191 protein-coding genes, 4 tRNA genes, 3 rRNA genes and 2 pseudogenes (2 of these 200 only partly in view) are annotated in these 230,686 nt (G+C 71.1%); 65 read left to right on the top strand and 135 right to left on the bottom strand.

The window, feature by feature from the left end:
- Nucleotides 1–69: the end of a pyridoxal 5'-phosphate synthase lyase subunit PdxS gene (gene pdxS / locus F9C12_RS42130; protein ID WP_234392882.1), read on the top strand. Its footprint begins 780 nt before the window's first position; 69 of the gene's 849 nt are visible here — the last part of the coding sequence; its start codon lies off the left edge, out of view; it ends in the stop codon at nucleotides 67–69.
- A gap of 206 nt (nucleotides 70–275) precedes the next feature.
- The gene (locus F9C12_RS42125; protein WP_409179886.1) at nucleotides 276–446 is read left to right on the top strand and encodes a hypothetical protein; all 171 of its coding nucleotides are present in this window, start codon (nucleotides 276–278) and stop codon (nucleotides 444–446) included.
- A gap of 53 nt (nucleotides 447–499) precedes the next feature.
- On the opposite strand, the gene F9C12_RS42120 is transcribed toward F9C12_RS42125, so the two are convergent.
- Complete coding sequence (locus F9C12_RS42120; protein WP_409464187.1) at nucleotides 500–1,225, bottom strand: alpha/beta fold hydrolase; 726 nt, start codon at nucleotides 1,223–1,225, stop codon at nucleotides 500–502.
- Between the two features lie 87 nt (nucleotides 1,226–1,312).
- Complete coding sequence (locus F9C12_RS42115) at nucleotides 1,313–2,296, bottom strand: AraC family transcriptional regulator (RefSeq protein WP_409464186.1); 984 nt, start codon at nucleotides 2,294–2,296, stop codon at nucleotides 1,313–1,315.
- Nucleotides 2,297–2,432: 136 nt separating this feature from the next.
- Here F9C12_RS42115 and F9C12_RS42110 point away from each other — a divergent pair, with 136 nt between their 5' ends.
- Complete coding sequence (locus F9C12_RS42110; protein ID WP_409464185.1) at nucleotides 2,433–3,281, top strand: NmrA family NAD(P)-binding protein; 849 nt, start codon at nucleotides 2,433–2,435, stop codon at nucleotides 3,279–3,281.
- Nucleotides 3,282–3,453: 172 nt separating this feature from the next.
- Nucleotides 3,454–3,846 (top strand): hypothetical protein, encoded by a 393-nt coding sequence (locus F9C12_RS42105; protein WP_409464184.1) that lies wholly within the window; start codon nucleotides 3,454–3,456, stop codon nucleotides 3,844–3,846.
- 4 nt (nucleotides 3,847–3,850) lie between these two features.
- Here F9C12_RS42105 and F9C12_RS42100 read toward each other — a convergent pair whose 3' ends face one another.
- From F9C12_RS42100 to F9C12_RS42090, 3 genes are all read right to left on the bottom strand, one after another.
- Nucleotides 3,851–4,747, bottom strand: a complete 897-nt coding sequence (locus F9C12_RS42100) for a phosphotransferase (protein ID WP_409464183.1) — start codon at nucleotides 4,745–4,747, stop codon at nucleotides 3,851–3,853.
- 41 nt (nucleotides 4,748–4,788) lie between these two features.
- A complete protein-coding gene (locus tag F9C12_RS42095; protein WP_409464182.1) occupies nucleotides 4,789–5,997 on the bottom strand; it encodes an SEFIR domain-containing protein in 1,209 nt (402 codons plus the stop codon).
- 196 nt (nucleotides 5,998–6,193) lie between these two features.
- Entirely contained in the window at nucleotides 6,194–6,511 is a 318-nt protein-coding gene (locus F9C12_RS42090) for a helix-turn-helix domain-containing protein (RefSeq protein ID WP_409179880.1), read from the bottom strand.
- Nucleotides 6,512–6,645: 134 nt separating this feature from the next.
- Between F9C12_RS42090 and F9C12_RS42085 the strand changes: the two genes are divergently transcribed.
- The 3 genes from F9C12_RS42085 (at nucleotide 6,646) to F9C12_RS42075 (ending at nucleotide 9,270) form a co-directional block, all read left to right on the top strand.
- The gene (locus tag F9C12_RS42085) at nucleotides 6,646–6,924 is read left to right on the top strand and encodes a hypothetical protein (RefSeq protein ID WP_409464181.1); all 279 of its coding nucleotides are present in this window, start codon (nucleotides 6,646–6,648) and stop codon (nucleotides 6,922–6,924) included.
- Nucleotides 6,925–7,290: 366 nt separating this feature from the next.
- Nucleotides 7,291–7,722: an Hsp20/alpha crystallin family protein gene (locus tag F9C12_RS42080; RefSeq protein ID WP_409179878.1), complete on the top strand. Its 432-nt coding sequence runs from the start codon at nucleotides 7,291–7,293 to the stop codon at nucleotides 7,720–7,722.
- A 306-nt stretch (nucleotides 7,723–8,028) separates the two neighbouring features.
- The gene (locus tag F9C12_RS42075) at nucleotides 8,029–9,270 is read left to right on the top strand and encodes a flavin-dependent oxidoreductase (protein ID WP_409464180.1); all 1,242 of its coding nucleotides are present in this window, start codon (nucleotides 8,029–8,031) and stop codon (nucleotides 9,268–9,270) included.
- Nucleotides 9,271–9,276: 6 nt separating this feature from the next.
- Here the strand turns inward: F9C12_RS42075 and F9C12_RS42070 are convergent, their stop codons facing one another.
- Together F9C12_RS42070 and F9C12_RS42065 are read right to left on the bottom strand one after the other, a co-directional pair.
- Entirely contained in the window at nucleotides 9,277–9,753 is a 477-nt protein-coding gene (locus tag F9C12_RS42070; RefSeq protein WP_409179876.1) for a cupin domain-containing protein, read from the bottom strand.
- A 94-nt stretch (nucleotides 9,754–9,847) separates the two neighbouring features.
- On the bottom strand, nucleotides 9,848–10,411 hold the full coding sequence (locus F9C12_RS42065; protein ID WP_409464179.1) for a helix-turn-helix domain-containing protein: 564 nt from the start codon (nucleotides 10,409–10,411) through the stop codon (nucleotides 9,848–9,850).
- A 70-nt stretch (nucleotides 10,412–10,481) separates the two neighbouring features.
- On the opposite strand from F9C12_RS42065, the gene F9C12_RS42060 reads away from it, so the two are divergent.
- Nucleotides 10,482–11,177 (top strand): AzlC family ABC transporter permease, encoded by a 696-nt coding sequence (locus F9C12_RS42060; RefSeq protein WP_409179874.1) that lies wholly within the window; start codon nucleotides 10,482–10,484, stop codon nucleotides 11,175–11,177.
- Nucleotides 11,177–11,497, top strand: a complete 321-nt coding sequence (locus F9C12_RS42055) for an AzlD domain-containing protein (RefSeq protein ID WP_009079357.1) — start codon at nucleotides 11,177–11,179, stop codon at nucleotides 11,495–11,497. Before F9C12_RS42060 ends, F9C12_RS42055 begins: the two co-directional genes overlap by 1 nt.
- Before the next feature lie 136 nt (nucleotides 11,498–11,633).
- Here F9C12_RS42055 and F9C12_RS42050 read toward each other — a convergent pair whose 3' ends face one another.
- Nucleotides 11,634–13,226: a M4 family metallopeptidase gene (locus F9C12_RS42050; protein WP_409464178.1), complete on the bottom strand. Its 1,593-nt coding sequence runs from the start codon at nucleotides 13,224–13,226 to the stop codon at nucleotides 11,634–11,636.
- Nucleotides 13,227–13,670: 444 nt separating this feature from the next.
- On the opposite strand from F9C12_RS42050, the gene F9C12_RS42045 reads away from it, so the two are divergent.
- Nucleotides 13,671–15,782 (top strand): elongation factor G-like protein EF-G2, encoded by a 2,112-nt coding sequence (locus F9C12_RS42045; protein WP_409464177.1) that lies wholly within the window; start codon nucleotides 13,671–13,673, stop codon nucleotides 15,780–15,782.
- Nucleotides 15,783–15,877: 95 nt separating this feature from the next.
- On the opposite strand, the gene F9C12_RS42040 is transcribed toward F9C12_RS42045, so the two are convergent.
- The 11 genes from F9C12_RS42040 to F9C12_RS41990 all read right to left on the bottom strand — a co-directional run bounded on the left by F9C12_RS42040 (nucleotide 15,878) and on the right by F9C12_RS41990 (nucleotide 26,791).
- Nucleotides 15,878–16,390 (bottom strand): XdhC family protein, encoded by a 513-nt coding sequence (locus F9C12_RS42040; RefSeq protein WP_409179871.1) that lies wholly within the window; start codon nucleotides 16,388–16,390, stop codon nucleotides 15,878–15,880.
- Nucleotides 16,391–16,405: 15 nt separating this feature from the next.
- Entirely contained in the window at nucleotides 16,406–16,891 is a 486-nt protein-coding gene (locus F9C12_RS42035) for an NUDIX hydrolase (RefSeq protein WP_409464176.1), read from the bottom strand.
- Nucleotides 16,888–18,030 (bottom strand): glycosyltransferase family 4 protein, encoded by a 1,143-nt coding sequence (locus tag F9C12_RS42030; protein ID WP_409467161.1) that lies wholly within the window; start codon nucleotides 18,028–18,030, stop codon nucleotides 16,888–16,890. Before F9C12_RS42030 ends, F9C12_RS42035 begins: the two co-directional genes overlap by 4 nt.
- A 17-nt stretch (nucleotides 18,031–18,047) precedes the next feature.
- A complete protein-coding gene (locus F9C12_RS42025; protein ID WP_409179869.1) occupies nucleotides 18,048–18,950 on the bottom strand; it encodes a phosphatidylinositol mannoside acyltransferase in 903 nt (300 codons plus the stop codon).
- Nucleotides 18,947–19,594, bottom strand: a complete 648-nt coding sequence (pgsA, locus tag F9C12_RS42020) for a phosphatidylinositol phosphate synthase (protein WP_409179868.1) — start codon at nucleotides 19,592–19,594, stop codon at nucleotides 18,947–18,949. Before pgsA ends, F9C12_RS42025 begins: the two co-directional genes overlap by 4 nt.
- Nucleotides 19,595–19,694: 100 nt before the next feature.
- Nucleotides 19,695–20,225, bottom strand: coding sequence for a MarR family winged helix-turn-helix transcriptional regulator (locus F9C12_RS42015; protein WP_409464175.1), 531 nt, complete (start codon nucleotides 20,223–20,225; stop codon nucleotides 19,695–19,697).
- Nucleotides 20,226–20,275: 50 nt separating this feature from the next.
- The gene (locus tag F9C12_RS42010) at nucleotides 20,276–20,818 is read right to left on the bottom strand and encodes an HIT family protein (protein WP_409179866.1); all 543 of its coding nucleotides are present in this window, start codon (nucleotides 20,816–20,818) and stop codon (nucleotides 20,276–20,278) included.
- Nucleotides 20,815–22,842 (bottom strand): threonine--tRNA ligase, encoded by a 2,028-nt coding sequence (gene thrS / locus F9C12_RS42005; RefSeq protein ID WP_409464174.1) that lies wholly within the window; start codon nucleotides 22,840–22,842, stop codon nucleotides 20,815–20,817. The genes F9C12_RS42010 and thrS overlap by 4 nt, the downstream gene beginning before the upstream one ends.
- Before the next feature lie 155 nt (nucleotides 22,843–22,997).
- A complete protein-coding gene (locus F9C12_RS42000) occupies nucleotides 22,998–23,609 on the bottom strand; it encodes a malonic semialdehyde reductase (RefSeq protein WP_409464173.1) in 612 nt (203 codons plus the stop codon).
- A gap of 158 nt (nucleotides 23,610–23,767) precedes the next feature.
- Nucleotides 23,768–25,318, bottom strand: coding sequence for a sugar transferase (locus F9C12_RS41995; RefSeq protein WP_409464172.1), 1,551 nt, complete (start codon nucleotides 25,316–25,318; stop codon nucleotides 23,768–23,770).
- A 591-nt stretch (nucleotides 25,319–25,909) separates the two neighbouring features.
- The gene (locus F9C12_RS41990; RefSeq protein WP_409464171.1) at nucleotides 25,910–26,791 is read right to left on the bottom strand and encodes a nitroreductase/quinone reductase family protein; all 882 of its coding nucleotides are present in this window, start codon (nucleotides 26,789–26,791) and stop codon (nucleotides 25,910–25,912) included.
- A gap of 390 nt (nucleotides 26,792–27,181) precedes the next feature.
- Here F9C12_RS41990 and F9C12_RS41985 point away from each other — a divergent pair, with 390 nt between their 5' ends.
- Nucleotides 27,182–27,721, top strand: coding sequence for an RNA polymerase sigma factor (locus F9C12_RS41985; protein WP_409464170.1), 540 nt, complete (start codon nucleotides 27,182–27,184; stop codon nucleotides 27,719–27,721).
- Nucleotides 27,718–27,981 carry a hypothetical protein gene (locus F9C12_RS41980; RefSeq protein WP_409179860.1) on the top strand — a complete coding sequence of 88 codons (264 nt, stop codon included), beginning with the start codon at nucleotides 27,718–27,720 and terminating at the stop codon, nucleotides 27,979–27,981. The genes F9C12_RS41985 and F9C12_RS41980 overlap by 4 nt, the downstream gene beginning before the upstream one ends.
- A gap of 50 nt (nucleotides 27,982–28,031) precedes the next feature.
- On the opposite strand, the gene F9C12_RS41975 is transcribed toward F9C12_RS41980, so the two are convergent.
- A tRNA-Val gene (locus tag F9C12_RS41975) sits at nucleotides 28,032–28,106 on the bottom strand.
- Between the two features lie 391 nt (nucleotides 28,107–28,497).
- Between F9C12_RS41975 and F9C12_RS41970 the strand changes: the two genes are divergently transcribed.
- The 4 genes from F9C12_RS41970 (at nucleotide 28,498) to F9C12_RS41955 (ending at nucleotide 29,290) form a co-directional block, all read left to right on the top strand.
- Nucleotides 28,498–28,923 carry an SsgA family sporulation/cell division regulator gene (locus F9C12_RS41970; RefSeq protein WP_005159130.1) on the top strand — a complete coding sequence of 142 codons (426 nt, stop codon included), beginning with the start codon at nucleotides 28,498–28,500 and terminating at the stop codon, nucleotides 28,921–28,923.
- A gap of 126 nt (nucleotides 28,924–29,049) precedes the next feature.
- Nucleotides 29,050–29,122, top strand: a tRNA-Gly gene (locus tag F9C12_RS41965).
- Between the two features lie 21 nt (nucleotides 29,123–29,143).
- Nucleotides 29,144–29,214, top strand: a tRNA-Cys gene (locus tag F9C12_RS41960).
- A 1-nt stretch (nucleotide 29,215) separates the two neighbouring features.
- Nucleotides 29,216–29,290: transfer RNA gene (locus F9C12_RS41955), tRNA-Val, on the top strand.
- A gap of 977 nt (nucleotides 29,291–30,267) precedes the next feature.
- Here the strand turns inward: F9C12_RS41955 and F9C12_RS41950 are convergent.
- Nucleotides 30,268–31,389, bottom strand: coding sequence for a Dyp-type peroxidase (locus F9C12_RS41950; RefSeq protein WP_409464169.1), 1,122 nt, complete (start codon nucleotides 31,387–31,389; stop codon nucleotides 30,268–30,270).
- A gap of 164 nt (nucleotides 31,390–31,553) precedes the next feature.
- Between F9C12_RS41950 and F9C12_RS41945 the strand changes: the two genes are divergently transcribed.
- Entirely contained in the window at nucleotides 31,554–32,873 is a 1,320-nt protein-coding gene (locus F9C12_RS41945) for a nitrous oxide reductase family maturation protein NosD (RefSeq protein WP_409464168.1), read from the top strand.
- Nucleotides 32,874–32,911: 38 nt separating this feature from the next.
- On the opposite strand, the gene F9C12_RS41940 is transcribed toward F9C12_RS41945, so the two are convergent.
- Nucleotides 32,912–33,640, bottom strand: a complete 729-nt coding sequence (locus F9C12_RS41940) for a hypothetical protein (RefSeq protein ID WP_409179856.1) — start codon at nucleotides 33,638–33,640, stop codon at nucleotides 32,912–32,914.
- A gap of 195 nt (nucleotides 33,641–33,835) precedes the next feature.
- On the opposite strand from F9C12_RS41940, the gene F9C12_RS41935 reads away from it, so the two are divergent.
- Nucleotides 33,836–36,292, top strand: coding sequence for an SdrD B-like domain-containing protein (locus F9C12_RS41935; protein WP_409464167.1), 2,457 nt, complete (start codon nucleotides 33,836–33,838; stop codon nucleotides 36,290–36,292).
- A 383-nt stretch (nucleotides 36,293–36,675) separates the two neighbouring features.
- Here the strand turns inward: F9C12_RS41935 and fgd are convergent, their stop codons facing one another.
- Together fgd and F9C12_RS41925 are read right to left on the bottom strand one after the other, a co-directional pair.
- Nucleotides 36,676–37,680, bottom strand: coding sequence for a glucose-6-phosphate dehydrogenase (coenzyme-F420) (gene fgd / locus F9C12_RS41930; protein WP_409179854.1), 1,005 nt, complete (start codon nucleotides 37,678–37,680; stop codon nucleotides 36,676–36,678).
- Nucleotides 37,681–38,074: 394 nt separating this feature from the next.
- The gene (locus tag F9C12_RS41925; protein WP_409179853.1) at nucleotides 38,075–38,452 is read right to left on the bottom strand and encodes a YciI family protein; all 378 of its coding nucleotides are present in this window, start codon (nucleotides 38,450–38,452) and stop codon (nucleotides 38,075–38,077) included.
- A gap of 1,991 nt (nucleotides 38,453–40,443) precedes the next feature.
- Between F9C12_RS41925 and F9C12_RS41920 the strand changes: the two genes are divergently transcribed.
- Complete coding sequence (locus F9C12_RS41920; protein WP_409464166.1) at nucleotides 40,444–41,238, top strand: siderophore-interacting protein; 795 nt, start codon at nucleotides 40,444–40,446, stop codon at nucleotides 41,236–41,238.
- A gap of 4 nt (nucleotides 41,239–41,242) precedes the next feature.
- Here F9C12_RS41920 and F9C12_RS41915 read toward each other — a convergent pair whose 3' ends face one another.
- Nucleotides 41,243–41,767 (bottom strand): methylated-DNA--[protein]-cysteine S-methyltransferase, encoded by a 525-nt coding sequence (locus tag F9C12_RS41915; protein WP_409179851.1) that lies wholly within the window; start codon nucleotides 41,765–41,767, stop codon nucleotides 41,243–41,245.
- Nucleotides 41,768–41,810: 43 nt separating this feature from the next.
- On the opposite strand from F9C12_RS41915, the gene F9C12_RS41910 reads away from it, so the two are divergent.
- From F9C12_RS41910 to F9C12_RS41900, 3 genes are all read left to right on the top strand, one after another.
- On the top strand, nucleotides 41,811–42,428 hold the full coding sequence (locus F9C12_RS41910; RefSeq protein WP_409464165.1) for an RraA family protein: 618 nt from the start codon (nucleotides 41,811–41,813) through the stop codon (nucleotides 42,426–42,428).
- A gap of 584 nt (nucleotides 42,429–43,012) precedes the next feature.
- The gene (locus F9C12_RS41905) at nucleotides 43,013–43,306 is read left to right on the top strand and encodes a hypothetical protein (protein WP_409179849.1); all 294 of its coding nucleotides are present in this window, start codon (nucleotides 43,013–43,015) and stop codon (nucleotides 43,304–43,306) included.
- 943 nt (nucleotides 43,307–44,249) lie between these two features.
- Nucleotides 44,250–45,479 (top strand): alpha/beta fold hydrolase, encoded by a 1,230-nt coding sequence (locus F9C12_RS41900; RefSeq protein ID WP_409464164.1) that lies wholly within the window; start codon nucleotides 44,250–44,252, stop codon nucleotides 45,477–45,479.
- A 59-nt stretch (nucleotides 45,480–45,538) separates the two neighbouring features.
- On the opposite strand, the gene F9C12_RS41895 is transcribed toward F9C12_RS41900, so the two are convergent.
- The 17 genes and pseudogenes from F9C12_RS41895 to F9C12_RS41815 form a co-directional block, all read right to left on the bottom strand.
- Nucleotides 45,539–46,390 (bottom strand): oxidoreductase, encoded by an 852-nt coding sequence (locus tag F9C12_RS41895; RefSeq protein WP_409464163.1) that lies wholly within the window; start codon nucleotides 46,388–46,390, stop codon nucleotides 45,539–45,541.
- A gap of 80 nt (nucleotides 46,391–46,470) precedes the next feature.
- Entirely contained in the window at nucleotides 46,471–47,328 is an 858-nt protein-coding gene (locus F9C12_RS41890) for a helix-turn-helix transcriptional regulator (protein ID WP_409464162.1), read from the bottom strand.
- Nucleotides 47,329–47,386: 58 nt separating this feature from the next.
- The gene (locus tag F9C12_RS41885) at nucleotides 47,387–48,883 is read right to left on the bottom strand and encodes a PucR family transcriptional regulator (RefSeq protein ID WP_409464161.1); all 1,497 of its coding nucleotides are present in this window, start codon (nucleotides 48,881–48,883) and stop codon (nucleotides 47,387–47,389) included.
- Entirely contained in the window at nucleotides 48,880–49,950 is a 1,071-nt protein-coding gene (locus F9C12_RS41880; RefSeq protein ID WP_409464160.1) for a DUF917 domain-containing protein, read from the bottom strand. Before F9C12_RS41880 ends, F9C12_RS41885 begins: the two co-directional genes overlap by 4 nt.
- A 14-nt stretch (nucleotides 49,951–49,964) precedes the next feature.
- Nucleotides 49,965–50,684 (bottom strand): SDR family oxidoreductase, encoded by a 720-nt coding sequence (locus tag F9C12_RS41875; protein ID WP_409464159.1) that lies wholly within the window; start codon nucleotides 50,682–50,684, stop codon nucleotides 49,965–49,967.
- Nucleotides 50,681–51,775, bottom strand: a pseudogene (locus tag F9C12_RS41870) (DUF917 domain-containing protein). Before F9C12_RS41870 ends, F9C12_RS41875 begins: the two are co-directional and overlap by 4 nt.
- Nucleotides 51,772–52,842 (bottom strand): DUF917 domain-containing protein, encoded by a 1,071-nt coding sequence (locus F9C12_RS41865; RefSeq protein ID WP_409464158.1) that lies wholly within the window; start codon nucleotides 52,840–52,842, stop codon nucleotides 51,772–51,774. The pseudogene F9C12_RS41870 and the gene F9C12_RS41865 overlap by 4 nt, the downstream one beginning before the upstream one ends.
- Nucleotides 52,843–52,847: 5 nt before the next feature.
- Nucleotides 52,848–54,398 (bottom strand): hydantoinase/oxoprolinase N-terminal domain-containing protein, encoded by a 1,551-nt coding sequence (locus F9C12_RS41860; RefSeq protein ID WP_409464157.1) that lies wholly within the window; start codon nucleotides 54,396–54,398, stop codon nucleotides 52,848–52,850.
- A 25-nt stretch (nucleotides 54,399–54,423) separates the two neighbouring features.
- Entirely contained in the window at nucleotides 54,424–55,749 is a 1,326-nt protein-coding gene (locus F9C12_RS41855) for a purine-cytosine permease family protein (RefSeq protein WP_409179839.1), read from the bottom strand.
- 113 nt (nucleotides 55,750–55,862) lie between these two features.
- A complete protein-coding gene (crcB, locus tag F9C12_RS41850) occupies nucleotides 55,863–56,231 on the bottom strand; it encodes a fluoride efflux transporter CrcB (RefSeq protein WP_409464156.1) in 369 nt (122 codons plus the stop codon).
- Nucleotides 56,231–56,698: a fluoride efflux transporter FluC gene (locus tag F9C12_RS41845; RefSeq protein ID WP_409464155.1), complete on the bottom strand. Its 468-nt coding sequence runs from the start codon at nucleotides 56,696–56,698 to the stop codon at nucleotides 56,231–56,233. Before F9C12_RS41845 ends, crcB begins: the two co-directional genes overlap by 1 nt.
- A 126-nt stretch (nucleotides 56,699–56,824) precedes the next feature.
- Complete coding sequence (locus F9C12_RS41840) at nucleotides 56,825–57,487, bottom strand: enoyl-CoA hydratase/isomerase family protein (protein ID WP_409464154.1); 663 nt, start codon at nucleotides 57,485–57,487, stop codon at nucleotides 56,825–56,827.
- A gap of 1 nt (nucleotide 57,488) precedes the next feature.
- Nucleotides 57,489–58,103, bottom strand: coding sequence for a TetR/AcrR family transcriptional regulator (locus F9C12_RS41835; protein WP_409464153.1), 615 nt, complete (start codon nucleotides 58,101–58,103; stop codon nucleotides 57,489–57,491).
- A 116-nt stretch (nucleotides 58,104–58,219) separates the two neighbouring features.
- Nucleotides 58,220–58,504, bottom strand: coding sequence for an isoamylase early set domain-containing protein (locus F9C12_RS41830; protein WP_409179834.1), 285 nt, complete (start codon nucleotides 58,502–58,504; stop codon nucleotides 58,220–58,222).
- Nucleotides 58,505–58,610: 106 nt separating this feature from the next.
- On the bottom strand, nucleotides 58,611–59,915 hold the full coding sequence (locus tag F9C12_RS41825; RefSeq protein WP_409464152.1) for an alginate lyase family protein: 1,305 nt from the start codon (nucleotides 59,913–59,915) through the stop codon (nucleotides 58,611–58,613).
- An 87-nt stretch (nucleotides 59,916–60,002) separates the two neighbouring features.
- A complete protein-coding gene (locus tag F9C12_RS41820; RefSeq protein WP_409179832.1) occupies nucleotides 60,003–60,836 on the bottom strand; it encodes a fumarylacetoacetate hydrolase family protein in 834 nt (277 codons plus the stop codon).
- Complete coding sequence (locus tag F9C12_RS41815; protein WP_409464151.1) at nucleotides 60,836–62,536, bottom strand: IlvD/Edd family dehydratase; 1,701 nt, start codon at nucleotides 62,534–62,536, stop codon at nucleotides 60,836–60,838. Before F9C12_RS41815 ends, F9C12_RS41820 begins: the two co-directional genes overlap by 1 nt.
- 145 nt (nucleotides 62,537–62,681) lie before the next feature.
- Between F9C12_RS41815 and F9C12_RS41810 the strand changes: the two genes are divergently transcribed.
- A complete protein-coding gene (locus F9C12_RS41810; RefSeq protein WP_409464150.1) occupies nucleotides 62,682–62,957 on the top strand; it encodes a YggT family protein in 276 nt (91 codons plus the stop codon).
- A 348-nt stretch (nucleotides 62,958–63,305) separates the two neighbouring features.
- On the opposite strand, the gene F9C12_RS41805 is transcribed toward F9C12_RS41810, so the two are convergent.
- The gene (locus F9C12_RS41805) at nucleotides 63,306–64,442 is read right to left on the bottom strand and encodes an acyltransferase family protein (protein WP_409464149.1); all 1,137 of its coding nucleotides are present in this window, start codon (nucleotides 64,440–64,442) and stop codon (nucleotides 63,306–63,308) included.
- A gap of 734 nt (nucleotides 64,443–65,176) precedes the next feature.
- Here F9C12_RS41805 and F9C12_RS41800 point away from each other — a divergent pair.
- A complete protein-coding gene (locus tag F9C12_RS41800; protein WP_409464148.1) occupies nucleotides 65,177–65,785 on the top strand; it encodes a TetR/AcrR family transcriptional regulator in 609 nt (202 codons plus the stop codon).
- 129 nt (nucleotides 65,786–65,914) lie between these two features.
- Nucleotides 65,915–67,399: a hypothetical protein gene (locus F9C12_RS41795; RefSeq protein ID WP_409464147.1), complete on the top strand. Its 1,485-nt coding sequence runs from the start codon at nucleotides 65,915–65,917 to the stop codon at nucleotides 67,397–67,399.
- Between the two features lie 542 nt (nucleotides 67,400–67,941).
- Here the strand turns inward: F9C12_RS41795 and F9C12_RS41790 are convergent.
- Complete coding sequence (locus tag F9C12_RS41790; RefSeq protein ID WP_409464146.1) at nucleotides 67,942–68,502, bottom strand: cysteine hydrolase family protein; 561 nt, start codon at nucleotides 68,500–68,502, stop codon at nucleotides 67,942–67,944.
- A 64-nt stretch (nucleotides 68,503–68,566) separates the two neighbouring features.
- Nucleotides 68,567–69,100: a MarR family winged helix-turn-helix transcriptional regulator gene (locus tag F9C12_RS41785; RefSeq protein ID WP_409464145.1), complete on the bottom strand. Its 534-nt coding sequence runs from the start codon at nucleotides 69,098–69,100 to the stop codon at nucleotides 68,567–68,569.
- A 70-nt stretch (nucleotides 69,101–69,170) separates the two neighbouring features.
- On the opposite strand from F9C12_RS41785, the gene F9C12_RS41780 reads away from it, so the two are divergent.
- Nucleotides 69,171–69,992, top strand: coding sequence for an oxidoreductase (locus F9C12_RS41780; protein ID WP_409464144.1), 822 nt, complete (start codon nucleotides 69,171–69,173; stop codon nucleotides 69,990–69,992).
- A gap of 12 nt (nucleotides 69,993–70,004) precedes the next feature.
- Here the strand turns inward: F9C12_RS41780 and F9C12_RS41775 are convergent, their stop codons facing one another.
- The 7 genes and pseudogenes from F9C12_RS41775 to glgX (F9C12_RS41745) form a co-directional block, all read right to left on the bottom strand.
- A complete protein-coding gene (locus tag F9C12_RS41775) occupies nucleotides 70,005–71,354 on the bottom strand; it encodes a S1C family serine protease (RefSeq protein ID WP_409464143.1) in 1,350 nt (449 codons plus the stop codon).
- Between the two features lie 204 nt (nucleotides 71,355–71,558).
- A pseudogene (locus F9C12_RS41770) lies at nucleotides 71,559–72,380 on the bottom strand (family 16 glycosylhydrolase); the annotation flags it as partial.
- 274 nt (nucleotides 72,381–72,654) lie between these two features.
- Nucleotides 72,655–74,862 carry a 1,4-alpha-glucan branching protein GlgB gene (glgB, locus tag F9C12_RS41765; RefSeq protein WP_409464142.1) on the bottom strand — a complete coding sequence of 736 codons (2,208 nt, stop codon included), beginning with the start codon at nucleotides 74,860–74,862 and terminating at the stop codon, nucleotides 72,655–72,657.
- 4 nt (nucleotides 74,863–74,866) lie between these two features.
- Entirely contained in the window at nucleotides 74,867–76,270 is a 1,404-nt protein-coding gene (locus F9C12_RS41760) for a maltokinase N-terminal cap-like domain-containing protein (protein ID WP_409464141.1), read from the bottom strand.
- A gap of 1 nt (nucleotide 76,271) precedes the next feature.
- Nucleotides 76,272–78,065, bottom strand: a complete 1,794-nt coding sequence (treS, locus tag F9C12_RS41755; RefSeq protein ID WP_409179820.1) for a maltose alpha-D-glucosyltransferase — start codon at nucleotides 78,063–78,065, stop codon at nucleotides 76,272–76,274.
- A 91-nt stretch (nucleotides 78,066–78,156) separates the two neighbouring features.
- Nucleotides 78,157–80,136, bottom strand: a complete 1,980-nt coding sequence (locus F9C12_RS41750; RefSeq protein ID WP_409464140.1) for an alpha-1,4-glucan--maltose-1-phosphate maltosyltransferase — start codon at nucleotides 80,134–80,136, stop codon at nucleotides 78,157–78,159.
- A 284-nt stretch (nucleotides 80,137–80,420) separates the two neighbouring features.
- Nucleotides 80,421–82,565 carry a glycogen debranching protein GlgX gene (glgX, locus tag F9C12_RS41745; RefSeq protein ID WP_409179818.1) on the bottom strand — a complete coding sequence of 715 codons (2,145 nt, stop codon included), beginning with the start codon at nucleotides 82,563–82,565 and terminating at the stop codon, nucleotides 80,421–80,423.
- A gap of 175 nt (nucleotides 82,566–82,740) precedes the next feature.
- On the opposite strand from glgX (F9C12_RS41745), the gene F9C12_RS41740 reads away from it, so the two are divergent.
- A complete protein-coding gene (locus F9C12_RS41740; protein ID WP_409464139.1) occupies nucleotides 82,741–83,718 on the top strand; it encodes a helix-turn-helix transcriptional regulator in 978 nt (325 codons plus the stop codon).
- A 172-nt stretch (nucleotides 83,719–83,890) separates the two neighbouring features.
- Here F9C12_RS41740 and treZ read toward each other — a convergent pair whose 3' ends face one another.
- The 5 genes from treZ to F9C12_RS41715 form a co-directional block, all read right to left on the bottom strand.
- Complete coding sequence (gene treZ, locus F9C12_RS41735; RefSeq protein WP_409467160.1) at nucleotides 83,891–85,600, bottom strand: malto-oligosyltrehalose trehalohydrolase; 1,710 nt, start codon at nucleotides 85,598–85,600, stop codon at nucleotides 83,891–83,893.
- Nucleotides 85,597–87,873 carry a malto-oligosyltrehalose synthase gene (gene treY, locus F9C12_RS41730; protein ID WP_409464138.1) on the bottom strand — a complete coding sequence of 759 codons (2,277 nt, stop codon included), beginning with the start codon at nucleotides 87,871–87,873 and terminating at the stop codon, nucleotides 85,597–85,599. The genes treZ and treY overlap by 4 nt, the downstream gene beginning before the upstream one ends.
- On the bottom strand, nucleotides 87,870–89,996 hold the full coding sequence (glgX, locus tag F9C12_RS41725; protein ID WP_409464137.1) for a glycogen debranching protein GlgX: 2,127 nt from the start codon (nucleotides 89,994–89,996) through the stop codon (nucleotides 87,870–87,872). Before glgX (F9C12_RS41725) ends, treY begins: the two co-directional genes overlap by 4 nt.
- 54 nt (nucleotides 89,997–90,050) lie before the next feature.
- Nucleotides 90,051–91,991 (bottom strand): 4-alpha-glucanotransferase, encoded by a 1,941-nt coding sequence (gene malQ, locus F9C12_RS41720; RefSeq protein WP_409464136.1) that lies wholly within the window; start codon nucleotides 91,989–91,991, stop codon nucleotides 90,051–90,053.
- 264 nt (nucleotides 91,992–92,255) lie between these two features.
- Nucleotides 92,256–93,110, bottom strand: coding sequence for a TIGR03619 family F420-dependent LLM class oxidoreductase (locus tag F9C12_RS41715; RefSeq protein ID WP_409464135.1), 855 nt, complete (start codon nucleotides 93,108–93,110; stop codon nucleotides 92,256–92,258).
- Between the two features lie 151 nt (nucleotides 93,111–93,261).
- Between F9C12_RS41715 and F9C12_RS41710 the strand changes: the two genes are divergently transcribed.
- Nucleotides 93,262–93,555 carry a DUF3040 domain-containing protein gene (locus F9C12_RS41710; protein WP_409179812.1) on the top strand — a complete coding sequence of 98 codons (294 nt, stop codon included), beginning with the start codon at nucleotides 93,262–93,264 and terminating at the stop codon, nucleotides 93,553–93,555.
- Here F9C12_RS41710 and F9C12_RS41705 read toward each other — a convergent pair whose 3' ends face one another.
- A complete protein-coding gene (locus F9C12_RS41705) occupies nucleotides 93,556–94,038 on the bottom strand; it encodes an Lrp/AsnC family transcriptional regulator (RefSeq protein ID WP_409179811.1) in 483 nt (160 codons plus the stop codon).
- Nucleotides 94,039–94,171: 133 nt separating this feature from the next.
- Between F9C12_RS41705 and F9C12_RS41700 the strand changes: the two genes are divergently transcribed.
- Complete coding sequence (locus F9C12_RS41700) at nucleotides 94,172–96,487, top strand: transketolase-like TK C-terminal-containing protein (RefSeq protein ID WP_409464134.1); 2,316 nt, start codon at nucleotides 94,172–94,174, stop codon at nucleotides 96,485–96,487.
- Nucleotides 96,488–96,490: 3 nt separating this feature from the next.
- On the opposite strand, the gene F9C12_RS41695 is transcribed toward F9C12_RS41700, so the two are convergent.
- The 4 genes from F9C12_RS41695 to F9C12_RS41680 form a co-directional block, all read right to left on the bottom strand.
- Nucleotides 96,491–97,387 (bottom strand): DUF4157 domain-containing protein, encoded by an 897-nt coding sequence (locus F9C12_RS41695; protein ID WP_409464133.1) that lies wholly within the window; start codon nucleotides 97,385–97,387, stop codon nucleotides 96,491–96,493.
- A gap of 7 nt (nucleotides 97,388–97,394) precedes the next feature.
- Nucleotides 97,395–98,486 (bottom strand): Zn-dependent alcohol dehydrogenase, encoded by a 1,092-nt coding sequence (locus F9C12_RS41690; protein ID WP_409464132.1) that lies wholly within the window; start codon nucleotides 98,484–98,486, stop codon nucleotides 97,395–97,397.
- A gap of 21 nt (nucleotides 98,487–98,507) precedes the next feature.
- The gene (locus F9C12_RS41685; RefSeq protein ID WP_409464131.1) at nucleotides 98,508–99,920 is read right to left on the bottom strand and encodes an aldehyde dehydrogenase family protein; all 1,413 of its coding nucleotides are present in this window, start codon (nucleotides 99,918–99,920) and stop codon (nucleotides 98,508–98,510) included.
- A gap of 63 nt (nucleotides 99,921–99,983) precedes the next feature.
- A complete protein-coding gene (locus tag F9C12_RS41680) occupies nucleotides 99,984–100,655 on the bottom strand; it encodes a GntR family transcriptional regulator (protein WP_409464130.1) in 672 nt (223 codons plus the stop codon).
- Between the two features lie 180 nt (nucleotides 100,656–100,835).
- On the opposite strand from F9C12_RS41680, the gene F9C12_RS41675 reads away from it, so the two are divergent.
- A complete protein-coding gene (locus F9C12_RS41675; protein ID WP_409464129.1) occupies nucleotides 100,836–101,291 on the top strand; it encodes a hypothetical protein in 456 nt (151 codons plus the stop codon).
- 794 nt (nucleotides 101,292–102,085) lie between these two features.
- Here F9C12_RS41675 and F9C12_RS41670 read toward each other — a convergent pair.
- Entirely contained in the window at nucleotides 102,086–102,592 is a 507-nt protein-coding gene (locus F9C12_RS41670; RefSeq protein WP_409464128.1) for a hypothetical protein, read from the bottom strand.
- On the opposite strand from F9C12_RS41670, the gene F9C12_RS41665 reads away from it, so the two are divergent.
- Nucleotides 102,576–103,130, top strand: a complete 555-nt coding sequence (locus tag F9C12_RS41665) for a trypsin-like serine peptidase (RefSeq protein WP_409464127.1) — start codon at nucleotides 102,576–102,578, stop codon at nucleotides 103,128–103,130. The two genes, F9C12_RS41670 and F9C12_RS41665, sit on opposite strands and share 17 nt — an antisense overlap.
- Nucleotides 103,131–103,186: 56 nt before the next feature.
- Nucleotides 103,187–103,894, top strand: coding sequence for a class I SAM-dependent methyltransferase (locus tag F9C12_RS41660; RefSeq protein WP_409464126.1), 708 nt, complete (start codon nucleotides 103,187–103,189; stop codon nucleotides 103,892–103,894).
- 126 nt (nucleotides 103,895–104,020) lie between these two features.
- Here F9C12_RS41660 and F9C12_RS41655 read toward each other — a convergent pair whose 3' ends face one another.
- The 4 genes from F9C12_RS41655 to F9C12_RS41640 all read right to left on the bottom strand — a co-directional run bounded on the left by F9C12_RS41655 (nucleotide 104,021) and on the right by F9C12_RS41640 (nucleotide 108,057).
- A complete protein-coding gene (locus F9C12_RS41655; RefSeq protein WP_409179802.1) occupies nucleotides 104,021–104,836 on the bottom strand; it encodes a hypothetical protein in 816 nt (271 codons plus the stop codon).
- A 94-nt stretch (nucleotides 104,837–104,930) separates the two neighbouring features.
- Nucleotides 104,931–106,457: a CehA/McbA family metallohydrolase gene (locus F9C12_RS41650; protein ID WP_409464125.1), complete on the bottom strand. Its 1,527-nt coding sequence runs from the start codon at nucleotides 106,455–106,457 to the stop codon at nucleotides 104,931–104,933.
- A 513-nt stretch (nucleotides 106,458–106,970) separates the two neighbouring features.
- On the bottom strand, nucleotides 106,971–107,771 hold the full coding sequence (locus F9C12_RS41645; RefSeq protein ID WP_409464124.1) for an alpha/beta fold hydrolase: 801 nt from the start codon (nucleotides 107,769–107,771) through the stop codon (nucleotides 106,971–106,973).
- Between the two features lie 124 nt (nucleotides 107,772–107,895).
- Nucleotides 107,896–108,057 carry a hypothetical protein gene (locus tag F9C12_RS41640; RefSeq protein WP_409179798.1) on the bottom strand — a complete coding sequence of 54 codons (162 nt, stop codon included), beginning with the start codon at nucleotides 108,055–108,057 and terminating at the stop codon, nucleotides 107,896–107,898.
- Between the two features lie 173 nt (nucleotides 108,058–108,230).
- On the opposite strand from F9C12_RS41640, the gene F9C12_RS41635 reads away from it, so the two are divergent.
- Nucleotides 108,231–108,752 (top strand): 2'-5' RNA ligase family protein, encoded by a 522-nt coding sequence (locus tag F9C12_RS41635; protein WP_409464123.1) that lies wholly within the window; start codon nucleotides 108,231–108,233, stop codon nucleotides 108,750–108,752.
- Here the strand turns inward: F9C12_RS41635 and F9C12_RS41630 are convergent.
- Genes F9C12_RS41630 through F9C12_RS41620 form a run of 3 tightly spaced genes read right to left on the bottom strand, consistent with a single transcriptional unit; the run spans nucleotide 108,694 to nucleotide 110,832 of the window.
- Nucleotides 108,694–109,776, bottom strand: a complete 1,083-nt coding sequence (locus F9C12_RS41630; protein WP_409464122.1) for an MAB_1171c family putative transporter — start codon at nucleotides 109,774–109,776, stop codon at nucleotides 108,694–108,696. The genes F9C12_RS41635 and F9C12_RS41630 overlap by 59 nt on opposite strands.
- Nucleotides 109,777–109,783: 7 nt before the next feature.
- Nucleotides 109,784–110,392: a hypothetical protein gene (locus F9C12_RS41625; RefSeq protein ID WP_409464121.1), complete on the bottom strand. Its 609-nt coding sequence runs from the start codon at nucleotides 110,390–110,392 to the stop codon at nucleotides 109,784–109,786.
- Complete coding sequence (locus F9C12_RS41620) at nucleotides 110,389–110,832, bottom strand: XRE family transcriptional regulator (RefSeq protein WP_409179794.1); 444 nt, start codon at nucleotides 110,830–110,832, stop codon at nucleotides 110,389–110,391. The genes F9C12_RS41625 and F9C12_RS41620 overlap by 4 nt, the downstream gene beginning before the upstream one ends.
- Nucleotides 110,833–111,056: 224 nt before the next feature.
- Between F9C12_RS41620 and F9C12_RS41615 the strand changes: the two genes are divergently transcribed.
- Nucleotides 111,057–112,001, top strand: coding sequence for an NAD-dependent epimerase/dehydratase family protein (locus tag F9C12_RS41615; protein WP_409464120.1), 945 nt, complete (start codon nucleotides 111,057–111,059; stop codon nucleotides 111,999–112,001).
- Entirely contained in the window at nucleotides 111,998–114,172 is a 2,175-nt protein-coding gene (locus F9C12_RS41610; protein ID WP_409464119.1) for a glycosyltransferase, read from the top strand. Before F9C12_RS41615 ends, F9C12_RS41610 begins: the two co-directional genes overlap by 4 nt.
- On the opposite strand, the gene F9C12_RS41605 is transcribed toward F9C12_RS41610, so the two are convergent.
- Complete coding sequence (locus F9C12_RS41605; RefSeq protein WP_409464118.1) at nucleotides 114,102–114,608, bottom strand: GtrA family protein; 507 nt, start codon at nucleotides 114,606–114,608, stop codon at nucleotides 114,102–114,104. The genes F9C12_RS41610 and F9C12_RS41605 overlap by 71 nt on opposite strands.
- A 187-nt stretch (nucleotides 114,609–114,795) precedes the next feature.
- On the opposite strand from F9C12_RS41605, the gene F9C12_RS41600 reads away from it, so the two are divergent.
- The 6 genes from F9C12_RS41600 (at nucleotide 114,796) to F9C12_RS41575 (ending at nucleotide 123,227) form a co-directional block, all read left to right on the top strand.
- A complete protein-coding gene (locus tag F9C12_RS41600) occupies nucleotides 114,796–115,953 on the top strand; it encodes an NAD-dependent epimerase/dehydratase family protein (RefSeq protein WP_409179790.1) in 1,158 nt (385 codons plus the stop codon).
- A gap of 105 nt (nucleotides 115,954–116,058) precedes the next feature.
- A complete protein-coding gene (locus F9C12_RS41595) occupies nucleotides 116,059–117,372 on the top strand; it encodes an SWIM zinc finger family protein (protein WP_409464117.1) in 1,314 nt (437 codons plus the stop codon).
- The gene (locus F9C12_RS41590) at nucleotides 117,369–118,811 is read left to right on the top strand and encodes a DUF5691 domain-containing protein (protein ID WP_409464116.1); all 1,443 of its coding nucleotides are present in this window, start codon (nucleotides 117,369–117,371) and stop codon (nucleotides 118,809–118,811) included. The genes F9C12_RS41595 and F9C12_RS41590 overlap by 4 nt, the downstream gene beginning before the upstream one ends.
- Entirely contained in the window at nucleotides 118,808–119,893 is a 1,086-nt protein-coding gene (locus F9C12_RS41585) for an ATP-binding protein (protein WP_409464115.1), read from the top strand. The genes F9C12_RS41590 and F9C12_RS41585 overlap by 4 nt, the downstream gene beginning before the upstream one ends.
- The gene (locus F9C12_RS41580; RefSeq protein WP_409464114.1) at nucleotides 119,890–122,070 is read left to right on the top strand and encodes a DUF5682 family protein; all 2,181 of its coding nucleotides are present in this window, start codon (nucleotides 119,890–119,892) and stop codon (nucleotides 122,068–122,070) included. The genes F9C12_RS41585 and F9C12_RS41580 overlap by 4 nt, the downstream gene beginning before the upstream one ends.
- On the top strand, nucleotides 122,067–123,227 hold the full coding sequence (locus tag F9C12_RS41575) for a VWA domain-containing protein (RefSeq protein ID WP_409464113.1): 1,161 nt from the start codon (nucleotides 122,067–122,069) through the stop codon (nucleotides 123,225–123,227). Before F9C12_RS41580 ends, F9C12_RS41575 begins: the two co-directional genes overlap by 4 nt.
- A 132-nt stretch (nucleotides 123,228–123,359) precedes the next feature.
- Here the strand turns inward: F9C12_RS41575 and F9C12_RS41570 are convergent, their stop codons facing one another.
- Nucleotides 123,360–124,250 (bottom strand): MerR family transcriptional regulator, encoded by an 891-nt coding sequence (locus tag F9C12_RS41570; RefSeq protein ID WP_409179784.1) that lies wholly within the window; start codon nucleotides 124,248–124,250, stop codon nucleotides 123,360–123,362.
- Between the two features lie 44 nt (nucleotides 124,251–124,294).
- Here F9C12_RS41570 and F9C12_RS41565 point away from each other — a divergent pair, with 44 nt between their 5' ends.
- Nucleotides 124,295–125,038: a maleylpyruvate isomerase family mycothiol-dependent enzyme gene (locus tag F9C12_RS41565; RefSeq protein WP_409464112.1), complete on the top strand. Its 744-nt coding sequence runs from the start codon at nucleotides 124,295–124,297 to the stop codon at nucleotides 125,036–125,038.
- 232 nt (nucleotides 125,039–125,270) lie between these two features.
- Here F9C12_RS41565 and F9C12_RS41560 read toward each other — a convergent pair whose 3' ends face one another.
- The 6 genes from F9C12_RS41560 to F9C12_RS41535 all read right to left on the bottom strand — a co-directional run bounded on the left by F9C12_RS41560 (nucleotide 125,271) and on the right by F9C12_RS41535 (nucleotide 134,708).
- Nucleotides 125,271–126,743 (bottom strand): flavin-containing monooxygenase, encoded by a 1,473-nt coding sequence (locus F9C12_RS41560; RefSeq protein ID WP_409467159.1) that lies wholly within the window; start codon nucleotides 126,741–126,743, stop codon nucleotides 125,271–125,273.
- Nucleotides 126,744–126,850: 107 nt separating this feature from the next.
- Nucleotides 126,851–129,160 carry a polysaccharide lyase 8 family protein gene (locus tag F9C12_RS41555; protein WP_409464111.1) on the bottom strand — a complete coding sequence of 770 codons (2,310 nt, stop codon included), beginning with the start codon at nucleotides 129,158–129,160 and terminating at the stop codon, nucleotides 126,851–126,853.
- Nucleotides 129,161–129,238: 78 nt separating this feature from the next.
- Complete coding sequence (locus tag F9C12_RS41550; protein ID WP_409464110.1) at nucleotides 129,239–130,693, bottom strand: aldehyde dehydrogenase (NADP(+)); 1,455 nt, start codon at nucleotides 130,691–130,693, stop codon at nucleotides 129,239–129,241.
- 676 nt (nucleotides 130,694–131,369) lie between these two features.
- Nucleotides 131,370–132,515 (bottom strand): hypothetical protein, encoded by a 1,146-nt coding sequence (locus F9C12_RS41545; protein ID WP_409464109.1) that lies wholly within the window; start codon nucleotides 132,513–132,515, stop codon nucleotides 131,370–131,372.
- Between the two features lie 4 nt (nucleotides 132,516–132,519).
- Nucleotides 132,520–133,776 (bottom strand): glucarate dehydratase family protein, encoded by a 1,257-nt coding sequence (locus F9C12_RS41540; protein WP_409464108.1) that lies wholly within the window; start codon nucleotides 133,774–133,776, stop codon nucleotides 132,520–132,522.
- Complete coding sequence (locus F9C12_RS41535; protein ID WP_409179778.1) at nucleotides 133,776–134,708, bottom strand: 5-dehydro-4-deoxyglucarate dehydratase; 933 nt, start codon at nucleotides 134,706–134,708, stop codon at nucleotides 133,776–133,778. The genes F9C12_RS41540 and F9C12_RS41535 overlap by 1 nt, the downstream gene beginning before the upstream one ends.
- Before the next feature lie 129 nt (nucleotides 134,709–134,837).
- On the opposite strand from F9C12_RS41535, the gene F9C12_RS41530 reads away from it, so the two are divergent.
- The 5 genes from F9C12_RS41530 (at nucleotide 134,838) to F9C12_RS41510 (ending at nucleotide 141,204) form a co-directional block, all read left to right on the top strand.
- A complete protein-coding gene (locus F9C12_RS41530; protein ID WP_409179777.1) occupies nucleotides 134,838–135,635 on the top strand; it encodes an IclR family transcriptional regulator in 798 nt (265 codons plus the stop codon).
- Nucleotides 135,636–135,719: 84 nt separating this feature from the next.
- Nucleotides 135,720–136,544 carry an NAD-dependent epimerase/dehydratase family protein gene (locus F9C12_RS41525; RefSeq protein WP_409464107.1) on the top strand — a complete coding sequence of 275 codons (825 nt, stop codon included), beginning with the start codon at nucleotides 135,720–135,722 and terminating at the stop codon, nucleotides 136,542–136,544.
- A 42-nt stretch (nucleotides 136,545–136,586) separates the two neighbouring features.
- Nucleotides 136,587–137,468 (top strand): helix-turn-helix domain-containing protein, encoded by an 882-nt coding sequence (locus tag F9C12_RS41520; RefSeq protein WP_409464106.1) that lies wholly within the window; start codon nucleotides 136,587–136,589, stop codon nucleotides 137,466–137,468.
- Nucleotides 137,469–137,561: 93 nt separating this feature from the next.
- Nucleotides 137,562–139,487 (top strand): maleylacetate reductase and hydroxyquinol 1,2-dioxygenase domain-containing protein, encoded by a 1,926-nt coding sequence (locus F9C12_RS41515; protein ID WP_409464105.1) that lies wholly within the window; start codon nucleotides 137,562–137,564, stop codon nucleotides 139,485–139,487.
- Nucleotides 139,474–141,204 carry an FAD-dependent oxidoreductase gene (locus tag F9C12_RS41510; protein WP_409464104.1) on the top strand — a complete coding sequence of 577 codons (1,731 nt, stop codon included), beginning with the start codon at nucleotides 139,474–139,476 and terminating at the stop codon, nucleotides 141,202–141,204. Before F9C12_RS41515 ends, F9C12_RS41510 begins: the two co-directional genes overlap by 14 nt.
- Before the next feature lies 1 nt (nucleotide 141,205).
- Here the strand turns inward: F9C12_RS41510 and F9C12_RS41505 are convergent, their stop codons facing one another.
- The 9 genes from F9C12_RS41505 to cmk all read right to left on the bottom strand — a co-directional run bounded on the left by F9C12_RS41505 (nucleotide 141,206) and on the right by cmk (nucleotide 155,405).
- Nucleotides 141,206–143,506, bottom strand: coding sequence for a glycosyl hydrolase family 95 catalytic domain-containing protein (locus F9C12_RS41505; protein ID WP_409464103.1), 2,301 nt, complete (start codon nucleotides 143,504–143,506; stop codon nucleotides 141,206–141,208).
- Nucleotides 143,507–143,526: 20 nt separating this feature from the next.
- Complete coding sequence (locus F9C12_RS41500) at nucleotides 143,527–145,821, bottom strand: glycosyl hydrolase family 95 catalytic domain-containing protein (RefSeq protein ID WP_409464102.1); 2,295 nt, start codon at nucleotides 145,819–145,821, stop codon at nucleotides 143,527–143,529.
- A 158-nt stretch (nucleotides 145,822–145,979) separates the two neighbouring features.
- Nucleotides 145,980–146,561, bottom strand: a complete 582-nt coding sequence (locus F9C12_RS41495) for a dihydrofolate reductase family protein (RefSeq protein WP_409179770.1) — start codon at nucleotides 146,559–146,561, stop codon at nucleotides 145,980–145,982.
- On the bottom strand, nucleotides 146,558–146,827 hold the full coding sequence (locus tag F9C12_RS41490; protein ID WP_409464101.1) for a VOC family protein: 270 nt from the start codon (nucleotides 146,825–146,827) through the stop codon (nucleotides 146,558–146,560). Before F9C12_RS41490 ends, F9C12_RS41495 begins: the two co-directional genes overlap by 4 nt.
- 122 nt (nucleotides 146,828–146,949) lie before the next feature.
- Nucleotides 146,950–148,305, bottom strand: coding sequence for a M1 family metallopeptidase (locus tag F9C12_RS41485; protein WP_409467158.1), 1,356 nt, complete (start codon nucleotides 148,303–148,305; stop codon nucleotides 146,950–146,952).
- 82 nt (nucleotides 148,306–148,387) lie between these two features.
- Nucleotides 148,388–152,275 (bottom strand): Pls/PosA family non-ribosomal peptide synthetase, encoded by a 3,888-nt coding sequence (locus F9C12_RS41480; protein ID WP_409467157.1) that lies wholly within the window; start codon nucleotides 152,273–152,275, stop codon nucleotides 148,388–148,390.
- Between the two features lie 254 nt (nucleotides 152,276–152,529).
- The gene (der, locus tag F9C12_RS41475) at nucleotides 152,530–154,011 is read right to left on the bottom strand and encodes a ribosome biogenesis GTPase Der (protein WP_409179768.1); all 1,482 of its coding nucleotides are present in this window, start codon (nucleotides 154,009–154,011) and stop codon (nucleotides 152,530–152,532) included.
- Nucleotides 154,012–154,026: 15 nt separating this feature from the next.
- The gene (locus F9C12_RS41470; protein WP_409179767.1) at nucleotides 154,027–154,683 is read right to left on the bottom strand and encodes a lysophospholipid acyltransferase family protein; all 657 of its coding nucleotides are present in this window, start codon (nucleotides 154,681–154,683) and stop codon (nucleotides 154,027–154,029) included.
- Nucleotides 154,680–155,405, bottom strand: a complete 726-nt coding sequence (gene cmk / locus F9C12_RS41465; RefSeq protein ID WP_409467156.1) for a (d)CMP kinase — start codon at nucleotides 155,403–155,405, stop codon at nucleotides 154,680–154,682. The genes F9C12_RS41470 and cmk overlap by 4 nt, the downstream gene beginning before the upstream one ends.
- Nucleotides 155,406–155,616: 211 nt before the next feature.
- Here cmk and F9C12_RS41460 point away from each other — a divergent pair, with 211 nt between their 5' ends.
- A complete protein-coding gene (locus F9C12_RS41460) occupies nucleotides 155,617–156,099 on the top strand; it encodes a cation:proton antiporter regulatory subunit (protein ID WP_409179766.1) in 483 nt (160 codons plus the stop codon).
- Nucleotides 156,099–157,289, top strand: a complete 1,191-nt coding sequence (locus F9C12_RS41455) for a cation:proton antiporter (RefSeq protein WP_409179765.1) — start codon at nucleotides 156,099–156,101, stop codon at nucleotides 157,287–157,289. The genes F9C12_RS41460 and F9C12_RS41455 overlap by 1 nt, the downstream gene beginning before the upstream one ends.
- A 48-nt stretch (nucleotides 157,290–157,337) precedes the next feature.
- Here the strand turns inward: F9C12_RS41455 and F9C12_RS41450 are convergent, their stop codons facing one another.
- The 9 genes from F9C12_RS41450 to F9C12_RS41410 form a co-directional block, all read right to left on the bottom strand.
- Nucleotides 157,338–159,239, bottom strand: coding sequence for a Xaa-Pro dipeptidyl-peptidase (locus F9C12_RS41450; RefSeq protein ID WP_409464100.1), 1,902 nt, complete (start codon nucleotides 159,237–159,239; stop codon nucleotides 157,338–157,340).
- Between the two features lie 88 nt (nucleotides 159,240–159,327).
- A complete protein-coding gene (locus tag F9C12_RS41445; protein WP_409179763.1) occupies nucleotides 159,328–160,080 on the bottom strand; it encodes a pseudouridine synthase in 753 nt (250 codons plus the stop codon).
- Complete coding sequence (scpB, locus tag F9C12_RS41440) at nucleotides 160,070–161,029, bottom strand: SMC-Scp complex subunit ScpB (RefSeq protein ID WP_409464099.1); 960 nt, start codon at nucleotides 161,027–161,029, stop codon at nucleotides 160,070–160,072. Before scpB ends, F9C12_RS41445 begins: the two co-directional genes overlap by 11 nt.
- On the bottom strand, nucleotides 161,026–162,051 hold the full coding sequence (locus F9C12_RS41435) for a segregation and condensation protein A (protein WP_409179761.1): 1,026 nt from the start codon (nucleotides 162,049–162,051) through the stop codon (nucleotides 161,026–161,028). Before F9C12_RS41435 ends, scpB begins: the two co-directional genes overlap by 4 nt.
- Nucleotides 162,051–162,467, bottom strand: coding sequence for a cobyrinic acid a,c-diamide synthase (locus F9C12_RS41430; RefSeq protein ID WP_409179760.1), 417 nt, complete (start codon nucleotides 162,465–162,467; stop codon nucleotides 162,051–162,053). Before F9C12_RS41430 ends, F9C12_RS41435 begins: the two co-directional genes overlap by 1 nt.
- A complete protein-coding gene (locus tag F9C12_RS41425; protein WP_409179759.1) occupies nucleotides 162,464–163,513 on the bottom strand; it encodes a ParA family protein in 1,050 nt (349 codons plus the stop codon). Before F9C12_RS41425 ends, F9C12_RS41430 begins: the two co-directional genes overlap by 4 nt.
- 132 nt (nucleotides 163,514–163,645) lie before the next feature.
- Complete coding sequence (xerD, locus tag F9C12_RS41420) at nucleotides 163,646–164,578, bottom strand: site-specific tyrosine recombinase XerD (RefSeq protein WP_409464098.1); 933 nt, start codon at nucleotides 164,576–164,578, stop codon at nucleotides 163,646–163,648.
- 39 nt (nucleotides 164,579–164,617) lie between these two features.
- Nucleotides 164,618–165,250: an NUDIX domain-containing protein gene (locus tag F9C12_RS41415; protein WP_409464097.1), complete on the bottom strand. Its 633-nt coding sequence runs from the start codon at nucleotides 165,248–165,250 to the stop codon at nucleotides 164,618–164,620.
- Nucleotides 165,247–166,947, bottom strand: coding sequence for a CTP synthase (locus F9C12_RS41410; RefSeq protein WP_409179757.1), 1,701 nt, complete (start codon nucleotides 166,945–166,947; stop codon nucleotides 165,247–165,249). The genes F9C12_RS41415 and F9C12_RS41410 overlap by 4 nt, the downstream gene beginning before the upstream one ends.
- 97 nt (nucleotides 166,948–167,044) lie before the next feature.
- Between F9C12_RS41410 and aroA the strand changes: the two genes are divergently transcribed.
- Nucleotides 167,045–168,331: a 3-phosphoshikimate 1-carboxyvinyltransferase gene (gene aroA, locus F9C12_RS41405; protein WP_409464096.1), complete on the top strand. Its 1,287-nt coding sequence runs from the start codon at nucleotides 167,045–167,047 to the stop codon at nucleotides 168,329–168,331.
- Here the strand turns inward: aroA and F9C12_RS41400 are convergent.
- Both F9C12_RS41400 and F9C12_RS41395 read right to left on the bottom strand, forming a co-directional pair.
- On the bottom strand, nucleotides 168,324–169,169 hold the full coding sequence (locus tag F9C12_RS41400) for an alpha/beta fold hydrolase (RefSeq protein ID WP_409464095.1): 846 nt from the start codon (nucleotides 169,167–169,169) through the stop codon (nucleotides 168,324–168,326). The genes aroA and F9C12_RS41400 overlap by 8 nt on opposite strands.
- Before the next feature lie 41 nt (nucleotides 169,170–169,210).
- A complete protein-coding gene (locus F9C12_RS41395; protein ID WP_409186971.1) occupies nucleotides 169,211–169,882 on the bottom strand; it encodes a GntR family transcriptional regulator in 672 nt (223 codons plus the stop codon).
- A gap of 144 nt (nucleotides 169,883–170,026) precedes the next feature.
- Between F9C12_RS41395 and F9C12_RS41390 the strand changes: the two genes are divergently transcribed.
- Nucleotides 170,027–171,454 (top strand): NCS1 family nucleobase:cation symporter-1, encoded by a 1,428-nt coding sequence (locus tag F9C12_RS41390; RefSeq protein ID WP_409464094.1) that lies wholly within the window; start codon nucleotides 170,027–170,029, stop codon nucleotides 171,452–171,454.
- Nucleotides 171,454–172,164: an aspartate/glutamate racemase family protein gene (locus F9C12_RS41385; RefSeq protein WP_409464093.1), complete on the top strand. Its 711-nt coding sequence runs from the start codon at nucleotides 171,454–171,456 to the stop codon at nucleotides 172,162–172,164. The genes F9C12_RS41390 and F9C12_RS41385 overlap by 1 nt, the downstream gene beginning before the upstream one ends.
- A gap of 28 nt (nucleotides 172,165–172,192) precedes the next feature.
- On the opposite strand, the gene F9C12_RS41380 is transcribed toward F9C12_RS41385, so the two are convergent.
- Complete coding sequence (locus F9C12_RS41380) at nucleotides 172,193–173,329, bottom strand: acyltransferase (protein WP_409464092.1); 1,137 nt, start codon at nucleotides 173,327–173,329, stop codon at nucleotides 172,193–172,195.
- Nucleotides 173,330–173,720: 391 nt separating this feature from the next.
- Here F9C12_RS41380 and F9C12_RS41375 point away from each other — a divergent pair, with 391 nt between their 5' ends.
- Entirely contained in the window at nucleotides 173,721–175,607 is a 1,887-nt protein-coding gene (locus tag F9C12_RS41375) for a glycosyl hydrolase family 18 protein (RefSeq protein WP_409464091.1), read from the top strand.
- Nucleotides 175,608–176,005: 398 nt separating this feature from the next.
- Here the strand turns inward: F9C12_RS41375 and F9C12_RS41370 are convergent, their stop codons facing one another.
- The 24 genes from F9C12_RS41370 to F9C12_RS41255 form a co-directional block, all read right to left on the bottom strand.
- Complete coding sequence (locus tag F9C12_RS41370; protein ID WP_409179750.1) at nucleotides 176,006–176,953, bottom strand: copper transporter; 948 nt, start codon at nucleotides 176,951–176,953, stop codon at nucleotides 176,006–176,008.
- A complete protein-coding gene (steA, locus tag F9C12_RS41365; protein ID WP_409179749.1) occupies nucleotides 176,950–178,134 on the bottom strand; it encodes a putative cytokinetic ring protein SteA in 1,185 nt (394 codons plus the stop codon). Before steA ends, F9C12_RS41370 begins: the two co-directional genes overlap by 4 nt.
- A gap of 102 nt (nucleotides 178,135–178,236) precedes the next feature.
- Nucleotides 178,237–179,385 carry a DUF1266 domain-containing protein gene (locus F9C12_RS41360; RefSeq protein WP_409464090.1) on the bottom strand — a complete coding sequence of 383 codons (1,149 nt, stop codon included), beginning with the start codon at nucleotides 179,383–179,385 and terminating at the stop codon, nucleotides 178,237–178,239.
- A 10-nt stretch (nucleotides 179,386–179,395) separates the two neighbouring features.
- Nucleotides 179,396–181,180, bottom strand: coding sequence for a DNA repair protein RecN (gene recN / locus F9C12_RS41355; protein WP_409464089.1), 1,785 nt, complete (start codon nucleotides 181,178–181,180; stop codon nucleotides 179,396–179,398).
- 96 nt (nucleotides 181,181–181,276) lie between these two features.
- Complete coding sequence (locus F9C12_RS41350; RefSeq protein ID WP_409179746.1) at nucleotides 181,277–182,197, bottom strand: NAD kinase; 921 nt, start codon at nucleotides 182,195–182,197, stop codon at nucleotides 181,277–181,279.
- Nucleotides 182,194–183,012 (bottom strand): TlyA family RNA methyltransferase, encoded by an 819-nt coding sequence (locus F9C12_RS41345; RefSeq protein WP_409464088.1) that lies wholly within the window; start codon nucleotides 183,010–183,012, stop codon nucleotides 182,194–182,196. The genes F9C12_RS41350 and F9C12_RS41345 overlap by 4 nt, the downstream gene beginning before the upstream one ends.
- A 5-nt stretch (nucleotides 183,013–183,017) precedes the next feature.
- Entirely contained in the window at nucleotides 183,018–183,224 is a 207-nt protein-coding gene (locus F9C12_RS41340; protein ID WP_009079580.1) for a hypothetical protein, read from the bottom strand.
- A gap of 16 nt (nucleotides 183,225–183,240) precedes the next feature.
- A complete protein-coding gene (locus F9C12_RS41335) occupies nucleotides 183,241–184,209 on the bottom strand; it encodes an HAD-IIA family hydrolase (RefSeq protein WP_409179744.1) in 969 nt (322 codons plus the stop codon).
- A gap of 1 nt (nucleotide 184,210) precedes the next feature.
- On the bottom strand, nucleotides 184,211–186,730 hold the full coding sequence (locus F9C12_RS41330) for a hypothetical protein (RefSeq protein ID WP_409464087.1): 2,520 nt from the start codon (nucleotides 186,728–186,730) through the stop codon (nucleotides 184,211–184,213).
- Between the two features lie 206 nt (nucleotides 186,731–186,936).
- Nucleotides 186,937–187,053 (bottom strand): 5S ribosomal RNA (gene rrf, locus F9C12_RS41325).
- 82 nt (nucleotides 187,054–187,135) lie between these two features.
- Nucleotides 187,136–190,255: ribosomal RNA gene (locus F9C12_RS41320) — 23S ribosomal RNA — on the bottom strand.
- A 294-nt stretch (nucleotides 190,256–190,549) separates the two neighbouring features.
- Nucleotides 190,550–192,069: ribosomal RNA gene (locus F9C12_RS41315) — 16S ribosomal RNA — on the bottom strand.
- The 16S, 23S and 5S rRNA genes sit together here, the layout of an rRNA operon.
- A 358-nt stretch (nucleotides 192,070–192,427) precedes the next feature.
- Nucleotides 192,428–193,702, bottom strand: a complete 1,275-nt coding sequence (gene tyrS / locus F9C12_RS41310; protein ID WP_409464086.1) for a tyrosine--tRNA ligase — start codon at nucleotides 193,700–193,702, stop codon at nucleotides 192,428–192,430.
- Nucleotides 193,703–193,734: 32 nt separating this feature from the next.
- Nucleotides 193,735–194,370 carry a DNA-3-methyladenine glycosylase gene (locus tag F9C12_RS41305; RefSeq protein ID WP_409179741.1) on the bottom strand — a complete coding sequence of 212 codons (636 nt, stop codon included), beginning with the start codon at nucleotides 194,368–194,370 and terminating at the stop codon, nucleotides 193,735–193,737.
- Nucleotides 194,371–194,414: 44 nt separating this feature from the next.
- Complete coding sequence (gene argH, locus F9C12_RS41300; protein WP_409464085.1) at nucleotides 194,415–195,830, bottom strand: argininosuccinate lyase; 1,416 nt, start codon at nucleotides 195,828–195,830, stop codon at nucleotides 194,415–194,417.
- Between the two features lie 24 nt (nucleotides 195,831–195,854).
- Nucleotides 195,855–196,853 (bottom strand): argininosuccinate synthase domain-containing protein, encoded by a 999-nt coding sequence (locus tag F9C12_RS41295; protein WP_409464084.1) that lies wholly within the window; start codon nucleotides 196,851–196,853, stop codon nucleotides 195,855–195,857.
- Nucleotides 196,850–197,350, bottom strand: coding sequence for an arginine repressor (locus F9C12_RS41290; protein ID WP_009079593.1), 501 nt, complete (start codon nucleotides 197,348–197,350; stop codon nucleotides 196,850–196,852). Before F9C12_RS41290 ends, F9C12_RS41295 begins: the two co-directional genes overlap by 4 nt.
- Entirely contained in the window at nucleotides 197,347–198,273 is a 927-nt protein-coding gene (gene argF, locus F9C12_RS41285) for an ornithine carbamoyltransferase (protein WP_409179738.1), read from the bottom strand. Before argF ends, F9C12_RS41290 begins: the two co-directional genes overlap by 4 nt.
- Nucleotides 198,273–199,478, bottom strand: coding sequence for an acetylornithine transaminase (locus F9C12_RS41280; RefSeq protein ID WP_409464083.1), 1,206 nt, complete (start codon nucleotides 199,476–199,478; stop codon nucleotides 198,273–198,275). The genes argF and F9C12_RS41280 overlap by 1 nt, the downstream gene beginning before the upstream one ends.
- The gene (gene argB, locus F9C12_RS41275) at nucleotides 199,475–200,410 is read right to left on the bottom strand and encodes an acetylglutamate kinase (RefSeq protein ID WP_409464082.1); all 936 of its coding nucleotides are present in this window, start codon (nucleotides 200,408–200,410) and stop codon (nucleotides 199,475–199,477) included. The genes F9C12_RS41280 and argB overlap by 4 nt, the downstream gene beginning before the upstream one ends.
- Nucleotides 200,407–201,567: a bifunctional glutamate N-acetyltransferase/amino-acid acetyltransferase ArgJ gene (gene argJ, locus F9C12_RS41270; RefSeq protein WP_409179735.1), complete on the bottom strand. Its 1,161-nt coding sequence runs from the start codon at nucleotides 201,565–201,567 to the stop codon at nucleotides 200,407–200,409. The genes argB and argJ overlap by 4 nt, the downstream gene beginning before the upstream one ends.
- Nucleotides 201,564–202,592 carry an N-acetyl-gamma-glutamyl-phosphate reductase gene (gene argC, locus F9C12_RS41265; protein ID WP_409464081.1) on the bottom strand — a complete coding sequence of 343 codons (1,029 nt, stop codon included), beginning with the start codon at nucleotides 202,590–202,592 and terminating at the stop codon, nucleotides 201,564–201,566. Before argC ends, argJ begins: the two co-directional genes overlap by 4 nt.
- A gap of 1,088 nt (nucleotides 202,593–203,680) precedes the next feature.
- Entirely contained in the window at nucleotides 203,681–204,157 is a 477-nt protein-coding gene (locus F9C12_RS41260; RefSeq protein WP_409464080.1) for a helix-turn-helix domain containing protein, read from the bottom strand.
- Nucleotides 204,158–204,351: 194 nt separating this feature from the next.
- Nucleotides 204,352–205,953, bottom strand: coding sequence for an alpha/beta hydrolase (locus F9C12_RS41255; protein WP_409464079.1), 1,602 nt, complete (start codon nucleotides 205,951–205,953; stop codon nucleotides 204,352–204,354).
- Nucleotides 205,954–206,083: 130 nt separating this feature from the next.
- On the opposite strand from F9C12_RS41255, the gene F9C12_RS41250 reads away from it, so the two are divergent.
- Complete coding sequence (locus F9C12_RS41250) at nucleotides 206,084–206,773, top strand: DNA alkylation repair protein (protein ID WP_409464078.1); 690 nt, start codon at nucleotides 206,084–206,086, stop codon at nucleotides 206,771–206,773.
- A gap of 243 nt (nucleotides 206,774–207,016) precedes the next feature.
- Here F9C12_RS41250 and pheT read toward each other — a convergent pair whose 3' ends face one another.
- The 6 genes from pheT to infC all read right to left on the bottom strand — a co-directional run bounded on the left by pheT (nucleotide 207,017) and on the right by infC (nucleotide 213,925).
- On the bottom strand, nucleotides 207,017–209,587 hold the full coding sequence (gene pheT, locus F9C12_RS41245; protein ID WP_409464077.1) for a phenylalanine--tRNA ligase subunit beta: 2,571 nt from the start codon (nucleotides 209,585–209,587) through the stop codon (nucleotides 207,017–207,019).
- Nucleotides 209,587–210,642, bottom strand: coding sequence for a phenylalanine--tRNA ligase subunit alpha (gene pheS / locus F9C12_RS41240; RefSeq protein ID WP_409179729.1), 1,056 nt, complete (start codon nucleotides 210,640–210,642; stop codon nucleotides 209,587–209,589). Before pheS ends, pheT begins: the two co-directional genes overlap by 1 nt.
- Nucleotides 210,643–211,805: 1,163 nt before the next feature.
- On the bottom strand, nucleotides 211,806–212,594 hold the full coding sequence (locus tag F9C12_RS41235) for a TrmH family RNA methyltransferase (RefSeq protein WP_409467155.1): 789 nt from the start codon (nucleotides 212,592–212,594) through the stop codon (nucleotides 211,806–211,808).
- An 8-nt stretch (nucleotides 212,595–212,602) separates the two neighbouring features.
- Nucleotides 212,603–212,980 carry a 50S ribosomal protein L20 gene (gene rplT / locus F9C12_RS41230; RefSeq protein ID WP_009079612.1) on the bottom strand — a complete coding sequence of 126 codons (378 nt, stop codon included), beginning with the start codon at nucleotides 212,978–212,980 and terminating at the stop codon, nucleotides 212,603–212,605.
- A 64-nt stretch (nucleotides 212,981–213,044) separates the two neighbouring features.
- Nucleotides 213,045–213,239, bottom strand: a complete 195-nt coding sequence (gene rpmI / locus F9C12_RS41225) for a 50S ribosomal protein L35 (protein ID WP_009079615.1) — start codon at nucleotides 213,237–213,239, stop codon at nucleotides 213,045–213,047.
- An 80-nt stretch (nucleotides 213,240–213,319) separates the two neighbouring features.
- The gene (gene infC / locus F9C12_RS41220) at nucleotides 213,320–213,925 is read right to left on the bottom strand and encodes a translation initiation factor IF-3 (protein ID WP_101439378.1); all 606 of its coding nucleotides are present in this window, start codon (nucleotides 213,923–213,925) and stop codon (nucleotides 213,320–213,322) included.
- A 231-nt stretch (nucleotides 213,926–214,156) separates the two neighbouring features.
- Between infC and F9C12_RS41215 the strand changes: the two genes are divergently transcribed.
- The 3 genes from F9C12_RS41215 (at nucleotide 214,157) to F9C12_RS41205 (ending at nucleotide 216,448) form a co-directional block, all read left to right on the top strand.
- Nucleotides 214,157–214,516, top strand: a complete 360-nt coding sequence (locus tag F9C12_RS41215) for a DUF1844 domain-containing protein (RefSeq protein ID WP_037370356.1) — start codon at nucleotides 214,157–214,159, stop codon at nucleotides 214,514–214,516.
- 289 nt (nucleotides 214,517–214,805) lie between these two features.
- Nucleotides 214,806–215,453 (top strand): GntR family transcriptional regulator, encoded by a 648-nt coding sequence (locus F9C12_RS41210; protein WP_409179727.1) that lies wholly within the window; start codon nucleotides 214,806–214,808, stop codon nucleotides 215,451–215,453.
- Nucleotides 215,450–216,448, top strand: coding sequence for a 1-aminocyclopropane-1-carboxylate deaminase (locus F9C12_RS41205; RefSeq protein ID WP_409464076.1), 999 nt, complete (start codon nucleotides 215,450–215,452; stop codon nucleotides 216,446–216,448). Before F9C12_RS41210 ends, F9C12_RS41205 begins: the two co-directional genes overlap by 4 nt.
- 51 nt (nucleotides 216,449–216,499) lie before the next feature.
- Here F9C12_RS41205 and F9C12_RS41200 read toward each other — a convergent pair whose 3' ends face one another.
- The 3 genes from F9C12_RS41200 to F9C12_RS41190 are packed head-to-tail and all read right to left on the bottom strand — an operon-like array spanning nucleotide 216,500 to nucleotide 218,579.
- A complete protein-coding gene (locus F9C12_RS41200) occupies nucleotides 216,500–216,883 on the bottom strand; it encodes a RidA family protein (RefSeq protein ID WP_409186969.1) in 384 nt (127 codons plus the stop codon).
- Nucleotides 216,883–217,641 (bottom strand): IclR family transcriptional regulator, encoded by a 759-nt coding sequence (locus F9C12_RS41195; protein ID WP_409464075.1) that lies wholly within the window; start codon nucleotides 217,639–217,641, stop codon nucleotides 216,883–216,885. Before F9C12_RS41195 ends, F9C12_RS41200 begins: the two co-directional genes overlap by 1 nt.
- Nucleotides 217,638–218,579, bottom strand: a complete 942-nt coding sequence (locus tag F9C12_RS41190) for a sugar kinase (RefSeq protein ID WP_409467154.1) — start codon at nucleotides 218,577–218,579, stop codon at nucleotides 217,638–217,640. Before F9C12_RS41190 ends, F9C12_RS41195 begins: the two co-directional genes overlap by 4 nt.
- A 162-nt stretch (nucleotides 218,580–218,741) precedes the next feature.
- Here F9C12_RS41190 and F9C12_RS41185 point away from each other — a divergent pair, with 162 nt between their 5' ends.
- The 8 genes from F9C12_RS41185 to F9C12_RS41150 all read left to right on the top strand — a co-directional run bounded on the left by F9C12_RS41185 (nucleotide 218,742) and on the right by F9C12_RS41150 (nucleotide 228,707).
- On the top strand, nucleotides 218,742–220,040 hold the full coding sequence (locus F9C12_RS41185) for an amino acid deaminase (protein ID WP_409464074.1): 1,299 nt from the start codon (nucleotides 218,742–218,744) through the stop codon (nucleotides 220,038–220,040).
- The gene (locus F9C12_RS41180; protein WP_409464073.1) at nucleotides 220,040–221,635 is read left to right on the top strand and encodes an N-acyl-D-amino-acid deacylase family protein; all 1,596 of its coding nucleotides are present in this window, start codon (nucleotides 220,040–220,042) and stop codon (nucleotides 221,633–221,635) included. Before F9C12_RS41185 ends, F9C12_RS41180 begins: the two co-directional genes overlap by 1 nt.
- Nucleotides 221,632–223,023: a GntP family permease gene (locus F9C12_RS41175; protein ID WP_409464072.1), complete on the top strand. Its 1,392-nt coding sequence runs from the start codon at nucleotides 221,632–221,634 to the stop codon at nucleotides 223,021–223,023. The genes F9C12_RS41180 and F9C12_RS41175 overlap by 4 nt, the downstream gene beginning before the upstream one ends.
- Before the next feature lie 31 nt (nucleotides 223,024–223,054).
- Entirely contained in the window at nucleotides 223,055–224,188 is a 1,134-nt protein-coding gene (locus F9C12_RS41170) for a lactonase family protein (RefSeq protein WP_409464071.1), read from the top strand.
- A gap of 75 nt (nucleotides 224,189–224,263) precedes the next feature.
- Nucleotides 224,264–225,547 carry an extracellular solute-binding protein gene (locus F9C12_RS41165; protein ID WP_409464070.1) on the top strand — a complete coding sequence of 428 codons (1,284 nt, stop codon included), beginning with the start codon at nucleotides 224,264–224,266 and terminating at the stop codon, nucleotides 225,545–225,547.
- Nucleotides 225,548–225,550: 3 nt separating this feature from the next.
- A complete protein-coding gene (locus F9C12_RS41160; RefSeq protein WP_409464069.1) occupies nucleotides 225,551–226,471 on the top strand; it encodes a carbohydrate ABC transporter permease in 921 nt (306 codons plus the stop codon).
- Nucleotides 226,462–227,316, top strand: coding sequence for a carbohydrate ABC transporter permease (locus F9C12_RS41155; protein ID WP_409179718.1), 855 nt, complete (start codon nucleotides 226,462–226,464; stop codon nucleotides 227,314–227,316). The genes F9C12_RS41160 and F9C12_RS41155 overlap by 10 nt, the downstream gene beginning before the upstream one ends.
- 2 nt (nucleotides 227,317–227,318) lie before the next feature.
- The gene (locus F9C12_RS41150) at nucleotides 227,319–228,707 is read left to right on the top strand and encodes a beta-N-acetylhexosaminidase (protein WP_409464068.1); all 1,389 of its coding nucleotides are present in this window, start codon (nucleotides 227,319–227,321) and stop codon (nucleotides 228,705–228,707) included.
- Between the two features lie 68 nt (nucleotides 228,708–228,775).
- Here the strand turns inward: F9C12_RS41150 and F9C12_RS41145 are convergent, their stop codons facing one another.
- The 3 genes from F9C12_RS41145 to F9C12_RS41135 all read right to left on the bottom strand — a co-directional run.
- Complete coding sequence (locus F9C12_RS41145; protein ID WP_409464067.1) at nucleotides 228,776–229,543, bottom strand: SDR family NAD(P)-dependent oxidoreductase; 768 nt, start codon at nucleotides 229,541–229,543, stop codon at nucleotides 228,776–228,778.
- Nucleotides 229,544–229,637: 94 nt separating this feature from the next.
- Complete coding sequence (locus tag F9C12_RS41140) at nucleotides 229,638–230,306, bottom strand: response regulator (protein ID WP_409464066.1); 669 nt, start codon at nucleotides 230,304–230,306, stop codon at nucleotides 229,638–229,640.
- Nucleotides 230,303–230,686, bottom strand: partial view of an ATP-binding protein gene (locus F9C12_RS41135; RefSeq protein ID WP_409464065.1) — the end only. The gene runs 1,221 nt beyond the window's last position; only the last 384 of its 1,605 coding nucleotides appear in the window; its start codon lies beyond the right edge, outside the window; the stop codon is at nucleotides 230,303–230,305. Before F9C12_RS41135 ends, F9C12_RS41140 begins: the two co-directional genes overlap by 4 nt.

The raw sequence follows: 230,686 nt of genomic DNA, 5'->3' as shown, positions 1-230,686 counted from the left end.
GAGGCGATGGTGGGAATCAATGTCGAAGACGTGCCGGAACCGCACCGGCTCGCCGAGCGGGGCTGGTGACGGTCCGCTTCACCCGGTTCTGCTCGCGGGAACGGCGCCAGTGCCCGGCGCCGTTCCCGCGCATTTCCGCGAAGAATATTCCAACCTAGCGCGATGCCGCTCGAACCAGCCTAAATAATCCTCAAGTTTCCCGCCGCCGGCTCCCCTTCGCCTTAGTCTGGCGATACCGGCTCACGAGAAAGAACAGCCGACCGTCAGGGGGAGCCATGCTCGAAGCATTCGTCATCCTGGGTGGAATCGTCATCGTCCTGCTCGCGGCGGGACTGGTCGTGGCCTCGAAGGACGTCGGCCGCAAGGGGCGGCCGGACGTTGCTGACGCACGGCGGCAGGCCGGGGCCCAGCGCGGCTACGTATTCCTCAGCCAGCCGTGGAGCTGACGCCGTAATACGGCGAGTCGCATTTCCGCCGTTAAGCCGGGGGAAGGCTCGCGTCAATCCCGTCCGGCGTGGACGAGCTTTTCGGCGAGCAGCCGGGGGTTGGTGAAGAGCGCTTCGTGGCTGCCGGGCAGCTGCACCAGCCGGTGCGGGCCGAGGCGTCCGGACATCCGCGGGTGCCACCCCCATTCGCCGGGCGGGAGCGCCGTGTCGTCGGTGCAGTTCAGGTAGCTCTTGGCGATCTGCAGCCGGGAGAACCTCGACAGGTCGAGCCGGTCGAGGAAAGGCCGGTACGGCGTCGGGGACAACTGCTGGTACGCGGCGCTCGCGCGGTCGAAGTCGGCGTCCTGGATGAACGCGTCGCGCCAGATCGGGAACGGCAGCAGGACTGTGTTGTCGGGCGATTCGGAGGCCAGGCGCGCGAACAGCTCGCGATAGTGCGGCGGGAGATCGTCCTCGACGCTGGTGCCCGGCCGCGGCACGAACGCGTTCCAGAAGACCAGGCGGCGCAGCCGCTCCGGGATCTCCTCGGCGACCCGGGCGATCACCGTCCCGCCGAAACTGTGGCCGACCAGCACGACGTCCGCGAGATCCCGGTCCACGACGAACCGCTGGACCGACCGCACGCAGTCGTCGTGGCCGACCGCCTTGTCCACGCCCTTGCCGTGGCCTGCCATCGTCGGGCAGTACGCGGCGTGCCCCAGTTCTTCCAGCCGGGGAACGACCGCGTCCCAGGCCGAGCCGTCGTGCCAGGAACCGTGCACGAGAACGAACGTGAGCATGACCGGACCTCCGTCGATCGGGGTGCGGGACGGCGCGGGGAGCGTAATTCCCGGTCCCGGGGAGCGGTCCCGGATGCCTTCGGAGAGTCACCGCCGCGGATCGGCGTCGCCTTCGGTGCGATGGTGCATCGCGCGATAACGGCCGGGGGCGTGCCCGACGACCCGCTTGAAAGCGCGCGCGAACGCGAATTCCGAGTCGTACCCCACCTCCCGGGCGATCTGCCGCAGCGGGGCACGGCCCTCGCGCAGCAGGCGGGCGGCCACGGTCATCCGCCAGATGCCGAGGTACTCCATGGGAGTGTGCCCGGTCGTCGACGCGAACCGGCGGCTGAACCGGGCGCGCGGGACGCCGACGGCGTGCGCGAGCGCCTCCACCGTCCAGGGCTTGCCGGGGTCGTCGTGCAAGAGCGCGAGCGCGGGGCCCACCGCGGGGTCGTGGAGCGCGCGGGCCCATCCGACCAGCTGGTCGGGCTGGCCGAGGAACCAGGACCGCAGGGTGTAGGTGAACAGCAGGTCGAGCAGCGAAGCCACGACGGCGGGCGTGCCGCGGCCGGCTTGGTCGACCTCGGTGGTGAGCAGGTGGACGGCGGCGCCGAGGCGGGTGCCGCGCATCTGGTCCGCCGTGACGTGCACGACCTCGGGCAAGGAGGCGAGGAACGGGTGCTGCGGCGCGGGTTCGAGGAGGTACGCGCCGCAGACCAGCACGGTCTCGGCACCGTCGCCCTCGATGACGAGATCGGTGGCCGACAGCTCCTCCAGGTCCGCGCCGAACAGCTCGCGCACGGTGGGAGCCGGCCGGCCCGCGGTGTCGGAGACGACGTGCCCGGCTCCGGAGGGCAGCAACGCGACATCCCCCTGGGCGAGCTGCAGAGCCTCTCCGCCGTCCGGGACGAGAACGTGCGAACCGGCGATCACGACGTAGATCGTGGCGATCGACCGCGACTCGAACGCGATGCCCCAGGGGGCGCGCAGCAGCGCCCTGCCGTAGACCACGCCGCCGCGCCGGAGGGCGGCGACGATGTCGCCCACGACGTCGGCCACCTGGTCCCGCTCGCGCCCGGCCGCTTTCACCGGTCCCGCCGTCCCCGATTCGCTCCGGCCCGGCGCCGATCGGACATGAATCTGTCGAGAACTGTCATGGCGCGCGTCGATGACCCATTCCTACGGTGATGCTGTTGCCGATTCGACCCTACCTTGCGAGGAACGCGTGCCTGCCACAGTTCTTGTTCTCGGCGCGACCGGCCGCACCGGACGCCGCGTGGTGTCCTTGCTGGCCGAACGGGGGCACGCGATCCGGACCGCGAGCCGGAATCCGGGGAGCCGGCAGGGCCCGGTGACGCCGGTCCGCTTCGACTGGAACGACCCGGCGACCTACCCGCCCGCGCTGGACGGCGTGGACGCGGTCTACCAGTGGTTCCCGATAAGACCCGACGCCGCGACGGAGGTCGCGGCATTGCTGGACGACGCCAAGGCGGCCGGGGTCCGCCGGGTGGTCCACCTGTCGACCGCGACGGCGCACCTGTCCGGCGAGGACTACCCGATGCAGGAGGCCGAACGCCTCCTCGAGACCGGCCCGGTGCCCTCGACGATCCTGCGCCCCAACGTCTTCGCCGAGAACTTCTCCGAACACCCCGCGATCCTGCAGGGCATCCGCACCGGAGTCGTCGCGGTCCCCGCGGGCGACGGCCGGGTGGCGCCGATCTCCGTCGAGGACATCGCCGCCGTCGCCGCGGCCGCCCTGACCGAGGACGGGCACGAGCACAAGACCTACTCCCTGACCGGACCCGATTCACTGTCCTTTTCGGACATGGCAGCGATCGTGGGCGCCGCGGCGGGAAAGCCGGTGCGGTACCGGGCGATGGACCCGGCCGAGTTCCGCGAAGCCATGCTGGGCGGAGGGATTCCCGGTCAGGTAGCCGACTTCTACGCCGCCATGTACGAAGGCATCCGCAACGACCGGGCCGCCGAAGTGACCGACGACGTCCAGCGGATCACCGGCCGGCCGCCGGTCTCCTTCGCCGCCTACGCCCGCGCGGCGGCGGCCCTGTGGCGCTGAATCGGGCGGCTCGATTTGCCCGGTCGGATGCGCGCATGCCGCGCCTTGCCATACTCCGCGGCATGGCCGTGACCCAGCAGCTCGCCCGCATTCCCGTCGCGCACCTGGCCGCCTGCCGGGATCGGCGGAAGCGCTGGACGAACTCTGCTCGGTTCCGGAGGACTGCCTCGACTTGAACTGGTGGCCAGTCACCCTGAAACCGGCTTGGAAGCTGACCGGGGCCGCCGAATCGACCCTCGCACTGCTGCAGCGCGGCTTCGACGGCGACGAAGAAGTCACTCCGGCCTACCGGGACTTCCTCCCTTCGATCGACGGGCATCCGGTGACCGCGCTGGAACCCCGGCAGGTCGCAGCGGTCGCCGAAGCGTTGCGCGGCATCGCCCCGGAAGCGGTCCGCGCTGTCGTGCCGTCGGAGCCGGATCGGGTCGAGGCCCAGTTGGGCTCGCTGGCGCGGACAGTGCGCGGCGAACTGGCTGGGCAGCTGGCCCAGCAGCACGCCGTCCTGCGCGACTTCTCCGCGGAAGCCGCACGTCGCCGGCTGGCCGTCGTGCTGTGGTGGGACTGATCCGTCACAGCCCCTTCAGCACCCGGTCCAGCGCCGCCCGGCCCGCGGGGCCCCAGTGCGGTTTGCCGCCGGGCAGGCCGCGGTCCCCGTTCTGTCCCATGAGGATGAGGAAAAGGCTCTTCATCGCGGCGAGCCCGCGGGCGCGGCGGATCGCCGATTCGTCCGCCCGCGCGTACCTCTCGAAGAACCGCGCGGCCGTGCCCTCGGGCAGCACCACCCAGGCGGCGGCGAGATCCCATGCCGGGTCGCCGGCGAACAGGTCGCCGAAATCCACGATGCCCGAGAGAGTTCCTTCTGCGACAACGACATTCGCCGGATGGAGGTCGCCGTGCACCCACCCGGGCGGCTCCTCCCACGCACCGGCCGCGGCGGCGTCGTCCCAGACTGCCCGGACGTCGGCCGCGAGGTCGTCGAGGGCGACCGCCTCGAGGAATTTCTCGAAGCCGTCCGTGCAGTCGCGGGGATGAGCGCCGCGGTCCGCGGAGACCGGCGCGTCGGCGGGGGCTTCGGCGTGGAGTGCCCGGAGGAAGTCCGCCAGCGTGTCGGCCGCGTGCTCGCCCCGGCTGATCGTGCCGTGGTCGAGCGGTTCGCCGGGAACCCAGGTCATCACGGTCCAGTGCTTGGGGAACCGCTCGGAGGGTTCGCCGGACCGCACGGGCACCGGCACCGGGAGCGGCAGGCGCGGGGCCAGGACCGGCAGCCATTGCCGTTCCTTGAGCTGCAGCTGCGGGGTGGGGTCATTGCGCTGCACGCGGACGGCCAGTTCGTCCCCGAGCCGCCACATCTGGTTGCCCCAGCCGCCCGGCACCTCGCGGATCGGCAGGCCGGCGAGGTCCGGATGCTGGTCCCGGAGCAGGTCGCGGACCAGGTCGGCGGTGAGCACGATCTCGGGGGCGGTCACGGGGAGACAGTACCGAGGCGGCGGCAGCCGGGATTTCGCCGTCAGGACTTGCGGAACGCCTCGATCAGGCGTGCGGTGAGTTCCGCGGCCACCGCGTCCGGGGCAGCGGCCAGATCCGCCCAGGGCAGCTTCTCGTCGGCAGGAACCCGGGCGTGCTCCGCCGTCCGCAAGGGCATCGAGACCGTCGACGTGTGCCGGTCGGCCAGCGATCCTTCCCAGACCAGCGAGCACGGCTCCAAGCCGATCGCGAGCGCGGCCTCGCCTGGGTCAGGAAGTTCCAGCTGGGCGAGCGCGACGAGCGAAGCCGACAACCGCGCTTGGACGTCGTGCTGGTCGAGGACGCTGCCGATGGTGGCTGTCGGCAACGCGAACCACGCACTGCGCTGTCCGCTCCGCAGGACCGCCAAGCCACTGCCGCCGCCGTCGCGTCCAGCCCTCGTCCACGCCGCGGCCAAGCCGTCTGCCCGGTCCTGCACCTCTTCGCCCATGCTGAACAGGCCGTGCGCGCGTCCGGCTGCCGCCAAAGTGCCCGCCACCGCCCGCAGCCGGCCCGCCGTCAGGGGCGCGGCGCCGACCGGAGCCAGGTGGAGTTCGACCGCGGCCGCCGCTTGGGCTGCCCAAGGATCCCGCACCAGCTCCGCACGCCACTGGACTGCCGCGGGCTCGGCGAGCACCGCCCAGCGCGGTTCGACCGCCTGGACGCCAGCCGGCGAGAAGCTGCCAGCCGCTGTCTCGAAAGGACGCGGCGGCAAATGCGGCACCTGCCCAAGCGCCGGCGGCACCCAGCTCGGCTGGCCGGTGATGATGCGCAGCAACCCTTCGATCCCGCTTCGGTCCAGCGCCGGGATCTCGTAGCGGTCCGCGGAAAACGGCTGGAGGAAGCGGGGAATCTCGTCGATGGACCTGCCCGGCAGGACGATCGGCAGGATTTTCCGCACCCAGGTCTCCCGGTGCCCGTGCACCAGGTCGCGGATCAGCGCGGTTTCCGTCTGCGCTCCCCGGTTGCCGGTGGTCTGCGCGGTGCCGTCGCCTACCCGGCGATAGGCGGGCGAGGCCACGACGAGGACGAAGTCGGACGTGGTGATGTGGTGGTTGGCCCACGCGCCCCAGTCCTTGCGCTCGTTTTCGGCCCACTGGTCGAGGACTGCGTCGATCCCGTTGCGCACCAGCAGCTCCGCCAGCTTGCGGACGGCCGCCCGATGCGCTTCGTCATCGTGGGCGTAGGAGACGAATACCTTGAAAGACCTCATCGCGACGTCCTCGACCGACATGCCGTCATTCAACCGGGCCCGCCCCGGGCCAGCGAAGCCACCACGCCGACCTCCGGCGAGCGGGCGCTCCGGCACGATCCTGGCCGACGCCGATTGCCTTGCCGTACAAGGGCAACTCTTCAAGGGAAGCCGCCTCTGCCGATCCGGCACCGCGAGACACCGGGCCCGGCGCGGGTCAGCGATCTTGTTCGTCCAAGCGGGCGCGGAGGCCGGTGATGATGTCGTGGGCGTCGGCGAGCTCGTCCTCCAGGCCGATGATCCGGGCGGCCGACGCCAGGGAATGCCCCTCGTCCAGTTGTTCGCGCAGCCGCACCACCTGGGTCAGCTGGCGGCGCGAGTAGCGGCGGTGCCCGCCGCCGGAGCGTTCCGGCCGGACCACCGCCGCGGAGTCCAGGCTGCGCAGGAAAGCCTGCTGCACGCCCAGCATTTCGGCGGCCTGCCCGGTCGTATAAGCCGGGTAGTCCTGGTCGTCAAGGTTGTCGAGTCCGGTCACGCCCACCTCCTCTCCGGACGAGTCAAGATTATCTCGACCCACTGCTTGACACAATCTCCAGTCCGCGCTATAGAAATTCTAGACGCGAGAACTGACCTGGGTGCCGCACCACCGTAGCCGGGGAGTGATCGACGATGCCGGACACCATCAGCCGCCAGGACGCGGCCGCCCGCGAGTTCGCGGAGCTGATCTGCGCGGATCCGGGCTGGCTGCGCGCCGAGTTCGAGGCGATCGTGTCCGCCGGTTTCGGCGAGGCGCCGGCGTTCCCGCCGTTGCGCGGCAACGATTCCCGTCCGCAGTATCCAGCAGAGGTCCCCGCCGGGCGGCGAGCGCCGGCAAGCGTGTGGCGGGCGTGGCCGCCGGAACGCCGGGAACGTTCTCCTCCGCCGCGAAGCGGGAACGCGAGATCCTGACTTCGCCTGGGAGGTGATAGCGCGCCGCTGCCGGTCGGGAGGCCTGCCACGACGCTCGGCCGAGGAGGCTCGCACAGCCCCGGCATCGCGTCTCGTGACGTGGTCCCGCGGCCCCCGCAGCATCCGGCAGCGCTGACTCGGACCTGACTCAGCACGGTTGCTTTTCACCCGAACTGGTACCGGCCCCGCCGCTGCGTCCGGCGGGGCCGGATCTCCGCGAAGACCAGCGATCCGACAGTCCAGACTCGAAAAAATCTGCAGTCGCGGGAACAAGTATTCAGAGCGAGTCGTTAGCGGAGTGGAGAACGAAGCGAGCGCCCGCCGCGCCGGCGGGCACGAGGGAAGGAGAAAGGGAGGCGCATGGTCATGTTGATGCGAACTGACCCGTTCCGGGAGCTCGATCGGCTGACCCAGCAGTTCTTCGGCGGCAACGGCACCGCGACCCGCCCGGCGGTGATGCCGATGGACGCCTACCGGTCCGGCAACGACTACGTGGTGCAGTTCGACCTGCCCGGCGTCGCGCCGGAGTCGATCGACCTGGACGTCGAGCGCAACGTGCTGACCGTGCGGGCCGAGCGCAGGCCCGGCTACGGCGAGGACGCGGAGGTCCAGGTCTCCGAGCGGCCGCGCGGGGTGTTCTCCCGGCAGCTGTTCCTCGGCGACACCCTCGACACCGACAGCATCAAAGCCGACTACGACGCGGGCGTGCTCACCCTGCGGGTGCCGATCGCCGAACAGGCCAAGCCGCGCAAGATCGCCATCGGCGGCGGCAGCGAAGCCAAGCAGATCAACGCCTGACCGCCCGAATATCCGGCCCCGTCCCGCGGCGGGCGGGGCCACGGCTCCCCGAGAGCACTCGCACGGACCTGTCGGCAAGCTCGCCGCAGGATCCGCTTTTTCCACCGCGAAGCACCGCGCCTGCTCGGCCGCGGTCTGTCCAATCGCGACACCGCCGCCGAACCGAGGCACGCACGGCGAAGCGCAGCCCCCCGCTTTACTCCACTGTGGACAGTCCACGTCCGGGAACGGGAGACGCCTCCGGTCGGCGGTAGCGCGCCCGGCCCGGCTCGGCCACCCTGGGCAGACGAGGACGGGAGGCTGCGGGTGAAGGTCGTCATCGTCGGGGCGGGCATCGGCGGGCTGACCGCGGCCCTGCGGCTGCACCGCGAAGGCATCGAATGCGCGCTCTACGAGCAGAGCACCCGGATCGGCGAACTGGGCGTCGGGATCAACGCCTTGCCGCACGCGGTCAAGGAACTCGCCGAGCTCGGGCTGCTCGACCGGCTGGACGAGATCGGGATCCGCACCCGCGAGCTGTTCTACACCCACCGGCTCGGGCAGGTCATCCTGCGCAAGCCGTGCGGGCTGGACGCCGGATTCGCGCTGCCCCAGTACTGCCTGCACCGCGGCAGGCTGCGGAACATGCTGCTTCAGGCCGTCCAGACCCGGCTGGGCCCGGACTCCGTGCGGACCGGGTGGCGGCTGACCGGATTCGAGCAGGACGAGCACGGCGTCCGGGCGCACTTCGCCGAGCGGGACCGCGACGAGCCGGTCTCGGTCGCCGCGGAGGTGCTGGTGGCGGCCGACGGAATCCACTCGGCCGCGCGTTCCCTGCTGTTCCCCGGCGAAGGACCGCCCCGCTGGAACGGGGTCCTGATGTGGCGCGGCGCCACCGACTGGCCGGAGTTCGGCGGCGGCGCTTCGATGATCGTCTCCGGCGGGACCGCGGCCAAACTGGTGGTCTACCCGATCGGCCCGGGCAAGTCCGCGGGCACCCGGCTCACGAACTGGGCCGTCTGCATCCGCACCGGCGAACCCGGCTCCCCTCCCCCGGACCGGCAGGACTGGGCCAAACCCGGCGACCGCGAAGAGCTGGCCCGGCACGTCGGGCGGTTCCGGTGCGCGGCGGTCGACCACGCCGCGCTGGTCGAGGCCACCGAGGAGGTCTTCGAGTTCCCGATGTGCGACCGGGACCCGCTGCCCGCCTGGTCGCACGGCCGCGTGACGCTGCTGGGCGACGCCGCCCATCCGATGTACCCGATGGGGTCCAACGGCGCCGGCCAGGCGATTCTCGACGCGTCCAGTCTCGCCTCGCAGCTGAGCCGGCACGCCGATCCCGTCGAGGCGCTGCGCGCGTACGAAGCCGACCGGCTGGCGGCCACCAGCGAGATCGTGCTGCGCAACCGCCAGGGCGGCCCGGAAAACGTGATCGACGAGGTCGAACGGCGCGCGCCGGCCGGCTTCGACCGCCTCGAGGACGTCATCGACGCCGCGGCGCTCGAGGCGATCGTCAGCGGCTACGCGCAGGTTTCCGGGGCGTCCCCGCAGCAGGTGAACCGCGTCTGAGCCGGTTCAGGCGCCCTCCACCGAACCGGGCGGCAGGAAGTCGACGTCGTGCAGCGCCGACACCCGGACCACCTCGGCCGGGTCGGTCAGGTTGTGCAGCTTGTCGAACAGCGTCGCCAGCTGCCCGGCCGGGCTCACCCAGAACAGGCCGCGGGTCATGCTCTCGCTGCGGTTGTAGTAGGCGTGCGGCAGGCCCTTCGGCATCCGCACGGTGTCGCCGGGACCCGCGGTCTCCCACTTGCCGTCGAGGTAAAGCGTGAAGACGCCCTCCAGGACGTAGATGTGCTCGTCCTGGGTCGGATGGACGTGCGGCGGCACGCCGGTCCCCGGCGGGTCGAGGGTCTCGAACGCGAAGCTCGACTCGCTGGCCGCCTTCATCGAGTAGGTGTGGCCGAGCACGTTCCACACCTTGTCCCGCATGCCCTCGCGGGCGGGCGTGATCCCCTTGGGCAGGGGACCGAGCACGATTTCCTCGCCGGTCATCACACCTCCTGGCCGATGGTCTTCTCCGGCAGAGACTCTGCGCCATCCGGCCGCGGGTGTACAGCCGCCGGTCCGAGGCGGTTTCCGGCCGGATTCAGTGGTATTCGGAAATCTCCACCCCGAACGTCCCCGGCTCCAGCGCCTCGAAGATGTGCGGCACGTCCCCCGGATAGCAGATGTAGTCCCCGGGAAGCAGCTCCACCGGGTCGTCCATGATGCCGATCCGCGCCCGGCCCGCGCACAGCACGGTGTGCTCCACCACCCCGCTCATGTGCGGATCCGACCGCCGCGGGCTGCCCGGTTCCGCGCTGACCAGGTAGATGTCCCGGCGCGCCGCGGACGGGCACGCGGACAGCAGCGTGCACGCGTAGTCGGCGTGTTCGGCGAACACCGTCGGGCCCTTGCCCGCGCGGATCACCTTCACCTCCTGCCGTTCCGGTTCGACCAGCCGGGAGAACGGCACGTCCAGCGCGACGCCCAGCGCCCACAGCGTCTCCACGCTCGGGTTGCCGGACCCCGATTCCAGCTGGGACAACGTGGATTTCGCCAGGCCCGCGCGGCGCGCGACCTCGGTCAGGGAGAGGCCGGCGCGGGCCCGTTCGCGGCGCAGCGACGCCGCGATGATGTCCAGCGGCGCGCCGGTGCTCTCGTTCGGCATGTGTGTTCGCTCCATCAGTCTTCTCGTTCGCCTTGACGAACAGGGTCGGCTGTGTTCAGCATAGGACACTATGCGTTCGATTTGGCGAACACTCGATCGCGGCCTCGTCCGCGACATCGGTCTCGTGTGCCTGGCCGACGCCCTCGTGGGCGTGTCCTACGGCGCCATCGCGGTGGGCTCCGGCTTCCCGTTGTGGGCGCCGATGCTGCTGTCCCTGCTGGTTTTCGCCGGGGCTTCGCAGTTCATGTTCGTCGGCATCGTCGCCTCGGGCGGCAATCCGCTCGCCGCGGTGGCCGCCGGGCTGCTGGTGAACGCGCGGCACGTGCCGTTCGGGTTCGCGGTCGGCGACGCGCTCGGGCGCGGACTGCTCGGGCGGCTGGCCGGGAGCCACCTGATGATCGACGAATCGGTGGCGTTCGCGCTGGCCCAGCGCGACGCGGACCGGCGGCGGGCGGCGTACTGGGCGTGCGGCATCGGGCTGTTCGTGTGCTGGAACCTCGGCGTGGTGGTCGGCGCGTTCGCCGGGTCCGCGATCAGCGACACCGACGCGTTCGGCCTGGACGCCGCCTTCCCGGCGGTGCTGCTGGCGCTGGTGCTGCCGTCGCTGAAGGACCGGGCCTCGCGGCTGCCGGTGCTGATCGGCGTGGTGGTCGCGCTCGCGGCCACTCCCCTGCTCCCGGCCGGCCTGCCGGTGCTGCTGGCGCTGGTCGGCGTGGTCGCCGGCGCGGCGGCGAAGGAGCCGAAGCCGCTGGAAGGAGCGCACTGATGGACGGCGCGGAACTGATCGTCGCGACACTCGTGCTGGCGGCCGGGACGTTCGCGTTCCGGCTCGCCGGGCCGCTGCTGCGCACGAAAGTGCGACTGTCCCCGCGCGCCGAACGGCTGATGACGCTGTCCGCCGTGGTGCTGCTGGCCGCGCTGGTCGCGACCAGCGCGCTGACCCAGGGGCACGAATTCGCCGGAATCGCCCGGCCCGCCGGAGTATTGGCGGGCGGCGTGCTGGCGTGGCGGAAAGCGCCATTCGTGGCGGTCGTGATCGCCGCCGCGGCGACCGCTGCTTTGCTCCGGCTCGCCGGGGTTCCGTAATCATTCCCGGGAAATTGCGCGGCGTCTTTTTCCGGAGGAATTCTCCTCGCCCGGAAAAGCCTGCCGGGCACGAGCGGCCGGGAGGGGGAGACGAGTGCTCGCCTCCCCCTCCCGCCGGGGGGAAATCAGTTCCGGGTCAGCGAGCGGAAATCGCCCGCGAACCGGTCGGGCCGACCGCGCCGCACGTCGGGTCCTCCGGCTGCGCCGGCACGCTCACCGCGTCCCACGCCGCCTTCACCGTGTTGAACTCGGTGCAGCCGTTCGGGAAGAGGCTCTTCGCCGCGGTCAGCGTCCAGGTGCGGTAGCTCTGGTAGGAGCTGCCGCTGGTCTTGAGCAGCATCGCGTTGTAGAAGATCTTCACCGCGGTCTGCACGCCGAGCCCGGTCACCGCGGAGTTGTCGCAGGTCGGGCTGGCCGGCTGGCCGTTGCTTGGGTTCGAACCCTCGGCCAGCAGGTAGAACCAGTGGTTGCCGGGGCCGGCCGCGGCGTGCACCTCGGTGCCGGGGATCGAGTCGTCGTAGCAGTTCGCGTGGCCGAGCTGGGACGGGTCGTACATGTTGCGGATCGGCCCGCTGCCGGTGAGGTTCACCTGGTTGCCGACGAGGAAGTCCGGGACCGCGTACGGCGCGGGCTCGTTGGCGAACCACTCGGAGGAGGCCCCGAACACGTCCGCGACGAATTCCTGGGTGCCGCCGCCGGACATGCTGCCCGGGGTGTGGTCGTCGATGCCGTGGCCGAACTCGTGCCCGATCACGTCGAGCGAGCCGATCCACTGGCCCGAGGTGTTGTTGCCGACCTGGACCTGGGTGCCGTCGTAGTAGGCGTTCTGCTCGTTGAGCCCGACGCGGATCGGCCAGCCGCCGCCGTTGCCGTCGAAGCTGTTGCGGCCCAGCCACTGCGACAGCATCTTGTTCTCCTGCTGGATGCCGTACAGGGCGTCGGCGCAGCCGGTTTCCTTGTCGGTCTCGTCGCCGTTGCCCCAGCTGTCGGTCGACTTGGTGAAGGTCTGCTGGGTGGCCGCGTCCTGGCAGCTGAGGTTCGCGATGTTCGGGTCCGTCATCGAGTAACCGCCGGCGCCGTCCGAGGAGGTGTCGAGGTGCAGCGGCTCCGGGCCGTTCCACACGCCCTGCGCGTCGCCGTAGGCCACGTGCTCCTGGGTGTGCAGCACCTTGCCGGTCATCGCGTCGACGACGACGTCCAGCTTGCTCGGCCCTTCCGCGTTCCGCCCGGTCACCCGGGTCGTCCAGGCGAGTTTCGGGCTGCCGAGCGCGTATACGGCAAGGGTCGCGGGCCGCACAGTGTCCACAGTGGGCACTTGGGTGCGGGCGATCGCTTCGGCCTGCTTCGCGGTCAGCCTCGGCGAGGTGCTGGGCAGGGCGATCTCGGAAGTCTGCGCGACCGAGGTGGCGAGCACCTTCCCGGCGGAGTTCGCGGCCACGACGAAGTCGCCGCCGATCACCGGGATTCCCTTGTAGGTGCGGTCATACGGCACGTATTTCAGCCCGTCGGTCGACGAGATCACCTTGTGCTGCAGGAAAACGTCATCCTTGCTGGCGTGCAGCGCGGCGGGCCGGGAGGCGACCAGCGCCTGCGCGGCGGTGGCCGCCACGGCTTCGGCGGCCTGCGGACTCTGCGGTTCGAGAGGTTGCGCGTGGGCGGCGGTGGCCGTGGTGACGGCCCCGGCCAGCACCCCGGCTGCGAGCAGCACGAGCGGTCGGCGCGATTTCATCGGCGGTGTTCTCCTCCGGACAGGCCGGATCAGGCCCGGGGGTGGGGGCCGGATTCGGAAGTGGAATGGGATCGAACCCCGCCCAGAGTCGGGTTTTTCCCAACTCCGGGCAACCGACGAACGTCGTGAAGTTGTCAACTTCGGCGCCGTCTCCCCGATTTCCGGCGCGCAATTTCCGGAATTTCCCCTTTCCGCCCAAGAATCGCCACTCGCCCACTCCGGCAGCAGCCCGGCTTTCCGGATGAATCCGGCGGCAATTCGCCGTGTGCTCCTTTGTGGACGGTCGAATCCGGGTCGTCCACAGTGGAATCGGGCCGTCCGGGAGACTGGCCGGCCGCGGTGAGCGAACGGCTGGTCCCGGGCCGCGCGCCTTGCCTCCCGGCGGGTCGCGGGTGTGTGATCGGGGACACAGTTCTTCCATCCGCCGTCGCTGAGGAGGCCGTCATGGCCGACAAGCAGAACAGGAGTGCCGACCCCGGGGCCGCCGTCGCTGTGGACGACCCCGCCAAGGTGCGGAACGTCGTCCTCGTCGGGCCCTCCGGGTCCGGGAAGACCACGCTCACCGAGGCCTTGCTCGCCGCGTCCGGCACGGTGCCGCGCGCCGGTTCGGTCGTGGAGGGCACCACGGTGTGCGACCACGACCCGGCCGCCGTGCGCCAGCAGCGCTCAGTCGGGCTTTCCGTCGCCCCGGTGTTGCACGCCGGGCACAAAATCAATCTCATCGACACCCCGGGGTACGCCGATTTCGTCGGCGAGCTGCGCGCCGGGCTGCGGGCCGCGGACGCCGCGCTGTTCGTGGTCTGCGCCGCCGAGGGCGTGGACGCCGCCACCGTCGCGGTGTGGGAGGAATGCGCGGCGGTGGGCATGCCGCGCGCGGTCGTCGTGTCGCGGCTCGACCACCACCGCGCCGACGCGCTCGCCGAGATCGCCGCCTGCCAGGCCGCCTTCGGCGCGGGCGTGCTGCCGCTGTACCTCCCGGCGCCGGACGGCCTGGTCGGGCTCGTCACCCAGCGCCGCTACGACTACTCCGCCGGCTATCCGCCGCGCGTGAGCGACCCGGACCCGGCCGTCTCCGAGGAATTCGCCGACGCCCGCAACGAGCTGATCGAGGGCATCATCGCCGAGAGCGAGGACGAGACCCTCATGGACCGCTACCTCGGCGGCGAGGAGATCGCCGAGGACGTGCTGATCGCCGACCTCGAGACGGCCGTCGCGCGCGGTTCGTTCCACCCGGTCATCCCGGTGTGCGCGACCAGCGGGACCGGGCTCGCCGAGGTGCTCGACGGCATCGTGCGGGCCTTCCCCTCGCCGCTGGAGCACACCCCGCCCGGCGTGACGAGCCCCGACGGCGCCGAGCACGCCGCGCTGTCCGCCGACCCGGCCGGCCCGCTCGCCGCCGAGGTCGTGCGCACCGCAGTCGATTCGTACGTGGGTCGAGTGTCGCTCGTCCGGGTGTTTTCCGGGACGCTGCGCCCGGAGAACCCAGTGCACGTCTCCGGCCACGGCCTCGCCGAACGCGGCCACGAAGACCACGACGCGGACGAACGCGTCGCCCACCTGTACTCGCCGCTCGGCGCGAACCTGCGCGAGGTGCCGTTCTGCGTCGCGGGAGATCTGTGCGCGCTCACCAAAGTGGGTTCGGCCGAAACCGGCGACACGGTGTCGTCGCCGGACGATCCGCTGCTGATCAAACCGTGGCGGATGCCCGAACCGCTGCTGCCGGTCGCCGTGGTCGCGAAGTCCCGCAGCGACGAGGACACGTTGTCCCGCAACCTTTCCCGGCTCGTCGCCGGCGATCCGACGCTGCGCCTGGAGCGCAACGCGGAAACCGGGCAGCTCGTGCTGTGGTGCATGGGAGAGGCGCACGCGGAGGTCGTTTTGTCGCGGCTGCGCGCGGGCGGCGCGGACGTCGGCACCGAGCCGGTGCGGATCAGCCTGCGCTCCACGTTCGCGAAACCCGCGCGAGGCCACGGACGGCACGTGAAGCAGTCCGGCGGGCACGGGCAGTTCGCGGTGTGCGACATCGAAGTCGAACCGCTGCCGCGCGGCGCCGGGTTCGAGTTCGTGGACAAGGTGGTCGGCGGCGCGGTGCCGCACCAGTTCATCCCGAGCGTCGAGAAGGGCGTGCGGGCACAACTGGAACGCGGCGTCCAGGACGGCTACCCGGTGGTCGACGTGCGCGTGACGCTGACCGACGGGAAGGCGCACAGCGTCGACTCCTCGGACGCGGCGTTCCAGACCGCCGGCGCGCTCGCCCTGCGGGAAGCCGCGGCGGCCAGCCGGATCCTGCTGCTGGAACCGCTGGACACGGTCGAGGTGAGCCTGCCGGACGAACACCTGGGCACCGTGCTGGGCGACCTGTCCTCCCGCCGCGGCCGGGTGCTGGGCACGGAATCCGGCGAGGGCGGGCACACCGTGGTGCACGCCGAAGTGCCCGCGGCGGAACTGCTGCGGTACGCGGTGGATCTGCGCTCGCTGACCTCGGGGACGGCGACGTTCACGCGGCGGCACGCGCGGTTCGAGCCGATGCCGGAGGGGGCGGCCGTCCCCTCGTGAGCAGTTAGGCCCGAGCTGACAGCGGCAGCGGTGCGGCGGAGCTGGGTGGCTCGTGAGTGCTTATCCCGGTTAGAACCGGGATAAGCACTCACGAGTCAGAACTCGAATCCGCCCGGCCGCCCGTTCCGGTCCGCCACCAACCCGGCCAGCGTCGCCACCGCGATCTCCGCCGGGGTGCGCGAGCCGATGTTCAGCCCGACCGGCCGGTGCACCCTCGCGATGTCCGGTTCCGGGACGCCCAATGCGCGCAGTGCTTCCACGTGCGGTCCCGGATGGCGCGGGTTGCCCAGCACGCCGATCCACCGCGTCGGCGTCGCCAGTGCGGCCTGCAGGACCGGGCCCAGTTCCGGGCGGTGGTGGTCGGTCACCACGACGTCCGCGTCCGGGCCCGGAGCGGGGGCGGTCGTGCGGACCTCGACTCCCTCGGGGGCGTCGGTGGCCCGTGCCTCGTCCGGTTCGAACAGCACGGCGCGATAGCCCAGGTCGGTCGCGTAGCGCAGCAGGTGCTTCGCGACCGGCGAGGCGAACACGGCCACCAGGGTCCGTTCGGCGGGCGGCTCTTCGACCTCGCCGTGTGCGACGGCGCAGGCATCGGGTTCGGTCGTCATGCGGCTCAGTCTGCCTCAGAGGTCCGGCTCGGCGAATTCGAAGTACTCCGGCAGCGGCGCGGTCCCGGCGAGCTTGAAGTACCGCACCTTCCGGCGCCGCCGCAGGGCCAGCGTGTCCCGCACCGCGTCGTTGTGCACGCGGCGCGCGATGACGACCCGGTGTTCGGCGTCGGTCAGTTCCTCGGAGAGCACCTCCGGCAGCCGGGACCGGTCGATCCGCGCCAGGACCAGCGTCAGCTCGTTCTCCGCGGCCTCGCGGTCCGGCCGCGCGGCAGCCTCGGCGCGCGCGGCCGCGGCGTGGAGAGCCACCCCGTCGGGCAGCACCGCGGCGACGGCGCGGGCGACCACGGCCCGGCGGGCGAGCGCGGCTTCCAGCGCGGCCCAGCCCGCGTCGGTCCGGACGTGCAGGCGGTCCAGCCGGTTCGCGGTCGCGACCAGGAACAGCCCGCCGAGCACCACGACCGCGGCCGCCGCCCCGAGCAGCCACCCCAGCACCGTCACGCCGGCTCCCGCTCGCCCGCCGCGACCAGCCGGGGGTCCGCCGCGATGGCCGTCTCGTACACCCGGAGCACCTGCGTGACCACGACCCCCCAGTCGTAGGCCGTCACCCGCTCGCCCGCGGCCGCCGCCAGCGACGCCCGGTGCGCCGGGTCGCCCAGCAGTTCGCGCAGGCCGCCGGCCAGGGAGGCCGGGTCGCCGGTGGCGTGGAGCATTCCGGCGCGGCCGTCGTCGAGGACGCGGCGGAACGAGTCGAGGCCGCTGGCCAGCACCGGAGTGCCCGCGGCCATCGCCTCGGTGAGGATCATCCCGAAGCTCTCTCCGCCGGTGTTGGGCGCGCAGTAGACGTCCACGCTGCGCAGCGCCCGGGCCTTCGTCTCGTCGTCGACCTGGCCCAGCAGGTCGACGTGGGGCCACAGGTCCGGTCCGGCCATCTTCCGCAGCTGGTCCGGCTCGCCGCGGCCGACCACGAGCAGGCGCAGGTCCTCGAACTCCGGCAGCAGCTGTCGCGCGGCCTCCAGCAGCACGTCCATGCCCTTGCGCGGTTCGGTGAACCGGCCGACGAACCCGATCGTGCCGCCCGCGCGCGGGTAGCCGTCCAGCGGCAGCGCACGGGAGAAGAACTCGACGTCCACGCCGTTCGGGATTTCGACCGCGTCGCCCCCCGCGTGCTCCACCTGCACCCGCCGGGCCAGCGCTGACACCGCGATCCGCGCGGTGATCTTCTCCAGCAGCGGCCGCAGCACCGGCTGGAACGCCGCCAGCGTCCGCGAACGCGTCGTCGCGGTGTGGAAGGTGGCCACGATCGGCCCGTCCGCGACCTTCAGCGCCAGCAGCGACAGGCTCGGCGCGGCGGGCTCGTGCAGGTGCAGCACGTCGAACCCGTTGTCCCGGATCCACCGCCGCACCCGGGCGTAGGAAACCGGGCCGAACTGCAGCCGCGCGACCGAGCCGTTGTACGGGATCCCCAGCGCCTTGCCCGCCGGGTGCACGAAATCCGGCAGCTGCGCGTCTTCGTCCGCCGGTGCCAGCACCGACACCCGGTGCCCGCGTTCGAGCAGCGCCTTCGCCAGGTCGATCACGTGCCCCTGGACCCCGCCGGGGACGTCGAACGAGTACGGGCACACGATCCCGATCTTCAACCCGCGCGCCACCCGGGTCAGCTCGCTTCTTCCAGCGCCGCCGCCGCCGAATCGGCGGGCCAGAACGGCTGCAGCATGTGCCAGTCGGCCGGATGCGCGGCGATGTCGCCGGCGAACACGTCGGCCAGCGCCTGCGTCGCGGCGGGCACCTCGGCCCGCGCGGTGACGCGGATGCGCGGGTGGATCCGGATCTCCCAGCCGTCCTCGGTGAACCAGCAGCCGGTCGGCAGCAGCGCGGCCCCGGTGGTGGCGGCGAGCCGCGCCGGGCCGGGCGGCAGGTGCGTTTTCTCGCCGAAGAACCGCACCGGGATGCCGGACGACGTCAGGTCCCGGTCCCCCAGCAGGACCACCAGCTTGTTCTCGCGCAGCCGCCGCAGCAGCAGCCGCATCGCCGCGCTGTCGCCGGTCAGCGGCACGATTTCGAAGCCGAGCGATTCCCGGAACGACACGAACCGGCGGTACAGCGACTCGGGTTTGAGCCGCTCCGCGACGGTGGTGAAAGTGCCCGCGTAACTGGCGAGCCAGACTCCGGCGATGTCCCAGTTCCCGCTGTGCGGCAGCGTCATCACCGCGCCGTTGCCCTCGGCGAGCGCCGCGTCGATGTTCTCCGCGCCGGTCACCGTCACCTGCTTGGCCACCGCCGCGTGGTCCATCGCCGGGAGCCGGAAGGTCTCGAACCAGTAGCGCGCGTACGACCGCATCGCGCGCCGGACCAGCTCGTCCAGCTCCGCTTCCCCGGCCTGCGGGACGACGCGGGCGAGGTTGGCGCGCAGCTGCCGCACTCCCCCGCCGCCGCGCCGGGCGGCCATGTCGGCGCCGAAGGCGAACGTCGCCGCCCCGAACGACCTCGGCACCCGCCGGACGAGCCGCCAGCCCGTCGCGTAGCCGAACTCGCTGAGCCGCTGGGACAGTGTGCTCACGGTTGCGCCCCGCCCGCCGAGGTGCCGGCCTGTTTCGCCGCGGCCGCCCGCGCCGCGCTCGCCACCGCCGCCGCCCGCTGCAGCAGCGTGACCACCGACAGCACGGCGAGCAGCCACAGCGAGATCTCGACGGTCCAGGGCACGCCGAGGCCGTGCAGCCCGGTGCCGACGAGGGCGATGATGAGCCGCTCCGCGCGCTCCACCAGCCCGCCGTCGGCTTCGAGGCCGGACGCTTCGGCGCGCGCCTTCACGTAGGAAATGACCTGGGCCAGCACGAGGCAGATCAGCGCGGCAGCCGCGGCCCGGTTGTTGTGGTCCTGCACGAAGCACCACCACGCGATCGCGGCGAACAGCGCGCCGTCGACCAGCCGGTCGCAGGTCGCGTCGAGGACCGCGCCGAAGGGGGTGCCGTACCCGCGGGCGCGGGCCATCGCGCCGTCGAGCAGGTCGAGCATGGCGAAGCCCCACACGGTGAACGTGCCCCACAGCAGCAGGCCCTGCGGGAAGAACGCCAGCGCGCACGCGACGGCGCCCGCGGTGCCGAGCACGGTCATCGCGTTCGGGGTCAGTCCGGCGCGGACCAGGGCGGCGCCGATCGGGTCCGTCACGCGGGAGACCGAGGCACGGGCGAAAATGTTGAGCATCTTCCTCGTCTGTGCACCTGATTCGGGGGCGGGTGGGCGACGAAAGCCTATCGACCCCGCTGTCCGAACCGGACCCGCCCGCCCGCGACCCGCCGGAGCGTCAGCCGGATTTCGGCAGTTCGACGACCGGTGCGGCGAATTCCGCGGCCTCCTCGGCCTCGCGGACGGCCTGGCATTTCGGCCGCAGCCCGGCCAGGATCGCCTCGGAAATCTCGCCCAGCTGGCGCACCTGCTCGGCGCTCAGCTGGTCGAACAGCGTCTCCCGGACCGCCTCGACATGCCCGGGCGCGGCTTCCTTCAGGGCCTCGAACCCGGCGTCGGTGAGCACCGCCCACGACCCGCGCTTGTCCGTCGGGCAGGACTCGCGCCGGACCCAGCCCTTCGCCTCCAGCCGCGCGACCGCGTGCGACAGCCGGCTGCGCGACGACCCGCGCACCGACGCCAGCTCGCTCATCCGCAGCCGCCGCCCCTCCGCCTCGGACAGCGCGACGAGCACCTCGTAGTACGTGTGCGGCATGCCCGAATCGTGCTGCAGCTGTCCTTCGAGGTGCGCGTGCAGCTGCGAACTGGCCTGGGCGTAGGCGCGCCAGACCCGCTGCTCGTCGTCGGTCAGCCAGCGTGGTTCGGACATATCGTCATCATACGCTGGTTGAGCACTCAATCACCGCCGCGCGACGGGCCTCACCACGCGTCCGCGAGCAGGTCGCGGGTTTCGCCGAGCAGCTGCGGCAGCACCTTCGTGTGCCCGATCACCGGCATGAAGTTCGCGTCGCCGCCCCAGCGCGGCACCAGGTGCTGGTGCAGGTGCGCGGCGATGCCCGCCCCGGCGATCACGCCCTGGTTCATCCCGATGTTGAACCCGTGCGCCGCCGAGACCGCCCGGATCACGCCCATCGCGTGCTGGGTGAACTCGGCCAGCTCGCGCGTCTCCTCGGGCGTGAGGTCCGGGTAGTCCGCGACGTGCCGGTACGGGACCACCATCAGGTGCCCCGGGTTGTACGGGTACAGGTTCAGCACCGCGAACACGGTTTCGCCGCGCGCGACGATCAGCGCTCGCTTGTCGTCGCCGAGGCCGGGCAGGCGGCAGAACGGGCAGCCGTCGGACTCCTCGCCCTCGGGCTTGTCCTGGCCGCGGATGTAGGCCATCCGGTGCGGGGTCCACAGCCGCTGCAGCGCGTCCGGGACCCCGATCCCGTCCTGTTCGACGAGTTCCGGCCCGGTCACTTCAGGATCTTCTCCACGGCCTCGGCCGACGGCGACGCGTTCTCCCGCCGGGCGACCCATTCCGCGATCGCCTCGACCGCCTGCTCGACCGGGACGCCGTTGATCTGGCCGCCGTCGCGGAACCGGAACGACACCGCGCCCGCCTCCGCGTCCTTCGCGCCGGCCAGCAGCAGGAAGGGCACCTTCTGCGTGGTGTGCGTGCGGATCTTCTTCTGCATCCGGTCGTCGCTCGCGTCGACCTCGACGCGGATCCCCTTGGCGCGCAACGCCTTCTCCACGCCGCGCAGGTACTCGACCTGGTCGGCGGTGATCGGGATGCCGACCGCCTGCACCGGCGACAGCCACGCCGGGAACGCGCCCGCGTAGTGCTCGGTCAGCACGCCGAAGAACCGCTCGATCGACCCGAACAGCGCGCGGTGGATCATGATCGGCCGCTGGCGGCTGCCGTCGGGCGCGGTGTACTCGAGGCCGAACCGCTTGTTCTGGTTGAAGTCCAGCTGGATGGTCGACATCTGCCAGGTGCGGCCGATGGCGTCCTTGGCCTGCACCGAGATCTTCGGGCCGTAGAAGGCCGCGCCGCCCGGGTCCGGCACCAGTTCGAGGCCGGAGTCGACCGCCGCCTGGCGCAGCGTCTCGGTGGCCTCCTCCCACTCCCAGTCCTCGCCGATGAACTTGTCCGAGTCGCCCCGGGTGGACAGTTCGAGGTAGAAGTCGGACAGGCCGTAGTCGGCCAGCAGGTCCAGCACGAACTTGAGCAGCGACCGCAGCTCGGACGGCATCTGCTCCTTGGTGCAGTAGATGTGCGAATCGTCCATCGTCAGGCCGCGCACGCGGGTGAGGCCGTGCACGACGCCGGACTTCTCGTAGCGGTAGACGGTGCCGAATTCGAACAGCCGCAGCGGCAGTTCGCGGTAGGACCGCCCGCGCGAGCGGAAGATCAGGTTGTGCATCGGGCAGTTCATCGCCTTGAGGTAGTAGTCCTCTTCCTCGAACTGCACCGGCGGGAACATCGTGTCCGCGTAGTACGGGAGGTGCCCGGAGGTGTGGAACAGATCGCCCTTGGAGATGTGCGGCGTGTTCACGAACTCGTAGCCGGCTTCCTCGTGCCGGCGGCGCGAGTAGTTCTCCAGCTCGCGGCGGATGATGCCGCCCTTGGGGTGGAACACCGGAAGGCCGGAGCCGATCTCCTCGGGGAAGGAGAACAGGTCCAGCTCCGCGCCGAGCTTGCGGTGGTCGCGCCGCTCGGCCTCGGCGAGGCGCTCGAGGTGGGCGTCCTGCGCCTCGGCCGATTCCCACGCGGTGCCGTAGATCCGTTGCAGCTGCGGGTTTTTCTCGTTGCCGCGCCAGTACGCGGCGGCCACCCGGGTGAGCTTGAAGGCCGGGATGAACTTGGTGGTGGGCACGTGCGGGCCGCGGCAGAGGTCGCTCCACACGCGTTCCTTGGTGCGCGGGTCGAGGTTGTCGTAGATGGTCAGCTCTCCCCCGCCGACCTCCATCACCTCGGTGGTGTCCACATCGGACTTGAGGTCCACCAGTTCGAGCTTGAACGGCTCGTCCTTCAGTTCTTCCTTGGCCTCGTCGGTCGAAGCGAAGACCCGGCGCGAGAACTGCTGCGCGCCCTTGACGATCTGCTTCATCCGCTTCTCGAGCTTCTGCAGATCCTCGGGCGTGAACGGCTTTTCGACGGCGAAGTCGTAGTAGAAGCCGTCGCGCACCGGCGGGCCGATGCCGAGCTTGGCCTCCGGGAATTCCTGCTGCACGGCCTGGGCGAGCACGTGCGCGGCGGAGTGCCGGATCACGCTGCGGCCGTCCTCGGTGTTCGCCGCGACGGCTTCGACCTGCGCCTCGGCCTCGGGAGCCCACGCGAGGTCGCGCAGCTTCCCGTCGGCGTCGCGGACGACGACGATCGTGTCCGGGCCCTTGGTGGGCAGCCCGGCTTCGCGCACCGCGGCGCCCGCCGTAGTGCCCGCCGGCACCACCACGCGCGGGGCGGGTACGGCGGCAGCTGACGACGGTTGGGACACGATCGGACTCCTTTGGGAGAAGTGACTGAAACGGCTCCCGCTGATGCTAGTCGGCGGCGGGTTCGCCGATTCGACCGCCGTCGGCCAGCACTGCCCGCCGACGCCGAAAGGCCGCCCCGGGCGTGCGGGGCGGCCTCTCGGCGACACTGCAAGGGTCAGAGGGTCTCGACGACCTGCTCGAAGTCGAGCCGCGGCAGGCGGTCGAACCACGGGTTCTCGCCCGGCTTGCCGACGTTCACCACAACGAGCGAACGCCAGTTGTTGCCGGAGAAGAACTCCTTGTCCACGCCCGCGGCGTCGAAGCCGGTCATCGGGCCCGCGGCCAGTCCGGCGGCGCGCACGCCGATGATGAAGTAGCCGACCTGCAGCAGCGAGTTCAGCTTGGAGAACTCGACGCGGCCGGCCTCGTCGGCGAAGTTGTCCTTCACGCCGGGGTTGTGCGGGAAGACCTGCGGGATGTTCTCGTGGAAGTCGACGTCCGCGGCCAGGATCACGGTCAGCGGCGCGGCCTCGGTCTTGGCGCGGTTGCCCTCGGCCATGTGCGGCAGCAGGCGCTGCTTCGCCTCGTCGCTGCGGATCGCCAGTGCGCGCAGCGGCTGGGTGTTCATCGAGGTGGGAGCCCACTTGACGAGGTCGTAGATCGCGCGGACCTGCTCGTCGGTCACCGGCTCCGAGCTGAAGCTGTTGGCCGTGCGGGCCTCGCGGAACAGCAGGTTCTGCACCTCGGCGGGCACCTGCAGCTGCTCGGACTCTGCGAAAGTAGTCATCGGATCCGTCGTTCCTTCCCGTGCTGTCGCCTACGCCCGGCACCAACATGGTTGAACGCTTGACTATTTCGCCCGCCGCCCCGTTGTGACCCAGCACACGGGACGGCCGCCGGTTCCTCCGCTGACCGGCGGCCGTGGCTTTACGGATCTTCGCAGCTTCAGTAGGCGCCCTGCCCGGCGAGGACGGCGCGCAAGGTCTTCCAGAGGATCACCAGGTCGAGCGCCAGCGACCAGTCCTCGACGTAGCGAAGGTCGAGCCGGATGCTCTCTTCCCACGAGAGGTCGCTGCGCCCGCTCACCTGCCACAGCCCGGTCAGCCCCGGTTTCACCAGCAGCCTGCGGCGCGCGGCCGGAGCGTACGTCGCCGTTTCCTCCGGCAGCGGCGGCCGGGGCCCGACCAGCGACATCCGCCCGGCGACGACGTTGAACAACTGCGGCAGCTCGTCGAGCGAATACCGGCGCAGCAGTCCGCCGACCTTCGTGACCCGGGGGTCCTTCTTCATCTTGAACAGCGGTCCCGCGCCTTCGTTCGCCTGCTCGAGGTCGCGCCGGATCAGATGCGCGTCGACGACCATGGTGCGGAATTTGAGCATGGTGAACGCTTCGCCGTCCTTGCCGATGCGCCGCTGCCGGTAGATCACCGGACCCCGGTCGCCCGCCTTCACCGCCACCGCGATCGCCAGCAGCAACGGGGAGAACAGCGCGAGCAGCAATGCCGCCCCGCACCGGTCGACCACCTCTTTGACCAGGCGGCGGCCGCCGGTGAAGGCGGGCGCGGTCACCCGCAGCAGCGGCATGCCCAGCACCCCGCTGACGTTCAGCCGAGGCCCGGCGACCTCCATCAGCATCGGCGCGACGACCATTTCCGACGACGTGCCCTCGAGATCCCAGGCGAGCCGCTGCAGCCGCTCCGGATTCCAGTACTGGTCGGCCGTGATGGCCACGACCCGGTACCCGCCGCGGCGCACGTGCCGGGAAAGCTCCTCGAGCCGCCCGACGACCGGCACCCCTTCGATCTCCCCGGTCCCGGTGGACGTGCAGACCGCCTCGACCCGCCATCCGACGTGCGCCTCGGCCCGGGTCCGCCGGATCAGGTCCGCGACGGTTCCCGCGCTGCCCGCCGCCATCACCGGCAGCAGGCACAGCCCGCGCCGGCGTTTCCGGTGCAGAATCTGCCGAAGCACATACCGCTGCGGGAACAGCACGATCGCGACGGCAGGCACGACGAAAAACACCCAGGGCTGCACTTCGAGCGCGCCGAACAACAGTCCGCCGAACGCGACCAGCACCGCCGCGGTGATCAGCGCCCGGCCCAGCGTGCGGTACTCCTCCGGGCCCTCCCCCAGCACCCGCGCGCTCCAGGCCCGGCTGACCGGAAGGGCGCACAGGATGGCGAACGCGGTGCCGAACGCGTGCATGTCGTGCGGCGCCACCCGGTCGATGACGAACGCGCTGAGCGCGATCACCGCGCAGGCCGCGACGAGATCCGCGGCGATCACGGTCCGGCGGTAGCGTTTTTCCCATTCCGCGGCGTGCGTTTTCGGCGGATCCCCCTCCGCCGGGCACACCGTGGCCGGGTCGAGCCGGTCGTCGGCGGCGCGGCCGGGCGACGGGGCCGCCACGTCGACCGGCGGCGCGGGGACCGCCCGAAGGTCGACCCGCGGCAGCGAAACGCCGTCCGCGGGCCAGGGCCGCACCGGTTCTTCCATCAGTCCTCCCGCGCTCCGCAAGCTCCCCGGACCTGATCGCCGCCAGCACGCTGGGTCAGGACGGCCGATCACGATCCGTGATCAGCGAGAGGGTCCCGCTCCACGCCGCCGAAGGTGTGCCGCTCGCCAAGGTATCGGGTGGTCAGCAACCGGTGTTACAGACATTTTCCAGCCACGGCCTGCGGGTCTTTCCCGTCAGGAAGCACCCGGAAGATAACGGGGATGTCACGATGGGTCACGCCGACTCGGCAACCTGAATTACCCGCAGTAGTCAAGTTTCCCACTACCTACACCGAACGGCCCAGCGGGCCCGCAGCCGAATCAGCTCCCCCGCACGGGTCAGCGGCGGCGCCCGCGCCCGCCCCCACCGCCGTTCGGGCAGAAGCTCTCCGCCGACCCGCCGATTTCCCTTGCCGGGCGCGCATTCCACGGCGGAATGCGCGGCGGCGCCCGGTTTGCGGCCGTTCGGGTGGTCTGAACCATCCGAACGGCCGGGGATCGGAGCCGCTCCGCACCTTTCTCGCGGACTGGCGCCGTGTTCTTCCCGCAACAGGATCCACAGTGGACGCCGGAGCCGGGCCGGCGTCCGGCTCAGGCCGTCGGCGGCGCCGCGGCGGTCGCGTTGAGCGCGGTCACCACGGCTCGCTCTTCGAAGCCGAAGTGCGCCTCCAGCTCCCCGGCGAGCCTTTCCAGCTCGGCCCGCAGCCGGACCGGGTCGGATTCGCCCGGGACGAAGCCGTCGACCAGCTCCCGGATCGCATCCTGCAGCCGCGCCACCACGTGGTGCTGCGCGGCGAGCTGTTCGACGACCGGAGCGAGCGCGGGGAACTGCTCGGCCAGCTCCGGGAACACCACCGAATCCTCGCCGACGTGATGCCGCCGCAGCGCGGTGCAGAAGCTGAGGCAGCGGGCGCGCAGCTGCTGAGCCAAATCCGGTTCCGGCCGGACGATCGCGGTCGCGCTGCCGCCGACGACGGCGTCCGCCTGCTCGCGCAGCGCCCGCAGCTCGCCGCGAAACCATCGGTGCACTTCGACGAGCCAATCGCCCATGCCTTTGACCCGCTCGTCGATCCGGTGCAATACGACCACCGGAATCTCGCGGGTCGTCTTCGCCTGATAATCGCCGTAGCCGGGAGCTTTCTCGACCACTCGCGCGAAAAGCTTTTCGTACGCGGCTCCTCGCGGAATGGCCGCCATCGCCGGATAAGTGTCGCCGCCGGTCTCGACGGTCACCCTCGGATTCCGCCGGATGTTGTGGTACCAGGCGGGATTGCGGTCCGCCCCGTTCGCCGACGCGACCACCACGCCGTTGCCGTCGAGCTCCAGATAGCCGAGGAGCACCTCGCGGCGGAGCCCGGTCTTCGCGCCGGTCGTCGTCAGCACCGCCAGCGACCAGCCCTGGAACATGCCGCCCAGCTCGCCGCCGTTCGCGCGGAACTCGGCGATCAGGCGGCGGGAAAAATCGTTGCTCACACATTTCCTTTCGTTTTCGCGGAAAGGAGGAGTCGAGCACAGGATCAGGACGCGAAAAGACCCCCGCGGGCACAGGCATGGCGCAGCGATCCGGTCGACGGATCCGCGGAACTGCGAGAGACGGAGAGCCCGATCTCTGTGCTGGCTGGTTAGCCGCTACCTCCATGCGTAGGCCCATACGGGGCGCACGGCCAAGTTAGCACAACTCCCCCGGACGTCGTGCGGCGAAGGCTGAATCCTTTCGCCGGGCCCGGCGCTCTTATGGTCGTGCGGCCACGAGGCCGACGCGCGGAAGGAGAGGTTCGATGACCATAGGCATCACTGCCATTGTCGCGGCGGTTCTGGTGTGCAGCTGCGTGGTGTTCCTGCGGGCGCGAGGAAGGTCGAAGCGTGGCTGAATCCTGGCCGGCCGCCCAGCTCGTCGCGGCGGCGCGGGACGGGGACGAGGCGTCGATCGCCGTGCTCGTCTCCGGCGCCTACCCGCACGTCCGGCGGTTCGCGTTCTCGTTGTGCGCGAGCAGCCAGGACGCCGAGGACGCGGCGCAGGAGGCGATGCTCGTCCTGTTCCGCAAGATCGGCACGCTGCGGGCGACGGCCGCGCTCGCGTCGTGGATGTTCCGGATCGTGCGCAACGAATGCCTGCGCCGGGCCCGGTCGTGGGCGCGGCGCGACGAGCCGATCCCGGAAACCGCGGGCCCGTCCGCCGAGGAGGACGTGCTGGGCAGGCTGGAGGTCGAACGCCTGTCCGCCGCCGTCGCTTCGCTGCCCGCCGACCAGCGCGGCGTGCTGATCCTGCGCGACATCCAGGGCCTGCCGGGAAAGACCGTCGCCAAGGCGCTCGGCCTGAGCACCGCGGCGATGAAGTCGCGGCTGCACCGCGCCCGCGCCGCCGTGCGCGCCCGCCTGGAGCTCCCGGAGGAGGACCGATGAGCGGCCGGCCGTCGTTCGCCAGCAGGTCCCTGCCGGTCCACCTCGCCCGCGGCGTCGCCGGCTTCGGCCTGATCGCCGCGTCGGTCGCGCTGGCCCCGGTCGTCGGGTGGGCGAGCCTGCTGGCCCTTCCGGCGGGCGTGCTGGCGCTGCGCGGCTGCCCGACGTGCTGGGCGATCGGGCTGGTGCAGACGCTGTCGCGGGGCCGGCTGGAGCGGACCTGCGCGGACGGGCGGTGCCGGGTGTCGCGCGGAGGCTCCTGACACGCCGACGGCCTGCCGGCGAAGATCGTCGGCAGGCCGTCGGGCGGTGCTGGTGGGCGATACTGGGATCGAACCAGTGACCTCTTCGGTGTGAACGAAGCGCTCTCCCGCTGAGCTAATCGCCCGCTCGCGGTGCGGAACCAGCCTACCCCACGACTTTCGGGGGCCTGCAAACGGGTGGTTTGATCCGGTTACCGCGCGTCTGCCAGCGAATACGGTCCGAACAACCCCGAGCTAACCAAGGTCCTTCGCGGGCGGGGGCGCGTGCGCCCGTCCGCGACATCCGTGCGACGGTGCTATCGCACAGCGGCCGAACCGCGCAAGATGTACTGGCGGCTCCCCACCGGGCGCCCGCTGAAGGCTGCGCGGCACGGACGGCGACGGACCGGACGGACCCCGGGGCAGACGGTCTCGAACGGGTGATCTCGAGCGCACTCGCGACGGATCCGGGCCCCTGGTGCGTCTCACCGTCGTCCTCGGTCGTCCGGGCCGGGAAGGGAGACGAAGGGTAGGACGATGCGCAACGATCACGTGACGCTCCGCTCGACGGCGGTCTTCGACCTGCTGGCGCCGCGGACCCCGGCGGTTCCGGTGAAGGTGGAGCTGCGCTACGACACCCGCGACCCCTATGCCGTCGTCGCCGCCTTCCGCACCGGGCGGGCCGGCTGGGTCGAATGGGTCTACGCGCGCGACCTGCTCGCCGACGGCCTGCTCGCCGACGCCGGCGACGGGGACGTCCGCATCCGGCCCTCGGTGGAGGACCCGGAGTCGGTCCTGATCGAGCTGAACTCGCCGTCCGGGCACGCCATGTTCGAGGCGTCCGCGCAGGAGCTGGCCGATTTCCTGGACCGCACGTACGACGTCGTGCTGCCGGGCAACGAACACCTGTGGGTCGACGTCGACGACGCGCTCACCCACCTGATCCCGAACGATCTTGCCTGATCACCGGCCCGGAAGCGGGCCAACAACCCCCCGGTGCCGGGACGGTCGCCGGGGTCCGATATGGTTTCTTCACACCACGGCGACGGGGTGCGAGCTTCCGGCCCGCGATCCCGAAGCCACGGTAGTGCGGACGTAGCGCAGCTGGTAGCGCATCACCTTGCCAAGGTGAGGGTCGCGGGTTCGAATCCCGTCGTCCGCTCGGAGGGCTCAAGCCCCATGCGGTGGAGTGGCCGAGAGGCGAGGCAACGGCCTGCAAAGCCGTGTACACGGGTTCGAATCCCGTCTCCACCTCGCGCGATTAGCTCAGCGGGAGAGCGCTTCCCTGACACGGAAGAGGTCACTGGTTCAATCCCAGTATCGCGCACCATCGCGTTTCGGAAGCCCTGCTTCTCTTCGGAGAGGCGGGGCTTTCTTCGTCGGGGGCGTGTTCCTTCTTCGGGCAGAGCAGGTCAAACCGGCAGCACCGGCCTCGGGCTGCGCTCCGGCAACCCGCTATCCGCTTGGACAACGACGAAGCTGCGTTTGCGCTCCCCCAGCAGCAGCGAAGGCTTGCCATCGGCTCGGCGACTTTCGCCGCGAGCCGCGGGCCGTAGGCGGGCTGTCGCTCGAGGCCGCGTACCGGCAGGCTCCGAACCGAGGACATGGGCGACGACTACCTCACGGTTTCGTCGGACAGGCGCGCGCACCTGGACATCGAGACTGGCGGAGGTGCTGGCCGCGCGGGCGACCGCGCCGAGGTCAGCCCACCGGCCTGCTCGGGCGGCGGCTACCGGATCCCATCCGCCGGCGAGCAGGTTGGCGACGGCATCCCCTGCTCTGTCTCGAGCCAACTCGACGAGCTGCGGAAACCTCCGCAGGTACCTGATGAGCTCCCCCGCTGTCTGCGCTTCCGGCAGGCATTCGAGCAGTTCGGCATCGGAGAGTTCGTCCGAGGCGAGCAACGCGCACTGAATACGGGGGCTTCCCTCGGCGGACAGCTCCGGCAAGGCGGCCAGGCGGGCCCACAACCCGCGCGGCTCACCGGACTCGTCAGCCAGTTCAGGGGGCACGGCCCTCGGCGCGGGAGACCGACGGCAAGCCGTGCCGCGGGAAGGTCGTCCGCGACGAAGAGGTCCTGGCTCCATTCGCCGGGCCAGGCCGCGACCAGCAGCTCCTGCCCCGTGACGGCGCCCAGCATCGCCCGTTTTCCCGCCTCCGCCTTGGCGACCAGGCGACCAGGCGACCCGGCGTCCGCGCCTGCCCGCAGCAACGTGACCGTCCTGGCCAGCCAGGGCAGGGACTCCGCCGAACTCGGGTGCCGCAGCCGCGCGTCGGAAACGAGCTTTCCCCTCCTCCGCCCCAACATCAGTTGGGCGTGGGGAACAGCGTCGAGCCCAGCGGCCGGTGTTCGGCGAAGCCCGGAAGGATCAGGAAGGTGCCGCTCGCGGTCGTGGTGGTGAACGGCAGCAGCGCGTCCGCGGTTTCCATGCTCGCCAGGGTCGCGGTGAACGTGTGCAGGTCGTTCTGGAAGCTCACGAAGAGCAGACCGGGCGCCGGCGCGTCCATGCTGTAGCTGCGGCGCAGCATCAGCCCCGCTCCGACGACGTTCGCGTGTGCGCGGCGGATGTGTGCGTCGGCGGGGACCAGGTAGCGGCCGTCCGGGGTTTTCGCGCCCAGGTCCGGGCCGTCGGCGATCACGCCGCCGGACAAAGGGATCCCGGTGTCTCTTCGGCGGCCGAAGACGGCTTCCTGCGCCGCTGCGGGCAATGCGGCGAACCGCGTCACGTCCAGTGTCATGCGCCGGACGACGGCGATCGTGCCGCCCGCGACCGGAGGCGGGCCGGCGAGCCACAGGTCCCGCTGCTGCTCGGCGGGCGTGTGCGGGCCGATGATGCCGTCGACGAAGCCCAGGACGTTCCGCGGCGCGGTTTGTCCTTCCGAGACCGGGACGTGCGGTCCGCGTGCGCCGGATTGCCGCCAGCGTTCGCGTACGCCTGGGGTCGCCAGGAGCGCGGCCGCGGCGACGGGCGGGAGGAGCGGGTCGCTGGCGCAGATCTGCAGCAGGAGATCGCCGCCGCGGTCGGACGGGGCGATCGTCTCGTGCGCGGCCGGCGGGAGGTCTTTCGCGCCGGGCAGGTGCGGATCGCGGGTCTGGACCAGTCTCGGGCCGACGCCGACCGTCACGGTCAAGTCGCCCGGGGGCAAGCCGAGCAGCCGGTTGTCCGTGCCTGCGGTCAGGGTCAGGATCTGGCGGCCTAATTCGGCGAGAAGAGGGCCTGGCGCAACGGAAATGTCCGCGGACACGATCAACAGATGCGGTTGTGGTTGCCGCGGGGTGGTGATGCCGGCTTGCTGGGGGCCGGCGGCCGGGATCGGGCCGGGTCCGGAGTCGGGCGGCGCGGCCGCGTGGCACCCGGCGGCGAGCCCGGCGGTCACGGCCGCCCCGAGGAAAGCGCGGCGGGACGGGCGGCGCTCAGCGGGATTCACGACGGGCAGCGTGGCAGATTCCGGCGCGCCAGGCGAATTCGGCTCGGCGGAACCCGCGGGCGGACAGCCCGGCGACCCGGGCGGCCCGCAGCCAGCGCTCCCCAACCAAGCGCCCGGGCAACAATCACCCCAACGGAATCCGCCGCTCGTGCCAGACTGGCCGCATGCGTTTTCCCGCCATGGTGGCGATCCTGGGGCTGTCCGCGGCGCTGGTCAGCGGGTGCGGTTCTTCCTCCGCCGAAGGGCATCGGCCGGACGGGACAGGCGTGACCATCCGCGTTCCGGCCGACGCGCCGACCCTTTCCGCCGCCGTTTCCCTCGCCCAGGCGGGAGATCTCGTGCTCGTCGCGCCGGGCGAGTACCACGAAACGGTGAAGCTCACGACGCCGCGGGTCACGCTGCGCGGCGAGGTGCGGGAACGGGTGGTCGTCGACGGGCAGCTGAAGCGGGACAACGGCGTCGTCGTGTCCGCGCCGGGGGTCGCGGTGGAGAACCTGACCGTCCGGAACCACACGCAGAACGGCGTGCTCGTGACCGGTTCGGCGAAGGCCGCGTCGGGGCTGCCCGGGCGCGGAGGCGGTTACGACACCGGCGACGAGCCGGTCGGCTTCCTCAGTTCGTTCCTGGTCTCGCACGTCACCGCCACACGCAATGGCCTGTACGGGATCTACGCTTTTTCCGCGCAGAACGGCGTGATCGAGCAGTCCTACACGTCCGGCGGCGCGGATTCCGGAATCTATGTGGGCCAATGCAAACCGTGCCGGACGGTGGTGCGGGACAACGTCGCGGAGCTCAACGCGGTCGGGTACGAGGGCACGAACGCCAGCGGCGAGATGTACGTCGTCGGCAACCGGTTCACCGGCAACCGGGTCGGGGCCACCGCCAACTCCGACCATCAGGAGAAGCTGCTGCCGCAGCGCGATTCCGTGGTCGCGGGCAACCTGGTCGCGGCCAACGGGCAGGCGGCGACCCCGGAGCAGGCCGACGGCGGCTGGGGCATCGGGATCGGCATCGACGGCGGCAGCGGAAACCTAGTGCTGCGCAACCGGATCGCCGGGAACCCGAACGCCGGGCTCGTCCTCACCGCGACCCAGGACGTGCCGCCGAAGGACAACCAGATCGTCGGCGACGTCTTCGCGGCGAACGGCATCGACGTCGGCTGGACCTTCCCCGGCGCGACGAAAGGCAGCGGAAACTGCCTTGATTCCGCGGCAGTGCACACGATTCCGGAGGGGTTGGCGGCGAGCGCCGCTTGTCCGGCGGGAACCGCGGAGTCGCCTTCGGGCGGATGGACGAGGGCGAGACCGCCTGCGGGAATTCCGTTCACCGAGGTCGCGACGCCGCCGGTGCAGCCGCAGTTTCCGGACGCGCGCACGGCGGGGCCCACGGTCGTCCCGGCCGTGCCGGACTTTCCGGACGTCGAGAAAATCCCGGTGCCCGCGGCGTCGTTGCTGGCAGACCGGGCCTCGGTGGCCGCAGGCTGAGGACTGCGAGCAGAATTCCCGCGCGTTCCGGGGGAAAGTCAGCGAACCGGCGGAACCGCGATGAATTCGTGAGTGTCGAAGGAAATGACGACCGGATCCGTTTCTCCCGGGATCGCGGCCTGCACCCGGTACATGACGCCTTCCGCGTCGAGCCAGTACCGGACTTTTTCCGCGCTGCCGGGACGGTCCCGCGAATCCGGGCCGGTGAAGACGTCGACCGCGTGCCCGTTCACCTGATCGGCCGCTACCCATTCGGCGCCGTTCTGCGGCAGCAATTGCGCGTTGTCCGGCCGGTCGCTGCCGAGGCCGAGAAGAATGGCCAGCGCCCGGTCCAGCGCGCCCGCGGCCGGATTCAGCGGGCGGCCGAACCAGCCGTCCGCGGGCGGATTCGCCGGAGGGAAATCCGGGACGGCGGTCAGCGGGCGCAGTTCGATCCGGCCGGCGGTCCACCGGATCAGACCATTGCCGGAGTCGTTGCGCCCCTTGCCTTTCAGCACTCCGTAACCGGCCTTGGCGCGGTAATCGGCCGAACCGGTGATCACGAGTTCGCCCGCCGCGCCGGGCACGCTGATCGTCACCGCCCGGCCCTGTTTCCGGTAATTGCCGAATCGCGCGAGCGCGAGCCGGCTCGCCTCGTCGGCGGTGACCGGACGCGGCCCGGAATCGGCGGAACCCGAGGCGGCATACCAGAATATTCCCGCGCCGAGCGCGACTGCGATTGCCGCGGCGAGGACGGTCCAGCGGCGCGCGATCCTTTTCCCAAGCACAGCGAGTGACCGTAGCAGGGTTGTCGATTCACCCGGTCCGTTTATCCCGGCGCCGTACCCGGGCAGGCCGTTTTCTGATTCACTGTTACAGCTTTGCGGCACGCCGCGCGAATATTCCGTGCAGAGAACGGAGATCCCGCAGTCATGACCCGAGGTGGCAGAAGAACGAGCGGCAGATTCAGGCTGGCCCGGACCATGGCCGCCGCCCTGGTGCTGGGCGGCAGCGCGCTCACGGTGACGAGCGGCACCGCCGGGGCCGCCGAGGACGGCACTCTGACCGTTCAGGTGCTCCGCGATTTCTTCGGCACCGGCATCGTCAACGCCGCCATGGACACCCCGCAGCCGGGGATGTCCGTGCTGGTCACCGACTCCGCGGGGCACCAGGTGCGCGGGCGCACGGACGCGGCGGGCAAGGTCGTGGTCGCCCCGGCCGCCCCGCTCGCCGGCGGGCGGTACCGCGTCGACGTCTCCGTTCCGGATCCGTACCGCGCGTATTTGCGGGCCGCCCCGGCGTCGACGGAGAAAAACCACTTCGACAGTTTCACGACGTTCGTGGACCTGCGGGAGGGCAAAGACGTTGCGGTGGTCACCGGCGTCTGGAACCCGGCCGACCACACGCCGCCCGACGCCCGCTATTACGTGCCGGTGCAGAGCCCGGCGGTGAACAGCGACGGCAGCGCGCCCGATCCGAACAGCCGCGCGCTGGTCGCCTTCGACCGGAAATTCCGCGGCACCTGCCCCGCCGACTCGGAATGCCCGGCCGTGCTGAACACCCAGGCGCAGGTCGGCACCACGTGGGGATTGGCGTACGACAAATACCGCGGCCGCATTTTCCAGTCGGCGTTCGCGAAACGCTTCACCGTCTACGGTCCCGAGGGCGGCGGCGCGATTTACACCACGCCGCTCGACGGCGGCGCGCCCAAGCTGTTCGCGAAGGTGCCGGACGCCGCGGTCACCGAGCACGGCGCGGTCGACATGCTCAAGGACCAGCATTTCGTGGACGTGCCGGGCAAGGAAAGCCTCGGCGGGATCGCGCTCACCGAGGACGGCAAGACGCTGTACGCGGTCAATCTGCGCACCCGGAGCCTGGTGAGCTTCGACGCGACCGGGGCCGCCGCGAAACCGGACAAGACCGTGCCCATCCCGGATCCGGACTGCGCCGTGCCCAACGACTGGCGGCCGTTCGCGGTCGCGGCGCACGACGCGAAACTGTACGTCGGCGGCGTCTGCTCGGCGGAGAGCACGAAGCGGCGCGAGGACCTGAAAGCCGTGGTCTACACCTACGACGGCACGAAATTCACGCCCGTTCTCACGCACGGCCTCGACTTTCTCCGCGGTTACGTGATCACTGCGCAGAACCCGACCGAGAACATGAACCACTGGAACCCGTGGGACACCTCGTTCGCTTCGTGGGACAAGTTCATCACGACGGGCGCGGGGATCGACCCGCAACCGGAACTGGCGAGCCTCGCGTTCACCCGCGACGGCTCGATGATCCTCGGCTTCCGCGACCGGTTCATGGACGTCTTCGGCTCCGGCAAGGACCCGCGGCCCACCGACGACACGGTCCGCACCGGCATGTCCGGCGGCGACATCGCCATGGCCTGCGCCGCACCCGGCGGCGGGTACGACTGGGAGGGCACTGGCGCCTGCCCGAACCACGGCAGGCCCGAGACGAACGGCAACCAGACGCCCGGCGTCGTCGAGTACTTCCCCGGCGACTTCTACGATCCGAGCCGCTCCGGCAACGGCGTGCACCAGGAGTCCTCGCAGGGTTCGGTCGCCTACATTCCGCAGCAGCAGTGGGTGATCAGCACCCAGATGGACCCGGCGCAGCACGTCAGCTCCGACGGCGTCGGCTACTACGACGTCGACACCGGCATCGGGCCGGGGCAGGAGAATCCGAAGCACGGGTACGCGTTCGTGGGCCCGGCGAACAGCTTCGGCAAGGCGGGCGGGCTCGGCGACATCGCCTACCAGGCGGCGAACGCGCCCATCCAGATCGGCAACCTCGTCTGGTTCGACGGCGACCGCAACGGGATCCAGGACCCGAACCGCACCGACGAGGTCCCGCTCGCCAAGGCGACGGTCACCCTGCTCGACGCGGACGGCAAGAAGGTCGCCACCACCCGGACCGACAAGGCGGGCGAGTACTACTTCGGCGGCGTCGGCGCGGAATACCAGCTGAAGCCGGGCGAGAAGTACACCGTGCAGTTCGACGTCTGCACCGCGGCGACGGACAACGTGCCCGGGACGCCGCCCGCCACCGATCTGCGGTTCACGCTCCCGACCGCCGGACCGGACCGAGCGCACGATTCGAACGTCGTGCCGCCCAAGACCGGACAGCTCTGCAACGGCTACGCGCCGGTGACCGCTCCGGCCGAGGCGGGCGGCGTCGACCACACCATCGACGCCGGGGTCTACCTCCCGCCGCCGCCTGGGCCGCCCTCGTCGTCCACGCCCCCGGCGAGCAGCCCGAACCCTGCTCCCCCGGCCGCCCACCCGCCCGCGGCGGGCTCGACGGACACGGATTCGCTGGCCTCGACCGGGATTCCGCTGCTGCCGATGCTGCTGATCCTCGGCGGCGCGCTCGTCGCCGGAGGCACAGCGTTCCTGGCGGCGAGCCGGAGACGGCGGCTCCGGCGGCAGTGACCGCCGCGGTGACCGAGGCCCGCCCGGCCTCGGTCACCGTTGTCGCGTCAGCCATTCCGGGAGGCTGCCGGGTCGAGCTGCTGCGGTCGCCGGTGACTGTCCGGAGTGGACGGACCAGTACTCGGGCAGCACCAACGGAAAACTTCCGCGCGCGCAGCGCACCTGACCCGCGTCAGCCCGGACCCGTTGGTTCAGCGACCGGCTCGTCGAGGGCGGTCACCGGACCGTGCTCGCCGATCTGCACAGCCCACGCCGTGCTGGACCGCGGCCCGCAACTCCGGCGAGAATCGCGTCTCGACTTCGCGGAACCGTCCGGCATGCGGGAAGCGCGCCGATGCCCTCGCCCGGCCGGAGCCGGACGGGGGTTTCGCGCGGAAAACGGGTCAGGACAGCGCGCGCAGCCGCGGCAGCACGTCCTCGGCGAACTGGCCCAGGTAGCGCTCCTGGTCGTGGCCGGGGCCGTGGAAGACCAGGTGGTTCAGGCCCGCGTCGAGGTACGGCTTGATCTGCGCGACCGCCTCGTCCGGGTCGGACGCGACGATCCACCGCTTCGCGACCTGCTCGATCGGCAGCTCGTCGGCCAGCCGTTCCATCTCCTCCGCCGAGGAAACCGTGTGCTTCTGCTCCGCGCTCAGCGACAGCGGCGCCCAGAACCGCGTGTTGGCCAGCGCCTTCTCCGGGTCGCGGTCGTAGGACATCTTGATTTCGATCATCCGGTCCACGTTCGTCGCGTCGCGCTCGGCGGCGGCCGCGCCCTCGGCCATCGCGGGCATCAGCTTTTCCGTGTAGAGCTCCATGCCCTTGCCGGAGGTGCAGATCATGCCGTCGCCCGCGCGGCCCGCGTACTTCGCCACGACCGGACCGCCGGCGGCGATGTACACCGGCACCGGACGCTCCGGCCGGTCGTAGATCTTCGCGTTGACCAGCTGGTAGTAGTCGCCCTCGAAGTCGACGTTGTCCTTGCTCCACAGCTCGCGCATCAGCCGCACCGACTCGCGCAGCCGGGCGAACCGCTCCTTGAATTCCGGCCATTCCCGGCCGGACACCGCGATCTCGTTCAGCGCCTCGCCGGTGCCCGCGCCGAGGATCACGCGGTCGCCCGACAGCAGCGCCATCGTCGCGAACGCCTGCGCGATCACCGCCGGGTTGTACCGGAACGTCGGCGTCAGCACGCTGGTCCCGATCAGCACCCGGCTGGTCCGCTCCGCGACCGCGGGCATCCACGCCAGCGCCCACGGCGCGTGCCCGCCCTCGTGGCGCCACGGCAGGAAATGGTCCGACACCCACACCGAGTCCAGCCCCAGCTCCTCGGCCCGCACCGCGAACTCCACCAGCTCGCGAGGCCCGAACTGCTCCGCCGACGCCTTGTACCCGACCTTCAGCTCCACGATCGCCCTTCCCCGTCCGCATGAACCACGCAGGTTTCCGTGGCACTGTCAACCGTACCCGGACGGGCCTCGCGAAGGCGGGTGTGCTGTCGATCACTCGGCGGGCTGGTACGCGGCTTTCGCCGGGGAGGGCGTTTGCTTGCCTGGTCAGGAAATCCCGATCCGGCGCGGCGGGGTTGCGGCGTCCAGTTCGGACGGACCGCGGACGGATCCGGGTTGAGGTGCGATTCGGGTCGGAGGCCGAACGCACCATGCGGAGCGGGTTCTGGCCGCCGGGCGGGCGTGCGCTGGGCCCGCACCGCCGCCTCCTCGCCCCTGGGTTCCCCGGTCCCCCGGTCCCCCGGGACGAAGATCGCCGCCGTGCGGGCCCGCGCATGGCCGCGAGCTGGCTCGGCTATTCCGCCGCCGTCAGGTCCGGGAGGTCGTCGAACTCCACGACCTGGCGGACCTCGACCTCGATCTCGTCGAACAGGTCCGCGTACTGGCGCGCGTACTCGACCGCCTGGGCCCGGTCCGCGGCGTTGACCAGGGCGAATCCGCCGATGACCTCCTTGGCCTCGGTGAACGGCCCGTCCGTCGCCACCGGAGCCGCGCCGCGGGGCTTGCGGACGAGCGCGCCCTTCGCCGACGGGTGGACGCCCTCGGCGGTGATCAGGATGCCGCGTTCGGTCCAGTCCTGGATGAACGCGCCCATTTTCTCCATGAACTCGGGGCTGGGGTTCCAGGCCTCGGGGGCGTTCTCGTCAAGCCGGTGCATCATCAGGAAACGCATTGACCGCTCCTCGGATCGGGGCTGGTTTCGTCCAGCCGTCACATCCTCGTCGAACGGCCGCGCGCGAAATCGACACCCTCGCCTTGGCACCGTGCGAGGGGGACCTTCGCGGCCGCGCCGCCCACGCCGCGACCCCCGCGGCCAAGGTGACGGCCGCTCCCGCGATCGGACTGTTCATCAGCGCGAGACCAGCGAGAAACGCGGTTCCGGCGAGGAGAAGCAGGGCCATCCTCAGCGTGGCGGCCCAGGCGACGACGAAATCCGCGGCACGGGAAGTCCAGGGGTCGCGGGTGTCGGGCTTGCGGTGCCGGCCGCGCTTGCGACGAGCCAGAACCCGATGCGCGGAGGCGACCATCTCCTCCCGGGTGGCGACCCTGCGAGGCGGCCGGGAGAAGGGATCCCAGTCGACGACGACGCGGACTCGGGCGGGGTGCTCCGGGTCGGGGTGGAGGGGTTCTTCGGGGGTGCTCGCCGCTTCGGGGCTGCTCGCGGCCGGGGAGCTTTTCGCCGAGTCGCTTGCGGCTGCGCCGCCGAACCGGGCTGGCTCGGCTGGAGTGCTCGCGGCCGTAGCAACCGCCACACTTCCGACTGCCCCGGTGACTGCGTTGCCGGACCTGACGGGCTCGATTGCCGCGCCCGCAGCCGAGTCCGCTTCCTCTGCGGCACTCCCAACGGCCCCGATCTCGGCCGCACTTGGCTCGGCGCGCTTAGCCGCATCGCTCGCAACCGAGTCCGCTTCCGGCGCGGCACACCCGACAGCCCCGATCCCGACCGCGCTTGGCTCGCCGCGCTTAGCCGCAACGCTCGCAACCGAGTTCGCTCCCGGCGCGGCACACCCAACGGCCGCGCTTGGCTCGGCGGCCCCGGTTGGGGTGTTCGCGGCGCTCCCGGCGGGCTCGTTCTCGGGCGGACTTGATGGGTAGGGCTCGATGGGGGTGCTTGCCGCCGGATCTGATTCTGGTGCGGCGTTTCCTACTGCCTCGGCGACCGCATCGCCTGGCCCGACGGGCTCGGCTGCCGTGCTCGATTCCGGTGCGGCACTTCCGGCCGTCGCGCTCAGCTCGGCGGGGTTGACCGCATCGTCCGAGCGGGCCGGAGCGGCTGAGCAGGTCTCGGGCGCGTCGAGCGCGGCTGTTTCCGTTGCGGGCTCGGCGGTTGCGGCCGGACCGTCCGCAGCGCGCGGCTTCACCGGATCGGCAGGCTGGGCCGGTTTCTCCGTTCCGCGAAGCCGCACCGCTGCCCCGGCAGGGCCCGGTTCGCGGCGGCTCGGCTGGGGCTCCCGGACCAGCACCGCGCCCTCCCGCCCGGGCGGCTCGCCAGCCTGGCGCTGCTGCCCGGTTCGGCGCGGCTGGTCGGTGAGGCAGGGAACCACCGTCATGAGGTCGTCGTCCCTTTCTCTTCCGGCCGGCGGACCGCTTCCGACGGCTCTCCTGGCCCCGGCCGTCGTGCGGGTGCGGGGCCTCGGATGCGCTCATCCTGGCGAAAACGGTGCGTCACCGGCCAGTTCTACTGGCAGTGTCGCGGCGAACGGTCCCTCAGCGTCGCCCAGCGGTTCGAGTGACGGTTTTCGCTACTCTTCGCGGTCGCTGTTTCGCGCCCGGAAGGCCCTCCGCGCGGAGACTTGTCCAGACCTCTTGACGCGTCCGCGAACTGCGGGGAACCGGCTCTGACACGGGAAGATGCACGTTCATTCGCACGGTCGCCAAGTGGAGAAACGCGGGTTAGCCACCCAAGCCCACCCCGCACTCATACACAGAGTGTCACGGCCCGCCAAGTTATTGAGCCGTCAACCGTCACCCACATGAGTGATACAGAGAGTGATCAGCCAAAGGAACCAGGGAGCACCAGGGATGGCCCGAACGGACGCATCCACGCTAGGCAGGACGTACGCACCACTGGCGACCAGGGCAAGTTCGAGTCCTTGCCGTCGCGGCACGCCACCGGCTACGGTCATGAAGGCAAGCCTTACCTAAGCGAACCGGGACCCCGCCATGCCGACCCTCCCCCAGCGCCGCACGCCCGAGAGCAGGCGGCTGCTCCGGGCGTCCGTGCTGCGCGTCGAACGCACGTCCGCGCATTTCGTGACCCTCACCGTCGGCGGGGAGGACCTCGAGGACTTCGCGCCGCTCGGGTTCGATCAATGGTGCCGGTTGTTCTTCCCTCGCGAAGGGCAGCGCGGGCTGCGGCTTCCCACCGCTTCGGGCAACCGCTGGCTCGCCCAGCACCTGCTGATGAGCGCCGCCTCCCGGCCGTGGGTGCGGAATTACACGATCCGGGCGGCGCGGCCCGGGGAGGTCGACATCGAGTTCGCGGTGCACGGCGACGGCGGGCCCGCGTCGAGGTTCGCGGAGAACGCGCGGCCGGGCGACGAGGTCGGGATTCTCGACGAGGGAATCACGTATCTCCCGCCGGAGGGCGTCACGCAGCTGCTTCTCGCCGACGAAAGCGCGGTCCCGGCGGCGCTGGCGATCCTCGAGTCCTCGCCTGGCCTGCGCGGGACGGTCCTGCTGGAAGTCGGGGCGCGAGACGACATCCAGGCGGTCGACGTGCCGCTCGGCGCCGACGTCCAGTGGCTGGTCCGCGAGGACGACCGGCTGCCCGGACGGCTCGCGCTCGACGTCCTCGGCCAGCTCGACCTGTCCGAGCCGCCGGGGTACACGTGGGTCGCCGGGGAGAGCGGGCTGGCCACCGGCGCGCGGCGGTTTCTCACGCGCGAGCGCGGGGTGCCGAAGCAGGCGATCGCGTTCCAGGGGTACTGGAAACACGGTCGCGCCGCGCTGGGGTGAGCCGTCAGAACAGCCGTCCGGCGGTGTCGGCGGGCGGTTCTTCCAGCTGCAGCAGGAACCGTTTCCGGGCGACGCCGCCCGCGTATCCGGTGAGGCCGCCGCTGCTGCCGACCACCCGGTGGCAGGGCACGACGATGCTCAGCGGATTCCAGCCGTTCGCGTTGCCGACCGCCTGTGCCGCGCCGGGTTCGCCCAGTTCGACGGCCAGGTCGCGGTAGGTGCGGGTCTCGCCGTAGGGGATGCGGGTCAGCAACTGCCACACGCGGCGTTCGAACTCGGAGCCGCGCAGGTCGAACTCGAGGTCGAAGGTCTGGCGCTGTCCGGCGAAGTACTCGTCGAGCTGCTGGGTCACGGTCGCGAAAGCGTCGTCGGCGCGCGGGCCGAAGTCCGGGAAGCGCGGGGTCCGGCTGTGGCCGTCGAAGTAGACCGCGACCAGCGCGCTGCCGTCGGCGACCAGGGTGAGATCGCCGACCGGCGACGCGGCGACGGTGTGCCGGAAAGCCATCTTCTCCTCCGTGATCGGTGCCACGGAACGGTATCCGGCGGGGCCGCGCGTGAGAGCATCGCCGTCCATGGACGACGGTTTCGCCGACATCCCGACCACGACCCTCGCCGACCTGCTCGGCCGCGGCCAGGTGCTCGACTACGGCGTGCGCCCCTTGTGGGGGCCGGTGCCGCGGATCGCCGGGCCCGCGTACCCGGTGCGCTGCCCGCCGGGCGACAACCTGATGCTGCACGCGGCGATCCACCGCGCGCCCGCCGGAGCGGTCGTCGTCGCGGAATCCGGCGACGTCGATTACGCGCTCGCCGGCGGCAACGTCTGCGCGACCGCGCAGAAACGCGGCATCGCGGGCTTCGTCCTGGACGGCGTGATCCGCGACCTGCAGGAGGTCCGCGAAGCGCGGTTCCCGGTGTTCGCGCGCGGCGTCATCCCGATTCCCGGCACGAAGGCCGCGGTGACGCCGCTGGGCGAGCCCGCCCGGTGCGGCGGGGTGACGGTGCACGCCGGGGACATCGTGGTCGCGGACGAGGAAGGCGTGGTCGTGGTACCCGGCGCCGACGCGGCGCGGGTGCTGGCGGACGCTCGGGCGAAGCTGGCCAAGGAGGAGGCGCAGACGCTCGACGAATGGGCGGAGGCGCACCGGGCGAAGGTGGACGCGGCCTTGGAGGCGGGCGGGTTTCGCGGCTGAGCCGGGCGCGCGAGGCTTGGCCCGCGGCGGGTGCCGCTGAGCGGGTCTTGGCTGCGGGATCGGATGCCGACGGGCTTCGGGATCGGCGGGACTCGTGCTGGGGACCGGCGCAGGCTTGGCTGGATAACGCGTGCTCGCGACTGACTTGGCCGGGAGCGGGCGATCTCGCCCGGGCTGGGCAGGCCAAAGGCGCGGTGCACTCCCGCCGGGCAGGTCGGCAGGGCCCGGTTCACTCCGGCCGGACAGGTCGGCGCGCCCGGTCGGCGCGGCCCGGTTCACTCCGGCCGGACTGTCCACAAGGGACCTGCCGCCGCCAGCTCGGGGCCGGGTTCGGGTTCGGGCGGGAGGGGGTCGGGGTCGGGCAGCGGACGGTCCGGTCCCGGGGTCACCGGGTCGGGCTCCACCGGGCCGGGAGGGACGGGCTCCGGCGGTGCGGGCGGCGCGGTCGAGCGGGGACGGAACATCGCGGGCTCCTTTCTCTCCCTGACGGGCTACCGCACACCCGCGGCGGCGAAACATCCACCCGCTCGCGCGAGGTCGGCTAGGGTCGGAGACGGAGCCGACGACCGAGAAGAGGCGAGACGATGAGCGCGGACAAGCCCGGCGAGCAGCAGCCGCTCGACGCGGAGATCGTGGAGAGCCCCGGCACGCCGTCCGCCGACCTCCCCGAACCCGACTACAGCGACAACGGCGCGCCGTCGTTCGACTTCGTGCGGGACCGGATCGAGAAGCGGTACCAGACCTCCGTCGGCGCGCAGGAGCTGGCCGGGATCGGCGGGCCGGAGGACCTGCAGTCGCTGGACAAGAAAATCGCCGACCGCAAGGAAGCGGCGAAGGACAAGCTCGCCGAGATCCGCCGGGCGATGGGGAAGGAATAACACCGTTTTCCGGCCGCGACCAGCTCCCGGCGGCGGAAACCTCGGCATCGGCAGGCTGAGCGGCACTCCGCGCGGAGCCCCGAAAAGCCGGCCGCAGGTGCCGCACGGGTGAAGGCAGGCCGCGGGGATACGTCCAGCGGAAAGTGGCCCGGCGGAGGTGAATGCGCAAGGCTGCGCCGACGCTCCTCCTGCGGCACCCCGCGGCAGCCGAGGATGCCGACGCTCCTCCTCAGCACCCTCGCGGTTGCCGCGGGAATCGCCCAAGCGGCCGCGAGTCGGCAGAGGTCGTGCCAGCGAAAGCTGTTCCGGGCGAACAACGGCCGCCGGACGGCGAAGGGCCCATCGCGCCAACAGCGGCCGAGAGCCAGCAAAACCACATCGAGCTGGGGAAGGCCGCGGTTCGGCGAACCCTCATTGGGCCGGAGAAGGCCGCAAGCCAGCCAAACGCCGTCGGCCCAGCACAGGCGACGAGCCAGGGAAACCCGCGTCGGGCCAGAGAAGCCGTGAGCCAGCAAACCCACGTCGGGCCGGACCAGGCCGCAAGCCAGCCAACCCCATCGGCCCGAAGCAGGCCGCAAGCCAGCCAACCCTCATCCGCCCGGAGCAGGCCGCAAATCAGCCAACCCCGTCGGCCCAGCAGGCCACGAGCCAGCGAATCCGCGTCGGCCCGGAGCAGGCTGCGAGCCAAACCAAACCCCGCCGGCCCAGCAGGCCACGAGCCAGGGAACCCGCACCGGGCCAGAGAAGCCGCGAGCCAGCAAACCCCGTCAGGCAGAGAAGGCGCGGGCCAGCGAATCCCGACCAGACCCGGGAAAGCCCCACCCCACCGTAACCCGCGCCGGAACGCAACCACCGCGAACAGCGCCCACCCGACTGTCCACAATAGACCAACCCCGCCAATTCCCGTGGCCTCCCCCGCGCCCGCTCTGGTTGAATCGCCCGCATGGCAACCACCGTGCGCGTTTCCGGCCTGGTGCTCACCGAGCACGAGTTCTCCGTTCCCCTCGACCATTCCCGCCCGGACGGCGCGAAGATCACCGTCTTCGCCCGGGAGGTCGCCGATCCGGACGGGCTCGACCGGCCGTTTCTCGTGTACCTGCAAGGGGGTCCCGGGCACGAGGCGCCGCGGCCGTCGCTCGGGGCGCCGGGCTGGCTGCCCCGGGCGTTGCGGGAGTACCGGGTCCTGATGCTCGACCAGCGCGGCACCGGGCGGTCCGCTCCGGTCGGCACGCTGCCGGGCACGCCCGCCGAGCAGGCCGAATACCTCACGCACTTCCGCGCCGACGCGATCGTGCGCGACGCGGAATTCGTGCGCGAGCAGCTGGGCGTCAGGAAGTGGAGCGTGCTCGGCCAGTCGTTCGGCGGGTTTTGCACGCTCCATTACCTTTCCTCCGCTCCCGACGGGCTGGCCGAGGCCTTCTTCACCGGCGGGCTCCCGCCGGTCGGACGCCATCCGGACGAGGTTTACACCGCGACGTTCGCGAACCTGCTCGAACGCAACCGCCAGTACTACCTCCGCTATCCCGGCGATCGCGACCGCGTCGAAGCGCTGCTGCCGTTGCTCGACGACGGCGCCGTGGTCCTGCCCGACGGCAGCCCGCTCACCGCGCGGTTGTTCCAGCAGCTCGGATACCTCCTCGGCGCCAGCGGCGGCGAGGAGGCACTGCACTACCTGCTCGAACGCGACCCGAAGTCCCCCGCGTTCGCGCACGACGTCGCGAACTCGCTGCCGTTCAGCGGGCGCAATCCGCTGTACTCGGTCATCCACGAATCGTCGTACTCCGACGGATTCGCCACGCGCTGGTCCGCCGAACGGGTGCTGCCCGACGAGTTCCGCACGGACCGGACGCTGTTCACCGGCGAGCACGTGTTCCCTTGGCTTTTCGACGATCTCCACAGCCTCCGGCCGATGAAGGAGACCGCCGAACTGCTCGCGCAGCACGAATGGCCGCGGCTGTACGACGCCGATGCACTGCGCGAGTGCACGGTTCCGGCGGCGGCCGCGATCTACGCCAACGACATGTACGTCGAGCGGGTGTTCTCCGAGGAAACCGCGCGGTTGATCCCGACACTGCGGCCGTGGCTCACCAACGAGTACGAACACAACGGCCTGCGCGCGTCCGGCGACCACGTGCTCGGGCGGCTGATCGACCTCGTGCGCGGACGCGTCTGACCTGACGTGCGGGGAACCCTGCTACCCCCTTGCGTACCAGCAGGGTTCCCCGCGCGGGGTCAGGCGACGGTGACGCCGCCGTCGACGGAGTCGGTGGACAGCGTCAGGTCCTGCCAGGCGTCGAAGTCGTCCTGGACGCGCTGGCGTCCGGCGGCGACCAGGCGCAGCGCGTCCGAGCCGAGCAGCAGGTGCACCGGCGGGTTTTCCTCGTCCAGCAGGGAGAGGATCGCGTCGCCCGCCCGGTCGGGGTCGCCGATGCCCTGACCGGCCAGTGCCTGGCGGCGGGTCCGGATCGGGTCGAACAGGGCGTCGTAGTCGGCGATGCGGCGCGGCGCGCGGACGAGCGACCGGCCCGCCCAGTCGGTTTTGAACGCGCCCGGAGCCACCGCGGTGACCCGCACGCCGAACTGCTTGACCTCCTGGGCGAGGGTGTCGGTGATGCCCTCCAGCGCGTGTTTGCTGCCCTCGTAGAACGCCAGCCCGGGGAACGTGGTGTGCCCGCCCATCGAGGTGATGACGAAGATCTGGCCGTCGCGCCGTTCGCGCAGGGCGGGCAGCACCGCCTTGATCGTGGCGACCGTGCCGAAGACGTTGACCTCGAACTGGCGGCGCAGGTCTTCCATCGACGACTCTTCGAAGGTGCCTTCGAGCCCGTAGCCGGCGTTGGCCACGAGCACGTCGATCTGGCCGAGTTCCTCCTCGACGGCCCGCACCGCGGGCTCGATCCGGTCGGCGTCGGTCAGGTCGAGAACGAAGGCGCGGGCGCGTTCGGGATCCAGCGCCACGAAATCGGCCGCGTGTGCTTCGGTGCGCACGGTGCCCGCGACGTGGTGCCCGGCGGCGAGGGCGCGGCGGGCGATGGCGCGGCCGAGGCCCGTGCTGACGCCGGTGATCAGGAATTTCTTGCTCACTGCGGAAGGTCCTTTCGGGGAAATCGGGCAGGACGGCATGGACCCCGCGGGTACGGCGGGGCCCGAGGCACAAGGGAAGATCAGGACTCGGCGAGAGGTGCGGGCTCACGGCCCCAGCTGGCCAGCAGCCGCAACCGTTCCTGCGAAGGCGAACCGGCCGGTGCGCTGTAGACGACCATCGACTGGCCCGGATCGGCGACCGCGGAGAAGATCTCGTACTGCAGTTCCAGATCGCCGACGACCGGATGGCGCAGGCGTTTCAGGCCGGTGCTGCGTTCCTGGACGCGGTGTTCCGACCACCACGCCGGGAACTCGGGCGAACGCATCATCAGCTCGCCGATCAGGTTGGCGATGTGCTGATTCCGCGGCTGCGCGGCGGCGGCCATCCGCAGCCCGTGCACGTAGTCGCGGGCGACGCGTTCCCAATCCCGCCACACGAGGCGGGCTCCCGGGTCCAGCAGCGTCCAGCGCGCCATGCTGCGTTCCCGCCGCGGCAGCCGCGCCACGTCGGGAAACAGCAAGGCCCACAACGCGTTCCCGCCGACGACCGTGAGGTTCCGGTCGCTGACGAACGCCGACGCCAGCTCCATCGAGTCCAGCACCTGCCGAAGCGCCGGGCGCAGCCGGGACGCGTGCTCGGCCCGGTCCAGGCGTTCAGCGGTGGCACCCGCGAGAGCGAACAGATGCCGCCGCTCGATGTCGTCGAAGCGCAGCGCGTCGGACAGGGCGGCCAGCACCTGCTCGGACGGCTGCCGGGCCCGGCCTTGTTCCAGCCGGGTGTAGTACTCGGTGCTCACCCCGGCCAGCTGCGCGACCTCGCCGCGCCGCAGGCCGGAAACCCGCCGTCCGCCGCCGGATCCGGCCGGAAGACCGAGGTCCTCCGGCATCAGCCCGGCGCGGCGGGCCCGCAGGAAATCGCCGAGGTCGTTCTTGCCCATGCCTCGAGTCTGCCTTCCGCGCAGTCGATCACCAAGGCGGTAGCTGGCCCTGTCAGTACTACCCGCCGGGCCGGGCGAGGATCACCGCGCGGGCGGCGAGATGCAGGGCCAGCCGTTCGTCCGGGCGCGACAGGTCGACGTGCAGCAACTGCTCGATCCGGCCGATCCGGGCGGCGACGGTGTTCCGGTGGATCCCCAGCACAGTCGCGGTTTCGGCGAGGGAGGACTCGGCGTCGAGGTACGCCGCGAGCGTGCGGATCAGGTCTCCGGGCGCCGGGGCCAGCGGGGCGAGCAACGCGCGCGCGGCCGGTTCGAAGGTGTCGGTGCGGGTCCATTCCAGGAGCAGCTGGGCCATGCCGAGTTGGTCCACGTGCAGGAAATGCCCGGTCTCCGGGCGGGTCGCGGCGAGGCGGGCGGCATCGGTGGCTTCGGCGACTGTCGCGGTGAGACCGTCGGCGTGCGGGCGGCCGACGCCGAGGTGGGCGTCGAGCGTGCGGCGCAGGTTGCGGTGCACGGCGCGCAGCCGCGCGGACAGCGCCCGCACCCGTTCCGCGGTCGGTTCCTGTTCGAAGGTGACCCAGCCGGTCCAGCCCTCGCCGTGTTCGACGGTGACCGCGTCGATCGACTCCGCCCGCAGCGCGCGCACTACTTCCTGCGTGCGGGAAACGGTGTCGACGTCGGCGGGGACGCCGATGCGCAGGCCGACGTGCCAGCCGCCGAGCCGCCAGCCCGCGTCGGCGGCGCGGCGGCGCAGGTCGGCGCCGGGTTCGGTGTCTTGGCGCAGCAGGTCGCCCAGCAGGGCGGACCGGGAACGGGCGTCGCGCTCCAGTTCGAGGCGGTGGGCCAGCAGCCAGCGCTGCACGGCGCCGGCGGCGACGGCCAGCGTCGCGGCGACGACGTCCGCGCGCGCGGCTTTCGCGCCGGTCAGCTCGGCGGCCAGCCAGACCGACGGCTGCGGCAGCACCGCGGGATGCGCGAGCAGGACACCGTCCGGGAGGGCGACGCGTTGCGGGACCGGCTCGTGCACCCGCACGCGGGCGGCCTCGGCGAGTTCTCCGGCGAGCACCTCGCCGCGGTCGTCGAGGACGGCGACGGGAGCGTCCAGCAGCCGCCGCAGCACGGTCACGATTTCCTCCGGCGGCCGCAGCCGCTCCCCCAGCGCCCGGTGCGCGGCGAGCACCGCGTCGGCGCGGTCGAGGTCCGGGGCGGCCAGCGCGAGGCGGGCGTCCACGAGCAGGTCGAGCGGATCGGCGGACGTGACGAGCAGCGGCACCGACAGCCGTTCGGCCAGAAGCCGGGACGCGGCGAGCGGTTCGGCTCCGGGAAGCAGGACCCCGGCGGCTCGGGCGTCCGCGCACCGGCGCAGGAGTGCGTCGATCTGCCAGTCGGAGCCGAGCGGACGGACGACCGCCACGAGTTCGCCGGCGGCGGGCGTGCCGGAGGCGTCCAGCGCGGCGGTGACTGTCCGGAGTGGACGGTCCAAACCGGACTCGCCGGAGCACACGCGGACCGGGCCGGCCCACGAGGGCAACGCGAGCAGCTGGCGGAGAATCACTGGGCGGCCACCGGATCGCAGTCGATTCCGTACGCGCGCGGTTCCAGCAGCGGACGGCGGCGCGGGTCGGTCCAGAACGGGGACGCGGCGAGGCAGACGACGTCCACCTCCACTCCGGCGCGGATCGCGTCGCACTGCAGCGGGACGCCGGTGCGGCGGTCGAGCACCGACAGCACGTCCGGAGTGGAGGCCACCGGCAAGCCGTCCCGCAGCGCCAGCAGGTACTCGTTCTCCATTTCCAGCCGCAGCAACGCGCCGTCGCGGTGGTCGGCCAGGGTCGCCGAACCGCGGCCGAACCCGGGATGGCCGTGCTGTCCGGGGCCGACGTGCCGCGACACCTCCAGCACCCGGCCGCGGGCGAGGACCCGGCCGTCGAGGGCGGTTTCCAGCGCGGCGAGGTCCGGGCCCTCCCCCGCGGCGAGCACCCGGGCGCCGAGGGCGAGCGCCTCGCCGGTCGTGCCGAGGACCGCGTGCCCGGCCAGTTCGCCGGCCGGGATCGGGGCCAGCGCGATCGCCGCCCAGCCGCCGGAGCTGGCCAGGAACGCGCGGATCCCGCTCTCGACCACCGGGGCGGCCGCGGCGGCGAGCACCACCACCCGGCCGCCGGGTTCGGCCATCGCCGCCGGGGCGACCCCGCGGCCGGTCGCGGCGACCGAGAGCTGGTCGAGCCGCGGCAGCCCGCGCCCGGACAGGTCGGCGTCCACGCAGGGCAGCCCCAGTTCCTGGGCGACGACCAGCGGAAGCAGGCCGTTGAGACCGCCGATCTCGATGGTCATCAGCGCCTGCGCGCGCTGCCCGGTCCAGCGTTCGATCGCCGCGATCGCCGAGGCGAATTCGTCGCCGCTCGGCAGCTTCTCGGCGAACGCGGCGGTCGCGCCGACGATGCCGACCGGAACGACCAGCGTGTCCGGCGGCAGCTCGGCGGCCGGGTGCACGACGGGTTCGCCGCCGGCTTCGGTCAGCCGCCGCAGCAGCACCGCCGCGGTGACGGTGTCCCCGCCCCCGCCGGACCCGAGCAGCGCGACGCCGCGTTCGAGAGCCGGCACGTCCGCGGCGGTGATGCGCATGGCTGGTCAGCGTATCAGCGGAAGCTGTAGCCGCCGTCCGGATACAGCGTCGAGCCGGTGGTGTAAGTGCTGGTGAACAGGTACAGCACGGCATCGGCCACTTCGGACTCCCGGCCGACGCGGTGCAGCAGCGTGTCCGCGCGGTACTGCGCGAAACTCGCCTCCCGCGCGGCGGCCGGGCGCCCGGCCCACAGGTTCCCGTCGATCGTGCCCGGCGACACGACGTTCACCCGGACCGGGGCGAGTTCCACCGCGAGCCCGCGGCCGAGCCCCTCGATCGCCGCGTTGCACGCGATGTACGCCGGGGCCGCGGCGGGCGGGCGCACGCTCGCCACGCCGGACATCAGCACCACCGACGCGTCGTCCGACAGCTTCGGCGCGGCGTGCTTCACCGCGTGGTACTGGCCCCAGAACTTCGTGACGAACGGGCTTTCCGCCTCCGCGTCGCTCAGGTCCCGCATCGGGCCGACGGTGTAGGACGCGGCGGGCGTGAACAGGTGGTCGACCCGCTCCAGCGCGCCGAAGAACTCGGCCAGCGACGCCTGGTCGGTGGTGTCGACCGCCTGCCAGGTCGCGGTCGGGCCCAGTTCCGCCGCGGCGGCCCGGAGCCTGTCGCCGGTCCGTCCGCCGAGGTGGACGAGCGCGCCCGCCGCGGTCGCGCGCCGGGCCACCTCCAGCCCGATCCCGGAACCGCCGCCGAGGATCACGACCACCCGGCCGTCGAGCGAATTCACGAAGCCACCTCCACGGGAACGAACTCGTGCGCCAGCCCGAAGGCCGCCGGGCCGAACGTGGCCAGCGCTTCCGGCGTGCGCATCAGCGGCGGCGTCGAAATCCCCACCACAGTGACGCGCTGGCCGTAGCGCAGCGTCTCCGTGGTGATCGGTTCGGCGGATTCCGCTTCCAGCACGCAGATCAGGTCGGGCACGAGGCAACGGACCTCGTCGTCGACGAGCGCCACCAGGTTTTCGTTCTGGAAAAGGATTTCCAGCTTGTGCTCGCCGTCGAACGACACCACCGCGGCACGGCCCCGGGCGAACCCTTCTTCGGTCCGTCGTTCCACATCGGACACTTTGCCGCGGAACAACACCCGCAAATGCGAGTACAACGTGTCGCTGAGCGCAGTCGCCAACGCATCGACGGGGTCGGCATTCTCTTCGCGGGCAAGGCGAATCGCCCGGCCGACCCGCAACGCCAGCGAGAGCGTCCGCGGCACCGCCGTGCGTTTCACGTCCGCGCCGCTCATCGAATACTCGGCGATGTGCGCGACCCCGCCGAGCCGGATGGTGATCCCGCGCGCGAGCCATTCCATCCGGCGGTTGTCGGCCCCGGTGTCGATCAGCGTCGTCTCGCCGCGCTCTCCGGCGATGCCCATCGGCGAACCCGGGACGCCGTACACGCCGAACGTTTCCATCTGCAGTTCCGGGAACGCCCGGCCCATGCCGTCGGCGTCGACCACCGGCAGCCCGAGCCGCGCGCCGACGACCAGCGGGATCATCGAGTTGATCCCGCCGCATTCGATCGGCATCGTCGCATCGGCCTTCGCGCCGAGGTGTTTTTCCAGCGCCCGCAAGGCAAGTTCCGGTTCGGCGCCGTTGGGGAGCTTCTCGTGCACGACGGTCGGCGCGCCCATTTACGCGGTCGGGATGACGAGGGCGTCGTCGTCCAGCTCGTCCGGGTCGAGCACGGTGACGGGTCCGTGCTCGCGGATCGCCTCGCGCACCAGCAGCCGCCCGACGTACGGGTCGCCGCCGCCCCCGGTGCCGAGGACGGCCGCGCCGCGGGCGAGGTCTTCGAGGTGGTCTTCGGTCAGGGTCCAGCTCATCCGGCGACCCCGATCGGATCGAGGTCGTAGCCGAAGTACCGCGGCCCGGCCAGCGCGATGCCTTCCGGAGTGTGCCAGCGCGGGTCCGCCGGGGCCGCGAGCACCGTGACCCGCTGGCCGTAGCGCAGGCCCTCGGTGGTGACGGCTTCGCCGGACTCGCGGTCGAGCGTGCAGATGAGGTCCGGCACCGAAGCGCACACCTCGCCGTCCACCTCGGCCACCAGGTGCTCGTTCTGGAACCGCAGCAGCATCTCCTTCCCCGCGTCACCGTCCATTCCGGACAGTCGCGCCTCGCCGCGGGCGAACCCGGTGACGGTGCGGCGGGCGACGTCCACGACCTTGCCGCTGAACAGCGTCCGGCCGCGCAGCCGCGCCACCACGCGATCCACCGGGTTCTCGTGCTCGTCGCGGGCTTGGCGCACCAGTGCGCCGAGTTCCGCGCACAGGGTCAGCGTGCCGGGCACCATCGACTCGCGGGCCTGCGCGCCGGACATCGCGTAGTTGCTGATCATCGCCGAGCAGCCCATGTCGATGGTCGCCGACCGGGCCAGCCGCTCGGCCCAGTGATTGTCCACAGTGTCCAGTACGCCGCGGTTGCCCTTCTCGTCCGCGATGGACATCGGGGTCGCGCGGATTCCGTACAGGGTCGGCAAAACCATCTGCAGTTCCGGGAACGCGCGGCCCATGCCGTCCGCGTCCACCAGCGGCAGCCCGAGCTGCGCCGCCGCGACGACCGGGATCAGCGAGTTCACGCCGCCCGCCTCGGCGCAGGCGATGTGCGTGAGTTCCTTGCCCAGGTAGGTGGCCAGCGTCCGGGCGGCGAGCCCGACCTGTTCGGCGGACGGCAGTTTCTCCACCATCACCGTCGGCGCGCCCATCATCGCGACCGGCAGCACCACGGCGTCGTCGTCCAAATCGGACAGCGACACCAGCGGGACGGAACCGTGCTCGCGGACCGCGGCATGCGCCAGCAGCCGGCCGATGTACGGGTCTCCCCCGCCGCCGGTGCCGAGGATGGCCGCGCCGCGCGCGATGTCGTCCAGGTCGTTCGCAGTGATCTCAGCCATCGTTTTCACGCCCCCAGCTGCAGGTCGCCGACCGCCTTGACCCGGATCCGGGTGGCGTTGCCGGGCAGGTACGGGATCGGCACCTCGTCGAAGTCGACGATGCCGACGGACGCCGGGCTCGCCCCGGCCGCGACCGCGCGGTCGACGGCCTCCTGCTTCGCCTCGTCCACCACGGCCTCGCGGCGGCCCGGCTCGATCACGTACACCCGGTCGACCTCGCCGCCGATCTGCGCGATCGCCGCGCCGATCGCGTTGGCCACCGCGTAGTGGTCCGGGCGGCGGACCTCGCCGGACCCGGCCAGCTCGTCCGGCAGCAGCACCGAACCGCCGCCGACGGCGACCACCGGAAGCGGCTCGGACGACGTGCGCATCCGGTCCACGACGTCGGAAACGTCCGCCGCGATCCGGTCCAGCGCGGCCTTCACGAAGTCCCGGCCGAGGTGCGCGACCAGCGCCGGGTCGCCGATCTCGGCGCGGCCGGCGGCGACCGCGATGTCCGTGGCGGTCAAGGTGTCTCCGCCGAACACGAGCGCCTTCGAGGTCAGCTCGTAGCCGACGGAATCCGGTCCGACGGTCACGCCGGCCGCGTCGCCGCGGACCCGGCTGCCGCCGCCGATGCCGATCGAAAGGACGTCCGGCATCCGGAAGTTCGTGCGGATCCCGGCCACGCTCACGTCCGTGGTCGCCTCGCGCGGGAAACCCTGCCGCAGCACGCCGACGTCGCTCGTGGTGCCGCCGACGTCGACCACCGCGCACGTGTCCAACCCGGACAGCACCGCCGCGCCGCGCATCGAGTTGGTCGGACCGGACGCGAAGGTCGCCACCGGGTAGCGACGGGCGAAGTCGACGTCCATCAGCGTGCCGTCGTTCTGGCTCAGGTACAGCGGCGCGGTGATGCCCGCGCCGGTGACCGACGCGGCCAGCCCGTCCACGATGTGCGCCGCCAGCTCGCGCAGCGCGGCGTTGACGACGGTCGCGTTTTCCCGCTCCAGCAAGCCGATCCGGCCGATTTCGTGGGACAGCGAGATCGCGACGTCCGGCAGCTGCGCGGAGAGGATCTCCGCCGCCCGCGCCTCGAACTCCGCGTTCACCGGCGAGAACACCGACGTGATCGCGACGCTGCGCACCCCGGCCGCGCCCATGTCGTCGGCGGCCTTGCGCAGTTCGCTCTCGTCCAGTTCGGCGATGTGCCGTCCGTCGAACTCGTGGCCGCCGTGCACCAGGTAGCTGCGCCCGGACACCGCGTCGACCAGCCGCTGCGGCCAGTCGACCATCGGCGGCAGCGACGCGCCCGCGGGCAGGCTGAGCCGCACCGCGGCGGTCGGGGCCAGCCGGTGCGCCTCGACGAGCGCGTTGATGAAGTGCGTGGTGCCGATCATCACCGCCCGCACCGCGGCCGGGTCGAACGCGCGCTGCCGCTGCAGCCCGTCGATCGCGGCGACGATGCCCGAGGTGACGTCCTCGGTGGTGCTGGTCTTGACCGAGGCGAGCACCTCGCGGCCGTCCAGCAGGACCGCGTCGGTGTTGGTGCCGCCGACGTCGATGCCGATGCGCACGGGATTTTCCTTTCGGTTCGGGGAATCAGGCGGCCGGGGCCGGTTCGGCGTCCGCGGTGGCGCTCTTGCCGACCCCGCGGACCAGGCCGAGCTTCCCGGCGGCCACGTACAGAACGAAAGCGACGACGAGCGAGTTGATGCTGGGCAGGCCCCAGTCGACGAACTCGCCGAACAGCGCGGCGGCGATCCAGACGACGATCGTCGCGGGCACCCACACCGGGGCGGCGGTGGGCACCGCGCCCCGCGCCCGGGCCTCCTCCAGCTCGCCGCGCCACTGCTTCACCACGAAGTACTCGGCGACCATGATCCCGGCGACGGGCGGGAAGGCGACCCCGAGCACGGTCAGGAAATCGGTGAACTTCGAGAGGATCCCGGCCGCGGCGAGCACGCTGCCCACCACGCCGAGCACGGCGGTGACCAGGCCGCGGTGCGCCCGTTTCCCGGAGACGGTGCCGATGAAGTTCACGACGCCGAGCCCGGACGAGTACAGGTTCCAGTCGTTGATCTTCATCGTGCCCGCGATGACGATCAGCAGCCCGACCCAGCCGACCGACGACGTGACGATCGCGGTGATCTGCGCCGTGCCGACCGCGTGCGCGAGCAGCACGCCGGCCAGGCCGATCACGTACTCGCCGAGGGTGACGCCGACGAGCGTCTGCTTGACGACGTCGCCGGTGGTGCGGTTGAACCGGGTCATGTCCGGCGTGATCACCGCGCCGACGATGAACCCGCCCGCGACCAGCGTGGTGCCCTGCAGCAGGGACAGCGGCGGGCCCGGCGGCGCGGACGCCACGAGCGCTCCGAGGTCGTGCCGGGTCAGCTCGGACACCACCGACCAGCCGACCAGGATCAGGAACGCGGGCACCATCAGGTAGGCCGTCCACGCCATCGAGTGGAAGCCGCGCACCACGATCGCGGTCACCACCAGTCCGAACACGAGCGCCCATCCCCATTCCGGCAGTCCGCCGACCAGCGCGGCGAGCCCTTGCGCGGACACCGCGGACTGGATGCCGAACCAGCCGATCAGGCTGATCCCGATGGCCAGCCCGATGAGCGCGGAGCCGCCGCGGCCGAAGCCGGTCCAGCGCGCGATCATCGAGGTGGTCAGGCCCTCGCGGACGCCGATGACGCCGACGAGAATGGTGATCAGTTCGAGGATGACCGAGCCGAGCGTGAACGCCAGCACGGCGTTGCCGAAGCTCATCCCGAAGCCGATCGTCGCGCCGAGGAGGAACTGCGACAGCGCGGAAACCTGGCCGAACCGCTGCACGGCGACCGACCACCACGAGTAACGGGCGGAATCGGGCACCCTGGTCAGCGCGTAATCGTCGACACCGACAGCCGAGGCCATGGCGACTCCTCATCCAGGAGGGGAACGGGTTCCCAGCACCGTAAGCAGCGGCTTCGGCGAGGTCACCGTGCGATCTGCACAACCGGACAGGCCCGGCTGTGCGAGTCGCACCTTCAGCCGACCAAGGCGTGGACAGCCTCGTACGCGAAAGCCGCCGCGCCGACGCCCGCCGCGACGCTGACCACCACGTTCGCCGCCGCGGCGAAGTAAGCCCGGCGCTCGGCCAGCCGGACGGTTTCGTAGCTGAAGGTGCTGTACGTCGTCAACGCACCGCAGAAGCCGGTGCCGAGCAGTGTGTAGACCGCCGAGGGCAGCGCGGTCCCGGCGCCGGCGAGCCCGCCGAGCAGGACACAGCCGAGCAGGTTGACGGTGAAGGTGCCCCACGGGAACAGGCTCTGGTGCCGGGATTGGACGGCCCGGTCGGTCAGGTACCGCATCGGCGCTCCGACCGCGGCGCCGAGGAAAACGAGGAGCACGGTCATCAGACAGCCGCCTTCGCTGGGACCAGCTTGCGGGTGAGCGCGTGTCCCAGCAGGACGGCGAGCAGCGCGGCGGCGAGCGTTCCGCCGAGGTAGGCGAAGGCGAGCGGCACGGTGTCCGGCTGGAGCAGGTTGCGCGCTTCGACCGCGTACGTGGAGAAAGTGGTGAAGCCGCCGAGGATGCCGACGCCGAGGAACGGCCGCACCAGGCGGTGCGCCGACCATGCCTCGGTGACCAGCACCATCAGCACGCCGATGAGGAAGCAGCCTCCGACGTTCGTCCAGAAGGTCGCCCACGGGAAGCCGCCGCTTTCGGTGGGCAGGGCCTGCGCGAGGCCGTAGCGGGCGAGCGCGCCGAGCCCGCCGCCGAGCGCGATCACGCCGAGCACCGGCCCGCGGTGCCGGACGAGTTCGCGTTGCTGCGCGGGATCCCGGAGGTCGACGTCCGGGTCGAGAGGTTCTTCGGGCACAGTCTTCTCCTACTCCACGGGCTGGGTCGCCGTTCGAGCAGGGACTGTCGGCGGCCAAGACCGCGGTTGTCCGGGCGATGCCCGGAGCGGCGAGCCCCACCGCCGCGCGCATGCGAGCCTACTCGATCAGTTTCCCGCCTCCCGCAACGCGGTCAGCGCCGGACCGAACATAGTGGACTTGATCGCGCCGAGCGTGCCGCGGTCCTTGCCCGCCAGCGGAGCGACTCGTTCCGCGGCCTCCGTCCGCAGGTCTTCCAGCGCGGCGGTCGCGTCGACCAGGCCGAGCGCTTTCGCTTGCGGACCGCCGAACCTGCTCCCCGTGGTCATCGACGCGACCGCGGCGGCCGGGGTGAGCTTCGCCTGGACGAGCGCGGCCATGCCCGGGGTGAACGGGAGGTTGAGGTCGGCCTCGGGGAAGCAGAAGTAGCCCCGGTCCTCGCGCATGACGCGGAAATCGTGGGCCATCGCGAGCATCGCGCCGCCGCCGAAAGCGTGCCCGTTGACCGCGGCGATGGTCGGGACCGGCAGTGCGAGCACGCGAGCGAAGAGTTCGTGGATGCTCGTGACGTACTTGCCCGCTTCGTCGGGATGGCTGGTGAGCCAGTCGAGGTCGAGGCCGTTGGAGTAGTACTTGCCGCTGCCGATCGTGACGAGCGCGGCGGGTTCCTTGCCCGCGGTGACCGTGTCGAGGTGCGTGTGGACTTCTTCCAGCCATGGTGGCGCGAAACGGTTTTCGTCCGCGCCGAAGTCGAGCACGTGGACCGGGCCGGTGGCGGAGAGGGTGGGCATGTCAGTCCTTTCTGGACTTTTTCGGCGGTTCGAGGGCGAGGATCGCGCGGACGGCCGCGGCCAGCCGTTCCCGGCTCGCCGCGGTGGCGGGCCCGGTGGCGAGTTCGCGGCGGAGCAGGGCGGTCGGAAGGTCCACGACGCAGGCGGTGATCACCTCGACGGCCGCTCCGTCGCCGCGGTTCCAGAGCTGCCGGGCGAGCCGGACGAGGAGGCGGACCAGGCGTTTGTCCAAGGCGTGCAAGGCTTCCGCGAGTTCTTCGGGCAGTTGAGGGCCCAGCACGCGTTTGGCCGGAACGGCGATCATCATCCGCGCGGCGTCCGGACGGGCGTCGGCGACCACCGCCGGGGTGTCGGCCGCCGCGACCACCGCTTCGACCGGGTTCGGCGCTTCGTCGACGAGCCGCTCTTGTTCGTCGAGGAAGAAAGTGGCGGCACGGAGCCAGGTCTGGCCGATCAGCGCGGGAAGGTTGGCGAAGGCGTGGTAGATCGTGCTGTTCGGGACGCCCGCTTCCTGGGCGAGCTTCCGGACGGTGAGCGCCTCGGGGCCGGTGTCGGCGATCAGGCGCTCGGCGACGTCGAGGATCAGCTCGGGGTCGTGGATCCGGGGGCGGGGCATGGCCCGGATAGTAATGGAGCGGATGCTCCAAAACTAGGGCGGAGTGATGCGCGGCTCAGGGGTCGCGAGCGCGACCCCCGCGCTGGACAGCTCTCCGCCGACGAGACGGGGGCGCGTCAGTCCGCGACGTACAGACAATCCCGCCCGTCGCGAGCGGTCGCGTCCGGGTCGTCCAGCCAGCGGCCGCCGTCGGCCAGGTAGCGGAAGCGCAGCCGCGCGCCGGGCGGGACCTCCACCGCGGCCGAGCGCGTGCCGTTCGAGCGTTTGCGGAGTTCGTGGCGGCCCGGCTGCCAGTCGTTGAAGTCGCCGACCACGCTCACCGGGCCGGGCGGGGTGTCGAGCGGCAGGACGAACGTCACCCGGCGGGCCCCGGAGCCGGAGGCCCGGCTGGTCTTGATCACGGCGGTTTCCCTTTCCCGTTCCGGCGGATCGGACGTGCTGGATCGTTTCACGACCGGCGCCGGAAACCCGGACGCGGCCGGTGCCGCGTCCGGGTGAAAACCGGGGTCAGGTGGTGGAAACGTCGTCCAGCTGCTCGGCCGCCGGGCGCACCGGGAACAGGTCGCCGCCGGGCGGGACGGGGACGCGGCCGACCGCGGCGCGGGCCTTCCAGTCGCCCGCGTCCGCCGCGGCGTGCACGCTGTCGAGGGCGGCGTACTGGATGAAATGGATGTCCGGCAACGGCCAGGGCGCGGCGCCGGTGGCCGCCGGGAGCAGGTGGTCGACGGCGGCGAAAATGCTGCCGCCCCGCGGATTCCGGTACGACCACAGGTCGACGCCCAGGTGCTTGCCCAGCTGCGCGAGGCGAGTCAGCGCGACCAGGTTGAACGTGTGGTAGTGGTACGTCCGCGTGCGGGTGGACTCCTCGGGCTGGCCGCCGTCCGCGGCGATCTGGTGGTCGATCCGGGCCTTGCCGGAGTCGCGGACGATCTGGCGGGCGAGGTCGCGCTGCCCGACGTAGCTGGCGGTCGCGGCGGTGAGCAGGTCGTAGAAGGTGCCGTGGTTGTTGGCCGCCTTGGCCTCGTCGGTGCCGTTCTTGCTGGTGCGCAGCCAGGTCAGGAAGTCGGCCGACCAGCCGCGGAACGCCTTGCCGTCGGCCTTCGTCCAGCCGGGCGCGCCCGCGTCGAGGATCCGGGCGGCGTCGAGGACCTGGGTGAAGGTGTAGGAGAACTCGATGATGCCGATCCCGCGCCCGTCGGTTTTGCACGGGATGCCCTGCGCGAAGTTCAGGTTCGGGTTCATTTTCGTTGCCGCGTCGAGGAACCAGGTGCGCAGGTCGAGCGCGGCGCGCTGGGCGTACTCGGCCTTGCCGGTGTAGAACCAGGCGAGCGAAAGCTGGTAGATCGAGTTGAACGCGACGAGCCGTTCGGCCTTGTCCGGCACGTTCTTCATCTCGGGGTTGACCTGGCCGTCGCGGTCGACGTACGGGCAGCCCTGCGGGTTCTCCGGCGTTTTCGGCTGGCTGGGCCAGTAGTACGGGGCGAGGCTCAGGTAGTCGTGCTTGTCGCCGCTCGGCGGGACGCGCTCCTTGTCGACGACCGTCCACGGGCCCTTGGTCAGCGCGTCGTCGGCCTGCTTCAGCAGATTCGACAGCGACGCGCGCAGGGTCGGGTTCCCGGCCATCAGGCCGATCTTGTTGCCTGCCAGGCGAACGCCGTCGAGCACCACGGTGTCCGGCACGCAGACGAACGAGCACGAAGAAGGCGCGGGCGCGGCGGTCGCCGCTCCGGCAGTGGTCGCGAGCAGGCCCGCGACCGTCGTGAGAACCGCCGCGAGACGACGCGGACGGGAAGACCGGGAAGGAGGCAGCACCGCAACTCCGTTCAAGAATATGAATACTCCACAGATATGTGAACTGAGATTGAATAACCGAACGCGGGCGGTCGCGTCAAGAGGACGTCACGCGCGGCGGCCGCGCCGGACCGGGTTCCGGAGGGTGCCGATCCCCTCGATCATGATGGTGACCTCGTCGTCTGCTTCGAGCGTGACGTCCGGGCCGGGAACGGCGGATGTACCGGTGGCCAGGACGGCGCCGCGCGGGAAAACGTCGCCGCGGTAGAGCCAGCCGACCAGCTCCGCGAGCCGCCGACGCAGCCGCGAGGTGGACGTCTCCCCCGCCCAGAGCAGTTCTCCGGCGCGGTGGATCGTCACGGTGATGCCGAGCGCGTACGGGTCCGGGATCTCGTGCGCGGGCACGATCCACGGCCCGGCCGCGCAAGAACCGCGGTACGTCTTGGCCTGCGGCAGGTACAGCGGGTTCTCGCCTTCGATGCTGCGCGAACTCACGTCGTTGACGATCGTGTACCCGACGATCTCGCCGTTCGCGTTGCACACCAGCGCCAATTCGGGTTCCGGAACGTCCCAGGAGGAATCCTCGCGCACGCCGATCGGCTCGCCCGGCCCGCGCACGCGGTGCCCGATGCTCTTGAAGAACAGCTCCGGCCGCTCCGCCTCGTACACCCGCGCGTAGACGTCGGCGTCGCCGCTCTCCTCCATCCGGGCCTCGCGCGACACCGCGTAGGTGACTCCGGCGGCCCACACCTCGGTGTCGTCGTCGACCGGCGCCCGTGGCTCGACCGGTTCGCCCGGGGTCAGCTCGATCGCCAGCGCCTCGGCGAAGTCGTCGGCGGGCAGGGACAGCAGGGAGCCGAGCGTGATGCCGGTCGGGAGCGCGCCGGCGGATTCGCCGTCGGTGACCTGCCAGCCGGCGGCGGTCTTCACGAGGCGGCGCATCAGTGCGAATCCCTCGGCACTGCGGAACCGCGGGCGCCGTGCAGGAAATCGAAGTCCGCGCCGAGGTGCGCCTGGGTGACGTGCTCGCGGTAGAGCCAGGCGTATCCGCTGCGGTACGGGCTTTCCGGCGGGGTCCACGCCGCGCGGCGGGCGGCGAGTTCGTCGTCGGGAACGTGCAGGGTCAGCCGGCGCGAGGGGGTGTCGAGCGTGATCCGGTCGCCGGTGCGGACGAGCGCGAGCGGGCCGCCGACCGCCGATTCCGGGCTCACGTGCAGCACGACCGTGCCGTAGCCGGTGCCGGACATCCGGCCGTCGCAGATCCGCACCACGTCGGCGATCCCCTGCTCGAGCAGCTTCTTCGGCACCGGGACGTTCGCCACCTCCGGCATGCCCGGGTAGCCCTTCGGGCCCGCGCCGCGGATGACGAGGACCGTGTCAGGGGTGACCGGCAGGTCCGGGTCGTCGGCCACGCGGTGGTAGTCCTCCGCGGTGTCGAACACGAGCGCCGGACCGGTGTGCGCGAGCAGCTCCGGCGACGCGGCCGACTGCTTCAGCACCGCGCCGTCCGGGGCGAGATTCCCGGTGAGCACAGCGGTTCCGGTGCCGGGCGGCTGGAACGGCGCCTCGACCGTGGTGATCACGTCGTCGTTCCAGCACTTCGCGGGTTCTCTCGGCTTGCCGGCGACCGTACGGACGTCGGTGCGCAGAAGCCCGGCTTCGGCGAGCCTGGTCAGCACGACGGGAATGCCTCCCGCGTAGCAGAAGTCCTCCATCAGGAACCGGCCCGAGGGCATCAGGTTCACCAACGTGGGGACAGCTCGGCCCAGCTCGTCGAAGTCGTTCATCGCGAGCGGGACGCCGACGCGCCCGGCCAGCGCGAGAAGGTGCACGATCGCGTTGGTGGACCCGCCGATCGCGGCGTTGACGCGGATCGCGTTCTCGAACGCCGCGCGGGTGAGGATCGCCGACGGCTTCAGGTCTTCCTTCACCAGCGCGACAATCCGCTGACCGGCGGCCTGCGCGGTCTCGAAGCGCCGTGCGTCGACCGCGGGCCAGGTCGCCGAACCGGGCAGCTGCATGCCGAGCGCTTCGGCGAGACAGGCCATCGTCGAGGCGGTGCCCATCGTCATGCAGTGGCCGTTCGAGCGGGCCATGCAGCCTTCGGCGAAGAAGCACTCCTCCTCGGTCATCCGGCCGGCTTTGACTTCTTCCTCGAACTTCCAGACGTGCGTGCCCGAGCCGACGTCGCCGCCGCGGAACTTGCCGTTGAGCATCGGGCCGCCGGTGACCATCACCGCGGGCAGGTCGGCGCTCGCCGCGCCCATCAGCATCGCCGGGGTCGTCTTGTCGCAGCCGGAGAGGAGGACGACGCCGTCGAGCGGGTTGGCGCGGATCAGCTCCTCGACCTCCATCGCCATCAGGTTGCGGTAGAGCATCGCGGTGGGGCGCATGAGGGTCTCGCCGGTCGCCATCGTGGGAAACGCGAGCGGGAAGCCGCCCGCCTGCCAGACGCCGCGTTTGACCGCCTCGGCGACGCGGTCGAGGTGGACGTTGCACGGGGCCAGCTCGGACGCGCTCACCGCGATCCCGATCACCGGACGGCCGTCGAGCACCTCCGGGCCGAAGCCCTGGGACCGCATCCACGACCGGTGGATCGTCCCCGCCCGGCCGGACGCCCCGAACCACGCCGCGCTGCGCACCCGCCGACTCCCTTCTCCGGATCCTCCTCGATACCCGATCGGGCGGATCCTGGCAATCGGCTGAGAAATCCGGTGAACCGGACACTTCGCGCGGGCGCGGGACGTTGGGAGGGGTGAGAACGCTGCCGGAGACGCGAGGTGTGCGATGAGCCTGATCGGGACCCTGGTCGGGTACGTCCTGACCGTGTTCGTCGTGGTGCTGGTGGTGCGGATGGTCCTGGACTGGACCCGCCTCGCGGCGACCGGGCCCGCGTGGCTGGGGCAGGTGCGCCGGATCAGCCACCGCGCGACCGAGCCGGTGCTCGCCCCGGTGCGCCGGGTGCTGCCGCCGATCCGGGCCGGCGGGGTGGGATTCGACGTGGCGTTCACGGTGGTGTTCGTCGCGGCGCTGGTGGTGCGGTCGCTCGCGTTCGCGTTGTGAGGACGGCCGGGTGCCGGTGAGACGTTGTGAGGACGGCGGAGTGCCGGTGAGACGGCGTCGTGAGCGGGCGGTTTGCTGCCGTCTCGCCGCTGCTGGGCGTGGTCGTGCCGCTGACGGTGCCGGGGCGGGCGTGAGCGGGTGGTTTGTCGTGACAGCCGTGGTCCGGGTTTAGCTGTGGGACCGGGCGCCGCGTCGCTGCCAGCGGTCGGAGACGTTGTCGTCGGCGTAGTGATCGGTCAGGCCAGCCACAACCACCAGGTCAGGTTCCGGCCGCGGTTGAGCAGGTTCTTCCCGCGTCCGCGAGCCGGTGAGGTGTGCTGGCGGGGCCGCTGGGCCCGGCGCTGAGCGTCAGCCGGGTTTGCCGCTGGCGACCGGGGCGGGTTCGTCGTCGCGGCGGCGGCGGGCGGTCCAGGAGTCGTAGCCGCGCATGAGGAAACGGTGCGCGGGGCGTTCGACCAGCCGGGTGAGGGCCCAGCCCAGGAGGACGCCGGCGGCGATCATCCCGGCGGTCTGCAGGAGCGGGTCGGCGCCGAGGCCGGACAGCCAGTGCAGCACGAGGTAGCCGATCGCCTGGTGGATCAGGAAAACGCCGTAGGAGACGCCGGCGAACCAGGTGATCGCGCGCTGGGCGAACGCCGGGAGGAACCGGTTCCAGTCCGGGCCGGCCGCGGCGAGCGAGATCACCGCGATCCCGGCCGCGATGCCGAGCGTCGAACCCCATTCGACCTTGATGCCGCCCGGCGTGACGGCCGCGCCGTGCAGGGCGTGCGCGGCGACGCAGAGGACCTCCAGCAGGACGAATTCCGCCGTGGAAACGCGTTTTGTCGTCCAGAGCCGGACCGCGATGCCCGCGACGAACAGGTGCCAGCGATGGAACCCGAACCCGTCCACGACGACGCGGTACCACTCGGGCGGCCCGGCGATGCGCAGCGGCCACTGCGCGAGCGGAACGAGCAGGGCAGTCCACATCACGACGCGGAACTTGCGGCCGTGGCCCCAGCTGCCGCGGTAGAGCAGCGCGGCGACGGTGAACGCCATGAGCTGGAGGGGAATCGTCCAGTGGGAGCCGTCGAGGAAGGGGAAGTCGGCGGGTTTCCAGTTCCAGAGCATCAGGAGGTTGCCGGCGAGGTCGCCGAAGCGCGGGCTGAACCAGCCGGGCGGCGACAGGTACCGCAGCGCGAAGTAGATCGCCACGACCGCGGCGAGAAACGGCGGCAGCAGCCGCGCGATCCGCCCCCACCAGTACCGGCCGAGCGGCCCCCGCCCGATCGTGACGGCGGCGAAGTACGCGGAAATCACCAGCAGCAGGCTCGCCCCGATCTGATGCGAGAACACGAACCGCCGCGGCCCCAGCTCGGGATGCACGACGACGCTCATGAAGGTCGCGTGGTACAGCAGCACCAGCACGACGCACCCACCGCGCACGAGGTCCCAGCTGATCCGCCGGTTCCCCGAAGACACGCTCACCGGACGGAACGAGGACACGCGCGCCACCGTAACTGGTGCCGTCCGCGCGACGGGGAGGGACCCTCGGGCGTGTCGGCAGGGGCATTTCCGGTACAGGGCGCGGGTTCGCGGCCTCGGGATGGAGAAAACCCGTGGTGGCAGAGGGGTTTCCGCCGGACCGGTTGGTCGACGGTCGCCGGGCAGGTGTTGCCGCGCGGTGCTGTCGGGTTCCGGTGAGCGAGAGGTTTTAGGTTGGGGCCAGCGGGATTCACCCGTTGGATGTGACGGACGAATGCTTGCTTGGTGCCGCTGCGCGGACGAGAGGTAGCGATTCGCGGCGTGGCTGAATCGGTCTTGCAGGCACGTTTGCCGCCGACGCGGGGGCGCTCGGCCGGGTTGCGCGCTGGCTCGGGATTCCGCGGGAACCGTTCGCGGGCGGTCTACGGGGTCGGCTGCGCGCCTCGCAGTGACCGGTCGACGCGCGACGGCGAGCCAAGCGCTCCAACCGGTCCGGCTGCGCGCCGTGCTGCGCAGTGACTGGGCGACGCGCTGCAGCGAGCCCAGCCTCCAACTGGACCGGGCCTGCCGCGCTCCGCAATGACCGGCCAACACGCGACGGCGAGCCAAGCGCTCCACCTGCGTCCGGCTGCGCGCTGCGCTTCGCAGTAACCGGCCGATGCGCTGCGGCGAGCTGAGCGCTCAAGCTGGTCCGGCAGCTGCGTCCGGGTATTCGAGGAGCGCGCGCTGGCCTCGTGGGGTGCTAGAGTGAATGAATGGTTCATTCATCGAACTCGCGTCGGGCGGACCGGACCGAGCAGCAGCGGGAGAACATCCTGCGTGCGGGCCGGGCGGTTTTCGCCGAACGGGGCCCGCGGGCGACGATGGCGGACATCGCCGCGGCGGCGGGTGTGAGCCAGGGGCTGGCGTACCGCTATTTCGCCTCCAAGGAAGAGATCTACCGCTACCTCGCGGACCAGGCCGTGCAGGCAGGGGCGGCGGAACTCGCGGGGGTCCAGGACGTTCCGGCCACGGCGGGCGAGCGGCTGTTCCTGCTGGTGACGAAGATGGTCGAGATGCGCGCGGCGGATCCCGAGACCTTCCGGCTGCTGGACCATGTGCTGCACGGAGCCGCCGACGACCTCCGGGCCTCAGCCCAGGCGCGCCGGGCGGACTTCACCGGCCTGCTGCGAACGCTGATCGTCGAAGGCCAGCGGGACGGGGAGGTCGCCGCCGGGGACCCGGACCAGCTGGCCGCCGCGATCGCCGCGATGCTCGAAGGGCTGGCCAGGCTGGCGGCGGACAGCGAGCGGACGGCGTTCCCGGACGCCGAGATCGTTCTGCGGATGCTCCGGCCGCCCGCAACCGCCGACGGGGCGGCGTGATGACCGGCCGCGGCCTCCGGAGAGGCAGCGTGACGGCCGCCCGCAACCTCCAGCGGGGCAGCCTGACGGCCCCCGCGACCACCGGCGGGGCAGCGTGACGGCCACCCACGACCTCCAGCGGGGCGCGTGATGACCGCCCACGACCGCCGACGGGACGGAGTGGTGGCCGGGGGCAGGTCTCCGTTCGGAGTCGTGTGGGGCCAGGTTTACGGCATGGAGCACCGGCTGGCCTCGCACCGGGCGGAGGTGTTCCTGCCCCAGGCCCGCGCTCTGGGCGCGCGGCTGACCAGGCTGTTCCTGTACTGGGGGCAGCTGGAGCCCGCGCCGGGCCAGTACCGCTGGGACGCGCTCGACGCCTATGCCCGCCAGCTCGAACCCGGCGACGAGGCGTGGGTGATGCTGGCCAGCAGCTCTCCGTGGGCGACGCGCACGCCCAGCTCGATCATCCCCTCCTCCCCCGCGACCGACCCGGACAGCTATTACCGCTTCGTGCGCACCGCGGTCGAGCGCTGCCGAGGCCGGGTCCGGTACTGGCAGATGGAGTTCGAGATGAGCGGCCCGTTCTTCTGGGCCGGGACCGCCGCGGAGTACGTCGCGCAGCTCGCGGTCTTCCGCCGCGCGGTCAAGGACGCGGACCCCGCGGCGCGGATCGTGCTGGCCGGATTCCTCGACGGCGACTACGAGGCCTCCGCCCTCGAACAGGAGCGGGCCGCGTTCAGCGACCACCTCCTGCGCGCCGGCGCGGACCTGTTCGACCTCCTGGACCTGCACCTCTACCACGACGCCGAGACGATCCCGGCGACGATCCAGCGATTCCGCAACGCCATGCGGACGCACGGCTGCGAGCGCCCGATCTTCGTCGGCGAGTGCAACGGCCCCGGGTTCACCCAGTTCCCCGAGAACGCCGAGGTGATGCCGGACGTGCTGCGCGCGATGCACAGCCTGGCCGCCTCCGTCCAGGCTGCCGACCCCGCCGAACAGGCGCGCTACACCGAAGACGAGCACGCGACGATGCGCGCGCTGTACGCCCGGATGGCCGAATTGCCGCCGCAGACGCAGATGTTCATGGAAGGCTGCTCGGCCGAGCTGGAGCGCAAACGACACCGCGTCAACTGCCGCGAACTCGTCATTCGTGCCGTGCTCGCTTTGGCCAGTGGTGTCGAGCGGGTGTGTTGCTTCGCGCTCGCGCCCGACGTCGCAGGGAAACCCGACCACGTCCTCAACCTGCTGTTCGGCAAGTACAACCTGATGGGTTACGCGGACGGCGCACTGACCGAGCGATACCCGTCCGCGGACGCCTTTCAACGCCTGGCGGCTCGCCTGGACGGAGTGCGGGAGGTGCGCCGCCGCGACCTCCCCGGGCATCCCGAGGCACGCGTGTTCGACGTGGACCGCGCCCCCGGCCCGCCACTGACCATCGCCTGGGAGCGGCGGGACGCCTTCACCGGAGAGGATGCGCCTCCTACGCGGATCAGCTGGCCGTGGCCGTACGGGGCGGCCCACGCGGTGGACGTATTCGGCGCGACCGTGCCCGCCTCCGTTTCGGACGCGACCCTGCGCCTCCCGCTGTCGAACACACCCGTCTACGTCCAGCCCAGCCCGGCGCGGTCCTGAACACGCGGACGTGCGGCGGACCGGATGTCCGGGCGAAGCCTCGGCTGGATCGGGCGGGCGATCGCCCGGTCTCCGCGCTCGGCTGAACGGCGGCTCGCTACGCCCGAGCCGCTGCACCGGCTCCCTCCCCGGTGCCGGGCTCCGGGTCGCGATCCCGCGCTGGCACCGCGACCCGCACTGCATCGTCGGGCTACGCCCAAACCGCCGCACCGATTCGCTCGCCCAGCGACGGACGCCGAGCCATGATCCCGCACTGGCATCGCGACGCGCACCGCTGCACCTGATGCCGCCCAAACCACCGCGCCGGATCGCTCCCCGGTGACGGGCACCGGGGAGGGACCCTGCAACAGCGCCGCGACCGCAGAGTTGCGCCCGAGCCGCTGCGCCGGGGTCCCTCGCTCAGCGACGGACCCCGGGACACGATGCCGCGCTAGCACCACGCGACTCCTCGCTGCATCGTCCGGCTCCGAAGACAGGCTTCCCGGCGGCAAGCGACCAGCGACCGGCGATCAGCGACAAGCGACAAGCGACAAGCGACGGTCTCACGCGCCAGCCTTGAAGGACACCTCCTTCGTGGCCACCGTTCCCGCCGTACGGCCGGGGGCCGTTTGGTGGTTCCAGTACAGGTTCGTGTGCGCGATGACCTGCTCCGGCGGCGGCGCGCCCCAGTTGGTGAGGTCTTCGGTCGTGTGGGCGTCGCCCACCAAGGTCGCGTCGTAGCCTCGGGCGAAGGCTCCGTGCAGGGTGGAGCGAATGCAGGCGTCCGTCTGGGCTCCGCTCACCACCAGGTGTCCTACGCCCAGCCCGGCGAGTACCGACTCCAGGGTGGTGTCTTCGAAGGAGTCGCCGTATTCCTTCTCCACCAGGGGTTCGGCGGGCGCGGGCTTCAGCTCCGGGACCAGCTCCCATTCGGGGCTGCCCTTCGCCAAGCCGTCGCCGCTGTGCTGGACCCACACGACGGGGACCTCGGCCTCGCGGGCTTTTTCCACCAGCGCGGCCACGTTCGCCACCACGCTGTCGCGCTCGTGCGAGCCCGTGACGACGCCGTTCTGCACGTCGACGACCAGCAGTGCGGTGTTCGGCCGGTCTTTGAGAGTGGTCATCGGTTCTTCCCTCCAGTCAGGTACCGCTCACGCTAGCGCCCACCCCCGACAAAAACCGGCGAAGTCATTCCGGGCGGAGGGCATCGTGCGGGGAGGACGGGCCGAACTCCGTCTCGAAACGGGACAGCAGGCGGGACAGGAGCGCGTTCAAGGTCGCCAAGTCGTCCTCGTTCAGCACGGACCTGAACAGGGCCTGTTCGCGTTCGGTGCGTTTCCGGGTCGCGGCGGCCCAGCGGGCGCGGCCTTTGCGGGTGAGGCGGATGGGGCGGCTTCGGCCGTCCGAGGAGGCGGCGACGCGTTCCACCAGGCCTGCGCGCTCCAGGCGGTCGATCCGGACCGTGACGGTTCCGGAGGTGACGCCCAGGCGGTCGCCCAGTTCCTTCGGGGTGAGGACGGCGGCGCGGCCGGAGCGGTGGAGAGCCGACAGGGCCTGCCAATCCCCTGTGCTGAAGCCGTATTCCGCCGCGACGTCGCGCAGCACCTGTTCGAACTGCCGCGACAGCCGTCCGATTCGCTGCCGGGCCGCTTCCACTCGCTCGTCCACGCCGTCCGGCATCACGGCCAGCCATTCGGGCAGGCCCGCTCCCGTCGAGTCCAACTGGACACTCCCTCGATGCTCAAGGTAGTTTGGTTTGAGTATCAAGGTACCTGGCCCTGGGGAGGTCCGCGTGTCCGGACGCGTCTGGTTCATCACCGGAGCGAGCAGCGGGTTCGGCCGCGTGCTCGCGCACACTGTGCTGGCGCGCGGGGAGAAAGTCGTGGCCACGGCTCGCGACCCTCGTGCGCTTCAAGACTTGAAGACGGTCACTGCCCGGCTGGACGTCACCGATCCGGCATCGGTGGAAGCGGCGGTGAACGCGGCGATCGGCGCGTACGGGCGGATCGACGTGCTGGTCAACAACGCCGGGCACGGGCTGGTCGGAGCGCTCGAGGAACTCACCGACGCGCAGGCGCGGCAGGTGCTCGAGACCAATGTGTTCGGCGTCCTGAACGTCACGCGTGCGGTGCTGCCGCACCTGCGGGCGCAGCGCAGCGGGCACATCGTGCAGTTGTCGTCGGTGGGCGGAGTCGTCGGGAACCCGGGGCACGCGCTGTACGCGACGTCGAAGTTCGCGCTGGAGGGGATGTCCGAGGCGCTCGCCGGGGAGGTCGCGCCGCTGGGAATCCGGGTGAGCCTGGTGGAACCGGGGCCGTTCCGGACGGACTTCGCCGGGAGGTCGATGACGTTCTCCGAGCCCATCGCCGACTACGCGAACACCCCGGCGGGCCGGATGCGCCGGCAGTTTTCCGCGCAGGACGGCGCGCAGCCGAACGATCCGGTCAAGGCCGCCGAGGCCATTGTCAAGCTGGTCGACACTCCGGACGCGCCGCTGCGGCTGCCGCTCGGGCCGGAGGCGGTGACGCGGATCCGGGCGAAGCTCGAGCAGCAGCTCGCCGATCTCGCGGCGTGGGAGGAAGTTTCGCTGGACACGCGTTATCCGGACGGCTGAACGGCGCAGCCGTCAGCCCACCGGGCCTTCGGCAGGGACGACTGTGACGTTCTGCTGCTGACCGGTCTGGTCGAGCACGGTCACCGTCACCTGGTCGCCGGGGTGGTGCTGGTCCATCAGGGTGGTCAGCGCGGTGGGCGAATCGACTGCTTTGCCGTCCACCGCGGTGATCACGTCGCCCGCGGCCAAGCCGGCCTGTGCGGCCGCGCCGTCCGGGACGACCTGCTGGATCACCGCGCCCGAAACGGTCCCGCCCTGCTGCGGCCCGGCCGCGCTGACGGTCACGCCGAGGAAGGCGCTCTTTCCAATGTGGACAGTGTCGGACCCGGTGCCGTCGACGATCTGGTGCGCGATCGAGATCGCCTGGTTGATCGGGATCGCGTAGCCCTCGTGGCCGCTGGACTCCGGGGAGCTTGGCGAGGTGTCGCCGAGTCCGCCGTGCCCGCGCCGTCCGCCGCCCTCGAACTGGTACCCGGCCGACGCCGCGGTGTCCACGCCGACGACCTGGCCCCGCGCGTTCACGAGCGGGCCCCCGGAATCGCCGGACTGGATGTTCGCGTCCACCTGGATCAGGCCAGTCAGTTTCTCGGACGAGTTGTTCGATTCGTCCGACGCGGTGATCGACTGGTTCAGCGCGGTCACCCGGCCGCCCGCCGGAACGGGCGCTCCCCCGGCGCCGCCGGCGTTGCCCAGCCCGACGACCGCGTCCCCGACCTTCACCGCCGACGAATCGCCGAGCGTCTCCGTCGCCAGCCCGGACGCGCCCTCCAGCTTGAGCACTGCGACGTCGTGGCTGCGGTCGTAGCCGAGCACGGAGGCAGAATACGTCCGGCCGTCGCCGATGTCGGTGGCCTTGACGCTGGTCGCGCCTTCGACGACGTGGTTGTTCGTGAGCACCTCGCCGTCGGGGGTGAGCACGATGCCGGTGCCCGCCGCGGCCGCGCCCTGGTAGCCCAGCTCGGTGGTGATGTTGACGATGCCCGCGCTGACCTTCTTCGCGATCGCCTGCGGGTCGATCGCGGTGTTCGACGGGTCGGTCTGGTTGCCGATCGAGCCGAAGTCCTGGTTCCCGGAGACCGCGGGCGGCGCGGACGGCGTCCACACGAAGTGCCCCACCCCGAGCCCGACGGCGAGCGACAACGCGATCGCGCCGACCGCGAGAGCCGCGGCCCGCAACGGACGACGCCGCCGCGGTGCCGCGAACTGCTGGGTCGGGTAAAGCTGAGGACCGTACGCACCGGGCGGCGGAGTGCCCCAGTGCCCCCAGCCCTGCTGGTACGGCTGCCCCGCGCCCGGAGGATACGGATGTCCGCCAAAGCCGGGCTGTCCCTGCTCGTGCGCGCCGCGCTCCTGCTCGTCCATGCTCCGCTCCCGCGTCTCGTGTCCCTCCGCCAGCTCAGGAAACACCCGGCACCTGAGATTTTCCTTGCCGTGGTCCGTGCGGAACCTGTGTACCCGGACGGCGGCGCGGAAAAGCCCCGCCCGGCTCGGGAAAACAGCCGGACGGGGCCCGCGGAGACCGCGCCTTCTCCGCGCCGCCGGGGGTTCCGGCGGCGAGGGTGGTCAGCTCACGTGCACGTAGTCGACCACCAGCTGTTGCGGGAACTGCGTGCTGCCGTCCGGGTCGCCCGGCCAGTCGCCGCCCACCGCGAGGTTGAGGATCAGGAAGAACGGGTGGTCGTACACCCATTTCCTGCCGTCGAGATCCGCCGGGGTGCGGGTCTGGTAGGCCTGCCCGTCGACGAGCCAGACGATCTTCTCCGGCGACCAGTCGACGGCGTAGGTGTGGAAATCGCCGGAGAAATCGGGGCCGGTGAACGGCGCGCCGATGCCGCCCGCGCCCGAGTAGCCGGGGCCGTGGATGGTGCCGTGCACGGTGTTCGGCTCCTTGCCGATGTTCTCGATGACGTCGATTTCGCCGTCGTCCGGCCAGTGCCCGCCGCCGAGCATCCAGAACGCCGGCCACATCCCTTGCCCGCGCGGCAGTTTCATCCGCACTTCCACGTGTCCGTACGCCTGGCTGAACTTGCCGGAGGTGTTCAGCCTCGCCGAGGTGTACTCGCACGCGCCGTACCAGCAGGGGTTGCCGGAGTTCTCTTTCTTCGCGGTGATCACGAGATGGCCCTGGCCGTCGAGCGCGCCGTTCGCCGCGCCGGAGGTGTACCACTGCCGGTCGTGGTTGTTGCCGTTGTTGTCGCCGGTTTCGTAGGTCCACTTGCTCCCGTCGGCGGGAGAACCGGCCGGGCCGTCGAAGTCGTCGGAGAATCCGGCGGCCGGCGCGGCGGGGGCGGCGTTCGCGGCGGGCGGCAGCGCGACCGCGCCGGCGAGCGCGAGCGCCGCGGGAAGCGCGAGCAGCCGCCGCCGGGAGGAGGTGCGGGTGGACGTCATTGTCATCCCTCAATCACTCGAGGGGCGGCCTGGCGGCGCCACCCCGGGTTTGTTGTGGATGGCAACAAAGTATGCCGACCAGTGCCTTCACCGGCAAGACCGCGCGTGGGTCATTTTCCGACCAGCGCTCGATGAGGGTGCTGACGAAGGGAATTCCGGGCAACGCCGGATGGCCGGACGGGCAAGCGGTCCGGTCACCGGGCCTGCTGACGTCCGCGAGGGAACCCCGTGCGGACTCTGAGTCCCTCAGGGTTCCCTCACGACCCGCCGCTGGTCACGCCTCGGGATCGGCGGCGGGGCGGTCCTCCAGCAACCACAGCACCCCGCTCGGCGGGAGCTGCAGCACCGCCGACGCGGGCTGCCCGTGCCACGGCTCCTCGGTCGCCTCCACCGCGCCCAGGTTGCCGACCCCCGAACCGCCGAAGGCTTCCGCGTCCGTGTTCAGCACCTCGGTCCAGCGTCCGGCGGACGGGAGGCCGACGCGGTAGTCGTGGTGCGGGATTCCGGCGAAGTTCGCGATGCAGGCCAGCCGCGAGCCGTCCGCGCCCAGGCGCAGGAAGCTCAGCACGTTCCCGGCCGAGTCGTTCGCGTCGATCCAGCGGAAGCCGTCCGGCCGGACGTCGCCGCTGAACAGCGCGGCGGTGTCCCGGTAGATCGCGTTCAGCTGCCGGACCAGGTCGCGCACGCCGCGGTGCAGCGGGGTGTCCAGCAGGTGCCAGTCCAGCGACCGCGACTCCGACCATTCGCGCGGCTGCCCGAATTCGCCGCCCATGAACAGCAGCTGCTTGCCCGGATGCGCCCACATGAACGCCAGCAGCGCGCGCAGCCCGGCGGCCTTGTTCCAGTCGTCGCCGGGCATCCGTTCCCACAGCGAACCCTTGCCGTGCACCACTTCGTCGTGCGAGAGCGGCAGGACGAAGTTCTCGCTCCACGCGTACACGAGCGAGAAGGTCATCTCGTTGTGGTGGTACGCCCGGTGGATCGGCTCGTGCTGCAGGTAGCGGAGCGTGTCGTGCATCCAGCCCATGTTCCACTTGAAGCCGAAGCCCAGGCCGCCCAGATGCGTCGGGCGGGTGACGCCGGGCCACGCGGTGGACTCCTCGGCGACCATCACGACGCCCGGGTGTCGCTTGTAGACAGTCGCGTTCAGCTCCTGCAGAAACCGTACCGCGTCGAGGTTTTCCCGGCCGCCGTACTCGTTCGGCAGCCACTCCCCGTCCTTGCGCGAGTAGTCGAGGTACAGCATCGAGGCGACCGCGTCCACGCGCAGGCCGTCGAGGTGGAACTCCTCGAGCCAGAACAGCGCGTTCGCGACGAGGAAGTTGCGCACCTCGTTGCGGCCGAAGTTGAACACGAGCGTGCCCCAGTCTGGCTGCTCGCCGCGGCGCGGGTCCTCGTGCTCGTACAGCGGGCTGCCGTCGAACCGCGCCAGGGCCCAGATGTCGCGCGGGAAGTGCGCGGGCACCCAGTCCACGAGCACGCCGATGCCGCGCTGGTGCAGATGGTCGACCAGGTACCGGAAGTCGTCCGGCGACCCGAACCGCGACGTCGGGGCGTAGTACGACGTGACCTGGTAGCCCCACGACCCGCCGAACGGATGCTCGGCCACCGGCAGGAACTCCACGTGCGTGAAGCCGGTTTCCTCGACGTAGTCGGCCAGCTGGTCGGCCAGTTCGCGGTAGCCGAGCCCGGGCCGCCACGAGCCGAGGTGCACCTCGTACACGCTCATCGGCGCGTCCGCCCAATCGGTCGCCTCGCGCCGGGCGACCCACTCGCCGTCGCCCCAGGCATACGACGATTCGGCCACCTTCGACGCGGTCGCCGGCGGCACCTCGGTGGCGAACGCCATCGGGTCGGCCTTCTCGTGCCAGTGCCCGTCCGCGCCGAGGATGCGGAATTTGTAGCAGCTGCCGGCGGAAACGCCGGGCACGAACAGCTCCCAGACGCCGGACGACCCGAGCGAGCGCATCGGGTGGCCGCGGCCTTCCCACCCGTTGAAGTCGCCGATCACCCGCACGCCGCGCGCGGTCGGCGCCCACACCGCGAAGGACACGCCTTCGACGACGCCGTTCGGGGTGTCGTACCGGCGCACGTGCGCGCCGAGCACGTCCCACAGCCGCTCGTGCCGTCCTTCGCCGATGAGGTGCTGGTCCAGCTCCCCCACCGTCGGCAGCCAGCGGTACGGGTCGTCGGTGACGACGGTGCGGTCGTCGTAGCCGACTTCGATCCGGTAGTCGCCGGGGTGGTCCGGCAGCGTCGCGGCGAACAGCGCGTCCGCCACGCGTTCCAGCGGGACGCGGCGCTCGCCGGCGACGACCGACACCGACGTCGCGCCCGGGCGCAGGGCGCGCACGACGATGTCGCCGCCGTCGGTGTGCACGCCGAGCACCGCGTGCGGGTCGTGGTGCTCGCCGGCCAGCAGCCGGTCGATGTCGCGCGGAGACGGCGCCGCCGAGGGCAGATCCGCGGGCACAGCGTTCACGGGGTCACTCGCTTCCGTCGGTGCTGCGGGCGATCGCCGCCAGGGGCACGCTCAGCCAGTCCGGCCGGTTCGCGTGCTCGTAGGCGACCTCGTACACCGCTTTGTCCAGTTCGAAGGCGCGGAGCAGGTCCGCGTGGTCCTGCGGGTCGCCGACCGGGCCGCCGGCGCGCGCGTACCCGGCGCAGAACGCGGCGCGGTTGCGCCGGGCCCATTCCATCGCGTGCCGGGTCACGTCCGCGTTCTCGGGCTGCCCGACGAGCCGCTGGTGCGCCGCGTAGTCGAACGACCTGAGCATGCCCGCGACGTCGCGCAGCGGCGAGCGCAGCGCGTGCCGTTCCGCGACCGGGGCGGCCGGTTCGCCCTCGAAGTCCAGCAGCAGCCATCCGTTGACGGTACGCAGCACCTGGCCCAAGTGCAGATCTCCGTGGATGTACTGCAGCGAGATCGACGACGCGTGCGCGCGCACGCCTTCGAACACTTCGCGCAGCGCGGGCGCGTACACGGCCAGCTCCGGGACCGCTTCGGACACCTGGTCGAGGCGTTCGGTCATCGCGCGCACCGTGCGGTCCAGCTCGTCGCTGTCGGCGGGCTCGGCGCCCAGCGCGGTCGCGAGGTCCGCGTGCACCTCGGCCACCGCGGCGCCGAGCCGTTCGGCCTCGCCGGCGAAGTCGCCGCCCGCCTCGGCCGCGCGCCGGTCCGGATCGGCCAGCAGGTCCCGCACGCTCGTGGTCGCCATCGCCCAGCCGTCGACCGCGTCCGGCAGGAACTCCTGCAGCATCCCCATCGTCGCGGGCTCGTCGTGCAGTTCGCCGGAGATCGAGCCGACCACGCGCGCCACGTGCTTGCACCCGGCTTCCTGCAGCGCGCGGTGCAGCAGCAGGTCCTTGTTCAGGCCCGGGCTGAGCTTGCGGAACAGCTTGAGGATGTACTGCCCGCCGTACACCAGCGAGGTGTTGCTCTGCTCCGAGGTGATCGGCCGCGAGCGCAGCCCGGGCTCGAGCGTCGCGTCCGGCTCCGCGGCGAAGTGCAGCGTCCCCACGGTCTGGCCGGCCGCCATCCGGTCCAGCAGCCCGGCGGTGAGGTCCGCGTCGCCGCTCGCCTCGTAGAACCTCTCGCCGATCAGCGCGGACGACGCCACCTCCGGGATCCCGGAGCGGCGGCCGACCAGCAGCTGGTACGGCTCGGTGCGGTCGCCCTGCACCACGTCGACGACCGCGTGCACCAGCAGCGGATCCGGGCCGGCCAGCACGGTGAGGCCGGCCGGGCGCACCTCGTCGACCGGCCGGTCCTTGCCCGCGAACCAGCGCTGCGCGGGCAGCCAGCCCGGCAGCAGGGCGGCCAGCGCCCCGGCCAGTCCGGACGGTTCGGGCAGGTGCGGCGGGGGACCGTGGTGCGACAGCGGACTCACCTCATTCTTCCGGCTCGAGCAGCTGGAACCAGTAGAACCCGTGGCCGGGCAGCGTGAGCAGGTACGGCAGCTCGCCGATGTCCGGGAAGCGCACCCCGCCGGTCAGCTCGACCGGCGTCGCGCCCTGGTGCGCGGACAGGTCCAGTTCCACCGGCTGCGGGAAACGGGACAGGTTGTTGACGCACAGCACGACGTCCTCGCGGCCGTCCGGGCGCAGCCACCGGCGCTGGTAGGCCAGCACGCTCGGGTTCGAGCCGCCGAGGTCGGTGAAATCGCCCTGCCCGAACGCGTGGTGCTGCTTGCGCACCTCGATCATCCGGCGCGTCCAGTTCAGCAGCGACGCCGCGTTGTCGGCCTGCGCCTCGACGTTCAGCGCCTGGTGCCCGTAGACCGGGTCCATGATCACCGGCAGGTAGATCCGGCCGGGGTCGCAGGTGGAGAACCCGGCGTTGCGGTCCGGGGTCCACTGCATCGGCGTGCGGACGGCGTCGCGGTCGCCGAGCCAGATGTTGTCGCCCATGCCGATCTCGTCGCCGTAGTACAGCACCGGGGACCCGGGCAGCGACAGCAGCAGCGCGGTGAACAGCTCCTGCTGGTTGCGGTCGTTGTCCAGCAGCGGGGCCAGCCGGCGGCGGATGCCGATGTTGGCCTTCATCCGCGGGTCCTTGGCGTACTCGGAGTACATGTAGTCGCGCTCTTCGTCGCTGACCATCTCGAGCGTCAGCTCGTCGTGGTTGCGCAGGAAGATGCCCCACTGCGTGCCGGACGGGATCTGCGGCGTCTGCAGCAGGATCTCCGAGATCGGGAACCGCGACTCCCGGCGCACCGCCATGAAGATCCGCGGCATCAGCGGGAAGTGGAAGGCCATGTGGCATTCGTCGCCGCCGGACTCCGCGTCGCCGAAGTACTCGACCACGTCGGTCGGCCACTGGTTCGCCTCGGCCAGCAGGATCCGGCCGGGGTACTCGTCGTCGACGACTTTCCGGCAGCGCTTGAGGAAATCGTGCGTGCGCGGCAGGTTCTCGCAGTTGGTGCCCTCCTGCTCGAACAGGTAGGGCACGGCGTCGAGGCGGAACCCGTCGATGCCGATGTCGAGCCAGAACCGCAGCACGTCGATCATCGCCTCCTGCACGGCCGGGTTCTCGTAGTTGAGGTCCGGCTGGTGGGAGAAGAACCGGTGCCAGTAGAACTGGCCGCGCACCGGGTCGTAGGTCCAGTTCGACGTTTCGGTGTCGACGAAGATGATCCGCGCGTCGGCGTAGCGGGAGTCGTCGTCGCTCCACACGTAGAAGTCGCCGTACGGGCCGTCCGGGTCCGAGCGCGACTGCTGGAACCACGGATGCGCGTCGGAGGTGTGGTTGAGCACCAGGTCGGTGATCACCCGGATGCCGCGCCGGTGCGCCTCGTCGAGCAGGTACACGAAATCGTCGACGCTGCCGAATTCCGGGAGCACGGCCCGGAAATCGCTGATGTCGTAGCCGCCGTCGCGCAGCGGCGAGGCGTAGAACGGCGGCAGCCACAGGCAGTCCACGCCGAGCCATTCGAGGTAGTCGAGCTTGCTCGCCAGGCCGCGCAGATCGCCGGTGCCGTCGCCGTTCGAATCGGCGAACGCGCGCACCAGCACCTCGTAGAACACCGCGCTCTTGAACCATTCCGGGTCCTTCGGCGCCGCGTGCGCGTGCGCGAAGTCCTCCGCCTGGGGTTCGACCAGCAGGCCGTCCGCCGTCACCGCCTCCCCGGTGTGCGGCACGTCCGCCAGTCCCGCCGCGGCGCCGGGCCGGCTCTCCTCGTCCATCCGTTCCCGCCTTGTCGTGAGTCGCGTGTGCTGAACTGTGGTTAACCCGATCGGGCACGGGATAACCACTCGGGTCGAAGCCGCCGCGGCGTCAGGCCGCGAGCCTGCGGCGCAGCGCCACGATGTGCGCCACCGCCCGCCACGGTTCGAGCCGGACGAAGTTCGCCTGGCCCCAGTCCCACGTCTCGCCGGTGACCTCGTCGTGCGCGATGAGCCGCTCGGGCCAGTCGAAGCCGAGCGCGGGCAGGTCGAGCCAGAGCGTGCCCTCCTGCCCGTTGTGCGGGTCGAGGTTCACCACCGCGACGACCGTGTCGCCGGTCGCCGGGTCCTGTTTGGAGTAGGCGAGCAGCGCGTCGTTGTCGATGTGGTGGAAGCGCAGCGACCGCATGCCCTGCAGCGCCGGATGCGCGCGGCGGATGGCATTGAGCCGGGTGAGCCACGGTTCGAGCGAACGGCCCTCGGCGAGCGCGCGGGCGAAATCGCGCGGGCGCAGCTGGTATTTCTCCGAGTCGAGGTACTCCTCGCTGCCCGGCCGCACCGCCTCGGATTCGAACAGCTCGTAGCCGGAGTACACGCCCCACGTCGGCGACATCGTCGCGGCGAGCGCGGCGCGCAGCGCGAACATGCCCGGACCGCCGTGCTGCAGCGATTCGTGCAGGATGTCCGGAGTGTTGACGAAGAGGTTGGGGCGGCCGTGGTCCCAGTGCTCGACGAGGTCCGTGCCGAACTCGGTCAGCTCTTCTTTCGTGGTGCGCCAGGTGAAATACGTGTAGCTCTGGGTGAAGCCGAGCTTCGCCAGCCCCCACAGCCGGGCCGGACGGGTGAACGCCTCGGCGAGGAACAGCACGTCCGGATGCGCGTCCTTCACCGACTGGATCAGCCACGCCCAGAAGTCCGGCGGCTTGGTGTGCGGGTTGTCCACCCGGAAGATCCGCACCCCGTGCGACACCCAGTGCAGCACGACGCGCAGCACCTCGTCGTAGATGCCGCGCGGGTCGTTGTCGAAGTTGACCGGGTAGATGTCCTGGTACTTCTTCGGCGGGTTCTCCGCGTAGGCGATCGTGCCGTCCGGGCGGGTGGTGAAGAACTCCGGGTACTTGACCACCCACGGATGGTCCGGCGCGGCCTGCAGCGCGAGGTCGAGCGCGACCTCGAGGCCGAGTTCCCCCGCGCGCGCCACGAACGAGTCGAAATCCTCGATCGTGCCCAGCTCCGGGTGGATCGCGTCGTGCCCGCCCTCGTCCGCGCCGATCGCCCACGGCGAGCCGACGTCGTCCGGCGTCGCGTGCAGAGTGTTGTTGGGGCCCTTGCGGTTCACCCGGCCGATGGGGTGGATCGGCGGCAGGTAGACGACGTCGAAACCCATGCCCGCGACGCGGTCCAGCTCGCGTTCGGCGGTGGCGAAGGTGCCGTGCACCGGGCGGCCCTGCGCGTCGACGCCTCCGGTGGACCGGGGGAAGAATTCGTACCAGGAACCGAAAGCGGCGCGTTTGCGGTCGACCCACAGCTTCAGCACGCGGCCCTTGGTGATCAGCTCGCGCACCGGGAAGTCGTGCATGAGCTGGCGGACCTCGGGCGAGAGCGCCGGGCCGACGCGCTCGGCGAGATCGCGTTCGTCGTCGCGCAGCGCGGCCGCGGCCCCGGCGAGCAGCGGGCGCTCGGCCCGGCGCTCCGGGCGGCGCGACACGCGGTCGAGCAGCCGCGCGCCGGTCTCCAGGTCGTTCGCCAGCTCCCCCGGCCCCTGCCCGGCGGCGATCTTCACCTCGACCGCGTGCTCCCAGGTGGCCCACGGATCGCTCCACGCGTCCACCCGATAGGTCCACATGCCCTCGGCGTCGGGGACGATCACCGCGGCGAACCGGTCGAGCCCGCGGCCCTGCTCGGCCATCCGCGTCTGGCGCGCGGCCCGGTCGCCGGGGCCGCGCCAGGCGACCGTCGCGGCGACCGCGTCGTGGCCCTCCCGCCAGACCGTGGCGGTGACGGGGAAATGTTCGCCTGCAACGGCTTTGGCCGGATACCGGCCGCAGCTGACCATGAGTGCGACGTCGTCGATCCCGAGCCTGCCGGTCATGGCGATGCCCCTTTTTCACGGTGGGTGGGAAGGTGGTCGGAGTGCGTTCGCGCGAGCACGGCCAGTGTGCCTGATTCCTCCAAAGCCGTTGACAGCGGGGCCTTTTTCTGCAATTCCCGCCACCCGGTCGGGCGAAACGCGCCCATTCGGCGGAACTGTCCGTCGGATTCCCGTCTCCCGCCCGCAACACGCGCGCCGAATAGAGTTAACAATCGGCGGCGCGTTCCGGTGATTACCCGGGAGTATCAGCGGGTATCCCCGGACGGAATGCCCGCTGCCGTTTCTTACGGCTGCGGGATCTCCACCGTGTCCCGCGGCGCGCGCAGCAGCAGCAGCGACCGCGCCTCGACCGTGATCCGCGACTTCGGCTCGAGCACGCCGGGACGGGCCGGGGTGCCGTCGGCGGTGCTGGTGTCCAAAGTGGGCTTGAAGGTCTCGCCGTACTCCGGGCCGGGCAGCACGATCTCCGCCGGCTCCGCGCCCGCGTGCAGCACCAGCAGCCACGAATGGTCGGTGACGAGCGCGCCCTCGCGGTTGCGCGCCTGGCTGTTCGACCCGTCGATCCACATGCAGAGCGTGCGGCGGTCCTCGTCGAACCAGTCGATCTCGTCGAACTCCTCGCCGTCCGGGCGGAACCAGACGAGGTCGGGCTTGCCGGTGACCGTCGTGCGGCCCTCGAAGAACTCCGGCTGCCGCAGCGCCGGGCTGTGCGCGCGCAGCCGGACCACGCGGCGGGCGAAGTCGAGCATCGGCTCGGACAGCTCGGTCGGGGTCCAGTCGATCCACGACGTTTCGTCGTCGAGGCAATAGGCGTTGTTGTTGCCGTACTGCGTCCGCCACATCTCGTCGCCCGCGGTGAACATCGGCGTGCCGGTGGACAGCAGCAGCGTCGCGAACAGGTTGCGCGCCTGGCGGGTGCGCAGCGCGACGATCGCCGCGTCGTCGGTCTCGCCCTCCGCGCCGTGGTTCCACGACCGGTTGTCGTTGGTGCCGTCGCGGTTGTCCTCGCCGTTGGCCTCGTTGTGCTTTTCGTTGTAGGACACCAGGTCCCGCAGCGTGAAGCCGTCGTGCGCGGTGACGAAGTTGATCGACTGCCACGGCCGGCGCAGGTTGTGGTCGTACAGGTCCGAGGAGCCGGACAGCCGGTACGCGAGATCGCGCACGCCGGTCGCGCCGCGCCAGAAATCGCGGACGGTGTCGCGGTAGCGGCCGTTCCACTCGGCCCACTGCGCGCCGAAGTCGCCGACGCGGTAGCCCTCGCCGGTCGCGTCCCACGGTTCGGCGATCAGCTTGCAGCGCGACAGCACCGGGTCGGTGGTGATCGCGGTGAGCATCGTCGACTCGCGGTCGAACATCTCCCCGCGCGGGCGGCCGAGCGTGCTCGCCAGGTCGAAGCGGAACCCGTCGACGCCCATCTCCTGCGTCCAGTACCGCAGCGAATCGGTGACCAGCCGGACGACCGTGGGCGAACCGGCGTCGAGGGTGTTGCCGCAGCCGGTGAGGTCGGCCATGTGGCCGCGGCGGGTGTGCAGGTAGTACGCCGGGGCGTCGAGGCCGCGCAGCGAGAGCGTCGGGCCGTCCGGGCCGCCTTCGCAGGTGTGGTTGAAGACGACGTCGAGCAGCACCTCGATGCCGGCCGCGTGCAGGGCGGCGACCATCGTGCGGAATTCCTCGACCTCGCGGCCCGGTTCGCTGGCGTACCCGGCGTGCGGCGCGAAGTAGCCCAGCGGCGAGTAGCCCCAGTAGTTGTGCCGTCCGGAGCGGATCAGCGCGGGCTCGTCGGCGAACGCGTGCACCGGCAGCAGTTCGACGGTCGTCACGCCGAGCCGGGTCAGGTGCTCGATGGCGACCGGATGCGCGAGGCCGAGGTAGGTGCCGCGCAGCGCCTCCGGGATGAACGGATGCTGCTGGGTGTACCCCTTCACGTGCAGTTCGCAGATCACCGACTCCTCGAACGGCACCTCGGGCTTGACCCCGGTGTCCTGCCCGCCCGGCGAGGTGACGACCGACAGCGGCACCGCGCCCAGCGAGTCCACTGTGGACATCGGGCCGCGCTCGGGGTCGCCGGTGAAGCCCTGCGCGGCGTGCAGGCTGGCGAGCTTCCCGTCGATCCGGCGCGCGTACGGGTCGACGAGCAGCTTGGCCGGATTGCAGCGGTAGCCGTGCGCCGGGTCGTACGGACCGTGCACGCGGTAGCCGTAGCGCTGACCGACCGTGACGCCCGGGACGAGGCCGTGCCAGACGCCGAAAGTGCGCTCGGTCAGTTCGATCCGGCGCTCGGAGCCGTCGTCGCCGATGAGGCACACCTCGACCGCGTCGGCGACCGCGGAGGTCACCGCGAACCGGACGCCGCCCGCCTCCGGGTGGGCGCCGAGCGGAAAGGGACGTCCGGCGAGGACCTGGTTGTCGGATGCGGGTCGTTGTGCCATGCGCCGATCTTTTCAAACCCGAAGCGGCGGCGGGCTCCGGCGCTTGGCTGAACTTGCCCGAAGCAGGGGTGATGACCAGGGCCGATGACCGCGCCGGTAGGGGTCGCGGCCGGGCGTGCCGGTTCCGGGCAGGTTTTGCCGGTTTTTGTCGGTGCGGCCGGGCATGCTGGGCCGCATGCGCGCGAGCCGGCTCGTTTCCCTCCTGATGCTGCTGCAGGCCCGCCAGCCGCGGACCGCCGACGAGCTGGCGGCCGAGCTGGAGGTCTCGCCGCGCACCGTCTACCGCGACATCGAGGCGTTGAGCGCCGCCGGGATCCCGGTGTACGGCGAATCCGGGCACGACGGCGGATACCGGCTGGTCGACGGGTACCGCACCCAGCTGACCGGCCTGACCAGGCAAGAGGCCGAGGCGCTCTTCCTCGCCGGCCTGCCCGCCGCGGCTTCCGGCCTCGGCCTCGGGCCGGTCGCGGCGAACGCCGAGCGCAAGCTGCTGGCCGCGCTGCCCGCCGAACTGCGCACCCACGCGGACCGGGTGCGCGAGCGGTTCCATCTGGACGCGGCGTCCTGGTACCACGGCCCGGAGGCCACGCCGCAGCTGCCGACGGTCTCGGACGCGGTGTGGCAGCAGCGGCGGGTCCGGATCCGGTATCGGCGGTGGGCCGCGCCCCACGAAGCGAGCCGGACCGTCGAGCCGCACGGGGTGGTGCTGAAGGCCGGGCAGTGGTATCTGGTCGCCCGGCGCTCCGGGGAGTTCCGGACTTACCGGGTGGCGCGGATCGTCGAGGCGGTGCTGCTGGACGAGCCCTTCGAGCGGGCCGAGTCGTTCGAGCTGGGCCGGTACTGGTCGGATTACCTGGAGGATTTCGACGCCCGGCGGCACCGGGGCGAGGCGGTGCTGCGGCTGTCGCCGGAGGGGGTTCGACTTTTGCCTCAGCTCGCTGAACCAGCGATTGCTCGCGCGGCTGCGAGCGGGGTGGTCGAGGCGGACGGCTGGACCCGGGTGGTCGTGCCGATCGAGCAGCCCGAGCAGGCCGTGCACGATCTCTTGCGGCTCGGTCCGCTGGCGGAAGTGGTTGCGCCGCAAGAGCTTCGGGACCGGCTGGCCGAGGCGTTGACGTCGATGCTCCGCCGGTATGCCGAGGTCAGCGGGTAGCGAGCAAGACGAACGACTCCGCGGGCAACACCCGTGACTGCCCCACGAAGCCAGCGCCCTCCCCGGTACCGGAACGGCGGGGTGCCGGAGGTGGGCCGAAATGCCCGCCGGGCCGGGCAGTATGCGCGACGGGCAGCGCACTGGACTCAGGCCCGGCCCATGACCCCGGAAGTCAGCGGGCAGCGACCAGGACGAACGACTCCGCGGGCAGGACCGTCTCGGTGGAGCCGACCTCCGGATCGCCCCACGAAGCCAGCACCTCCCCCGTCACCGGAAGCTCGACCGGCTCCGGCCCGAAGTTGCACGCCAGCCGCAGCGTGCCCCGGTGCAGCACCAGCCACGCGTCGTCCGGCGCGGTTTCCACCGCCACCCGGTCCAGCCGCGGGTCGGTCAGTTCCGGGCGGGAGCGGCGGAGGCGGATCAGCGTCCGGTAGAGGTCCAGCATCTCCCGATGGCCCGGTTCGCCCGGTTCGCTCCAGTCCAGCCGCGAGCGGGCGACGGTCGCCGGGTCCATCGGGTCCGGGACGTCCGATTCTCCCCAGCCGTGCCGGGCGAACTCGCGGCGGCGGCCGGTGCGGACCGCTTCGGCGAGTTCCGGGTCCGGGAACGACGCGAAGAACTGCCACGGCGTCTTCGCGGCCCACTCCTCGCCCATGAACAGCATCGGCGTGAACGGAGAGCAGAACACCACCGCCGCGCCGCAGGCCAGCAGGCCGGGCGAGACGGTCGCGGACAGCCGGTCGCCGGTCGCGCGGTTGCCGATCTGGTCGTGGTCCTGCAGGTAGGCCAGGAACCGGTGGCCCGGAGCCACCCGCAGGTCCAGCGGGCGGCCGTGCACCCGCGAGCGGAACGACGACCAGGTCCCGGCGTGGAAGAACGCCTCCCGCAGGGTCTTGGCCAGCGCGCCGGGTGCGGCGAAATCGGTGTAGTAGCCGGTGGTTTCGCCGGTGAGCCGGACGTGCAGCGCGTGGTGCAGGTCGTCGGACCACTGCGCGTGCAGGCCGTAGCCGCCGCCGTCCCGGGCGGTGACGAGCTTCGGGTCGTTCTGGTCGGACTCGGCGATCAGCGTCAGCGGGCGGTTCAGGGCCGCCGACAGCGCGTCGACCTCGGCGGAGAGTTCCTCCAGCAGGTGCACGGCGCGCTTGTCGACCAGCGCGTGCACGGCGTCCAGGCGCAGGCCGTCGAAGTGGAAGTCGCGCAGCCAGCCCAGCGCGTTGTCGATGACGTAGCGGCGGACTTCGTCGGAACCCTCGCCGTCGAGGTTCAGCCCGGCGCCCCAGTCGGTCCGGCCGGCGAAGTACGGGCCGAACCGGTCGAGGTAGGCGCCGGACGGGCCGAGGTGGTTGTAGACGACGTCGAGCACGACCGCGAGCCCGCGCGCGTGACACGCGTCGACCAGGCGTTTCAGCCCGTCAGGACCGCCGTACGGTTCGTGCGCCGCGCCCCACAGGACGCCGTCGTAGCCCCAGCCCGCGGTGCCGTCGAAGGAGTTCACCGGCAGCAGTTCGACGTGCGTGACGCCGAGGTCGACGAGGTGCTCGAGCCGGTCGACGACCGCGTCGAACGTGCCTTCCTCGGTGAAGGTGCCGACGTGCAGTTCGTAGACCACGCCGCCGGCCAGCTGCCGTCCGGTCCACGACTGGTCGGTCCACGCGAAGGCGGAATGGTCGTAGACCCGGGACGCTTCGTGCACGCCGTTCGGCTGGCGCAGCGAGCGCGGGTCCGGCAGCGGGCGCTCGTCGTCGCCGAGCAGGAAGGCGTAGTCGGCGCCGGTGACGTCGGCCTGCCACCACCCGCCCTCGGCGGCGGTCATCTCGTGGTCGGCGCCGTCCACGCGGACGCGGACCCGCTCCGCCGAAGGAGCCCATACGCGGAACATCAGGAGTCCTCCCGCACCAGCAGCGCGACCGGGTACTGGTCGAACAACGCGGACGCCGGCGGGGTGTCGCCCACTCCGCGGCCGGTCAGCACGTCGGTCCACTCCCCGGCGCGCAGCGGCAGAACGGTGTCGCGCCAGCCGCCCGCCCGCTCCAGCCCCAGCGGCAGCCGCGTCACCGCCACGGTCAGGCCGGTGCCGCGTTCGAAGGCCAGAAGATGGTCCGCCGCAACGCCTTCCGCCTGCAGCGGCCGGTATCCGGTGAAGAGTTCCGGACGGTCTCGGCGGAGGGTCAGCGCGTGGTGCACCACGAGGAGTTTCGCCGCGCCCGTCTCGTCGATCGCGGGGCGCTCCCCCGCCTGGACGCGTTCGAGCAGCGAGCGCCGGAGGGCGTAGTCGACCTCGCGGCGGTTGTCCGGGTCGACCAGCGAGTAGTCCCACAGCTCGGTGCCCTGGTAGACGTCCGGCACGCCGGGCCCGGCCAGCTGCAGCAGCTTCTGCCCCAGCGAATTCGCCCAGCCCGCGCCGCGCACCCGCTTGACGAACGCCTCGACATCGGCCGCCAGCTCCGCGTCGCCGAGCACTTCGGACGGCCACGCGGCGACGGCGCGCTCGAACTCCTCGTCGTGGTCTGTCCACGTGGTGCGGAGTTTCGCTTCCTTCGCGGCCTTGTCGAGGTAGTCGCGCAGGCGCTCCGGCGAGATCGGCCACGCGCCCACGAGCGTCTGCCACGCCAGGAGATTCAGCGCGGGTTCGTCGATCCCGCGCGCGGCCGTCCAGCGGCGGAGGGCGACCGCGAACTCGTCCGCGACCTCCGACAGCGCGGCCATCCGCGCCCGAGTGTCCTCGGACCGCTTCGTGTCGTGGGTGGTCAGCGTGGTCATCGTGGCCGGAGCCGCGGCCGCCCGGCCCGCCGCCAGGGTGTGGAATTCCGCCGGGCTCAGCCCGAACCGGTCCGGGTTGCCGCCGACCTCGTTCAGCGCGGCGAACCGGGTGAACCGGTAGAACGTCGTGTCCTCGGTGCCCTTCGCGACGACCATCCCGGACGTCTGCTGGATCCGCGTGGCCAGCTCGCCGTCCGGCGCGCCGCGCACCTGGCTGTCCAGCGCGTCGAGCGCCGGGGCCAGTTCTGGCCGCCGCTCGCGCGCCCGGGCGACGGCGGTCGCCCAGTGCTCGGAACCCTCGGGAAGGTACGAGCGGTAGACCGGGAACGCGATCATCACCTCGGCCACCGCCGCGCGAGCCGCGTCGGCGTCGACGCCTTGCAGCAGCGCCGCGATCCGGTGCACCTCGGCGACCAGGATGCCGTCGGTCACCAAACGCCGCGCGCCTTCCTCGACCGCGTGGTAGTCGGTGCGCACGCCCTGTTCGGCGGCGAGCCGGGTGAACACCGGCGCGGCCGCCGGGTCCACGAACACTCCGGTGATCTCGCGCAGCGCGTCGTAGCCGGTGGTCCCGTCGACCGGCCAGCTCTGCGGCAGCGCCTCTCCCGGGTGCAGGATCTTCTCCGCCACCAGCCACGCCCCGGGCGCGCCCTCGCGGAGCCGCCGGAAGTAGCCGCCGGGGTCGGCGAGCCCGTCCGGATGGTCCACGCGCAGGCCGGTGACGTCGCCGTCGGACACCCAGCGCAGCACCTCGCCGTGCGTTTCGGCGAACACCTCCGGCCGCTCCACGGCGACCGCGGCCAGGTTCGCGATGTCGAAGAAGCGCCGGTAGTTGAGCTCCCGGTTGCCGCGCCGCCAGCCGGCCAGCTCGTAGTGCTGGCGCGCGTGCACCTCGGCCGGCGTGCCCTCGCCGGTGCCGGGCGCGATCGGGAACCGGTGGTCGTAGTAGACGAGTTCGTCCCCCTCGACAGCCAGCTCGTCATCGTCGTCGCCGAGGATCGGCAGCAGCAGCCGTCCGCGGCTCCAGTCGATGTCGAAGAACGGCGCGTACGGCGAGTCCTGGCCGTTCCGGAGAACGTCCCACCACCACGGGTTCGCCTTCGGGACCTCGACGGACATGTGGTTCGGCACGATGTCCACCACGAACCCGAGCCCGGCGTCCTTCAGCCGCGCCGCCAACGCTTTTCGCGCTTCTTCGCCGCCCAGTTCGCCCCGGGCGCGCCTCGGGTCGGTGACGTCGTAACCGTGCGTGGAGCCCGGGGTCGCGTCGAGCATCGGCGAGCCGTACAACGCGCCGACGCCCAGCTCGCGCAGGTACTCCACGATGGCGGCCGCGTCCGCGAAGCCGAACTCCGGCCGCAGCTGGACCCGATAGGTCGAGGACGGGGTGCTCATTCGCCCTCCTTGGCGGTGCGCTGGAGAACCACGAGCGAACGCGCGGCGAGGGTGAACTTGCCGCCGCCCTCGACCGGTTCGACGTCCGTGTCCCCCACCGTGCCGGTGTCGGTGTCGACCACGACTGTCCATTCGCGGCCGTAGCCGTTGCCCGGCAGGGTCGTCTCGATGTCCTCCCAGTGCGCGTTGAACGCGAGCAGGAACGAATCGTCCTCCACCGGCATCCCGCGCGGGTCGAGGTCCGGAATCCCTTCCCCGTTCAGGAAAATCACCACCGACTTGCCGAACGCGTCGTCCCAGTTCTGCTCGGTCATCTCCTCGCCGGCCGGGGTGAACCAGGCGATGTCGCCCAGCTCCTCGCCCTTGCGCACCGGTTTGCCCTGGAAGAACCGGCGGCGGCGGAACACCGGATGCGCCTTGCGGAACGCGGTCAGCGCGGCGGTGAACTCGACCAGGTCGGAGTTCTCGGTGGCGAGTTCCCAGTCCATCCAGGACAGTTCGGTGTCCTGGCAGTAGGCGTTGTTGTTGCCCTGCTGGGTGCGGCCGATTTCGTCGCCGTGCAGCAGCATCGGCACGCCCTGGGACAGCAGCAGCGTGGCGAGCAGGTTCCGCCGCTGCTTCGCCCGCAGCGCGAGCACCTCTTTGTCGTCTGTCGGGCCCTCGACGCCGCAGTTCCACGACCGGTTGTCGTCCGCGCCGTCGCGGTTGTCCTCGCCGTTGGCCTCGTTGTGCTTTTCGTTGTAGGACACCAGATCGGTGAGCGTGAAGCCGTCGTGCGCGGTCACGAAGTTGATCGACGCGAACGGGCGGCGGCCGTCGTCCTGGTACAGGTCCGACGACCCGGTGATCCGCGACGCGAACTCGCCCAGGGTGGACGGTTCGCCGCGCCAGAAGTCCCGCACGGTGTCGCGGTACTGCCCGTTCCACTCGGTCCACAGCGGCGGGAAGTTGCCGACCTGGTAGCCGCCCGGCCCGACGTCCCACGGCTCGGCGATCAGCTTCACCTGGCTCACGATCGGGTCCTGCTGCACGAGGTCGAAGAACGTCGACAGCCGGTCGACGTCGTAGAACTCGCGGGCCAGGGCCGAGGCGAGGTCGAACCGGAAGCCGTCCACGTGCATCTCGGTCACCCAGTACCGCAGCGAATCCATGATCAGCTGCAGCGTGTGCGGGCTGCGCACGTTGAGCGAGTTCCCGGTGCCGGTGTAGTCCATGTAGTACTGCGGGTCGTCCTCGACCAGGCGGTAGTACGCCTCGTTGTCGATGCCGCGCATGGACAGCGTCGGGCCGAGGTGGTTGCCCTCCGCGGTGTGGTTGTAGACCACGTCGAGGATCACCTCGATGCCGGCCTCGTGCAGGGCGCGGACCATGCCCTTGAACTCCTGCACCTGCCCGCCCTGGCCCTGCATCGCGGCGTAGGCGTCGTGCGGCGCGAAGTACCCGATCGTGTTGTAGCCCCAGTAGTTGCGCAGGCCCTTCTCGTCGAGCGCGTGGTCGGTGACGAACTGGTGCACCGGCATCAGCTCCACCGTGGTCACGCCGAGCTTCTGCAGGTGCTCGACGATCGCCGGGTGCGCCAGCCCGGCGTACGTGCCGCGCAGCCGCTCGGGGACGAACGGGTGCGTCATCGTCATGCCGCGCACGTGCGTCTCGTAAATGACCGTCTCGTGGTAGGGCACCCGCGGCGCGCGGTCGTTGGCCCAGTCGAAGAACGGGCTCACCACGAGCGAATACGGCACGTGCCCCGCCGAATCGTCCTCGTTGAGCTGGTCCGGGTCGTCGAAGCGGTAGCTGAACAGCGCCTCGGACCAGTCGACGCCGCGGGACAGCGCCTTGGCGTACGGGTCGATCAGCAGCTTGCTCGGGTTGCAGCGCTGGCCGCGGCTCGGGTCGTACGGCCCGTGCACGCGGAAGCCGTAGCGCTGGCCGGGGCCGACGCCGAGCAGGTAGCCGTGGTGGACGAAGCCGTCGACTTCTTCCAGCCGCGCGCGGGTTTCGTTGCCCTTCTCGTCGAACAGGCAGAGGTCGACGTGGTCGGCGACCTCGGAGAACAGCGCGAAGTTCGTCCCCACGCCGTCATAGGTGGCGCCGAGCGGGTAGGGCTTTCCGGGCCAGGGCCGCACAGGGCTTCTCCTTGGGCATCGGTTTTCGTTGTCCGGACGGGCTTTTCGAGTCTTTCAGCGCAGCGGGCGGGCCGCGGCGAGCGGGGCGACGGCCGCCCGCACCCGCGGGTCGGCGAAGAACCCGTCGACGGTGACGGGAAGGGGGATGCGCCAGTTAGGGTACTCATCCACGGTGCCCGGCAGATTCGGCTGGCGCCGCTGCCCGACGACGTCCGCCGGCGCGGTGAGCACCAGCCGCGACGCCGCCGACGCGAGCAGGGTGTGCAGGGCGACCACCAAGTCGTCGTCCGGAATTCCTTCGCTGGCAACCAGTTCGAGCAGCGCCCGGCGTTCGGCCGCCGCCTCGGCGTACTCCTGCTCCGCCGGCCGGTCGAGCTGGCCGAGCTCGGCGCGGACCCGCACGTGCTCGGCCTCCAGCCAGCCGGACACGGTCGGCAGGTCGTGCGTCGAAATGCTGGCCATCGCGTCCGGATCCCAGCGGTCCGGGCGGACGAACGGCTTGCCGGGCGCGTCCCAGTCGCGCTGGAACCACAGCACCGCGGAGCTGAGCAGGCCGCGTTCGTGCATGGTTTCGGTGACGGTGTCCTCGACCGTGCCGAGGTCCTCCCCCACCACGACCGCGCCCGCCCGGTGCGCTTCCAGCGCCAGCACGCCGAGCATCGCTTCGGCGTCGTAGTGCACGTACGTGCCGCGACCAGCCGGTTCGCCGGGCGGAATCCACCAGAGCCGCCACATCCCGGCGACGTGGTCCACCCGGATGCCGTCGGCGTGCCGCAGCACGCCGCGCACGACGTCGCGGAACGGCGCGTACCCGGCTTCGGCGAGCCGGTCCGGCCGCCACGGCGGCAGATTCCAGTCCTGCCCCTGCTGGTTGAACGCGTCCGGCGGCGCGCCGACGCGGACCTGCGCGGCGAAGACGTCCCGCAGCGCCCAGGCGTCCGCGCCGCCGGGATGCACCCCGACCGGCAGGTCGTGCACGACGCCGACCGGCATGCCCGCTTCCCGCGCGGCGCGGCGGACGTCGTCCAGCTGCTCGTGACAGAGCTGCTGAAGCCAGCCGTGGAACTCGATCCGCTCGGCCAGCTCCTCGCGCGCGGCGGCGACCTCGGCGCTGCCGGGATCGCGCAGCGGCTCGGGCCACTCGCGCCAGTCGTTGCCGTGCACCTCGGCGAGCGCGCCGAACGCGGCGAAATCGCGGAGGTCGTCGTCCAGTTCGACCGGGTGCGGATGGTGCGGGCGCAGCAGTTCCAGCGCGGCGCGTTTGGCGGTCCACACGGCGTCGTAGTCGATCAGCTCGCCGATCGGATCCGGCGCGAGCGCCCGGACCCGCCGCTGAGTGTCCTCGTCGGCGCGGGCGAACGCCTCGGTGTCGGTTACCCGCAGGTACAGCGGGTTGGCGAACCGGCGGCTGGACGGCGAATACGGCGACCGTTCGACCGGATGCGCCGGACTGATCGCCTGCACCGGGTTGACGAGCAGCACGCCCGCGCCCAGTTCGGCGGCCGACCGGGAGGCCATGTCGGCGAGATCGCCGAAATCGCCCATCCCCCACGACTGGTCGGAATGCAGCGCGTAGAGCTGCAGCATCCAGCCCCAGGCGGACGGCGCCTCGGGCAGCTTCGCCGGGACGACGGCCAGCGAAACCCGTTGCTCCGCGGTCACGATCCGGTGCCAGCCGAGCGGAAGGTCCGCCGGAAGGGTGGCGCCGACGTCACGCGTCGTGCCGTCTTCGAGTTCGACGACGGCGGCCTGGCCGAGGTCGCGGTCCTGCCCGGCGCGCACCACGACCGTCGGCGGCAGCGCTCGCGAGGCGCGGGTTTCTCGCACCGCGGCCAATTCTCGCTGAATCGCTTGTGGAGTACTGGCATCCACGTCCAGCTGCGCCAATACGGCGACGACCACGTCGGAATCGACCTGTACTTCGACGTGGTCGGCGTTTTCGTAGCGGGTGCCGACTCCGTGGGCGGCGGCCAGTTCGGCCAGTTCGGGAGTCACGTTTCGGTCCGGGGAAGGGGGATGCGCACCGGACCAGTGTCCCGGGCCCCGCCGCTCGGCGCCATTCGCCTCGCCGCGGCGGACGGGCGAAGCGGTGGCCGGCCGGTCGGGGGGCGTGCCGGCCGGTCACCGCCACACGAAACGAGAGGGAAGGCGTTCCCCGGAATGACGCGCGGCCGCCGAGTTCACCCGTTCAGGTGCTCTTCGCTTTTTCAGCGCGCAGGTCCATACCAATGGAGGTAGAGCGGTCCACAGTGGACGCGGTCAGGCCCCGGCCGGCTGCCCGAGTTTCCCGGCGAGCCGGTCCAGCCACGCCTCGACCTCGCCCGCCGGCCGGTCCGGCAGGCCGAACACGACCTCGGTCACGCCGGCTTCCTCGAGTGCGGCCAGCCCGTCCGGATCCGGGCGCGGGCCGAGCGCGATCACCTCCGGTTCGCCCTCGCGGCCCTCCGCGCGCCAGATTTCGCGCAACTGCGCGGCTTTCCCGGCGATGTCGCCCTCGGCGGGCGTGGTGAGCCAGCCGTCGCTGTGCCGCGCGATCCAGCGGAACGTGCGCTCCGTGCCGCCCGCGCCGACGACCACCGGCACCTTGGGCTGCACCGGTTTCGGCCACGCCCAGCTCGGCCCGAACTCCACGAACTCGCCCGCGTAGCTCGCCTCTTCCTCGGTCCACAGCGCGCGCATCGCTTCGAGGTACTCGCGCAGCGCGGTGCGCCGCCGCTTCCCCGGCACGCCGTGGTCGGCGAGTTCGTCGGTGTTCCAGCCGAACCCGACTCCGAACGTCACCCGGCCGCCGGACAGGTGGTCCAGCGTCGCGACGGTCTTGGCCAGCGTGATCGGATCGCTCTCCACCGGCAGCGCCACCGCGGTCGCCAGCCGGATCGTCGAGGTCACCGGCACCGCGCTGGCGAGCGCGACCCACGGGTCGAGCGTGCGCAGATAGCGGTCGTCCGGAAGCGAGGAGCCGCCGGTGCGGGGATGCGGGGCGTCCCGGCGGACCGGGATGTGGGTGTGCTCGGGCACGTAGAACGTCGCGAACCCGGCCTCTTCCGCGGCTTGCGCGGCCGCCGCCGGGGAAATCCCCCGGTCGCTGGTGAACAGCACGATCCCGTATCTCACCCCCGGCACGTTATTAGAACGTGTTTCAGTTGGCAACGGACGCCCGGCCCGCGGATCATTCCGGCGAAAACCCGGGCTTGACGGGGCCCCGGGGCGGGTACTCCACTGGTACTTGAGCGATCACCGGCCCGTCCTGCCCGAGGAGGGGATCATGCTGCCCCATCGCGACCGCAGCGCCCTGCGGAAGATCGAAGAGGAACTCGCCGCGAGCGACCCCGTGTTCGCCGCGACGCTGAGCCAAGGCGTGCCGCCCGTGCGGACCCGGCGGTGGCGGCAGATCCTCGTGCTCGCCGAGGCCACCGTGCTGCTGATGCTGGTCTTCGGCCTGATGGCGGGCGAGACCGGGTGGTTCCTGTGGGGACTGCTCGCCGCGCCGCTGCTGGTCTGGGCGCACCGGACGATGCTGCAGCGCCGCGAACCCGTGGCCGACGACGACCGGAGCTGATCACCCGCGCCCGGCGGCGCGCTCGAGCAGCGGGGTGATCCGGTAGGGCACCATCTCGCGCATGACGAGCGCGTTGTTGGTGCGCTCGACGCCGGGGATCTCCAGGATTTCCCCGGCGATCCGGTACAGGTCGTCCGCGTCCGTCGCCACCACGTGCACCAGCAGGTCCTGCGCGCCGGTCAGTCCGCGCACCTGCAGCACCTCGGGCACCGCGGCGAGGGCGCGGCCGACCTCGTCCAGCAGCCGCTGCCGGGCCTGCACCGTCACGAACGCGGTGAGCGGGTAGCCGAGGGCGGCCGGGTCGATCCGGTGTTCGGCCGAGCGCAGCGCGTCGCCCTGTTCGAGCCGGGCCAGCCGGGTCTGCACGGTGTTGCGGGACAGGCCCAGCTCGTCGGCGAGCGCGACCGCGGTGGCCCGCGGGGTGCGGCCGAGCGCGAGGAGGATCCGGGCGTCGGTGGCGTCGAGCCGCTGAGTGCTGGGCATGCTGCGCAATCCTTTCCGCACCGGGCGGTGCTGGCTTGGGCGTTCTGCGCAATGTCGAGCGCGCTTGTTGTGCACCCTACCCAGCTCTGCTGGACTGGCCTGAACTTTCCGCCCAAGAAAGGTCCGATCCGTCGTGAGCAGCGCCGCCCCCGAACGCCTTCCGGACAACGACACGGTGACCGTCCTGCGCGAGGTGCAGGACCGGGTGCTGTGGCTGTCGGCCGCGATCATCGACCACGCGAACCGGGTGCGGCCGAATCCGACCGGGCTCAAGGTCGGCGGGCACCAGGCGTCCAGCGCGTCGATGGTGTCGATCATGACCGCGCTGTGGTTCGCCCGGCTGCGCGCGCAGGACCGGGTTTCGGTGAAGCCGCACGCCTCCCCCGTGCTGCACGCGATCAACTACCTGCTCGGCGGCCTGGACGAGAAGTACCTGACGACGCTGCGCGAGTTCGGCGGGCTGCAGAGCTACCCGTCGCGGTCGAAGGACCCGGACCAGGTCGACTACTCCACCGGTTCGGTCGGCATCGGCGCGACCGCCCCGATCTGGGGCGCGCTGGCGCGGCGCTACGTCGAATCGCACGGCGGCGGCGCGGGCGCCGGGCGGCAGTACTCGCTGGTCGGCGACGCGGAACTGGACGAGGGCGCGTGCTGGGAAGCGATCCTCGACCCGCACGTCGCCGAACTCGGCGAGGTCGTCTGGATCGTCGACCTGAACCGGCAGTCGCTCGACCGCGTGGTGCCGAACATCGGCGCGACCCGGCTGCAGGGCATGTTCGAGGCGGCCGGCTGGCAGGTGCTGACCGTCAAGTACGGGCGGCTGCTGCAGGAACTGTTCGAGCGGCCGGGCGGTTCGGCCTTGCGCCGGCGCATCGACGAGATGCCGAACCCGGAGTACCAGCGGCTGCTCCGGTGCACCCCGGCCCAGCTGCGCGAGCGCCTGACGACGCCGGAACTGGCTCCGCTGCTGGACACGCTGGACGACGAAACGCTGCACGCCGCGATCCGCAACCTCGGCGGCCACGACCTCTCCGCGCTGCTGGACGCGTTCGACGCCATCGAAGACCACCGGCCGACCGTCGTTTTCGCCTACACCGTCAAGGGATTCGGGCTCGCCAGCGAAGGACACCCGCAGAACCACTCGTCGCTGCTGACCGCCGAGCAGCTGGACGCGCTGGCCGAACGCGTCGGGATCTCGCCGGACGACCCGTGGCGGAAGTTCCCCGAAGGCTCCGCGGCCGCCCGGCTGTGCGCCGCGACCGCCGCCCGGCTGGAACGGGAACCCGTTGAGCTGCGGCCGGTTCCGGCGCTGCCGTCCGACATCGGCCGCACGCCGTCCGGCCGCACGACGACGCAGGCCGCGCTCGGCCGGGCGCTGCTCGACCTGACCCGCGAGGCGCCCGAAGCCGCCGAACTCGTGGTGACGCTGTGCCCGGACGTCTCGTCCAGCACCAACCTCGGCGGCTGGGTCAACAAGGTCGGCGTGTGGTCGCCGCAGGAACGCGTCGACTGGTTCGCCGACGACCCGGAGACGATCCTGCACTGGCGCGAGCGGCCCAGCGGACAACATCTGGAGCTGGGCATCGCCGAGGTGAACCTGGTGAGCGCGCTCGGCGAACTGGGCACGACGTGGTCGCGCTGGGGCCGTCCGCTGCTGCCCATCGGGGTGCTTTACGACCCGTTCGTGGAGCGCGCGCTGGAACCGTGGTCGTTCGGCATCTACGGCGGCGGGCAGTCCATTTTGGTCGGTACGCCGTCCGGGGTCACGCTCGCGCCCGAGGGCGGTGCGCACCAGTCGGTGACCACGCCGTCGGTCGGGCTGGAACAGCCGGGTTGCGTGACGTACGAACCCGCGTTCGCGTTGGACGTCGAGTGGACCCTGCTGGCGTCGCTGGCGCGGCTCGGGCGACCGGACGGCACCTCGGCGTACCTCCGGCTCTCGACCCGTCCGGTGGACCAGAACCTGGCCGCGGTGCCGGCCGACCCGGCCGCGCGGGAACGGCGGCGCCGCCAGGTCGTGGCGGGCGCGTACCCGATCCGCACCGCCGCGGTGGCGCGCCCGGACGTCACGCTGGTGACGATGGGCGCGATGGTCACCGAGGCGCTGGAAGCCGCCGACCGGCTGGACGCGCTGGGCAAGCACGCCGACGTCGTGTGCGTGACGAGCCCGGGTCTGCTGTTCCGCGCCGTGCAGGCCCGGGCGGGCCAGGACACGGCCGACACGTGGATCCTGGAGTCGGCGCTGCCGTCCGAACGGTCCGCGCCGATGGTGACGGTCCTCGACGGGCACCCGCACACGCTGGCGTTCCTGGCGAACGTCCACCGCGTGCGGGCGGCGCACCTGGGCGTGACGCGGTTCGGGCAGTCGGGCGATCTGGAGAGCGTGTACCGGCACCACGGCATCGACACGGACAGCATCATCCAGGCCGCGCTGGACGTGGCGGACTGACCGTCAGTACCCCACCCACCCGTGCTTGATCCACTGCCTCGCCTTGCCCTCGAACCCTTTCGGCACCTTCGTGGCGTCGCCCGCCTTGGTCGCCTGCCAGAACTGCCGAGCGATCTCAGCGGTGCCGTAGACGTCCCTGACATAGGCGCGGAACGCGCGGATCTGGTCGTCGCAGTCGGTCGAATCGGCTTTGTCCTTGAGGTACTTCACGCGCGCCGCCCGCAGCAGCTGTCCCAGGCCGAACGCGGTCGACGCCGGGTTCTTCGCGGTGGGCCGCCACCCCGACTCGGCCTCGATGATCCAGTCCTCGGCCTCGGTGATGTCGTCCGGTTTCGGGCACCGGCCGCCCGATTCGGCCGGTGCCGAGGTCTTGCGCGGCGTCGACTGGGCGAGCGCCCGGGCGCCGGAGCGGCCCAGGCGCGGGTCGTCCATGTCGTCGCGCTGAAGCACCGGGCCGTCGACGGCTCCTGCCGCGCCGCCGGTCCGGCCGTCCGCGCGGCGCCGGGCTTCGGCTTCCGCCGGAGCGTGCGCGTCCCCGATCGGCAGCCCGGACGCGGGAATCGCGCCGGCTCCCCTTTGCTGCACCACGTGGGTGAGTTCGTGGGCGAGCACCCGCTGGCCCTGCTCGGTGTCCGGGCGACAGCCGAACACCACGTGCTCGCCGACCGTGTAGGCCCGCGCGCCCACGGCCGCGGCAGACTCCGCCGCCCGCGCCCCGGCATGCACGCGGACCTGGCTGAAATCCTCGCCGAACTGGGCGTTCACGGCCGTGAGCGTCGCGTGGTCCAGCGGCTCGCCGGGTTCCCGCAGGACCTCGTGCACGACCGGCGGCGCGGCTTTCGGCGACGTTGCGCTCTGGCGGGCGAACATCATCGCCGGATTCTCGTCCGCCCGCGTCACCGCGGCGTCACTGGCCTCCGCCGCCGATCCGGACCAGCGACCGGGCGCCCTCCCCGCGCCGCATCCGGTCGAACGCCTCGCCCACCTCGCCGAGCGAAATCCGGTGCGTCACCAGGGTTTCCAGGTCCAGCGCACCGGAGACGACCTCGTCGGCGAGAACCGGGATGTCGCGATCCGGGTCGGAAGCCCCGTAGACGGTGCTGGTGAGCGTGCGGGCGAAGTGGAAGATCTCCAGCGGGCTCAGCACGACCTGCTGGTCCTTCCGCCCGACGCCGACCACCGTGCAGTGCCCGCCGCGGCGCACCGAACTCCACGCCGCGCGGATCGTCGTCGCCGCGCCGACGCATTCGAAGGCGTAGTCCGCGCCGCGGCCCTCGGTCAGCCCGCGCACGTTCTTGGCGAGTTTGTCGTCGCTCACCAGGAAATCCGTCGCACCGGCCGCACGGGCGAGCGCTTCCTTCTCCGGCGACAGGTCGGCCGCGACGATCTGCCCGGCGCCCGCGAGTTTCGCGCCGAGCACCACGCACAGGCCGATCCCGCCGAGGCCGAGCACGAACACGCTCTGTCCTTTTCGGACCTTCGCGGTATTGCGCACCGCACCGACCCCGGTGAGCACCGCGCAGCCCATCAACGCGGCCAGGTCGAGCGGCACGCCGTCGGGCAGCGGCACCACGGAGCGCCCCGGCAGCACGGTTTCCTCGGCGAACCCGCCGACGCCGAGCAAGACGTTGAGCGGCGCGCCGTCCAACTCCCCGCGCGGCACCGTGGTGACGCCTTCGATCGCCGAACACAGCCAGGGTTCCCCGGCCCGGCAGAACCAGCATTCCCGGCACGCGGCGGCCCAGTTGAGCACCACCCGGTCCCCCGGCCGCACGTGCGCGACCTCGCTGCCGACCTCCGCCACGACGCCGGACGCCTCGTGTCCCGGCACGAACGGGTACTGCGGGCGCAGCGTTCCGTCCACCATGGACAGATCGGAATGGCACACCCCGGCGGCCGCGATCCGCACCCGCACGTCCCCCGGCCCGACCGGCGGCAGCACGATGTCGCACACTTCCGGACGCCCGCCCTGCTCGCGCACGACCACGGCTTTGACCACGGGGTTCTCCTTCGGATCGGGCTAGAGCTGAATGGATTTGAGTTCGGTGAACTCGTCGAGCGCGGCCCGGCCCATCTCGCGGCCGAGACCGGACTGCTTGTAGCCGCCGAACGGGGCCAGCGGGTTGAAGGCCCCGCCGTTCACGTCGATCTGCCCGGTCCGGACCTGGCGCGCGAAGGCGAGCGCCCGCTCCTGGTCGGCCGACCACACCGCGCCGTGCAGGCCGTAGCGGGAGTTGTTGGCGATCCGCAGGGCGTCTTCCTCGTCGTCGAACGGGATGATCGACAGCACCGGGCCGAAGATTTCTTCCTGCGCGATGGTCGAATCCGGGTCGACGTCCGCGAAAACTGTCGGTGCGACGAAGTAGCCTGTGTCCTCAGGAGCTTCGACGCCGCCCGTCACCAGAGTCGCACCCTCGGCGATGCCCTTTTCGATGTAACCGCGCACGCGGTCGCGCTGTGCCGCGCTCACCAGCGGGCCGAGCTTGGTCTTGGGGTCCAGCGGATCGCCCGTCGTGAACCCTTCGGCGAACGTCTTCGCGAGCGCCGCCGCTTCGTCGTGCTTCTCGCGCGGCACGAGCATGCGCGTCCACGCGGTGCAGGTCTGGCCGCCGTTGAGGAACGCGTTGGAGACGCCGACCTTGACCGCCGTCGCGAGGTCCGCGTCGTCGAGGATCACGTTGGCGGACTTGCCGCCCAGCTCCAGCGTGACGCGCTTGACCGTGCGCGCCGCCAGCTCCGCGACCCGCGTTCCGGCGCGCACCGATCCGGTGAACGACACGACGTCCACCTCCGGATGCGTCGCCAGCGCCTCGCCGACCTCCGGGCCGTACCCGGTGACCAGATTGACCACGCCGGGCGGGAAACCCGCCTCGTGGATCGCGTCGAACAGCTGGTACGCGCTCAGCGGCGCGACCTCGCTCGGCTTCACCACGACCGTGCACCCCGCCGCCAGCGCGGGCGCGATCTTGCAGGTGATCTGGTGCAGCGGGTAGTTCCACGGCGTGATCGCCGCGACCACGCCCGCCGGTTCGCGCACGACCAGCGAGTTGCCGACCTTCTCCTCCGGCTCCTCCTGGCCGAGCAGATCGACGTAGGTCCGCACGTCGGTCTGCGGCAGCGCGGCCTGGATCCGGGTCGCGATCCGCACCGGCGTGCCGACGTCCTTCGCGATCGTCTCGCCGATCTCGTCGGCCCGCTTCGCCAGCCCGTCGAGGAGCGCGCGCAGCAGCTCCGCCCGTTCCGCCCGGCTCGTCCGCGCCCACGCCGGAAACGCCTCGCGCGCCGCCCGGACCGCCCGGTCGACGTCGGCGGCGGTGCCCTCCGGGATGTGCGCCTGGACCTGCTCGGTAGCCGGGTTTTCCACCGGGATCGAGGATTTTCCGTCCGAGCGGACCCATTCGCCGCCGAGGTACAGCACGTCGCGTTCAGCCACCGAGTCTCCTCCGACCTGGGTTCGCACCCCTCGGCCGGATTCTATAGAAAACGCGCGGGCTGTCTAGTGCTCCGCCAGCACGCCCTGCGCCGCGAGGAAGTCGACCAGCAGATCCCCCGCCTCGCGGATGTGCGCCGCCATCGCCTCCCGCGCCGCCTCCGGCCTGCGCTCGTTCAACGCGGCGAGCACGCGATCGTGGTCGTCGCGGGCCAGCAGCGGCCAGCCCGGGATATCGGCATATGCCGAAAAGGGCACGTACCTGAGCGTCAAGGAGAGCATCCAGGTGAACTTCGGCGCGGCGGCCGCGTGATTGACCATGCGGTGCAACGCGAAATCGGCCCGCTCGGTCGCGTCGAGGTCGCCGTCGCGGACCGTTTTCTCGATCTCGCGCTGGAGGTCGTCCAGCCGCGCCAGCCCCGCCGGATCGAAGGCTTCCGCCGCGCGCGCCGCCAGCTCGCCGGAGACGTAGGCCTGCATCGCGTAGACGTCGACGACGTCCCGGCGCGTCACCGGAATCACCCGGAATCCGCGCCCCGGACGGAAATCGACCATGCCCTCGCCCGCGAGCGCCATCAACGCCTCGCGCACCGGCGTGGCGCTGACGCCGAGCCGCTCGGCGAGGTGTTCCGTCCGCAGCCGTTCGCCGCCGCGGACCGCGCCGGTGAGGATCAGATCGCGCACCTGCTTGGCGACCCGCGGGCTCAGCCGTTCGCGCGCTTCTCCGGCCACTGTCACGAAAACTCCCCGCCAGCGTTGGATTTCCCGCCATCGTAGCCCTTGTGCCGCGATGTGACCCCAGTCACTTTTCGGACCGGGGAGAACCTGCGGTGGGGGTCGCGTCGACTATCCGGACGAACCCGTGCACGGGCGAACCGCACAGTGTCCTCAATGGACACCACGAGGGAGGGAAACCGAATGTCAGCGAAGTCTTCGATCCTGCGCCACGCCAGCCTGATCGCAGGCCCGGCACTGGCCGCGGCCGCCATCGCGGCCGGAACGATCGGAGTCGCCACCGCCGCGACCGGCGACCGTCAGGCCCCGCCTGCCGTCGCCGCGGCGATGGCCCAGCCGCCCGCCGAACAGCCGCCGGAAGGCGCCAGGGCGACCGTGAAGGCCGACCCGAACCCGGCGGCCCCCGGTGGAGACGTCACGCTCACCGGCAACTGCGGCGGAGGCAAAGGCCTGAAAAAGGTGATCGGCGGCTACCCGGGCCACCAGGTCCTGAAGGACGTCAAGATCGTGGACGCGAACCCGGAAGCCTTCAAGGCAACGGCGAAGCTGACCACGAAGGCCGGCGACGGAGCAGCCCCGGTGATGGTCGACTGCGACGGAGAAGCAGGCGTAACCCTGCTGGTGACCCACGCCGAGTGACCATGCCGATCCGCAGCACCCGCTTCGGTCCGGAGGCAGCTGGGGCTAGTTAGCGCCCGGCTTCCGGCAGCTCGCGGTTTGCCGGTCCGGTCGGTGGCCAACGACCGGACCGGCAACAGCCGCGAACGACCGACGACTCCGCCAAGCAACGGCATCCGCGGGAGGCCACGACCAAACGCCATCCACGCCCGATTCGCCCGGCGGCTTCACCGGCGACCTGACCGGCGGCTTCACCGGCGGATCAGCCGCCCGCCGCCTCCGTCCGGGGACGGCCGCGTCCGCCGAGCACCTTGCCCGCCAGCGCGGCCAACCGCCACCTCGGCTCGGGCGTCGCTCGGCCTGACCGCCCGCCCCCACAACCCGAACCAATCCCCCAGCCGACCGCAACCGCCCGGACAATCACCAGCTCGTCCCGGGCATCGCGCGATCTAACCGCGCGTGCCACCACCCCAGCCAGCCCCACGACCGACCGCCACCACCAGACAACCGCCAGCACGGCTCAGACACCACCCGACCTAACCCGCCCAACACACCGCCAACCCACAGCCGACCGCGACCACCCACCACCGCCCGGACAACCGCCAGCTCGACTCAGACACCACCCGACCTGACCCGCCCAAGACACCACTCCCGCCAACCCATATTCGACCGCGACCACCCACCCAGCCCGGCCAGTCGCGCGCCCGGCGGCGCCCCGGGCTGCCCGCACAGCAGGCAGATGACCGGCCAGTCCCCCAGGCTGGCCGGTCACCCCCGGCGGCCCGAGGCGGATCCAACGCACCGAGAGGAGGCCCTCACTTCGCAGCCCACCCACCCCCGCGAGGGTGGAAAATCGCAGCCGCACCGGCCCGGATCCCCTGCTGTGAGCCGATGTGCGAGCGCTGTGAGGTTGCTGTGCATCCGGCCGCACGGGATGCCCGCCGGGCGTCGGCATGGTCATCTTGAAGCGTGAAGGTCAACGTTTCCCGGAGCGCGCTGGTCGTCTGCGCCGCGGCGGCGATCGTCGCGACCGGCGGCGCCAACGCCGTCGTCGACACCGCTGACGTCACCATCTCGACCGGCCAGCCGAGCAGCCCCGGCACCCCGCGCGGCACGGCGACGAGCACCGCGTCCAGCAGCACCCCGGCGACCGGCAGCACCCCAGCGTCCAGCAGCACCCCAGCGACCGGCAGCACCCCGGCGACCGGCAGCACCCCAGCGTCGAGCAGCACCCCAGCGACCGGCAAAGCCAGCCCGGCAGTCGGCGCGCTGTTCTCCGGCGGCAGCCACTTCTGCTCGGCCAGCGTGGTGCACAGCCCCACCGGCGACCTGCTCCTCACCGCCGCGCACTGCGTCAGCGGCGACGTCTCCGGCGTCACCTTCAAACCCGGTTACCACGACGGCATCGCCCCGTTCGGCACCTGGCAGGTCACCGCCGCGGTCCTCGCGGACGGCTGGAAGTCCTCGTCCGATCAGGACCTCGACTTCGCGTTCCTCAAGGTCGCCCAGCCCGGCTCCGCGAGCCTCGAAAGCCTCACCGGAGCCAACCAGCTGGGCACCAACCAAGGCTTCTCCCACACCATCACCCTCACCGGCTATCCCAACGGCGCCGAACAACCAGTCGTCTGCACCGGCACCACGACCCAATCCGACGCCTACCAGCAACGCGTCGCCTGCCCCGGCTTCCCCGACGGCACCAGCGGCGGCCCCTGGGTCGTCGACCAGAACCCGAACACCGGAACCGGCACCGTCATCGGAGCCATCGGCGGCTACCAAACCGGCGGCGCCACCCCGGATGTCTCCTACAGCGCCTACTTCGACGACGACATCGCCCAGCTCTACCGCTCCGCCATCAGCTGATCGGCACCCCGAAACTCCGCTCTTCCGCATAAGGTTCGAGCAACGGGAGGGCTGCGATGAGTTCCGGATCAGGAACGTCGGCGGAGGATTTCGACGAGTGGTACTCGACCATGCGCGGCAGCACCGCCCGCGACGAAATCCACCAGCGGCATCTGGGGCTGCCGCCGCGACTGCTGTCGAGCAGCCTGCTCACCTGGGACGGCGTCGCGGAAGTTGCCGAGGCGCTGCGGCTCGATCCGGGAAACCGGTTGCTGGATCTGGCGTGCGGACGCGGCGGGTACGGCCTCGAGATCGCCTCCCGCACCGGGGCGCGGCTGATCGGCATCGACTTCGCACCGGCCGCGCTCGACCAGGCCCGGGGGTTCGGTACCGGGGCCGCCGAGTTCCGGCTGGGAGAGTTCGCCGACACGGCACTGCCGGACGAATCGGTGGACGCGGTCGTGTGCGTCGACGCGATTCAGTTCCAGCCGACAGCCGAAGCATTCGAGGAGATGCGACGAGTGCTCCGTCCGGGCGGACGCGTCGCGTTGACGACTTGGGAGGCCGTCGATCACGCGGACGAACGCGTGCCGGCACGAATCCGGGCGGTCGGCACCGAAACCCGGCTCAGAGATTCAGGTTTCACAAATGTCGTGGTTCGGGAACGCTCACAGTGGCGGAACGGGCGACGTGGGAGGAAGCCGCGGCTCTCGACCCGGGCGACGATCCCGCGCTGCAATCCCTTCACCGGGAAGGCGTCCAGACACTGGCTGCTTTCGATTTGAGGCGCCGAGTTCTCGCCACGGCGACCGCAGGCACTTGACCCGCGCAGGGCGTCTCAAGCCGAATGACCAGGCACTGCCCCAAAAGGCGCCGAAATCCCGCGGTGCCGGCTCGGCGCGCCCATCCGGTCAGCTGGAACTAGGCGGCGCAACCGGCGCCTGATGCAGCGAGAGATTCTGCCCCGCCTTCTCATCTGCGGCCCATGCCCCGGCCTCTGCCGTCCACGTCTGGCCGGCGAAGCTCACCCGGTCCACGCCCAGTTTCGCCGCGCGCGCCACCAGCCAGCTCGCGATTCGCCAGCCCTCCGCGGACGGGTGTGCTCCGCTCAGGCGGGCGGTGCCCAGTTCGGCGTTCGCGACTGTCACCAGGTTCGCCGGCGGGTTCAGCGTCAGGTTGCGGCAGGTCAGCGCCGCGGGGTACTGCCCGGTCAGCGCGCCGGTCAGCGCGGTGGCTTCGTCTTCCCACTGGGCGTACGCGTCGGGGGCGCCGGAGCGTTGCACCGCCTGCGCCGCTTCGGTGATGGGGATCGTCTGCCAGTTGTCGAGTTTCGCGAGTTTCTTGTAGAACTCCGTCGCCGAGTAGACCGGGTCCTGAAGCTGGGCGGGAGTGCCCCAGCCTTGGCTCGGCCGCTGCTGGAACAGGCCTACCGAATCCCGGTCGCCGCCGCTCAGGTTGCGGAGTTTCGACTCCTGCAGGGCGGTCGCGAGGGCGACCGTCACCGCGTGCGAGGGCAGGCCCTGTTTGATCCCGACGGCGGCGATGATCGCGGCGTTGTTCATGGGTTCCGGTTGCAGCGTGTACTGCGGCGCGGAGGCGTCGTTCGGTCCCTTCGGCAACGCCACAGTGCAGCCCGGGGTCTTCACCTCGTCGCTGCTCGAGAACATGACCACTACGACCACCACGGCCGCGAGAGCCACGACGACCGCAAGGATCGCCGCTCGCACGCCACACCCGCGCACCCGTGCCCGCCCTTCCCCACTGCCCACTCCAAGTGCACAGTCTGCCCGGGCGTTCCGGCCGCGAGACGCTCGGGTCGGGTCAGCCGGCGTCGGCGGCGCCCAGGAAGATCGGGTTCGACAGGGCGACCATGGCGTTCGGCGTCGTCGTCTTCGGGCCTCCCGACGGGCGCCGCACCTCGACCCGGACCCAGCGGCTGTAGCGCGGGTACGTCGTCCACGTGACGGTCGCGGCGCCGGACTCCGGGACGGTCTCGCTGTGCTCCGGCCCGAGCTGGTCGAGGAACGTCACGGTCGTTCCCGGCACTCCGCGAACGACCGCGCGCACCTCGACCGGCACGCCGGTGCCCGCGGCGAGCCGTCCGCCGATGCCCGCGGTGCGGCCCGCGCCGGAGACGGAGAAGTCCAGCTGCACGTCCTTCGATTCGGCGAGCCACGACCGGCCCGCTTTGAGCCCGGCGAGCAGTTCGGCGCGGCCCAGCCGGTCGGCCTGGACGACGGTGTGCGGGAGCGCCACGGTGTGGTCCGGGTTGTGCGCGTCGGAATCGCCGATCGCCGGGATCCACCGGCCGCCGCGCAGCAGGCCGTCCCAGTGCGTGACGCTCGCTTCGTCCTCCGGGCTCCACGGGCCGTTCCAGACCTCGACGAGGTCGGCGATCTCGTAGGCGAATTCGTACGTGCAGCCGAAGCAGTTCGCGAACGGGTGCGCGGCGGTGACCAGGCCGCCCGCCCGGTGCACCTGGTCGGCGAACCGCCGGAAGTCGCGCGGGTCGGAAGCGCGGTAGCGCCAGTCGATCCACGTGCCGGCCGGGAGCCCGATCGCGGGCCAGTGCCCGGACCGCGTGGTGACCTCCTCGCCGTTCAGGATCAGCAGGTCGTCCGTGGCGTAGTCGCCCCACACCAGCTGCGAGCTGGACGTGTTGTGGTCGGTGGACACGATGAAGTCCAGACCGGCCGCCCGCGCGTCCGCCACCAGCTGCTCGGGCGTGCGCCTGCCGTCGGAGTGGACGGTGTGCAGGTGCGAGTCGCCGCGGTACCAGGACCGGCCGCGGTCGCGCGCGGGCGCGGTCTCCGGGGCCGGGTTCGGCCGGAACGGCTTCGAGGTGTCCCGGCCGAAGGTCAGCGTGATGTCGACGCGGTAGTTCAACCCCTGCGGCGCGACCGTGTACGGGCCGAGGATCACGTGCCAGCGGCCGGGCGTGATCGGCCCGGCGAGGTAGCCGGGGGTCGCCTCGGCGGCGCTGATCGAGAACCGGTCGCGGAACCCGCCGGACCAGCCGCGGAACCCGCGGCGGGTGCCCAGTTCGTGCCCCTCCGGGCCGAACATCCCGATGTCGCAAGCATTTCCGCGCGTCCCGGCCGGCACCGACGGCTTGTCGTAGGAGTAGACCACGTCGATCTGCTTCACCCCGCGCGGCACGTCGACCGGGAGGTAGTACCAGTCCGGCACGTCCGGGCGGAAGGTGCCGGCGACGGTCTTCGTCTGCTGCCCGGAGCCGGGCGCGGGCGCCGCGAACGAGACGCCCGGCAGCATGGTCATCGCCGCACCAGCGGCGACGACGCTTCCGGCCCGGAACAAGGTGCGCCGGTTGAGTTCCCCAGTGGACATGGCCTACCTCCGCGGCGAAGAAGTCGCGCCGACGCTAACCGCCGGGACCACCCCCTTCAACGACGCTCCGGTGAACACTCGGCGACTCGCCTCCTCTCGCCGAGAACGCCGCTCCCATCGCGGGGCGACCGGACACGACACCTTCACCGCCAGCCTCGCCGGGCTCATCCGCGCTCTCCACCGGCCACGTCGATTCCTGGGCTGGCACCCGACTAGCGGGCCGCGCGCTCGCCAAACAACCGCGGTGTCGCAGGCCGCGCACCCGACAACAACCCCAACGGCATCACCGCCAACGACGACCGCCGGGCCACCAGAAGCGCTCACCTCAGCCGGAAGAACCGCACCGTCAGCACAGCAGGCCGCACCCAGCGCCCGCCTCGATGGTCTTAACCGCGAGCCCTTCCGGAGATCAGCGCAATCCGGAACGAACCGAGCAACGGCAAGACCATCCCCTAAGCCTTCGGACCGCTCCGGCAACGCCAGCCCCGCCGGCCACCGCGCGACACCGGCCGCTCACCCCGCCGCACCACTCCCCTCCATCACGCGGTCCAGCCATTCCTCCAGCAGCACCTCGAACAACACCGGTTGCTCGAACTGCAGGTTGTGCCCCGCCCGGTCGAGCACCGCGTAGCTCGCCCGCGGATAGTGCGCCAGCAACCCGTACGGCTCCGCGAATCCGGTGGACGCGTCCTGCCTCCCGCACACGATCAGCGCCGGTTTCCGGTACACCGGACCGCTTTCCGGATCGACCGACAAGCGCCAGCCCGCCAGCATCCGCCGCAGCGCGGCCCGGTCGGCGGCTGCCAGGCCCGGCGCGACGTCCGCCCGGAAGCGCGCCAGCGTTTCCGCGGACTGGACCACCGCCATCTCCCCGTACTCCGCCGCCTCCGCCGGATCGAGCCCCGCCATCAGCTCCGGGTCGGCACGCAGCACCTCGTGGTCCGGCACGTCCCGCTCCAGCACCGGCACCGGGCGGGCGACCGGGCACACCAGCGCGAGCCCGGCGACCCGCGCCGGCCGCGCCCGGGTCAGCCCCCGCGCCAGGTAACCGCCGTACGACTCCCCGACCAGCAGAAACGGCTCGTCGCCGATCAGGTCGTCCACCAGGTCCTCCAGCGCCGCGACGAGGTCGTCCGACCCGCGCGCGGACCCGGCGGGCGATTCGCCCATCCCGGGCAGGTCCGGGTAGATCCGCCGGAATCCGGGCCGCCGCGCGAAGACCGGCTCGAGACAGCCGGTCATCAGGCGGTGGTCCGGCGTCCAGCCGTGCACGGCCAGCACCGGCGTGCCGGAACCGTGTTCGACGTAATGCATCGTTCCTCCCTGTTCGCCGGCCACCGTTGTACCGCACGGCACCGACAATTCCGGGACTCCGGCCGCCGGGAGGAGGACGGCCGGCCGCGGGGGGCGGCGATTTCCGGGAGAATTCCCCGGAACGTCAGCCGAGGGAGCTGATCAATTCCCGTTCGGGCGCCGGCCGGCCCGGAGCGGGGCGGCGCGGAACGCAAGCCAGCAGAAGGAAACCTGCCACGACGCCCAGGAGCACGTGGCCGGCGACGGCGCACAATCCGCACAATGCGGTCCATAGGACGATCTTCATCCACCGAGTGTAGGACCGGAAAGAATCGCCGGCTCCGGACTTGGGGAAGACTTAGGGTTCGGTGTGCGCGGAATTCCCGGATGAAACCGGAAAAGAAAGGGTTGCCTTTCCTTTCCCGCGCGCGAGGGGCCCTTCCGGCGCGTCCGCGCGGGCGGTCCGGCAGGATCGGGGCCGTGCCCAAGCCCGGAACCAGCGCGCTCGTCGTCACGCTCCCCTCCGCCGCCGTCCTGCTCGAAACCGCCGCGGCCGTCGACCCCGGACTCGTCCGTCCCGGCCTTCCGCCGCACGTCACGGCGCTGTACCCGTTCCTGCCCGCCGACCAGCTCACCGAGGCGACCGACGCCGCGGTCAGTCAGCTCGCCGGCAGCTTCCCCGCGACGGAAGCGCAGCTGACCGATCTGGTCACCGCGCCCGGGTTCGTCGCCGCGGCCGCCCCCGCGCTGCAGCCCCTCGCCGACGCCGTGTGCGATCACTGGCCCGACGTGCCACCGTATGGCGGCCGCTTCGGGGCGCACCCGCCAGCGCATCTGACGATCGCCCTCGGGGGCACTGACGACCAGCTCGCCGAGGTCGCCGAACGCGCCCGAGCCGCGCTGCCGCTCACCGCTCGAGCGGAAACGCTGCACCTCGTCGTGCTCACCGAGGAGGGTTGGCAGCTCCGGCTGTCGGCTCCGCTCGGAACGCCTCCGCGATAGCCCGCAGCCGAGCCACATCGGCCTCGAACGCGGTCTCCGGGGCCCGCGCCGGCGATGCCGCGGGCTCGTCCGGCACCGCCTCCGAGCTGCGCACCATCCGCGCCGCCGCGCTCGGCGGCAATTCGGGACCGACGCCGGACAGCAGCAGTCCGTCGTTGATCTCGCTCATCATCGTCAGCAGCCGCTCCCGGCCGGTCCCCGAAGCGTCGTCAAGGCGGACGATGTCCGGATACCGCGAAGCCAGGTGCTGCCGCAGCGGCCGCAACGCCGCCCGCGTCCGCGCGTCGCGCACTGACCGGCCCAGCGCGGGCAACGCGGGCACCGTCAGCCCCACCACGATCAGCAGCACCGAAATCGCCGGAAACCCGACCGCGAGCGTGCACCGAACTGTCGAAAACGCGCCGCGGCACAGTTTCGCGACCGGATGCTCGGCGGTCAGATCACTGATCAGATCGACAATTTTGCCGACGAGGTAAGCGAATGCGAACACACAGGCCGCGAGCATGAGGCCCAGCCCAGCGCGCAGCGCGCCAGTGCCCGCGCGCACCGCTCCGGCGGACACCACGGCGATGTCCGCCACCGCCAAGCCGAGGTACAGCGTGTAGACGGCGATGTAGACGACCAGCGTCGGATTCGACCGGTACAGCTCGTCGAAGAGCCCGACGCCCGTCGGCAGCCCGCGCGTCGCGAAGAACGACGCAGTGAGCACGACGAGCGCGACAATCAACGCCCCGAGCCGCGCGCGCCGTCGACGCTCCGCAACGCCACCGATCTCCGCGACAGTCACTTCAATGCCGTACGCAGCCACCATCGTCGCGAGGTTCGACAGCAGCCGCCCCAGGCTCGGGTACAGCTGGCTCTCGATCTTCTGCGCGCTGTCCGCGAGCAAGCACAACGCGACGCCGAGCGCGATCAGGCTGATCGCGAGCCCCGCGCCCGCGCCGGTCCGCCGCGCTCGCACCGCGCGCCAGATCCCGACGGCGAGAGCGAGCAGGCCGACCCCGAAGAAAAGAACGTCGATCATTCGCGCACTACCCGAGCAGCGACGCGAAGCGCCGCGCGCGATCCGCTGCCGGGCCGGAAGCGCCTGGCCGCAACTGCGCGTCGTCCGCCGTGGCGGCGCTCATCAAGAACACCGCGAACAGCTCCGCTTCGTACTCGTCGGCATTCGTGGTGACGCGGGTGAGCAGATGCGACAGCAGGTGCGCGCTGAGATCCGGCGCGAGCGTCGCCGCTTCGGCGTCGGTGAGCACGCATTCGCCGCGGTGCTCGCACAGCAAGTGCGCGATTTCGTGGGCGATGATGTGGTCCTGGTGCAGCGGCGACGTGCCGGCCGCGTACGCGATCAGGTCGAAGTCGTCGTGCCGCTGCCACGCGCCGGAGGGCTGGCCGGGCGCGTAGTCGACCGCGACCAGGTCGATGTCGCGGCCCCGGTGGCGTTCCAGCCGGTCGATCCACGCGTTCATCGACCACGGCCGCGGGGCGGGCACGTGCCGCAGCAGGTCGCGCACCCGGTCGCGGGCGCGCGCTCGCACGGTCGGGTCGATGTCCCCTCCCGAGGCGATCGGCGGCTGGACCAGCCGGGCGCACCAGGGGGTCCCCGGCGCTCCGGCCGTCGCCAGCATAGCCGCCCGGGTCACTCGGGCTTGCGCCCGCGCCGGGTGCGCTCGCGGCCCTCGGCGTAGCTGCCGAGCTGGTCCATCAGGGCGGAAACGGTCTGCCGGTCGCGCTCGGACAGCCGCATCGCGCGCTGCGCCAGGTCGCGGGCCTGGGTGTCGCGCCAGGCCACGACGTCGGCGACCTGTTCGTCCACCCGGCCGGCGACCTCGTCGTCGAAGAAGTAGGTGACCGGAACGCCGAAGAACCGGGCGAGCGCCTGGATGTGCGACCGCTTCGGGTCCCGCCGCGCGCCCACGGCCAGCTGCTGGACGTGCGTGGCCGACATGCGGACGCCGGTCGTGTCCGCGACGCCCTGGGCGATCTCGCGGTAGGAGTAGGGCTTGCGGTCCGGCGGGTGCACGGTCGCGATCAGGTGCGCCAGCCGTTCCGCGAAGCTGCGCTCCTGCCCCTGCTCGGCCATGCCGCCCCCACCACCGTTCCGTCTCCGTAACAGCGTCCAGCATAACCGTCCCGAAAACTTGACACCAACTGTCCCGTTACGGCTACACTCGCCCCGCGCATCGTTTAGAAAACTAAACACCGGGATCCGCGTGCGGTCGCTGGGGGTGCCCGCACGCGGTCCCGCGCCCGTCCGCGCGCGGGACGCACAAGTGCCGCACAGGCCGCGGAGGTAGGTTGTGCGCCATGACACTCCGCCCCAGTCCCGAAAGGACACCCGTCGTCGTCACCGGCGGAAGCGGCTTCATCGGCCGCGCTGTCGTGCGCGAGTTTCGTAAGCGCGGTTATCCGGTCACTGTCGTGGACCGCGTGCGCTACGAGACGACGGACGAGGGAGTGCGCGTCGTCGTCGGAGATCTGCGCGACGCCGAAACGCGCGAAGCAGCTGTCGAGGCCGGCGTCGGCGGGATTGTGCACCTTGCCGCACTGACGTCCGTGCTGAAGTCAGTGGAGCTGCCGCGCGACACGTACGCGGAGAACGTCGCAGTGACACAAGAACTTCTCGAACTGTGCCGCGTACGCGAGGTGCCGCGTTTCATTCTCGCTTCCACGAACGCAGTGATCGGCGATGTCGGCACTAACACCATCACGGTCGACCTGCCCACGAAGCCGCTTACGCCCTACGGTGCCACGAAAGCGGCCTGCGAGATGCTGCTGTCGGGCTACGCGGGCGCGTACGGGATCACGACGTGCGCGTTGCGCTTCACCAACGTGTACGGGCCTGGCATGTCGCACAAAGACAGCTTCGTCCCGCGAATGATGCGCGCGGCGTTGAAGAATGAAGGCGTGCGGGTGTACGGCACCGGAGAGCAGCGTCGCGACCTTGTGCATGTAGACGACGTCGTGCGCGCGGTCGCGCTCGCCTACGAAAGCGGCTACACCGGCCGTGCGATCGTGGGTGCCGGACATTCGGTGTCGGTGCTGGAAATGGTCGAGACCGTGCGCGCGGTGACCGGTGCCGAGCTGCCGGTCGAACACGTGCCCGCGCCGGCCGGCGAGATGCCCGCGGTGGTCGTGGACGTCTCGGCGAGCGCGGAAACCATCGGCTACCGCCCGGAAATCAGCCTCGCCGACGGGCTCGCCACGGCCTGGAAGTACTTCTCCGGGCTGGACCGGGCCGAGGCGCCGTGACCGGATTCCTCCGCCGCCACGCGTTCCTGCTGGTGCTCCTCGCCGCGGGAACCACGCTGCGGGTGCTGTCCTGGATCGCCTACCGGCCCGCGCTGCTGTACATCGATTCCTTCCGGTACCTGGACAATCTGCGGGGCCTGCGCGCCGACGGGATCAATCCGGTCGGCTACGACCTGCTGCTGAAGCCGCTGCTCGCGGTCGGCGGGCTGTCGTTCGTCGCCGCCGTGCAGCATCTGGGCGGGCTGGCGATCGCGGTCGGAAGCTATGCGCTGGCCCGGCGGCTCGGCGCGCGCCGCTGGGTGGGCGCGCTGGCCGCCGCGCCGCTGCTGCTCGACGCCTACCAGGTGCAGATCGAGCAGAACATCATGGCCGAGGTGCTGTTCGAAGCGCTGCTGTTCGGGCTGCTGTGGCTGGTGCTGGCCAAGGGAAAACCGAACTGGCGGCGGATCGCGCTGGCCGGGCTGGTGGTCGGGTTCGGCGTGCTGGTGCGGCTGATCGGCATCACGGTCGCCGCTCCGTTCCTGCTGTACGTGCTCGCCGCGGGCAGCGCTTGGCGTTCCTGGCGCGGCTGGCGCGACGCCGGCGCCGGGCTGCTCGCGATCCTCGTCGTGCTGGTCCCGTACGCGGCGAAAGTCAAGGCAGAGACCGGGAACTGGGGCTTGAGCGGACCGTCCGGCAGCATGCTCTACGGCCGCACCGCAGCGGTCGCGGACTGCGCGAGACTCCAGCTCGACCCGGTCGTCCGGCAGTTCTGTCCCGCCGAGCCGGTCGAGAACCGGATGGTCGACAACTACACGCACGCCGACCTCGACCCGGCGTGGCCCGGCCCGCTGCCGCCGGGGGCGGACAAGGGCGCGCTGGCGCACGAATTCGCGGTGACCACGCTGAAAGCGCAGTGGTGGGACGTCGCGACGGCGATCCTCGGGGACTTCGGCAAGAGCTTCCAGTTCACCCGCTCCACCGCGCCCACCGACGTGCCGATCGACCGGTGGCAGTTCCAGCTGGCCTACCCGGAGTTCGCCGAACCGGCCGCGGTCAAGGCGGTCACGCAGCAGTACGACGGCACCGACCCGCAGGTGAACGAGCCGATCGCGGCGTTCCTGCGCGCCTACCAGCTCAACGGCGGATTCGTGCCCGGCGCCGTGCTCGGGTTCTTCGCGCTGCTCGGCCTGCTGACCGTGCTGCGGCGCAAGAAACCCCGGCATCCGGCGCGCAGCGGTGCGTTGTTCGCTGCGAGCACCGGGTTGCTCCTGCTGTTCGGGTCCGCGGTGTTCGAGTTTTCCTGGCGCTACCAGCTTCCCGCGCTCGTGCTGCTGCCGGTCGCCGGGGCGCTCGGGTTCACCACGCTCACCGTGGCGAGCCGTCGTCGTCTCGGCAGTTATCCGGACGCTGTCGACGAAGGCGCGATCGCGGACTTCCACGGCCGGCATCCCGGCGCGAAGCTGTCCGAACTGACCGTGGTGATCGCCGCGTACAACGAAGCCGACGGCATCGGCCAGGTGCTGGAAAAAATGCCCGACGAATGCCTCGGGCTGCCAGTCGACGTCCTGGTGGTCGTAGACGGCGGCACGGACAACACTGCGGCCATCGCGGAAGACCATGGCGCGTACGTGTGCGTCGCGCCGACTAACCGCGGCCAGGGCACCGCGCTGCGCCTCGGGTATCACCTTGCCGCGGAGAACGGCGCGAAGTACATCGTCACCACCGACGGCGACGGTCAGTACGACAACAGCGAAATGGCCGAACTTCTCGCGCCGCTGCTGGACGGCACCGCGGACTTCGTGACCGGCTCCCGGCGGTTGGGCCACGAAGAGGCCGACAGCCGGATGCGGTGGGTCGGCGTGCGCGTGTTCGCGTGGCTGGCGTCGGTGCTCACCTGGCGGCGGATCACCGACACGTCGTTCGGATTCCGTTCGCTGCGCGCGGAACTCGCGTGCGCGATCCCGCTGAACGAACCGCAGTACCAGTCGTCGGAGCTGTTGCTGGGCGCGACCGCGCTAGGTGCGCGCGTGCTCGAACGGCCGATGAGCATGCGGCTGCGCAAGGCGGGCAAGAGCAAAAAGGGCGGCAGCCTCGTGTACGGCGCGAACTACGCGCGGGTCATGACAGGGACGTGGTGGCGCGGGTACGTGCTGCGCCGCGGCCGAAAACGAACCGGTCGAGCATCGTGAACTTCGCGACGAACACCAGCGCGTAGCTGAGCACGTACGCCGCGTCGAGCAGCACGACCCACCAGAAGTGCGGCAGGTGCAGCGGCGCGAGCAGATGCCCGGCGAGCGTGGTCAGGCCGACCGAGGCGAGGCCGCCGAGCGAGATGACGACGACGTAGGGCAGCAGTTCGCGGACCGGTTCGGGACGGCCGCGGCGGCCCCACACCCAGCGCCGCGTCAGGAAAAAGTTCAGCACCGCCCCGGCCGCGAACGCGCACGCGCCGGCCAGCCAGGGAGCCCCGTCCGCGGCGAGCACCGCGATCAGCGCGGCCTGGCTGAGCAGGGTCGCGGCCACCGAACTGGCGGCCGCGCGGACGAACCGGACCAGGCCGCGGCGGCGCGGCTTGGGCGATTCTTCCGCCGTGCGGGGGTTCGCCGGGTTGGCTACCGTCGTCATAGTCCTCAGTCTCCCCTCGGGCCGCCGGCTCCGCCGCGCGGCCCCCGGCCCACAGCGGATTCACAGCTGACTGCCAGCCGCCGATCAGCGGCGGGCGATTAGGTTCGGATCCGCCACCGCGACACCGGCGCCGTGTCAGACCGAAAGGCCGTGCCTGTCGCGAAGACGAAAGGAAAGGGTGCTCCGGATGCGAGTGCTGGTTCTCGGCGGTGACGGCTACCTGGGCTGGCCCACCGCGCTCCACTTGTCGGACAAAGGCCACGAAGTGGCTGTTCTGGACAACTTCGCGCGGCGGCAGTACGACGTCGAGCTCGGAGCCGAGAGCCTCGTCCCGATCGAGGACCTGAGCACCCGCACCGACGCGTGGCACGAGGTGTCCGGAAAACGCATCGCGCGCTACGAAGGCGACCTGCTCGACGCGGAGTTCCTGTTCGCCGCGGTACGGGAATTCCGGCCTTCGGCGATCGTGCATTTCGCCGAGCAGCGGTCCGCGCCGTATTCGATGATCGACCGGGAGCACGCGGTCTACACGCAGCACAACAACGTGGTCGGCAACCTGAACCTGCTGTACGCCATCGCCGAGACCGACCCGGACATCCACCTGGTCAAACTGGGCACGATGGGCGAGTACGGCACCCCGAACATCGACATCGAGGAAGGCTGGCTCGAGGTCGAGCACAACGGCCGCCGCGACCGGATGCTGTACCCGAAGAAACCGGGTTCGTTCTACCACCTGTCGAAGGTGCACGATTCGCACAACATCGAGTTCGCCTGCCGGGTCTGGGACCTGCGCGCGACCGACCTCAACCAGGGCGTCGTGTACGGCCAGCAGACGCCGCAGACCGCGCTCGACCCGCGGCTGGCCACGCGGTTCGACTACGACGCGGTGTTCGGCACGGTGCTCAACCGGTTCGTCATCCAGGCCGTGCTGGGCCAGCCGCTCACGGTGTACGGCAAAGGCGGGCAGACGCGCGGGCTGATCGACATCCGCGACACCGTCGAGTGCATCCGGCTGGCCGTGGAGAACCCGGCCGCGCGCGGCGAGTTCCGGGTGTTCAACCAGATGACCGAGAGCATGTCGGTGCGCCGGATCGCCGAGGTCGTCGCGGACCGCTTCCCCGGGCCGGTGCAGATCGAGAACCTCGACAACCCGCGGGTGGAGCAGCCGGAGCACTACTACAACGTCAAGCACACCGGGCTGCTCGAACTCGGGCTGGAGCCGCATCTGCTGTCGGACACGCTGATCGAGTCGATGTTCGACATCGTCGGCGCGAACAAGCACCGGGTGAACGACGAACGGCTGCGCCCGGCGGTGCGCTGGCGCGGGGCCGTCGAAACCTCCTGATTTCCGCTGCTCTCCCCCTCCGTCGCGAAAATTGTCGGTGCCGGGTGGGATGCTCTTCGAGTCAGCCCCCGAGGGGGGAAGAAGCGGAAGAGCGGCAAGAAAAACGTGGGGGACGAAGCAGCGGCGCGGTGGAGCCCGGAGCGGGTGCTCGAACTCGCGCCGGACGCCGCGTCGGCGAAAGCCGGGCGCGGGCAGGCGGCGCCGGCCAAGTGGTCGGGCGCGGGCGCGTCGGGCCGCGCGGTCTGGGGCGCGTGCCAAGGCAGCGGGAAGCGGCCGTACCAGACGACGGTGGAAACGGCCGGGCCCGCGTTCCGGTGCAGCTGCCCGAGCCGGAAGTTCCCGTGCAAGCACGCGCTGGGGTTGCTGCTGCTCTGGGCCGACGGGCAGGTCCCCCGCGAGGAGGAGCCCGGATGGGTGCACGCGTGGCTGGAGGAACGGGCCGCGCGGGCGGAGCGGGCCGAGAAGAAAACGGACGCGCCGAAGGATCTCGAAGCGGCGGCGAAGCGGGCGCAGGAACGGCTCGCGCGGGTCACCGCCGGGGCCGCTGAGCTGCGCGGATGGCTCGCCGACCGGGTGTCCGCCGGGTTCGCGGCGTTCGAGCGCGGCGGTGCCGACGAGCTGTACACCGTCGCCTCGCGGATGGTCGACGCGCAGGCTCCCGGGCTGGCGAACGGCCTGCGCCGGGCGGCGGCGCTGGTCGGCCGCGGCCGGGACTGGCCGGATCGGCTGCTGGCCGAGTTGTCGCTGGTGTACGTGCTCGCGGACGCGGCGGGCAGGCTGGAATCGCTGCCGGGCGGGCTCGCCGACACCGTCCGGACCCGGCTCGGGTTCTCGGTGAGCACCGCGCAGGTGCTGGAGTCCGGCGAGCGGGTGCCGGACCAATGGCTGGTCACCGGCGCGATCGACGAGGAGCAGGACTCGCTGCGCAGCAGGCGCACCTGGCTGCGGGGCAAGCGCAGCGGCCGGGACGCGCTGGTGCTGTCGTTCGCGCCGCCCGGGCGTCCGCTGGACAGTTCGCTGCCGCCGGGGTTCGTGGTCGCCGGAGAGCTGGTGTTCCACCCGGGCGCGGTGCCGCTGCGGGCGGTGTTCGACCATCGCGAGGAACCCGTGGCGGCGGAATCGGCGCCCGTCGGCGGGAGTTTCTCCTCGGCGCTCGCCGGGCATGCCGCCGCGCTCGCGGCTGATCCGTGGCTGGACCGGTGGCCGATGCTGGCGAGCGGCCTCCGTCCGGCGAGGCACGGCGAGGGCTGGGCACTGTCTGATGTGGACGGTGCGGCGCTGCCGCTGGCGCCTTCCGCGGATCCCTGGCCGCTGCTGGCGCTCGCGGCCGAGCGGCCGGTGACAGTGGCCGCGGAGTGGACGACGGCGGGGTTGCGGCCGTTGAGCTGCTGGCATCGCGACGGGATGGTGCGACTGTGACTGCTTGGAACGACCTCGTCAGCACCGTCCTTCTCGGCACCCGCCGCAGGACCTTCGACCCCGCCGGATTGCCGCCCGGGGTAAGGGAAATCGCCGAGCACCGCACCGAGCCCGCCGACCAGGCGCTCGCCGCCGCGGCGGCGTACACCGGCTACCGGCGGGCCGGGCAGCGACCGCTCGCCGGCATCGACCCCGAACCGGCCGCGGCGGAGGACGCCCGGCCGTTCGTCCCGGCCCTCGCGCGGGCCCGGCTCGGGCACCTGCTTTCCGCCAACCGCCCCGAGCTGGTCGAGGAATGGCTCGCCACGGTGGCGGACAAGGGATTCCGCGTCCCCGCCGAGCGGCTGCCCGCACTCGCCGACGCGGCGCGGACCCGGGTGTCGCTGCGGGCGCCGCTCGCCACGGTCGCCGGTCCGGTCGGGGCGTGGCTCGGCGAGCGGAACCCGGATTGGGCGTTCCTCGTCGCCGCCGCGGACGACACGAGCGACGACGCCTGGCGGTTCGGCACCGCCGCCCGGCGGCAAGCCTGGCTGGAACGCGTGCTCGTCGCCGATCCCGCCCGCGCGCGGGAGGCGCTCGCCGAGGCGTGGGGCAACGAACCGGCCGACGTCCGGGCGACGTTCCTGGCCGTGCTCGGCGAGCACCTCACCGCCGAGGACGAGCCGTTCGTGGAAGCCGCGCTCGGCGACCGGGCGGCCGGGGTGCGCGAGATCGCGCTGCGGCTGATCGGCCGGTACCCCGATTCGGCCTCCGGCAGGCGGATGACCGAACGGCTGCGTGCCTGCGTCACCGTGCGCAGCCGCGCGCTGCGGGCCGACGTCCTCGAATTCACCCCTCCCGAACCGGACGACAGCCTGATCCGCGACGGCATCCGCGTCCCGGCCGGTCCCGGGCAGGGCACCGCCCGGCTGCGCGCCCTCATCGCCGCCACTCCCCTGCGGTTCTGGGCCGAGTACGGCACCCCGGGCGAGCTGGCCGGGATGCTCGTCGAAGGACCGCCGCTGAACGTGGTGCGCGAAAGCTGGGCCACCGCCGCGCTCCGGCAGCGCGACGAACAGTGGGCGCAAGCCCTCGTGGAAGCCGAGCCGGGCGGCCGCAGCACCGCCGCGCTCATCGGCGTGCTGTCGCCCGAACAACAGGCCGCCACGGTCGCGAAGCTGACTCGGGGGCTGCCGGTCGAAGCCCTCACCCGGCTCATCCTCGACCTGCCGCAGCCGTGGCCCGCCGCGCTCGGCACGGTGCTGCTCGACTGGGTCGCCGGGCAGCGCGACCACCGGCTGGTCGCGCACGCGGCCGCGCTGATCGCGAAGGCCGTGCCCGTCGCCTGCCTCGGCCACCCGCTGGCCGAGATCCCGCTTCCCGGCGAAGCCGCCCCGTGGCGGCGCGCAGTCGCCGAAACCCTGTCCTTCCGCCGTGAAATGCACAAGGAGCTCGCATGACGTCCCCCGTCCTCCGGCCGCACGCCGAAGCCGAATACGCCGGCGAACTGGCCGCCCTCGCCGCGGCCGACGACCGGGCGAAACCGCCGTCGTGGCGGCTTTCCCCGTGGGCGGTCGTCACCTACCTGCTCGGCGGGAAACTCGACGACGGCACCGAGATCAGCCCGAAGTACGTCGGCCCGCGGCGGCTGATCGAGGTCGCGGTCGCCACCCTCGCCACCGACCGCGCGCTGCTGCTGCTCGGCGTGCCGGGCACGGCGAAGACCTGGGTGTCCGAGCACCTCGCGGCGGCGATCAGCGGGGACTCCACGCTGCTCGTCCAGGGCACCGCGGGCACCTCCGAGGAGCAGATCCGCTACGGCTGGAACTACGCCCGGCTCATCGCCGAAGGGCCGAGCGACCAGGCGCTGGTCGAAAGCCCGGTCCTGCGCGCGATGCGCGACGGCAAGGTCGCCCGGCTCGAGGAGCTCACCCGGATCCCGGCGGACGTGCAGGACTCGCTGATCACGATCCTGTCCGAGAAGACGCTGCCGATTCCCGAACTGGGCTCCGAAGTGCAGGCCCGGCCCGGGTTCACGCTGGTGGCCACGGCGAACAACCGGGACAAGGGCGTCAACGAGCTGTCGAGCGCGCTGCGGCGGCGGTTCAACACGGTCGTGCTGCCGCTGCCGGACACCGCCGAAGCCGAGGTGGACATCGTCCGGCGCCGGGTCGGCCAGCTGGGCACCGCGCTTTCGCTGCCCGCCGAAGCCGCCGATCTCGCCGAAATCCGCCGCGTGGTCACGGTTTTCCGCGAGCTGCGGGCCGGCCGCACCGAGGACGGCCGCACCGCGGTGAAGACCCCGTCGGGCACGCTGTCGACGGCGGAAGCGATCAGCGTGCTCACCGGCGGTCTCGCGCTGGCCGCGCACTTCGGCGACGGCGTGCTGCGCGCGCAGGACGTCGCGGCCGGGATTCACGGTGCGGTCGTGAAGGATCCGGTGGCCGACAGCGCGATCTGGACCGAGTACCTGGAGACCGTGGTGCGCGAGCGGGAAGGCTGGGCCGACTTCTACCGGGCAGGCCAGGAGATCGCCGGATGACCACTCATCTCCTCGGGATCCGGCACCACGGTCCCGGTTCGGCGCGGGCGGTCGCCGCCCGGCTCGCCGAGCTGGAGCCGGACGTGGTGCTGATCGAGGGACCGCCGGAGGCGGACCAGCTCGTCGACCTCGCCGCGGACGAGGACATGCGGCCGCCGGTGGCGCTGCTGGCGTACGCGTCCGACGACGTGTCGCGCGCGGCGTTCTGGCCGTTCGCGGTGTTCAGCCCGGAATGGCAGGCTTTGCGGTACGCCGCCGCGGCCGGCGTTCCGGTGAAGTTCTGCGATCTCCCGGCAGCGCACCAGTTCGCGCTCGGCGAAGAACGCACCGCGCCCCGCGCCGACCCGCTCGCGGAACTCGCCGCGGCGGGCGGATACGACGATCCGGAACGCTGGTGGGACGACTTCGTCGAGTCCCGCCGGGGCGAGGAATCGCCGTTCGAGGTGATCGCCGACGCGATGACCGCGCTGCGCGAGGGCGACCGGCCGGACGATCCGCACGAGCAGCGGCGCGAGGCGTACATGCGGAACGTGCTGCGCAAGACGCGGAAAGAAGGCTACGAACGGATCGCCGTGGTGTGCGGGGCTTGGCACGTGCCCGCGCTGGCCGATCCGCTGCCGCCCGCGTCCAAGGACCAGGCTGTCCTCAAAGGACTCCCGAAGCGGAAGGTCGTCTGCACGTGGGTGCCGTGGACGCACGGCAGGCTCGCGTCGGGCACCGGCTACGGCGCGGGCGTCCGCTCCCCCGGCTGGTACCACCACCTGTTCAGCACCTCCGGCGACGTCACCACCCGGTGGCTCACCGCCGTCGCCGGCGTGCTGCGCGAGGAAGACCTGCCCGTCTCCACCGCGCACGTGATCGAAGCGGTCCGGCTGGCCGACACGCTGGCCGCGTTGCGCGGCCGGTCGTCCGCCGGGCTGGCCGAGGTCGACGCCGCCACCCGCGCGGTCCTGTGCGGAGGCGACGACGTCCAGGCCGACCTGGTCACCCGGCGGCTGGTGGTCGGCGAACTGCTCGGCGAGGTCCCGGACCGCGTCCCGCAGGCGCCGCTGGCCGCCGACCTGGTCGCCACCGCGCGGCGGCTCCGGCTCAAACGCGAGCCGCAAACGCGAGAGCTGGACCTGGACCTGCGCACCTCCGGCGGGCTCGACCGCTCGCGCCTGCTGCACCGCCTGCGGATCCTCGGCATCCCGTGGGGCGAGCCGGAGCTGTCGTCGGTCCGGAGCAAAGGCACCTTCCGGGAGACCTGGACCCTGTGCTGGGAACCGGGTTTCGAGGTCGACCTGGTCGCAGCCGCCGTGCACGGAACCACCGTGCCCGCCGCAGCCACCGCCGTCGTACGCGAAACCGTCGCGGAATCTCCCTCGCTCGCGGACATCACCGCCGCGGTGGAACGCTGCCTGCTGGCCGACCTCGGCGACGCCCTGCCGGAAACCCTCGCCGCCCTGGACACCCGTGCCGCCGCCGACGCAGACGTCGCGCACCTGATGACGGCCCTGCCTCCGCTGGCCCGGGCCACCCGCTACGGCGACGTCCGCGGCACCGACACCGCGCAACTGCAAGAAGTCGCCGACCGGATCCTCACGCGGGTCTGCGCCGGTCTGCCGCCCGCCGTGCACGGCATCGACGAGGAGGCCGCCGCGCAGTTCTGCGAACTGGTCGACGACGTCCACGAAGCCACCGACCTGCTGGGCGACGCCGCCCGCGAGCGCTGGTTCACGGCGCTGGCCCGGCTGTCCGCCCGCGACGCTCTGCCGCCGCTGCTGGCCGGCCGCATCGTGCGCCTGCTGCACGACGCCGACCTGCTCGACGGCGCGGAGGTCGAACTCCGGCTGGGCCGCATGCTCACCCCCGGCATCGCCCCGACCGACGGCGCGGCCTACGTCGAAGGCTTCTTCTCCGGCGGCGCGCTCCTGCTGGTCCACGACGAACGCATGCTGGGCGTCGTCGACACCTGGCTCTCCTCGATCCAGCCCGAGGTCTTCACCGAGGTGCTTCCTTTGCTGCGCCGTACTTTCGGAGCCTTCGCCGGTCCGGAGAAACGCGCGATCGGCGAACGCGCCGCCACCCTGTCCGGCGCTCGCCAGGTCTCCTCGGCGGTCGCCGAAGACCTGGACGAGATCCGCGCCGCAGCCGCCTTGCCGGTCTTCGCCACCCTCCTGGGAGCCGCCTCGTGAACGCTGATCCCGAACGCCTCCGCCGCTGGCGCCTAGTGCTGGGCGGAGATTCCGACGGCACCGGACACGCACTGTCCGAAGGAGACAAAGGCGTCGACAACGTGCTCGCCGCCCTCTACGACGAGCGCCCCAAGAACGCCCGCGGCAGCGGCGACCGCAGCGGCGGCCTGCAAGCCTCCGCGCCGCGGGTCGCGCGCTGGCTGGGCGACATCCGGAAGTACTTCCCCGGCTCCGTCGTCCAAGTCATGCAACGCGACGCCGTAGACCGCTTGGGCATCACCCGGATGCTGCTGGAACCGGAACTGCTCAGCGCGGTGGAGCCGGACGTCCACCTGGTCGGAACCTTGTTGTCCCTCAACAACGTCCTGCCGGAAGAGACGAAGGAAACCGCACGCACCGTCGTGCGCAAGGTCGTCACGGAACTGGAAGAACGCCTGGCCGAACGCACCCGCGCGGCAGTCCGCGGCGCACTGGACCGAGCGGCCCGCACCCAACGCCCGCGAGGCGCGGACATCGACTGGGACCGCACGGTCCGCCGGAACCTGAAGCACTACTCCCCCGAGCTGAAAACCATTGTGCCCGAACAGCTTTTCGGCTTCGGCCGCCGCGAGCAGAGCGTCCGGCGCGACGTGATCCTGGCCGTCGACCAGTCCGGTTCGATGGCGGAATCCGTGGTGTACTCGGGGGTTTTCGGCGCCGCGCTGGCCTCGATGCGCGCACTGAGCACGAAGTTCGTCGCGTTCGACACCGCGGTAGCCGATCTGTCCGACCACCTCGACGACCCGGTCGACGTCCTGTTCGGCACCCAGCTCGGCGGCGGCACCGACATCAACCGCGCGTTGGCGTACTGCCAAGGACTCGTGGAGCGCCCGGAGCAGACCCTCTTGGTGCTGATCAGCGACCTGTACGAGGGCGGAGTGCGCGACGACCTGCTGCGCCGGGTCGCCGACCTGGTGGCGTCCGGGGTGCAAGTGGTCACGCTGCTGGCGCTGTCCGACTCCGGAGCGCCGTTCTACGACCACGACAACGCCGCCGCGCTCAGCGAACTGGGCGTGCCCGCTTTCGCCTGCACTCCGGACCTGTTCCCGGAGCTGATGGCCGCGGCGCTCCGAAGGGAGGATTTGACCCGCTGGGCCGCCTCGGCGACCGCTCAATGACCCGGCGCGCCTAGCCTCTTCCGCCGGGAACGGTTCGGCGAGCGCGGGCTAGGGAGCGAACCCCCGCTCGCTGGTCCGTCCAGCCCAGCGAAACGCGTCGCGCGAGCCGCCACGTTTCCCGCTCGAGAGATCTCAGCCAGCCGAGCGGTCCAGCGCGTCCAGCAGCCAGGTGTGCGCGACTCCGATCGGCGCAGCTTCTCCGGTGATTTCGCCCGCGAGACGCCAATAGCGGCGCACCTGCGGATGCCGATCGCCAGCGGTGCGCCGTCGCAGTGTGCAGCGGAACTCCGGGGTGTCGCGGGTGCCGGACGCGGCGGCGTGGGCTTCGGCAAACCGGTCGAGTGCCGGTCCTGGTTCCGGCTCGGATCCGGCCGCTACCTGCGGGGCCGCCAGCTCGCAGGCCTCGCCGACGCCTTCGTGGAGGGCGCCCAGGTGTGTGACCAGCGGGCTGGCGCGCAGCCGGGCGGCGAACGCGCGGTCGGCGGCGAGCAGCACTAACTCGGCGTAGGCGACGACCTGCTCCGGGGTCGGCAGCTCGGGCGGCCGCGGCGCGCTCACGGCGAGGAACATGTCTGCCGTGTCCGGCGGGACGGCGCCGGTGGCCATCGGGTGCCAAAGGCGGACCAGGGCCGCATGCGCGGCGAACCCGTCCGTCGCGGCGGACAGCAACTCGAGCCGGGCGGCGCGGGCGGCAGGCGGTGCCTCCTCGACGGCGCGGAGGGCTGAGCGTCGCCAGGCCAGCGTCGTCAACTCGCGGTCCAGCGCGGCGCGCTCTGCGGACACGGCGTCGGAAAGGGAACGTTCTCCGGCGAGGACGTCCATAATCGGCTTCAAGCTCAGCCCGAGTCCGCGCAAGCGCCGCACCAGGACGAGACGGTTGACGTCCGCCGGGTCGAATCGACGGTGTCCGCCGGCGCTGCGCACGGGTGCCAGCAGTCCCTCGTCGCAGTAAAAGCGAATCGTGCGGACGGGCACGCCGGTGCGCCGCGCCAGGTCGCCGATCCCGAGTGTGTCCCCAGTCACTTCCGATGGAACCTCCAGTCGGGTGGAGTTCCTACGGTACGGCCATGGATCTCGACACCGCACGAATTGTCCAGGGATTGCACGAGCACACCGCCGGGTTCGCGAAGGCGGTCGCCGGGGCAGACTCGGAGGCTCCGGTGCCCACCTGCCCGGAATGGCCCCTGCGAGTGCTGGCCGGTCACGTCGGCCAGGCGCACCGCTGGGCGGCGGACCTCATCCGGTCCGGTCCGGCTCCAGTTCCCGACCCGTTCGAGGCGGACCCAGGCGCACCCGGCGAATGGTCGGCCTGGCTCCAAGCGGGCGCCGCGGACCTCGCCGACGCGGTGCTCGCTGCCGCCGACCGTCCAGTGTGGACCTACTTCGGCCCGCGACCGGCGACGTTCTGGCTGCGCCGCATGCTCCACGACACGACCGTGCACCACGCGGACGCGGCCTTCGCCGCCGGGACCGCGTTCGCAGTGGCACCGGACCTCGCGGCCGACGCGATCAGCGAGTGGCTGGAAATGCTGTCCCATCCGGTCATGGCGACGCTGAGTCCGGGTTTCTCGGCCCTGCGCGGCACCGGCCAGACGCTCCAGCTCCGCACTGGCGACGGCGCGGGCTGGCTGATCACCCGCACTCCCGACGGCGTCCGATGGACACCCGCCGCGGACGCCGCGGACGCGACGCTGACAGGTTCGGTCCAGGACCTCCTGCTGGTGCTCACCCGGCGCCTGCCAGCCGACCGGGTAACGATCACTGGCGACCGCGACCTGGCCGACCACTGGCTGGCTCACTCGGCGGCGTGAGCGCGTCGAACTCCCGGAAGCCCCGCGCTGCCGAACCCCTCGACCTGTCGAGTTCAGCAGCCTGGGGTCCTTTTCGGCGAGCTTCAAAAAGCACACCGGACTGACCCCGAGCGAGTACCGGGCCCGTCCCGTCAAGCAGGACTCGGCCCGGGCCAGTCAGCCGAGCCGGTTCCTGAGTGAGGACGGACACCGTCGCTGACCAAGCACCAAAGACCGAGCGCAACCCACGACATCAGGAGGTCACGCGCTGCGCCCCCACCCGCTCGAACCGCAGCACCCCGTCGTCCATGCGGCTCAGGCGGAGATCCGCTGCGTCCAGCAGGTAGTTCTGCCGCATCAGCCATGGGCGGCGGTCGCCTTGGCGGGGCAGGACTGAGGCGGCGCGGGTGAGGTAGCCCGACGTCAGGTTCATGATTGGCCGCCGTCGCGTGGACGGGATCGCCGGCGGGCGGGGCACACAGGTGTCGAAACCGTTGCGCGACAGGTGGTTCAGCAACCGGCACACGTACCGCGAGACGAGATCCGAGCGCAGCGTCCAGGAGGCATTCACGTAGCCGATACACCAGGCCAGATTCGGCACTCCGCCGAGCATCATTCCCTTGTACACCAGTTGTTCCGACGGTTCGATCACCTCGCCGTCTACGCTCAGCTCGATTCCGCCGAACGCGATCACGCGCAGGCCGGTCGCGGTGACGACCACGTCCGCGGGCAGGTGTGCGCCGGATTCCAGCGTGATGCCGTCGGGGGTGAAGCGGTCGATCCGGTCGGTGACGATGTCCGCGCAGCCGCTGCGGAGTGCGCGGAAGAAATCGGCTCCGGGCGTCAGGCAGAGTCGTTGGTCCCAGGGCCGGTACCGGGGCGAGAAATGGGGGTCGACCGGGATCGAGGCGGGCAACTGCTTCGCGGCCGCGTCGCGCAAGAAAGCCGCGGCGCGGTCGGGCTGGCGGCGCGAGAACTGGTACAGCAACGTTGTCACCAGGACGTTCTTCGTGCGCACCGCGTGGTACGCGAGCCGCGCAGGCAGGAATCGACGCAGGCGGCGGGCGAGCGAGTCCGTCCACGGGCGGGACAGGACGTAGCTCGGCGAGCGTTGCAGCATCGTCACTGACTCCGCCGTGGAAGCCAGTTCCGGCACCAAGGTCACCGCGGTGGCGCCGCTGCCGATGACGACCACTCGTTTGCCCGTGAAGTCCGACCCCTCCGGCCAGAACTGGGGGTGCACGATCTCGCCGCGGAACGAGTCGCGGCCGGGGAAGTCGACGACGTGGCCGTTCTCGTAGCTGTAGTAGCCGCTGCACAAATACAGGAAAGAGGAGGTATGAGTGACGACCTCGCCGTCGTGCGAGGCCTCTACCGTCCAGCGGGCCGCGGCGGACGACCAGGACGCGCGGACCACCCGGTGCCCGAACCGGATGTGCCGGGAGACCTCGTGCTCAGCGGCGGTCTCGCGGATGTACTCGAGGATCTCGGCTCCGGACGCGATCGCCTGTTCCTTGCGCCACGGCCGGAACGGGTAGCCGAGCGTGAACATGTCCGAGTCGGAGCGCACGCCCGGGTACCGGAAGAGGTCCCAGGTTCCGCCGATCGTGTCCCGCGCTTCGAGGACGGCGTACGTCCGGTCCGGCGCCAGCTGCCGCAGCCGGCAGGCCGCGCCGATGCCGGACAGCCCGGCTCCGACGACCAGGACATCGAAATGCGCCACGATTCCTCCCCGCGTGAAGCGATTCCGCCCCACTTTACGGCCGAGGCCGGATCAAGTGGGGCCCCGCCGGGCCGGGCCGGGAACCACCGGCCCGGCGGGGAAAACCGGGGTCACCGCAGGGAAACCACTGTGGTGGCGCCGAAGGTGTCCTTGAGCGGGACCTCCACCGTGCGCCGCCGCACCGTCACGCGGACGCTGTCCTGCAGCTGCGTCGGGTCGGAAACAGCGAGGCTGTTCCTGCCGAGCGCCACCGAAGCGGGTCCTGAAACGGATACCTCGTCTACCGTACCCGCACTGTAGAAGTTTGCGAGCAGTGTGTTATCCCACAGCCGCAAGGCCTGGACAGCGGCCGTATTAGCCCGCACGCGCCACGCGAGCACCGAAGCGATCGTCCCGACGACCGACGCGCCCGGCAGGACTGCGTACGCGTACTTCGCGTCCACCGGCTTCGCGCCGTGCTCGATCACCAGCTTCTGGTACCGCCGCGTGTTCGGTGTTGTGGTGCCCTTCGTGTTGGCGCCGGTGTCGACGTCGCGCCACGCGCCGGTCCGGTCTTCGCGCAGTGCGGTGACCTCGGCGTTGTCGAGCAGGACGTAGCCGCCGACGTGGTCGAGGTGCAGCCAGCGCGGCCGGTGCAGCGTGCTCGAATCGCCGACCACGCGCGCGTCGGCCAGCAGCGTGCCGCGTCCGTTTTCGCCGAGGTTGCGGTTTTCGATCGTCGTCCGGACCGCCTGCCCGGACGTGTCGGTGATCCCCGCGCCGAGGCAGACGATGCCCGCCGGAGTGAAAAACCACGACTTCTTGGCCGTCAGCGAACCGTCTTCGGAGACGAAGTCCATCGCGTACGCGCCGTGCCGGGCATCCCAGCGCACGCCGCCGACGTGCGCTTTCGTCGTCAACGGCGTGGCCGCCAGCGGACCCGGCGGACCGGCCTTCGCGGTGGTCCCGGGCAGCAGGGCCGGATCGACGGTCGGCCAATAGGCGTCCGAGTAGTGGCCTTTCGCGTGGGGAAGGAACAGATACAGCACCCCGTCGCCGACGTGCCAGCCGTGCAGGTTCATCCCGTTGATCGACTCGTAGCGCGAGATCCGCGCGGAGCCGACGCCGAGCGAGGCGGACCAGCCCTCGGTCACGTGCACCATCCGGTCCTGCTGCCCGAAGATCCGGTGCGCCGCGACGATCGGCGCGGGCCGCACGCGCGCCGCGAGCATCTCCTGCGCGAACTCGATGCCCGGCGTCGCGACGAGGTCCGGACCGGGCGCGAACCGTTCGGGGTCGGGGATTTCCAGGAACGGCGCGTACGTGCCTTCCTTGATCCACTTGGCGGCGAGCTCGGACAGTTCGGTCTTCACGGCCCCGGTCGCCGACCTTGCGAGGACCAGAGTCGCGACAGTCAGCTGGTGCCCGATGTCGTGCGCGGTTTCGCCCTGGCGCGACAGCATCCGCCCGCGCACCGGCTCCATCAGCGCACCGGCGTACACGAACGGCGCGAACGTGTCGCCGACCAGCGCGTACACCTTCTGCTTCAGCTCGTCCGGCAGCGCGTACTCGGTGCCTTCGGTGACGTGGATCGTCCCGGCGAGCGCGGTCAGCAGGACGATGCCGTAGTGGCCGGGGTACGGGATGGTGTCGTGCTGGATGAACGAACCGTCGGCGTGGAAGCCGTCGCCCGCCGCGCGGTTCAGCTTCGCCAGGACGCTGGCCGCTCCCCCGCCGGCGACGTCGGTGATCGCGTCGATGCCGGTGCGGATCCACGCGGTGTCGCCGGTCAGGGCGCCGGAGACGACGGAGATCAGCGCCTTGTCCGCCCGGTTCGCGCCGGTTTCGACGATCTTCGGGTTGTTCGCGCGCAGATTCGGATTGCCGACGAACCGCTTGACCGGGCTGACATACCGCGCCAGTTCGTCGGCGGTCAGCTGGTCGGCGACCGTGACGAGCGTGTGCAGCAGGTAATACGGCACGCCGATCTCGTAGGTGTACCAGTTGCCGATCTCGCCGACCTGCGGGTTGTACTGGCTGGCGTAGATCAGCTCCAGCGCCTTCTTGATCCCGTCGAGCACCTTCGGGTCGCCGGACAGGGTGCTGCCGGGAGTTCCCCAGTCGACCGCGATCGCCCGCAGCCGCGCGTACATCGACGTGGTGTAGTCGCTGCCCGGGCCGAGCGGAAGGTCAGTCCACAGTGGACCGGTGCCGGACACCGACATGCTGTCGTAGTACGACTTCGCGACCCGGCCGAGGTTCTTCAGCGCGGCCGTGCGTTCCGGCGACGGGCGGTTGATGCCCGTCTGCAGCTCGCGGTAGCCGGCGACGATCTTCTTCAGCGGATCAGCAACGGGCGCGGCGAAGGCCGGGCGCGCCGTGGCGACGAGCACGGCGGCGACGGCACCGCCACGCAGTGCGGTTCTGCGGTTCACGGGCATGACGGTGCCTCCCAGTGGGGTTGGGTCGTGAGCGCTGAGCCGGCGGGAACCGGCCCAGCCGCTCACGAGGGGGTCTGCTCAGCGCGCTCCGTCGACACGGCGCGGCAGCTGCCACGGGTTCGCTTCCTGCAGGGCTTCCGGCAGCAGAGCGTCCGGGAAGCTCTGCCACGCGACCGGGCGCAGGAAGCGTTCGATGGCGGCGGTGCCGACCGACGTCGTGGTCGGCGCGGTCGTCGCCGGGTACGGGCCGCCGTGCTGCTGCGCCCAGCTGACCGTGACGCCGGTCGGCCAGTCGTTCCACAGCAGCCGTCCGGCCAGCCGGGTCAGGGAGGGCAGCAGCGGGCGCACGAAGTCGGCCTCGCTCTCCTCGCCCTGGACCGTCGCGGTGAGGCCGGGTTCGAGGCTGTCCAGCACCTCGATCAGTTCCGCCTGGTCGGAGTACGTGACGATCAGCGACGCGGGCCCGAAATGCTCCTCCCGGACCGCCTCGCCGCCCGCCAGGAACTGCTTCGCGGTGGTCGCCAGCAGGGACGGAGTGAACGCGTCGCCGTCCTGCGCGCCTTCCACGACCGGCTCGACCCCTGGCGCCGCACGCAACTCCGCCAGTTTCCGCGCGAATCCGGCGGCGATGCGGTCGTTCAGCATTTCCTGCCGGCCCACCGCGCCGACCGCCTCGCGCAGGGTGTCGTCCAGGCCGTGGCCCTCGGGCAGGAACAGCAGGCCCGGCTTGGTGCAGAACTGGCCCGCGCCGAGGCTGAACGACGCGGCGTAGCCCTTCGCCACGGCCTTGCCGCGCGCGGCGACCGCACCCGGCGTGACGACGACCGGGTTGACGCTGCCCAGCTCGCCGTAGAAGGGAATCGGCGTCGGCCGCGAGACGGCGATGTCGAACAGCGCGCGCCCGCCCGGCACGGAACCGGTGAACGCGGCGGCGGAAATCCGCGGGTCCTTGAGCGCCGTGACGCCCTGCTCGACCCCGTGGATCACCGCGAACGCACCCTCCGGCGCACCCGCGGCGGTCAGCGCCCGCGCGACGATCTCGCCGGTCCGCGCCGAGAGTTCTTCGTGGCCCGGGTGCGCCTTGAGCACTACCGGGCACCCGGCGGCCAGCGCGGAAGCGGTGTCGCCGCCCGCGACGCTGAACGCGAACGGGAAGTTGCTCGCGGCGAACACGAGCACCGGCCCGATCGGCACGAGCACCCGGCGCAGGTCCGGCCGGGGACCCATCGGCCAGTCGGGATCGGCGTGGTCGACGGTCGCGCCCAGGAACTGCCCGTCCCGCAGCACTTCGCCGAACAGTCGGAGCTGGAACGTGGTGCGCGCGAGTTCGCCCTTCAACCGCGGCGCGGCCGGCAGGTGCGTTTCCCGGTGCGCCAGCGGAACCAGCTCGTCGGCGGCGGCATCGAGCGCGTCCGCGGCGGCGGACAGCCAGCGCGCCCGCTCGGCCGGGGTGCTCTCGGCGAACGGCCGGGCGGCCGCCGCGGCGGCGGCGAGCACGTTTTCCAGTTCCGTGGCGGAAGTTTCGCGGCTCAATGGATTCTCCTCGTCAAGCAAGTTTCAGGGCGCCGAGTGCGGGGCGGCCCGGTTGGCGGACGTGCTTCGGGGGACGGCCGGGCGGCTGCCTGCACGCTCGCTGGTCCGACGGTGGAAGTTGCGGGGCTCAATCGTTCCTCCTCGGCACCCGACTTCGCGGGACACCGAGCGCCCGGCGGCGGCAAGGACGGTTTCCGGCTCGGTGGCGAAGTTTCGCGACACGCCGAGCGCCCGGCAGCAGCCAACCGCTTCCGGCGAACGGGGCGCGGCGGCCACCGCGCTTCCCGGCCCGGCGACCGAAGTTCCACCACTCAACCGACTCCCCCGCCACCCGACCACAGCACACCCAGCACCCGGCAACAGCCAACCGCTTCCGGCGAACCGGGCGCGGCAGCCACCGCGCCTCCCGGCCCAACAACCGAAGTTCCACCGCTCAACCGACTCCCCCGCCACCCGACCACAGCACGCCCAACGCCCGGCAACAGCCAACCACTTCCGGCGAACCGGGCGCGGCAGCCACCGCGCCTCCCGGCCCAACAACCGAAGTCTCACCGCTCAACCGATCTCCCCCATCACCCGACCACAGCACACCCAGCACCCGGCAGCAACCAACCGCCTCCGGTGAACGATCGGCCAGTCGCCGCAGCCAGCAGGATTTCCGCCTCCTCCAGCAACTTCAGGACGCCGAGTGCGCCGCAGCAGTAGCCGCATGCAGATCCGCCCACCGTGCAGGCCCCGCGAGGCCCAAGTGGTACAGATGCAGCTCACTCGCCCCGGCCTTGGCCAGCTCGCCTACGTACGCCTCGATGTCCGGCACCGCGCTCGCCGCGACCGCGGTGATGTAGCTGCCGATCGCGACCCGTTCCGGCAGCGCACGTCGGGCGGCCGCGACCGCGTCGACGCTGCCCTGGCCCGGGGCCCAGTTCTGCAGCACGACCGTCTCGGCGTCGTCGGCGGCCGTCGGGGTCAGGCCGGGCAGGGCGCCGGTGACCCACGGGTCGAGCGCGCCGTGCAGCACGATCCGCGTGCCCGGCTCCAGCACGGCCAGGACCGCGGCACGCAGCGCATCGGTGGACTGCTGACGTCCGGAGAGCAGTTTTTCCTTCAACTCAGCCGGAAGTCTATCCTCCACCACTGACAAATCCGCCGTGGCGATGAGCCGCCGCACCTCGGCGCGCAAGGTTTTCCGGACCTCCGCCGGGTCGAGATCGGTCCAGCCCTCCGCGCAGGCAGAGCAGCAGCAGATCGACAACAACCGCGCGGTGGCCGGGGCCCACACGCCGTCGGTCTTCTCGTGCTGGTGCTGGTGCACGCCGCCGAGGGGGCCGCACGCCTCCAGCACAACCGACGAAAGACCAAGTCCGGCAACAGATTCTTCGGTAAGCGTCGCCGCGTATGAGCGGACCGCGGGCTGTGCCGGGCAGAGCGCCCACGGGTACGTTTCGCCGAAGCAGTTGCGCACCGCGTACTGCGGAAACTCCGTGCCCAGCTGCGAATTGTGCGTGAGCACGATCCACGCGGCAGCCGGGATTCCGGCCTCGTTGAGCCGCCGGACCGCATCGCCGCCGCTGTCCTCCGAAGAAACCCAGTCCGGCGTGGCGGGGACGAGATCGCGGCCCTTCCAGGCTTCCGCGCGCACCGGCCGGTAGAGCGCGGCGGTCCGTGCGACCACCGACGTCCGCTCGGCCGACCACGGCGTCGCGGCCCGGGCGCTGTGGTAGGCCAGCGCCACCGCGACCTCGTCCACGCCGAGGTCCAGCGCCCGTTCGACGAACGCGGGGTCGAGCACGTCCCACGGATACGCGTATCCGGTCGCCTTCACCGGGTCACCACCTCGCCGTGTTCGGTTCGAAGCCGGGCGTGTACTTGCGCATGTACGTCACATCGTCCCGTTTGGTCAGTCCACATCGGACATAGTCCTCGTGCGCCCTGGCGAGCGCGTCCTGGTCGAGCGTGATCCCGAGTCCGGGCCGGTCCGGCACCGCCACCGCTCCGTCGACAAAATTCAGCACGCCCGGTTCGATCACGTCGGCGGTCTTCCACGGCCAGTGCGTGTCGCAGGCGTACGTCAGATGCGGGGTCGCCGCAGCGACGTGCACCATCGCGGCCAGGCTGATCCCGAGGTGGCTGTTGGAGTGCATGGACAGCCCGACGCCGAAGCTCTCGCACGCCACCGACAACGCCTGGGTATCGCGCAGGCCGCCCCAGAAATGGTGGTCGGACAGGAGAACGCCGATCGCCCGCGCCCGGAAAGCGGGCTCCAGGTCGCCGAAATTGACCACGCACATGTTGGTGGCCAACGGCATGCTCGCTTCGCGGGCAACGCGCGCCATGCCCTCGATGCCCGGCGTCGGATCCTCGAGGTACTCCAGAACGCCGTCGAGTTCGGCGGCCACGCGGATGCCTGTCTCGGGCGTCCACGCCGCGTTCGGGTCGATGCGCAAGGGATGCCCGGGGAAAGCCGACGCGAGCGCGCGAATGCCCTCGATCTCTTGCTCCGGCGCGAAAACCCCGCCCTTGAGCTTGATCGAGCGGAACCCGTATTCCTTGACCATCCGCCGGGCCGAACCGACCAGCGCTTCCGGGGTGCGGATCTCGCCCCAGCTGTCCTCTTCCGCGCCGAGGTGCGCGCCGTACTTGTAGAACAGGTACGCGGAGAAGTCGACGGCGTCGCGAGCCTTGCCGCCCAGCAGGTCCACGACCGGACGGCCGAGGAGCTGTCCTTGCGCGTCCAGGCAGGCGACCTCGAACAGCGAGTACACGCTGGCGACCGTCTTGCGGATGGAGAACCCGCCGATCAGCCCGTGCTCGTCGGTCAGCACGGTCCCGGCGAGCGTGCGCGCGATGATCCGCTTCAGGCCCGGCAGGTCGAAAATGTCGTGTCCGGCCAGCTCCGGCAGCACCTTGCGCACCTCGCCGAGGAACGCCGCGTCGCCGTAAGACTCGCCGAGGCCGACCACGCCGTCGTCGCACACCACCTGCACCACGCTGCGCAACGCGAACGGCTCGTGCACGCCCATCACGTTGAGCAGCGGCGGGTCCGCGAAGGCGACCGGGGTCAGCACCACGTCCCGGATCTTCATCAGAGGCCTTTCAGCACGGCGAAACCGTTCTCGACGACCTTGCCCAGCCGGTCGATCTGCTCGGGCGTCGGCTCGATCAGCGGCGGCCGGACGGTGCCGACCTTGTCTCCGCGCAGCCGGGCGGCGGCCTTGACCAGCGACACCGCGAAGCCGGGCGTTTCGTCGCGCAACGCCACCAGCGGCAGGTAGAACCCGGCGAGCAGCGCGTCCATCGTCGCGTTGTCTTCCTCCGCGAGCGCGCGGTGGAAGCGGTGCGCGATCTCCGGCGCGAAGCAGTGCACCGCCGAGGAGTAGCGCGCGACGCCAGCCGCCGCGTACGCCTTCGCGGACACCTCAGCGGTCGGCAAACCGTTGAAAAACAAGAAGTCCGCGGAACGCTGCGTGCCGAGCGCGCGGATCGTGGTGACGATCCGGGTCATCGCTTCGACGTCGCCGAAGCCGTCCTTGATCCCGACGACCGACGGGATGTCCAGCAACTTCGCCGCGGCCGGCGCGGTGAACACGCCAGTGCTGCGGTGGTAGACGATCACCGGCACCGAGGTGTCGCCGACCGCGTAGCGCACGTAGTCGACCAGCCCGTCCTGCGGCCCGGTGACCAGGTAGGGCGGAAGCAGCAGCACGCCGTCGGCGTTCCCCGCCTGCGCCGCCGCCACGCCCGCGCGCGCACCCGCCGCGCCGCCGCCCGCGCCGACCCACACGGGCACGCGCCCGCCTGCGACCTCGCGCGCCTTGGCCAGCAGCGCGGCGACCTCGTCGACCGACAGCGAGCTGAACTCCCCGGTGCCGCACGCGACGAACAGCGCGCCCGCACCGGCGGCGATGTGGCTCTCCACGTTTTCCGCGAACCCGTCGAGGTTGATCTCGAGGTCTTCGGTGAACGGGGTCAGCGGGAACGCCAGCAAGCCGTCCAGCTCGATCTCGGTCTGTGCCATCAGTTCTGCTCCAATGTTCACATTCTTGAATGGAGTCTGTTATCGTGACTATGTTCACCCACAAGAACGCTGTTCGGGACGCTAATATGGCCGGACTCACAAGTCAACGGCCCGGTTGGAGGACGCGCCATGGCGCAGAAGACGGACCCCGCCACCGCTCCCGCGGAGTCCGCGGGCGTGAAGTCGGCGCGGCGCGCCATCGACCTGATCGAGACGTTCGCCGCGAACGACGTGTGGCTGTCGCTGTCGGATCTCCATGCGCGCACCGGGTTCCCCCGCTCCAGTCTGCACGGGCTCCTGCGCACCCTGCTGGACGCGGGCTGGCTGGAAGCCGACGCGAACTCCGCGCGCTACCGGCTCGGCGTGCGCGCGCTGATCTGCGGCACCGCGTACCTCGACCGCGACGCGATCGTCCCGTACGCCACCGAAGCTTTGGAACGCATCCGCGAGAAGACCGGCTTCACCGCGCATTTCGCGCGCCGCAACGGGACCGAGGTCGTCTACCTGGAGACGCGCGAGTCGCAGCACTCCACGCACCTGATCTCCCGCGTCGGCCGCACCCTTCCCGCGCACGCGACCGCGCTGGGCAAGGCCTTGCTCGCCGAGCTGACCCACGAAGAGGTCGAGGCGCTCATGCCCGAGGAGCTGGTCGCGCTCACCCCGAACACCATCACCACGCTCGACGCGCTGCACGCCGACCTCGCGCGCACCCGGGAACGCGGGTACGCCGCCGAGAGCGAAGAGGGCACCCTCGGCGTGCGCTGCGTGGCCGCGGTGATCCCGTACCGCATCCCCGGCACCGACGCGATGAGCTGCTCGATGCCGCTGGGCAAGGTCACCGACGCCGACGTCGAACGCGTCGGCGAACTGCTGGCCGAAACCACCGCCGAGCTCGGCCAGCAGCTGCGCCGCGCCGGAATCCGCTGACCGCCGCCACCCGTGCCCCTCGTGAGTGCTCATCGCGGTGAGAACCGGGAAAGGCGCGCACGAGGCTTTCGTGAGAGGAATTCCATGCCAGACCAGCGTGTGCTGATCACCGGATCGGCCGGCGTCGTCGGCACCCTGATGCGGCCGCGGCTGCGCCGGGAAGGCCGGGTGCTGCGGCTGCTCGACCTCGCCGACCAGCCTCCCGCCGAGGACGGCGAAGCGGTCGAAATCGTGACCGGCTCGGTCACCGACCCCGAGGCGATGGCCGCCGCCTGCGCGGGCGCGGACGCGTTGATCCACCTGGGCGGGCTCAGCCGCGAGGCGTCGTGGGAGGACACGCTCGACGTCAACATCAACGGCACGCACACCGTCCTCGAAGCCGCCCGCGAAGCGGGGATCCGCCGGGTCGTGCTCGCGTCGAGCAACCACGCCGTCGGTTTCCGCCGCAACGCCGACGCGGGCGAGAACGGCTTGCCCGCCGACTCCAGCCCCCGGCCGGACACCTATTACGGCGTAAGCAAAGCGGCCATCGAAGCGCTGGGCAGCCTGTACGCGTCGCGGTTCGGCATGGACGTGATCGTCATCCGCATCGGCTCCTGCTTCGAAACGCCGCTTCCGCTCGGCATCCGCGGCCTGACCAGCTGGCTGTCGCCGGACGACGGGGCGCGGCTGTTCGAGGCGTGCCTGAGCGCGCCGTCGCCGGGCTACCGGATGATCTGGGGCGTCTCGGACAACACCCGCCGCGTCTACTCGCTCGCCGAGGCCGAGGCGCTGGGCTACAAGTCCCACGACAACGCCGAGGTCTACGCCGAGCAGCTCGCGGGCAAGCCGGCGCCGACCGGGGCGGCGGCCGAGTACGTCGGCGGGCCGTTCTGCACCGCGCCGCTGGGCGTGTTCAACCCGCTCTGAGAGGTACCCTCGCCCACGGAGACCCTCGAAGAGGAGGACGCCGTGGGCGAGCTCGGGCCTGCCGACACGAACGGCATCCTCGCCCTGCCGTGGATCCGCCCGGAACGCACCAGCGCGGGTCTCGGCTGGGACCGGATCTACCTCTCCAAGCAGCGCGAACGGCCGTATCGCGCGGAGTTCGGGCCCGCTCGCACGCACCAGCTGATCCTGCACCTCGCCGGTCCGGTCACCGTCCGCCGCGGCGTCGGGTCGCCCGGCGAGCGCAGCCGGCGGATCCCGGCGGGCGGGCTGTTTCTCCAGCCCTCGCACCAGGAACTGTCGGTGGAACTCGGCGGCGAGCTGGACACGCTGCACGTCTACCTGCCGGATTCGGCGGTGCAGGAGGCCGCCGGATCGGACGCTCCGGTCCGGCTGGCCGACGAACTCGGCAGTGTCGACCCGCTGCTCGAACAGCTGGTTCTCGCGCTCGACCGCGTCGTGCGGGAGTGGGAGCCGGGCGCTCGCGCGTACGCGGATCAGCTCGGCGCGCTCGTGGCCGCGCAGCTCGCGCGTCAGCACCGATCCGGTCGAAGCCGTCCAGCGGAGACCCGGCCGGTCGAGGCGCTGACCGACCGGCAGTTCGCCCAGGTGCGCGAGCTGATGGACGAACGGCTCGCGGACCCGCTCGGGCTGGCCGAACTGGCCGCGGCGGCCGGGTTGAGCGTCAGCCGGTTCGCCCGGCGGTTCAAGGCGCGCACCGGGCTGCCGCCGCACCGCTATCTGCTGCGGCTGCGCGTCGAACGCGCCGGACTGCTGCTGCGCACCGGCGCCGAACCGATCGCGGACATCGCCGTGCGCTGCGGGTTTTCCCATCAGGAACACCTCACCCGGGTGCTGCGCGCCCAGCTGGGCACCACTCCCGCCGCGCTTCGCCGGGACGGCTGACGCGCGTTTCGTGCAGCCCGCTCAGCACGTCTGTGCAGGCGCGGGGGCCTCGCCACGCGGATACTTCGACGTACCCGCGTGGAAGGACCGTCGATGTTCACCTACACCGCCAACCCGGCCCGGGTCGTGTTCGGCAGCGGCACGCTCTCCGTCGTCCCCGAGGAGGTGCAGCGGCTCGGTTCCCGCCGCGTGCTGCTGGTGGCCGGGAAGTCGGCCGCCGACGCAGCCGACCAGACGGCCGAGGCGCTCGGCCCGCTGCTCGCCGCGCGCTTCGGCGAACCCGCCATGCACACCCCGGTCGAGGTCACCGAACGCGCGCTCGCGCTGGTCGCCGAGCATTCCGCGGACTGCGTGGTCGCGATCGGCGGCGGGTCCGCGACCGGGCTGGCCAAGGCGCTCGCGCTGCGCACCGACCTCCCGCAGATCATCGTGCCGACCACCTACGCCGGGTCCGAGATGACGCCGGTGGTCGGCCAGACCGAGAACGGCCGCAAGACCACGCAGTCGTCGCCGAAGGTGCTGCCTGAGGTGGTCGTCTACGACGTCGACCGCACCCTCGGCCTGCCCGTGCCGACTTCGCTGACCAGCGGCGTCAACGCGATGGCGCACGCGGTCGAGGCGCTCTATTCGGCGCAGGCGAACCCGATCGTCGACCAGTTCGCCCTGGAAGCGATCCGGCTGCTGGCCGCCGCGCTGCCGCGGATCGCCGCCGATCCGTCCGATGTGGACGCTCGGACGGACGCGCTGCGGGCCGCGTGGCTGGCGGGTTCGTGCCTGGGTTCGGTCGGGATGGGCTTGCACCACAAGCTGTGCCACACCCTCGGCGGCAGTTTCGGTTTGCCGCACGCGGAAACGCACACGGTCGTCCTCCCCCACGCCATGGCGTACAACGCGCCGGACGCCGCCGACGCGATGCGCCGGATCGCCGAGGCGCTGGGCGCCCCGGACGCGCCGACGGCGGTGTTCGACCTGATCGCGAGCCTGCCGGTACCGCATTCGCTGGCCGAAATCGGTCTCGCCGAAGGAGATCTCGCCAAGGCCGCCGAACTGGCCGCCGCCGCGCCGTATCCGAATCCTCGCGAACTCGCTCGCGAGGGCATCGAAGACTTGCTGCGGCACGCGTGGTCCGGTGCCCGCCCGGCCCCGGCTGAAGGCGCCCCGCCGGATCTGCGCGGGCTCACCCAGGAGGTCGTGGACAGTTTCGCCGGCACGCCAGACCCTCGGGTTCGTGAACTGCTGACCGAACTGGTTCGCACACTGCATTCATACGTCGTGCGCACCGATCTCACCCAGGAGGAGTGGGAGTACGCGATCGGTTTCCTTACCCGCACCGGGCAGATCAGCTCGGACACCCGCCAGGAGTTCATCCTGCTGTCGGACACCCTCGGCGTTTCGAGCGTGGTCGACGTGCTCGCGAACTCGCGCACGCCGGACACCACTCCGTCGGCCGTGCTGGGCCCGTTCTACGTCGAAGGACCACCGGAAACCGAACAGGGCGCGGACCTCGCCGAAGGACTTCCCGGCACTCCACTGTGGACGGATGTCCAGGTGACCGAACCGGACGGAACCCCGGTGCCGGACGCGGTGGTGGACGTCTGGCAGTCCAATGAGGACGGTTTCTACGACGTCCAGCTGCCCGACGTGGACGGTCCGGTGCTGCGCGCCCGGTTCCGCACCGACGCCGAGGGCAGGCTGCGGTTCCGGACGATCGTGCCGTCGGCGTATCCGATCCCGGACGACGGCCCGGTCGGCGGGATGCTGGCCGCGACCGGACGGCATCCGTTCCGCGCGCCGCACGTGCACTTCATGATCGCCAAACCGGGCTACCGCACGCTGGTCACCCAGCTGTTCGTCCGCGGCGGCGACTACCTCGATTCGGACACCGTGTTCGGCGTGAAGGACGGCCTGATCGCCGATTTCGCCGAGCAGACCGGCCCCGCGCCGGACGGGCGCGAACCCTGGCGCCGCCTCGAATTCACCTTCCGCGTCTCCCCGGGAACCCACCATGACCAGTCATGACACCGACGTCCTCGTGGTCGGCAGCGGCCCGGCAGGAGCTTCCGCCGCCCTGCTGCTCGCGACCTACGGCGTCCGCACCGTCCTCGTGACCAAATACGGCTGGACGGCGCACACGCCCCGCGCGCACATCACCAACCAGCGGACCATGGAGGTCTTGCGCGACCTCGGCGTCGAAGACCAGGCGCTCGCGCAAGGCACTCCCCCGGAGCTGATGGGCGACACCGTGCTGTGCACGTCGCTCGCCGGCGAGGAGATCGGCCGGATCGCCAGCTGGGGCACCGCCGATCGCTCGGCCACCGAGTACGCGGCGGCGAGCCCGTGCCATCTGATCGACCTGCCGCAGACATATCTGGAACCCATCCTGGTCACGAACGCCGCCGCGCGCGGGGCGAAACTGCGGCTGGACACGGAATTCCTCGACTTCGCCCAAGACGCCGACGGGGTGACCGCGCGGCTCCGGGACCGGGTTCGCGGGGACGAGTTCCCCCTCCGCGCCCGCTACCTGATCGGCGCGGACGGCGCCCGCAGCCGCGTCGCCGAGCAGGCCGGGCTGCCGATCGACGGCCAGTCCGGCAAGGCCGGCAGCATGAACATCACCTTCACCGCCGACCTTTCCCAGTACGTCGCGCACCGGCCGAGCGTGCTGTACTGGGTGATGCGGCCGGGCGCGCACCTCGGCGGCATCGGGATGGGTCTCGTGCGCATGGTCCGGCCGTGGAACGAATGGCTGCTGACCTGGGGGTACGACATCGCGCAGCCGCCGCCCGACGTGACCGGCCAGGAGGCGGCCCGGATCGTGCGGGACCTCGTCGGCGACCCGGGCCTGCCGGTGGAGATCACCTCGGCTTCACTGTGGACGGTCAACCACAGCTGCGCCACGCGGTACTCGTCCGGCCGCGTGTTCTGCGCGGGCGACGCGGTGCACCGGCATCCGCCTTCCAACGGGCTCGGGTCCAACACCTCGGTGCAGGACGCGTACAACCTGGCGTGGAAGCTCGCGATGGTCGTCCGCGGCGAGGCGGGCGAAGGACTTCTCGACAGCTACAGCGCCGAGCGGGCCCCGGTCGGCAAGCAGATCGTGGACCGGGCGAACCTCAGCCGCGAGGAGTTCGGACCGATCTTCGCCGCGCTCGGCATCGACGGCGACAGCGATTCGGCCGCCATCGCCGCTGGTCTCGCCGCCTGCACCGCCGAGACCGAAGAGGGCGCGCTGCGGCGGAAACAGTTGCGGGCGGCGATCGAGCTGAAGAACTACGAATTCAACGCGCACGGCGTGGAGATGGACCAGCGGTACGTGTCGAACGCAGTACTCCCCGACGGCGGGGAACCGCCTGCCGCAAGGGATCCCGAGCTGTACCACCGGCCCACGACCGCGCCGGGCGCGAAACTGCCGCACGTCTGGCTCGTCGGCCCGGACGGCCGTCGAGTGTCCACACTGGACTTGGTCGGCCGCGGCCGGTGGACTGTCCTCACCGGACTCACCGGCGGCGCCTGGCGAGAGGCCGCCGCGAAAGCCGGCGCGGACCTCGGACTGGACCTGCGGGTGGTGACCATCGGTTCGCCTGAGGCCCGCGATTCCTACGGAGACTGGGCGCGCGGCAGCGGCATCGAGGAAGACGGCTGCCTCCTGGTCCGGCCGGACGGCTACGTCGCCTGGCGGCGCGCCACCGCGGGAACGGGCCTGCCGGAAGCACTTCGCAAGCTCCTCGACCGTTAGCTCACGGCATCCCCCACGGATCGCTCGCCCCGCCCGGTGGCACCGGCCGGACCGTGAAGTCCGGCCGGTCGCCGCGGCGGTACACGTACGCGTCCTGACCGCGTCCGAGGTCGACTTGCACGTCGCCGTTGGCCAGCCGCCGCCACCTCCGCGGACGGCCGTGCGCGTCCGTCACCGTCAGCTCGCCCTCGATGCCCGGCCGCAGTACGCACGGCGCACCGGCCTCGCTGTGCACCTTCAGCCAACGCGTTTTCCCGCTTTCCCGCGATGCGCTGAGCAGGAACGCGCCTTCGGTCCGGAAATCGCGCAGCGCTATGTCGCCCCACGCCTCCGGTACCGCCGGGAAAAGCCGGACGACGCCACCCCAGCTCTGCACCAGCATGTCCTGCATGGATTTCGCCGCGGACAACGGCGTTTCGATCACCGGACCGGATTCCTTGTACATCGTATTCGGCTGGATATACCGCTTTTGGAGTTCGCCGAGATAATACGCGGCCTTCTCGCCGCGGAGCATCTGCGCGGAGATCGACGCGGCGCCGGTGAACGTGTAGCCCTGCAACGCGCCCTCGAAGCCGACCCAGTGGTTGAGCGAAGTTTCGATGATCTCGCGGTGCTCCGGCTGTTCCCAGGTGATCTCGTAAAGCGGATAGATCTGCAGCAGATGCGAGTAATGCCGGTGCGATTTCGCGAACGGCACGCCCGCGCCGATCATGTAGCCGTTTTCGTCGGCCGGGTAGTCGGTGAGCGTGGCGAGCACCTCCCGCCACTTCCCCGCCAGCGGATCGGCGATGCGCAGCTCCCGCGCGCTGTCGAGCAAAGTCCGGCAACCCCAGCGGATCAGCGCGAGGTCGTAGTTCGTGTCCGGCGCGTTCACGCCGTACTCCGGGGAGAAGGTCGCCGGGAGATGCAGGCGGCCGTCCGCGCCGGGGGCGAGGAAGTGGAGGTAGTAGTTGATCGCCTTGCGCAGCAACGGGAACAGCGGGTCCCGCAGCAGCTGGCGGTCCATCGTGTGCCGGTAGGTCAGCCAGACGTTGTGCAGCGCCCAGGTGAGGTTGCCGACCTCGGGGGTCGGGGTGTCCTTGCCGGGAATGCCGACCGGGTAGCCGCTGGTCGCGTCAGCGAGGCCGTTGAGGAGCGTCATGTCGGTGGTGCGCGGGATGCCCGCGGAATCGGTCTGGTACGGCTGGGCGACCTGGCTGGTGAGCCGGTCGCGGTATTTGCCGAGCGCGTAGCTGACCGCGTCGAGTTCGAGGTGGTTGGAACCCTGGATCAGCCAGTATTCCAGCTGCACGTTGAGGTTCCACCAGGTCGCCGGCCACGGCGTGTTTTCCAGCCACGGCCCGGAAGTCGCCATCACCGGCGCTTCCCGGCGCGCGGCGGAGGCGACTTTGTACAGCTGGATCCAGTAGAAACTCTGCAGCCGAGTGTCCGGAATGGACAGGAAGCTGCGCCGGTAGTAGTCGTGCCACCAGCGGCGGTGGTCCCAGGTCAGCACGTCCAGGGCGCTCGCCCGCCGCACCGTCTGCAGGGCCCGGACCGCCGAGGTCTTCTCCGGATGCGACCACGCGACCGACGTGTACAGCGTCCGCGCACTGCCCCGGGCGACCTCGCGCCAGGCCGTCACGTGCTCGCCGCCCGCGAGCAGCGGCTGGACCGCGAGGTGCGCGTCGCCCGCCTGCTGCAGCTGGACGGGCGGGTTCTCCAGATATCCGTCCGGTGGCGGCTTTTTCCACACCGGATCAGCCCGCGGGCTGATCGCCTTCGCCGGATGGAACACCCACTGGAAACCGCGCTCGCCCTCGGACGGCCGCACCTCCACCGCGAGCAGCGACTGTCCGGTGTGGACGATCGCGCGCAGCTCAAGATTCCCGGCCGCGGTGGTGATCGTGCCGCTGAGTTCGGCGTTCCAGAGGTCGAGCCGCCAGTCGAGACCGGTGATCGCGCCGACCGGTTCGAGCGTGAAGTACCCGATCGGCAACCGCGCCAGGCCGAACAGCGACCCGAACTGCGGCCGGTGGTCCTGCACCTGGCTGTGCTGGACGTTGAAGCGGACCGCGTTGCGCCCGGGTTCGGCGTAGATGCCGGAGCCGAGGAAACCGTTGCCCAGAAACGGTCCCTCGTACCAGGTCTTCGGCATCCGCCGCCAGCGCAGGTCCGCGGTCGCCAGGAAGTCCGCCCAGTCGATGCCGTCCCGGCCCAGTTCCGCCGCATCGGCCCGCGGCAGCGCTGGAGGCACTCCGACCGCTCCGGCGGCGATGCCCGCGAGCGCTCCGCCGAGCACTGTCCGGCGCGAGATGTCCATGTCCGCCAGCCTCCTCGTTTCTAGTCAGGCAAACCCCAGGCCGGAACAGCGCCCAGCGAAGGAACGTCACGCGGCGAAAAGTCCGGCCGGGCCCCGCGCGGGGTGACGGTGACCGTGCCGCCCCGCCGCAACGCCACCGTGATCCGCCGGGGCCCGACCGGCCGCCACGACAACCGCCGACCCCACTCGTCGCGGACGTCGATGTCGCCGTCGATCCCGTGGTCGAGCACCAGCGGCGCACCGGCTTCGCTGTGCACCCGCACGAACTCCGTCGCACCGTTCCGCCGCGACGCGTCCACCAGAAACGCGCCCTCGGCACGCAATCCGGCGATCGACGCGTCCGGCCATTTCGCCGACACCGACGGGAACGCCTTCACCACTCCCCCGGACCCCTGCAGCAGCATGTCCACCACGGACTGGGCGGCGGTGATCGGGCTTTCGACGGCGAAGTTCGAGCCCTCGCGGTACATCGTGTTCGCGGTCAGTTCGGTGTCCGCGACGATGTTCCGGTCGAGGAAGAACTTCAAGTACCGCAAGGCTTCCTCGGGCTGGTCCATCACCGAGTTCATCGACGACGCGGCCGCGTAGCTGTAGCCGTGCCAAGCCGACTGGTCCGCCGCCCAATGCCGGAAGGTGCGGGTCATGACGTCCCGGTCGGCGGGCCGCTCCCAGTTCCGCTCCCGCAACGGGTACAGCCAGAGCAAATGCGAGAAGTGCCGGTGCGAAGCGGCGAGCCGGACCCCGTCGCCGATCAGCACGCCCTCAGCCGGATCCTCGTGGTACGGAACGAGTTTCGCCGCGATCTCCCGCCACATCGGCACGCGCGGTTCGTTCAGCCGCAGGATCCGCGCGGAGTCGGCCAGGGTCGTCGCGGCCCAGCGGATCAGCGACAGGTCGTAGGTGCAGTCGGCCGCGTCGGCGTACTCCGGCGACCGGGTGAGCGGCAGGTGCAGGAGGCCGTCCGGGCCGGTGAAGAGGAAGTGCCGGTAGAAGTTGAGCGCCTTCGCGAGCGTCGGGTACAGCACGTCGCGCAGCACCGGCTGGTCGAGGTGATGCCGGTACGCGAGCCAGACATTGTGCAGGCCCCACAACAGGTTTCCGGTCTGGTCCGTTTTGGACGTCGTCCCCGGAACGCCGACCGTGCGGACGCCGCCGGGCCGCAGCCGCCAGTCCCCCGGATGCGACAGCGCGTAGGTGTCGCCGTCCCGGTACGCGGGCGGAACGGACACCTCCAGGTTCGCGTGATCGCGGCGGAAGGTCTCGGTCACCGCGTCCAGCTCCGGATGGTTGGTGCTGTTCACGATCGGATAGGTGACCTGGACGTTGAGGTTCCACCACACCGCCGTCCAGCTGTTGCCGACCTCCGGGAACCACGGCCCCCATTCGGCGGCCACCGGGCCGTCCTCGCGGGTCGCCGAGGCGATCTTGTAGAGCTGGATCCAGTAGAACCGCTGCACCTGCTTGTCCGGCACGGACACGAAACTGCGCTGATGGAAGCCGTTCCACCAGCGGCGATGCCAGGCGAGCAGCACGTCCGGATTCATCGAGAGAGCCCGGCCGGCCAACGACACCGCGTCGCGGGTATGCGTGGAGCCCGGGAACGAATACGCGACCGTCGTCGCGAACAACCGCTTGGAGCCGACCCGCTTCTCCCGCCACGCCGTCGTATACCCGCCGCCCGCGGTCAACGGCTGCGCGCAGTACCCGTCGGTCTGTTCGGGGTCCGGGTTCGCGGTGTACTCCGGCGGCTTGCGCACCGTCCGGGTCGTGGCCGACACGAGCGGCGCGAAGCCCCAGGTCGCCCCGGATTCGCCCGCGCTCGGGTCGAGCGAGACGAGCAGCACGCCGAGATCGTTGTGCACCACGGCGGAGAACGCGACCTGCCCGCGAGTGGTGGTGATGGTGCCGCCGAGTTCGGCGTTGTAGAGGTCGAGCGTCCAGTCGACACCGGTGATCGCGCCCGCGAAGGTGAGCGTGACCGCGCCGATCGGCAGCCGGGACAGGCCGATCCCCGCTTCCCACTGGATGCGCTGGTCCTGGACCTGGGTGTGGCTGAGCATGAACTTGAGCACCTGCGGCGTTTGCCCGGCGTAGGCCTGGACGCCGAGAAAGCCGTTGGCCAGGAACGGCGCTTCCTGCCAGTTCTTCGGCATCCGCCGCCAGCGCATCCGCGCGTCCATGGCGACCTCGCGGTGCGGGCTGCGCGGCGCCGCCAGCCCCGGTGGCGCGCCCTGGGCCCACAGCCCGCCGAACGCCGCCGCCCCGGCAGCGACCGACACGGATCGAAGCACCGTCCGCCGCGACACCCCGACCATGACGTTCCTCCGGATTCATATTACGTTTCGCTCCCGCTGGCGCGAGGTGAGCGGAATATATCCAGACAGGGCAGGCGAAAGCCAGGGTTGTTCACTCGGAAAGCTGCACAGACATCCGATGACTGGGATCCGCCGGAGGCGGGTTCAGATACGTGAAATCACCGAGCAGGACGGACGACGCGGTACCGCAGATGCGTGACGCCGCGGCCCTCGAGCCGGCGCACTGGCTCCAGTTCGACGGAGCCGAGCCCGGCCGGCTCGAACAACCGCCGTCCCCCGCCCAGCAGCACCGGGACGAGGTGCAGTTCCAGTTCGTCGAGCTGGCCCGCTGCCAGCAGAGCCTGCGCCGCGCCCGCGCCGTGGACCAGCACCGCGCGGCCACCCGCTTTGCCCCGGGCCTCGTCGGCGCAGGCGTCGACGTCGGTGTAGAACCGCGCGCTGCCCGGCGGCACGTCGGCCGGATCGGCCTGGCGGGTGAGGACGTGGATCGGGACGCCGTCGTGGTGGTCGCCGTTCCATCGCTTGGCCAGTTCGAACGTGCGGCGGCCGGAGATCACCGCACCGGTGGACGAGGCCTCGGCGTACACCTGCCCGTTGACCTCTTCGGACCTGCGGTCGTCGAGCCAGTTGAACAGCCGTCCGCCGCCGCGGCCGAGTTCCTGGCCCGGCCGGTCGTCCGGCCCGGCGATGTACCCGTCGACCGACATGGACATGTACAGCCGCAGCGGCGTCCGGCTCATCGTCCCGTCCCGCTTCCGGCCCAGTCGGCGGCGGTCATGCCGTCGAGGTGTCCCGCGGGCCACTGGACGAGTTCGATCCGCCGCCCGTCCGGGTCGGCGAGGAACGTCTCGACGGTGACGAACTCGTCGCCGGGCAGCTTGAGCATGGTCACCCGCCCGATCGCCGTCCCGGGCACAGTGCCGACGACCTCGTAGCCGAGCACCGAAGAGAACTTCAGCGACCGGGGAAGATCGGTCACCCGCAAGCCGAGGTGCGGAGTCCGCATTCCGGTGCCTCCTTCGCGTGCCTGGCCCGCTGCCAGCCGCACTCACCGGTGCGTCGATCGCCCGGCGCCGGATTCGACACCCCGCGGAGAAATTTCCGTCCGACGCGCCCGGCGGCCCGGATTCAGAGCGCAGGCAACTCCGCCCGGTCCAGCCAAGCCGAGAAGAACTCCCGCAGAGACCGCCCCGCGTAGGACTCGGCCAGCGACACGAACCCCTCGGTAGTCACCGCACCGTGCCGGTTCTCCACCGCCCACGCCTTCACCAGTGCGAAGAACGCCGGATCCCCGATCTCCCCGCGCAAGGCGTGCAGCGTCAGCCCGCCGCGCTTGTAGACCCGCTCGTCGAACATCCGGGCCACCCCGGGATCGCCGATCGCCACGTTCGCGGGCTTGGCCCGCACCCGCCCGTACCACGTCCGGGCCAACGCCTCCGCCGACTCGCCGCCGGACCGCTCCGACCACAGCCACTCGGCGTAAGTAGCGAATCCCTCGTTGAGCCAGATGTGCTGCCAGTCCGCCACCGTCAGGCTGTTCCCGAACCACTGGTGCGCCAGTTCGTGCACCACGAGCCGCTCGTGCGTGCGCTTGCCGTCGACGTGGTTGGCCCCGAAGATCGCCATCCCCTGCGCCTCGATCGGATCGTCGAGGTCGTCGTCCGTCACCACCACGACGTACTCGCCGAACGGATAGGGCCCGAACCACTCCTCGAGCGCCTCCATCATCCGGCCCTGGCGGCCGAAGTCCCGCGCGAACGCCCGCCGCAGCCGAGGCGGCACCGCGGCCCGCTGCACGACGCCGCCCGGCCGGTCGACCACAGTCTCCGGAACCCAGGCGCCGTCGGACAATTCGAGGTCTTCGTACCGCCCGATCTGGACGCTCATCAGGTACGTCGAAGTCGGCTCCGGCCGTTCGAACACCCATTTCGTGGTGCTCGCCGACTGGTACCGCGACACGAGATTCCCTGTCGCCGCAACGAGATACGGCGATGAGGTGGCCACCGCGAGCCGGTAGCTCGCCTTGTCCGCCGGATGGTCGTTGCACGGGAACCACGACGGCGCGCCCACCGGCTGGCTCGCCACCAGCGCGCCGTCGGTCAGCTCGTCCCAGCCGATGTCGCCCCAGCGGCTGCGCACCGGGCGCGGGTTGCCCGCGTAGCGGACCTCCACCTGGAACTCGGTGCCGGCCGGCACCGAGTGCGCCGGTTTGACCTGCAGCTTCAGCCCGCGCCGGGTGTACTTCGCCGGTTTGCCCCCGACCAGCACGCGCGACACCCGGAACTCGCCGAAGTCGAGCGTCAGCCGGGACAGCGCCTGGGTGGCCTCGCAGGTGAGCACCGCGGTGGCGGACAGCCGGTTCGGCCCGATCCGGTAGTCGAGATCGAGGTCGTAGTGCCGGACCCGGTAGCCGCCGTTCCCGTGCGCGGGGAGGTATCCGTCGCCCGAGGTCTCCGCTCCGGGCGCGGCCGCTTTCCCGTTCACCCGCACCGAAACCCGCCTTCGCCCGCCGCCGTGATCTTCTCCAGGATGAGGCGCCGCGACAGGGTCCGCAACGCCTCCGCCCTCACCGCCGCCAGGCCGAGATCGGATTGCCGAGCCAGCGGGTGTCCGCGGGCACCGCGTCGCCGCGCGTCACGAGCGAGCCCGGGCCCACCGTGGTGCGCGCGCCGATGCTCGCGCCCGGCAGCACGATCCCGTGCGGGCCGAGCGTCGCGCCCTCTTCCAGCGTCACCCGCGACATGGTCATGATCCGGTCGTGGAACAGGTGCGTCTGCACCACGCAGCCGCGGTTGATCGTCGCGCCGTCGCCCAGTTCGACCAGGTCGGACTCGGGCAGCCAGTAGGTGTCGAGCCAGACGCCGCGGCCGATCTTGACGCCCATCGTGCGCAGCCACGCGGGCAGCAGCGGCGTGCCGCCGAGCGCCCCGATCAGCCACGGCACCGCGAGCGCCTCGACGAACGTGTCGGCCAGCTCGTTGCGCCACACGAACGAACTCCACAGCGGATGGTCGATCTCGCGGAACTTCCCGACCAGCAGCCATTTCGCCGCCGTCGCGGTGAGCGCCGCGACGATCCCGGCGGCCAGCAGCACCGGCCCGGCCAGCAGCGCGGCGACCCAGAACCCGCCCTGCGACGCCAGCGCCAGCAGCGCGAACGCGACGCTGACGGTCAGCGCGACCGCGCACATCACCGGGATGATCCGGCACAGCTCGACCAGCGCGCGGGCCGCCTTGAGCCGCAGCGGCGGCGTGTACGTGCGGCTGGTGTCGCTCTGCTCCACCGCGCGGCGCACCGGCAGCGGCGGCATGCCCAGGTACGACGAGCCCTTCTTCGCCTTCGCCGGAGTCGAGGACAGCACCCCGACCAGCCCGCGCTTCGGCACCGAACGGCCCGGCGCGGTCATCCCCGAGTTGCCGAGGAACGCCTGCTTGCCGATCCGCGCCGGGGCGGCGTGCAGCCAGCCGTGGCCCAGTTCGTAGGTGGCGACCATGGTGTCGTCGGCCAGGAACGCGCCACTGTCCACTTTGGTCATCTTCGGCAGCGCGAGGACGGTCGACGCCTCCACGTTGCGGCCGACCTTCGCGCCGAGCAGCCGCAGCCACACCGGCGTGAACAGGCTGGCGTACAACGGGAACAGGCCCTCGCGAGCCATCCCCATCAGCCGCTCGGTCGCCCAGACCTGCCACGCGACGCGGCCGTGCACCGGGTGATAGCCCTCGACCATGCCGACGCCCAGCGCGCGGACCCCGGCCAGCACGAGCAGCGCGTACGTCAGGAAGTACGCGACGGTGGCGACCGGCGCGAACAGCAGCGCCTGGCCCAGCGCGGCGCCCACATCAGAGGTGCCAACGACCGCGTACCCGACCACCGCGACGCCGGGCAGCGCGGCGATCCCGGGCAGCAGCCCGAGGAACACCGAGGTCGCGCCGTACACCGCGGCCCAGAACCGCGACCGCGGCGGACGGCTCGACGGCCATTTCAGCGCGTCCTTGACGTCCGAGCGCACCGCGGGCGAACCGGCCCAGCGCTGGCCCGCCGGGACCGCGCCGCGCACCGTCGACCCGGCGGCGATCTCCGCGCCCTTGCCGATCCGGGCGCCGGGGAACAGCGTGCTGCGCGCGCCGACCCGGGCCTCGGCCCCGATCCGCATTTTGCCGATGTGCACGACGTCGCCGTCGACCCAGTGGCCGGACAGGTCGACCTCGGGCTCCACCGCGGCGCCGCGGCCCAGCTTGAGGAAGCCGGTGACCGGCGGCGGCGAGTGCAGGTCGACGTCCTTGCCGATGCGCGCGCCGAGCGCCTTCGCGTACGTCGTCATCCACGACGCGCCCGCGACGCTGTCCGCACCGCTGAACTCGGCCAGCTTCTCGGCGGTCCACAGTCGCAAGTGGACACTGCCGCCGCGCGGGTAGGTGCCGGGGCGCACCCCGGCCAGCAGCACGCGCGCGCAGCCCGCGGCGACGGCGATCCGCCCCGCCGGGGTGAACAGCACGAGCCAGGCGAGCACCAGCCACGCCCAGTTCAGCGTCGGCGCCCAGGAAACGCCCAGCAGCGCGAGCACGTTCGAGCAGGCGGCGGCGAGCGTGGTCCAGCGCAGTCCGACGAGGCCCATCAGCGGGACCATCAGCAGCGACTGCACGAGCCCGGCGCGGCGCGGCGTCGGCGCGATCTCGCGGCGCTCGGTCTCCTCGCCGTTCAGCGCGTCCAGCTTCGCGGCCAGCGCGCCGAGCTTCGGGTTCTGGTAGATGTCGCTGACCGACACCTCGGGGTGGCGGGTGCGGATGCGCGCGATCAGCTGCGCCGCGGTGAGGCTGCCGCCGCCGTTGGTGAAGAAGTCGGCGCCGGCGCTGCTGACCGACACGCCGAGGATTTCGCTCCAGCCCTCGGCGAGCCACGCCTCGGTGGGCGACAGCCCGGCCGCGCTCGCGTCCACAGTGGACAGCGGCCACGGCAGCGCGGCGCGGTCGACCTTGCCGGACGTGCGGGTGGGCAGATCGTCGATCGTGGCGAGCAGCGGCACCAGCGCGGCGGGCAGCTGCGCGCGCAGCCGGGTCGCGGCGTCGTCCGTGTCGAGCGTCGCGCCGTCCTCGGGCACGACGTAGCCGACGAGGACCTGGTTGCCCGCCTTGGTGCGGCGGACCGCGGCGGCCGCGCCGCGCACGCCGGGCAGCGCCTGCAGCGCCGCGTCGACCTCGCCCAGCTCGATCCGGCGGCCGCCGAGCTTGATCTGCTCGTCCATCCGGCCGAGGAACAGCAGGCCTTCCGGCTCCGCGCGGACCATGTCGCCGCTGCGGTAGGCGCGCTCCCAGCCCATCGAGGGCAGCGGCGCGTACTTCTCCGCGTCCTTGTCCGCGTCGAGATACCGGGCGAGCCCGACGCCGCCGATGACCAGCTCGCCGGTTTCGCCCATGGCGACCGGCTCGCCCGCCTCGTTCACCACGACCAGCTGCCAGCCGGCCAGCGGCAGGCCGATCCGCACCGGTCCCTCGCCGGTCATCTGCGCGGCGCAGGCGACGACGGTCGCCTCGGTGGGGCCGTAGGTGTTCCACACTTCGCGGCCTTCGACGGCCACGCGCTCGGCCAGCTCCGGCGGGCAGGCTTCGCCGCCGAAGATGAGCAGCCGCACGTCTTCCAGCGCGTCCGCCGGCCACAGCGCGGCCAGCGTCGGCACCGTCGACACCACGGTGATGCCCTGCGCGACCAGCCACGGGCCCAGGTCGACGCCGGTGCGGACCAGCGCGCGCGGCGCGGGCACCAGGCAGGCGCCGTGCCGCCAGGCCAGCCACATCTCTTCGCAGGAGGCGTCGAACGCGACGCTCAGCCCGGCCAGCACCCGGTCGCCCGGGCCGATCGGCTCGTCGGTCAGGAAAAGCCGGGCTTCGGCGTCCACGAAGGCCGCCGCCGAGGCGTGCGTGACCGCGACGCCCTTCGGCTTGCCGGTGGAGCCGGAGGTGAAGATGATCCACGCGTCGTCGGCCGGGCCGGGCTGCCCGGTCTCGCCGCTGGGGGTCCCGGCGACGGTGATCGCGCCGTCGGTGGCGATCGCGGCGACGCCTGCCTCGCCGAACACCAGCTCGGCGCGCTCGTCCGGGTCGTCCGCGTCGACCGGCACGTACGCCGCGCCGACCGACAGCGTCGCCAGGATCGCGATGTACAGCTCGGCGGTGCCCGAGGAGATCCGGATGCCGACCCGGTCGCCCCGGCCGACGCCGTGCTCGCGCAGCTTGCCGGCGTACGCGTCGATCTCTTCGGTCAGCCGGCGGTAGCTCAGCGGGCCGGTGCCGTCGTCGAGCGCGGCGGCGTTCGGGTGCCGTTCCGCGGTCGCGGCGAGGATGTCCAGCAGGGTGCGCTCGGCGGCGGGCGCGGCGGTCTCGAACAGAGCGGGCGAGAGCGCGGCCTCGACGGCGAGAGTCAGTGCTTCGGTGCTGCCGGAATCGGCGGTCAGCGTCACCGGGCCGCCCCGGTATTCCGGCACGACGGGGGCAGGGTCGAACTCTGGGCGCGCAAGCCCATCACTCACCTTTCGCGAGCGTCATTCGGGCTGGCCATCCGAATGAGGCGCCCGTAGCGACCGTCCACTTTACGCGGCGATCAAGCCCAGGTCGCGCCTGGGTAACGGCGGCGTGTCGGAGGTCACCGCGCGCTGGTCCGGCAAGGGAATCCCGGGAAAACGGTTCCGCCGGGATTCCCTTGCCGGGAAAGGAATCAGCGGTTGCGGGCCGCTTTTCCGCCCGCCTTCGGCTTCTGCTTCTTTTCGCGGACGCGCACATTCACCCGGACCGGACTGCCCGCGAAGCCGAACTGCTCGCGGAATTTCCGCTCGATGAACCGGCGGTACCCGGCCTCGAGGAAGCCGGTGGTGAACAGCACCAGCGTCGGCGGGCGGATGCCGGCCTGCGTCGCGAACAGCACCTTCGGCTGCTTGCCGCCCCGCACCGGCGGCGGCGTGGCCGCGACGAGGTCGGACAGCCAGCCGTTGAGCTGCCCGGTCGACACGCGCTGGTCCCACGAGGCCAGCGCCGTGCGCAGGGCGGGCGCGAGCTTGCGCACCGCGCGCCCGGTGAGCGCGGAGACGTTGACCTTCTCCGCCCACGGCACCCGCACGAGGCCGCGGTCCAGCTCGCGCACCATGGCGTGCCGGCGGTCCTCGTCGACCAGGTCCCACTTGTTGAACACCAGCACGCACGCGCGGCCCGCCTCGACCACCATCGTCAGCACCCGCAGGTCCTGCTCGGTCAGCGGTTCGGACGCGTCCAGCAGCACGAGCGCGACCTCGGCCGCGTCGATCGCGGTCTTGGTGCGCAGCGACGCGTAGTACTCCGCGCCGTCGGCGAAGTTGACCCGCTTGCGCAGGCCCGCGGTGTCCACGAACCGCCAGACCTCGCCGTCCAGCTCGACCAGCGAGTCGACCGGGTCGACCGTGGTGCCCGCGACCGAGTCGACCACCGAGCGCTGCTCGCCGGAAAGCCGGTTGAGCAGGCTGGACTTGCCGACGTTCGGCTTGCCGACCAGCGCGACGCGGCGCGGCCCGGCGGTGACCGCGCCGGCTTCGCGCGGCGCCTCGGGCAGCGCGGCCATGATGGCGTCGAGCAGGTCGCCGGAGCTGCGCCCGTGCAGCGCGCTGACCGGATGGGGTTCGCCGAGGCCCAGCGACCACAGCGACGCGGTGTCGGCCAGCAGCCGGTCGTCGTCCACCTTGTTCGCGGCCAGCAGGACCGGCTTCTTCGAGCGGCGCAGCACGCGCGCGACGGCCTCGTCGGTGGCGGTGGCCCCGACCGTCGCGTCGACCACCAGCAGCACCGCGTCAGCGGTCTGCATGGCCATCTCGGCCTGCTGCGCGACCGAGGCCTGCAGGCCGGTGGCGTCGGGCTCCCAGCCGCCGGTGTCGACGAGCGTGAACCGGCGGCCGGCCCAGAACGCGTCGTAGGCGACGCGGTCGCGCGTCACGCCCGGCACGTCCTGCACGACCGCTTCCCGGCGGCCGAGGATGCGGTTGACCAGCGTGGACTTGCCCACGTTCGGCCGCCCGACCACGGCGAGCACCGGCTGCGCGGCGGCCGCCCGGCCGTCGGCCTCCTCGGCCTCGATCTGCGCGTCGAGCGCGGCGAACTCGGACTCGTCGGACCAGCTTCCGTCGACTTCGCCGAGACCGTCCACCGCACTGTCGGCGGCGTCAAACCCTGTCATTGTTTCCCACTTCGCCTACGGCGTGGCGAACCCGTGTTCGCCCCGCCAGTCGTCCAAAGCCTTCACCAGCGCCGCGAGCTGCGCGCGCAGCTCCTCAGTGCCCTGGTCCAGGCCCTTGCGGCCCGGACCGACCTTCAGCGCGAACGGCTCCCCGAAGAGGAGGTCCACGCGCGGGCGCCACCGGCGTTTGCCGTCGGCGGGCTTGCGCGTCCCGCGGATCGCCACCGGCAGCACCGTGGCGCCCGAAGCGCGCACGAGCCACGCCGCGCCGCGTTCGGCGGCCCCGACGTCGCCCTCGCCGCGAGTGCCCTCGGGGAAGATCCCGACCGCCCCGCCCGCTTTGAGCACCCCGACCGCCGTGGTCAGCGGCGTCCGGTCGATCTCGCCCCGGCGGACCGGGATCTGGCCGATCGCCCGCAGGAGCCGCCCGGCGGCGCCCTTGAACAACTCGGCCTTGGCCAGGAACGCGCTGCGCCGCGGAAGCATTCCGATCAGCAGCTGCGGATCGACGTTCGAGCTGTGGTTCGCGATCACGACGAGCGGCCCGCCGGCGGGCACCCGGTCGCGGCCGTGCACCCGGATCCGGAACGCCGGACGCAGATAATACCGGCCCGCGGTCCGCCCGATGTCGAGCAGGAGCCCGTTCGCCCCCTCGGGGAGGGCCCCGCTCACCGGCTGACCCCGGCCTCGGCGGCGGCCGGCTCGGCCGGGCAGTCGCCGAGCAGCCCGCGCCCGCGGGCGAGTTCGGCCAGCGCGACGATCACCTGGTCGATCGTCAGCTCGGACGTGTCCACCTGGACCGCGTCCCCGGCCGCGCGCAGCGGCGAGGCGGCGCGGGTGGAGTCGATCCGGTCGCGGCGCTCCACCGATTCGCGGGCGGCTTCGACGCTCGAGGCGCGGCCCGCCGCGGAGTCCTGGGTGTTCCGCCGCGCGGCGCGGACCTCGGCCGAGGCGGTGAGGTAGACCTTGAGCGGCGCGTCCGGCGCGACGGTGGTGCCGATGTCGCGGCCCTCCACGACGATCCCGCCGTCGCCCTCGGTCGCGTCGGCGATCATCCGGCGCTGCCGGGCGACGAGCACCTCGCGCACCTGCGGCACGGCCGACACCGGCGACACCGCGCCGGTCACCTCGGGGCCGCGGATCTCGGCGGCCACGTCCTCGCCGGCGAGGCGGACGTCCGGCCGCTCCGGGTCGGTGCCGAGCGAGAAGTCGACGTCGTGCGCGAGCGCGCCGACCGCGTGTTCGTCGGCGAGGTCGATCCCGGCGCGCAGCACGGCCAGCGTGACGACGCGGTACATCGCTCCGGTGTCGAGGTAGCGGGCGCTCAGCCGGCCGGCGAGCTTGCGCGCCACCGTGGTCTTGCCGGTTCCCGACGGGCCGTCCAGCGCGACCACCCCACGTAGGGCTCCCGTCACCGATGTTCTCCTCACGTTCGTCCCGCACTCCCGGTCCGGTTCATTCTGCCGGTAGCCGGTCCCGGCACCTCAGGCGGTGTCCACGGCGGACTGTCGGGCGCTCCGCCACGGCGCGTTCATGGCCGTCGCCGCGATCTTGGTGCTGCTGGGCTGAACTCCGCGAATCGGACAATGAGTTACCGTGGCGGACGTGAACGTCGAAGTCACCCCCCTTCCCGGAATCGGTGTCCGCAAGGACTTCGCCACCCGCGCGGGACGCCGCATCGGCGTCGTGACCCAGCGGGACGGCAAGATCGAGCTGATCGTCTCCAAATCGGACGATCCGGACGCCTGCCTCGCGTCGCTGCCGCTGACCGCGGACGAGGCGGGCGCGCTCTCGAACCTGCTCGGCGCGCCGCAGCTGGTGGCGCAGCTGAACGAGGAGCACCGCGAGCTGCCGGGCATCAACACCAAGCAGCTGCCGATCACCGCGGACAGCCCGTTCGACGGCCGTTCGCTCGGCGACACCGCGATGCGCACGCGCACCAGCGTTTCGGTGGTGGCGGTGATGCGGGCCGGGCAGGTGCACCCGTCGCCGACGCCGGACTTCCTCTTCACCGCGGGCGACCTGCTCGTGGCGGTCGGCACGTCCGAGGGCCTGGAAGCCGCCGCCAAGATCCTCAAGCACGGCTGATGGACCACACCGCACTTTCGCTGATCGAACTCGGCGCGGTCTTCTTCGTGCTCGGCGCGCTGGGCAGGCTCGCCGGCCGGATCGGCCTCTCCCCCATCCCGCTGTACCTGCTCGGCGGCCTGTGCTTCGGCTCGGGCGGGCTGATCCCGCTCGCCGACATCGGCGATTTCGCCCACCTCGCCAGCGAAATCGGCGTGGTGCTGCTGCTCCTGCTGCTCGGCCTGGAGTACTCCGCGGCCGAACTGTTCACCGGCATGCGGCGGTCGTGGACCGCGGGCCTGGTGGACATCGTGCTCAACGCCGCGCCCGGCGCCGCGGTCGCGCTGATCCTGGGCTGGGGCCCGATCGGCGCGATCGTCATGGCGGGCGTCACGTACATCTCGTCGTCCGGCATCATCGCGAAGGTCCTCGGCGACCTGGGCCGGCTCGGCAACCGCGAAACGCCGGTGGTGCTGTCGATCCTCGTGTTCGAGGACCTCGTGATGGCGCTGTACCTGCCGATCCTCACCGCGGTCCTCGGCGGGGTCAGCCTGCTCGGCGGCCTGGAAGCGGTCGGCATCTCGCTGCTGGTGATCACCGTGGTGCTGGTGATCGCGCTCAAGTTCGGCCGCTACGTCTCGGCGCTGGTGGACAGCGACGACCGGGAAGTCTTCCTGCTGAAGATCCTCGGCGCGGCGCTGCTGGTGGCCGGAATCGCGTCGGCGCTGCAGGTGTCGGCGGCGGTCGGGGCGTTCCTGTTGGGGATCGCGGTGTCCGGCTCGACAGCGCACAACGCGACTCGGTTGCTGGAGCCGTTGCGGGACCTGTTCGCGGCGATGTTCTTCGTGGTGTTCGGGTTGAATACCAACCCGTCGTCGATCCCGCCGGTGCTGGGATGGGCCGCGATTCTCGCCGTGGTGACGACGCTGACGAAGGTGGCTACCGGCTGGTGGGCCGCGCGTCGGCAGAAAATCGGACGGCTCGGCCGCGCTCGGGCCGGGGCGGCTTTGGTTGCGCGGGGCGAGTTTTCGATCGTGATCGCCGGGTTGGCGGTGACCGCAGGCGCGGTGGACGGCGAACTCGCCGCGTTGGCTACCGCGTACGTGCTGCTGATGGCGATTCTCGGGCCCACTGCCGCTCGGGTGGTGGAGCCGATCGCGAAAGCCTTCCAGCGCAAGGCCGCCGCGAAGGAGACCGTCACCGCCAACTGACGTCCGGGTGGGGACTCCGAGGCAATCGGCGTCCCCACCCGGCTTCGGTCAGCGCAGGTCGAACCGCGCGGCAGCCGGAACGTGCGCCAAGGCGCCCGAGGGCGCGGATTCCGTCCGCGGACGCGCCGGAACCGTGCCGACCAGCGGAATCTGAGCCGCGGTCTTCGCCAGGTCGATCGTCAGCTTCGGCGGATTCGCGGGCGCGGCGATGAAACCGTTGTCAGTCCCGCCGATCACCAGCGCCAGCCGGTGCCCGGCCGGGACGACGTGGTCCGTGCTCGCGAGACGGAACGTCATCGTGTACGCCTTGCCCGGCGTGAGCCGCGCTTCCCGGCTCAGCGACTGGTAGTTCGCCAGGTCCGCCCAGCCTCGGCTGATGATCGTGTAGTCCACGTTCTTCGTGTCCGCGCTGGTCACCTTGTAGCAGGCGCTGTCGCCGTCGGTGCTCGAACCCCAGCACGTGCGGTCCGTGCCGGTCACGATTCCTTCGCCGGGGCCGGAGAAATTGCGGATCTTCGCCGGGCCGTAGTCCACCAGCATCGCCGACAGCCGCGCGGTCGAAGTGCTCGGCGTCGCCGTCACGGTGATCGACGAGGTGCCCGAAACCTGCACCGGTGCCGCGAGCGGACCGGTGCTGTACAGGACGCGGTTCGCCGACGTGGCCGACGGATTCGCCGCCCACTCGTTCTCCCCCAGCTTCGGGTTGTCGGTGAACGACGCGCTGCCCCGGCTGCCCGCGGTGCCGAGCGTGCCGACGCCCGGCGTGCGGCCCGGCTGCGGACGCAACACCGTGGTCTTCGTGCCCGGCGCCGGGTAAGCGGCTTGGCTGGCCCACTGGTCCGGCTGGCGTTCGACGGTCGCCATCGGTTCCTTGTCGATGCCGTTGTCGATGCCCATCAGATAGTGGTCGAACCACCGGTGCAGGGTGTCGACCCACTCGGTGCGGCGGTAGTCGAACGGATCGACGTGGCCGGTCTGCGCGAGCCAGATCTTGCGCTGCACGCCCTTCGCGGCGAGCGCGTCCCACCATTGGCCGTAGTTGATCGGCATGACGTTCAGGTCGTTCACGCCGTGCGAGATGAACACGCTGGCGCGCACGTTCTTCGCGTTCGCCACGTAGTCGCGCTCCGCCCACAGCGGCCCGTAGTCGCCGTTCTCGGTCGCGCCGTCGGCGAGTTTCCGGTTCTGCGCCGAGCAGTCCTGGCCGCCGTTGCGCCGCTCGACGGTCTGCGCGAGCCCGTCCGGGTTGAAGCCGAACGACGCGCCGTCCGAGCGGTAGTAGTCGTACCAGGAGCTGATCGCGGAAATCGGCACGATCGTCTTGAGCCCCTCGACGCCGGTCGAGGCGACGCCGTTGGCGATGGTGCCGTCGTAGGACTTGCCGATCATCCCGACGCCGCCGTCGCTCCAGCCCGCCGACGTCGTCGTGCCGCCGGTCTTCGCGGTGTAGCCGGTCGCGCGGCCGTTCAGCCAGTCGATCACCTTCTTCGCCGACTGGACGTCCGAGTTGCCGCCGACGTCCACGCAGCCGGTCGACCGGTTCGTGCCCGCCAGGTCCACGAGCACCACCGCGTACCCGCGGGGCACGAAGTAGTTGTCGTAGAACAGCGGGAAGCCGACCGGGCGGCCCTGCGCGTCGTACGTCTTGAACTGGGTTTCGTTGCCGCGCCCCACTGAGGAGTAGTACGGGCTGGCATCCATGATCACCGGGATCTTCCTGCCCGCCTCGGCCGGTTCCCTCGGCCGCACGATGTCGGCGGCGACCCGGTCGCTCACGCCGTCTCCGTCGCCGTCCCGGCCGAGGTCGACCCACACCGTCTCGCGGATCGCCCCGGCGTAGTCGTACTGCGGCTCCGTCGCGGTTCTCGCCGGGGCGGCCGTCGCGGCCGCCGGCACCACCACTCCCGCGGCCAGCACCGCGGCGGCGCACAGCCCTGTCAGCACACGCATTCCCGTCGCCCTCCAGAGTCGTCGTCGGGTACCGACAACTCAACCGGGGCGGCGGGGCCCGGCATCAGGGCCGAAAGTGGGGAACCGGTCAGAGTCCCACGGTGCGGTACAGCGCGCCGACCTCGCCGCGGTTCAGCCTGCGGATCGTGCCCTGGCGCTGGTTGCCCAGCTGGACGTCGCCGACCGCGGTGCGCACCAGCTTGCGCACCGGGTGCCCGGTGGCCGCCATCAGCCTGCGCACGATGTGCTTGCGGCCCTCGTGGATCACCAGCTCGACCATGCTGCGGCCGGAGTGCATGTCCTTGACCCGGAACTGGTCGACCTTGACGATGCCGTCCGGCAGCTCCCAGCCCGCGCGCAGCTGTTTGCCCAGCCCGCGCGGCACCAGGCCCTCGACCTCCGCGAAGTAGGTCTTGAGCACCCGGTAGGACGGGTGCATCAGCCGGTGCCCGAGGTCGCCGTCGTTGGTCAGCAGCAGCAGGCCCTCGGTGTTCTCGTCGAGCCGCCCGACGTGCACGACGCCCGGGGTCTCCTCCCACCGGCCGCGCAGGTAGTCGCCGACGCACGGGCGGCCCCGGTCGTCCGACATCGTGGAGTGCACGCCCTTGGGCTTGTTGAACGCGAGGTACACGAGGTCGTCGCGGAGGTTGACCCGCGTGCCGTCGACGTGGATCACCGCCTCCTCCGGGTGCACGCGGCGGCCCAGCTCGGTGACGACCTCGCCGTCCACCTCCACGCGGCCGGCCGCGATCAGGTCCTCGGCCGCGCGGCGCGACGCCACGCCGGCCTGCGACAGGACCTTCTGCAGGCGGATGCCGTCGGGGTGCTGCTCAGATGTCATCGATGGTGTCCACTTCGGGTAGCAGCGGAGCGATCGGGGGCAGGTCGTTCAGCGACGACAGCCCCAGTCGCTCCAGGAACAGCTCGGTCGTCACGTACAGCGTGCCCGTGGTCTCCGGGTCGGTGCCCATCTCCTCGATGAGCCCCCGCGCCAGCAGGGTCCGGATCACGCCGTCCACGTTCACCCCGCGCACCGCCGCGACCCGGGCCCGGGTGACCGGCTGCCGGTACGCGATCACGGCGAGGCTCTCCAGCGCGGCCCTGGTCAGCTTCGACCGCTGGCCGTCCAGCAGGAGCTTCTCCACGAACGGGGCGTAGGTGTCCCTAGTGTAGAACCGCCACCCTTCGCCGACGCGCCGCAGGTCGATCCCGCTGGCCCGCTCGGCGAACTTCTGCGCCATGGTGCGCAGCGCGACGGTCACCCGGGCGACCGGCTGGTCCAGCGTTTCGGCGAGGGAATCCTCCCCGATCGGCGAGTCCACGACGAGCAGCAGGGCTTCGAGCGCGGCTTCGAGCGCCTCGTCGTCCTCGACGCTGGGCAGGCCGCTGTCCACGGCGACCAGGCCTTCGTCGTCGGAGGGCCCGGCTTCGGCAGCGGCTTCGGCTTCGGCTTCCGGCGCGGCTTCGGCTTCGGCTTCGGCAGGCTCCGCGGCCTCCGGCTCGACGGCGTCGGCGGGCTCCGCTTCGGCCTCGACCTGAGCTTCCTCCGCCGGAGCCTCCGGAGCCTCCTCCGTCGCGGCTTCGGCAGGCTCCGCGGTCTCCGGCTCGACGGCGTCGGCGGGCTCCGCTTCGACCTCGTTGTCCGGCCGCGGCGCGGTTTCCGGCTCGGTCTCCGCGGCCGGTTCCGGCTCCCCGACCGGCTCGGCCGCCGCCTCTTCGGCCTCGACCTGGGCCTCTTCCGCCGGAGCCTCCGGAGTCTCCTCCGGCACGCGGTCGTCTTCGGTGCTCACCCGTATTCCTCCTCCTCGGCCGCCGCGCGGTCCTGCTCGGCGGCGGCGGACGCCTCGGCCACGCTGCCGCCGGTCCAGCGGACGTGCAGTTCCGCCAGCGCCTCCAGCTGGTCGAACTGCACCGCCGATTCGCGGTACAGCTCCAGCAGCGCGAGGAACCGGGCCACGACCTCCACCGTGTGCTCGCAGTCCGAGGTCAGTTCCTTGAACGTCGCCTGCCCGGCCTCGGCGAGCTTCACCCGCAGCAGCGCGGCGTGCTCGCGCACGGACACGCGCCCCATGTGGATGTGCGCGATCGACACCTGCGGCGGCGGCTTCGGCCGGAACACCGCGACCGCGATCTCCGCGAACCGCTCCGGCGTGACGCCCAGCATCACCTCCGGCAGCAGCCCGAGGTAGCGCTCCTCCAGCGCGACCGACCGCGGGTACCGGCGCAGCGCGTTCTCCTCCAGCTCGCCGAACAGCGCGGCCACCTGCTTGTACGCGCGGTACTGCAGCATCCGCGCGAACAGCACGTCGCGGGCTTCCAGCAGGGCCAGGTCGTCCTCGTTCTCGACCTCGGCCGCGGGCAGCAGCCGGGCGGCCTTGAGGTCGAGCAGGGTCGCCGCGATCACCAGGAACTCGGTGGTCTCGTCGAGGTTCCAGTCCGGGCCGAGCGCGCGGGTGTAGGCGATGAAGTCGTCGGTGACCGTGTGCAGGGCGACCTCGGTGACGTCCAGCTGGTGCTGCGAGATCAGCTGCAGCAGCAGGTCGAACGGGCCCTCGAAGTTCTGCAGCCGCACCTTGAACTTCGAGGAGCCCTCCTCGGCGGCGTACCCCTCGGGGATGGTGCCGCCGTGCACCGTCTGGTGCCCGGCCGGAGCCGCCGGGTCTTCCGGGACCGCGGCGGCGTCCGCGTCCCCGGTGCTCTCCGCGCCGTCCGAGCCGGCAGTGCTCTCCGAGCTCTCCGAGACGTTCTCCGAGACGTTTTCCGAGACCGCCGCTTCCGGCTCCGGCAGCTCGGCCGATGCCGGTTCGTCCATCAGCCCTCGGTTCCGCCGTCCTCGCCGCTCGCCCGCAATCGCTGCACCAGCACCGACTCCTCGCCGCGCTGGTCGAAGTCGGCGAGCAGCACCGCGACCGCCTCGCGGACCAGCCTGCCGCGGTCGACGACCAGGTCGTGCTTGGCGCGCAGGTTCAGCCGGGCCTGCTCCATCGCGAGCAGTTCCTCGCCGGAGACGTACACGGTGATCTTCGCGTCGTGCTTGGTGCGCCCGGACCCGCCGCGCGCCGCGTTGCGGGCCAGCTGCTCGGCCTCCGCGCCGCCGGCGGGCTTGCCGCCGCGCTGCACCGGTTCCGCCGGAGCGGGCACGGCGGGGCGTTCGAGGGCGGGGGTCGCCGGACTGGAGGTGAGGCGGAAAAGCTCCGACGCTCCGGGCAGGGAAGCGCGCCTGCTCACCGAGCGATCACCTCGCGGGCCAGCGCGCGGTAGGCCGCGGCGCCGGCGGACTTGGGGGCCCAGGTCGTGATGGGTTCGCCCGCGACCGTCGTCTCGGGGAACCGCACGGTGCGGTTGATCACCGTGTCGAACACGGTGTCGCCGAATGCCTCCACCACGCGAGCCATGACCTCCTTCGAGTGCAGGGTTCTCGGGTCGTACATCGTGGCGAGAATCCCCGTGATGTCCAGTTTGGGGTTGAGGCGTTCCTGCACCTTCTCGATCGTGTCGATCAGGAGCGCGACGCCTCGCAGACTGAAGAACTCGCACTCCAGGGGGATGATCACACCGTCCGCGGCGGTCAATGCGTTCACCGTCAACAGGCCGAGCGAGGGCTGGCAGTCGACAAGAACATAGTCGTAGTCGTTCATCACCGGACGAAGGACCCGTAACAACGTGTGCTCGCGCCCTACCTCTGCGACGAGCTGGACCTCCGCCGCCGACAGGTCGATGTTGCTCGGCAGCAGGTCAACGCCGTCGACGCGGGTTTTCCGGAGCACGTCCTCGATCTTGACCGAGCGCTCCATGATGACGTTGTAGACCGTCTGGTCCAGTTCGTGCGGCTGGATGCCGAGCCCGACCGACAGCGCGCCCTGCGGGTCGAAGTCGACCAGCAGCACGCGGCGGCCGCATTCGGCGAGCGCGGCCCCGAGGTTGATCGTGGACGTGGTCTTGCCGACCCCGCCCTTCTGGTTGCACATGGCGAGCACCTTCGCCGGGCCGTGCCGCTCCAGCGGCGGCGGCTCGGGGATCTCGCGCAGCGGGCGCCCGGTCGGCCCGATCCCGCTCTCCGCGCGCTCCTTCGCCCGCATCCGGGCGCGCTCGCCGCGGGTCATCGGCCGCTCCGGCTCGTCGCCCTCGTGGTCCGCCGGCGTGGCGATCCGCGCGTGCTCGAGGTTCGCCGCGGCCGGACCGGAAGGCCCGGCTGACCCGGACGGCCCGGCTGGCGCGGCGGACCCGGGCGACGCTGCCGGGTCCTCCGGCTGGTTCGGGGTCGGTGTCGACATGGCGCGAAAGCTCCTTGTTCGGCGGGGTCTGGCGCAGCCTATGCGGATTTCCGGAGCCCCGGCAAAGCGCCGCGCCGGGCCGCACGGGCCGAGTCACCGCAGCGTGGGAAGGCTGTGGGACGCCCCGGGCATTCAGCCCAGCGCGCGCGGATGCGCGGTGGCGTAGACCTCGCGCAGCGTCGTGACCGTGACGAGCGTGTACACCTGGGTCGTGGTCACCGAGGCGTGGCCGAGCAGTTCCTGCACCACGCGGACGTCCGCGCCGCCTTCGAGCAGGTGGGTCGCGAACGAGTGGCGCAGGGTGTGCGGCGACACCGCGGCGGTGATCCCGGCCCGCTCGGCGGTGTCCTTGAGCACCTGCCACGCGCTTTGCCGGGAAAGCCGGCTGCCGCGCGCGTTGAGGAAGATCGCCGACGTGCCCCGGCCGTTCGCGGCGAGCGCGGGACGGGCGCGGACCAGGTAGGCGTCGAGTGCTTCGAGCGCGGGACGGCCGATCGGCACCAGCCGTTGCTTCCCGCCCTTGCCGTCGAGCAGGACGGTGCGCTCGGTGTCGTCCACATCGTCCACGTCGAGGCCGACCGCCTCGGAAATCCGCGCTCCGGTCGAGTACAGCAGCTCCAGCAGCGCCCGGTCGCGCAAGGCGCGTTCGCCGTCCGGCGGCGGAGTGTCGAGCAGCTTGAGGACGTCCGCGACCGGCAGCGCCTTGGGCAGCCGTTTCGCCGCGGCGGGCGGGCGGACGTCGCGGGCCGGGTCGTGTTCGGTGAGCCCGTCGGCGTGCGCGAACTTGTGCAGCCCGCGAACGGCGACCAGCGCCCGCGCGGCCGACGACGCGGCCAGCGGCTGGTGTTCTTCGTCGCCCTCGCGCAGCGCCGCGCCGAACGACGTGACGTGGGCGGGCGTGACCTCGCCCAGCCGCTCGACTCCCGCCGCTTCCAGATGCGCGGCGTATCGCCGGAGGTCGCGGGAGTAGCTGTCGAGGGTGTTGCGGGCGGTGCCGCGTTCCACGACGAGGTGGTCGAGGTACGTGGCGATCGCGCCCCGCACCTCGACCCCCGCATCGTTCACGCCGCCACTCTAGGACGGCGCACCGACAGAACGGGGAAATCAGCCCTCGGCCAGTCGGCGAGCGAACCGCGTCGGCCGGTCCTGCCACGGCGCGTCGGCCGGGCGCGTCTGGGCCGCCCCGGTCAGAACCGCGTGCGCGGAAAGGACGCCCGAGACGGTCGCGCCGTTGACCAGCTCGCCCGCCAGCGCCATCCGGACCGCCTCGGCGAGCGGGAATTTCCGCACCACCAGGTCGGCCTCCTCGTCGCCGAGCACCTCACGGTCCACTTCGGACAGATCGCGCGCGAGGAACACGCGCACCACCTCGTCGGTGAACCCGGGCGAGGCGGCGACGTCGACCAGCGTCTCCCAGCTTCCCGCCGCCAGCCCGGCCTCCTCGGCCAGCTCGCGCCGGGCCGCCTCGACCGGGTCCTCCCCCGGCTTGTCGATCAGCCCGGCGGGCAGCTCCCACAGCCGCCGCCCGAGCGGATGCCGGTACTGGTGCACGAGCGTGACGTTGTCCTCGCCGTCCAGCGCCGCGATCACCACCGCGCCGAGATGTTCGACCACCTCGCGCTTGGCGGTTTCCCCGCCGGGCATCACGACGTCGTCGACCCGCAGGCCGACGACGCGTCCGAGGTGGACGACCGTGCTGCCGGCGACGGAGAACTCGTGCGTGCCGGGCGCGTTCACCGAGCCGCCACGGGCGTCTCGGGCAGTTCGACCGGGAGCCGCTCGGCGACCTTGCGGTCCACGACGGCCTTCACGAACGCGCTGAACAGCGGGTGCGGCCGGGTCGGGCGGCTCTTCAGCTCGGGGTGCGCCTGGGTGCCCACGAAGAACGGGTGCACGTCCGCGGGCAGTTCGACGAACTCGACCAGGCGGTCGTCCGGCGAGGTGCCGGAGAACACCAGGCCGGCGTCGCCGATCTGCTTGCGGTAGGCGTTGTTCACCTCGTAGCGGTGCCGGTGCCGCTCGGACACCTCGGTGGTGCCGTACGCCTTGGCCACCTGCGAACCCGGCTTGAGCTTCGCCGGGTACGCGCCGAGCCGCATCGTGCCGCCCATGTCCCGCTCGCCCGCGACGACGTCGCGCTGGTCGGCCATGGTCGAGATCACCGGGTGCTTCGTGGTCTCGTCGAACTCGGCCGAGTTCGCGCCCTCGATGCCGGCCAGGTTCCGGGCGCTCTCGATGACCATGCACTGCAGGCCGAGGCACAGCCCGAGCAGCGGGACGCCGTGCGTGCGCGCGTAGTGGATCGCGCCGACCTTGCCCTCGATGCCGCGGATGCCGAACCCGCCCGGGATCAGCACGCCGTCCACATCGGACAGCACGGAGGCCGCGCCGGATTCGGTCTGCGCGTCGTCCGAGGCGACCCAGACGATCTCGACCTTGGCGCGGTGCGCGAACCCGCCCGCGCGCAGCGCCTCGGTGACCGAGAGGTACGCGTCCGGCAGGTCGATGTACTTGCCCACCACGGCGACCCGGACGACCTCGGCCGGGTTGTGCACCCGGTCGAGCAGGTCGCCCCACACCGTCCAGTCGACGTCGCGGAACGGCAGGCCGAGGCGGCGCACCACGTACGCGTCGAGCGCCTCGCCGTGCAGCACCTTCGGGATGTCGTAGATCGAGCGCGCGTCCGGGCAGGCGATGACCGCCTCGGTGTCGACGTCGCACATCAGGCCGATCTTGCGCTTGAGGTCGTCCGGGATCTCCCGGTCCGCGCGGCACACCAGCGCGTCCGGCTGGATGCCGATGTTGCGCAGCGCGGCGACCGAGTGCTGGGTCGGCTTGGTCTTGAGCTCGCCCGAGGGGGCGAGGTAGGGCACGAGCGACACGTGCAGGAAGAAGCACTGGTCGCGGCCGACGTCGTGGCGCACCTGGCGGCACGCCTCGAGGAACGGCAGCGACTCGATGTCGCCGACCGTGCCGCCGACCTCGGTGATCACCACGTCCGGCGCGACGCCGTTCTCGTCCGGCCCGGCTGCGGCGGTGATCCGCGCCTTGATCTCGTCGGTGATGTGCGGGATCACCTGGACGGTGTCGCCGAGGTACTCGCCGCGGCGCTCCTTGGCGATCACCTCCGAGTACACCTGTCCGGTGGTGACGTTCGCCTTGCCGTCGAGAGAGCGGTCGAGGAAGCGCTCGTAGTGCCCGATGTCGAGGTCGGTCTCGGCGCCGTCGTCGGTGACGAACACCTCGCCGTGCTGGAACGGGTTCATCGTCCCGGGGTCGACATTGAGGTACGGGTCGAGCTTCTGCATCGTGACGCGGAGTCCGCGCGCGGTGAGGAGCTGTCCGAGGCTGGACGCCGTCAGACCCTTACCCAGAGAGGAGGCGACGCCTCCGGTGACAAAGACATACTTGGTAGCCCGCGACTGAAGTCCCACGGGCCGCCAGCATATCCCACTCCCGCCGGTTCGCTCGCCGACGCCTCTTCCCGGCGCGGCGGAACCGGCCCGCCCGCCCCGCGCTAGGCTGCGCGGCGTGCCGAACCTCCGCGATGACCACTGGACCGCCCCGGTCGCGGGCGCCTCGCTGGACGCCGCGGTGCGCGTCCCCGGATCGAAGTCCATCACCAACCGGGCCTACGTGCTCGCCGCGCTCGCGAGCGCGCCCACGCGGGTGCGCCGTCCGCTCGATTCGCGCGACACCCGGCTGATGCTGGCCGCGCTCGCCTCGCTGGGCGCGCTGTCCGAAGAGACCATCGACGGCTTCCTCGTCCACCCGCTCGGCACCATCGGCGGACGCGGCGACGAAACGACCGTGGCCCTCGGCAATGCCGGGACCGTCGCCCGGTTCACGCCCGCGCTCGCCACGCTCGGCGACGCGTCGGTGCTGTTCGACGGCGACGAGGCGATCCGCCGCCGCCCGATCGGCCCGCTGCTGGCCGCGCTGCGCGAGCTCGGCGCGCGGATCGACGACGGGGGCCGCGACGCGCCGCCGTTCACCGTGCACGGCACCGGCGGCCTGCGCGGCGGCCGGGTGGACCTCGATTCGTCGGCCTCCAGCCAGTTCCTGTCCGCGCTGCTGCTCGCCGGCCCGGCGTTCGAGCGGGGCGTGACGGTGCGGCTGGTCGGCGGCGCCCCGCCGAGCGAACCGCACATCGCGATGACGCTCGACATGCTGCGCCGGTTCGGGGCGACGGTGGACCGTTCGGGCCCGGAATTCCACGTGGAGCCCGCCAAACTCTCCTGCCCCGAGTACGTCGTGGAGCCGGATCTGTCCACCGCGGCCCCGTTCGTGGCCGCCGCGGTGGTCGGCGGCGGCACGGTCCGGGTGCACGGCTGGCCGAAGCAGACCACGCAGCCGGGCGACTGGCTGCGCGGCCTGGTGACCGAACTGGGCGCGAAGGCGACGCTGGACGACGACGGCCTGGTCGTCACCGGCGGCGGCGCGTTCCCCGGCATCGACCTCGACCTGCACGAGGTCGGCGAGCTGACCCCGGTCATCGCGGCGATGCTGTGCTTCGCCGACGGCCCGTCGAGCATCACCGGCGTCGCGCACCTGCGCGGTCACGAGACCGACCGGCTCACCGCGCTGGCCACCGAACTGTCCGGCCTCGGCGCGAACGTCGCCGAACTCGAGGACGGCCTGGAAATCACTCCCGCCCCCATGCACGGCGGCGTGTTCCACACCTACGAGGACCACCGGCTGGTGATGGCCGCGGCGGTGCTGGGCCTGCGCGTGCCCGGCGTGCTGGTCGAGAACCCGGAGACGGTCGGCAAGACGTTCCCGAAGTTCGTCGAGACGTGGAGCGACGCGGTCAGCTGAGCAGCCGGCGGATCTCCTCCGCCACCGCCTCGGGTTCGGTGACCGGCACCAGATGCCCGGACTTCTCCGCGATCCGGTGCCGTCCGCCCGGCGAAACCCGGTGCGCGTGCGCGGCATTCGCCTCCGCGCGCACCGCGGCGTTCATCCCGTCCCCGGTGCGGCCGCCGGACACCACGGTGACCGGATAGTCGCCTTGCGCGGGCGGATTCGCCCGCCAGGTCGCCAGCTCGTCGAGGAAGGTGCGCGCCTGTTCGGCCTGGGTGCGCAGCACTTGCGGCGTAAAGCCTTCGCGCACCAGATCGCGCCGGACGTCCTCGGGAGCCGCCCGAACCATGGGGCGGTACAAGAACTTCAGCAATCCGGCCGCGGCGAGGATCCGGCCGGCAAGCAGAAGTTTCCGTTCGGCGGCGCGGAATCGGGGCGAGAACAGCACTTCCGCCGCTTCGTCGGTCGGATCGACCAGCACCAGGCCCGCCACCTTCGCAGCGGTCCGCGAGGCGGCGAGCCGCACGATCGGTCCCCCGGCGCTGTGCCCGACGAGCACGTACGGCCCCGGCCCGAAATGGCTCAGCACGTCGACGAGATCGTCGGCCATACGGTCCAGCGTCCGCCCGGAGGGATCCGGCGCGCTGCGCCCGAGCCCGGACCGGTCGTACACGACGGCCCGCGCGAACTCGCCGACCAGCGGCTGCACCAGCCCCCACGACGACCGCCCCGCGCCCGCCCCCGCCTCGAACACCACGGTCGGCGCGCTCTCCGGACCGGGCAGCACCATCGCGTACAGCCGTCGTCCGTCCCTTGTGGACACCCACTCCGGCTCGCCCTGCACGTGCGCCACCAGCGACCCCCTCCCGCGAGTTAGGGTCACCTTACCGGAGATCAGCCCGCCGGGCGCTCGCCCCGCTCGCCCTCCCCGAACAGGTCGCGCAGTGTCACCTCGCGGTTGACCCGGACGTGCTCGGCGGCGTACTCGCGCGCCCGCTCCACGTCGCCGGACCCGATGGCGTCCACCAGCCGGCGATGCTCGTCCAGCAGTTCGTCCCAGTGCTCGTTCTGGCTGGTCAGCCACCGCAGCTGGCCTTCGAGCGGATGCAGCATCGTGGTCAGCAGCCGGTTGCCCGCGATGGCGACGATCTCGTCGTGCAGCCTGCTGTTGACCTCCGAGATCCGCGCGCCGTCGCCGCTCGGGGTGACCCGCGCGGATTCGGCGAGCAACCGCTCCAGCCGCCGCATCTCCGGCTTCCCGGCCCGCTCCGCGGCGCGCGCGGCGGCGAGGCTCTCCAGCGCCTCCCGGACGTCGAACAGCTCCTCGACGTCCACCCGCGCCAGCTGCCGCACCACGACCCGCCGCGGCGAGGGCACGACCACGAATCCCTCGGCCTCGAGGCTGCGGATCGCCTCGCGCACCGGCACCCGCGAAACCCCGAGATCCTCGGCCAATTCGCGTTCGACCAGCCGGTCCCCCGGCTTCAGCCGCCCGGTCAGGATCCGCTCCCGCAGCTCGTCGAGCACCCGGGCGCGCGTCGCCGCGAGCGGCTGCCGCTCCTGGATGGCGCCCACCTGACCCCCTCTGACCGACACCGGACGCCCGCGAGTTTATCGGGAAGAGGGTTGACGCAGCGGCCGCGCGGGGAGATAGTGAGGATCCCCAGTTTGGGATACCAAAGCTGCCGGCACGTCGACCGGAGGTCAGCGATGACGCCCGTCCCGTCCACCGCGACCAGCGCGAACGTCCAGACCGAACCCGACCCCCGGCTGTGGAACGAGGACCTCGCCCCCGTCCGGGAACGGCGCTGGAAGGTCTACGACATCTTCGCGCTCTGGATGTCGGACGTGCACAACCTCGGCAACTACACCTTCGCCGCCGGCCTGTTCGTGCTCGGCCTCCCGGCCTGGCAGGTGTTCACCGCGCTGCTGTTCGGGTTCGTGGTCATCTTCTTCGGGATGAACCTGATGGGCCGGATCGGGCAGCGCACCGGCGTCCCGTTCCCGGTGGTCGCGCGGATCAGCTTCGGCACGTTCGGCGCGAACCTCCCCGCGCTGATCCGCGCGGTGATCGCGATCTTCTGGTACGGCATCCAGACCTATCTCGCGAGCGTCGCCATCACGCTGCTCGTGCTGGCGATCGACCCCGGCCTGAAACCGTTGACCCAGCACAGTTTCCTCGGCCTGCACGCGCTCGGCTGGATGTGCTTCGTGGCGCTGTGGCTGGTGCAGGCGCTCGTGCTGACCCGCGGCATGGAGGCCGTGCGGAAGTTCCAGGACTGGTGCGGCCCGCTGATCTGGGTCGTGATGATCGCGCTCGCGGTCTGGATTCTCGCCGCGAGCCACTGGCGCCTTTCGTTCACCAGCAGCCCGCGGCAGCTGTCCGGCGGCGAGCAGGTGCGGCAGTGGTTCGGCGCGGCCGGGCTGATCCTGTCCACCTACGGCACGCTGATGCTCAACTTCTGCGATTTCTCCCGCAACGCCCCGGACCAGAAAACGGTGCGGCGCGGCAACTTCTGGGGCCTTCCGGTGAACTCGACGGCGTTCGCGCTGCTGTCGGTGATCGTCACCGCGGGCAGCCTGCAGGTGTTCGGCGAGGCGATCACCGACCCGGCCGAGCTGCTCGCCCGCGTGCACAACACGCCGGTGCTGATCGTCGGCGCGCTCACCTTCGCCATCGCCACCATGGGCGTCAACATCGTCGCGAACTTCGTCTCCCCCGCCTACGACCTGGCCAACATCTGGCCCAAGCGGATCTCGTTCACCGTCGGCGGGATGATCAGCGCCGTCGCCGCGCTGTGCGTGCTGCCGTGGAAGCTGTACTCGTCGCCGGTGGTGGTCAACTACTTCCTCGGCGGGCTCGGCGCGTTCCTCGGGCCGCTGTTCGGGATCATGATCGTCGACTACTACCTGATCCGCCGCTGCGAGGTCGACGTCGAGCAGCTGTTCGTGCGAGACGGCAAGTACCCCAAGGTGAATCCGCGCGCGATGGCGGCCTTCTTCCCGTGCGCGGTGCTCTCCGCGGTGATCGCGCTGGTGCCGTTCTTCGCGCCGGCCGCGCCGTATTCCTGGTTCCTCGGCACCGCCAGCGCCGGATTGCTCTACTACGCCGTTTCGTACCGCCAGCGGAGGGCTTGATGCGGATCCTCGTCACCAACTGCAACACCACCGAGGCCATGACGAAGGAGATCGAGGCCGGTGCGCGCGCGGCGGCCAGCCCCGGCACCGAAATCCTTGCGCTGACGCCGAAGTGGGGCCCGGAATCGGCCGAGGGCTGGCTGGACAGCTTCCTGTCCGCCGCGGCCGTGCTGGACTTGTTGCGCACCACCGAGGAACCGTTCGACGCGGTCGTCCTCGCCGGGTTCGGCGAGCACGGCCGCGAGGGCGCCCGGGAACTGCTGGAGGTGCCGGTCGTCGACATCACCGAGGCCGCGGCGCATCTCGCCGGGCTGCTCGGCCGCCGGTACGGCGTGGTGACGACGCTGGACCGCACCTGCGGGCTGATCGAGGACAGCCTGCATTCCGCGGGCGTGGACCGGAACTGCGTCGCGGTCGTCGGCACCGGGCTGAGCGTGCTGGAGCTGCGCGACGAGGAACGGACCGAATCGGCCCTGCTCGCCGCGGGATTGCGGGCGCGCGACGCCGGGGCCGAGGTGCTCGTGCTCGGCTGCGCCGGGATGACCGGGCTGGACCGCAAGATGTCGGCGATGCTCGACGTGCCGGTGGTCGACGGCGTCGCGGCGGCGGTCCGGCTCGCGGAATCCCTGGTGGCGCTGGGATTGCGCACCAGCCGCGCCGGGTCCTACGCCCGGCCGCTCGAGAAACACCGCGCCTGGCCCGGGGAATGACCGCTTGCCGCTCCCGGACCTTTGCCGCTCAGGACCGCACCGGCACCCGGGCGCGGCCGGTCAGCGCCTTGCTCCACGGCAGCCGCCGCAGCACCTCGACGATGCCGAAGGTCAGCGCCACCGTCGCCGGGTAGGCCACCAGCGTCGTCCACGGCGCGCCGTAGCGGTCGCCGACGAAGACGAACAGCGGGTCCAGCAGCGCGATCGCGATCGGGTGGGTCAGGAACACCGCGAACGACCGGTTCACCGCCCAGGACACGAACCGCCCGCCGCGCTGCCTGCTCTCCGCCCAGCGCGCGCCCGCCAGGTAGATCCCGGCGATCACCGCGACGAACCACGGGATCAGGTACGGGCGGAAGGCGTCCGACGCCATCTCCGGCCACTCTCCGAAGTGGACACTCACGAAATAGCCGGTCTCCGCGATCGCGAGCCCGCCGGCCATCCCCAGCAGGACCCGGCGCGCGTGCGTGCGCAGCCAGGCGTGCACCGCCTCGAAGTGCACCGCCGCCGCGGTGCCGAGCAGCATGTAGAACTGGTACACGACGAAGGTCGCGAAGAACTTGCTGACGAAGCCGTAGCCCAGCGCGGCGGGCGGGTAGCTCATGAAGGCCGCGACCGCCGCCTGGAGCGCGCCGGAGACCGCGAGCACGGTCCACGGACGGCGGCGGATCAGGTCGAACAGCTTGGCCAGCAGCGGGAACAGCAGGTACACCTGCAGCGTCACCAGCATGAAATACATGTGGTACCAGGCGTTCCCGGTGAGCAGGTCGAGCCCGAGCGTGCGCAGCTGCGCGCCGGCCGAGCCGAACGGCTGGTCCGAGGCGAGCACCGAATAACCCCGGTAGATCACCGTCCACACCACGTACGGCACCGCGACCAGGGGGAACCGCCTGCGCCAGAACTTCCCGGCGTTCAGCGGCCGGTCGCGGTACTGGAACGCGAGCACGAACGCGGTCAGCGCGAAGAACGCTTCGCGGGTCAGGTGCAGCGGGGTCTGGATCGCGTCGGCGACGACGTCCTGCGGGAAGGTCGTGGAGCCGATCACGTGGATGAGGATGACCAGGGCGAACGTGACGACCCGGTACAAATCGAGCTGACGCAGGTGCGGCGATCTGGCGGGCGCCGGCTCGTCGGAACGGACGAGCGGGATCTCGGTAGTGGTCATCGTTCGGCCGTGCTCCCGGGGTCGTTGGCGCTCATGGTGCCAGGCTCTCGTGCGCAGCTGTGAACCACCCATGATCTTCCTGAGACGCGCCTGATGCCGCGCGAGCCGGATGTCGGGTCAGCCACACCCGTACGGGTGAACCGGAGCCGCTCGGCGGTCCGGACCACTCGCCCCGCGTGGAACAGGCCGTTCGTCGGGCCTTTCCGGACACTTCACCACAAAACGCCCAGCCCTGGAAATTGGTCTAGTCCACAGTATTGACTCCGGCTGTGCCCTGGTTCACATTCGGAAGCGGGCCGGCCCCGCTCCTGCAGTGATCACCCGATGTCCGACGCTCGCCGCGCATTCCGGTGCGGCGGGCGGACTTCGCTTGTGCGAGGGAGAAACGCTTATGCCCCACCGGACCTTGAGACCGCTGGCCGTGGCCTGCGCCGCCGCGGCCGCCGTGGTCGTGGCCGGTCTCACCATCCTGGCCCGGCCCGCCCCGGCCACCGCGACGCCCGCGCCCTCCTCGGGAGGCCTGCGCATCGCCTACTTCGACCAATGGAGCATCTACCAGAACGCCTACTACCTCAAGAACGTCGACAAGATCGCCGACAACATCGACTACCTGCTCTACGACTTCGAGAACATCGAGCCGAACAACCTCACCTGCTTCGAGACGACCAAGGCGACCACCCCCGACCCGGGCGGCGAGGACGACCCGAACGCGGGCGACGGCGCGGGCGACCAGTTCGCCGACTACCAGAAGTCGTTCGGCTCGGACATCAGCGTCGACGGCACCGCCGACACCTACAACATGCCGATCGTCGGCAACTTCCACCAGCTGCAGGAACTCAAGGCCCGGCACCCGAACCTGAAGGTGCTGCTGTCGCTCGGCGGCTGGACGTACTCGAAGTACTTCTCCGACGCCGCGGCCACCGACGCCTCGCGCAAGAAGTTCGTCAGCTCCTGCATCGACATGTTCATCAAGGGCAACATCCCGGCCGCGGGCGGCTTCGGCGGCCCCGGCACCGCCGCGAACATCTTCGACGGGTTCGACATCGACTGGGAGTACCCGGCGCACCCCGGCGGCCACAAGGGCAACCACTACAGCCCCGACGACACGAAGAACTTCACCGCGCTGCTCGCCGAGTTCCGCACCGAACTCGACGCGCTGGGCAAGCACTACGCGCTCTCGGCCGCCCTGCCCGGCGGCCAGGACAAGATCGCGAAGATCGAGACCGACAAGATCCACCAGTACATGGACTTCGCGGACCCGATGACCTACGACATGCACGGCGCGTGGGACAAGACCGGCCCGACGAACTTCCAGGACCCGCTCTACCCCTCGCCGAACGATCCGTCGCCGACCATCCCGCCGGGCACCGAGAAATACACCATCGACCAGGTGATGAAGGCGTACACGCAAGGCGATCCGGCGTACGGCATCCCCGGCGGGTTCCCGGCGGCGAAGCTGACGCTGGGCATCCCGTTCTACTACCGGGGCTGGACCGGCGTCCCGGCCGGCTCGAACCACGGGCTGTACCAGACGGCGACCGGCCCGTCCGCTCCGCATCCGCTGAGCGGCAACGTGCCCGGCGTCGCGATGTACAAGGAACTCTCCGGCGTCGTCGACAACCCGGCGACCACGTTCTGGGACCCGACAACGCAATCCGCGTGGTTCTACGACGGGACGAGCTTCTACGGCGGTTCGTCCAAGCAGTCGATCAAGGCGCGCACCGATTACATCCATTGCAACGGCCTCGGCGGCGCGATGATGTTCTCGCTGTACGACCTCGATCCCGAGTCGACGCTGTTCCACGCGGTCGTGGACGGGCTCGCCGCGCCGACGGAGGGCTGCTCCGGCCCGCCGCCGACCACCTCGACGACGCCCACCACTTCCACCAAGCCGACCACCCCCACGACCCCGACCACGCCGACGACCCCGACCACGCCCACCACTTCCACGACTCCGCCCAGCCAGTGCACGGCGGCGGCCTGGGATTCGGGCAAGGTCTACAACGGCGGCGCGGTCGTGTCGTACAACAACCACACGTGGACGGCGAAGTGGTGGACGCAGGGCGAGCAGCCCGGCACCTCGGACGTCTGGGCGGACAACGGAGCCTGCACCGGCGGCGGTCCGACGACCGCGTGCCCGGCGGCGTGGAGCACCTCCCAGTCCTACAACGCCGGCGCGGTGGTGTCCTACAACGGCCACCGCTGGTCCGCCAAGTGGTGGACGCGAGGCGAAACGCCCGGCAGCGCAGCGGTCTGGGCGGACAACGGCGCCTGCTGACCCCGCGGCAGGCGCGCGAATAACGGCGGCGGCACCGGACTTCCTCCCCCGAAGGGATCCGGTGCCGCCGCTGACTGCTGTGCGCGAGAGCCGTCCTCGCGACAGGCGCACGAAGCTTGGCGGGCCCTCCCTCCCTCACGGCACGCGCACCAAGCTGGGCGGGCACTCCCGCCCTCACGGCACGCGCACAATGCTGGGCGAGACCCGTCCCGTCCTCGATGCAGGCGCACAAAGCTGGGCGGGCACTCCCACCCTCGCGACACGCGCACCAAGCCGGGCGAGACCCGTCCCGTCCCCGAGGCAGGCGCACAAGTCGGCGGCGGCGCCGGTTTTCCTCGCCCACGAAGGAAACCCGGCGCCGCCGCCGGCTGTGGTGCGGGAGGCGGAAAGTCTCTCGTTCAGTTCCCCGAAGCGGCCACGCCCGGCGCGATCGCCTGCGCGTTGCCCGCGATCCCGTACCGGCCCGAACCGCCGTTGAGCTGTTCCTGCAAGGCCAGGATCGCCGCCACGCGGCCGGCCGCCGAATCCGCGTTGTCCACAGTGGACAGGATCGACGTCGCCGACGTGTCCGCGCGCACGACCCCGATCGGGCCAGTGCCTTCCGCGGAGCCCGGGTCCCCGGCGAGCACCGTGCCCGCGCCGGAGCGGTCCATCTGCGCGGCGAACCGCGCGATCGTCGCGGCCCGGTCGCCCGCGCCGTCGCCGGTCTGCTGGGCTCCGGTCAGCACGATCGCCAGCTGCGCGGGCTGCACGCCCTGGCTCGGCTTCACGAAACCGCCGTCGGTCAGCCCGCCCAGCGCGGCGGCGAGTTCGTCGCCGCTCGACTGCGGTTTCGCGCTCGCCTTGTCCAGCAGCAGCACCGAACCGAGCAGCGCGCCGGCGAGCGTGCCGGAGTCGCCCGCGGTCGGGAACTTCGCCCCGGCCGGCTGCAGCCGCGTGACGACGTCGCGCAGCTGGTCGGCTTTCGCCGGGTCGGTGAACGCGTTCGTCAGCTGCAGTTCGCCGGTCACCGAGGCGCCGGCCTGGCCGACGAGCTTCTTGAGCGCGTCGCGGTCGGCCGGGCGCGCGTCCTGCGTGGTGACGATGACGACGCTGCGCTTGTCGAGCGCGCCCGCGACGACCTTCGGGCCCATCGTGCCGGCGAAGGCGTCCGCGTCGGACAGCCGCGCCTTGAGGTTGTTGCGCTGCGCCTCGAGGTCGGCGACCTGCGTGCCGAGGTCTTTCTTCTGGTCCGCGAGCCCGGACAGCAGCGAACCGTTGAGCGCGGTCGAGCCCAGCACCACGCCGACGGCCAGCGCCAGGAAGCACGCGGTGATGGAAACGATGTGGTACCGCAGGGAAATCACGTGAAGAGACCCTTCACCCAGGCGACGAACGTGGACCAGGCGTGCTGGATCCACTCGAGATAGACGGAGCCGACGTCGGACACCAGCAGCGCGGCGATGACGACGACGATGGCGGCGAGCACGAGCAGCGCGACCGCGCCGAGCGACACCCGGGCGCGGTGCAGCGTCGCGACGGCCTTGCCGTCGACCAGCTTCGTGCCGAGCTTGAGCCGCGTGAGGAACGTGGACGGGTTCGACCCGGACCGGCCGTGGTCGAGGAATTCCCGCAGCGTGGCCTGGAACCCGACGGTGACCACCAGGCTCGCGCCGTGCGCGTCGGCCAGCAGCAGCGCGAGGTCCTCGGCGTTGCCGGACGCGGGGAAGGTGACCGCGCCGATGCCCAGGTCCTGGATCCGCTCGACGCCCGGCGCGTGCCCGTCCGGCTGCGCGGGGACGACGACCTCGCCGCCGCTGCGCAGCGTCGCGGTGCCGATCCCGGTCGGGTCGCCGACCATCACGTCCGGCTGGTAGCCCTGCGCGCGCAGGGTGTCCGCGCCGGCGTCGACGCCGATCAGCACCGGCCGGTGCTCGCCGATGTACTTCTTGAGCTTCTTGAGGTCCTCGGCGTGCCCGGTCCCCGCGGCGACGACCAGCACGTGCCGGTCGCGCACCGGGACCTTCAGCTCCGGCACGCCGACGCCGTCGAGGATCAGCGTCCGCTCGCGGCGCAGGAACTCGATCGTGTTGGCGGAGAAGGCTTCCAGCTGGGTCGACATCCCGGCCTTGGCCTCGATCATCTGGTCGGCGACGCTTTCGGCGGTCTGCTCGACCCCGGTCGCCAGCTGCCGCTCCCCCAGGTACACCGCGCCCTCGTGCACGCGCAGCTTCGTGCCGTCCTTGACGGTGCGCAGCAGGTCCCCGCCGACGGAGTCGACCAGCGGGATGCCCGCCGCCACCAGGATTTCCGGGCCGAGGTTGGGGAACCGGCCGGAGATCGACGGCGACGCGTTGACCACCGCGGCGACCTCGGCGGCGACGAGCGCGTCGGCCGTGGCGCGGTCGAGGTCGAGCTGGTCCAGCACGACGATGTCGCCGGCGCTGACCCGGCGCAGCAGCTCCCGCGTGCGCCGGTCGACCCGCGCGACACCGATGACGCCGGGGAGGGCTTCTTGGTTCCGCGCGAGAAGACCAGTGAGCTTCATGTGGCTGATGGTGACAAATTTGTGCCTTGGTGCGGAGCCGACGCGCCGAAGCGGACATGACTCGTTGTGGTGAGCCAGGTCGCGCGCCGTGCCGGGCCGGGGTTAACTGTGCGGTCCGTCCGCCTCGAAATCGAGGTTGGACCAGGGGCTCGCGGGATCGGTCAGCAGCCGGTGGCGGACCCGCGCGGCCGAGTCGTACTCCGGGCCGAATTCCTCGCGGTCGAGCGCGAGCAGCCTGCCCAGCACGTAGCCGGTGGACAGGTCCGCCCACGAATCGTGGTAGCGGCGGGCGATCGCGCCGGCCTCCAGCACCATCAGCTCCGCGGTGAGCGGGTCGCAGTAGCCGACCGCCAGTCCCCAGCGCGCCAGTTCGACCGCGCGGGCGACGTCCCAGCCGATGATGCTGTCCACCACGCCGTCCGGCGCGAGCAGGCCGTCGGCGCGGAACCGCTGTTCGTACCGGACGATCCGGCGCACCGCGTCCACGAGCGGCCCGGCCTGGTCCTCGGCGTCGTTGTCCGCGCACCACTGCCGGACCAGCTCGACCCAGCCGTAGACGTCCAGCGCCAGTCCGCTGCGGGCGCGCAGCACGAGCACGAGGTTCCCGGTGGTGAGCTGGTAGGAATCGCCGAGCAGCCGGTCCATCGCGGCCCGCCAGCCCGCCGCGTCCGCGACGCCCCACCAGTCGCGCAGGCCGCGGACCTCGGCGACGTAGTCGTGGTAGCGCGCGTCGAGGACGTTCCACGGTTCGGCCGACAGCACCGCCTGGTGCGCGCCGCAGGCGAGCGCGTGCGCGACCGGACCGTCGAGAACCCCGTACCGCGCCGTGTAAAGCCGCTCGACCTGCTGTTCCACCGCGGTGACCCGGTGCGGGTTCGCGTCGACCCAGGGCAGCACGGCCGCCGCGCTCACCCGCCATTCGCCGAGCGTGCCGCGGTTGAACACGACCTGCTCGCCGGGCCCGAGGCCGTGCGTGGCCCAGTCGAGATCGCCGCTGAGGAACACCACGTCCGCGCCGAAATCCGGAAGCGCGCCGCGGGTGAACACCTGCAGCGAGGACTCGCCGCCGTGCGCGCAGCAGACTTTCGCGGGCGACCAGGTCCGCTCCTGCGCGAGCCGCTGCGCCTCGTCCCGGTGGATCGGCACGAACAGCTCCTCGTCGCCGAGGAGCGCGAGGAAGCGGTCGAGATCGTCCTCCCGCCGCGCGCGGGCGAGTTCGGCTTCGACGTCGGCCAGCGTGGCCCAGGTCATGGGATCCGCCTCAGCCCTTCTTCGTGCGCTTGCGCTTCGGAGCCGCGTACTTCGCTTTGTCTTTCTCCGCGGCGGCAAGCAGTTCTTCGGCGTGCGCGCGGCCGGTTTCGGTGCCGTCCATGCCGGCGAGCATCCGGGCCAGCTCGCGCACCCGGTCGTCCTGGCCGAGCGTTTTCACGCCGCTGCGCGTGACGCCGCCGCTGGTTCCCTTGTCCACCACCAGATGCTGGTCGGCGAACGCGGCGACCTGCGGCAGGTGCGTGACCACCAGGACCTGGTGCGTGCGCGCGAGCCGGGCCAGCCGCCGGCCGATCTCCACCGCGGCCCGGCCGCCGACCCCGGCGTCCACCTCGTCGAACACCAGCGTCTGCACGGTGTCCGCGTGCGCCAGCACGACCTCGATCGCCAGCATCACGCGCGACAGCTCACCGCCCGAGGCGGCCTTGTGCACGGGAAGCGGCGGCGCGCCGTTGTGCGCCCGCAGCAGCAGTTCCACTTCGTCGACGCCGTCCGGGCCCGCGTGCACCGCGTGCCCGTCGATCGCCAGCGCCTGCCGGTCGCCGTGTTCGGCCGGCCGCTGTTCGACGGTGATCTCCAGCTCCGCCTGGCCCATCGCGAGCCCGGACAGTTCCTTGGTGATCGCCGTGGCGAGTTCGGCGGCCGCCTTGCCGCGCGCGGCGGAAACCTCGGTGGCGTGCGCGACCAGCTCCACGGCCAGCTCGTCGCGGCGCAAGGCCAGCGCCGCTAGTGCTTCTTCGGAGGTGTCCATCGATTCGAGCCGGCGCCGCGCGTCCTCGGCCCACGCCAGCACGCCGTCGACGTCCGCGGCGTACTTGCGGGTGAGCCGTTTGAGATCGGCCTGGCGCGCGAGCACTTTCTCCAGCAGCGCCGGGTCGGCGTCCAGGTTCTCGACGTAGCTGCCCAGCTCCGCGCCGACGTCGCTGAGCAGCGTGGAGGCCTCCTCCAGCCGCGGCACGAGGTCGCGCAGCACGGAGTCCTCCGCCGAGACCAGCCGCCGCACCGCCTCGCCGACCAGGCCGAGCGCGCCCGGGGCGTCCGGATCGCCATCCTGCGCGCCGGACACCGCCGCGTGCGCCTCGGTGGCCATCGCGCGGAGCTCGTCGACCGCGGCGAGCCGCTTGATCTGCTCGGTGAGCTCGACGTCCTCGCCCGGTTCGGGCGCGACCGCGTCGATCTCGTTCAAGCCGTGTTTCAGCAGGTCCGCCTGCTGCGCCATCTCGCGGGAGCGGTTGGAGCGCTCGCTCAGCTCGGTGAGCACGGCCAGCCATTCCTCGCGGACCCGGCGGTACTCCGCGAGCGGCCTGCCCACCGCGTCGCCGGCGAACCGGTCGATCACCGCGCGCTGCTCGGCCGGGCGCAGCAGCCGCAGCTGGTCGTTCTGCCCGTGCACGGCGATCACCTGCTCGGACAGCTCGGACAGCACCCCGACCGGCACCGACCGGCCGCCCAGGTGCGCCCGCGAGCGCCCGTCGGCCGCGACCGTGCGCAGCGCGATGACGCTGCCGTCCTCGTCGACGTCGGCCCCCGCGTCGGTGACGATGCGGGCGGCCGCGTCGTCCTTGCCCACGGTGAACCGGCCCTCGACGAATGCCTTCAGCATCCCGTTCCGGACCTTCGACGCCTCGGCCCGCCCGCCCGAAAGCAGGTGCAGCCCGGTGACGACCATGGTTTTGCCCGCACCCGTCTCACCGGTGACCACGGTGAAGCCCGCGTGCAGTTCCAGCAGGGCTTCCTCGATGACTCCGAGGCCCTGGATGCGCATCTCGGCCAGCACGACGCATACGGTAGCGGCCCGCACCGACGTTCTGCGCGTCCGAGGTCCGCTAACTCTTCTTTTCGCTGGTCGAACACTTGTGCGGGCGCGTCGCGCTCAGCGGTCTCCCGCGCGCCGGTCGCGCCAGCTGCGGACCGGCAGGCCGAACTTGTACACCAGCCGGTCGGTGAACACGCCGTCCCACAGCCGCACCAGCCGCACCGGCTGCTTGCCGCACACCACGCGCACCAGCGCGCCCGGCGGCAGGTCGAACGACCGCAGCCCGTCGCAGGTCAGCGCCGCTTTCGGGCCGGTCGGGTCGATGCCGACGGTGATCACCGACTCGGGCGAGACGACCAGCGGGCGGGAGAACATCGCGTGCGCGTTGCTCGGCACCACGAGCAGCGCCTCGACGTCCGGCCACAGCACCGGGCCGCCGGCGGAGAAGGCGTACGCGGTGGAGCCGGTCGGCGTCGCGCACAGCACGCCGTCGCAGCCGAAGGACGACACCGGGCGGCCGTCGACCTCGATCAGCGCGTCGAGCACCCGCTCGCGGCTGAACTTCTCGACGCTGGCCTCGTTGAGCGCCCAGGTCCGGTAGATCTCCGCGCCGTCCGCGGCGACCGTGACGTCGACGGTCATCCGCTCTTCGACGTGGTACTCGCGGTCGACCACGCGCTGCACGGCGTCGGCGAGGGCGTCCGAATCCGCCTCGGCGAGGAACCCGACGCGGCCGAGGTTCACGCCGAGCACCGGCACCTCCGCCGGACGGGCGAGTTCCGCCGCGCGCAGCAGGGTCCCGTCGCCGCCGAGCACGAACACGAGTTCGGCTCCCTCGGCCGGATTGTGCTCGGGCGCGACCACGGTGCACGGCATGCCCATGCAGCCGTCCGGGTCGATCAGCCGCAGAACGTCCTCGTCGAGCACGCGCAGCCGGATCCCGGCCTTGGCGAACCGCTGGGACACCTCGCGGGCGGCCTCCCGGGTGGTGTCCCGGTCGGGGTGCACCACGAGGAGCACTTCACGTTCGGCGGTCACTGGGGTCCTTCCTGGACTGCGGCGCGCACGAGCCGTTCGGCGTCCTCGCTGCCCGCGTCTTCCGGCTCCGTTTTGCGGAGCCACACGAAGTATTCGACGTTCCCGGACGGGCCGGGCAACGGGCTCGCGACGACCCCGCGCAGCGCCAAGCCGAGCTTCCCGGCCTCGGCGAGCACGCCCAGCACGGATGCGACGCGCAGTTCCGGATCGCGCACCACGCCGCCGCTGCCGAGCCGGTCCTTGCCGACCTCGAACTGCGGTTTGACCATCGGCACGAGGTCCGCGCCGTCGCGCGCGCACGCGGCGAGCGCGGGCAGCACGAGCTTGAGCGAGATGAAGGAAAGGTCGCCGACGACGAGGTCCACCTGGCCGCCGAGGACGTCCGGCGTCAGGTTGCGGACGTTCGTCCGGTCGAGGACGACGACGCGGTCGTCGGTTCGCAGCTTCCAGTCGAGCAGCCCGCGCCCGACGTCGGCGGCGATGACCCGGTCCGCGCCGTTGCGCAGCAGCACGTCGGTGAACCCGCCGGTGGACGCGCCCGCGTCGAGACAGCGGCGGCCTTCGACGGCCAGCCCCTCGGGACCGAAACGCTCAAGCGCGCCAAGGAGTTTGTGCGCGCCACGCGACGCCCAGCCCGGGTCGTCCTCGTCCTTCACGACGATCGGCGCGTCGTTTTCCACGCCGGTGGCGGGTTTCGTGGCGACCATGCCGCGCACGGTGACCTTGCCGCCGGTGATCAGCGCGGAGGCTTGTTCGCGGGAGCGGGCGAGTCCGCGCCGCACGAGTTCCGCGTCGAGCCTGGCCCGTTTGGCCACGCCGGTCAGACCTTGTCGATGCTGGACAGGGCCACGGTCAGCTCGGTGTGCACGGCCTCGAACCGGTCCACGTGCTCGGCGGGCGGCAGCGTGTCGAGGTCGTCGAGCCCGGCGACGGCCTCGTCGATGCCCGCCCGCGGGTCAGTCTGCTGCGGGCCGGGTCCGGGGATCGGCGGGGGTCCGGGAACCGGCCGCGGAACGTTCGGGTGCACAGCCCCAAACTACCAGTCAGGCCAGCCCGAGCCCGGCTACCGCCGCCGCGGCCGCGTCGCCGTCCGCGCGCACCTGCGAGACTCCCGTGCGCCACGCCGAATCGCACAGCGCGCGCAGCAGGTCGAGCTCGTCCCCTTCGCCGCGGACGGTCAGCACGTCGCTTTCGCTGATCTCCCAGCCGGTTCGCTTGCCGACGCGCAATTCGTCCACCGGCTGCGCGAGCGCGGTGAGGTCGTGGCCGAGATGAGTCGGCCGTTCCGCCGGAATCGCGGCGAGCAGCGTCGCCGGAGTCGCGATGCCGGTGAGGACGCACAACGAGTCGAGCCCCGCCGCGACCGCGCCCGCGATGTCGGTGTCGAGCCGGTCCCCGACCACCAGCGGCCGCTTCGCTTCCGCGGATCGCGCGGCCGTCTCGAACAGCAACGGCTGCGGTTTCCCGGCGACCACCGGCTCGGCTCCGGTAGCGATCTTGAGCGCCCCGACCATCGACCCGTTGCCCGGCATCAGGCCGCGCTCGGTGGGCAGCGTGGAGTCGGTGTTCGTGGCGACCCACAGCCCGCCGGCCCGGATCACGATGCTCGCCTCGGCGAGGTCCGCCCATCCGGTTTCCGGCGAATGTCCTTGCACCACCGCGGAAACGTCGTCGCCCGCGGTCCGCACCGGCTCCAGTCCCGCCGCGGAGACCTGGTCGCCGAGCGACGCGGTGCCGACGACGAGCACCTTCGCGCCGGCGGGCAGCCGGTCCTTGAGGAGAGCGGCTGCCGCCTGAGCGCTCGTGTGCACCTCTTCGGTGTCCGCGGTGATCCCGAGGTCCCGGAGGTGCTCCGCGACCGCGGACGGGGCCTTGGACGCGTTGTTGGTCACGAACCTGACCGCCGTGCCCTGCTCGCGCACGGCGGCCACGGTTTCCGCGGCGCCCTCGATCACCTGCGGCCCGTGGTAGACGGTGCCGTCGAGATCGAAGAGCAACGCGTCGTAGGCCACGTCAGTCGTCCGTCTCGCTGGGCTCGTTCGCCTCGGTCGCGTTCGCCTCGTTCGCCAGGTCGGCGGCCCGCTCGGCCGCGTCGGTCTCGTCCTCGGCGTCGGCCTCGGCGGCGTTGAGGAACCACTGCACGGCCTCTTCCTTGCGCCCGGCAGCCTCGAGGTTGTCGGCGTAGGCGTAGAACAGGCGCGCGCTCCACGGGTCGCGCTTGCCCGCCTGGAGGTCCGGCCCCTGCAGGGACACGACCGCCGCGTCCAGCTGCCCGAGGTCGCGCCGCGCACCGGCCGCGACGATCGCCAGCTCGACCTGGGTCGACTTGGTGAGCCGCTCCTTGTCGGTCTCCTTGGCGAGGTCCAGGGCGCGCTCCGGACGGCCGAGCGCGCGCTCGGCGTCCGCGATGATCGCGATGTGCTCGTCGCTGCGCGTCATCCGCCGGACGGCCCGCAGCTCGGACAGCGCTTCCTGCCAGTTGCCCGCGTGGTACGCGACGAGCCCGAGCCCCTCCCGCACGATCGGCACCCGCGACGCCTTGGTCTTCGCGTACCGAGCGTGCTCGAGCGCGGCCTCCGGATCGCTGTCGACGAGCCCGCCTGCGGCGACCAGATGCTTCCCGACGGTCTCCGCGAGCCCCTTAGGCAGGGTCCGCAGCTCCCGGCGGACTTCCTCGTCGAGGTCGGAGAACTCGATGTCCTCGGGCAGCTCGGGCGCCTCGAGCAACTCGCGGGCGAGGGCGGCGTCCTGCTCCTCGAGGGTCACCGGCCGCTTGGCGCGGGGCCGGTCGTCCCTGCGGTCGCGCCGGTCACCGCGATCTCCACGGCTGTCCCTGCTGTCCCGGTTGTCGCGGCTGTCCCGGTCTCCGCGACTGGGGCGATCGCTGCGGCCGCCACGGTCTTCCCGCTCTTCGCGCTCGCCCCGGCCCTCGCGCTCGCCACGGTCGGGCGAACCGTCCGCGGCACGCTGTTCCTGGCCCTCAGCGGCCTCGTCCCGCGCTCCCGCGCCCGACTCGACCTCAACGGCGCCCGCAGTCACCTCTTCGACCGCGGACTCCTCGCTCGCCGCCGACGAAGTCTCCTCGACCTCGTCGCGCTGCTGCCGGAAGTTCTCGTCCTGACGGTCGTTGCGGAACCCACCGGACCGCTCGTCCCGCCGGTCCCCGCGGTGACCGCCTTCGTCGCGACGGTCATTGCGGAACCCACCCGAACGGTCGTCCCGCCGGTCCCCGCGGTAGCCGCCTTCGTCGCGACGGTCATTGCGGAACCCACCCGAACGGTCGTCCCGCCGATCTCCGCGGTAGCCGCCTTCGTCGCGACGGTCATTGCGGAACCCACCCGAACGGTCGTCCCGCCGATCTCCGCGGTAGCCGCCTTCGTCGCGACGGTCATTGCGGAACCCACCCGAACGGTCGTCCCGCCGATCTCCGCGGTAGCCGCCTTCGTCGCGACGGTCATTGCGGAACCCACCCGAACGGTCATCCCGCCGATCTCCGCGGTGACCACCTTCGTCACGCCGCTCGTTGCGGAACCCGCCCGAACGGTCATCCCGCCGGTTGTCGCGGAACCCGCCGGACCGGTCGTCGCGCCGGTCCCCGCGGTAACCGCCTTCGTCACGACGGTCGTTACGGAATCCGCCCGGACGGTTGTCCCGCCGCTCGTCGCGGTCGTTGCGGAACCCGCGGTCGTCGCGCCGGTTCCCGCCGGAGCGGTCGTCCCGGAATCCGCCGGAACCCCGGTTCCCGCCGCGGAATCCGTCGTCGCGCGGGCCGCGGTCGTCCCGGTTTCCGCCGGGCTTGCCGCCGCGGTCGTCCCGGTAGCCGCCGCGGGTTTCGCGGCGGTCGTTGTCACGGAATCCGCCGGATCCGCGCCGATCGTCGCGGAAACCGCCGCCCTGGGAGTCCTTGCCGCGGTATCCGCCCGGACCGCGCCGGTCGTCGTTGTCGTTCCAGCGCCCGCCGGACCGTTCCCCGTAAGAGGACTTGCCCTGCGGCCGCCCGCCGCGGTCGCCGTAGGAGGATTTCCCTTCCGGACGGTCCCCGTACGACTTGCCGCCCGGACGCCCGGACCGGTCGCCGTAAGAAGGTTTGCCGCCGCGGTCGCCGTAAGAGGACCGGCCTTCCGAACGGTCGCCGTAGGACGAACGCCCCTCGGGACGCCCGGAGCGGTCCCCGTAGGACTTGCCGCCGGGTCCGCCGGAACGCTCGCCGTACGACTTGCCTTGCGGCCGGTCGAAGTCGCGCTTGCCGCGCGGGCGGAAGTCGCGGTCGTCGTCGCGTTTCCCGGCGTATCCGCGGTTCTCGCGGGGCCCGTCGCCGCGGCCGGGGCGGCCGGCGAAACCGCCGGATCCGCGGGCGCCGCGGTCGTCCCGCCGGGGCCGGCCCTGGTGGCTGTCCCTCCCGCCGCGGTCCTGCCGCGCGCCGCGCCGGTCTCCCCGGGGCGCGTCGGACCGTCCGCCGCGGGAGTCCTGGTCGCGGCGAGCCGACCGACCGGACCCCTCATCCGCTGAGTCTCGTCGACCGAACTCGGACACCTGGCCTCCTGCCATAGACAACTGTGGAATTCTGAAGCAGGCCCTCGCACGAGGGCCGATTGACTATCCTACGGGCCCGTTCGGAGCAACCTCGCGCGGGCGGACCTGAGCGGTCCCCGCGCGCTGCTTCGAACGGATGCGAACATGAGTCTGGGCCCCGGGAGAACCAGCGAGGGTTCTCGGACCGGGGCCCAGACCTAACGTAAGTTCGGCGGTGTCCTACTCTCCCACAACCCTTCGGTTGCAGTACCATCGGCGCAGTCAGGCTTAGCTTCCGGGTTCGGAATGGGACCGGGCGTTTCCCTGACGCTAAAACCACCGAAACACTCCGAAACAACACACCCACCCTGTGAAGGGTGACCGGTGTGGTGTTTCAGAACCGTAGAGTGGATGCGCAACATCTTCGTGGGCAAGTCCTCGGCCTATTAGTACCAGTCAACTCGACAACACATTACTGTGCTTCCATTTCTGGCCTATCAACCCAATCGTCTCTTGGGGGCCTTAACCCGCAAAGGGGTGGGATACCTCATCTTGGAACAGGCTTCCCGCTTAGATGCCTTCAGCGGTTATCCCTTCCGAACATAGCCAACCAGCCATGCCACTGGCGTGACAACTGGCACACCAGAGGTCCGTCCGTCCCGGTCCTCTCGTACTAGGGACAGCCTTCCTCAAGTATCCTGCGCGCGCGGCGGATAGGGACCGAACTGTCTCACGACGTTCTAAACCCAGCTCGCGTGCCGCTTTAATGGGCGAACAGCCCAACCCTTGGGACCTACTCCGGCCCCAGGATGCGACGAGCCGACATCGAGGTGCCAAACCATGCCGTCGATATGGACTCTTGGGCAAGATCAGCCTGTTATCCCCGGGGTACCTTTTATCCGTTGAGCGACACCCCTTCCACCAGGAGGTGCCGGATCACTAGTCCCGACTTTCGTCCCTGCTCGACATGTCTGTCTCACAGTCAAGCTCCCTTGTGCACTTGCACTCGACACCTGATTGCCAACCAGGCTGAGGGAACCTTTGGGCGCCTCCGTTACCCTTTAGGAGGCAACCGCCCCAGTTAAACTACCCATCAGGCACTGTCCCTGAACCAGATCATGGTCCGAGGTTCAGATTCCCAATCCGACCAGAGTGGTATTTCAACAACGACTCCACCCGAACTAGCGTCCGAGCTTCACAGTCTCCCACCTATCCTACACAAGCCGAATCGAAAACCAATACCAAACTATAGTAAAGGTCCCGGGGTCTTTCCGTCCTGCCGCGCGTAACGAGCATCTTTACTCGTAATGCAATTTCGCCGGGCCTGTGGTCGAGACAGCCGGAAAGTCGTTACGCCATTCGTGCAGGTCGGAACTTACCCGACAAGGAATTTCGCTACCTTAGGATGGTTATAGTTACCACCGCCGTTTACTGGCGCTTAAATTCTCAGCTTCACCCACAAAGTGAGTTAACCGGTCCTCTTAACGTTCCAGCACCGGGCAGGCGTCAGTCCATATACATCGTCTTGCGACTTCGCATGGACCTGTGTTTTTAGTAAACAGTCGCTTTCCGCTGGTCTCTGCGGCCAACCACCCCTCCGTCCGCACGGGACTTCAAGGTGCTTGGCCCCCCTTCTCCCGAAGTTACGGGGGCATTTTGCCGAGTTCCTTAACCACAGTTCACCCGATCGCCTTGGTATTCTCTACCTGACCACCTGTGTTGGTTTGGGGTACGGGCCGTGCATGCACTCACTAGAGGCTTTTCTCGACAGCATAGGATCACCCACTTCGCCTCAAACGGCTACGCATCACGTCTCAGCCTATATGCCATGCGGATTTGCCTACATGACGGCCTACACGCTTACACCAGGACAACCATCGCCTGGCGGAGCTACCTTCCTGCGTCACCCCATCGCTTGACTACTACGGAATCAGGTCCCACGCTCCACACACGAACTCCGTCCGAAGACATCGTCCGCGGCTTCGGGTGGTTAGTGTCAACCGCCTCGCCATGGGCGCACATGCTCGGGTACGGGAATATCAACCCGTTGTCCATCGACTACGCCTGTCGGCCTCGCCTTAGGTCCCGACTTACCCTGGGCGGATTAGCCTGGCCCAGGAACCCTTGGTCATCCGGCGGCAGAGTTTCTCACTCTGCATTCGCTACTCATGCCTGCATTCTCACTCCCGCACCCTCCACGACTCGCTTCCGCGGCCGCTTCCCTGGATGCAGGACGCTCCCCTACCCATCAACACGACTGGACGCCCGCCTCAAGGACGAACGTCGATCTATTGTGTCAATGACACAGCTTCGGCGGTGTGCTTAAGCCCCGCTACATTGTCGGCGCAGGACCACTTGACCAGTGAGCTATTACGCACTCTTTCAAGGGTGGCTGCTTCTAAGCCAACCTCCTGGTTGTCTGGGCAATCCCACATCCTTTCCCACTGAGCACACACTTAGGGGCCTTAGCTGGTGTTCTGGGCTGTTTCCCTCTCGACGACGAAGCTTATCCCCCGCCGTCTCACTGCCGCGCTCTCACTAACCGGTATTCGGAGTTTGGTTGATTTCGGTAACCCGGTAAGGCCCCTAGACCATCCAGTAGCTCTACCCCCGGCAAGAAACACGCGACGCTGCACCTAAATGCATTTCGGGGAGAACCAGCTATCACGGAGTTTGATTGGCCTTTCACCCCTACCCACAGCTCATCCCCTCAGTTTTCAACCTAAGTGGGTTCGGGCCTCCACGACGTCTTACCGTCGCTTCACCCTGGCCATGGGTAGATCACTCCGCTTCGGGTCTAGACCACGCGACTGTATCGCCCTATTCAGACTCGCTTTCGCTACGGCTACCCCACCCGGGTTAACCTCGCCACGCAGCACTAACTCGCAGGCTCATTCTTCAAAAGGCACGCCATCACCCGAAGGCTCTGACGGCTTGTAGGCACACGGTTTCAGGTACTCTTTCACTCCCCTCCCGGGGTACTTTTCATCTTTCCCTCACGGTACTCGTCCGCTATCGGTCTCCAGGAAGTATTTAGGCTTACCGGGTGGTCCCGGCAGATTCACAGCAAATTCCACGAGCTCGCTGCTACTCGGGAACACCGCCACACAACACAAACACAGTTTTCGCGTACGGGGCTCTCACCCGCTCCGGCCCGCCGTCCCAAACGGTTCCGCTAACCATGCCGCATCACGCCCAGAGTGTCAGCTCTGAGAAGACAGGTCCCACAACCCCGACCACACAACCCCTGACAGGTATCACATGCAATCGGTTTAGCCTCTTCCGCTTTCGCTCGCCACTACTCACGGAATCACTTTTGTTTTCTCTTCCTGCGGGTACTGAGATGTTTCACTTCCCCGCGTTCCCTCCACGCCGGCTATATATTCACCGGCGGGTAACACCACATCACTGGTGCTGGGTTTCCCCATTCGGAAATCCTCGGATCACAGCTCGGTTGACAGCTCCCCGAGGCATATCGCAGCCTCCCACGTCCTTCATCGGCTCCTGAAGCCAAGACATCCACCATGTGCCCTTAACAACTTGACCACAAAGATGCTCGCATCCACTCTACAGTTCTCAAACACCACACCAGAAACAACGTGTGTTGCCTCAGGACCCAACAGTGCGCAGTGAACACCCGACCACCCGGACTCCGCTCCCCCGTTCCACGCGGCAAGCCGCAGTACTGAGCAGGAACATCATCCACCGTCGCCGGCGATAACCAGTAGTTCCACAATTCCTTGAGCAACCAGAGCAAAACCGCGTGCGGGTTTTGAACTCCGGCCACCCCATGCCCTTGGCCCGGGTATCCCGGGAGCATGGATGTGTTGTGCTCCTTAGAAAGGAGGTGATCCAGCCGCACCTTCCGGTACGGCTACCTTGTTACGACTTCGTCCCAATCGCCAGTCCCACCTTCGACCACTCCCTCCCTTGCGGGTTGGGCCATGGGCTTCGGGTGTTACCGACTTTCATGACGTGACGGGCGGTGTGTACAAGGCCCGGGAACGTATTCACCGCAGCGTTGCTGATCTGCGATTACTAGCGACTCCGACTTCACGCAGTCGAGTTGCAGACTGCGATCCGAACTGAGACCGGCTTTAAGGGATTCGCTCCACCTCGCGGTATCGCAGCCCTCTGTACCAGCCATTGTAGCATGTGTGAAGCCCTGGACATAAGGGGCATGATGACTTGACGTCATCCCCACCTTCCTCCGAGTTGACCCCGGCAGTCTCCCACGAGTCCCCGCCATGACGCGCTGGCAACGTAGGATAAGGGTTGCGCTCGTTGCGGGACTTAACCCAACATCTCACGACACGAGCTGACGACAGCCATGCACCACCTGTACACCAACCACAAGGGAAGCCCCATCTCTGGGGATGTCTGGCGCATGTCAAGCCCAGGTAAGGTTCTTCGCGTTGCATCGAATTAATCCACATGCTCCGCCGCTTGTGCGGGCCCCCGTCAATTCCTTTGAGTTTTAGCCTTGCGGCCGTACTCCCCAGGCGGGGCGCTTAATGCGTTAGCTACGGCACGGACAACGTGGAATGTCGCCCACACCTAGCGCCCAACGTTTACAGCGTGGACTACCAGGGTATCTAATCCTGTTCGCTCCCCACGCTTTCGCTCCTCAGCGTCAGTATCGGCCCAGAGACCCGCCTTCGCCACCGGTGTTCCTCCTGATATCTGCGCATTTCACCGCTACACCAGGAATTCCAGTCTCCCCTGCCGAACTCAAGTCTGCCCGTATCGACCGCACGCTCCACGTTAAGCGTGGAGATTTCACGGCCGACGCGACAAACCGCCTACGAGCTCTTTACGCCCAATAATTCCGGACAACGCTCGCACCCTACGTATTACCGCGGCTGCTGGCACGTAGTTAGCCGGTGCTTCTTATCCAGGTACCGTCACTCTCGCTTCGTCCCTGGCGAAAGAGGTTTACAACCCGAAGGCCGTCATCCCTCACGCGGCGTCGCTGCATCAGGCTTGCGCCCATTGTGCAATATTCCCCACTGCTGCCTCCCGTAGGAGTCTGGGCCGTGTCTCAGTCCCAGTGTGGCCGGTCACCCTCTCAGGCCGGCTACCCGTCGTCGCCTTGGTAGGCCATTACCCCACCAACAAGCTGATAGGCCGCGGGTTCATCCCATACCGCCGGAACTTTCCACCACTGAGGATGCCCCCAGTGGTCGTATCCGGTATTAGACCCAGTTTCCCAGGCTTATCCCAGAGTACAGGGCAGATTACCCACGTGTTACTCACCCGTTCGCCACTCATCCCCGGCCGAAACCGGTTCAGCGTTCGACTTGCATGTGTTAAGCACGCCGCCAGCGTTCGTCCTGAGCCAGGATCAAACTCTCCAACAATGAACAGTTCGATCGAGACTACTCTCAATCACATTCTCAAAGGAAACCCCGACGAGGGGGTTTCATATAAGCTCTACTGGCTTAGTTCACTAGCACACTGTTGAGTTCTCAAGCAACACACCCCGCATCACACCCACCCCCACAAGGGCGAGCCTGACCGAAGCGGTCATTCCTAGCAGTTTGTAGTGGGACACCCACTCAATCACCTAGAGGCGAGAGCTTGGTTCGTGTCCCGGCGGCCGCCCGGTCTCCCTGGCGACTTGAAGAACTTTACACCCCCCGGAAGGGCCCGAAACAGGGGGGTCCCTTAACTGCGTTCCCGCAGGTCAGACCCCCTGTTTCGGGCCCAGGGCGGAACTCAGCCCCCGACGCGCACGCCGGCGACGTTGCGCTTGCCCTTGCGGACCACGAGCCAGCGACCGTGGAGCGCGTCGGAAGCCGAGGGCTTCCACTCCTCGTCGGCGATCTTCACGTTGTTCACGTACGCGCCGCCCTCCTTCACCGTCCGCCGCGCCGCGCCCTTGCTGTCCACCAGTCCCCCGGCGAGCAGCAGGTCGACGATCGTCGCGTCGCCGGCGGGCTCGACCTTTCCGTTCGGGACCTCGGCCATGGCCGCGTCGAGCGTCGGGCCGTCCAGGTCGGTCAGCTCGGCGCGGCCGAACAGGGCCTGGCTCGCCGCGATGACCTGGCGCGTCTGGTCCTCGCCGTGCACCAGGTTCGTGAACTCCTCGGCCAGCCGCTTCTGCGCGGCACGCAGGTGCGGGCGCTCCTCGGTGTCCTTCGCCAGCGCGTCGATCTCCTCGCGGTCGAGGAAGGTGAACAGGCGCAGGTAGCGGAGCACGTCGGCGTCGCCGACGTTCACGAAGTACTGGTACCAGGCGTACGGCGAGGTCAGCTCCGGGTCGAGCCACACGTTCCCGCCGCCGGTGGACTTGCCGAACTTGCGGCCCTCGGCGTCGGTGACCAGCGGCGCGGTCAGCGCGTGCGCGGCGCCGCCCTCGACCCGGCGGATCAGGTCGACCCCGCCGACGAGGTTGCCCCACTGGTCCGAGCCGCCGACCTGCAGCTTGCAGCCGTGCTTGCGGTACAGCTCCAGGTAGTCCTGCGACTGCAGCAGCAGGTAGCTGAACTCGGTGTAGGACATGCCGTCGCCCTCGAGCCGGCGCTTCACCGTCTCCCGGTTCAGCATCACGTTCACCGAGAAGTGCTTGCCGACGTCGCGCAGGAACTCCAGCGTGTTCTGCTTCCCGGTCCAGTCGAGGTTGTTCTCGACGACCGCGCCGGTCGGCGAATCGTCGAAGTCCACGAACCGCTCCAGCTGCCCGCGGATCCGCCCGGCCCAGTCGGCGACGACGTCCAGGGTGTTCAGCGTGCGCTCCCCGTTGTCGCGGGGGTCGCCGATCATCCCGGTGGCGCCGCCGGCCAGCACGATCGGCCGGTGCCCGGCGCGCTGGAACCGCTTGAGCATCAGCAGCGGGACGAGGTTGCCGGCGTGCAGGCTGGGCGCGGTCGGGTCGAAGCCGCAATAGAGCGTGAGCGGGCCGCGGTCGAGTTCTCGGCGCAGGGCGTCGATGTCGGTGGACTGCGCGATCAGGCCGCGCCAGGACAACTCGTCAAGGATGTGCTCACTCACACCTGTAGATGATCCCCCACCAGGTCAAACGACTATCCCGCGGGTCGCACCTGCCGGCGTTTCCCGCCGCGGCGGTAGGTCGAGACGGCTGGTGAGCCGTCGATCCAGAACCGCCACGGCGTGTCCATCGCCATCGCGACGCCGACGCGCGGGCCGGTGCGCACGTTGTCCGCGGGCACGCGCTCGCCGACGAGCAGCCGCACCGGCGACTCGGGGTCGGTGAGATCGAGGCCGTTCTGCTCGCGGGCGAGGCCCAGCACCGAGGTGAGGATGGCCGGGCCCTTGGCGAGTTCGCCGTTGCCGCGCGCGTTCGGCCGCCGCTTCCGCACGATGTCCGCGCCCTCGACGACCTCGCCGGCGCGCAGCAGCACCGCGCCCGGCTGGCCGTCCTCGGTGCCGACGACGTTCGCGCAGAAGTGCATGCCGTAGACGAAATACACGTAGAGGTGCCCGGCCGGGCCCCACATCACCGCGTTGCGCGGGGTCTTCCCGCGGTAGCAATGCGAAGCGGGATCGTCGAGCCCGCGATAGGCCTCGACCTCGACGAGCCGCACCCCGACCCGGCCCTCGGGCCCGTCGGCCTCGAGGACGGCGCCGAGCAGCAGCCGAGCCAGGTCGACCGGGTCCAGTGCCAGTTCTTCGCGCCGGAACAGCCGGTCCACACGCACTCCCCTCGTCAGGCCGCCAGCCTAACCAGCGGCCCGGCGACAGATCACTTGAGCCACTGCCGATGCGCCGCGACGCGCTCGACGAGGCGCTCCCGCTGCTCGGCGACCCGGTCCGGCGCGGTGCCGCCGCGCGCGTCCCGCGAGCGCACCGAGCCTTCGACGGTGAGGACCTCGCGCACCGCCGGGGTCAGCGCCGGGTTGATGGCCTGGAACTCCTCGTCGGTCAGCTCGTCGAGCCCGACGCCGCGCGCCTCGGCGACCCGCACGCTCTCCCCCGCCGCCTCGTGCGCGACGCGGAACGGCACGCCCTGGCGCACCAGCCATTCGGCGATGTCGGTGGCCAGCGTGAACCCGGCGGGGGCCAGTTCGGCGAGCCGGTCGGTGTGGAAGGTGAGCGTGCCGAGCATCCCCGCGATCGCCGGGAAGAGCAGCTCCAGCTGTTCGACCGAGTCGAAGACCGGTTCCTTGTCCTCCTGCAGGTCGCGGTTGTACGCGAGCGGCTGGGCCTTGAGCGTGGCGAGCAGGCCGGTGAGGTTGCCGATCAGCCGGCCCGCCTTGCCGCGGGTCAGCTCCGCGACGTCCGGGTTCTTCTTCTGCGGCATGATCGAGCTGCCGGTGGCCCACGCGTCGTCCAGCGTGACGTAGCCGAATTCGGCGGTGTTCCAGATGATCACCTCTTCGGCGATCCGCGACAGGTTCACCGCGAGCATCGCGACGGCGAACGCGAACTCGGCCACGAAATCGCGCGAGGCGGTGCCGTCGATCGAGTTCTCCACGCTGGTGTCGAAGCCCAGCTCGGCGGCCACCGCTTCCGGGTCCAGGCCGAGCGACGAACCGGCGAGCGCGCCCGAGCCGTACGGCGATTCCGCGGTGCGCGCGTCCCAGTCGCGCAGGCGCGAGACGTCGCGCAGCAGCGACTGGCCGTGAGCCATCAGGTGGTGCGCCAGGAGAACCGGCTGCGCGTGCTGCAGGTGGGTGCGGCCGGGCAGGATCGCGTCCGGGTGCCGGGACGCCTGCGACACCAGGGCGTCGATCACGTCGAGGGTGCCCGCGACCACCCGGCGCGCGGCGTCGCGCAGCCACATCCGGAACAGCGTGGCGACCTGGTCGTTGCGGGAACGGCCGGCGCGCAGCTTGCCGCCCAGCTCGGCGCCGGCGCGTTCGAGCAGCCCGCGTTCGAGCGCGGTGTGCACGTCCTCGTCGGCGACCGTCGGCGTGAACGCGCCGGATTCGACGTCCCGCGCCAGCGTGTCGAGCGCGTCGAGCATCCCGGCCAGTTCCGCTTCGGTGAGCAGGCCCGCCTTGTTCAGCACGCGGGCGTGCGCGCGCGATCCGGCGATGTCGTAGGGCGCCAGGCGCCAGTCGAAGTGGGTCGAGGCGCTCAGCGCCGCCATCGCCTCGGCCGGCCCGCTGGCGAACCGGCCGCCCCACAGCTGCACCGGCTGGTCTTTCCCGCTCACGTTCTGCCTCTCTCGTCCGGCGTCTCAGGACGCCTGGGTGCTCGGATGCTGGGTGCTCCCCAGCGGAGTCTGCCCGGTCGCCGGGCGGTACCGCCGTCCGACCGGGCGAAGCCGCCTCCCGGGGAGGCCGGCGACGGCCGCGCTGCCCGCGTGCAGCACCAGCCGCACCTCGCCGGACACGCGCTCCTGCGCCCGCCGGACGAACGCGTCCAGCGGCTCGCGCAGCGGCGAGAACCACAATCCGTCGTGGACCAGCTCGGCCCACCGGCGGTCGACCCCGTGTTTGAACCTCGCCAGATCTCGGTCGAGGGTGACCGATTCCAGTTCCTGGTGCGCGGTGACCAGCACCGCCGCGCCCGGTGCGTCGTAGCCGCCCGCCAGCTCGAACCGGCCGATGCCGTGCACTCCGGCCCGATGGCCGAGCCGCTGCACCGCCTCGGCCACGCTGACCGTCTCGCCGTCCACGGCGACCGGCACGCCCTGTTCGAAGGTGACGACGACCTCGTCCGGCATGCCGAGGTTCGCCACGGCGTCCTCGGTGCAGCGGTAGCCCTCGTTCGCGGCCCGCCCCCACAAAGTCCGGCTCGTCGACAGCTCCTGCCCGCCGGGGGCGCCGAGTTCGACGATCTCCAGGTCCGGCGCGAGGGCCGCGATCATGCTGGACAGCACGCCCCCGCCGCCGTGCGCGACGGCCGACGCGTTGCGGTCCTTCGCGGTCGCGACCAGCTGGCTCGCCAGCAACGGCCGGGCCAGCGCGGCGACCAGCGGGTGCCGGTCGAGGACCAGCGCATTCGCTTGCAGGGCAAGCAAACAGTAGCCGCTGGCGAATTCCTCGCGGACGTCCGCGACCACGATCTCGGCCGCGCCGTCCGCCACCGCCTGCCGCCGCAGCGCGCACAAATCGACGTCGCCCGCACCGAAGTCCGCCGCCAACGCGACCACTTCACGTTGTCCGGCAAGGAGTTTCAGCGCGGCTGAGGAGCCGTGCCCGCCCGGATAGGCGAGCACGACCCGCCGGGTCACGGCTCGTCCCCTTCCGCCGAACCTTGCGCGAGCGCGGTGAACCGCTCGGCGAGGTCGCGTCCGGTCAACGGTTCGCGCGCGATGACCGCGACCGTGTCGTCGCCCGCGATGGACCCGACGACCTCTTCCAGCGCGGCCCGGTCGATCGCGCTCGCGAGGAACTGCGCGGCGCCCGGCGGCGTGCGCAGCACGGTGAGGTTGCCCGACGAATCCGCCGACACCAGCAGTTCGGCGAGCAGCCGGGACAACCGCGAAGTGCCGCCCTGCACGCCGCGGACCGGGCTGCCGTCCTCGGGGATGACGTAGACCGGCGCGCCCGAGTCGGCTCCGCGCAGCTTGACCGCGCCGAGTTCGTCGAGGTCGCGCGAGAGCGTCGCCTGCGTGACCTCGATCCCCTCGGCGGCCAGCAGCCGCGCCAGCTCCGTCTGGCTGCGGATGGCCATCGTGGACACCAGTTCGGTGATCCGCGCCTGGCGCCCGACCCGGCTGCTGGTCATCGGCCGTTCTGCCCGAACAGCCAGACCAGCAGGGCCTTCTGCGCGTGCAGCCGGTTCTCCGCCTCGTCCCAGACCGCGCTGGCCGGGCCGTCGAGCACCTCGTCGGTGATCTCCCAGCCGCGGTGCGCGGGCAGGCAGTGCAGCACGATCGCCTCGTCGGCGGCGCGCTTCAGCAGCTCGGCGTTGATCTGCAGGGCGCGGAACGGGCCGACCCGGTCGAGGCCGTCGTTCTCCTGGCCCATCGACGTCCAGGTGTCGGTGACCAGCACGTCCGACCCCTCGACGGCTTCGTGCGCGTCGGTGTAGACCGTCGCGCTGCCGCCGGTTTCCTCGCCGCGCTTCTTGGCGTCGAGCATCACCTGCTGGTCGGGCTGGAAGCCTTCCGGCGACACGACGCGCACGTTCATCCCGGCGGTGGTGCCGCCGAGCAGCAGCGAATGCGCCATGTTGTTGGCGCCGTCGCCGAGGTAGGTCAGCGTGAGCCCGGCGAGCTTGCCCTTGCGCTCGCGGATGGTCATCAGGTCGGTGAGCACCTGGCACGGGTGGAACTCGTCGGTGAGCGCGTTGACGATCGGGATCGACGCGACCGACGCCATCGAGTCGATGCGCTTTTGCGCGAAGGTGCGCCACACGACGGCGTCGACGTAGCGGGACAGCACGCGCGAGGTGTCCTCGATGGTCTCCTCGCGGCCGAGCTGCATCGAGCGGCCGTCGACGATCACCGGATGCCCGCCGAGCTGGCTGATGCCGACCTCGAACGAGAACCGGGTCCGGGTGGAGTTCTTCTCGAAGATCGCGGCCACCGTGCGCCCGGCCAGCGCCTTGGTGCCGAGCGGATCGGCTTTCAGCTGGTCGGCCAGGTCGAGCAGGGCGGCCTGCTCGGCGGGGGTGACGTCGTCGTCGCGGAGGAAGTGGCGGGGCATCAGTCGGATTCCTTCGTGGTGGTGGAGTCGAGCGCGCCCGGGAGGGCGGAGAGGAAGCCGTGCGCCTGCTGCTCGTCGAGCACGAGCGGCGGGGCGAGCCGGACGGTGTCCGGGGCGACCGGGTTGACGAGGTACCCCGCGTCCTGCGCGGCCTTCGCGACGGCCGCGGAGACCGGTTCCCTCAGGCCGATGCCGAGCAGCAGCCCCGCGCCGCGGACGCCGGAGACGAGCGGGTGGCCGAGCGCCTCGACGCCGGCCGCGATGTCCTTGCCGAGCGCCGAAACGTGGTCGAGCAGGTCGTCCCGGACGATCGTGCGCAGCACGGCCAGCCCGGCCGCGCAGCACACCGGATTGCCGCCGAAGGTGGTGCCGTGCTGGCCCGGCTTCAGCAGATCGCCCGCCGCGCCAACGCCGATCACCGCGCCGAGCGGGAGCCCGCCGCCGAGGCCCTTCGCGAGCGTGATCACGTCCGGCACGATCCCGGCCTGCTGGAAGCCGAACCAGGTGCCGAGCCTGCCGATCCCGGTCTGCACCTCGTCGAGCACGAGCAGAGCGCCGGCGGCCTTGGTGATCTCGCGCGCGGCCTGCAGATAGCCGTCCGGAGCCGGAATCACGCCCGCTTCGCCGAGCACCGGCTCCAAGAAGACCGCCGCGGTTTCGCCGTCCACGGCCGCCCGCAAGGCTTCGACGTCGCCGTACGGAACGTGCGTGACGCCCGGGACCAGCGGCTCGAACGCCTCGCGCTTCGACGGCTGCCCGGTGAGCGACAGCGCGCCCATGGTGCGCCCGTGGAACGCGCCTTCGGCCGCGACGATTTTGCTGCGTCCGGTGAGCCGGGTGATCTTCAGCGCGGCCTCGTTGGCCTCCGCGCCGGAGTTCACGAACAGGACTTTGCCCTGCCCGGTCAGGCCCGCGACGTCGAGAAGGGTTTCGGCCAGTTCGACCGCAACCGGGTTCACGTACAGGTTCGACGTGTGCCCCAGCTTCGAGATCTGCTCGGTGACCGCGCGCACCACCTCGGGATGGGCATGGCCGAGCGCGTTCACCGCGATGCCGCCGACCAGGTCGACGTACTCGGCGCCGTCCGCGTCCCACACCCGCGCGCCTTCGCCGCGCACGAGAGTCAGGCCGGGAGTGCCGTAGTTGTCCATGACGGCCGACTGCCAGTGCTGCTGACCGTCCGCATTGGACTTGAGGGTAGTCACGCGTGCTCCGTTCCGGAGGGCGCTGCCTCGGGCAGCACCATGGTCCCGATGCCGCGCGAGGTGAAGACCTCGAGCAGCACCGAATGGGCGAGCCTGCCGTCGATGACGTGGGCGCCGCGCACGCCGCCGCGCACCGCGCGCACGCACGCCTCCATCTTCGGGATCATGCCGCTGGCGAGGCCGGGCAGCATGCGTTCGAGACGGTCGACGGGGATCCGGTCGATCAGCGACGACCGGTCCGGCCAGTTGGCGTAAAGACCTTCGACATCGGTGAGCACCACGAGCTTTTCCGCGCCGAGCGCCGCGGCGAGCGCGCCCGCGGCGGTGTCGGCGTTGACGTTGTGCACCACGCCGTCGACGTCGGGGGCCACCGTGGACACCACCGGGATGCGGCCGGCGTTCACGATGTCGAGCACCGCGTCCGGGTTCACCTCGGCGACCTCGCCCACGAGGCCGATGTCCACCTGCTCACCGTCCACAGTGGCCTGTTTGCGCTCGGCGGTGAACAGCCGCGCGTCCTCGCCGGAGATGCCGACCGCGTACGGCCCGTGCGCGTTGATGAGGCCGACCAGCTCGCGGCTGACCTGCCCGACCAGCACCATCCGCACGATGTCCATGGTCTCCGGCGTGGTGACGCGCAGGCCGCCCTTGAACTCCCCCGGCACGCCGAGCCGCGAGAGCATCGCGCTGATCTGCGGTCCGCCGCCGTGCACGACCACCGGGTGCAGCCCGGCCAGCCGCAGGAACACCATGTCCTCGGCGAACGCGGCCTTCAGCTGCTCGTCGATCATCGCGTTGCCGCCGTACTTGACCACGACGGTCGCGCCATGGAACCGCTGCAGCCACGGCAGCGCTTCGATCAGCACCCCGGCCTTCTCGGCCGCGCTGGCGAGCCGTTCGTCCGCGGAGACAAGCCTTCCGGTATCCGTCATGACGAGTACGCGCTGTTCTCTTCGACGTACGCGTGCGACAGGTCCGTGGTGTAGATCGTGGCCTCGCCGGAACCGACCCCGAGATCCACGACGACCTCGATGGCCCGCCCGGACAGGTCGGCCGCCGACCGGTCCTCGGCCGTCGTGCCGCCCGCGAACAAGGTGACGCCGTTGATGGCGATCGACACCGTTTCCGGGTCGATGTGCGCCGGCGCGCGGCCGAGCGCCATCGCGATCCGGCCCCAGTTCGGGTCGGACCCGAACAGCGCGGTCTTGACCAGGTTGTCCTCGGCGATCGTCCGGGCCACCACGATCGCGTCGGCCTCGGACGCGGCGCCCTTCACCGTGACGTCGACATCCTTGGTGGCGCCTTCGGAATCGGCCCGCAGCTGCAGCACCAGGTCGTGGCTGACCTTGGTGAGCAGCTCGGTCAGCTCGGCTTCGGTGGGCTCCACCCCGCTCGCGCCCGAGGCGAGCACGAGCACCGTGTCGTTCGTCGAGGTCCCGCCGTCCACGTCGAGCCGATCGAACGTGACGTGCGTGGCGGCGCGCAGCGCACGGTCGAGAGTTTCCTTGTCCGCCACGGCATCCGTGGTCAGCACGGACAGCATCGTCGCCAGGTTCGGCGCGAGCATCCCGGCTCCCTTGGCGAATCCGCCGACGCTCCACCCGGATTCGTGCTGGGCGAACGCCTGCTTGGGCTTGGTATCGGTGGTCATGACGCCGGTGGCCGCGTTGAGCGCCGCTTCCGGGCTGGAGTCCAGCGCCTTGACCGCACTGTCCACACCGGACAGAACGGCGGCCATCGGCAGCCGCTCGCCGATCAGCCCGGTGGAGCACACCGCGACCTCGATCGCCCCGGTGCCCAGCACTTCGGCGACCTTCTCCGCCGTGGCGTGGGTGTCCTGGAACCCGCCCGGCCCGGTCGCCGCGTTCGCCCCGCCGGAGTTGAGCACGACGGCCTTCAGCTTCTGCTGCTTCAGCACTTCCTGCGACCACAGCACGGGCGCGGCCTTGATCACGTTCCGGGTGAACACGCCGGCCGCGACGTCGAGCGGGCCGTCGTTGACGACCAGCGTGAGGTCGAGCGCGCCGGAGGCTTTGATCCCGGCGGCGACGCCCGCGGCGCGGAAACCCTTCGGTCCGGTGACGGTCACGGTGCCACTCCCACGGTGGAAAGTCCGGTGGCCTCGGGAAAGCCGAGCGCCAGGTTCATCGATTGGACGGCACCGCCCGCGGTGCCCTTGGTGAGGTTGTCGATCGACGTGACGACGACGAGCCGCCCCGCGCCGGCGTCGATCCCGAGCTGGAGCTGGACGTTGTTCGAACCGACCGTCGCGGCGGTGGTCGGCCAGGTCCCTTCGGGCAGGACCTGGACGAACGGTTCGCTGCCGTAAGCCTTCTCGTACACCGCGCGCACGGCGGCCTCATCGACGTCGCCGATGACTTGAGCGCTGGCGGTGGTGAGAATGCCGCGCGGCATCGGCGCGAGCACCGGCGTGAACGACACGGTCACCGGTTTGCCCGCCGCAGCGGAGAGGTTCTGCACGAACTCCGGCGTGTGCCGATGCGCCCCAGCGACGCCGTACGCACTCGCGTTGCCCATGACCTCGGACCCGAGCAGATTCGGCCGCAGGCTCTTGCCCGCACCCGACGTCCCCGTCACCGACACCACGGTGACCGCGGGCTCGATCAGCCCGGCCGCCAACGCCGGCGCCAACGCCAGCGACCCGCCAGTCGGGAAGCAGCCGGGAACCGCGATCCTCTTCGTCCCCACGAGCTTCTCCCGCGCCCCGGGCAGTTCGGGCATCCCGTAGGGCCACTGGCCCGCGTGCTCGCCGGAGTACCACCGTCGCCAGTCCGCCGCGTCGGCGAGCCGGTGGTCGGCCCCGAGGTCGACCACGAGCACGTCCGGCCCGAGCTGAGCCGCGATCTCGGCCGAGTGGCCGTGCGGCAGAGCCAGGAACACGACGTCATGGCCCGCGAGCGTCTCCGCGTTCGTCTCGAGCAGCACGCGCCCGGCAAGCGGAACGAGGTGCGGCTGGTGCGTGCCCAGCGTCGTCCCCGCGCTGCTCGCCGCCGTGAGAGCGCCGATCTCGACCTCGGGATGGGTCAGGAGCAGGCGCAGCAGTTCGCCGCCCGCGTACCCGCTGGCCCCGGCTACCGCGATCTTCACCGTCATACGAATGATTATGCACGAGCGTGCAAGCTCAAACAAAGAGGGTTTGCTCACCCTGGCCGTCCCCTCCCCAGGACTTCCGTGGATTTTCTCCGTATTTCTCCGTATTCAGGCGGTTTCCGTCGCCTTGGCAGGCCGAAGCCCGTCTCGGCAAGCCGAACCAGCCGGTGCCGCGGTGCAGCCAGCGGTGGCGGGACTTCCGCTCGCCGCCGTCGGCACCGCATCCGGCCGTCGATGGCTATCGCCCCGGGCACCGACCCGTCCGCGCACCGACGACGTCCCTCATGCCGTGCCGTTGCGCCGCGCAGACTCTTCCGCCACCCGTCCCGGCGGCACGGGCTCGTCGAGCGCATGACCTGTTCGGGCCGCGGCCCCTCAGCCGCGCTCGCCGTACAGCTGCAGAGGCCCTCCGGACCGCAACCGCACTGACCGCTCGACCGCACGGGCCCGCTCGACCACCCGAGCCATCCCTGCCGCCGAGGCACGTATCGCCCAATCGCTCCAGCCGCTCACCCAACCTCTCCAGTCACCAGACACTCAGCCACACGTCACTGGCAGCCCCAATCCGCCCAGCCACAGACCCCCGGCCGCCCAGACCACCTAGCCGCGACCGCCCAGGCCGCCTCATCGCACACGCCGCCTAGCCACACAGTCACCGCCGCCCAAACCGCTCGGACGCACCAGCCACCACACCCCGGCCGCACCAGCCGTCACGCTCCGGGCCACCCGGCCGCACCAGCCACCACGCTCAGAGCCGCCCAGCCGCACCAGCCCCACACTCCGGCCGCCCAGCACCAGCCCACACTCCGAGCCACCCGGACGCACCAGCCGTCACGCTCCGGCCGCCCAGCCGCACCAGCACCACCACCCGAGCCACCCAGCCACACAAAGCCACCGCCACCCCGGCCACCGCCGCCCAGGCCAGCTGCCCATCCGAGCACCCAGCCTCCCGAACCATCCGGCACCACAGCTCGTTCACCGCCCGAACCGGCCTCCGCCAACCCCGTCCGGCCAGCGCGCGAACCGCCGCTCCAGCGCACAGGCAACGCCACGCCGGGCCCGCCGCGGCACGCGAACCCGGCGGGCACTCCTCAGTCCGCCCCCTCCTCCGCTTCGCGCAGACTCGGCGGCGTCGGCAGATGATTTCCCGGATGCTCCGGATCGCAGCCGACCCGGGGCAGACGCGCCCGGATCCCTCCGGGAGTCCGCTTGAAATGCCGCGCCAGCTCGGCCACCGAATCCCCGGCGAGCCAGCGGGCCTCCAGCTCCGCGTCCATCTCGTCGGTCCACGGCCGCCCCTGCTGAGCCGGGCGTCCGCGCGATCTTCGCCGCGAACCGCCGCCCGCGAAGGTGCGCAGGCTCGTCTCGAGCAGCTCCGCGACGGTCGCCACGGACGTCACGTCGAGTTCGAGTCTGCCCTCGACGACGGGTTCGCCGTCCGGCCGTTCGCCGCCGACCGTGACCGTGACCCGCTCCGGCTCGCCGTCCTCGCTGCGCGTGATGACAGCGACCTGGTACTGGACATCTCCTGACCGGACCTCGGTCCGGTGCTCCTGAATGATCGTCATGGCCGCGAAGGTATCCGCGACCCCCGACAATTTTCGATCACTTAACGCGATCGGGTGACTGCGGTCCGAAATTGTCAGACCCTCGCCGTAGCGTCCCCGGCGACCCGAAAAACAACCGAGGGGGATCGGTGGACCAGCGGAAAAGAACAATGCCCCGGCCTGGCGGACCAGACCGGGGCACCGGGAACGACAGGTCAGAAACGCAGCAGCCCGGCGAGCAGGCTTTGCCTCTCCTCCGCCGCGGCCTTCGCCTGGGCATCGGCCTTCTGCTGCGGGCCAGACGCGACCGGAGACGGCACCGGCTGCGGCACCGCGGCGCACTGGACGTCGGAACGGTCGGCTCGCACCCGCTTCGGCAAGGCGCCGGTGGCGAGGTAGTCGGCGACCCGGTCGTCCACGCACGAAACCCCGGACAGCGAGCCGGCGTGCGTCGTCCCGCCGGGCGCGCTGATCAGGCTCGAGCGCGGGTAGCGCTTGCGCACTTCGAGGCTGCCCGAGTACGGCGTGGCCGCGTCGAGTTCCTCGCTGATCAGCAGCGCGCCGCTCGCCTTCGAACCGTCGATCTCCACCGGTTTGCCCGGCTTCGCGGGCCAGTTCAGGCAGGTCGCGTTGTACCAGGTGTTGCTCCAGGTTTCGAAAGGCGCGCGAAGGTGGGTGACCCACGCGTCGCGGCGCCAGCGCTCCCAGTCCCGGGGCCACTGCGCATCGGTGCACTGCACCGCGCTGTAAACCGCGTAGCCGTTGTCGTCGCCGGGCGCGTTCGACTTGTCGTACAACGCTTTCAGCGCCTGCCAGTCGCCGCGGTGCACCCAGCCGTCGAAGGCCTTGGCCATATCCTCCCAGCCGAACACGTAGTAGCCGGCCTGCAGGAAGATGTCGGTCCACTCGTCACCGCCGACCACGCCGCCCGCCGGGGCGCGGTCGAGCTTCCGCTGCTGCGCGTACCAGAGCTGCTCGACCGCCGGGCCGGTCTTGCCGAGGTGGTAGACGCTGTCGTACTTCGCGAGCCAGTCGAAGTAGATCTTGATGTTGCGGTCGAAGGCGACGTCCTGGTCCAGGTTGGCGTCGTACCAGACCTTGCGCGGGTCGACGTTCCCGTCGAGCACCATCCGGCGCATCCGGTCCGGGTACAGCGTGCTGTACACCTGCCCGAGGTAAGTGCCGTAGGAGAAGCCGTAGTAGTTTATCTGCTGCTGCCCCAGCGCCTTGCGGAGGCTTTCCATGTCCTGCGCGACGTCAGTGGTCTTGATGTGGTCGAGCAGCGGGCCGTTCTTCGCGCAGGCCTCGGCGTAGTCCTCCGTGCGGGTCCGCCAGGCGCTCTCCAGCTGCGGCGTCTTCGGCACGTAAGCCGGACGGACGGGCGCGAAGTAGTTACCGTCGCAGGTGAGGGCCGGTTTGCTGGAGCCGACTCCGCGGGGGTCGAAGCCGATCCAGTCGTAGCTGTCGCCGGCGTGCTTGGGCACGTTCCGGCCCAGCACCGAAAGCCCGAGCCCCGAGCCTCCCGGCCCGCCGGGGTTCACCAGCAGCACGCCCTGGAACTCCGCGGTTTTGTGCTTCACCCGGGAGACGGCGATCTGCACCGTCTCGCCCGACGGCCGCGCGTAGTCCATCGGGACCACCAGGAAGCCGCATTCGGCTCCCGCCTTGACGAGACCCGGCGAGGAACACGGTCCCCACTTGATCGGCGGCGGCGCGTAGCCCGGCGCTTCGGGCTGCGCCGCGGTGGCGGCGGGTGCGACAGCCAGCGTTCCGGCCGCGAGAGCGGCGGCGGCCAGCGCGGTGACGATTTTCCTCACAGTGGTCCTTTGCGTCCGACGGCAACCCGGGCTCGTCGAAGCTACCGGCTGCGCGGCAGAATCTCGTTTCCCGACACGAGCCGCGCTGTCCCCCGATCGTCGGGATCCGAGACGACGGAGGTGGTCCTCAGTGGACGCGGGCGAAGCGTTGCGCACGGCGGTGCGAACCGGGCTGGCGGAACTGGCCGACCCGGTCAAAGCAGCGGAAATGCAGGCATACATGAAGTCCGCGATGCCGTTTCGCGGCGTGCCGAAACCGCCGCGCGCCAAACTCATGAAGACGGTTCTGGCCGAGCAAGTTCTGCCCGATCGAGTGACATACGCGGAAACCGTGCTCGCGTTGTGGCGGGAAGCGGAGTACCGCGAGGAGCGGTACGCGGCGATCGATGTGTCCGGGCATCGCGCCTATCGGCGGTGGCAGGGCCCGGAACTGCTGGAGATGTACGACGAGCTGATCGTCACCGGGGCGTGGTGGGACTACGTCGACGAGGTCGCGATCCGCCGCGTCGGGCCGATCCTGCGCGAGCACCGGGCGACGGTCACGCCGATTCTGCGCCGTTGGATGACCGACGCTGACCGCTGGCGCCGGCGGACGGCGGTGATCTGCCAGGTCAGCGCGAAGGGCGACGTGGACCAGCAACTGCTCGCCGACGCGATCGAGGCGAACATGGAGGATCGGGATTTCTTTCTGCGCAAGGGAATCGGCTGGGCGTTGCGGGATCACGCGCGCGCCGAGCCGGAGTGGGTACGCGCGTTCGTCAAAGCGCACCCGGGATTGTCCGCACTGTCCACACGGGAGGCGATGAAGCACCTCAGCTGAAGCGAAAACCCGGTTCGTCGCGACGCGCCTGCAGCCGTTGCGCGACACCATCCACCCGCATTCGCCACCCCTGCGCGACGCACGCGATCGAGCGCGAGGAGCCGCTGCGGCAGGTACAGCACGAACTCGGACACTGCGCGCTGCCTAGTGCCAGACAAGAAAAGGAGGGTGCCATGACACCAGCGCTCCCCCGCCCCGGCTGACCGGCCGGTGGCCGGAGCGCGGGACGGGGAGAGCGCCGGATCAGGCGCGGAGCGTCGCTCCGAAGCGCTCGCCGGCAGCGGCGACCGCGGCGTCGCGGGCCTTGGTGGCCTCGTCGACGGTGAGGGTGCGGTCCGCGGCGCGGAAGCGGAGCTTGTACGCCAGGGAACGCTTGCCTTCGCCGAGCTGCTCGCCGGTGTAGACGTCGAAGAGAGTGATCTCCTCGAGCAGCTCGCCGGCTCCCTCGCGGAGCACGTCGGCGAGGTCGGCGGACGGGACGTCCGTGCCGGCGACCAGCGCGACGTCCAGCAGCACCGGCGGGTAGGCCGAGATGCTGGGCGCCGGACGGGAGTCGGGCAGCGGGATCGCGTCCAGGTCGAGCTCCATGGCGACCGTGCGCGGCGGCAGGCCGAGGGCCTCGACGACCTTCGGGTGCAGCTCGCCCGCGTGGCCGACCGGCCAGTCGCCCACGCGCAGCTGGGCGCAGCGGCCCGGGTGCCACGGCAGCAGGTCGGCGGCCTGCACCGTCAGCTGCACGCCGGACGCCTCGGCCACCAGGCGCGCGGCCTGCACGGCGTCGGCCCAGCCGGCCTGGCCGCCCTTGCCCCACCAGCCGGCGCGCGGGCGCTGGCCGCTGAGGACGACGGCGACGTGCACCGGCTGTGCGGGCACGGCGGCCTCCAGCACGGCGAGGTCCTCGTCGCTCGGGCGGTGCTCGACGCCGAGGTCCGGGACCTCGAGCTGGTTCGGCTTCGGCAGCACGACCTGGCCGACGTGGAAGAGCGACACGTCCTTCAGGCCGCGGGAAACGTTGCGCTGCAACGTCTCCAGCAGGCCCGGCAGGAGGGTCGTCGCCATCCGGTCGCGGTCGGCTTCGAGCGGGTTGCGCACGCGCACGGTGGTGCGGCGGATGTCGTCCTCGGGCAGGCCGAAGGCGTCCCACACCGCGTCGCCGACGAACGGGAACGGGCGCACCTCGACGTAGCCCGCCTCGGCGAGCGCGCCGGACACCGCGCGGCGGCGGCGCTGCGCGTCGGTGAGACCGCGGCCCGCGGGCGCGGCGGGCAGGACCGACGGGATGCTGTCGTAGCCCTCGAGCCGCAGGACCTCCTCGACGAGGTCGGCGGGCTGCACGAGGTCGCCGCGCCAGCTCGGCGGGGTCGCGGTGACGAGACCGACGCCCTGGTCGCTCGTGCTGAGCTGGACCTTGCAGCCGATCTGGCCGAGCCGCCGCACCGTGACGCCGCGATCGTAGCGCACGCCGGCGACCTGGTCGGGCAGGTTGATCGGCATGGTCACCGGGGCGTGCGGGGCGACGCCGCCGACGTCGGTGCGGCCCGGGCGGATCGCGCCGTCGCCGTACTGGCGCAGCAGCCGCGCGGCGAGTTCCACCGCGGCCGCGCACAGCGCCGGGTCGGTGTAGCGCTCGAAGCGCTTCGCCGCCTCGGAGAACAGCTTGTGCCGGCGCGCGGTGCGGCTGATCGACGCCGGGTTCCAGTGCGCCGCCTCGAGCAGCACGTCCGTGCTCTCCGGCGTGATCTCCGTGCTGGCCCCGCCCATCGTGCCGGCCAGGGAGATGACGCCGCTGTCGTCGGCGATCACGATGTCGTCCGCGTCGAGGGTGCGCTCCACGTCGTCGAGCGTGGTGAGCTTCTCCCCCGCCTTCGCGCGGCGGACCACCAGGTCGCCCTGGATGGAGCCGGTGTCGAACGCGTGCAGCGGGTGGCCCAGCTCGAGCATGACGTAGTTGGTGACGTCGACCGCGAGCGAGATGGAACGGATGCCGGCCAGCATCAGCCTGCGGCGGATCCGCCACGGCGTCGGCGCGGTCGCGTCCAGACCGGTGACGCGGCGGAGCACGAACCGCGGGCAGCCTTCCGGGTCCTCGACCCGGACCGGCCACGCCTCGCCCTCGGCTTCCGGGAAGTTGTCGAGCAGCGCCGGGTCGCCGAACGGAACGTCGAGCGCGTTCGACAGTTCGCGCGCCAGGCCGCGGATCGACAGCGCGTAGCCGCGGTCCGGGGTCGGCGTGACCTCGATGACCGTGTCGTCGAGGCCGAGCAGGTCCTTCGCGTCGTCGCCCGGGCTCGCCGTGCCCGGCGGGAGCACGAGGATGCCGCTGTGGTCGTCGCCGAGACCGAGTTCGGCCGCCGAGCAGATCATGCCGTCGCTGATCTTGCCGTACGTCTTGCGCGCGGAGATCTCGAAGCCGCCCGGCAGGACCACGCCCGGAAGCGCGACCACGACGAGGTCGCCCTCGGCGAAGTTGCTCGCGCCGCAGATGATGCCGCGGGTCTTGATGCCGTGCGGGCCCTCGTTCTCGAGCGGGCCGTCGTCCTCGTCGTCGTCCTCTTCGGACAGTTCCGCGTCGTCGGGCTCCGGGTCGGGTTCCTCGCCGACCTCGACGCGGCAGAACCGCACCGGCTTCTTGAAGCCGGTCAGCTCCTCGATCTCCGCGACGCGGCCGACCACGAGCGGGCCGGTCACCGGGCCGAGCTCGCTCAGCTCGTCGACCTCGATCCCGATCCGCACGAAGGCGTCGGCCAGGTCCTGCGGCGTGACGTCGGCATCCACTTCGAGATGCTCGGTCAGCCAGCTCACCGGGACTCGCACTACGCCTCCGTTCCGAAGGGAAGGGTGAACCGGACGTCGCCTTCGACCATGTCGCGCATGTCCGGGATGCCGTTGCGGAACTGCAGGGTCCGCTCGATGCCCATGCCGAACGCGAAGCCGGAGTAGACCTCCGGGTCGACGCCGCACGCGCGCAGGACGTTCGGGTTGACCATGCCGCAGCCGCCCCATTCGACCCAGCCGGGGCCGCCCTTCTTCTCCTCGAACCAGACGTCGACCTCCGCCGACGGTTCGGTGAACGGGAAGAAGTGCGGGCGCAGCCGCGTCTTGGAGCTCTCGCCGAACATCGCGCGGGCGAACGCGTCGAGCGTGCCCTTGAGGTGCGCCATGGTGAGGCCCTTGTCGACGGCGAGGCCCTCGACCTGGGTGAACACCGGCGTGTGCGTGGAGTCGAGCTCGTCGGTGCGGTAGGTGCGGCCCGGGCACACGACGTACACCGGCAGCTCGCGGTGCAGCAGGCTGCGGGCCTGCACCGGCGAGGTGTGCGTGCGCAGCACGAGGCCGGAGCCTTCCTCGCCGACGTAGAACGTGTCCTGCAGCTGGCGCGCCGGGTGGTCCTTGCCGAAGTTGAGCGCGTCGAAGTTGAACCACTCCGCCTCGAGCTCGGGGCCTTCGGCGACCTCGTAGCCCATGGCGACGAAGACGTCGGCGATGCGCTCGGACAGCGTGCTGATCGGGTGCCGGGCGCCGCGCGGGACCTGGTCCCACGGCAGCGTGACGTCGACGGCCTCCTCGCGGAGCACGCGCTCGTCGCGCTCGGCCTGCAACGCCGCGCGGCGCGCGTCGAACGCGGACTGGACCGCTTGGCGGGCCTCGTTGACGCGCTTGCCCGCGTCGGCCTTCTCCTGCTTCGGCAGCGCGGCGATCTCCCGGCGCGCGAGCAGCACCGGCGACTGGTCCCCGAGATGGGCCGGTTTGACGGCGGCGAGCGCGTCCAGGTCGGCCGCGCCGGCGAAGGCGTCCTCGGCCGCCTTGATCGCCGCGCGCAGGGTCTCCGGTGCGAGCACGTCGACCGGCTGTTCTGTGGCTCCGGACATGACTCCTCGGCGTCCGCTGGGACTGGTGTTGTCGGCGGCACGCGGGCATGCCGCCGCACGTGCACATCGGGCAGCTCAGTCTAGGGGATCGGGCTCCGGGCCCGGCCGCTCACCCTCCGCTTCCGGAGCGCCCGCGCCGGATCCGCCCCGTGATCACGACCGACCGTCGCCGAGGACCCGAACGGAGGTCAGCGAATCAGGTGAGGACCACCCCTCGACCGGCTTGCCGCGGACCCTCGCCGGGGCGCCCGCCGGAGGGCCTCGGCCGGGGCGTCGGCGGCTGATCGCGGAGCGGCAGCGGGCTCGGGGCGCGGGATCGGCGGCCGGGCAGCTCGGCGGGGATCGTGCCGACGACTCGGGCGCCTGGTGCGGCGGCCCGCACTCGGCCGAGCAATAGCCGACCCCAGCAGGGATCGACCCGACGACTCGGACCCCTGGTGCGGCAGCTCACACTCGGCCGAGCAATAGCCGACCCCAGCGAGGATCATGCCGACGACTCGGACGCCTGGTGCGGCAGCCCGCACTTGACCGAGCGACAGTCGACCCCCAGCGCGGAAGTCGCTGGCGTTAGCTTCCACTCAGCCACGCGACAGCCTTCCGCACCACGGAAGTCAGCAGCCTCGCAACTCACGCATCATCGGACGCAACGGCCGTCGGGGCCAGAGGCGGAAGGCAGTTGTCGCCTCAGGGAAAGATCGTCTTCCGTAGTCGTGTCGACCTCGATCGCTGGCAACCCGAGCCGCTCGGTTTCCGCTCGGAGGAGGGGCGCGAACATTCGGTCCGCTAAGCCAGGTCGAGGGCAGCCGGGCCGGGTCGCTCGTTCGCCACACGAAGCTCTCCCCGGTGCACTCCTGCCTTCGGTCGCCGCGTGGCGGAATTTCGGCGTCGGCAGGGGCCAGGCGGCCCGGTCCACGCCATTCGGCAGCGGCCTGACCAGGTGCGGCAGCAGGCGGAAACCATCGGCGACGCACGGTTTCGCGGGCAGAGCAAGGAGATGTCGACGATCAGCTAGAAGGCCTCGCCGCGGAACCAGGGGAACGTTTCCGGCATGACGGCCGGGGATCGGCGGGCCCAGCGTTCGTCCATGTCCATCGCCAGGAAGGCGTGCGGAGCCGGGGAAGGGCGTGTGTGCGCAGGACGTCGTCGATCGCGTAGTGGCCAGGTCAGCGGTGTGCGGCCATCGCCGCGGTGTACACGCAGACTGCGGCGGCCGTAGCCAGGTTGAGGCTTTCCGCCTTGCCGTACAACGGGATCCGGACTGCTTCGTCCACTGCGGACAGTACGTCCTCGGGCAGGCCGTGCGCCTCGTTGCCGAAGATCCATGCCACTGGGTCTCCGAAGCGGACATTCTCGAGCGAGGTCGAGGCGTAGCCGTGGGCGGCCAGGGTCCGCAGGCCGGCCGCGCGCAGGGCGGTCAGGACCGACGGGATGTCCCGGGCGCGGGCCAGCGGGACGTGGAACGTCGAACCCGCGGCGGCGCGGACGCTTTTGCCGTTGTGCGGGTCTACGGTGTCGCCGGCCAGGATCACGGCGTCGGCGCCAGCGGCGTCGGCTACCCGGATCACGGTGCCCGCGTTGCCGGGTTCGGCGACGTCCACCAGGACTGCCACCAGGCGGGCCGAGGCCAGAACTGTCTCCAGTGGACGGTCGACCAGCGAGCAGACCGCGATGATTCCTTGCGGCGTCACGGTTTCCGACAGGCTCGCGGCCGCGCGTTCGGTGATCGGCGACACGCGCGGGGCGGCTTCCACCAATGCCGGGTGCGCGGCCGCGGCGCGTTCGGTCACGAAGAGTTCGTGGACCGTGCCATGGGACAGAGCCGAGGTGACCGCGTTGACTCCTTCGGCCAGGAAGCGGCCGGTTTTCTCTCGTTCCGCGCGCCGGGTCAGCTTGCGCGCGGCAACGACCCGGGGGGTCCGTTCGGTGAACGGATCCGCCCCGGGCCGGACAATGCCGCCGGTCAGGCCGACTTCGCTTCGCCGGTCGTGACGTTCGCCTTGGCGAGCTCGGCGAGCGCGGTGAAGGCGGCGGCGTCGTTGACCGCGAGGTCCGCGAGGATCTTGCGGTCCACCTCGACACCGGCGGCCTTCAGGCCCTGGATGAACCGGTTGTAGGTGACGCCGTTGGCGCGAGCGGCCGCGTTGATGCGGGTGATCCACAGCTGGCGGAAGTCACCCTTGCGCGCGCGGCGGTCGCGGTAGGCGTAGTTGAGCGAGTGGAGCGTCTGCTCCTTGGCCTTGCGGTACAGCCGCGAACGCTGGCCGCGGTAACCGCTGGCCAGTTCGAGAGTCGCGCGACGCTTCTTCTGGGCGTTGACCGCCCGCTTGACGCGTGCCACTGGTCCATCCTGTCGAATTCGGGGGGTGCGGGGACCCCGGGGTGGTCGGGAAAGGGTGCGGGCCTCAGCGGCCGAGCAGGCGCTTCACTCGGCTGACGTCGTTCTGGGCGACCTCGGTGGTGCCCTCGAGACGACGGGTGAGGCGGTTGGACTTCTTCTCCATCAGGTGGCGGCGGCCGGCCTTCTGGCGGCGCAGCTTGCCCGAACCGGTGATGCGGACCCGCTTCGACGTGCCCTTGTGCGTCTTCATCTTCGGCATGGTTGTTCGTCCTCTTCCGTGCGGCGGCACACCGGAGAACCCGGTGTGCCGCTGACTGTGCTGGTCGGCGCCGGGGCGCGCTACGCCTCGGGAGCCGGTTCGGCCTTGACGGCCTTCGGCTTCACGTTCTTGTGCGGGGCCAGCACCATGATCATGTTGCGTCCGTCCTGCTTCGGCGACGATTCCACGAAGCCGAGCTCGGTGACGTCGTCGGCGAGCTTCTGCAGGAGCCGGAAACCGAGCTCCGGCCGGGACTGCTCGCGGCCGCGGAACATGATCGTGACCTTGACCTTGTTGCCCGCCGCCAGGAACCGCGACACGTGACCCTTCTTGGTCTCGTAGTCGTGCTGGTCGATCTTCGGACGCAGCTTCTGTTCCTTGATGACGGTGAGCTGCTGGTTGCGGCGGGACTCGCGGGCCTTCTGGGCGCTCTCGTACTTGAACTTGCCGAAGTCCATGAGCTTGGCCACGGGCGGGCGGGCCTGCGGGGCCACCTCGACGAGGTCGAGATCCGCCTCCTGCGCAAGCCGCAGCGCATCCTCGATCCGGACGATGCCGACCTGCTCGCCGTTGGGACCGACGAGCCGGACTTCCGGCACCCGGATGCGTTCGTTGATGCGTGTCTCGGAGCTGATGGGGCCTCCTTGGTCCGAGTGATGTTTTCTCGTTCGACCTGGTGCCCACACGATTCAGGCCCCGCCGCCGGCTGCTGCCGGTGCACGGGGCCCGCTCTGTCTCCGATCGCGTCCGGCGCGAGGGCCGAACGCTTCGCCTCCGCGGCAGGGTGCCTGAACGGCACCGCACCACTTCGGCGAGACCGGACCCGGACACCTGAGTCGGTGACACGGGTGGGAGCGGGGCTCCACTTGCCGCCCCCGATCGCTCGGGAGCTGGTCGCACGTGGAAGGGTACCAGACGTGTCTGAACAACCTTCGCCACCGCCCCCGTATTCCCCCGACGACCGCGGGCTCGAGGAGATCCCGAGCGTCGAGGTGATCAGCCGCGCCGCGGTGATGCTGCTGTCCGCGGGAGCCGAACGGCTCGGCCTCGCCGACGCCGACCCGGAGAACTCGCCGCACCGCGACCTCGACGAGGCCCGCCGCCTCATCACCGCGCTCGCCGGGCTCGTGACCGCCTCCGCGGAGTACCTCGGCCTGCACGCCGGCCCGCTCCGCGACGGACTGCAGTCGCTGCAGAAGGCGTTCCGCGAGGCGTCCGTCGTGCCGGACCCGCCGGGCCAGGGGCCGGGCGAGAAGTACACCGGGCCGGTGTACTGAACCGGAACCCGCCGGAGAACTCCGAAGACCCGCCTCGCGGCAGCGCCGGGCGGGTCTTCGCCGTTTCCGGAGCGCGGACGCCATGAGGACCGGCCTCGGCTCGGGCTTGCTCTCTCGCGAAGGTCCGCGAGGGCTGCCTTGAGGGAATCAGCGCCTGATCGCGAGGGGAACCAGAGGCAGCCGCGCGCACCGGCCGCCGGGGAAACCGCGCAAAGAGCACAGCTGACGGAGCGGATCCGCAGTTCCGACCCATTGCCTTCAGCCAGAGTCGACATCTAACATGTTAGATGTGAGTGCGCTCCCCAAGGTCTCCCGGCCGCTGCTGCGCGACGAGGCGTACGAGCGCATCCGGCACGCCATCATCGACGGCAGCCTCCCGCCGGGCACTCCCCTGCGCGACGCCGACCTCGCCGAGCAGCTCGGGCTGTCCCGCGCCCCGGTCCGGCAGGCGCTGCTGCGGCTGGCCGAGGACCGGCTGGTCGTGTCGAAGCCGCAGAGCTACACGCGGGTCGCCGAGTTCGACGCCGGCGACGTGCGCGACGCGGTCCGGCTCGTCCGGGCGCTGCACGAGCTGGCCGTGCGCGAAGCACTCCCCCGGCTCGGCAAGCCGCAGCTCGCGGAAATGCGGGAAGCCAACGACCGGTTTCGCGCGGCCGTCGCCGCGGGGGACGTCGGCAAGGCGATCGAGGCGGACGACGAACTGCACGACATCCCGGTGCGCGCGTGCGGCAACCGGGCGGTCGCGGCGACGCTCGACCGGTACACGCCGTTGCTGCGCCGTCTCGAATACGCGCGGTTCAGCTCGCTGCCCGCGCATCGCTCGGTCACCCGGCACGAAGAGCTCATCGCCGCGCTCGAAGCGGGCGACGAAGCGACCGCCGCGCAGCTCACCTCGAAGATCTGGACCGACCTCGAAGCCCTCCTGGAGGACGCGTGAGCCTGGCTGATTTCCCCCGTTTCCCGTTGCTCGTCGGGCCTTCGCCGGTGCACCGGCTGGACCGGCTGACCGAACACCTCGGCGGCGCCGCCGTCTGGGCCAAGCGCGAGGACCTCAACTCCGGCCTCGCCTACGGCGGCAACAAGACGCGCAAGCTGGAGTACCTCGTCGCCGACGCGCTCGCCAAGGGCGCGGACACGCTCGTCTCGATCGGCGGGGTGCAGTCGAACCACACCCGCCAGGTCGCGGCCGCGGCGGCGCGGGCCGGGATGAAAGCCGTGCTGGTGCAGGAAAGCTGGGTCGACTGGAACGATCCGCTGCACGACAAGGTCGGCAACATCCAGCTGTCGCGGATCCTCGGCGCGGACGTCCGGCTCGTCGACGCCGGGTTCGGCATCGGCTTCAAGGAGAGCTGGGAGCGGGCGCTGGCGGAGGTCGAGGAGAACGGCGGAACGCCGTACCCGATCCCGGCCGGGGCCTCGGACCACCGGCTAGGCGGCCTCGGGTTCGCGAACTGGGTGCTGGAGCTGGAAGAGCAGGAACGCGAACTCGGCGTTTTCTTCGACACCGTCGTGGTGTGCTCGGTCACCGGCAGCACGCAGGCGGGGATGCTCGCCGGAGCGGCCATGAGCGGGAAGCGGCGGCGGATCCTGGGGATCGACGCGTCGGCGAAACCGGAGGAAACGCGCGAGCAGATCGGGCGGATCGCGAAGAGCACGGCGGAGCTGATCGGGGCCGGGCCGGTCGAAGAACCAGAACTCGACGAGCGTTACCACGCGGGCGTCTACGGGATTCCGGACGAGCAGACGCTCGACGCGATCCGGACCGCCGCGCGGCTCGAAGGCATGATCACCGACCCGGTGTACGAGGGGAAGTCGATGGCCGGGCTGATCGATCTCGTGCGCACCGGCGAGATCGCGAAGGATTCGAACGTGTTGTACGCGCATCTTGGCGGGCAGCCTGCGATCAACGCGTACACGAGCGTGCTCGGCTGAAGCTCTCGTGAGTGGCGATCACGGTTCTAACCGTGATCGCCACTCACGACGTCAGTCCAGCACGGCGAGCACGTCGATCTCCACCAGGAGACCGGCGGGCAGCCCGACGTACACCGTCGTACGGGCCGCGTACGGGGCTTCGCCGATCAGCTCGTTGTAGACCTCGTTGAACGCGGCGAAGTGGCTGGTGTCGGTGAGGTACACGCGCACCATCACCGCGTCCGCGAAGCTCGAGCCCGCTTCTTCGAGCAGCGCGGTCAGGTTCTTGAACACCTGCCGGGTCTGGCTCGCGATGTCGTCGCCGACGATCTCGCCGGTGGCCGGGTCGAACGCGACCGAGCCGGCGATCTGCAGGATGTTCCCCTTGCGGACGGCCTGCGAGAAGTTCGCCGGCGGCTTCGGCGCGTTCTCGCTGGTGATCGCCGTCTTGCCCATCATTGCCCCTTTCCGTTCCCCGTCCATCCACTGTGGACGGAAGCTTCCTCGGCGGCGGCCAGCAGCTCGGGCACGAGCGCCAGCAGCCCCTCGTAGTCCAGCAGCACCTTCGGCACCGACATCGACGCCGCGGCGAGCACTTCGCCGCCCGCGCCGCGCACCGGCGCGGAAATGCAGTGGATGAAGTCCTCGTGCTCGGCATTGTCCACCGCGTACCCGCGCTCAGCGACCTGGTCCAGTTCGGCCAGGTACGCCTCGGGCGTGGTGATCGTGTTGGCGGTGAGCACGACGTAGTCGATCTTGCGGGCGATCTCCTCGCGTTTCGCCCGCGGCATCGCCGCGACGAGCACCTTGCCGACCGCGGTGCAGTGCAGCGGCGCGCGTTTGCCGACCCGCGAATACATCCGGACCGCGTGGTGCCCCTCGAACTTGTCGATGTACACCACCTCACCGTCCTCATAGGACGCCAGGTGCACGGTGTGCCCGGTGCGCACGTTCAGCGCGGCGAGCGCCTCGTGCGAGCTGCGCCGGACGTCGCGGTCTTCCAGCGCCTGGTTGGCGAGGTCGAAAAGCGCGCTGCCGAGCCGGTAGTGCCGGGCTCCTTCGCGCCGCACGAAATGGTGTGCTTCGAGAGTGCGCAGCAGCCGGAGCACGGTCGTTTTGTGCACGCCGATCTCTTCGGCCAGCTCGTCGAGCGTCTTGCCGCCGCGGGCGAGGCCGCCCAGCAGCGTCAGCGCGCGGTCGAGACTTTGGCTCACGTGGCCACCACTCCCTCCCCGGTGAGCCGGACGGAACCCCAGCTGTCGGCGTCCGCCTGGACCAGTTTCGCCACGACGGCCTCGGCCAGCGGCACGCCGACGTCGTCTTGAGTCAACAGGGTCGCGGCAGCTTGCAGGTGGCCGCGCCGGAGCCTCGTCAGCGGGTCGGCTCCGCGCAGGGTCGCGGCCAGGAAGCCGGCCGCGAACGCATCCCCGGCGCCGACCGGCTCCACGACCTCGACCCGCAGCGCGGGCGAGAACAGCGGTTCGGCCGAGCCCTCGACGAGCGTCGCGCCGCGTTCCCCGTGCTTGACCACCAGCGTGCGCGGACCGGGCAGCAGAGCGCGCAGCTCCGCCGGATCGCCGGTGCCCCACACGCGTTCCGCCTCGTCGTCGCCGGTCAGCACCAGATCGGCTTTCCCAGCGAGTTCGGCGAGCACGGACTGGTCGCGTCCGGTCCACAGCGCGGGGCGGTGGTTGACGTCGAACGACACGAGCAGGTCGCCGCGCGGCCGGTCGAGCAATGCGCGGACGAGCGCGAGGCAGCTGTCCGAAAGCGCGGGCGTGATCCCGGAAAGGTGCAGCACGCGAACGCCGGTGAAGTCCACTGTGGACACCAGGTCCGGACCCATGCCGGACGCCGCGGAACCCGTGCGGTAGTAGCGGACCGGACTGCCGCCCGCGCCGCTTTCCTTCACGTACAGCCCGGTCGGGCGGGTCGGATCGACCACGACGCCGCGGACGTCCACGCCCGCCGCCGCGATCTCGCGGACGAGCGCGCGGCCGAACGGGTCGTCGCCGACCGCGCTGACCCAAGCGCTGCGCACGCCGAGCGCGGGCAGATGGCACGCGACGTTCGACTCCGCGCCGCCGACGGTGCGCAGCCAGGTGCGCACCTCGTCCGGCGGGCCGGGTTCGGCGGGCACGAACAACGCCATCGACTCGCCGATGCAGAGCACTTCGGGCGGTACTCCGGGCGACGCTGTCGGACTGCTGGTCACTGACGTTCCTTCCCCGTTGACCTGTGGCCACCCGGATGCTACACCTAGGCAACGCATTTTGCGCAACGTCCGTTGCAATATACGCAACCGAGGTCCCCGATGAACAGCAACGCCGCTCTCACCGCCGCCGTCCGAGCCGGGCGCGGCGAACGGATCGACTGGCGCTTCCGCGCCCTCCCCCCGGCCCTGTCCGGGCTCACGCTCGACGAAGCCGCGGCCCGCCGCGCGAAGCTCTTCGACGACGGCTTCTTCGGTCCGTTCGTGACCATCGACGCGGCCGCGCTGGAGCACAACCTGGCCACCATGGCCCGCTGGTGCGCCGGACGCGGGATCGCGCTCGCGCCGCACGGCAAGACGACGATGGCTCCGGAACTGTTCGCCCGGCAGCTGGAGCACGGCTCGTGGGGCATCACCGCGGCGAACGCCGGGCACGTGCGGATCTACCGCGCGTTCGGCGTGTCGCGGATCCTGCTGGCGAACCAGCTCGTGGACCCGTCCGCGCTGCGCTGGCTCGCCGGCGAGCTGGCGGCGGATCCGGGCTTCGAGTTCGTCTGCTGGGTCGACTCGGTGCGCAGCGTCGAGCTGATGACCGAAGCGCTCGCCGGTGCCGAGCGGCCCGTCGACGTGCTGGTGGAGCTGGGCGGTGAAGGCGGCCGCACCGGGGTCCGGGACGCGGCAACCGCGCTCGCTGTTGCCGAGGCGGCGGCGAAGAGCCCGGTGTTGCGCCTGCGCGGCACCGGCGGGTACGAAGGCGCGCTTTCGCACCACACCGACGAAGCGGCGCTGGCGAAGATCAGTTCCTATGTGGACACTCTGCGCGCCGCGGTGATCACCTTCGCGGAGAAGGGTTTGCTCGCCGACGGCCCGGTGTACGTCACCGCGGGCGGCAGCGCGTACTTCGACCGCGTCGTGGACGAGCTGACCAAGCCGTGGCCGGACGGTCTCGCAGTGGTCCCGATCCTGCGCAGCGGCGCGTATCTGACGCACGACGACGGCTTCTACCGCGAGATCTCCCCGCTCGGCGAACACCCGCGCATCGCTGGTGTGGACAGCTTCCGACCGGCGCTGCACGCGTGGGCGCAGGTCACGTCGAAGCCGACGCCGGAGCTGGCGCTGCTCACCGCGGGCAAGCGTGACCTGCCGTACGACGAAGGCATGCCGGAGCCGCAACTGCTGCGCAAGGACGGCGTGATCACCGAACTGACCGGGCACCGCGTGCCGAAGCTCAACGACCAGCACGCGTTCCTGGAACTGCCCGAAGGGTCGCCGGTCGAGGTCGGCGACTGGGTGCGGCTCGGGTTGTCGCATCCCTGCACGACGTTCGACAAGTGGTCGTTGCTGCCCGTGGTCGATACCGACGGCGAAACAGTGGTCGATTTCGTGCGGACGTGGTTCTGATGGACCTCGTGATCCGCGGCGCCCGAGTCGCCGACGGAACCGGGGCCCCGCTGGAAATCCGCGACGTCGGGATCAGCGGCGACCGCATCGCTGACGTCGCCGCGCCGGGAGAGCTGACCGCGCCGCGCGTGCTCGACGCGACCGGGCTGGTCCTCTCCCCCGGCTTCATCGACATGCACTCGCATTCCGACCTGCAGCTGCTCGCCAACCCGGACCATCTGGCGAAAATCAGCCAGGGCGTGACCACCGAGGTGCTGGGCCAGGACGGGCTGTCCTACGCGCCGGTCGACGACGACGTGCTCGCGAGCCTTCGCCAGCAGCTGGCCGGATGGAACGACGACCCGGCCGGCTTCGACTGGAACTGGCGCTCGGTCGGCGAGTACCTCGACCGGCTCGACCAGGGCATCGCGACGAACGCCGCGTACCTGGTCCCGCAAGGCACGGTGCGGATGCTGGTGGTGGGCTGGGAAGACCGGCCCGCCACCGCCGCGGAGCTGGCCCGGATGCAGGAACTGATCGCGACCGGGCTGGAAGAAGGCGCGTTCGGCCTGTCCTCGGGACTGACCTACACGCCCGGGATGTACGCGACCACCGAGGAACTGGTCGAGTTGTGCCGAGTCGTCGGCGAGCGCGGCGGCTACTACAGCCCGCACCACCGCAGTTACGGCGCGGGCGCGCTGGAGGCGTTCGCGGAGATGGTCGACGTCTCGCGCCGCTCCGGCTGCCCGCTGCACCTCGCGCACGCGACGATGAACTTCTCCGTCAACAAAGGCAAAGCGCCGGATTTGCTGCGGCTGCTGGACAACGCGCTCGACGACGGCTGCGACATCACCCTCGACACCTACCCGTACCTGCCCGGCGCGACCTACCTGTCCGCACTGCTGCCCAGCTGGTCCACCGAAGGCGGTTTGGAACCAACCCTCGCTCGACTGTCCGATCCGGACACTCGCGAACGGATCCGGGCGGAGATCGAAGAGTCCGGTTCGGACGGTGCGCACGGCGTGCCGATCGACTGGGACGCCATCGAAATCAACGGGGTGCGCCGCGAGGAAAACGCCGATTTGGTGGGACACAGCGTCCTCGCGTCCGCACACAAGAACGGGAAAGCTCCGGCAGAGCTGTATTTCGACACGCTGATCGACGAAAAGCTCGGCACCTCCTGCCTCATGCACGTGGGGCACGAGGAGAACGTGCAGGCCATCATGCGGCACCGCACGCACACCGGCGGCTCGGACGGCCTGCTGGTCGGCGCGCGGCCGCATCCCCGGGCGTGGGGCACTTTCCCGCGGTACCTCGCCCGCTACGTCCGCGAGCTGGGCGTTCTCGAACTGGCCGACTGCGTCGCGCACCTCACCGGGCGCGCGGCACGGCGGCTGGGGCTGTCCGACCGGGGCCTCGTCCGTCCCGGTTTCGCGGCCGACCTGGTGCTCTTCGACCCGGAAACGGTCGCCGACACCGCGACGTTCGACAATCCGCGGCAGCCCGCCGCGGGTCTCCCCTACGTCTTCGTCAACGGCGTCGCCGCCCTCGAAGACGGGTCCCCCACCGGCGCGCTCGCCGGGCATTCCCTTCGCCATCCCCGGAGTCGACGATGATCCACTGGCTGCAGACCAGCACGGCCGGTCTGCTCACCCTGGCCGCGGTATCCATCGCGGTGCTGCTTTTCCTCATCATCAAGGCGAAGGTCGAACCGTTCATCGCCTTGATCGTGGTGGGGCTGCTCACCGCGCTGGCCGCGGGCGTGCCGGTCGGCACGCTCGTCGGCACCGCGCAGAAAACGTCGGATTCGCTGCTGGAGAAGGGTTTCGGCAGCATTCTCGGGCATATCGCGGCGATCATCGGGCTGGGCACGCTGCTCGGTTCGATCCTGGAGAAATCCGGCGGCGCGCGCGTGCTCACCGCGGCGCTGCTGCGGACGTTCGGCGAGAAACGCGCCCCGCTCGCGATGGGGCTTTCCGGGCTGATCTTCGGCATTCCGGTGTTCTTCGACATCGGCATTTTCGTGCTCGCGCCGCTGGTTTACGCCGCGGCCAAACAGGGCGGCCGGTCGATCGTGCTGTACGCGATGCCGTTGCTGGCCGGGCTTTCCATCACGCACGCCTTCATCCCGCCGCACCCGGGGCCGGTCGCCGCGGCCGGGCTGCTGCACGTCGACCTCGGCTGGCTGATCCTGATGGGCGCGGTGTGCGGGATCCCGGCCTGGTTCATCGGCGGCATCCTGTACTCGACGTGGATCGGCAAGCGGGTGAACGTGCCGCTGGCCGAGGACTTCGCGCAGCTCGCCGGGGAAGAAGGCGAGCAGGAGGGCCCCGCGCCGTCGCTCAAGCTGGTCAGCGGGATCATCGCGGTGCCGCTGGTGCTGATCCTGGTCGGCACGTTCGGCAGCATCCTGCTGCCCAAGGGTTCCACCGGAGCCGGCGTCGCGGCGTTCCTCGGCACGCCTGCCATCGCGCTGACCATCGCGACGCTGCTCGCGTCGTGGCTGCTCGGCCGCCGCCGCGGGATGAGCGGCGCGGATCTCGCGCAGCTGTCGGCCAGCGCGCTGCGCCCGGTCGCGATGATTCTTCTCGTGGTCGGCGCGGGTTCGTTCTTCGGCGCGGTGCTGTCGGCCACCGGGATCGGCAAGGCGGTGGCCGGTTCCCTCGGCGACGCCGGGCTCCCCGTGCTCTTGGCGGCGTACATCATCAGTTGCGGCATGCGCATCGCCCAGGGTTCCGCGACGGTCGCGATCGTGACCACCAGCGGCATCGTCGCGCCGACGGTCATGGAACTGCATTATTCCCAGGCGCAATTGGCGCTGCTGGTGGTCGCGATCTCGGCCGGGTCGATCATCGCCTCGCACGTGAACGACGGCGGATTCTGGATCGTGTCCCGGTATTTCGGCCTCACCGTGACCCAGACGCTGAAAACCTGGACCGCTTTGGAAACAGTCCTTTCCCTGAGCGGTTTCGGTGTGGCAGCATTGGCGATGGCATTGGTCTGAACCACATCGGCACATGTTCCGGGGGTATTCGATGACCGAGATTTCCCGTCGCACGTTCGTCGGAGCGGTCGGCGCGGCCGGGGCCGCCGCCGTGGTGGGCGCCCAGCTCGCCGCGGCAGCGCCCCGCCCACGCGCGGCCACGACGGTGTACGTCGGCAGCTACACCACCAGTTCGCCGGCCGGCCACGGACTGGACGTCACCGAACGAGCGGCGGGCAGCCCCGCGCTCAAGCCGGTGCGCACCGTCGGAAAGCTGACCGACGTCTCCTGGTTCGACCGGACTCGCGACGGCCGGATCCTGTACGTCACCAACGAAAACGAGGGCGCGGAGACCGGCACGGTGTCCGCGCTGGACATCTCCGACCCGGCCCGGCCGAAGCTGCTCGGTTCGGTGTCCTCGAAGGGCGGTTCGCCCACGCACCTTTCGGTGCACCCGAGCCAGAAGTACGTGCTGGCCGCCAACTACGACTCCGGCAGCGTCGTGGTGCTGCCGATCAAGTCCGGCGGCAAGCTCGGCGCGGCCACCGACCTGCAGCAGCACCAGGGCAAAGAGCCGCACGCGCACCAGGTGGTGACCGATCCGTCCGGCAAGTGGGTGCTGGCGGTCGACCTCGGCACCGACTCGGTGTACGTCTACTCGTTCGACACCGGCAAGGGAAAGCTGAAGCTGCACAAGCAGATCACCCTCCCGGCCGGGGCGGGACCGCGGCACCTCGCGTTCCACCCGAACGGCAAATTCGCCTACGTCGCCCAGGAACTGCGGCCGGAGGTCACGGTCGCCAGCTGGGACGCCGCCACCGGAACGTTCAAGCCGATCGCCGTGGTGCCCGCGGTTCCGCCGGGCAGCACCGGCGAGCTGTTCCCCGGCGAGATCACCGTGTCGCGCGACGGGAAGTTCGTCTACGCCACCGTGCGCGGCCCCAACACCATCGCCGCCTTCACCGTCGCCGACGGCGGAGCCAAGCTCACCCTGGTCTCCTCGGCGCCGTCGGGAGGCAACTGGCCGCGGCATCTCGCGCTGGACCCGGACGAGAAGTGGTTCTACGTGTCCAACCAGCGCTCCGGCACCGTCGCCTGGCTGCCGCGCGACCCGGCGACCGGCCTTCCCGGAAAGTCCGCGGGCTCGCTCGCGGTCCCGAACGTCAACTCCGTCTTCTTCGTCTGAGAAAAACCGGGGCTGGCACGCCGCACAGCCCCGTCTTTTCCGGTCTCCGACCGGTCCCCGCGACAGGAGTCACCGATGAAGCTGCGTTCTGTCCTGCCCGCTGTCGCCGCGCTGGCGTTGCTCGCCGCGTGCGCGCCCACCCAATCCGGCCCGGCCGCCTCCGGCGGCAACCAGACCGACGGCACGCTCCGGGTCTGGCTGTTCGACGAAGCCAACCGCGCGCCGAAGGAAGCCGCGGTCAAGGAAGCGATCGCCGAATTCGAGGCCAGCCACGCCGGCGTCAAGGTCGACGTGCAGTGGGTCCCGGTCGAAGGCCGCGCGGACAAGTTCTCCGGCGCGTTCAACGACCCGTCCAACGCCCCCGACGTCGCCGAATTCGGCAACACCGACGTCGCCAGCTACGCGCAGACCGGCGCGTTGTCCGACCTCACCAAGGACATCTCGAACTGGTCGGACGGCAAAGACCTGCTTCCTTCCGTTGTGGACACCGCCAAGGCGAACGGCCAGATCTACGGCATTCCCTGGTACACCGGCATCCGCGCGTTGTACTACCGCACCGACGTCTTCGCCGAACTCGGCCTCAAGCCGCCCGCGACGCTGGCCGAGCTGACCGAGGACGCGCGCAAGATCCGCGAGAAGAAGCCGGATCTGTACGGCATCGCCACCGGCGGCAAGTACACCTACGCGATGCTTCCGTTCCTCTGGGCCAACGGCGGCGAGCTGGCCGAACAGGACAATGGCAAGTGGACGTCCACTGTGGACTCGCCGCAGGCCAAGGCCGGGGTCACCGCGTACGCGAACCTGATCAAGGACGACATCTGCCCGCCCGCCGCCTGCGCCAACCTCACCGGGACGCAGAGCGTCACCGCGTTCGCCGGCGGCAAGGCGGGCATGGTGATCGGCGGCGACTTCAACCGCAAGGCCGTCGAAAAGGGCGCGGTGAAGGGCAAGTACGCGATCATGCCGCTGCCCGGCGCCACTCCGGGCACGATCGCGCCCGCGTTCGCCGGCGGCAACCTGCTCGGCGTGTTCGGCGCCAGCCAGCGCCACGGCCTCGCGGTGCAGTTCGCCGAACTGCTGGCCGGCATCAAGTACCAGGAGAAGATGTACGCGGCGATGGGCAACCTGCCCACCCTCGCGTCGGTGCAGAAGAAGCTCGCCGCCAGCGACCCGACGCTGAAGGCCTTCGTGGACACGCTCGGCGCGGGCACGAAGTTCGTGCCGAGCACCCCGGCGTGGTCCAAGATCGACAGCCAGAACGTGCTCCCCACCGCCGTGCAGCAGATCGCGACCGGCGGCAAGGACGCGAACGCCGCGCTGGCCGACGCGGCCGCGGCGATGAACAAGAACTTCGGCTGACCCGTGGCCGCAGTTCGATCCGCGACCGCCCGCCGCGACGGCCGCGCCGCTCTGAGATATCTGCTGCCCGCCGGGATCCTGCTCGGCGCGCTGCTGGTGTACCCGATCTACCAGCTGGTCGTGATCTCGCTCTACGACTACGGCCAGCCGCAGGCGGCGGGCGCGGCCCCGCTGGTGTTCCTCGGGCTCGACAACTACGCGAACCTGCTCGCCGACGTCCAGTTCTGGACGGTGCTCGGCAAGACGGTCGGGTTCGCCGCCGCCTGCGTGGTCGGCAGCCTGGTCGTCGGCACGGCGCTGGCCGTGCTGGCGAGCCGGGTCCGCGCGTTCCCGCGCACGCTGCTGTTCCTGGCGGCGCTCGGCGCGTGGGCGACCCCGGCGATCGCCGGCTCGTATGTCTGGCTGTTCCTCTTCGACACCGATTTCGGCCTGGTCAACGAGGTGCTCGCGGGCATCGGGTTCACCGGGATGGAGCACCATTCCTGGACGTTCGGCACCTTCGGCACGTTCGGGCTGGTCGCCGCCGAGGTGATCTGGTGCTCGTTCCCGTTCGTGATGGTGACCATGTACGCCGGGATCAGCGGGGTGCCGAAGGAGATGCTGGAGGCCGCCGCGCTCGACGGCGCGTCGGTCTGGCGCACCTCGTGGTCGGTGGTCCTGCCCGCGGTGCGGCCGCTGCTGACCATCGCGACCGTGCAGTCGATCATCTGGGACTTCAAGGTGTTCACCCAGATCTACGTGATGACCAACGGCGGCGGCATCGCCGGGCGGAACCTGATCCTCAACGTCTACGCCTACCAGCAGGCGTTCGCCGGGCAGGAGTACGGGCTCGGCTCGGCGATCGGGGTCGTGATGACCTTGCTGCTGCTGTCGATCACCGGGCTGTACGTCCGGTCCCAGCGCCGGAGTGCCGCATGGCTGTGAAAGTCCGCCGCCCCGCGCGGCTCGTCGCCGAGATCGCGACCGTGGTGATCGCCGGGATCGTCGCGTTCCCGCTGTACTGGATGGTGCTCTCGGCGTTCAAACCGGCCGGGGAAATCCAGTCGGCGCATCCGAAACCGTGGACGTTCGCGCCTTCGCTGGACAGTTTCCAGCGGGTGCTCACGGTGTCCGGATTCGGCCGGTACTTCCTCAACAGCCTCGTCGTGGCTGTGGTCGTGGTGCTGCTGTCGCTGGTGTTTTCGTTCCTTTCCGCGGTGGCGCTCACCCGCTTCCGGTTCCGCGGCCGCGGCGTGCTGCTGGTGATGCTGCTGGTGGCGCAGATGGTGCCGGTGGAAGCGCTGACCATCCCGCTGTTCTTCCTGATGCGCTCGGTCGGCGGCACGGTGCCGGCGTTCGGGCTCAACGAACTGGGCTCGCTCGTGCTGGTGCACCTGGCGTTCAGCCTGCCGTTCGCGATCTGGATGCTGCGCGGGTTCGTCGCCGCGGTGCCCGCCGAACTGGAGGAAGCGGCCACTTTGGACGGTGCGTCGCGGATGCGGTTCACCTGGCAGATCCTCTTCCCGCTCGTCGCGCCCGGGCTCGTGGCGGTGAGCGTGCTCGCGTTCATCCACGCGTGGAACGATTTCCTGTTCGCCAAGACGTTCATCATCTCCAAGACCGAAAACCAGACTCTGCCGCAGGCGATCCTGGTGTTCTTCAAACCGGAGGACACCGACTGGGGCGCCGTGATGGCCTCGTCCACCCTGATGACGATTCCGGTGCTGGTGTTTTTCGTGCTGGTGCAACGGAGACTCGTCGGCGGGACGGCCGGAGCCGTGAAGGGATGACCATGTCCGGTTTCGAGACTCTCCTCCCCCGCCCGGTGTCCGCGGAAGCGGCGCCCGGCACCTGTCCGTGGCCCGCTCCGGTGGAGGTCCGCACCGCCGCGGAGCTCCCCGCCGAGGGCTACCGGCTCACTATCGCGCCCGACGGCGTCACGCTCGAAGCAGCCGACTCCGCGGGCGAGTTCTACGGCCGCCAGACCCTGCGCCAGCTGGCCGGCCCGGACGCGTTCCGGGCCGCCTCGATCCACAATGGACCGGTCGAGCTGCCGTGCGGGACGGTCACCGATCACCCGCTGTTCGCCTGGCGCGGCTGCCTTTACGACGTGGCCCGGCATTTCCGGACGAAAGCCGAGGTGCTGCGGTTCGTCGATCTGCTCGCCGCGCACAAGCTCAACGTGCTGAACCTGCACCTCGCCGACGACCAGGGCTGGCGGATCGAAACGCCGGAGTTCCCGCGGCTGACGTCCGTGGGCGGCTGGCGGAGATCGTCAATGGTCGGCAGGCACGACGGGCCGGAGCGCGACGGCCGCCCGCACGGCGGTTACTACACAGTGGACGATCTGCGCGAGATCGTCGCGTACGCCGCGACCCGGTCGATCACCGTAGTGCCCGAAGTGGACATTCCCGGCCACGCACGGGCCGCCATCACGGCGTACCCGGAACTCGGCCCGGCCAGCGAAACCCCTTGGGAGGTCTGGACTTCCTGGGGCATCAGCACCTCGCTGCTGGACCCGACGGAGTCCACTCTGGACTTCTTCCGCGCCGTCTTCGACCACGTGCTGGACATCTTCCCGTCGCCGGTGATCGCGCTCGGCGGCGACGAGGTGCCCGGCGCCACCGAGGCGCACCACCGGTTCGTCCGGGCGATCGCCGACCACCTCGTCGCGCGCGGCCGTACGCCGATGGGCTGGGACGAGGTCCTCGACGGCGGCGACCTGCCGGCCATGGTGATCGGCGTGTGGCAGGACCGCGAACGCGCCGCGCTGGCGCTGAAGGGCGGGCACGAAGTGGTGCTCTGCCCCGAGGACGGCGTGTACCTCGACCACCGGCAGAGCGACCACCCGGACGAACCGATCCCGGTCGGATACCTGCAGGATCTCGAACACTTCTACGGTTTCGAGCCCGAGTCCGGGCCGCGCGTGCGCGGAATCCAGGCGCAACTGTGGTCCGAGCACCTGGACACCGTGCGGCGCACGGATTACGCGGCCTTCCCGCGGCTGTCGGCGTTCGCCGAGGTCGCGTGGAGCAGCGGACCGCGCGACTACGCGGAATTCCTGCCCCGGCTGCGCGACCACCACCTGCCGCGGCTGGACGCGCTCGGCGTCGAGTACCGGCCGCTGGAGGGTCCGCGGCCGTGGCAGACCCGGCCGGACGCGCCGGGCCGCCCTCGCTGATCCCCGCGGTTTTCGTCTCCGCGAAGCGGCTCGGCTTCGGTGCGCCCGAAGCCGAGCCGTATAGGTCGTTATACGCCAGCCGGGCCGAGGAAGGTCCCACCGGTGGCGTCGACGACCTGCCCGGTGACCCACCGCGAATCCGCCGAAGCGAGAAACGCGACCACGTCGGCGATGTCGGCCGTTTCCGCGACCCGTCCGAGCGCCGATGCGCCCGCCATCCCCGCGCGCATCCGCTCGTCAGCGAACATGTGCGCGGTCCGGTCGGTCGGCGTCGGGCCGGGGGCGACGCCGTTCACCGTGATCCCCCGCTCCCCGAGTTCCTGCGCCAGGCTGCGGGTGAACACGTCGAGCGCGCCCTTCGTCATGCTGTAGGCCAGCTCGAACGGCAACGCGATGCGCGTGTCCGCGGACGAGATGTTGACGATCCGGCCGCCGTCCCGCAGCACCGGCAGCAGGCGCTGCACCAAGAAAAACGGTGCCTTCACGTTCACCGCGAACACCCGGTCGAACTCCTCGGCCGTGGTCGCGGCGATCGAACCGGCGCCGGTCGCCGCGTTGTTGACCAGGATGTCCAGCGCGACCTCGCCGGCGCGGGCGCGCAACTCCGCCGACAGACGATCGACCAGCGTCTCCGCGTCCCCGTCGACCCCCAGCGTCGCCTGCACCGCGAACGCTCGCCCGCCTTCGGACTCAATAGCCGCGACGGTGTCCTTGGCCGCGGTCTCGTCGCTGCCGTAGTGCACGGCGACCAGCGCACCGTCGTGCGCCAGCCGCGTCGCGATGGCCCGGCCGATGCCCTTGCCGCCGCCGGTGACCAGTGCGACCTTCTGCGTCATTTCTTGCTCCCCTTGAGTGTGAACTGCGATGTCCACACCTTCGGGGAGCCCGCTTACCGTCCGCGCACGAAGCGCTGACGGGTCCGGTCAGCGCTCAGCCAGGCTTCAGCCGGTACCAGACCTCCGGCCGCCCGACCTGCCCGTATCGCGGTTCGCGCTGGGCCAATCCGTTGTCCGCCAAGTACTCCAGGTACCGCCGCGCGGTGACCCGGGACGCCCCGATCGCGCTCGCCGCACCCCCGGCGGACAGGCCTTCGCCGGCCCCGGCGAGCGCGTCGGTGATCGCGTCCAACGTCTCCGCGCTCATGCCCTTCGGCAGCGGCGCGGCCTCGGTGGTGCGCAGCGTGCCGAGCGCACGGTCGATCTCCGCCTGCCCGCTGACCTCGCCGGACGCCTCGCGGAACGACGCGTAACGCTCCAGCTTGTCCCGCAGCGACGCGAACGTGAACGGCTTCAGCAGGTACTGCACCACACCGACCGAGACCGCCGCCTTGACCAGGGCGAGGTCGCGCGCGGACGTCACCGCGATGACGTCGATCGGCAGCCCGGCCGCGCGCAGCGAACGGCAGACGGCGAGACCGTGCGTGTCCGGCAGGTAGAAGTCCAGCAGGACCAGGTCGACGGGTTCGCGCTCGCAGAACCGCAGCGCCTCGCCGCCGGAATGCACCACCCCGGCGACCGCGAAACCGGGCAGCCGCTCGACGTACAGCCGGTGCGCCTCGGCCGCCACCGGCTCGTCTTCCACCACCAGAACCCGGATCACGCCGGCTCCTCCTGCCTCGGCAGCCGCACGGTGAACACCGCGCCGCCGTCGCGTCCGACGTCGATGGCGCCGCCGTACCGCCGGACCGCCTGCGCGACCAGCGCCAGCCCGAGACCGTGCTCGTCCCCGGCCTTCGTCGACCAGCCCCGGCGGAACATCTCTCCCACCGCCTCCTCCGGCACGCCCGGGCCGTTGTCCGCGACGCGCAGCAGCAGACCGTCCTCTCCCGACCGCGCGGTGACCACCACCGACGGCCGCGCGACGGATTCCCGCACCACCGCGTCGATTCCGTTGTCGATGAGGTTGCCGAGGATCGTCACCAGGTCCCGTCCGGCGACGCCGGGGCCGAGGTCGTCGATCATCGTGTCCGGCGTGATGGT

This window comes from Amycolatopsis sp. GA6-003 (genome assembly GCF_046267895.1).
GTDB lineage: Bacteria > Actinomycetota > Actinomycetes > Mycobacteriales > Pseudonocardiaceae > Amycolatopsis.
Note: the sequence above shows the minus strand (reverse complement) of the source record. Positions and strands in the feature narration are given on the sequence as shown.

What these genes read in the sequence shown, in the direction of transcription:
- argF (WP_409179738.1), bottom strand. Translation starts at nt 198,273, where the DNA reads ATGCCCCGCCACTTCCTCCGCGACGACGACGTCACCCCCGCCGAGCAG.
- der (WP_409179768.1), bottom strand. Translation starts at nt 154,011, where the DNA reads ATGACAGGGTTTGACGCCGCCGACAGTGCGGTGGACGGTCTCGGCGAA.
- F9C12_RS41510 (WP_409464104.1), top strand. Translation starts at nt 139,474, where the DNA reads ATGACCAGTCATGACACCGACGTCCTCGTGGTCGGCAGCGGCCCGGCA.
- F9C12_RS41920 (WP_409464166.1), top strand. Translation starts at nt 40,444, where the DNA reads ATGCCGACCCTCCCCCAGCGCCGCACGCCCGAGAGCAGGCGGCTGCTC.
- F9C12_RS41910 (WP_409464165.1), top strand. Translation starts at nt 41,811, where the DNA reads ATGGACGACGGTTTCGCCGACATCCCGACCACGACCCTCGCCGACCTG.
- F9C12_RS41360 (WP_409464090.1), bottom strand. Translation starts at nt 179,385, where the DNA reads ATGACCTGGGCCACGCTGGCCGACGTCGAAGCCGAACTCGCCCGCGCG.
- treY (WP_409464138.1), bottom strand. Translation starts at nt 87,873, where the DNA reads ATGAGCACCCCGTCCTCGACCTATCGGGTCCAGCTGCGGCCGGAGTTC.
- F9C12_RS42120 (WP_409464187.1), bottom strand. Translation starts at nt 1,225, where the DNA reads ATGCTCACGTTCGTTCTCGTGCACGGTTCCTGGCACGACGGCTCGGCC.
- F9C12_RS41155 (WP_409179718.1), top strand. Translation starts at nt 226,462, where the DNA reads ATGGCTGTGAAAGTCCGCCGCCCCGCGCGGCTCGTCGCCGAGATCGCG.
- F9C12_RS41445 (WP_409179763.1), bottom strand. Translation starts at nt 160,080, where the DNA reads ATGACATCTGAGCAGCACCCCGACGGCATCCGCCTGCAGAAGGTCCTG.
- F9C12_RS41555 (WP_409464111.1), bottom strand. Translation starts at nt 129,160, where the DNA reads ATGCCCGTGAACCGCAGAACCGCACTGCGTGGCGGTGCCGTCGCCGCC.
- F9C12_RS41705 (WP_409179811.1), bottom strand. Translation starts at nt 94,038, where the DNA reads ATGCCCAGCACTCAGCGGCTCGACGCCACCGACGCCCGGATCCTCCTC.
- F9C12_RS41450 (WP_409464100.1), bottom strand. Translation starts at nt 159,239, where the DNA reads ATGCGTGTGCTGACAGGGCTGTGCGCCGCCGCGGTGCTGGCCGCGGGA.
- F9C12_RS41640 (WP_409179798.1), bottom strand. Translation starts at nt 108,057, where the DNA reads ATGAAGATCGTCCTATGGACCGCATTGTGCGGATTGTGCGCCGTCGCC.
- treS (WP_409179820.1), bottom strand. Translation starts at nt 78,065, where the DNA reads ATGGACGAGGAGAGCCGGCCCGGCGCCGCGGCGGGACTGGCGGACGTG.
- F9C12_RS41945 (WP_409464168.1), top strand. Translation starts at nt 31,554, where the DNA reads ATGCGTTTTCCCGCCATGGTGGCGATCCTGGGGCTGTCCGCGGCGCTG.
- F9C12_RS41390 (WP_409464094.1), top strand. Translation starts at nt 170,027, where the DNA reads ATGACGCCCGTCCCGTCCACCGCGACCAGCGCGAACGTCCAGACCGAA.
- F9C12_RS41645 (WP_409464124.1), bottom strand. Translation starts at nt 107,771, where the DNA reads ATGCATTACGTCGAACACGGTTCCGGCACGCCGGTGCTGGCCGTGCAC.
- F9C12_RS41740 (WP_409464139.1), top strand. Translation starts at nt 82,741, where the DNA reads ATGCGCGCGAGCCGGCTCGTTTCCCTCCTGATGCTGCTGCAGGCCCGC.
- F9C12_RS41170 (WP_409464071.1), top strand. Translation starts at nt 223,055, where the DNA reads ATGACCGAGATTTCCCGTCGCACGTTCGTCGGAGCGGTCGGCGCGGCC.
- F9C12_RS42080 (WP_409179878.1), top strand. Translation starts at nt 7,291, where the DNA reads ATGTTGATGCGAACTGACCCGTTCCGGGAGCTCGATCGGCTGACCCAG.
- F9C12_RS41905 (WP_409179849.1), top strand. Translation starts at nt 43,013, where the DNA reads ATGAGCGCGGACAAGCCCGGCGAGCAGCAGCCGCTCGACGCGGAGATC.
- F9C12_RS42015 (WP_409464175.1), bottom strand. Translation starts at nt 20,225, where the DNA reads ATGTCCGAACCACGCTGGCTGACCGACGACGAGCAGCGGGTCTGGCGC.
- F9C12_RS41600 (WP_409179790.1), top strand. Translation starts at nt 114,796, where the DNA reads ATGCGAGTGCTGGTTCTCGGCGGTGACGGCTACCTGGGCTGGCCCACC.
- F9C12_RS42065 (WP_409464179.1), bottom strand. Translation starts at nt 10,411, where the DNA reads ATGCCGAACGAGAGCACCGGCGCGCCGCTGGACATCATCGCGGCGTCG.
- argB (WP_409464082.1), bottom strand. Translation starts at nt 200,410, where the DNA reads ATGACGGATACCGGAAGGCTTGTCTCCGCGGACGAACGGCTCGCCAGC.
- argC (WP_409464081.1), bottom strand. Translation starts at nt 202,592, where the DNA reads ATGACGGTGAAGATCGCGGTAGCCGGGGCCAGCGGGTACGCGGGCGGC.
- F9C12_RS42095 (WP_409464182.1), bottom strand. Translation starts at nt 5,997, where the DNA reads ATGAGGTCTTTCAAGGTATTCGTCTCCTACGCCCACGATGACGAAGCG.
- F9C12_RS41200 (WP_409186969.1), bottom strand. Translation starts at nt 216,883, where the DNA reads ATGGGCAAGACGGCGATCACCAGCGAGAACGCGCCGAAGCCGCCGGCG.
- F9C12_RS41775 (WP_409464143.1), bottom strand. Translation starts at nt 71,354, where the DNA reads ATGGACGAGCAGGAGCGCGGCGCGCACGAGCAGGGACAGCCCGGCTTT.
- F9C12_RS41425 (WP_409179759.1), bottom strand. Translation starts at nt 163,513, where the DNA reads ATGTCGACACCGACCCCGAACCAGCCGGAGGACCCGGCAGCGTCGCCC.
- F9C12_RS41615 (WP_409464120.1), top strand. Translation starts at nt 111,057, where the DNA reads ATGACACTCCGCCCCAGTCCCGAAAGGACACCCGTCGTCGTCACCGGC.
- F9C12_RS41710 (WP_409179812.1), top strand. Translation starts at nt 93,262, where the DNA reads ATGCTGCCCCATCGCGACCGCAGCGCCCTGCGGAAGATCGAAGAGGAA.
- F9C12_RS41535 (WP_409179778.1), bottom strand. Translation starts at nt 134,708, where the DNA reads ATGGCACAGACCGAGATCGAGCTGGACGGCTTGCTGGCGTTCCCGCTG.
- F9C12_RS41515 (WP_409464105.1), top strand. Translation starts at nt 137,562, where the DNA reads ATGTTCACCTACACCGCCAACCCGGCCCGGGTCGTGTTCGGCAGCGGC.
- F9C12_RS41375 (WP_409464091.1), top strand. Translation starts at nt 173,721, where the DNA reads ATGCCCCACCGGACCTTGAGACCGCTGGCCGTGGCCTGCGCCGCCGCG.
- F9C12_RS41495 (WP_409179770.1), bottom strand. Translation starts at nt 146,561, where the DNA reads ATGAGCCGGACGCCGCTGCGGCTGTACATGTCCATGTCGGTCGACGGG.
- crcB (WP_409464156.1), bottom strand. Translation starts at nt 56,231, where the DNA reads ATGACCGTGCTCCTCGTTTTCCTCGGCGCCGCGGTCGGAGCGCCGATG.
- F9C12_RS41820 (WP_409179832.1), bottom strand. Translation starts at nt 60,836, where the DNA reads ATGCGCCGCCTCGTGAAGACCGCCGCCGGCTGGCAGGTCACCGACGGC.
- F9C12_RS41935 (WP_409464167.1), top strand. Translation starts at nt 33,836, where the DNA reads ATGGCCGCCGCCCTGGTGCTGGGCGGCAGCGCGCTCACGGTGACGAGC.
- F9C12_RS41750 (WP_409464140.1), bottom strand. Translation starts at nt 80,136, where the DNA reads ATGACCGGCAGGCTCGGGATCGACGACGTCGCACTCATGGTCAGCTGC.
- F9C12_RS41185 (WP_409464074.1), top strand. Translation starts at nt 218,742, where the DNA reads ATGAACAGCAACGCCGCTCTCACCGCCGCCGTCCGAGCCGGGCGCGGC.
- F9C12_RS42000 (WP_409464173.1), bottom strand. Translation starts at nt 23,609, where the DNA reads ATGACTACTTTCGCAGAGTCCGAGCAGCTGCAGGTGCCCGCCGAGGTG.
- steA (WP_409179749.1), bottom strand. Translation starts at nt 178,134, where the DNA reads ATGAAGCTCACTGGTCTTCTCGCGCGGAACCAAGAAGCCCTCCCCGGC.
- F9C12_RS41490 (WP_409464101.1), bottom strand. Translation starts at nt 146,827, where the DNA reads ATGCGGACTCCGCACCTCGGCTTGCGGGTGACCGATCTTCCCCGGTCG.
- F9C12_RS42050 (WP_409464178.1), bottom strand. Translation starts at nt 13,226, where the DNA reads ATGAAATCGCGCCGACCGCTCGTGCTGCTCGCAGCCGGGGTGCTGGCC.
- F9C12_RS41260 (WP_409464080.1), bottom strand. Translation starts at nt 204,157, where the DNA reads ATGACGATCATTCAGGAGCACCGGACCGAGGTCCGGTCAGGAGATGTC.
- F9C12_RS41150 (WP_409464068.1), top strand. Translation starts at nt 227,319, where the DNA reads ATGTCCGGTTTCGAGACTCTCCTCCCCCGCCCGGTGTCCGCGGAAGCG.
- F9C12_RS41890 (WP_409464162.1), bottom strand. Translation starts at nt 47,328, where the DNA reads ATGGGCAAGAACGACCTCGGCGATTTCCTGCGGGCCCGCCGCGCCGGG.
- F9C12_RS41565 (WP_409464112.1), top strand. Translation starts at nt 124,295, where the DNA reads ATGGATCTCGACACCGCACGAATTGTCCAGGGATTGCACGAGCACACC.
- F9C12_RS41980 (WP_409179860.1), top strand. Translation starts at nt 27,718, where the DNA reads ATGAGCGGCCGGCCGTCGTTCGCCAGCAGGTCCCTGCCGGTCCACCTC.
- F9C12_RS41175 (WP_409464072.1), top strand. Translation starts at nt 221,632, where the DNA reads ATGATCCACTGGCTGCAGACCAGCACGGCCGGTCTGCTCACCCTGGCC.
- F9C12_RS41880 (WP_409464160.1), bottom strand. Translation starts at nt 49,950, where the DNA reads ATGCGCATCACCGCCGCGGACGTGCCGGCTCTCGAACGCGGCGTCGCG.
- F9C12_RS41500 (WP_409464102.1), bottom strand. Translation starts at nt 145,821, where the DNA reads ATGGTCGGGGTGTCGCGGCGGACGGTGCTTCGATCCGTGTCGGTCGCT.
- F9C12_RS41165 (WP_409464070.1), top strand. Translation starts at nt 224,264, where the DNA reads ATGAAGCTGCGTTCTGTCCTGCCCGCTGTCGCCGCGCTGGCGTTGCTC.
- F9C12_RS41810 (WP_409464150.1), top strand. Translation starts at nt 62,682, where the DNA reads ATGAGCCTGATCGGGACCCTGGTCGGGTACGTCCTGACCGTGTTCGTC.
- pheS (WP_409179729.1), bottom strand. Translation starts at nt 210,642, where the DNA reads ATGTCCGGAGCCACAGAACAGCCGGTCGACGTGCTCGCACCGGAGACC.
- F9C12_RS41180 (WP_409464073.1), top strand. Translation starts at nt 220,040, where the DNA reads ATGGACCTCGTGATCCGCGGCGCCCGAGTCGCCGACGGAACCGGGGCC.
- F9C12_RS41650 (WP_409464125.1), bottom strand. Translation starts at nt 106,457, where the DNA reads ATGTCCACTGGGGAACTCAACCGGCGCACCTTGTTCCGGGCCGGAAGC.
- F9C12_RS41290 (WP_009079593.1), bottom strand. Translation starts at nt 197,350, where the DNA reads ATGACCAGCAGCCGGGTCGGGCGCCAGGCGCGGATCACCGAACTGGTG.
- F9C12_RS41660 (WP_409464126.1), top strand. Translation starts at nt 103,187, where the DNA reads ATGAGTTCCGGATCAGGAACGTCGGCGGAGGATTTCGACGAGTGGTAC.
- F9C12_RS41605 (WP_409464118.1), bottom strand. Translation starts at nt 114,608, where the DNA reads ATGACGACGGTAGCCAACCCGGCGAACCCCCGCACGGCGGAAGAATCG.
- F9C12_RS41630 (WP_409464122.1), bottom strand. Translation starts at nt 109,776, where the DNA reads ATGATCGACGTTCTTTTCTTCGGGGTCGGCCTGCTCGCTCTCGCCGTC.
- F9C12_RS42040 (WP_409179871.1), bottom strand. Translation starts at nt 16,390, where the DNA reads ATGACGACCGAACCCGATGCCTGCGCCGTCGCACACGGCGAGGTCGAA.
- F9C12_RS41800 (WP_409464148.1), top strand. Translation starts at nt 65,177, where the DNA reads ATGGTTCATTCATCGAACTCGCGTCGGGCGGACCGGACCGAGCAGCAG.
- F9C12_RS41455 (WP_409179765.1), top strand. Translation starts at nt 156,099, where the DNA reads ATGGACCACACCGCACTTTCGCTGATCGAACTCGGCGCGGTCTTCTTC.
- F9C12_RS41190 (WP_409467154.1), bottom strand. Translation starts at nt 218,579, where the DNA reads ATGGCGTTGTTCGTGCCCGCCGAACCCGGCCCGCCGGACGAGGTGCGC.
- F9C12_RS42045 (WP_409464177.1), top strand. Translation starts at nt 13,671, where the DNA reads ATGGCCGACAAGCAGAACAGGAGTGCCGACCCCGGGGCCGCCGTCGCT.
- F9C12_RS41840 (WP_409464154.1), bottom strand. Translation starts at nt 57,487, where the DNA reads ATGCCCACCCTCTCCGCCACCGGCCCGGTCCACGTGCTCGACTTCGGC.
- F9C12_RS41855 (WP_409179839.1), bottom strand. Translation starts at nt 55,749, where the DNA reads ATGGCCTCGGCTGTCGGTGTCGACGATTACGCGCTGACCAGGGTGCCC.
- F9C12_RS41505 (WP_409464103.1), bottom strand. Translation starts at nt 143,506, where the DNA reads ATGGACATCTCGCGCCGGACAGTGCTCGGCGGAGCGCTCGCGGGCATC.
- F9C12_RS41835 (WP_409464153.1), bottom strand. Translation starts at nt 58,103, where the DNA reads ATGCCCCGCCCCCGGATCCACGACCCCGAGCTGATCCTCGACGTCGCC.
- F9C12_RS41530 (WP_409179777.1), top strand. Translation starts at nt 134,838, where the DNA reads ATGGCGCAGAAGACGGACCCCGCCACCGCTCCCGCGGAGTCCGCGGGC.
- F9C12_RS41525 (WP_409464107.1), top strand. Translation starts at nt 135,720, where the DNA reads ATGCCAGACCAGCGTGTGCTGATCACCGGATCGGCCGGCGTCGTCGGC.
- F9C12_RS42055 (WP_009079357.1), top strand. Translation starts at nt 11,177, where the DNA reads ATGGACGGCGCGGAACTGATCGTCGCGACACTCGTGCTGGCGGCCGGG.
- F9C12_RS42125 (WP_409179886.1), top strand. Translation starts at nt 276, where the DNA reads ATGCTCGAAGCATTCGTCATCCTGGGTGGAATCGTCATCGTCCTGCTC.
- glgX (WP_409179818.1), bottom strand. Translation starts at nt 82,565, where the DNA reads ATGGCACAACGACCCGCATCCGACAACCAGGTCCTCGCCGGACGTCCC.
- F9C12_RS41865 (WP_409464158.1), bottom strand. Translation starts at nt 52,842, where the DNA reads ATGGCTGAGATCACTGCGAACGACCTGGACGACATCGCGCGCGGCGCG.
- F9C12_RS42060 (WP_409179874.1), top strand. Translation starts at nt 10,482, where the DNA reads ATGCGTTCGATTTGGCGAACACTCGATCGCGGCCTCGTCCGCGACATC.
- F9C12_RS41675 (WP_409464129.1), top strand. Translation starts at nt 100,836, where the DNA reads ATGTCAGCGAAGTCTTCGATCCTGCGCCACGCCAGCCTGATCGCAGGC.
- F9C12_RS41795 (WP_409464147.1), top strand. Translation starts at nt 65,915, where the DNA reads ATGACCGCCCACGACCGCCGACGGGACGGAGTGGTGGCCGGGGGCAGG.
- F9C12_RS41385 (WP_409464093.1), top strand. Translation starts at nt 171,454, where the DNA reads ATGCGGATCCTCGTCACCAACTGCAACACCACCGAGGCCATGACGAAG.
- F9C12_RS41925 (WP_409179853.1), bottom strand. Translation starts at nt 38,452, where the DNA reads ATGCGTTTCCTGATGATGCACCGGCTTGACGAGAACGCCCCCGAGGCC.
- F9C12_RS41970 (WP_005159130.1), top strand. Translation starts at nt 28,498, where the DNA reads ATGCGCAACGATCACGTGACGCTCCGCTCGACGGCGGTCTTCGACCTG.
- pgsA (WP_409179868.1), bottom strand. Translation starts at nt 19,594, where the DNA reads ATGCTCAACATTTTCGCCCGTGCCTCGGTCTCCCGCGTGACGGACCCG.
- F9C12_RS41790 (WP_409464146.1), bottom strand. Translation starts at nt 68,502, where the DNA reads ATGACCACTCTCAAAGACCGGCCGAACACCGCACTGCTGGTCGTCGAC.
- F9C12_RS41585 (WP_409464115.1), top strand. Translation starts at nt 118,808, where the DNA reads ATGACGTCCCCCGTCCTCCGGCCGCACGCCGAAGCCGAATACGCCGGC.
- F9C12_RS41900 (WP_409464164.1), top strand. Translation starts at nt 44,250, where the DNA reads ATGGCAACCACCGTGCGCGTTTCCGGCCTGGTGCTCACCGAGCACGAG.
- rpmI (WP_009079615.1), bottom strand. Translation starts at nt 213,239, where the DNA reads ATGCCGAAGATGAAGACGCACAAGGGCACGTCGAAGCGGGTCCGCATC.
- F9C12_RS42070 (WP_409179876.1), bottom strand. Translation starts at nt 9,753, where the DNA reads ATGACCGGCGAGGAAATCGTGCTCGGTCCCCTGCCCAAGGGGATCACG.
- F9C12_RS42085 (WP_409464181.1), top strand. Translation starts at nt 6,646, where the DNA reads ATGCCGGACACCATCAGCCGCCAGGACGCGGCCGCCCGCGAGTTCGCG.
- F9C12_RS41540 (WP_409464108.1), bottom strand. Translation starts at nt 133,776, where the DNA reads ATGAAGATCCGGGACGTGGTGCTGACCCCGGTCGCCTTCGCGGACCCG.
- F9C12_RS41620 (WP_409179794.1), bottom strand. Translation starts at nt 110,832, where the DNA reads ATGGCCGAGCAGGGGCAGGAGCGCAGCTTCGCGGAACGGCTGGCGCAC.
- F9C12_RS41435 (WP_409179761.1), bottom strand. Translation starts at nt 162,051, where the DNA reads ATGGACGAACCGGCATCGGCCGAGCTGCCGGAGCCGGAAGCGGCGGTC.
- F9C12_RS41995 (WP_409464172.1), bottom strand. Translation starts at nt 25,318, where the DNA reads ATGGAAGAACCGGTGCGGCCCTGGCCCGCGGACGGCGTTTCGCTGCCG.
- F9C12_RS41580 (WP_409464114.1), top strand. Translation starts at nt 119,890, where the DNA reads ATGACCACTCATCTCCTCGGGATCCGGCACCACGGTCCCGGTTCGGCG.
- F9C12_RS41145 (WP_409464067.1), bottom strand. Translation starts at nt 229,543, where the DNA reads ATGACGCAGAAGGTCGCACTGGTCACCGGCGGCGGCAAGGGCATCGGC.
- F9C12_RS41380 (WP_409464092.1), bottom strand. Translation starts at nt 173,329, where the DNA reads ATGACCACTACCGAGATCCCGCTCGTCCGTTCCGACGAGCCGGCGCCC.